Raw genomic sequence first — 230,686 nt, forward strand, 5'->3', positions numbered from 1 at the left:
AAATTCATCTAATGGTAACAATGGGGATAAGTGTCGTTATAAAGATCTAATTTAAAACAGATTACACAAAAATTGGACTTATTAACATTGAGCAAAAGATGGAGTAATCAGGGAAGGAATATGTTGGGAATGGGGAAAAGTAGCAAAGGGGGATATAGAATAGGAAGCTGACAGGGGTAAAAAATGTTCATGAGAAAAGGAAAGTACGAGGTCATGATGTTGTATTGACCACAGATGGCACGGATTGACACGGATGTTGATGTGATTATTGTATTCGGGAGGGATTTTATGTTTTAAGATTAGGCTAAAGCCTGGGGAATGGCTAATGTCGGGTAAGTGGGCTAAAGCCCGCTCCTAGTGAATATATAGGATACAAATATGATATGATAGACGATTTATTAGGAAGGTAAAAGGATTCAGCGGTAAAGGTTAAGAATGCTAATAAATATAACCGCAAGGATAGACAAAGATTTTTTACATAATGCCGGATTTAAGGTAAACAAAGGCGTAAACTTATCTGAAGAAATACAAGGGAAGAAGGAAGGAAGAAAGAATTAATTTCATTGATTCTTTTTTAGTGGGTGTGTAAGCCATACGTATTCCTGGCAAGAAGATCAATTTTATTGACCACGGATTGCACAGATTGACACGGATGTTGATGTGATTAGTGGTGCTTTTAAGAGTAATGGAGTTTTAGTTTAGAAAAACCGCTTGATTAATATCTTATATATATAGTATCCGATTAAACATCCTATGGTATCTGCTACAATATCTAAAGATTCCATGGATCTACCCAGCCCCATCTCTTCCTGAAGGATTTCTGTAAGGAAGGCATATATAAGAATGATCTGAAAGAAATATGAAAATTTGATTCTGGGAAAGGCTGCAATAAAGGAGAATCCTAACATCGCGAATATGCTCACATGCAAAACTTTGTCAATACCGCTAAACATAAACCAGTATTCCTTGTTCTCCTCACCGGGTTTGAGGAGCATATAAGTAAGAAATGCCCAATAAATGGGCAAAATCTTACTAAATATTTTTGAAATCTTATCCAATGATTGCCTGGTATTCTTCTGCAGTAAGCAGTTCTGAATGATCTGCACCATCAGCCAGCTCTAATTTAATGATCCATCCGTCTCCATAAGGATCCGTATTTAACAGCTCAGGCTGATCTTCCAACTCTGAATTAAATTCAATAACTTTTCCTGCAATAGGTAAGAATAAATCTGAAACTGTTTTCACCGCTTCTACACTTCCGAAAACAGCCCCACCTTCAAGATCATCATCTACCGTATCTACATCTACGTATACGATATCGCCAAGCTCTCCCTGTGCGAAGTCTGTAATACCGATTGTAGCAACATTCCCTTCAATCTTGATCCATTCGTGATCTTTCGTGTACTTTAACTCTGATGGTGTATTCATTTTAATTTTTATTTTGTACAAATGTATTCAAAATAATACTAGCTTCAAATATCGGATATAAAAAATGTCCTCCAAAATTGAAGGACATTGAAAAGGTTTATTATATTTTTTAGAAACCACCACCTGAGTCACCAAATGTGAAGGTAGCAGACAGTCCGGCTCTAATGGTAGACAACGGGAATGCTGTTGATATTTTATACTTAGAAGTCATTTGCTCATAGAATACTCTTAAATTCAGATTCTCGGAAACATTGTAGTCCGCAGAAAGCTTAATATTCATCAGTTTCTGGCCCCCTGTAATCTGTGAGTCATTTAACAGGATATTCATAATAGAGGTTTTACTGTCTCTTAATGAAATATCACCTCTGATGTTAAGATCAGTTCCTTTTCCTCTTGATCCTCTTGTATTAGCCATACCCAGTCTGAAGTTCTTCACAATATATCCAAGTCTTACCACATATTCTGTATTGGAATCTTCCGTAAGGGTATGATTAACCAATCCAAGAAGCATCATTCTGTTTCTGTTGTACTGAATACCGAACTGCATATTGTTTCTCATGGTAACATCAATACCGATAAGCGGAGAGAAAGATTCTACGTAGCCCACCTGTGAGAATGTGAAAGGATTAATGTAATCATTATTCACATCAAACGCATTTCCACCAGAAATTCTGTTAAAGTAATCAATACTTGACTGGATTCCAGTTGCGGTGTAAGTTGCCGTATATCCGTGTAAGATATCAAATTTCGAGAACTGACCATTAATAATAGGAATGTTTCTTAATCCTGAATAAGTGATTTTCCAGTTCGGAATAGGCATTCCTGCTTTTTTAGCATTTCCGATCTGCTTCACAGATTTCCCTTCAACAGCCGCTCTGAACGCAGGAATCAACACATAAGCATTAGCAATGCTATAATGCTCTGCATATCCCTCACTGTTTAATACTTCCCCTATTCCCAACTGCTGCGAAAGAATTCTTGCATTTTCCCTGATAGCCTGATAGACCACCTGCGTTTCTTTAAATGAAGTTTTAAGAAGCACCACAGAATTGGAATAGGTCACCTGATCGTTGGCAAAAGCATAATCATGGTTTGCTGTCCCCAGATTATTCCTGTTGTTAAACCCTGACTGTGAAAAGTTTCGGTTATAGTTGTGCAACGCACTCAAATCAATCCTGAAATCATTCATCGGAACAATCTGTAAATTGGCCCTTAGTTCCCTTGTGGACATTTTGATGTAAGGATCCGTCATATAAGGCGAATCACTTACCCAGCCATTTTCAAGTACTGTTCTTCTGATATCCGCCTGTGATCCGAAAAGGAATCCGATCGTAGGACCTCCCAATGTCTGGCCGTAACCATACATATTCGGTGCTGACAATAAACCTGGAAGTACTGTTCCATTGTTCTCTGAGTAATTAACATCTAACTGTTTAAATGATGTCAATGCAAAAGCTGCGCTCTGAAGGATCGTAAGCTTATTCTTAAATTTATAGCTCTTGTATCGGTATCTTTTCTTTTCCCACTGCTGCGTATATGCGTTGTTCAGGGAATCTATTTCCTGCTTACGTTTCTGTAGTTTTGCAGAAATATTTTTGAAGTATTTAAACTGTCCGAAGAATTTCGGAATATCTGCTGTAGCCGTAGCCTGAATGATATTGGTATTCTGACCTACAGAACCTAGGCTTCCTTCCGGACTTGCAAGTAGTGCTGTGGATCTTGAGTTCCAGTTATACGTAAGTCCATATCCTACTTCTGCATCAATGAAATCCAAATATGGAAGATACTGGAACGGCAGTTTGTAGTTCAGCTGTACTCTATGATTGTACAGTACCGGTCTCCCCGCTCTGAATACATTTCCAAAGATGGATTTATCATTCATCCCGTTTACATCCACATTATCATTAAGCGTTCTGGTTGCAGAATTGATTTCCAGTTTCAATGCTTTTGTAAAGTTGAATCCTAAACCATACTGCCATCCGAAGAAGAAATTTCTGTTTCTGATTGCCGCAAAGCTGTCACCTGTATTTCCGCTTAGGATTGCTTCTACATTTCTAAATTCAAGTTCGTTGTAATTTCTGTCGATTTCCGTTCTGAAGGATAATCTTGTAGGAATCGGATTGAAATTGAATTCTTTGATCCATCTCAGGTATTTTGTAGATTTTGCCGTATCACTGATCATTTTATTGAACGGCTTAATCACCCACGGCTTGAAAGTATAGTTGTAATCCACATACCCTCTCAGATATTGTCTGTAGTTTTTGGATGTATAAATATCTCTGAAATAATCATCGTTATAAACTGCCGTTACGGAAACGTTTTCAATATCGTAGAATTTAGGTTTTTTATTTGGATTTACTCTTTCCTTACGCATATTCACAACACCGATACTTCTTTGCTGGGTATAGGTTCTTGCAACTTTTTTCAGCTGCTCTTTGTTGGCTGCCTTGTTGAATTCCACATCGGTATCCAGAGGATTGTATTTCGGATCCTCAATGGTTTGCGAATAAGAATAGTTTAAAGGAATTTTCATTCCGCTTTTTTCAGGAAGGAACTTATCTACATTTATGGCTGTATTAATACTAAATGCCGACTGTGTAGACTGAGTTCTTTCTGCCGGTTTTGAATCTATATTCCCAAAGCCTACAGAGGTATAAGAAGCACTGGTATTCACGGTTGCAAAATCTCCAAGATTAAAGTTTAAGCTTGCGTTTCCTGCATAACCTCCGTCATTTTCAATTTCAGAAAGACGGATTTCGTTTACCCAAAGAATCCTCTCAATAGTTGCAGGTCCCGTTCTGTACTGATCATGTCTGATACCAATCATAATGGTTGTGACATTCCCTAAGCTTGGGCGACCTTTAATAAAAATCTTTTTAAGTTCATTCGCTGAACTAAATACTAAGTCCTCTACTCTATTGGTAATATTATTTGGAGAGTTTTTATCTCTTCTGATTTTAGCATCAACAAAATTCTGAATTTCAAAATCTACATCATTCTCTATCGGCCAGATTTCCATAGGTGCCGTAGCTGACTTCTTGGTAAGCTTTAGGGTAGATTCATATTCATAATAGTTATCTGTAGCATCACTTCCAAAACGGATAAAGAATTTCGTTTTAGGGTCAATCATACCATCTAAAGCATCTCTGCTGGTTGGGTCCTGTGCGTGTACAAAAAGTTTAAGTTTCTTATACCTTCTCATGTCGAGTGTGGTATTTTTGAAAACTCCTCTTGCTTCATACCCCAGATCTTTCACTTTCATGTATAGAGAAGCTTCATTTTGTCTTTGTGCACCAGCATTTCCACTTAACACCTGTCTGTCTATACCCGGAGGTAATACATAAGGAGGCTGGTTTAAAGCATTTTCTTCAATATTTACACTTCCAACCTCAAAATTATTGTTAAAATTTAGATCTGTAGGTGCTAGCCCTTCGTTAGGAGAAGTTACAACCTGACTGGCAATCTGGTTAGGATATCTTCTCCAGTCAGATCTTACCAAATCCATGGTCCCGAATCTTAAAGTAGAAGTATTCTCAAACCCGGCAAGCATTAATCTCGCAAATCTTACATTGTTCAGTACAGATGCACTTCTTTCTCCTTCCGCTTCCGTTTCTGCATATTTTGAAACCGGAATTCTGAATAAATACCATTTTACATCTGAAGTCTGCCCGTTCTGGAAAGTTGCTTTTACCGTTTTTACATCTACGATATTGTTATTTCCTAATGTAAGGCTTGGCTTATCCAGTTTTACAATATATTCATTGTAGCTTTCTGTCTGGTCAAGGTTATAATCTTTGTTGATATCTTCTGCATCCGGAGTCTGTGAAGCTACTTCCAGTGAATTAGCCTGCGAGTTTCCTTCCGGGTTTCTGAAGTATTTGTATCGCTGAACAAGAGATGAAGCCTGGCCGCCTGTAAATCTATCTGACATAAAGAATACAAAGTCATCAACGGCAGGGTCTACCAAATTGGTTACCGGGTTTACAAATGTATTCCCGAATCTCATGGATTCCTGATCAGAGCTTAAACCATCATATCCTAAATCCTGAGCTCTTCTGTCGTCTCCTTCACTGGAGAATGCATAAAGAATTGGTGGCTGTTTTGGCTGTACCCCCCAATTAGAAGTGGTCGTAGTTGAAGGTGCTCCCGGAGTCGGAAGACCGTTTTCATACTGCATTTTTCCGTCTTTCAGGATATCTTCGGACACGTTTCCTAAGTGAAGTAAAAGTCGGGCTCTGTCTCCTAAGGTATTTCCGTCCGCATAAGGATCCATCATCCAGAATTCAACATATTCGATATTTGAATTCACGAAGTTGGAAACACTGATAGGTCTCATTATCCCCGCCCATCTTGCAGCCGCTGTTTCAGCACCCGGATTGACGTTGTAAGGCCCTCTTTCCTGAGGATAGTAGGATAAGTCTAACGTATTGGTGAATGTTTGCTCACCTGCAACAAAATCTCTGTTGTTATAAATTTCAGAATACTGAACTCTCCTGGAAGCGTGGTTGGAAACAGACTGCGCTGTAATTCCTGCCGGAGCTCTTCCTCCTACTCCCCAGAATCTAGGGTCGATATTATACCAGGAAAGAAGTCCTCTCCCATAACCGCTTGTTAAAGCATCATCTGCCGGCGGTCCGTTAAACGGTGCTGCCATATTTTTTTCAGGTCTTGAAGCAAGACTCCATGCAGCAGGTTCTTTTAAGGATATTTTAGAAGTCGTCTGCTCGAAGTCATCAACATAAGACTGGTCATTCGTTCCTTTATTAAGTCCAGGAAGCAAATAAGCCGCTTCCATTTTAAAGTTCAGGTTGGATGGTGCCTCGGTATTAACAAACGGGATTTTATCTGTAAGCCTGGTCAGGAATGGAACCTGATTGTTGTACATCATATTGATCCCGGCCATTGTATTATTAACCGCTTCCTGCCCGTAGTTTACTTTCTGTGTAAGCGGAGATTCCGAATAATTGACAACCGTTCCTCCCAATATAAAGTTTTCGCTGAATCTTCTTTCCAGGTTCAATCCTAAGAATCTTTTTCTCTGGGTATTGAATGTAAGCTGATTTTCTAATGAGATATTGATAGCCTGTCCGGACTGCTTAACATTTTCGTTGATCACCGTTACGGTACCCAACATGTAATCTACGGTATAGTCCACCCCTTCCGTCAGCTGAACACCATTGGCAGAAACCTTTACGGAACCCTGAGGCACGTTTACCGCTCCAAGAGAAATCCCCTGCCCCTGTGTTCCTTTATAACGTCCTTCTATGGTATAACGCTGTGCGAGGTTACTGGAAGTGGCTACCTGTTTCTGCTGTCTGTACAGGTCGTTGAAGACAAACTGCGGATCGTTACTTCCTATCTGGCTCTGCATAAAGCTTCCGAAGGGCTGTACTTTCGTAAAGATAATCCTTCCCGTTTCCGGCCGGATGGTAATTCCGTTCACAAAGTCAAAAATACCGTCTCCCAATACACCACTGCTGGCCTGAATATCTCCGTTCATATTAAGGCGGTCCCAGTTGAATAGTTTCAGTAGATTCTTATCCTGAACAGGGGTTCCCGGAAGATAATTTACCTTACCTCCGGTTTTCGGATCTCTGTAGAAAACATTCAGAATGAAACCATCCTGTGCTACCTGCCCTGCATCCAGGGAATAGATGTTCTTCATCATCAGGTCCCACATCGGAGATTCTGTATTCACTTTATTGTTTACTCTAAGGACTTTGGTTACCAGTACCGGGCTTTCTTCAGAGAATTCCCCTACTTTATACACCTTGTTGGTTCCGTCCGTAAAGGAGTATGAAACGGCTAAAAGCTGATTTTCGTTCAGCTTCTGATTTAATGAAATGTATCCTAATTGGGGCTGTAATATATATTCATTCGAATTCAGCCTTCTTGCTTTTGTATTAAAAATAAACTGTTCGCCATTATCATAAGGCTGTGTACTCCCCGGGAACATTTGTCCCTGGAATGTTGTAGCATAGTTTTTACCGGCTTCTCTTGGCCCTATTGCTGCGTTAATGGACGGATAAAGTCCGTTCTGAGAGTTATCCGGAAGCCCGCCAGGTCCTTCTCCCAGGTCTCGGATACCAATAATACTTTTCTGATAAGCGAGGTTACTGTTTCCCTGATCGAGTACCCAGACCTCCAATCTGGTAATGTTAACCGTGGAGTTGATCTGTGGATAATTGGCCAATGCCTGGTCATAACGGTCAAGGAAATAATGTCCCAGGAAGAAGTGCTGATTATCTTCATAATCAATGGCATTAACTTTAAAGTTATTCATCACTCCTCCACCCTGTACAACAATATTACGGGCTTCACCCTGTTGTTGGGAAAGAACTATTGTTCCGTATGTTTTTCCGAGCTGGAATTCTGATTTCACCCCGAACAGGGACTGTGAACCACGGATAAGACTGGTAGAAAGCGGCATATTTACGTTACCGAATTCTATTCTTTTTATGATTTTATCTTCCCCTCCTGCGCTTGGTTTGTCTACATCGCCAAGGCCTTTGGTCTGAAGGTCTTTCCAGCTTCCTTTTGCCTGCCAGACAAGATTCATTCTGTTTTCGAATGCAAAACCGCTCTGGGTATCATAATTGGCTTTCAACTGAAGGTTTTCTCCTACTTTTCCTAAAAGTCCCAGCTGGATTCTCTGATCGATATCAAAGGTAAAGCTGGTTCTGTTTTGCGGCAGAATCAGCGGGTTGTCAATTTTCTGATAAAGTCCTGCAAAATCCAGGGAAGCATATCCTGAAGGAATGATTTCAATCTTGTTGCTTCCGAAAATGGTTTCAAACAATCTGTTGTTGATCATCAGGGAAGGAATAAGTCCCTGTTTCCGTGCATCTGTTCTGTCTCTTCTGAAGAGTAGACTGTATTTATCAGATTTTTCTTTGTAATAGGCTCTTGTCTGTGTAGCGAGCATAAATTCTTTATACTCTTCGGGGGACATGGCGGTAGGAGGTCCGGTAAACGTATTTCCGATCTTAGGATATACGTAATACATTCCGGTCTTTATGTCGTAAAAGGCTTCGTACCTCGTAGGGTCGGCCAGTTGATAGTCTTTCTTGATGATCGCAGTATCACGTACCTGCTGCGCAAAGGCACTTACTGACATACATAGGAACGACAGGAACAAAAATATTTTGAGATGCTTATTATTCGCCACCAAATGTTAAATGTTTTTTAAAATTTGTTTTACCAATTCTTCTACGGAAATCTCCGGATCCTGTTTCATGATTCTGTCTGCAAGCTTCTCGCTCATCCGTTTCGGGATCCCTAAAACTTCTAATGCAGATAACGATTCTTCCTTGACTTTATTATCCACCAAAGCAGAAATATTTTGCTCTGCAATGCCGAATTTTTGGACTTTATCCTTCAAATCCACAATGATTCTTTCTGCAGTTTTGGCACCTATTCCTTTAGCTTTCTGAATGAGGGCACTGTTCTTGGAAAGGATGGCCGAGGCAATCTCTTCAAGACTTAAAGTGGAAAGAAGTATAAGGGCAGAAACCGCTCCTACTCCGTTAACGCTAATTAACAGATTGAACATTTCTTTTTCTGAACGAGTGTTAAATCCAAAGAGAAGATGAGCATCTTCCCGTATGATCTGCTGAGTAAATAAAAATGCCGGCTGATTCAGGGCCAGTACCTGGGAGGTCATCAAACTGATACCTACATAGTAACCAACTCCTTGTACGTTGATCACTGCGTAAGTGGGCGTAAGTTCTTGAACGCTGCCTTGTAAGGAAAATATCATTATTAATTTTTAAAACTCCCAAATATAGCAATTTAAACTAATTAATATTTTCATTTCATGCACGAATACTTTTTAACTTAAATTTTGAGTATCAATTCAATGAATTCAAACAAATATCAAAAAATACAAAAAACCCATCCGTTCGGATAGGTTTTATAGTAAAATGAATGAGTTTGATAAATATTCTATGGATTTATATCCAGACACATACTTACAGCACAAGCACCGTTTACACAAGTTGGAGTACAACCTATTAAACATAGCTGCCCCTGAGACGGAAGACAATAATATCCTCCATCAGGAGATTGAAGAGGCTTATCTCTAACCCCTGCACCGCTTATTTGTCTTAAATGTTCTCTTGATAGTTTTTTGATGTTTTTCATAATAATTTATTTTTTGATCGGCGTAAATATATTTATTTTCCTTTAAAACAACCATGTTTATTGAAAATTTATTAAAAAATTATTCATCTATTTCACATAATAGCAAATAACTCTAATTTTTATTTAAATATTTCCATTCACAGATTTCATACTAATTATTGTCCTGAGTGCGGGAGAAGGCTTTTTTTTATAATGTCAGGAATTTTTTTTAGAAAATATCCTTGTCAAGGTTTTGAACCTTGACAAGGATTTTCACCGTGAAAGAATTTGATAAAAATAAATGGTATAGTGACCTACCAAAAATAAAAAAGCAGTACACAAGATTTAGTGTACTGCTTTTTGTCTGCAAGAATTATAATATTCTTTATTTATTTTTACTCTCTCTTCTTTGGGCATCAAGAACTGCTACGGTAGCAAGGTTGACGATTTCGTCTACGCTTGAACGCATCTGCAACACATGTACAGGTTGCTTTAATCCCATCAGGATTGGCCCGATCACCTGCGCCACTTTCATTCCTCTGATAATCTTATAGGAAAGATTCGCACTTTCAAGATTCGGGAAAACAAATGTATTGGCTGGTGTTGTTCCCAGTTTTGAGAATGGGTAGTCACTTAAATGATCTGAGTTCATCGCAAAATCCGGCTGAATTTCACCATCAACTATCATTTTAGGATATTTCTCATGAAGGATGCTTACTGCTTTCGCTACTTTTTTGGAAGTATCGGAGATGGCCGCAAAGTTTTCGAAACCAAGCATGGCAATTCTAGGTTCTATCGCGAAAGATTTCACTGTAATTTCAGCCATTTTAGCAATATTCACAAGGTCTTCGGCAGTAGGATTCTGATTGATGGAAGTATCGGCAAAGAAAATAGGCTTCTTTTCTGAAAGAATCATCATCATAGCCGCTATTTTATCTACTCCTTTATCTTTTTCAATCACTTCCAGAACAGGACGAAGCACTGAAGTATAGTTTTTAGAAAAACCTACGATAAGCCCATCTGTATCTCCATGTCTCAACATCAAAGGACCGAAATAATCTCTCTGACGCACATATCTTTTGGCTTTGTACTCGTTCATCCCTTTTCTCTGACGAAGCTTCCAAAGTGTTTCTCTGTATCTTTTTCTGTTTTCTTTCTGATCATCATCACTTGGGTCGATAATCGGAATATCCAGATTGATCCCGAATCTTTCCATCTGCTCTTTGATGTATTGCTTGTCTCCTAAAAGACTTGGGAAAGCAATTCCTTCTTCATAAAGGATCTGTGCTGCCTTCAATACATTATATTCTTCGGCATTTCCTAAAGTGATTCTTTTCGGGTTGGATTTCGCACGGCTCTGCATCATTCTTACCAACTTCTCGTCTCTTCCCATTCTGTCCAACAGCTGGTTTTCGTATTCTTCGAAGTCTTCGATGCTTTTTCCTGCAATACCGCTTTCAATAGCTGCTTTTGCTACAGCGCTTGACACTTTGGTGATCAGCCTGTTATCGAATGGTTTCGGAATGAAATATTCTCTACCGAATTGTAGGTTCTGAACATTATAAGCAAGGATTACCGCTTCCGGCACAGGTTCTTTCGCAAGATCTGCGATAGCATGTACAGCAGCCAGCTTCATTTCTTCATTGATTCCGGTTGCCTGAACATCCAATGCTCCACGGAAAATGTAAGGGAATCCCAATACGTTGTTCACCTGGTTAGGGTAATCACTTCTTCCTGTCGCCATGATGACATCTTTACGGGTTTCCACCGCCAGATCATAGGCAATTTCCGGATCCGGATTGGCCAAAGCGAAAACGATAGGATTCTCGTTCATGCTGTTCAGCATTTCAGGAGTCATTACATTTCCTTTAGACAAACCGATGAAAACATCTGAACCTTTTACGGCATCTTCCAGAGTTTCGATATCGGTATTGGCAATAAAATCTATTTTTTCAGGGGTAAGATTTTCTCTTTTATGATTGATCACTCCTTTACTGTCGCACATCAGGACATTTTCTCTTCTCAATCCTAAAGAAATATATAAATTGGTACAGGCAATGGCAGCAGCTCCGGCTCCATTAACTACCATTTTTACTTCTTCAATTTTTTTATTCGCAATCTGAAGAGAGTTGATCAGTGCAGCTGCTGAAATAATGGCTGTTCCGTGCTGATCATCGTGCATTAAAGGAATATCGAGCTCTTCTTTCAGTTTCTGCTCGATATAAAATGCTTCAGGTGCTTTAATATCCTCAAGGTTGATTCCTCCGAATGTAGGAGCAATTCCTTTTACAATCTGAATAAATTTATCCGGATCTTTCTCATTGATTTCAATATCAAAAACATTGATATCTGCAAAGATCTTGAACAAAAGACCTTTCCCTTCCATTACCGGTTTTGAAGCTTCCGCTCCGATATCACCAAGTCCTAATACTGCCGTACCATTGGAAATTACAGCTACAAGGTTTCCTTTTCCTGTGTAGTCGTAAACAGTTTCCGGCTTATCGTGGATCTCCATACAAGGAACTGCCACGCCCGGTGAGTATGCCAATGATAAATCTCTTTGAGAAGAGTGAGGCTTCGAAGGAATAACTTCGATCTTTCCTTTAGGTTCGGCTTTATGATAATCTAACGCGGCCTGATTAAAGTTCTTTTCGTCGCGGTGGGTTTTACTTGACATAGAATTTTGTTTTTTATTAAAGTATATACTTAATATGGTAGTCTACTAAACTTTCGATGGGTTTCTGGACAACGTGTCCTACATTTAACTGGAACTCTTCCGCAACTGAACGGAGAGTATCTTCATAATAATATGCGATGGAGCCGATGAAATTAATCTCGGCTTCTTTTGATTCTTTATAAGGAGTCACCTGGTATTCGAAGAAGTTTTTCATTTCCTCGTATACCATTTCTTTAAAGTAAGGATGATTTTTTCTTTCGATGACAAATTTGTTGAAATCCGCCAGCCAAGCGTTGGGTCTTGGGCTGTGATACATATTTTTCAAAGCATCTTCTATTTTCAGCCCATAGCTTTGCTCAAATTCCGTATGAAGGTCTTCCGGCAGTTTTTTCATAAAATATCTTCTCACCAGCTGTTTTCCAATGGCGCTTCCACTTCCTTCATCACCCATGAGAAACCCAAGTGAAGGAAGCTCTATTTTAATGTTTTTACCGTCAAAATAACATGAATTCGATCCGGTACCCAAAATACATACCACAGCAGGTTTCCCGCTGTATGCAGCATAAGCAGCAGCCATAAGATCTTCCCTCACAACAGCTTCAGCTTTTGTGAATACTTTCTTCAGTTCTTCTTCTATTGTTTCGCAGTTTTTTTTCACACCGCATCCTGAACCATAGAAGAAAATCTTTGTTATGGAATTTTTGACCAATATAAGGCTGCTGTTCTTTTCTATTTCAGGAACAATAAGTTCCCTGTTGATAAAGTTGGGGTTAAAGCCGATGGTTTCTGTTTTTAAAAACACCTTTTTGAAGTCATCAAGAATCACCCAATCAGATTTGGTAGAACCACTATCAACAATAGCAACCATATATTACATTTTAGTTTAAGGATGCTAAATTATGAATTTATCTTCAAATAGCGTTTAAAAACAGGCCGGAAGCTTTTAATGTTTTATATCAGTTTTTTGGCTGTTGAATTTTAAAAGCCAGTCTTCTATTTCGTCTTCAAGATAGGAACTCTGAAGCATGATTGCATTGATAAAATCGTCGGGTACAGGTTTGTCTGTAGAGTTTTCAAGATTCCACAGTTCGTCTGTCATATTTTCATACTCTGAATACACTCTTTTGAAGCGGGAATTTTCTCTCTCAAGAGCCTCAATATTTTTTTGCTGAAGCTGGAATTTTCTGTATTTGTTTTGACTTTTCATACAAATATTGTTATAAGTTGGGGCGTAAAAATTATGGTAGTATGTGCTCAACCACACATTACAAGATAGAAAAAACCATCAACACAAGGAGTTGAAAATGAATTTATTATCAGGTTATAATTACATCATTCTGAATATTAAATTTAGAAATTATTTTGATTCAAAAAAATAATTTAACAACTTTTTTCATTGTTTAACATATGCTTATCACAATATCAACTGCTTTATGATTTCGTATCATCTTCAATCCCTTTTGCCTACAACGATTGTAGTTTTTACTGAGTCTGTGTAGAATGATTATAAAGTAATTTCGCCCTTCATTTCAACCATACCGGAACCGGTTCAAAAGAGTTTATACCTATTTATATTGTGTTCACCTTATTAACCTTACAGAAAAACATATGTACCAAACTACAAATCAATACAATACACTCCTTTTTAATTTTAAAATAATCTTTTATTCTTACATTATTGACATATAATTATAAATTTGCACTTTCATATATATTGAATGAGAGAATTACTAATACGCCAGAAACAGGTTTTGTTCTTCATTATAGCCGGGGGGCTAAGTGCTGTTGTAGAAATCGGAAGCTTCAAAGCATTCAGTACCTATCTGCCTCATTTTTTTGCAGGAGAAACCAATTTTCATGGTATTCATTATCCTTTAAGTAATATTTTCTCTACAAGCTGCGGTATCATTACCAATTATTTTCTGAGCATCTGGTTTGTCTTTGAAAGAGGAAAACATTCCAAGAAAAAAGAATTTGTTTATTTCATGGGCGTTTCTTTTGTTTCAACATTATTGAGCTTAGCATTTTTCCAGATTTTCTACAGCTTTATATTTAAGGATAATATCAATTTAATTTTTTATACCTTGAGCCCTGAAATGATCAGTAAGATTGCAGCAATCCTTCTGGTTTCCATCCTTAATTATTCTGTAAAAAAGAAAGTAATTTTTAACGGTTAAACTGTGACGAAAATTTTAAACTACCTCTGGAGATTCTGGCTGCTTCTATTGGCATTTGTCTTAACTGTCACTTTGGGAATCCCGGTCTATATTCTGTCCTTTAATAAAAAGCATTACAAATACGCCTACAAGTTCATCCGGATCTGGTGTTTCGGGATGTTTTACGGTATGGGACTAAGATATGATCTTGTGAAACTTTCCGATCAGCAAAAAGACAAAAGCAAGCCGTATGTTTTTATTTCCAATCACACTTCTATCATGGATATCATGCTCACCTGCATCCTGATGCCGGACCATCCGATCTGTTTTGTGGGTAAAAAGGAGCTTGTAAAAATCCCGATCTTCGGGACCATATATAAAAGGATATGTGTAATGGTAGACCGTGGCAGTGCGAGAAGCCGTGCAGATGTCTACAGAAGGTGTGCCGAAAAGATGGAAGAAGGCAACAGCATTGCTATATTCCCTGAAGGCGGCGTACCTGATGACACTTCTATTGTTCTTGATGAATTTAAAGACGGCGCATTCACCCTTTCTTCCAAACATCACTCTCCTATTGCCGTTTATACCTTTGTAGGATTGAAGAAAATTTTCCCTTTCGAAAACTCTCAGGGCTATCCCGGACGTGTAAAAGTATATTTCAACGGAATCATTGAACCGTCTGACTCTCCAAAGGACCTAAAAACAGCAGCTTACAATGAGATAAAAAAAACGTTACTGAAGCATACTATATAAAAGAAATAGTTATATTTGTTTGCGAAATTTTTAACAAACATGTCAAATTATTCTAAACAAACCAATTGGGGACAGTTTATTCCTCTGGTTACTGTGTTTTTTTTCTGGGGATTTGTTGCGGCAAGTAATGACATTCTGATCCCGGTTTTCCAAAAGGCCTTTAAATTAACCCAAACCGAAAGCATGCTCGTACAGATCTGTTTTTATGTGGCTTACACGGTGGGGTCTTTAATTTATATGGGCGTTTCAAAAGGCCTGAAACAGGATCTTATCAATAAAATAGGTTACAAAAACGGCCTTATTTTAGGTCTTCTTATTTCTGCCGCAGGAACTTTACTATTCTATCCGGCCGCTAATATGGCTTCGTTTCCGCTGATGATTTCAGGTCTCTTTATTGTGGGTCTGGGATTCTCTTTACAGCAGATTGTTGCCAATCCGCTAGCTATTGAAGTAGGCCCTACCGAAACAGGATCTCAAAGACTTACTATGGCAGGCGGAATCAATAACCTGGGAACAACCATTGGACCTCTAATTGTGTCTTTTGCTATTTTCGGGGCTACATCTAATGCCAATACGGAAGCAAGTATCGAAAGTGTAAAGGTTCCTTACCTTATGCTCGGGGCTGCGTTTGTATTAGTAGCCATCATGCTGAAGTTTTCATCTCTCCCTGCAGTAACACCAACCAATACAGAAGACACGGACGATGTTATTCCGGGAGACCACAAGACCTCTGCTTTCCAGTACCCTCAGCTGGTGATGGGAATGATTGCCATATTTGTGTATGTAGGTGTGGAAGTGTCTACAGCAAGTAACCTTCCTGCTTATATGGAAAAAAGTTTAGGATTTGAAACAAAAGAAGTAGCTCCATACATTTCACTATACTGGGCCTCATTGATGATTGGCCGTTGGACAGGTGCCGTAGAGGCATTTGATCTGAGTGCAGGGTTTAAAAAGATTTTAAGATTCCTTGCGCCTTATCTTGCGTTTGGTGTATTCTTATTGGTAAATGCCATTGCTAAACATGACCTCTCTCATTTCTATGTTTACGGGCTTGTTATCATTGCCATGATTATCTGTGATATTATGAGTAAAGGAAACCCGGCGAGAATGCTTTTAATCTTTTCTGTTGCAGGTATTACTGCTTTACTGATTGGAATGTTTACAACAGGAATGGTTTCTGTTTATGCTTTTACCAGCGTAGGCTTATTCTGCTCCACGCTATGGCCATGTATTTTTGCTCTTGCCATCAACGGACTTGGAAAACATACCAACCAGGGTTCAGGATACCTGATTATGATGATTATGGGTGGTGGAATCGTGAGCTTTATTCAGGGATATATTGCCGATAAAACAAATATCCACTTCAGCTATATCGTAGGTGTTATCTGTTTTGCGTATCTTGCATTCTATGCAATCCGTGTAACCGGGATCTTAAAATCCCAGGGTATTGATCTGGATAAAATCTCAAAAGGCAGTGGTCACTAATACTACAAAAATAACATATAAAAAGAGATTCTGGGCAGGTATATTACTTGCCCAATTTCTTTTGTTTTATGCATTCTCAAAATTGAAAATGATGGTTTCTTTTTTCGAATGGTTCTTTGAATTACAGAAAAAAGTCCATCAGATTCTTTTCAGCTGGATTCCGTTTTCTTTTGGAGATCTGGCCTACCTGTTTCTGGGAGCTTTCCTTTTGTACGGTATTATTTTATGTTTTAAAAAGAAAAGCAGAAATAAGGCGGTCTTACAGCTTTTAGCCGTTATCAATATCTTCTACTTCATCTATCAGATCTTTTGGGGTATGCTGTATTTCCAGACGCCTGTCATCAGAAAACTTTCCAGCCAGAAAGAGCCGGAAATAGGCAAAGCAAAGACACTTGCATTACGGTATCTTGAAAAATGCAAAGCCACCAGACAATCTGTAAAGGAAGACAAGAACGGAATATTCATTATCACGGATCTGAATTCTGTACAGACCGAAATTCTAAGCCGGCAAGCTCAACTGCCCAAATACATTTCAGACAAGGAGGCTCCACAGATTAATGCTTTCAAGCCCAGCCTTTTTAAAACCGTTATGAACTTCACAGGAATATTAGGCTATTATAATCCTTTTACGGCAGAAGCTCAGTACAATTCACAACTTCCGCATACCATGATTCCTTTCACTTCCGCTCATGAAAGCTCGCATCAGCTTGGTTTTGCAAGAGAGCAGGAAGCTAATTTCATAGGCTATCTGATTGGCACCAATTCAACAAATCAGGACCTGAAATACAGTACTGAATATTTTACGTTAAAAAGCCTTTTAAGATTTATTGTTGAAAAAGACCCTGAATTCGTCAAAGGGGTCCTTCATCGTTATTCTCCTGCTATGAAAAGAGACAGATTATATGAGAGAAGTTTCATCTTCAGACATCAGGGTTGGCTGGATGATTTCTTCGGATTTACCAATAATCTGTTTTTAAAAAGCAACCAGCAGGAAGGAGCGGTTACCTATTCTTATTTCATAGATCTTCTTCTGAATTATGAAAAATAAGTAAAATACCGATTGAAAAAGCAATTTTATTTTTCTCTTAATATGGAATTAAACCGCTGGATCATTCCCTATTTCTTGTACCTCCGTTTTATTTTTAAATTATTTATCAGATTCTTCTTTAATTTATTTTCGGAGTGGAAGATGGCTGTTTTTTGCTTTGTATGATCAATCAATATTTCCCTCTCATTTCTCATTGAATATTGATTCATTTTTGTGTGACTATTTGGGATATAAAACAAAAGAATCGTATCAGGCGATACGATTCTAAAAACACAAATGATGAAAAAAAATTTATTACCTTGACTTGTTCCCTCATTCAAGGCGTTGTAAAAGTACAATATATTTTATTAATACAAAAACATTTTTCTCCTTTTTTTAAACTTTAAGAAAACTTTATGATTTTTTAAGTTCTTTTGAGTTCATTGCTGAAAATTAGAATTTTAATAAAATAAAAGTTTAGATAAACATTCAATATTCAAATTTTAATTCACCTAATAAAAGGATAAAAAATCAAACGTTTGTTTAAGAATAAAACATTTGATTTTTGAGCTATTTTTTTCAATTAAAAAATTGGAGTTATTTTCAAAATCAGAGAAAATGAATATAAAAAAAGAAGAAAAATAAAATTTCCGGAGCCCGGTTTTCCTATCCTACTCAATTGATTTTTCCAATTTTTAGTTTTTATCTGTTAAAACTGTATTTAATAATCACAAAAAAAGCCACTTCCCCGATTGTGATAATGAATACAGCTTGATACAAATTTTACAAAAGAAAATACTACTTGATCTTAGATTTTAATTCTTCTATTTCTTTTTTTTGCAGCTCGTTCTGTTCCTTCAATATTTTAATATAATCATGTAAACTGTCTATAATAGAAGTTGGAATACTATAATAATTTACATGATCATTGAAAGTTGAGCCATCAAAATTAAAAGAAAACTTATGATCGTCCTCTTTTATTTCTTCAACAGGAACTTGCAGTGCATCCGCCAGTTTTTTCCATTCGTCCTCATGAATTCTAGTCTCACCACGTTCTTTGCGGGAGTAGTTGGAGGTATCTGTAGCTAATATCTTTGCCATCTTTTCCTGGGATATGCCTTTTTGCTTTCTTAAATTTCTTAATTTTTCTTGTATCATCTCATTTGTGGTTTAAAGCAAGTATACGCAAAATAGGCTCAAGTTTTGACAAAAAATTACCAAAAAATCGCAAATTATTTCTTATATATGTGATGTATTTATTTTTAGTTTTGAGATGTCAATACGGACACAAAATGAAAATAAATTTATTATGAAAAATTAAAAAAAAGTTTCAAGAAAAGAATTGAAAAATCTGAAAGGTTTAGGATCAATAGTTGACGAGGAATATAATGAAGGAGGAAGCACTTATAAATGTTGTTCAGATCTCTATACCTGTGGCGCATGTGGCATTGGCGGCAATTGTTCATCAGGTTATTTTTTAAGAGCTTGTTAAAATCGACAAAATCATAGGGCTGTTGAATAATTATTTGACGGTCTTTTGTTTTAAATAAAGAATATAATGAATACAATTAAAATCATAATTCTTATTTTGACCTCAGTAAACATTTTTGGTCAAAACAAACAATTTTTCTATGAATACAAATTCATTCCTGATTCTAATAACGTGAAAAATTTAGACAAAGAAATAATGGTTTTGAATATTGGTCATGATAAATCGGAATTCTATAGTTTTGAGAAATACAAATCGGACTCAACAATGAATGCAGATTTAAAGAAAGGAATCTTTTCCATGCCCTTTAACAAAAAAATGAATAGTGATAGAGTCGTTAGAGATATTAATACTCAAAAAATTGAATTTATTACATCTCTTGAGCCTTATAGATATTCAGTTAGTCAGAATATAGATTTGAAATGGAATATACTTGCAGAGTTTAATAATATTTTAGGGTATACTGTGCAAAAAGCAACCACAGAGTTTGGAGGCAGAAAGTGGATTGCCTGGTTTGCAAAAGAGATCCCAATACAAAGTGGTCCGTATAAATTTTTTGGACTTCCGGGGTTGATACTTAAAATAGAGGATGTTCACAAAAACCACATTTTTGAATTAAAAGGAATAAAAACCACAAAAGGAGACTTCAATTATCCTTACGTGAATAATTTTAAAGATGTGAAAATTACGTATCCAAAATATGTAAAAATTTATAGAAATTTTAGGAAAAATCCTATGGCAGGTTCAGTTGGGGCTTTTCCAGACCAAACAGATGCTAATGGTGTTTTTCACTCGGGAGATGAAATTTTTCGTCAATTCGAGAAAGCAGCGCTTGAAAACTTGAAGAAAGACAATAATATTATCGAAATTGACTTACTTAAAAATTAATTGTTATCTTCATAATTACTAAATAAGCACAAAATCATCATATGAATTCCGGTCGCCTCATGGACTCCTTCAAACTCAATAAATAAGAATTTTATTTCCAGTTCAATTCTCATTCAAATTATCCTTCAGCTTTGACTTTAAGTCATACTTTTATTTTTTTAGACTAAAAAAATGATGCTTATGAAATGGATAAAAAATATTAGGACGAATGCCTGAAAATTTATTCGTATCATGGAAGATCTTTCCGAAGCCATCCAATATCCTTATTGAGGAATATTGAATGTAGAGTTTCATGATGAAAATATTTATTTTTTTAACTGAATCAATTAAAAAATATAGATTTTTTTACACATAATCAAATATTTAACAATTATATATCACAGTTAAAAGAAAAAAGTTTGTTTTTTTAAAACATCTGCGTATTTTAGTTAAAAATATTACTATGATTTTCGACAAACTAATTAACTATCTAAAACTCGATAAACAGGAATTTTCGTTCCAGTTCAATTCCCATCCGAATTATCCTTCCGCATTAGCTTTTAGTGATACACTTAATTTTATGGGTGTAAAAAATGATGCCTATGAGCTTGATAAGGAATATTGGGATGAGCTGCCGGAAGAATTTATCGCGATTGTAGATAATTCCTTTTCTTTAGTCAAGAAATCGGGAAGCAGTTATTCAGTTTATTCGGAAAAAGCCAAAACACTCAATAAAGAAGAATTACACAAAAAATCTACAGATTTTGTTCTGCTCTTTGAAAAAACCGACCAAGCAGAAAATAGGCTGGCTTTCAACTTCCAACCTCTATTATACCTTGTATTTGCCATTATCCTTATATATTCTTTTTTCAGTCAGAGTCTTTATGAAGCCTTTTTTAATCTTCTTTCCTTAGCGGGTGTTTATATTTCCATGGAAATATTCAATCAGAAGTTCGGGAACAACTCTACAGTAATTGGAAGTATATGTGGAGACACTTCAGCCAAGCAGACAGCCAACTCATGTGATAAGATCATCAAACAGGATAAAACCAGCATTTTAGGCTTAAAATTTTCGGATTTTTCCCTGATTTATTTTGCAGGACTTACCATCCTGGGACTTTTCCTTCCCTCTACAGCTTATATTGTAAAAGGATTTACTATTGTTTCTGTAATTGCTATTGCCTATTCATTATATATTCAGGCTTTTGTAGAAAAAACATTCTGCAGGGTATGTCTTCTGATTATTTCAATTCTGGGCGGCCAGCTTGCCCTTAGAATTCTGTTTTTTGAAAATACTCCGTTCAGCGTAGGAGCACTTCTGCTGACTGCTGTTATGTGGATAGTGACCTTCTCTGCTGTATTGTATTTCAGCACTATTCTTTCTCAGAAAGAAAATCTTCAGAAATCCAATGCCAAGAACCTTAGATTTAAAAGAAATTACGAGCTTTTCAAAAGCCAGATCCTTGAAAATGAAAGAATCCGGTTTCAGGATACCGAGACTTTTTCGCTGGGAAAAAAAGACGCAAAACTTCGTCTTTCTATTGTATCAAATCCTTACTGCGGATTCTGTAAAGACGGGCATAAAATAATGGAAGGACTTCTTGAAAAATATCCTGATGATATTTCCGTACAGATCCGTTTCAACTATTCTCCGGAAAGAGCCGATGAAAAATACACCAAACTGCTTTCTGCATTCAGCTCAATCTATCACAATAAACCTCAGAACGAATTTCTTAAAGCTGTTGAAGAATGGTTTGAGACAAGAGACGAGAACAAAATTGCTGCATTATCCGGATCCACTGCACAGGAAGATCTTACTCCATTCATTGAAATGACAAAAGATAACAGCAGCGCCGGACTGAATTTTACCCCTATTTTTATTCTGAACGGATATCAGTTCCCGGATAAGTACGACCGTGAAGATATTTGGTTCTTCGTTGACGAATTGATGGAAGACGAGGACTTTCAATAAGAATTTATCCACGAATTGAAAAATTCACTATCTTAGGAAAAAATATAAGCGTATTCCGAAAAGCTTTGAAAGAGTAGGAAGCCAAAAACTAAACGACATTATGAAAAATTTAAAAAAAGTATCAAGAGAAAACTTAAAGACAATTAAAGGAGGATTTAGAAGATGTCCTGATAATGGAGAATGCGGTGGAGATCTGTGCTGTGCAAACGGTGCATGCAGACCCATATCCGGCGCAGGTCCTGATACTTATTACTGTACTGCGTACCCTATCAACTAATATGACTTCTTTCCAGAAGTTGTTCATCAAAACAGTAAGCTAAAATGGCACTATTAGTAGCCTATGAACCGTTAAGTACAACAATGAATAAAGCAAAAATGTCGTCCTTTCGTGACGGCATTTTATAATGAGTATTAATTTTGAAGAAATTTCCCTTTTATAAACAGCCGGATGCTAAAGACTGCGGACCTACCTGCCTTAGAATTGTAAGTAAATATTACGGCAGAAGTATCTCTCTGCAGCAGATTCGTACCCTTTCTGAAACTACCCGTGAAGGAAGCAGCCTTTTAGGTCTGAGCGATGCATCAGAAAATTTAGGATTCCGTTCTCTTGGAGTCCAGATCAATTTCAATACCCTTGCAGAAGAAGTTCCCTTCCCCTGCATTGTACACTGGAACAAGAACCATTTCGTTGTTGTTTATAAAATTGATAAAAATAATAAAGTCTATATTTCAGATCCCAGTTATGGACTGATTACGTATAGCCGTGAAGAATTCATCAAATTATGGATCGGAGAAAATGCCAACGAAAATACAGAAGAAGGAATTGCCCTGATTCTCGAAACTACACCTGCATTTTTTCAGACAGAGTTTGATGCGGAGGAAAGCAAAGCCAGCTTCTCTTTCCTTTCAAAATACCTTTTTAAGTATAAATCTCTCGTTATACAGCTGGCTGTAGGGCTTCTGGCAGGAAGTTTACTTTCGCTTATTTTCCCTTTCCTTACCCAAAGTATTGTAGACGTCGGGATACAAAACCAGGATCTCAATTTCATTTACGTAGTTCTTCTCGCGCAGATTATGCTGTTTCTGGGAAGAATGGGAATTGAAGTGATCCGAAGCTGGATTCTTCTCCACCTTTCGGCAAGAATCAACATTTCCATTATTTCCGATTTCTTTATCAAATTAATGAGGCTTCCCATAAGCTTCTTTGATACGAGAATGACGGGAGATATCATGCAGAGAATCAATGACCACCACAGAATCGAACAGCTACTGACGAGTTCATCGCTAAATACCCTGTTCTCTTTGGTGAACCTTATTATATTCAGTATTGTTCTCCTTTTTTATGACTACAGATTATTTATTGTTTATCTGATAGGAGCCGCGTTATATATCGGATGGATCAGCTTTTTCCTTAGCAAAAGAAAGGAACTGGATTACAAAAGATTCTCTCAGGTTTCTCAGGAGCAAAGTAAGGTAATTGAACTTATCAACGGGATGCAGGAGATCAAGATGCACAATGCCGAAAAGCAGAAGCGTTGGGACTGGGAATTCCTGCAGGTAAAATTATTTAAAATCCGTATCAAGTCTCTTTCCCTGGAACAGTGGCAGTCTGTAGGAGGAAATTTCATTAACCAGATGAAAGATATTCTGGTGAGTTTCCTGTCTGCAAAACTTGTGCTTAGCGGAAACCTTACCCTGGGTATGATGCTTTCGGTACAATACATCATCGGGCAGCTGAACAGTCCGCTGTTACAGTTGATCGATTTTATCAAGCAGACTCAGGATGCCAAAATTTCCCTTGAAAGGCTTGGTGAAATTCACGACAAAGAAGATGAAGAAGACAAGAACGAGCAGTATGCGGGAGAAATTCCTCAAAAAGATATTGATGTAAAAAACATATCATTCAGATACATCGGGTCTGATGTTCCGGTATTTGAAGATCTTACCTTAACCATCCCTTATCAGAAAACCACAGCTATTGTAGGGGCCAGCGGAAGTGGAAAAACCACTCTTTTAAAACTTCTGATGAAATTTTACGAGCCCAATTCCGGAGAAATCAAGCTTGGAAGTACCCAGCTGAGTAATATTTCTCCAAGATTCTGGAGAGATCATTGCGGAGTGGTAATGCAGGAAGGCTATGTATTCAATGATACCATAGCCAACAATATTGCGGTTGGAGAAGATCATATAGACAAACAGAAATTAAGACGTGCCGTTGAAATAGCCAACATCAAAGAATTCATTGAGGGTCTTCCTTTAAGTTACAACACAAAGATCGGAAATGAGGGTGTAGGAGTCAGCGGTGGCCAAAAGCAGCGGCTTTTCATTGCCAGAGCCGTTTACAAATCTCCTGAATTCATCTTTTTCGATGAAGCAACTTCTGCTTTGGATGCTAATAATGAAAAAGTAATCATGGAAAATCTGGAGCAGTTCTTCAAAGGAAAAACAGCCATTGTAATTGCCCACAGATTATCAACGGTAAAGCATGCCGACAAAATCATAGTTCTGGACAAAGGCCAGGTAGTAGAGGAAGGAAACCATGCCGAACTGGTTTCTTTAAAAGGAGAATACTACAGACTGGTGAAGAATCAGCTGGAGCTTGGAAATTAATTTCCATACAATTCCGTACAAAAAAACAAATCACTAAAGCGATATCCGAAAAGCTTACAGAGTAGGAAAAAATAAAATTATGTTACTATGAAAAATCTAAAAAAATTAACAAGAACCGATCTTAAATCTCTTGCAGGAGGAGGAAGAGTCTGTGGGGATTATTTTCCGGAAAATCCACCTGAAATAGGAACACCTTTCCAATGTGACTGTGGTTTGGCATGGTGCGAAAAAATGACAGCTTGTGTTCATCCTAGCTTTTTCTCGCCTGCAAACTGTAGAGTATAAAGACAAGGAAGCATTTTATGCTTAACATCTATATATCAGCAGCTTTCTTCAGAGGGTTGCTGATATCTCAAAAATTGTATGATTTACAATAGTTTACAGGCCATCCGTTCTGCAAACTATATAGATTTAATTACTGGAAATGGTATTAGATCTTCATAGATTTAATTTTTTTAATACAATGTCAAAAGATATTTTAGATAACATAGAACTCCGCTCTGAAAGTGTTCAGGACATTCTTACCCAGCCTCCTCATTGGATGATACGCTGGGGAAACAGCGTTATATTAATTATACTTCTGCTTATCCTTGTGATGAGTTATATGATCAAGTATCCGGAATTTGTAGCCGCCCCGGTTATTGTTACCTCACAAAACCCACCTGAGAAAATAGAAGCCAGAACCAGCTCAAAAATCGAGAAAATTTTCATCAAGGATCATCAGGAGGTTAAGAAAAATGATGTCCTTATGGTAATGCAGTCTACTGCCAACTATAAAGATGTTCTGGAACTGAAAAAGCTGGTAGATTCCATATCTCCTCAGCAGCTTCAGAGTTTTCCTATTGCTCAGACTTCAAGATTCAAACTTGGGGAACTGCAAGGAGATTATAACAGTTTTGCAAAGGCTTTTCAGGATGAAGAACTTTTCACAAGACTTCAGCCGTACGCTCCGGAAAATATAGCAGCCAATCAAAGTATCTCGGAATACAGAGTAAGAATCGCTACTCTGAAACAACAGAAAAATCTGGAACTCGCCAAATACGAATTATCCAAAAAAAGTTACCAGAGATCCCAGGAACTTTTCAACCAGGGAGTAATTGCTTCTATGGAACTTGAAAACGAAAAAATAAAATATCTTCAGGCTCAGCAGAATCTTGAAAACCTTAATATTTCTATCTCTCAGATGGATGAAGGAATTTCCAATCTGAATAAAACAAAAAGCGGAACCGCTATTAACACTGAAAAAGACAAAATCACCTACTCTTCCCAGACTTTACAGCTTTTTGAACAGCTTCGTAAATCCTTGAAGCAGTGGGAACAGAATTATCTTGTGATTTCTTCTACAGATGGTATGGCCAGTTTTCAACAGTTCTTCGGTGAAAACCAGTTTGTAAAAATGTCTGAACCTATTCTTTCCATTCTTCCTACCAATAAAGAGAAGCTCGTAGGCAGAATGTCTGTTCCTACCGTGAACTCTGGAAAAGTAGCCAGAGGCCAAAAGGTATTGATCAAACTAGACAACTACCGTTTCCAGGAATATGGTATAGTGGAAGGTCAGGTACAGAATATTTCGCTTATCCCTGATGACAAGGGAAATTATTATGTTGACATCACCCTTCCCAAAGGATTAAAAACAAGCTACAATCAAAAGCTTCCTTTTGACAAAGAGCTTAGAGGTAATGCAGAGATCGTCACTCAGGATCTTCGCCTTATTGAAAGGTTCTTCTACCAAATCAGAAAATTATTGGGATACCAAAGCTAGCGTATTCCTTCAGGATATTGAAATCAAAAACCGCAGCTCAGAACAGCTGCGGTTTTCTTTTATAAAATTAAAATCGTCATGAAAAACCGGGTTTATTTTCCCGGTTTCACCTTTAAAAATATGAAACTGTAGTCTGTCGGGTATTTGTTGGCCCCTACGGAAGCGTTCTTATGACAATCCATACACTGCTTTTCCTGAATGTAGGTTTCCATCGTCACATTGGCTATATTGTTCGGGGTAATACCACCATCCATAAGCGGAGCTGTCTTATTATTGCTAGCATCCTGAACCGGGTTTTCAGGCCACTGTACATTCACCAGCTGATAATACTGCCACACCGATTTCGGATTACTGGCTTTGATTAAATCCCTGATCTGTTTGTTCAGATTCTGTATTTCAGGAGTAATGGCATTATCTGCAATACGGACTACCTGAACAGGTTTATTTAAGCTGTCTTTCCCGGGAACAGGAGACTGATTCGGTTTGTCTTTGCTGTTCGGGTTATAAAAGCAATATTTAATGGAAGGATCTACTTTCCCTTCTGTAGGAGCATTGTTCACATGTTCAAAAGTCATCCATGTAAACTGCGGCGACTGATTGGTTTTACGAATGATATGCAAACCTACCAATCCTAAATATTTCTGGGTGTATTTCCCATAGATAGGCTGGTTGTTTTTATCAAATCCTTTAATCTCGGGAACCATAGCCCTGGAAATCTTGTAAAAGTTTTTAAGTGATTCCAGCTGTGCTTCGGGAATGATTCTCCATGCCGCTTTTATTTCGATAGATTCCATAGGAAGCCATACGCCCTGATTTTTGGCGGCAAAGGCATTTAAGGTTTCGGAATTATACAGTTTGTTGTTCCGGATAAAATCACTTTCAATCGTATTCATTCTGATCTCATACCAGACAATATTTCCGCTCTGATCCGTAAGCCACGCCCCTTTTGCCTGCATGATCTCATCCACATTTCCTCCCAGCATAGTTCTTAGTTTGGGCTTCGGAAGATTTACATTAATATCCGTGAATTTATTAATCTCGTTAATATACTTCATGTAGCTGTTCTGGCTTTTAAGATTCCATTGCTGAAGCTGTGGCTTAGGTGAAAACACTTCATCGCTGCTCAGATAGCTTTCCCAAACAGTGGGTTTGTAATCTCCCGGCATCCCGTAATCAGCAGCTACTGCCGTAGTATCAGGAACTCCTCTCTGATCGGAAGCCAGCCAGTTCAAAGCAAGAAAATTTTTCCAGGCAAAACAGTTCAGTACATTTTGAGAGCTGTGTCCACAGGTAGAATCAGCCGGCAGCTGATAGCCCACCGAAGGCGGATCACAAAACGCACCGCAATCGAAATCTGCCAGTTCTTTAGAAAAACCGACTCCGGAGTTTAATTTTTTGTCCTTTTTTCCGGATTCACATGAAATTGAAATTAAACTCAGTAGAAAAAAGGAAATTAGCAGCGCTCTCATTTCAGTATTTTTTGAACCTGTTTAATCTGCTGATCGGAAAGTAACTTTTGATTAGGTAAAATACCCAGATCAGGAAGAGAACCTGCGGCTACAACTTCCAGAACACCTGATAAAGTATATCTAGCATCTGAAGCAGTATTATACAGAGCCAGAGGTTTTTCTCCCAATGCTACATTGGCATCAGCCGTAATATCTACAATAAACAACTGATTGTCATTTCCAAGATCCTGATAATCTGTTACCGATACACTAAGCCCTTTTCCAAAATCAAAACCGGTTTTCTCATTAGCATCACTGGCCAATACCGCAATTCCTTTTGTTGTAGTTCCCGCTTCAATCTGCGTAATGCAGGATGTGAGATTAGAAAATGTATTCAGTTTGTTGTAAAGACTGGCCTGAAGCAAATGATTATCCAGAAGATACTGCACACTTGGCAATGTAACCTCCGGATCTCCAACCGGAGGATATTCCTGAGGTTTATCTGCTCCTCCCGGAATTCCTGTTCCCGCGAGCTGTACTTTAAAAACATCTGCAATTTGCGAACCCCATTTCAAAGGAAGTCCTTTCACCAGAATCTCGCTGAGTTTGAACTTAGCTCCCGCAGGAACTTCAAACCGCGAATGAAGAATCATATTGAAAGGATAAAAAGTAGCTCCCGGATTGGTATCCGTACCTCTTATAATTTTATAGCAGTCTTTAATTGTATAGCCTTCAGCCGATGCAGGCATTGTAAACTGAGTAAAATCAGGAAGCTGTCCATACAAAGCGATAGGATTGGTTAATGATATTTTTAGTTTTTTATTATAAACCAATGAATTTACATTTTGTCCGATACGGGGATCACTGTTTCTGTAGATTTGTCCGTATTGCGCAGCGCAGATCAGGGTATTGGCATCTGTGATCACTTTTTTGTCAACCACTCTCAAAATAGTCGCTGCAGCTCCAAGATAAATCTCTGCTCCCAATGAGTTCGGCGGGCTTGTAAGATGTACCGCTCCTCCCCCGCTTTCACTTGCAGAAGGCCCGCTGTTCCATTTATTGATAGGATTATAAGCAGGTTTGCCGGTTTCTCTCACAATCACAGGGTTACCCTGCTCATCCAAAAGAAACAGATCTTCCATCCTTACATTGGGATTATTAAGAATTTCCTGATACAGTGAAACTACCGTATCCGGAGAAACTTTCCACATGTGGAACCAGTATTCCGGATTTTCATGGGTAAAATCAACCGCGGTAATATCTCCGTTGGCATCTCTGGTAACTGCCCACTCACAGTATTCATCCTGCCATCCTCTTGGTCCTGAAGGTCCAAATGGCTTGGTATCGGTATTCTTCGGATCACATGGATTCTTAGGAACCACTAATGTAATTCCATATTTTTTGCTGAATGCTCCCGGACCAATATCGGCAAACTCATGCAATTTGTCCTGAGCTTCTTTCTGGAAATGCTGAACGAACAGATTGGTAAAATAATGATTGATCCTGTTCGGAAAAGCTCCCCACTGTATTGGGACCGTATTATCTTTCGTAGGAGTTGCCGGAGTTACAAGGGGATTATAATACCAGCTTCTTGGATGATCATAGCTGCTGGACCATGGATTTCCCATCTGAGAATTTATGGTACAGTATTGTACATAATTGCTCCATGCATTTTCAATCTGGTTTTTCAGATCCGACTGGTCTTTAAAATCTTTTTCTGCCTGATAAGCAGGGGTGTCAAATTTTTTCATGGTTTTAATTTTTTATGGTATGTAGTTTTAAGAAGTTGAGATCATCGTGAATGCATCAGCACCGAAAGTGCAGTGAAGGTCTGATTTCAAAAAAGCACCACCAGAAAGTATTTTTTCTACTGATGCTCATCTGAGAAGTAAATTTGATACTCAAAGCTAGATATTATCCTTCGAAATTCTTTACGTATTTATACGCAATTTCTTTATTCAAAGTTTATACGCACGCCTGAAACACCTTCAATACGAATAAATTACAGACATAAAACTCCTTAAACTGTGATAAAAAAGTTCAATCATAAAAAAACCGCACTCTGAAGTGCGGTAATTTTCACCTTGGTAAGTGAAGTTGATTTGAGAAGAAAACAAAGTATTCAATTTATCTTAAATGCCGATTTCAGATGACTGCTGGTCTGAGCAACGATAATGCGTAAAAGTTTCAGACGAAAGCTAAAATGCCATCTTGGAAATCTGGGATGTTCCATATGCTCGCTGATCATGACGAATGTAACCACGATCATAGCCAGATTATGCCCTGACGGCAGCAGCATCGGGAAAAGCATCAGTGCCCATCCTGCTCCTACACACCAGACTCCATGCATAATTCCGAACATAAAAGCGTCACGGTCTGCCTCAGAACCAAAAGCTGCCAGAGGAACATGATCATGCCCACGGTTCAGACATCGTTGTTTGACCGGGGAAAACTGCCATATTACAGCTATAATCCCGACTCCTATTGCAGGAATATAAGAATTAGGCAACAACAGATTCATTCCCATAATCAAAGCATTCATAAAGAATCCCATGACAATCCATACGGCTGTATAGCCCAAAATGAAGAGCAGCGCAGACCAGAATCTACGGCTTTTAAAGCTTCTCTCATAAATATACTGAACCGGAGAGATCAGTTTGGGCAGCATCATGGCCAGTACCATCAATGTCCAGCCGATCATCAGATCAGAGACCGGGTTCATCTGTATCATCATCTGAAGAGATGCTTTTGATGGTCCTTCAAGGGTAACGTGACAGTGCTTCACCGTCATAATTCCCCCGGGATTAAACAGCAGAACTACCCAGAATAAAAGACTTACTGCCAGAATCGTTATGCTTATTGAATATCGGATTCTTTCCGAGGTTTTCATAACTGCTGTGCTTCACGGTAAATGCTTACGCGGCCTACCGTAACGGTCTCTTCTGCCGTAATTGTATTCTCTGGCAGAATGGTTACATCAAGAGAATTAATATCAAGCTGATTATTAATAAAGAGGTTATCAATAATATCTGTAATATTAAGAATAAAGGTAAGTCCTGTTCCTCCGTTGTGCCCGTCTTTATCAGAAGCATTACGCAATCCGAATAAAGAGACATGTCCGGCAAGCTGATGGTTCACGGAAACGCTTAAAATATTGGCATCTCCGGTTCCTTTTACATTTTCCAGCTGAAGATATACCTGATCCGGTAAATTGGATGCAGAGGCTTTCATCAGGCTGTTAGGTACATTCTTCCAGGAAGAGGCTTCCAGCTTCACTGTAGTCTTCGCTCCTGATCCGTCTAATTGAACCTGTCCTGCATTGGCACCAACAAGTTCTGAGTTGTCTCCTAAGTCCATATTCTGATCCTGTAAATTTTCGGTTTCAATGTTTTGTACCCCTAATTTAGTTAATCTTTGAGAAAGTGTTTTTTCCACTAATGGAGCTGTTGATGGAGCAAGATCATCATAAGTATAATCAAGTTTGCTTAAGCTGGTCATTTCTGCCGGAGTATACACCCATGCCTTATTATTTGGTAAAGGCATGATAAATTCTCTTTCTCCATACAGGGCAGGCCCTCCCAACCAGAATGGATCAATCGGGTTATGATTGTTCACGTTCCATGCGGCCCACATTCTGTCGATATTACAGTGGTGAAGATAAAAGATAGGATCAAGCCCTGCGGAATCCGGATCAGACATCAGTCCGTTTTTCCCTCCTACCTGCACGTGTACCATATTGTGAGGATTGTTTTCAAGGTTTCCGCTCAATGCTCCGTCATGTGAAAATTTTGTTTTCGGACCTCCGTAACCTGGTTTTGGAGTTGCAGAATTGCTTCCCGTATAGATTGTATTTCCCTGGCATGCCTCTGATAATGGTGGAATCTGAACATAAATATTTCCGTCACCTTTAGGACCGTATCTTGCAGTTACAAATAAAGGGTTAGGTGTTATTCCATCTGGAAGGGTTTTCTCTGTAAACGCCGGAGGTATCTTATACTGATCTCCCGGCCCCAAATAGTTCCAATACGGAAGTGACCAGTCTTCAGGGCCTCCTAAGCTGATTACTGCCTGACGAATCTGCTCTTCAAGGGCAATAAGATACCCACGATGCCAGGGAGCAAAATACCAGCTCTGGTGCTGGCACTGTTTCCAGTATTTACCCATCGTAACTGGATCAGGAAGAGGTTTTGTAGGAACTTTCGGTGGATAAGGAAGGGTATTCCAGTTTGGAAATGTACTTCCTCCCATCTGTTCACCGTGTATGGCGGCAAAAAACCACCAGCTGTTTTCGTCATTTAAAGCTCTTGACTGCATCACGCCTACTGCTTTAGCGTACCATAAAAGATCGGGATTATCAAAAGTCCCGCCCTGGTCCCAAGCATTTTTTCTTGTAAACTTTGCCATTGAATTAATTTTTTGTTTTCGGTTATTATAAAGTTTTTATCAAAAGGACTGCTTTTTCCAAAGCAGCTTTCATGTTAACCACAAATCTATGCACACGCATCGAAAAAGTATTACGTATTTATACTTAATTTTCCCTATTGTGTGAATTTATATGTGCGGTTTTCTCCCTTTAAATAATAAAGATGAGTATCGGGTTGATAGCTGGAAGATTAATTTTGCATTGGAGAAGGCTTCTCTTTTTTACGCAAATGATTTTTCTAGATGTATAATTTAAGGAGGCTAAGATGTAATCAATTCCATTGATTCTTTTTAAGCGAATGAATAAAGACCATAAGATTTCTTTGGGGACACTTTAGGTCAAATAAAAGTACAATTGAATTTTTTATTGAGTGAATAACTTTTGGGATAGCTTCATTGCAGTCCCATAAAAGTTACCGGGAGAAACTTTTTGCCATCATTTTAAGATCGGTTATAATGATGATTGAAAATGAAAAAGGGAAAGCAATCTGTAATGCTTTCCCTTTTATTGTAGCGAAGACGGGAATTGAACCCGTGACCTCAGGGTTATGAATCCTGCGCTCTAACCAACTGAGCTACCTCGCCGTTTTGGTGGTGCAAATATAGAAAATATTTGTTTACCACCAAAATTATTTTAACTTAAAATATTCTAAAACATCGCCCACGTGGTCTGGTTTGTTGATTATCTTATTGTTAGCATCTAAAATAAAATACGTCGGAGTTGCATGAACATTGTAGGTATCTACGTAACTGCTGTTCCATCCTCTTAATTCCGAATCATTCACCCAGGGAAATGCGGCAATCTTTTGAGTATAGGAAGTCTTATCTGTATCCAGAGATAATCCTACAATCTGAATATTTTTAGCTTTTAAATCATTGTATTTAGCCAAAAGCTGTGGAAGCTCGGTTTCGCAGTGTGAACAGGTAGATGACCAGAAAACCACCACTTTTTTGTCAGCCTTCACATCGTAAAGAGACTTTGCAGAGGTATTGGAAACCGACTGAAATTTAACGTTAGGGAATGTGGCTCCCATTTCTACATTAGCGTTGGATTTCAGTGTCGTAGCCAATCTGTCGTTAATTGTACATTTGAGATTTTTCGCAAGGGTAAGATATTTGGTTTTAAATTCTTCCATATCGTAGGCATCAAAGATGTCAATAAGTTCTGACAAGACGGTCTGCCCTCTTGGAGTTTCTACCTTCAATCGGTCTAAAAGCGTATCTACAGCCCCTCCTACGTTGGTATTCCCTCCTGAGTTCAGGTATGAAACCAAAACAGGTCTTAAAAGAGAGGAAGACTCAAGCATATCGTTGGATTTATCCAGGAAATTAATGATATCGTCCTGCGTTACTTTTTTGTTCGGATCCGAAGAATTGGATAGAAATTTACTGTAATTGGTATTATAGAAAGATATGAACGGATGCTGTGCAGCATCTACCCCTGTATTTGTGCCGGAAAGCCTGTTTATTTCAGCTTTCAGAGCTTTTCCGAAGTCTGTGTTATCTTTATAGTATTCTTTAATCTGTGCCAGAGCAGGAAGGATGAGTTCTTTTTTCTGTGAGCCCTCCTGTTGCTTGCTCATAATATCATTGACTTCATCAAGATAGGCTACGTCTTTAATCTTATTGTTCTGAACATCCATTTTGATGCTCACATTTTTGTTCTCAGAAACAAAACTTACCGAATTATTTGAAGCGGGAAAGTATACTTTCATCATTCCCATGTAATGGTTGGGATATTTGAAAGTCCATGTTCCGTTCTTGCCTTGTTCTTTAGTAACAATTATATCTTTTGAACCGTTTAATGTGTATAGGATGGCATCCTGGTCTTTAAATTCGGCGGTAGCCTGTACGGTAACCGTAAACTGAGCCTGTAGAGAGAATGCAGCTAGTACTGCAGATAATATATATATCTTTTTCATAAAGTAAAAATAAAAAAACTCTCTGATTAATCAGAGAGTTTAATGTTATTTTAATAAAATTTTAGGCTTTTTGGCTCTTTAATTTCTTTGTGTAGAATACAATAAATGCAACGGCAACAATGGATAACAGATAAACATACATATCAATTGGTGATGCAGCTCCTCCTGGTCCTACCCCTCCGGTACCTCCACCTCCCGGTACTGGTGGAATTTCGTCATTTGCCTTGACTAATAGCGTTCCGAATAAGAAAAGAGCGAATACTAGTTTATTAATAGTTTTCATAATATTTATTTTAAGATTTTAGTGTTAACAGTTTCTCCTTTATCAGAAACAATTTTTACAACATAGGAGTTTTTAACAGCGCCATTAAGCTCTATTACAAAATCTCTAGATGCATCAACTGCTTTTTTGGAGATCACTAGTTTTCCGCTCATATCATAAACTTCAATATCTGCTTTTTTCCAGTTTGGATCGAATCTAACAATGTAGTTGGTAATTTCCGGATTGTATACCACCATTGTTCTTGAAGGTGTGGCTATATTATCTTTTGTTCCTAACACCACATTATTTGGTTCACCATAGTATAAATCATAAGATGAAACAGCACTTGGTGCTACACCTCCTTGTACTGCCTGTTGTACCGTACCGTTTGATGGTTTATAATAGAAACCGATACCAGCAGATAACTGATGTGCTCCTGCAGGAATTAATTCACCGTTTTCTCTTATTTCAAATTTATATGATTTAACTATGTCTGTCTTATAGTTTACAAGTTTAACATTTTTACCGGTGAAGTTGGTTTCATTGGCTTCGTTGATATACAACCAATATTGGCCTGTATAGTTTGGATCATATCCACCATTCAAAGCTTCTTCAAATGTTCCGATCATGTTACCCGTTGTAGATGTAGCCTGCACCGAAGTGGTTGTAGAAGTCTGGTGACCTGTAACAGCATTAGGAGAAACTACATAATAAGTTCTTGCCACTTCATTTCCATTAGCATCTAAACCAATTACTCCAAGTTGCTTTACTGTTCCGTCTATATTCTTACCACCACCGTTTTTAGCAGCAGTAACACTATAATTAGTTGCAGCAGCTCTTACAGTCTGGTTAAATCTTCTAAGGGTATTAAATGTTAGAGATTGTGAGGTATTGTCTCTCAGCTTCAATACAAAAGTCTGCATTGGCTTGATGATCAGACCAATATCTCCCACAGGAACACCACCAGTCGTAAAAGTCTGGATTAATGCTCCGTTACTGTATGTCTGTCCTTGAGATCCTACAGTAACTGTTCCAGGATCGTATCTTACTCCCCAGATATTAGAAACGTTGTTGTTATCAGTTGTTCCTGCGTTTTCTACGTATCCTATTCTTGATAAGTCAAGATTGGTAAGGAAAGGGTTTCCAAACTGGTAAATGTTTTTACCATATGTATTTCCCCAAGGAGTAATTGAATTTTCGAACTGATCCTGAAGATAGGTATTGTATCTTTCGTTGTATCCGTTAATAGCATTACCACCTGCCCCAAAGGTAACATTTCCTCCGTTCTGAAGAGTTGTGTTAGTTGCAAATGTAGCATAAGGACGTCCATTAACAGTACGTAATGAACTACTTGTATCTAGGTTGTTGTTGTTAGATCCCAGCATATAATATCCGGAACCATCACTGGTAGGAACAGTCAGATCAGCAAAATCGGCAACCGCCGCTGTGTTGTTCCATTTTAGAATTTCATTTTGGCTTCTTCTTACAGTACCAAAAGTTTTACCCAATTCCGTAGATAGGGTATTGAGAGGCTTGCCAAAGAAAGGCATTGCCACCTGCTGATAGAAACTTCCGTTACCATGTTTCTTGGTACGGAATTCTTTACTTACAATTCCTGTAATATTGGCCTGGGATAATCCATCCACATATAACTGTCCGTAAGTAGACGCGTCGTCAGTAGCAGTGGGAGTGTTAAGCCTTAAAATAATATTTCCACCGTCGGTTTTATCAGCACCTCCGGTAGTAATTGTCTTAAAAGCGTCTCCAGCAGCCCCTACAACCATAACGTTTCCATGTACGTCCAAAAGGCCATTACCTCTTGTCTGTACACCTCCACCGCTATAAACCAGGGTGCCTTCGCTTACATACATATTAGCATTAGTGTCAACGTGACATAGTACCTGCGCCTGAACAGAGTAACTAATTGCTAAAAGACCTATAGCAAATAAACTTTTTCTCATTGTATAAATTATTTGTGTGTTAATACAATCTTCACCCGCAAAGGTAAGATTTTTTTTTAAAGAAAAAAATATATTTTATTTATTAACAAAAATATTATCCTCCGTTAATATGATTTCTTTCTCCTCGCCTATCGAAAACATGTAATCCTCCAGCACTTTTTCCGTGGTTCCTCTTAATCCTCTGGCCCCCAATCCTTTTTCCATAGTTTCTTCTACGATTTTTTCGATAGCGCCATCTGTAAATATAAGATTCGTACCATCCATTTTGAAGAGCTCCACAAACTGGTTGACGATTGAGTTCTTAGGTTCTTTCATGATTCTTACCATGGTCTCTTTGGTGAGTTTATCAAGGTAAGTAATAATCGGAAATCTTCCTAAAAGTTCAGGAATTAATCCAAAAGAACGAAGATCGATTGCATTAATATTGGTTAATATATATTCTTCTTCGTCTACTTTGTTGATCTTTTCAGAACTGAATCCTATCGCCTGTTTGTTCATTCTTCTTTCGATGATCTCTTTGATCCCGTCAAAAGCTCCTCCGGCAATAAACAGAATATTCTGGGTATTCACCTGAATATATTTCTGATCCGGATGTTTTCTTCCTCCCTGAGGCGGAACATTCACAATACTTCCTTCAAGAAGTTTCAGCAATCCCTGCTGCACTCCTTCTCCGGAAACATCTCTCGTAAGACTCGGATTGTCTGATTTTCTTGCAATTTTATCTATTTCATCAATAAATACAATTCCTCTTTCTGCTTTTTCTACATCAAAGTCGGCTACCATCAGAAGTCTTGAAAGAATACTTTCAACATCCTCTCCTACATAACCGGCTTCGGTAAGAATGGTAGCATCCACGATACAGAAAGGAACATTAAGCTCTCTTGCAATGGTTTTAGCCAGAAGCGTTTTTCCTGTCCCTGTTTCACCAATCATGATGATATTGGATTTCTCCAATTCTACTTCTCTGTTTTCATCTTTTGCATGAAGCAGTCTTTTATAGTGATTGTATACCGCGATAGAAAGCTGCTTCTTCGCCTGGTCCTGCCCAATCACATATTGATTTAGAAATTCTTTAATTTCTTTTGGTTTCTTCAGTTCGTCTATACTTTCTGCCGGAGAAGATGATGCAGTCTTGGAAACACTGTCTTTTACAATAACGTGCGCCTGCTCGATACAGTTCTCACAGATAAAGCCGTTCTGCCCAGAAATAAGCATCTGTACTTCATTTCTTTTTCTGCCGCAGAAAGAACATTGGTTTGAGTTCATACTATATAATAAGGTTAAAGAAAATCGTAAAAAATTTCTTTTTTACGATTTTGTATGATTTTTTAAGAATTAATAATTGAGTTTTGAATCTCTTTATATTCTTCGTCTGTTAATTTCAATCTTTCATTTCTGAAGTTCATGTCTTCCATCCTGTTTAAGGGAATAAGGTGGATGTGAGCATGAGGAACTTCAAGTCCAACTACAGCGACGCCTACTCTTACGCAGGGTACCGCATTTTTTATTTTTTTGGCGACCTGCTGGGCAAATCCCCAAAGATTTTTGTATTCTTCACTTTCCAGATCAAAGATCAGGTCTACTTCTTTTTTAGGAACTACCAGCGTATGTCCTTTCACCAGGGGCATTGCGTCAAGGAATGCGATAAAGTTATCATCCTCAGCAATTTTGTATGAGGGGATTTCGCCGTTGATGATTTTTGTGAATATACTGCTCATAGTGTAGAAGTTAGAAGTTAGATACTAGATATTAGAAGTTAGAAATTAGAAGTTTAATTTTATAAATCGTACTTAGATTACAGAGTGATGTCTAATACTTCGAAAGACAGTTTGTTTCCGTTTGGCAGGGTAATATCTGCAGTTTCCCCTATTACTTTTCCAAGTAATCCTTTTGCAATGGGTGTATTTACAGAAATTCTTCCTGTTTTAAGGTCGCTTTCATTATCCGGTACCAAAGTAAATACCTGCTCCTGCTTGGTCGCATTGTTTTTAAGTCTTACGGTGGTAAGGATAGAAACTTTTGAAGTATCTAATTGACTTTCATCTATGATCTTGGAAGTGGCGATAATATCTTTAAGCTTGGAAATTCTCATTTCAAGCATTCCCTGAGCCTCTTTAGCCGCATCATATTCAGCATTTTCAGATAAATCTCCTTTATCTCTTGCTTCTGCGATTTGCTGGGTAATTTTTGGTCTTTCCACAGTTTCTAACTGTTCCAGCTCAGCTTTCATTTTCTCTTGTCCCTCCTTTGTTACATAGCTTGCCATAATTTTCAAAATTTAGGTTTGGTATAAAAAAATAATCCGACATTTGCCGGACAATGTTTTACGTGTTATAATCGTTTAACTTTTACAAATATATAAAAATTTAAATTGAAATGAAAAAAACTTTTTCAATACTATCGATTTCAACACTACTGATTTTCAGTAATTTAACTATAAACTCATGTGGAAGCAGAGAAGACACTGTCAACTGCTTTCCAAACAATCCTATTAATGTAACTTTAAACCTGAACCTTCCTGCTTACAATGCCCTGAACTATGACGGAGGCTGGATTTATGTAAACGAACAGCAGTCCGGAACAAGAGGATTAATTGTGGTTCGCGCCGGGGAGACTTTTAAAGCTTACGACAGAAACGCTCCTCATATCTGTCCTGATGCCAATACAACTCTTGAAGTAAAAGACAACATCAGCATTCTGTGTCCCAAAGACAACACCCGGTGGATTTTAAGAACAGGGCAGCCTGAAGCCGGAGCCAAAACCTCTCTTCCTCCAAAGACCTATCTTTTCAATTACGATCCTGCGACCAAAAACCTAAATATTTTCTATTAAGATGAAGATTGTTGTACAGAGAGTTTCTGAAGCCAGTGTAAAAGTAGAGGGAAGTATTGTTGGAGAGATCGGAAAAGGCCTTATGCTGCTGGTTGGAATTGATGAAAATGACGAAAAAACAGATGCAGACTGGCTTGTTCAGAAAATTTTAAATCTCAGAATATTTGGCGATGAAGATGATAAACTTAATCTCTCCGTAAAGGACATTTCGGGAGAAATTCTTTGCATCAGCCAGTTTACCCTGATTGCGGATTACAAAAAAGGAAACCGCCCTTCTTTCATCAAAGCCGCCAAACCGGATAAAGCCATTCCTCTTTTCGATTATTTTAAAGAAGAAATAGCCAGGTCAGGATTGAAAACCGAAAGCGGAATTTTCGGCGCAGATATGAAAGTGTCTTTAGTAAATGACGGCCCGGTAACAATTGTTATGGATTCAATCACCAAAAACTAAGCATTTCCCGTCATTCAATTATTCATAAAAACCTAAGTAGAGGTTTGAAATAAAAAACCACCATGCGACTTAATTTTAAATTAATATCCGGACTTTTATTAACCCTAAGCATTCATTTCCTGAGTTTTGCACAGAGCCGGGAAAAGCTTTTAAAATCAAAACTGGACTCTGCGTTTTCAGAACTTTTTAAGGCAGACGAACCTGGTGGCGCTATTTTGATCCAGCAGGGAAATAAGATTCTGTACGAAAATTCTTTCGGGCTGGCAGACTTGAAAACACGTGAAAAATTCACATCTAAAACCGTTTCCAATCTCGGTTCTATTACTAAAACATTTGTGTCTTATGGAATTCTTATGCTTCAACATCGGCAGAAGCTTTCAACGGATGACAATCTGCTTACATTCTTTCCGGGTTTCAAGAATAAGAATTTAGCGTCCTCCATTAAACTTCGCCATATGCTTACCCACAGTTCCGGACTGCCTGATCTCAGAAATGTGGATAAAGACAGTATTTTTTACCTTACGGCTAAAGATGAGGAAAATTTCAGGCCTTTGCAATCTACGGATTCTCTGGAATTTGAACCGGGAACTCAATTCAACTATTCAAATCCTGCATACAATGGATTGGCTTTGGTTATTGAAAAAACAAGCGGTATGAAGTGGCAGCAGTTTATCGGTCAGAATATTTTTAAACCTGCCGGGATGAAAAACAGCCGTATTACCGATGGCAGTTTCCCTGAATCTCATGTTGCCCACGCCTATATTTTAAAGGATAACAGGTATCAGGAATATGATTACGGGGAGTATCCTACTTTTACGGCAGCCGGAAACGGAGGCGTATGGAGCTCTATTGAAGACCTGAAAAAATACATTGCTGCTATTAATCAATGCACATTTACTGACTGTTCTGTTATTAAATCTTCTGAAACCATAACCCATCCTTCTGGCTGGAAAGGTAAAAAAGCACCTTATCATACGGGAACATGGTTTGTACACAATGGATTTTATGCTGATATAAAAACCGAAGAAAATGTAAATGTTATAGAGCATGCCGGTGATCAGGGCGGTTTTAAATCCCACCTCATCATGATTCCGGAGAAAAACATGTCTATTATATGGCTTACCAACAATAATAAGTTCATTACCGGCCACATCCGGAGAATACTTCTTCAGATGAAATATATTGATTAAAAGGCAAAAATATCTTTCAAAATTTCTAAAAAGTTTTCATCAATAGCTTACCTCAAAAAAACAATTCTACAATACTTGCATCATCCGAAACAGCAGTTCATGGATGATTTTGGAGCATAAAAGTGGTTTTTTCTATATTTTTCTTAAAAATTACAATAGTTAAAAATTCTTAAACTATTTGAATCTGATCTACAAAACCAAAAATATAATCACCATTTAGTGAGTAATTTTAAAAATACAATGTAAGTTTTTCGTATTGTATATTTTGTATGTTTTAAATAATATATTTGAAAATACATCAACCAAAATAGAATATAGATGAAAACAAAAATTCACACTTTTATGTTATTGTTTTTTTGCTTTGTCCTTTCCTTTGGACAGGAAAAGGCTAATTCAAAAACAGTTTATGTATGCTTCACTAAAGATTTTCAATCTGAAAAAAACACTCTAAAGAAGAATTCAGACTTTGAAAATTTTGTAAAGACTCACGGGATTTCTTTTGTAAATGACTTTGGTTTCAGCAACGAAAGACTCGACGAAATGGCTGCAGAAAGCCGTAGAATAGGAAATTCTGATGAATCCATTCAAAAATTAAAAAGAATCTTTAAGGTTAAAATCTCCTCTCATGATGAAAACGATGTGCTTAAAATCACTTCCACTCTTAAACGATTTCCTGAAATCGAATATGTTTCAGTGGTAGACAATACCCCTATTAAACCACCTTTTGTGAATATTTATGCAGTAACACCCAATTTGGAGGTTGAGCAGAATTATCTAGTAGATAAACCCGGAATTAATGCAAAATATGCATGGACAAGGGGAATTACAGGACAGAACATTCGAATCAGAGATGTAGAATATGGTTTTTATAAGGAACATGAAATGCTGGCCAACATGAACACCATTCAATTAGAGTCCGGGTACTCTTTGCCAGCAGAAATGAACAATCCCAATAGCCAATACTACAGATGGCCGGATCATGGAACTGGGGTTGTAAGCATTATGGGATCTAAAAAAGATAATGTTGGAATATCCGGAGCTGCTTATGGCGCTGCAGAAATAAAAGGCTATATGGAATGGACCTCAAGTGCGGGGTACAGCAGAGCCAATGCTGTAAGCCGATCAATCAACGCCTCTCATTCAGGAGATATTATCTTGTATGAAATGCAGACAGGCGGAAAGGGTGGAGAATTTTGTCCCGCAGAATACGATGAAGTCATCTGGGATTTAACGAAAGCTGCCACTGATTCCGGAATTATTATTATCGCTGCCGCAGGTAACGGAAACCAAAACCTCAATGATCCTTTCTATTCTTCCTATAATGCAAGAGGAAACAGTGGAGCAATTATGGTAGGAGCCGGTTCATCTAATTCAACGCATTCCAGGTTGTATTTCAGTACTTATGGGAACAGAGTAGATGTACAGGGATGGGGAGAAAATGTACTGGCAGGAGGATACGGAGATTATGCCAAATATGATAATGATCTCAACAGAACCTATACCCGTTTTAGCGGAACAAGCTCTGCCACTCCGGTAGTAGCATCTGCAGCTACATTGATTCAGTCTTATTACTATCAGAGAACTGGTCAATATCTAACTCCTATCGCTATGAAAAACCTTTTGGTTAGTACGGGAATCCCGCAGGGAGGTTCCAATACCAATGAAAAAATAGGTCCGTTTCCCAATGTAAAAGCGGCTATACTTTCTCTTGAATCTCAGCTTGATACTTTCAAAACCAGCTCTGATGAAAAAGCTGTAAATTCCGTAAGCGAGCCTTTAGAGGTGAAGATTTATCCAAATCCTGCCACACAATACATTTCTTTAAAGTGCAATACCGATAAAGTAATTGATATTGAAATCGTCAACATGAACGGGCAATCTCTGATCAAAAAGTCTACAGCATCAAATAAACAGATTGATATATCTCAGCTTCCTGCAGGAAACTATATCATCAATATATATGAAGGCCAGAGAAGAGTTGTAGAGAAATTTACAAAACGATAATTCCATTAAATAAGAAAGAAGATGTTGCAAAAGAATACTCCTGTGAAAATATATTAATAACCTGGTTTTCAAATGGAACCCAAAAAAAAGTATTCTTTTGCAACATTCTTCTTCTTTTAAACAAATAGTATCTAAATTCTCATTATCACAATTTGAAACATATTTCTTACAATAATTAATTATTTTTAGCAAATAAATTATCACAAAAACGTGATTTAAATTAATTTTATAAATATCATCACTTATTGCTCGTTATATATATCACATTTTTAACTAAATGCGTTTATTTTTTTCGTAATTTCTATTATTTCTCATTAATATTATATATTTGATTAACAACCATTTAATACTATATTATGAGAACAAAAATTAGACTTTTCACATTATTTATTTTCAGCTTTTTCCTTTCTTACAGCCAAAATCAGGCTGATAAGAGTTATAAGCAAACCCCTAACATCTATGTATGTTTTTCAAAAAACATCAATTCTGAAAAAGAAGCACTCAGCAGAAATCCGGAACTGGCGGATTTCGTTAAGAGTCATGAAATTTCATTCATTAACGATCTTGGTTTCAGCGACAGAAAGCTTGAAGAAATGATCAAAGACAGCAGAGCCAATGGAAATTCCGGCGAATCTGTTGAGAAACTGAAAAGAATTTTCAGAATGAATGTATCATTACAAAGCGACAAGGAAGCAGAAAATGTTGCCCGTACTCTTGAAAAATTTCCTGAAGTGGAATATGTTTCCGTTATGAGCAGCACTCCTATTGAACCACCGTTCACCAAGGCATTTGTAGCAACTCCTGATCTAGAAAGTCTACAGACTTATCTTAATGACAATCCCGGAATCAATGCAAAGTATGCATGGTCAAGAGGAATTACAGGACAAAACATCCGTATCCGTGATGTAGAATACGGATTTTACAAAACTCATGAAATGCTGTCCAACCAAAATTCTATACAGCTGGAACCCGGATACTCACCTAATTCAGGATTAGCCAATAACAATTACCGTGACCACGGAACGGCTGTAGTAAGTATTTTGGGATCTGTAAAAGATAATATCGGGCTTTCAGGAGGAGCATACAGCGCTTCTCAGATAAGAGGCTATATGGAATGGACCACTGTGGGCTACAACAGAGCTTCCGCAGTAAGCAGATCTATCAATGCTTCTCAGGCAGGAGATATTATTTTATATGAAATGCAGACCGGCGGAAAAGACGGTCAGTACTGCCCTGCCGAATATGACAGCGTGATCTGGGACTTAACGAAAGCAGCTACAGATTCAGGAATTATCATCATTGCAGCAGCAGGAAACGGAAATCAGAATCTGGACGATCCTTTCTATGCCGCATACAGAAACAGAGGAAATAGCGGTGCCATTATTGTAGGAGCCGGTTCTCCCAATACAACCCATTCTAAACTGAGCTTCAGTACTTTTGGGAACCGGGTGGATGTACAGGGCTGGGGAAGCAGCGTTTTAGCAGCCGGTTATGGGTCTTATCAAAAATATGACAATGATAACAACAGAACTTACAATTATTTTAGCGGAACAAGCTCTGCAACTCCGATAGTAGCTTCTGCAGCGACACTGATCCAGGCTTATTATTACCAGAATACAGGCCAGTATCTGACTCCGGCAGCCATGAAGAATCTCTTGATCACGACAGGAATTCCTCAGGGAGGCACCGTTACCAATCAAAAAATAGGACCTCTTCCTAATGTGAAGAATGCCATCCTGAAACTGGAAAGCGGTTTTTCATCTGCCAAAACAAAAGTTCAGCCTCCTTTAGAAATTAAAATCTATCCTAATCCTACCACCAGCGACATTGCAATTCACAGCAATGACAGCAAAAATCTTGATTTTGAAATCATCAATATGCAGGGAAGAACTGTGATAAAAGGTTCTGCCTTGTCTGATGAAAAAATCAATACTTCCAATCTTCCGGCGGGACAATATATCATCAATATTACAGAAGGACAAAGAAGAGTAGTTGAGAAATTCACCAAATTATAATTCAAACCCAAAAGGTTCAATCAAACATAACTTTTGATCTGAAAATTCTCCTCCGGAAATGCAGATCTATCAACATAATGAGGTCGTCTGTTTCGGACGGCCTTATTTATTTTAACCTGAGTTTGGGATGAAGTATCTCTTTTTGATCATGTCAGGCCGATAGAAATTATTGAGGACAGGAAGTAACTACCCTTAAACAAAGCCACTGCGCTTACCAATGGAATACAAAATTAACTGTATCTTGTGCTGTTATTATTTAAATCATCAGAAATGAACGGAGAAAAAGATCTGGAAACACTTATAAAAAGCATGAAACCGAAACATATCAGCGGTGATTATGTTTTCTGCACCCTGAAAAGTATAGAGAATTTTGATTTAAACCATGCTGAAATGTTTTTCAGAGAAGAGGAAGGCATTACGCTTATTCTAAAAAAAGAAATTGCAGATCAATTCAATCTGGACTATTCTGTTGTAATGTCCTGGATTACGCTTACAGTACATTCTTCTCTTGAAGCGGTGGGATTAACAGCAGCTTTTTCAAAAGCGCTTTCAGAGAATGGCATCAGCTGTAATGTAGTGGCAGCCTATTACCATGATCATATTTTCGTCAATAAAAAAGATATTGAAAAAGCGATGGAAGTTTTAACAAAACTATCGGAATAAAAGAAAGGCTGCCTATATCGGGCAGCCTTTTTTATCTTTTACAAAAATTAGTTCGCGGGAACGCTGTTGAAATTAAGAGCAATTTTAAGATTCATATCAGAACTTGTCTGATTTTTCAATTCATAAACTGTTCTTACGGTAAGTCCTGAACTTTTCACAATCTCATCCAGGTATCCGGTATCGTTCAAATCCAGATTCAGACTGGAAGAGTCTGTTGTAATATTCGAACGTGATGCGACCAGCTTCTCCCCTGTTCCGCTGGATGAAACATACACTTTCACTGATTTAATAGCACTCAGATTTCCTCCTGAAGGAGATACTACCGAAATTTTGGCATCTGAAATTCTTACATCTTTAATCTTTGCATTATTATTACCTCCAAACCATGTCTGCACATTGGTAGCAGTAGATGTGGATGAAACTTCTTTATCGGCAGGTACTCCCGTAGACACCAAAACATTGGCAGTATAAGGGAATGTATTCTGAACGAGCGATTGTACAGTTCCACAGCTTACTACTACTGCTGAAACGGCCGCTGTCATTAAAAATATATTTTTCATAATGATAAACTTTTGGTAAGGGTTTGCAGAAATTATACCAAATCGGAACAACTTACTCTACACTTACATTAAAACTTCCTTTTGTATTTCCGGAAGCCATATTACTTTTCCCGATAATCAGCCATACTTCACCGCTTCCTTTTGTTTCGTAGGTGATTTCTCTACCGAAAGGTCCGTCATAATCACCGTTGGGAAGTTTAATCTGGTTGAATCTGATATTAAAGTCTTTTTCATGGGTTGAAATTTGGGCTTTAATATTCGGTTTGTCGTAATGGGTCAGTTTCAAAACCAGTTCCTGACCGTCTTTTGTAAACTCTTCACCCAATGTGAAAGGAAGCTGGGAAGCATCTGCGGTTCTTATGATCTGACCTTCTTTCTCACTTCTCATTACGCCTTTACGGAGTACTTCTTTGGTGACAGGAGCATTGTTAATAATTGAATCTTTCTTTCTCAGTGCTGCTGAATCTGCTTTTGCTGCAGCATCCGGCATTTCTGTAACCACGGCAGAATCTTTGTTTGGCGTCTCTGTGATGTTCGGTTCTTTTTTACAGGAAATAATAATCAATGGAATTAACAATAAGGATTTTCTCATAATAATTAATCTTTTAATGTTTCATAGTAAAGAATTTTGGAAAGGAAAGGTTTGGATGTTTCTCCTTTTACTTTCTCGAGTACTTTCTTTTTAAGCAGCGGATCTTTCTTTTCATCCGCATACTTCAGTAGTCCTCTTTCACTGAAATTAATCTGTTCCAGATGATAGTTTACTACAAAATCTTTACGTTTCATATTCTGGGAGGTAATAATTCCGCCCCAGCTGACATAACTGCAAGCCAAAATTGTTCCATAAAAATACCAGGTCATTGTATTAAACAGGAATGCATTTCTTTTTTTCTTCTGAATTTTAATGAAAGCAAGACTCAGCCCGATGAGCGACAGCAAAAGAAAAGCCCACACACCAAGTCTTTTGTAAGTGAAGCCATAGCTGATGATATACTCGTAGTTTTTTAATGCGGCGGAAAGAATAAGAACGGCATTCAGAATGATCCAGATTCTGGCAAGAATTTTCATCAACTTTGCTTTAGGATCAAAATTGAAACCGGATTTAAAATAAAACATAATCACCAGAACTGCCATTACAATAGACAGAATCACAGCATTTACTCTTTCATGAGTCTCTTCCGAAAGCTGAACCGGAGTTTTTGAAATTTCATAAAACTGTTCATAATTATAGGTGATAATAAAAAATATCAGTAAAATATTCAGGCAAAAAAAGGAAATAACTCCACTCATTCTCTCTGCATCAAGATCCAGGAAAGAATAGGTTGCTTTCTGGACTTTGCTGGTTTCCTGAAAATCGTCATCCAACAAATAATTTGCTTTATAAATAAATCTTTCCACGGCATAATTCCAGTAATTAAATGCAATAAAAAAACCTAGCGCCGACAGGCATATGATCTGCCAGATATTAATATCAAGCTCATAGTCTGTAAAAAGGGATGCAAAATGATTACTTCCTGCAGAATAAATTCCAAGAAATATCGAAATAAATATCAAAGGAATAATAATGAAACCCAGGGTTTTCTGCCATACTCCGGAGACATTTCTCTGGGGCAGCCACTGATCAAAGCTGAAAAATCTGAAAATTGCCGTGATGCTGTTGGTGATGAATACCGGAATGAGGAAAAGGATTTTCAGCCTTCTGTTTCTTGCGCGGTATCCCAGCAGAAGAACGGAACTTACAACCGCTAATAATGATGGAAAATCTCTGTACCACATAAAAGCAATACCTGACAGAATATTGGTAACAAAAAGTATCATAAAAGTTCTTGTTCTGTTGATCTGAGGTGTTTTGACCAAAGTAAGTATCGCGTAAATGATACTCAGGATGCCCAGATTGATTCCAATATCCTGATCATAGAATACGATCACGAATAAGGCGGCTGTAAGGAATATATAATGATGTGTTTTCATGATTTTTTTTTAAGAATTAAAAGATTAAAAAATTCAAGGATTAAAAGATTAGGAGATTAAGAGATTAGGAGTGGGAGAATTTATAGTTTAAAATTAATCAAGATGCCCATGTAAAGGATGGTGATGGGAATATTGACGAGAAGTAACAGGACAGAATTTCCGGAGGATTTCTTATCAGGAATATGGGTCAGAAATTCCATAAGCTCATATAGTAAGACAAGCAAATTGACCACGGCTGCAATGACGACAAAATAAAACCCGAATACCATGAAAAGATCTGCTTTGCTGACCAGGTAACAGATTAAAAGTAAAGTCCCTGATAAAAACGAGATCAGAAAAGTATTCCTGCCAAGCGCACTGCATTTTATTTTTTTCATGATGTATCATTTTTAATTTAATAGAGTACCGCTGTTTCTTTCTGCTGGATATAATCTTTCAGATGATCAAAATTCTGCCACAACAGGCTTTCAAAGTCCCAGTGATAAAAAGGTCTCATACTCTGCCCTTTCCTGTAGGCTTTTATGTAAATTTTTAAATATTCCGGAAGAATAAGGGTTCCCAATACAACGGCAGCCAGAAGATGGGCATTGAGCTTACCGTTTCCAAGAAGAAGATACTGCATGGCAACCTCATCTTCGAAATGGGTTCCGCATTCCGTGATCAGGTGATGTACATCGTGGTTTTCCATTTTGGGGATCATTGAAAATCCATGCTTTTTATAGAACTCGCCCAGTTTTCTACCTAAAGAATCTTCCTGAAACTGCAGCAGCTGTTCTTCATTGAACTGCCATTGCCTTCTTTTCTTTTTAAAATATTTTCTGTACAATTTTTGGGTTTTATCGTATACAAAAAGCAGAAACTGAACACGTATTTTTTTCATAATGTATTATTTAATTAGTTTAGATTAAGTCCTATTACAGCGTAAAGAATAGCTACGGGAATGTTGATCATTAAAAAACCTATGGCTTTGAGACAAGCGTTAAGTTTAGCCTGGACCACCATCCCATAAATCAAAAACCCGATTACAATGACCAGATTGATAAGGGCTCCAAAAATGAGTAGCAGGTAACCGCCAATCGCAAAATCTTCGATTCTGGTAATCAGGTATCCGAAAAGACAGATATTCCCCAGCAGAAAAAACAACCAGAAAGTGTATTTTCCCATGTTTATTATTTCATGATTTTTCATTGATCCAATATTTTAAGCTTGTGTTAAAGTAAAAACCGTTATTTCCGGGCGTACCATAAATCTGATCTGGAAGGAATGGCCGATAGCCCGGTTGATGTACAGCTTTCTTCCATCCTGAAGGTCTATTTCTCCTGATACATATTTTTTATTTTCTACAGGCAGAACAGGCGTGATAATCCCGGGAATTCCACACTGTCCTCCGTGCGTATGGCCGCTTAAAATCCATCCCTGATAACCATTCCAGATATCCCTGTCGCAGGCATCGGGATTATGACAGAGTACAATATTGGCTTTTGATGGATCTACAGTTTTCATCACTTCATCCGGATAAAAATTGGGCGACCATAAGTCTTCAAAGCCGATAAAATTCAGCCCATGGCTTTCTGCACTGTTATTTTTAAGCATCTTGATTTTAAAATCTTTAAGAATATCACAGATGTTTTCCGAACATACTGTATCGTTCCAGCTTCTTCCGTAATCATGGTTTCCAAGAATTCCGAAGGTGGACAGGCTTCCATATACTGCGTGTTCCATTACTTTTTTCAGGTTTTCGAGGTCTTCTGAACTCCCATGATTAACAAAATCTCCTGTGTAAACCACAAAATCAGGGTTGAATTGCTTAGCTTTTTCAAAGGATTCAATCAGGAAATTCCAGTCGAAACGGTCTCCTACGTGCAGGTCTGAGATTTGCATCAACGTTTTTCCTTTCAATATTTCCGGTAAATTTTTAACCGGAAGCTTTCTTTGTACAAATTCTACCCAGAAAGGCTCTATCTGCCAGGAATACAATGCAGGAAATGCTCCTATCACCGAAAGCTGGGCGAGTCTTTTAATAAACGTTTTTCTTGTCATCATTGCATTTGAAATCTTGTTTTAATTTCCTGCGAACGGGGTTCCGAAAATCCCTACGGCCAATTCGATCCAGATCAGTGCCAAGGCTATCAAGATGAAAATGCAGATCAAGATTCTCCGGCTTTGTGTTTTAATTCTGGTTCTTACTAAATTGATCAGGAAAGCCATACTAAAAAGTAAAATTCCGGCGATCAGGAAATCTGAAGCTGACCAATTGACTTCATCAGATAGTATGTTCCCCAGCAATGGAATACACAATAAGACTAGTGGAAGAGCATAAATAGCGAGTGTTTTTTGTTTTTGTGTCATCATTTTATTTAGTTTTAAAATATAAAGTACTTTGTATTTCAAAGTTTATTTTCAAAAAAATATAAGGTTTATCTGCCTAATAATTTTTCAAGAGCATCCAAATGTTCATTAAAAGCCTGCCTTCCCTTCTGGGTAACACGGTACGAGGTTTTGGGCTTTTTGCCTACAAATTCTTTTTTGACTTCAATATATTCTGATTTTTCCAAAGCTGTGCTGTGGCTGGCAAGGTTACCGTCGGTAATTTCCAGGAGTCCTTTCATTTCTGAAAAATCAACCCAGTCGTTGACCATAAGAACAGACATAATGCCCAATCTTACACGGCTTTCGAATTCTTTATTGAGTTGGCTGATTTTAATCATTTTAATGGCATCTTATCTCTACGGAAAAATCGTAAAGCGCCGGATTTACGGCAATTATTTCTTTTGCTTTCTTATTCCTGAGGATTACGAAATCGTGATCTTAAACAACTTCAAGCTAAAACCCTGCAAAAATAAGCATTAACAGGATGATAAGCTTTTTCATTTTCAGAAAAGAACAGTTTTTATTTATATTTTTTGTGCATAATCAATCCGTATACAATATGCAGGACTCCGAAACCGATAGCCCAGAACACCAATCCCCATCCCAGAAAGAACAGAGAAACGAGTCCCAATACAATCTGGCAGTAGCCCAGGTATTTTATATCCGGTAAAGTATATCTTTCCGCACTCACCAGAGCAATTCCATAAAATATAAGCGTGGCAGGAGCTATCCATACAAAAAGGTGATGAAACAGAAGCGCGAGGCAGAAAACTCCTCCCGTAATGAGCGGAACGGCAAAAGTAGCCAATAAGCGTTTCGTGGTTGCATCCCAGATTTTCAATCCTTTCTTTTTGCTTTTATTAGCCGTGAAAATATAGCCGCTGAGGATAGCCGTGAATAAGATCACAGTTCCAACCGCTACAAGTTCTTTTACCAAAGCAGGGCCGAAAAAATTCCGGTCTCCTTCAAAATAATCAATTCCTTCCCTTTTAAAGACAAAATACACATATCCTGCCCCTAACAAAGCAGCAAGGCCGGCAACAACTCCCGACAGACCGCTTAATGAAATAAATCTGGAAGACCGCTCCATCATGGAACGGATATGGGATAAGTCTTCGTGATAGTTTTTTGAATCCATAAAAAGAACTTTGAATTACAAAGTTAAAATTTATTTTTAATCTTCCAATATTTTTTTTAAAATTTTAAAAGCATTTTTTCAAAAGACAAGATAAAAATTCTGGTTAAAAAGAAATATCATTCGTAGTATAAGCCAGGAAATAAAGTCGTTGTCTTTTATTTAAAGTACAGGAAAACTCCATTTTTCTATTAGAGAATTGTGATGATTTGAATTGGTCCTTTTTAAGGCCTGACTCAGGCTTTCAAATACAAAATTCAAAGCTTTCTCCCTGAAAATCAAACCCTTTTCTCGTTAAAATTGTAGTTACATATACTATATCTGTCAGCAATAATAAACCCTAAACTTAATTATGTTGAAAAATTTACGTTAAAAATACATAATTTAACTAAAATTAATCTATAAATTATTGTAAAAAAAATAACTTATCAATTATTAAACACTAAATACTTAATAATTAACAAAAAATTAATATTAAAGGCGAAAAACCATCATATTTTTAAAAAAAAACAACATATTTGCATAAATTATTTATTAAAATTTGTTAATATGAATGTGAAACTAAAAATCCTATCTACTGCAGTAGTCTTTTTTACGGCTCAGGCTGTAACTGCACAGAAAGATTCGACGAAGACTAAAGACATTGATGAAGTAGTAATTGTTGCCTATGGTAAACAGAAAAAAGGAACGATTACCGGATCAAATATCCAGGTAGATGCAGCTAAAATAGAAAACCGTCCTATTTCCAACGTTTTACAAGCACTGGATGGAGCTGGAGCAGGTATCCAGATTGCTGCAGGTACAGGCCAGCCTGGTGAAGGTTCATCAATAAGAATCAGAGGAACAGGTTCTTATCTTGTTTCAAACGAACCCCTTTTAATTGTTGATGGAGTCCCTTTTCCTGGAAATTTAAATGCATTGAACCCTAATGATATTGAGAGTGTAAATGTGTTGAAAGATGCATCATCAACAGCTCTATACGGTTCAAGTGCTGCTAATGGAGTTATTATGGTAACTACTAAGAGAGGTAAGAAAAATTCATCAAGATTTACCCTTAATTCCAATACAGGTATCGTAAGCAGATTTGTACAGGAATATGACAGGGTAGGAACCGCAGATTACTATGTTCTTGCATGGGAAGCCATGCGTAATGGGAGAAGATTAACGAACCCAACGGAAAGTTTAGCTGCATCAAATTTATGGGCAACTAATAATTTAATTTCCGGAAACTTAAGAACAAACGTTTATGACGTTCCGGATACTCAGTTGGTTGTGGACGGAATGCTTAATCCTTCGGCAAAGCTTCGTTACAATGATTTTGACTGGGCCGCTCCGATCATAGGTGTAGGCTTAAGACAAGACCATAGTATCAGTTTTTCCGGTGGAAGTGATAAAAGTACATTGTTCAGCTCACTAGGCTACACGAACGAAAAGGGATATATCACAAAATCAAGCTTTGAGCGTCTTAATTTAAGGATTAATGCAGATTCTCAAGTTAAAGACTGGTTTAAAATCGGAACCAGCTTAAATGGTGTTATTACCAGTCAAGGTTTAGCCGTTAATGGAGCAGACAATAATTCCGCCTATATAAATCCATATGCATGGACACGTGGTATGGGACCAATCTATAGCCCATATCGACATAACCCTGTTACGGGAGAGAGAATGTACGACGTGAATGGAGATGTTCTTTATGATGATGGTTCTTTACGAGGTGTTGATGCCGCAGCAGGTAGAAATATCATTTGGGAAACATTATTAAATGATGATAAAACCAATTCATATAACCTACAGTCTAATGTATATGCAGAGTTTAAACTTTTACCGGAATTGATGTTCCGAACCAATGCGGCTTATAACTTCAGAGGAACATTAAACAAAACCTATGGAAATAGGCTCATCGGGGATGCTTTGGGAATTGGTTCTGCTTCCAGAACCATGTATCTGACCAGAGATTTTACGTGGAACCAGGTATTAACCTACAATAAAAAATTGGGAGGACATGATGTAACGGTTCTTGCAGGACATGAAAACTTTGATTACAAACAAGACTACTTATATGGGTATAAGCGAAATCAGGTATTAGATAATTTCTACGAATTCGGAAATTTTGTAGATAACAATACGCTTAATTCATATCTTAGAGAAAGAACTAAAGAAAGCTGGTTTACAAGGTTGAACTATAATTACAATGAAAAATACCTTCTAGAGGGTTCTGTAAGATGGGATGGATCTTCCCGTTTTGCTACAGATGTAAGATGGCAGTCATTCTGGTCAGCAGGTGCCGGATGGGTAATTTCAAAAGAAAATTTCCTTCAGGATAGTAAATTTATCAATTTCTTAAAACTGCGAGGTTCTTACGGAGAAGTAGGTAATGACGCTTTAGATACGAATTATGCTTATCAAACCTTATTTTCTTTAGGATACAACAATGGTACAGAACCAGGAATTTTACTTACTAATGTAGGTGATCCATTAATTACCTGGGAAACTAAAGCGCAATCTGATGTTGCCTTAGAATTTGAATTATTTAATAAAAGAGTCCGTGGTACATTAGAATATTATAATTCTGAAACAAAAGGATTGCTTTTCCCATTTCAAACTCCTGTAAATGCAGGTATTCCTGGTAACAGTATCGATAGAAATGTGGGGAATTTGGTCAATAAAGGGTATGAAATCACTTTGAGCGCAGATATTATCAAGAATCAAAACGTGAAATGGACTGTATCAGCCTATGGAACTTCATATAAAAATGAAATTACCACCCTGTCACAAAACGAATTTATCAGTGGTACTAAAAAACTAATGGTAGGTAAGGATTTATACGCGTTCTGGCTGAGATCATGGTACGGAGTAGATCCTTCTGATGGTGCCCCACTATTTGTATTAGATCAGGATGCATTCCCTAGTACTACAGCCACAGATGTAAGAACCGTCAATGGTGTTCTGGTTACTACCAATCAGAATAAAGCAAAATATGAATATCACGGATCTGCAATTCCTGATTTCTTTGGAAACTTTTCAACTACTTTCAATTTCAAAAATTGGGAACTTTCCGCATCCTTTAATTATCAGATGGGAGGAAAAATATATGACTCTAACTATGCAGGTTTAATGGATGCTTTTCCTCAGGGAGGAGCCATACATACCGACATGTATAACCGTTGGACTACTCCCGGGCAGATCACAGATGTACCTGCTCTGAACTCTTCAACAGTGGTAGCTTCAAATTCGGCCTCATCAAGATGGCTGGTGGACGCCAGTTATCTCATGTTGAGAAATGCATCAATAGGCTATAGCTTCAGTTCTGATATTGTGAAAAGCGTAGGAGTAAGCAGCTTAAAATTGTTCGTGAGTGGAGAAAACCTTTGGGTTACCAGCAAAAGAAAAGGCTTAGAGCCCTATTCTACCTTTAATGGTACTGTAACGAACAGATATTCGCCTTCCAGAATTATTACTTTCGGTTTAAGTACAACTTTTTAAAATTATCAAAATGAAATTTCTTACCAATAAAACACTTTTAATTTCCGGTCTCTCTCTATTAAGTATTTTATCATCTTGTGAAAGAGATGATCTGGAAAAAGATCCAACAGAAGCAGCGAGTGAGCTTTTAGTAACCTCAAGTTTGGATAACTTAAATATTGCCATTAACGGGATGCATAGAAATATGTATTACAGACAAAACAGCAGTCAGGGGCAGAATGGAGCTACCGGAGTAATGATTTATATGGATGTAATGGGTGATGATTTAGTTTTCCCTACTACAGGTAACAACTGGTTTATATCAACGCTAAGATGGCTGGACAATGCTAATGCCACTTCTACAAATTTATTTTATCCATACGATTTTTTCTATGGACAGATAAGGATTGCAAACATTATCATAAAAGCAGCTCCAAATGTTACAGGAGATCAGGTACTGAAGGATAAAGTAATGGGCGAAGCTTACGCTTTCAGAGCATATAGCTATTTTATGCTTGCCCAAATCTATGCAAAAAGATATGTGCCGGGAACAACGAATTCGCAACCTGGATTACCGCTTAGGCTGGATGATTCTTTCAACCCTATTCCAAGAGCATCTTTAGAAGAAGTTTATACTTCAATCAATTCAGATTTGGCACAGGCTTACACTTATTTAAACGGTAAAACGAGATCAGATAAATCTCACTTTAATGCAAATGTTGTAAGAGGTCTAATGGCAAGGGTAGCTTTAGTACAAGGAAAATATGCTAACGCTGCTTTATATGCAAAAGAAGCAAGACAGGGGTTTGGATTAATGAGCAATACTCAGTATAAATCAGGTTTCAACAGCTATTCTATCTCTGAATGGGTTTGGGGCTATAAACCAATTGATGCCACAACCGACTTCTTTGGAAATTTTATGGGCTATATGTCCAGAAATTATAATTCAGGACAGATCAGACAGGCTCCTAAAGTTGTCAACAATTTATTATATGCGCAGTTTCCGACAACTGATGTGAGAACACAGGTTATTGATCCTACGGGAGCACATACTACACTTGCATTGCCTTCTACGTACAGTAAATTTCCTTATACATCTCAGAAATTTCTTTCTGTAAATGCATCAGGAACTGTTGATAACAATACAAGCTTAGGTGATATTCCATTTATGAGAGCTGCAGAGATGTATCTTATCGAAGCTGAAGCATTAGCAAAAGACAATAAAGAAGCAGACTCTAAAATTGTATTTAATGAGTTTACAAAAAACAGAAATCCTTCATATGCTGGTGCTACAACTACAGGGCAGGCCTATATTACTGAAATTTTAAACAGCAGAAGATTAGAACTTTGGGGAGAGGGCTTCAGATTCCTTGATCTGAAGAGATTAAATCTTCCTTTAGACAGGACTGGGGCTAACCATGTATCTGCAGTTACTAATAATTTAATGACTGTTCCTGCCGGAGACAAGCGATGGACATGGCTTATTCCTCAGGCAGAGATCAATGCATCTCAAAATTTAGTAGAGCAAAACGAACTTTAATTCAACATTCATATTAACTTCAGAGGTCCGTTTCATAATTGAAGCGGATCTCTTTTTGATTAAAAATCAAATCAATACATCAAAAAAGAGGTTAGCCTTTTCGGCTAACCTCTTCTATTTTAGTCAAAGCAAAATTTATTTTGCCCGTAATTTCTCTTTAATAGCTTCAATATTTTTCTTCGCAGAATCTTCGAGAATCAAGCTGGCACTCATGTGGATTCTTGCAGGCATCAGTTCATTGAAATGATCTGTTCCTTCCCATGATACTTTCTTGATTAAAGCCAAAGCGTCACTGCTTCTGGAAGCTAATATCTGCATGAATTTCTCTAATTTAGCATCCATTTCTTCAATATTTTCAGATACGGAATGATAAACATTATGCTGTTCTGCCCATTCTGCCGATCTGAAATCTGCATCAATAGCCATTGCTGAAAACTGTGATTTTCCGATTTTTCTTTCTACATAAGGTCCGATCACAAAAGGCCCTATTCCTAAATTGATTTCCGTAAGCGCCAAAGCAGAATCTTTAGTAGCGAAACAATAATCTGCTCCACAAGCAATTCCTACGCCACCACCGGTAGTTTTTCCCTGAACTCTTACCACTACTATTTTCCCGCAGTTTCTCATCGCGTTAAGGACTTTGGCAAATCCTCCGAAAAATTTTGTGGAGTTTTCAAGTTCTTCAATGGCTAAAAGCTCATCAAAACTTGCTCCGGCACAGAATGCTTTTTCTCCTTCACTTTTTACTAAAATAGCTTTTACTTCTTCTTTAGCTCCTTCATCTAAGATGGTCTGAGCCAGTTTTTCTAAAATTGCTCCCGGAAGTGAATTGCTTTTGGGGGTTCCGAAAGTAATTTCGGCAATATTATTTTTAATTTCTGATGCTACGAACTCGTTCATTTTTACTTTTATTGGATTCTTACAAAAATACTAAATACCACTGTTCCGGAGAAATTATCCTTTAGAAATTATGGTTTAAAGGTCACCAATTTCATTTCCCTGCTTTCTGTTAGTCCGAGTTCGGGTTAAGAAAGTTACGAGGTACGGGTTTGGGAGTCGGAGGGTTGTAGGGTTTGAGAGTTTCGGGAAGTTATGAGTTACGGGTTATGAATGATGAGTTATTTGAGACGCATCTTAGAGCTGGAGGACTTTCACATTTCACTTGCGTAGCAAAATTGAGTACTGACCATTCTAAATCTCATCCTTAGCCTAGAGACCTGAAATCTTTCTATCGCGAATCTCTGGTAATATTAGGAAGTCCTTTGTTCATAAGGGAAAACAAATATCCGTTACGTATAAATACGCAGTGGTGAATTTGGTATTTTCTACTCTAGTACTGCCTCTTTATATATTGTTCCTTTGACTTAACAAAAAACCAACACCTAAGGCGGAATCTGAAAAGCCTCAAAACAGAGTAAGAAAACTAACAACTGAAAAACTATTATCATGGACGAGTACATTGGAATTGTAAAACTATTTGCAGGAAATTTTGCACCTAGAGGCTGGATGTTTTGTGACGGAAGCTTACTAAGAATTGCATCAAACTCTGCTTTATTCTCAATCTTAGGAACCACTTATGGCGGAAACGGTATCGATACTTTTGCGCTGCCTAACCTAAAAGGACGTATGGCACTGGGAGCAGGAAATGTAAATGCTAACGAATTTTATCCTCTTGGGGTAGTAGCCGGGACTACACAAAACACCATTCTTACGCAGAATCTTCCAAGTATAGGAGCAGGATTCCAGCTAAAAGTAGCCAACGTAAATGCAACGGTTTCAGCTCCTTCCGCAACGACTTCTATCGCCATGTCCGGAACTCAGGTAGGAAGAGATTTCAATGCAGTACCCAGCTTTGCTTCGGTAGATCCTGACACGGCCATTAATGCAAGATCTATTTCATACGTAGGACAAAACCTTCCCATGAATAATATGCCGCCTTATTTAGGATTGAACTATATCATCTGTATAGAGGGAATCTACCCTCCACGCAGCTAAACAATAAACCTTTAAAACCTAAATCATGAAAAGAACTATTTTTTTAACCATCTGCAGTCTGTTCATCTCTTTATTTTCTTTTGGACAGACCAGTAGTGAGCTTTTTGAAACAGAATCTAACGGAAGTTCAAGCTTTACTGACAATGGTGTGATTTTTAACATTATTTCTCATGTTGGAGTATTTGACATTCAGGCTAATTATCCGGGAACAGGCTGGAGCGGAACAGCTAATGACAACAGATACATTGATAATTCCAATGATCCTGCCAATCCGCCTTCTTTCAGTATTAAAACAACTTCCAACCTGTTTAAGGTCAACCGTTTCTGGATATTCCTGTCATCTCTTAATCTGGACCTGACAGTAGCGGGAACTCTTACCGTTACCGGAAGACTGAGTGGTGTTACTAAATTTACGCAAACCAAAACGACAGGTTTTACTACCTCTATAGGTACCAGTAATGGATATACTCTGATTGATCTTACCAATTTAAACGGGCAGAATTATTCCAATATCATTATTGATGAGCTTAGGATTACATTAGGAGGAAGCTACAGATATGCCGGTTTTGATGCCTTCACCTGGGTAAAAGACAGCGGCGTGGTGCTTCGAACTGACGAAACTACTTCTTCAGCAAAAACAATGAGCATCTATCCTAATCCTACCAGCGGAGCTCTTTCTATAGCAACAGAAGAAAATATGCAGGCTGAAATTTACAGTCAGGATGGTAAGCTGCTGAAAAATTTTGAAATGAAAAAGGGAACCAATCAGGCAGATATCACTGAGCTTCCAAGCGGAGTCTATATTCTTAAAACGCCTTCCGGTTCTTCTAAAATAATTAAAAAGTAGAATTCTCATTAGTGATTTGTAACCCAAAAAGATTCTAATGCATAAATGATAAATTCCCTGAGTGTTCAGGGAATTTTTGTTTTTATCGGGTCCATTTATGAAGATGCTCTATATCTGCATTTCTTTTTAACAGTGATTGAAACCTCAGCTGTAGCAGAATTCGGCGTCCTTCAATAGTTCTGGTAAAGATTAATTCAGATTGTTCGATTTTTTCGCTCCAGATTTTCGCGAACAGGTCAGCCCCTTTTTTATTTCTGGCAAAGATTTCTGGTACAGGATAATAAATGTACTTATTTGTAAAGAAACGTTTAGCCTTCTGTTTTAGTAAATAACGTGGATTGTCTATCTTGGAAATCACTTCCTGCAAAACCTGGATAAACTGTGACTTCTCGTAATGGCTGCCACCATCCAGATAACAGTAGCTATCACTTTTAGCTCCGGAGCTTACCACTTCCATTTTTTCCGGAGAAGTTGTAATAATTCTCTCATAGATCAAGCATTTCAGTACTACTTCACCTATTAATCCAATATATCCTGCTGTATACTTATATTTCAGATATTGTCTCAATGCACGGTAAAATTTTAAACCATATGCCATAAGGCCTAATCCTCCAAGCAGAAACAGGATCCAAGAAAAGTTTTTCACAGAATCTATCGCCTGTATATTTTTTAATATTCCTAAAAGAAGATCCTGTCCGAAAAGTAAAACAGTTGAGATCATTACTTTTGAAAGATTTGAGGTCATTTTCCCAAGATAAGTCATCTTCATATTGGTCACTGCCATAAGATCTCCAGACGGTATCTTAATTTCTTCAACAAGAATATTCCCTTTATCTAAAGCCGATTTCCATCTTTGTGCCAGATCTTTTCTATTGTTTGCTAAAGAAAAACTCTCTTGATTGATTAATGGAATCTGATCTTCTCTTTCAATGGTTTTAATATTAAGCCTTTCAAAATTATTCTCTATGGAAGTTTCCTTCTCTGCCGAAATTCCTACAAAAGTTTTGAATCTTTTTTTCAAAATATCCATATCCTGCCCGCCATTATCGCTCTGCGAATCAAAACATACGAGATGCCATATGTTTCCGGTCTTTTGCGGACAGTCTTTATCAACTCGTATAACTCTTCCCCGCATTTGGTTGGAAAGAACAAACGAGCTCACAAAGCTAGCAAGGATTAAGGTATTCATTTTAGGAGCATCCCAACCTTCGCCCAGTAAAGCTTTCGTTCCAATTAAAACCTGAATATAGCCATATTGAAAAATTTCCGTGATGATGTGTACGATATCATGCTTTATCTGCTCCGTAAGATTGATCTGAATATAATTTTTATCATAAGTAACCGGAAGAAATGATATTCCGGATATCCCTTTTTTATAACATAGCTCATCCACCTTATCTTTTGCAGATATCGGAATGATGACAATACTTCCGGTCAGAACACCTATTTTTTTATTTTGAATATTTTCCCGTCTTAGCTTTTCGAAAATCGGGATGGCTCCGATTTTATCAAGATGGAGATTATTTTCGGTATCGGTGGACAGGTATTCTTTTTTTATGAAATCGGTAAGAATCACCATTTTCAGATCTTCTTTAAGGACTGAAAATTCAAATTCCGTAATTTTTTTAATGCCTTCAAGTTTTCCGATGCTGGAATTAAGGATTTGACTTACATTTTTATTGTTGAAAAAACTTATGGCCTTTTTCTCCATAAACCCTTGCCTTTTCAACCTGTTGCCAAGAGCAACACGATGTTCTTCTTCATTTTTAAAATTCACTTCATCCACGATCAGATAAAAATCAAGAAGTTCTTCAAACCAGAAAAAATTAAATTCAGGAATGTATTGATCCTGATCGCCAATAATTTCAAAATGGATCTCAGGGATTTCTTTTTTCCTGAAATGAAGATAAATGAGCCCGGAGGTATAAGAGGAAATATTTTCATATATCCAATCCAGATGCTCCATTGGTTGTTGGTAGACAGGATGATTTTCTAATGCATTGAGAAGAATGTCATCATTCTCAATTTCTTTAAAAAAAGCCGCTGCCTGTGTATGATAGTGTTCTATTTTCCTGTGTTCTTCGTAGGATGGCAACGTAAAATATACCAAATCCTGATGTGGACAAAGATCTCCTTCAATCATTAATTCCGGAACAGAAATCTCTACATCTATGGGACCGTTCAGAGCCATATATTTCTGCCACTCAGAACCGGAAACATCGAAAGGAGGTGTTGCAGTAAGAGATACAACTGTAGGATCCATCGAAGCTTTTAACTCCATCAAACTTCTCCACCATGCATTTTTCAGGTGATGAGCTTCATCAAAAATAAAGGTTTTCACCTTCTGCTTCTGCAGCTTCTTTATAATTTCTGTCAAAGAAACTCGGGACGATTTCCTATTAACTTCTGTATCTTCATCATCAGGAAAGCCCGATGCTGCATGAATACCTTGATAGGTTGTGACTGTAATAAGTCCGGGAGCTTTAATATCAGTGGATATCCAGTCCGGCACTGTTTCTGTATCGAGAAAAAGCTCACAAAACCTCTGTACCCATTGATTTTTGACGGCTAAAGTTGGTGCTACGATGAGTGTGGGTTTATTTAATCTCAACATAACTTCCAGTCCCAGTACTGTTTTTCCGGAGCCCGGAGGTGCTGTAACATGCAGATGCCGATCGGTAAGAAATCCGTCCAGATCATCCAGAAATCTCTTCTGATAAGCACGCCAGCTATATTTAAATTTTGCATGAGCAGGAAAAATAGTCATTGTCAATGGTTATGTGATGCAATTAACAGCTATTTTTTCAATGCTAAAATATATTTGTCAATATACAGCTGTTTTTCTTTTGTTTTATACTGTTGGATATATCTCGGATGCTCAAGAATGGTAATGGTTTCAAACAACCGGGATTCTTTATTGAGCGCTGAAATAAATTCTGCATTCTTTTTACCCAGAACGAATACTTCAGAAGTATCTACGCCCAGGCTGATGTGCTTCTTCAAGGAATCAATCATAAATTTTCTGACTGATTCAAAAAGTTTTTTATCATCATAATAATTGGCGTTCAGCCAACCGTTTTTTGTCTTTCTTACAATCGCCAGAGGAAACGGTGAATTGATATACACATCTTTATAGAATTCTTCTGCGCCACCATATTCGGCCATCATATCATACATAAAAACGGAAGAGACTTCATGGGTATGAGCCGACTCCATTTTAATTCCACACACAGCGTCCAGCCTTTTGGTATCGGTAAACGGGACACCCGTCACTCCTGCTCCATGCCGGCTTGGATTGATTCCAATCATAAATTTTCTCTGCCTGTTGTCATTATAATATTTCTGGTAAAATTCCTGCATGACGGTCATGGTTTCCGGATTGTCCAGATATGGATTCATCGCTTCAAATCCATCGGGAAGATTTCCTGTGAATTGCAGATTTTCGTTAAATTCTATGACTTTATCAGCAAATGTTTTCATACTTTTTAGTTAATAAAATAAATAGTCTTTTTGCTTAAAAAATCATTCACCATCAAACTCATCCTCATCTCTTAATCCTTTTATGAAAGCTTCAAAGTTCTCTGCCAGAAATGTCTTTTTATAATCCGATTCCTGATCTACGTGAATGACTTTCGGCTCGCCATCTTTCCCACAATCGGAATAATCAAGCAAAATCATATCATGCCCTGCCGAAGGACAATCACAGATGTAAATTCCTATTGCGGGATATCCCCATTCATCAATCATAAACTGACTTCCAAGTTCTCCACAGATAGAATAGGTTTTCTCTCTTCCGATGCCCATAATTCCGGTAATGCCAATATGATCTTCGGCCCAGGAAGTACTTTCGGAAGTAGGAAAAGAAGATTTCTCCACCAAACCGCCATTGTGTAGTTTCATAAGTTCAATATATGAAGCGGGAAGTTTGTAGCCCAGCTCTTCTTCTATGGATATAATAAGTTCGTCATCAGGAAATGGCTCTTCATAATCTCTTACGGAATAGCTGCTTTCATTCCAGAAGTCCGTAAAATCGAAGTCTTTGAAAAATTGTGTTTCCATATTCTTTAAATAAATGAGATTCTGATTTTATTGTAAAAGTAATTATCATTTTTAATAAAATTATTTTCTTCCTTAAATTTTTAATTTTTACGATTCTTGATCCTTGTCAAGATTTTGAACCTTGACAAGGATTATTAAAACTCATATTCAAGATCAACAGTCTTTTTATGTGACAGTATAAAATTTTCTCTTGTATCAAATAGTTCAATAATCTCATCTCTTTTCAATAAAGTTTTTGAATGGCTCAAAACGGATTGATAAGAGGAAAAATTATATTTTGAATAGTCATGTATTATAGAATGATTTTGTGGATTTTGATGAATATAAATTATCACATTAATTAAATACTCATCCGAAGCAATCAATTTTCTTTTAAATGGAGATTCAATAAGAGCGCCATGCCTTCTGTTTTCTTTATTAAAAGCTTGGGAATAAGAATTGAAAATCCGGGCAAATTGTTTTGAAAAAATATGATGGGGAGAGTGAAGGCCTTTGTCAGGAGCCTTGTCAAGGTTTTGAACCTTGACAAGGCTATCCAATTCAAAATCAGACTTTACCTTCACTAAAAGATGAAAATGATTAGGCATAAGACAATACGCATAAATATCACAAACAGGAACAAGAAATTCAGATATTTTACCGAGAAAGAAAACGTAATTTCGATTTGACTTAAAAATATTTCCGCCGTTGATTCCACGATTATAAATATGGTAAAAACGATCTGCTTCAATTGAAGTAGTTCTGATATCTATCATCTTATTTTGTGTTTTTTGGTTAACCTTACAAATATTATAAAATCTTTTTAAATTTTGATCCATGTCAAGGTTTGAAACCTTGACATGGATTTTAAGAATTCCAGACTCAATTTATCTCAACATATCCATTTGATTTTCAAGTGATTTTTTTTCGTAATTTGGTTTTCAGGAATACAAACCGATATTTTATTTAAAAACTATTAACCGTATGATTGGAATTATAGCTGAGCTTATGATCTCTTGGCTTCTTCTCTGGCTTTTTGAACGAACAAATCTTTCTGTTTTAGGATTTGAGCTCTCCAAAGAAAGAGCATTGCAAGTGGCCGTTGGACTTTTGCTTGCCGCTTCATGCTGCACTCTTTATCATATTATGGCTGTTAATTTTGCAGACAACAGCTGGACTCTCAATACTACTTTCACTTTTCAAGCTGTCGCTACAAGCCTATGGTTTACACTAAAATCTGTAATATTTGAGGAACTTATTTTCAGAGGAGCTCTGTTGTATATCGCGATCAAAAAAATTGGTACTACAAAAGGATGTATCCTTTCTGCGATCTGCTTTGGCATCTACCATTGGTTTTCTTATAATGCTTTGGGCAATCTGTTTCAAATGGGTATTATTTTTCTCATGACTGCTGTTTTCGGATTAATGCTGGCTTTTGCTTTTGCAAGAACCCGCTCACTATATCTTCCGATAGGGCTTCATCTGGGTTGGAATATATTTAATATCATTATTTTTTCCAATGGGCCTTTAGGTGATCAGATTTTTATTAAATCTAACGACAATAAGCTGGATGGTCTCTTATCGCTATTCGTTTTTATATTTCAGATATTTGCCCTTCCATTTCTTGGTTTTCTATATTTGTGGTATTTAAAAACAAAAGGCTCTCTTAAAGCCAAATAAAAACAGCAGCCTTTTCCAGACTGCTGCTATATGGAGCATAATTTATATCAATTAAATCAAACCAAACTGTTCAAAGTGGTGTGTAAAATGTTTTTTGTGCATCAGTTCCCACATTTCTTTATTCAGTTTTCCGAATACATAATTCATGTGCTCAGCTTGTGGATTTTCTCTGTAATATACCGTAAATCTCTGTAAATTATCCAGGAAAGACTGTTTTGCAGCCTCCAGATTCTTATGCTTTGATTCCAGTAAGGTTTTATCTTCTGCCAGGAATGGAGCAGGGAAATCTTTCGGCATTTTTCTGTGATTATAAAGAGAATCCTGCCACTTTTCCAACTGTTCTTCCGGTGTGAAACATTTTTCAGCTTCCGGTTCACCTAAGCTTACCAAAACTCCGTGTTCAAGATGCTCTACCATTTGTTGTGGAGACATTTTTCCCCAGTTTGCAGGGGTACTGTCTGTTAAGCCATTCAGTATTTTCTGAACATTCTTCACATTAAGATCTATGAAAGGAGAATGTTTCGCCACTAAAGTTAAAATAGTTGCAACACAAACGATTTCATCTCTCTGATTCACTACTTCAACCAACCATTTTACAACGCCGGAAGGAATATTTCTTCCTTTTACGCCTCTGTTTATTTTTTCTTTTGCTGTTAAATAAACCGTGATGGTATCTCCTGCGTAAACCGGTTTAAAAAATGAACAGTTTTCTAAACCGTAGTTTGCAATAACAGGTCCTTTTTTCCCTGAAACAAACAGACCCGCTGCTGCTGAAAGGATGAAATATCCGTGGGCTACCGTTTTATCGAAAATAGTTCCCGTTAAGCTCGTAGCATCAGTATGAGCATAGAAATGATCCCATGAAACATTGGAGAAATTAACGATATCTGCATCGGTAACTGTTCTTCCTGCTGTTTCCAGTGAATCTCCCACTTCCACTTCCTCAAAATATTTCTGGAACGGATGCTTGTCTGAGAATTTTTTCTCCGCACCCTGCTGGTATATTTTTGTAATTGCTTTCAGTACATCAGGAGAACCTTGAATGGCTGTTTTCTGAAGGAAGAAATGAAGACCGTTCAATCCGCCCATTTCTTCACCGCCTCCAGCTCTTCCCGGACCTCCGTGCATCAAAGTAGGAAGCGGCGAACCGTGACCCGTACTTTCTTTGGCGTTATCTCTGTTCAGAACAAAAATTCTTCCGTGCTGAGAGGCCATTTTCCATGAAGTTTCTGCAATAAAGCTTTCGTCATGAGATATAATAGAACCTACCAAGCTTCCTTTCCCTCTTTTTGCCAAAGCTGCGGCTTCTTCTGCATCTCTGTACGGCATCAGGGTTGAAACCGGACCGAAAGCTTCTACATCATGAGATATATTTTTCTCAAAAGGTTTATCGTTCAGGAATAATTTAGGGCTCATAAATGCTCCATTGCTATAATCTGCATCTACAAGCTCATGTTTTCCGTCATAAACCAGCTCTGTTTCTGATTTTAAGATATTGACTTTCCTTACCACCTCATCATACTGCTGCTTTCCTACCAAAGATCCCATTCTGGTTTCCCTGCTTAGCGGGTTTCCTATTTTGGTCTGATCTAAAGCTTTGGATAAAGCATTCTGAACATCTCCAATCAAATGTTCAGGAACAATGATTCTTCTGATTGCGGTACATTTCTGACCTGCTTTGGTGGTCATTTCATTACGGACTTCCTTGATGAACAGATCGAATTCCGGTGTACCCGGCTTTGCATCCAAACCAAGAATAGAACAGTTTAAGGAGTCTGCTTCCATATTAAAACGCACTGCATTTCCGGCAACGGATGGCAATGATTTCAACTTTCTTCCTGTATTGGCAGAACCCGTAAACAAGACAGAGTCTCCATCCTGAACATAATCCAGAATATTTCCCGGTTCTCCGCAAACCAATTGAAGAGCCCCTTCAGGAAGAACTCCGCTTTCTATCATATCCTGAAAAACTGCATTGGTAAGATAAGATCCGTAAGGAGAAGGCTTTACAATAGAAGGAACACCCGCCAACAGTGATGTTGACAATTTCTCCAACATTCCCCAAACCGGAAAATTATACGCATTGATCTGAATAGAAACCCCTTCACTTGGAGTTAAAATGTGAGTTCCCAAAAAGGTTCCGTTAGCCGAAATCTTTTGAGTTTCCCCATCTACCCAAAACGGGGTATTCGGAAGCATTCTTTTTGCTAATCCGGAATAGGTAAAGAAAGTACCAAAACCTCCTTCTATATCTACCCATGAATCAGCATGCGTTGCCCCTGTTTTATATGATAATTCGTAATATTTTTTCTTTCTTTCCAAAAGGTAAAGAGCTACCTTTTTCAACATTTCACCTCTGTCATAAAACGTCATAGAAGAAAGGTTTTTGTAGCCTACTGTTCTTCCGTAGTCAAGAGCCTGCTCGAAATTAAGCCCTTCTGTATCTGAAACAGCAACCTGCTCGCCGGTAACGGCATTGTATAAAGGAACTCCGTTTCCGGTACCTTCTACCCATTCTCCGTAGATGTAATTTTTCAGTTTTTCCATATTATTTTTAACTTTTTATTTCTTTTTAATGTCTTTAAACCTTACTTTTTCTTTAAACCTTATAGGTTTTTGAAACCTATAAGGTTTGTTGGCCGTTTATTCTAAATCCATGAAATCATATTCTACATTAGATTGATGATAACCGAGAAAGTCTTCTTTTGTATCAAAATATTTCTGCATTTCTTTTCTTTCAATACGGCTGGCCTTTTCTACATTCGTATATGAATTATATGAAGAGTATTTCCATTTTTCAGCCTTACTTACAAAACCATGATGCACCGGATTATTGTGGATATAATGCAATAGTTTAAGCAGGTATTTTTCGTCCTGTACTCTTTTACGTCTCAAAAAATCAAGAAAAAGTGCCCCTTTTCTGTTATATCTTTTGTTATATGCTTTAGCATAACTATTCAGAAAATTACTAAATGGTCTCATCAAATATTGATGCTCATCTTCAACACCATTCTCGGCTACATCTTTAAATCTCAATAATAAGTGGAAATGATTTGGCATCAAGCAATAAGCATAAATTTCAGCTACCGGAGTGACATATTTTAATAACCTGTCCAAAAAGTATTGATAATTACTATCCTCCACAAACAGCAAGTCTTTTCCGTTGGCATGCGAGTATACATGATAAATATATCCGGACTCAAAATGCTCTGCGATAGTCATTTATTTTTTATTAAATCTAAACTTTATTTCTTAATAATGAGTTGTACTATTTTCCGTCCAGCGATAAAGAGAAAAAACAGAACAAGGAAAAAATCCAGGATCAGGACTGCATCAATAAACAGCATATACAGAAAATCTTTCTGTTTAAGTTTCCTGATCACCTGTTCAGATTCTACATGTTCCAATGCATCTGAAATACCAATTGATTCCCCCAACAGATGAAATCCTGCGTAATTAATGCCTATAAGAGCAATTAACAGGAAAAACCAATATTTCTTCAGAGTATTGATCATTTCTTTTTCTCAAGGAGTTCCAACGCTTCTTTCAATGTATATTTTTTGTATTCGATGCCTGCCATATCTTTAGCATAATCTTCTATCGTCTTACCAAATCCGGACTTCTTTCTCAGTTCGTTGACATGATCAGGATCTTTTATCGGCCACACAAACGAAAGGGTTGTTGTTTTTCCGCTTTTTGTCGAAAAAACTGAACGGACCTGTGTGCCGTAGATCTGTTCTTTGTTTTCGTACATCAGTTTTCGGTCCAGCATCATCGCATACAATCTGAACGGCAGTTCTTCTTCATCTGTTGCTTTTTTGATGAGAGGAAGATATTTTTCAATTTTTGGGGAATGCTGGATGACATACCATACAGCATAGCTTTCAGGTTCGCCGACCATGGATTTTCCGGGATAACCATATTTCTCAATGATCTTCTCAACTTTAACAAGGTTATTCTGATCCTGCTCATCCATAATTTTGATAAGCCCATTGCCAAGATCTTCCGGGGAAAGGTTTTTCTCTTTTGCAATCTCAGCTTTTCTTTCGGGCGCAATGTTGGGCTGCATCAGCTCACGGTAAATCTGATCGTCTTTATAAATCTGAGCAAGTTCTTTTTTAAGCTCGATATTCTGTGATCTTTCTTCCGTTTTCTGACCGTTCATTACAACAGAAAAGAGTATTGCCATCAATAAATACCTCATCATCCTGTATTATTTTTTTGGTTCCTGGTAAGGAAATAGTTTTACCAATCCGTCATAAAGACTTCTGTGCAGAATCGTAGCATGATTGTCTGTTTCCATCATTTTATATTCCACAGTCCAGTTTTTCTTGCCTGCCTTTTTAAGCACATCATAAAGAGATCCTGCATCTTTTACCATTACCGGATGTTCATCTTTTCCTACAGAGACGTAGATGAATTTTTTGGTATCCGGAGCTTTTGAAAGTAAAGCAGGAGCATCTTTTAACAGAATTTGATCACCCCACCATAAACTTGGGCTGATGATAAAATAATTGTTGAACATTTCCGGTTTCTTCAAAAGGATTTCTGTTGCAAGAAGTCCTCCCAGTGATTGTCCAAATAAATATTTGTCGGTGGTTTTATACTGGCTTCCAATGTAGGGCAGTAATTCTTTTTCCAAAAAGCTGATGAATTTATCGGAATGGCCTGCCATAGGAAATTCTTCTTTAAAGTCTTTCAAACCGGTTTCAAATGTGAAATCTCTTTTCCTGTCGATATTGGCAATTCCCACTATGATAGTTTCCGGCATCGCATACATTAAATTGAAAAACTGTACCAGCCCGGAAACGTGGATGATATCTTCATTCATGGAACCATCCAGAAGATAAATAACCGGATAGGATTTTGTTTTATCAAAACCCTGAGGAAGATAAATGTTTAAAACCCGGTCTTCATTTAAAATTTTTGATTTCAATGTCCGGATTTCTCCAATAGCAAGAGGCTTTACATTTTCAGTCTGGCCTAAAACCAAATACTGAAAAGCAAACAGAATGCTGCAGACAATAAGAATCTTTTTGATCATATTAGTTTTCGTTTTTATCATGTAGCCTTACCTATTCAAGATATAAGGCTGAATCATTTATTTCAAATCTGCCCAGATGCTGTAATCTACGGCTTTGGTAGCAGTCTGTTCTACAAATTCTGTGAATGGCTCGCACGGCAGAATGGCTTCTTTCCCTTCTCTTGCCAACTGCTGATAGAGCTTTGTTCCTTCTGTTTTCCAATGAATCATTTCATCTGAAACATCACGGATAATTTTGGCCGGGCTTCCTACAATCAGTTTTCTGGGTTCGCATGTGAAATTAGCAGGAACAAAAGCCAGAGCACCAATAATGCATTCATCGCCAATCACTGCTTTATCCATCACGACCGAGTTCATTCCTACAAGACAGTTTTTACCGATATGTCCGGAATGGATAATAGCGCCATGCCCGATATGAGCAGATTCTTCCAGAATCGTTTCAATATTCGGGAAAACATGAAGGGTACAGTTTTCCTGAACATTAGCTCCGTCTTTGATGATAATTTTCCCCCAATCGCCACGGATTACTGCATTGGGGCCAATATATACTTCTTCACCGATTTCCACATTCCCGATAATCACCGCCTGCGGATGAATATAGGCAGAGGGCTTGATAATGGGGCGGATACCGTGGTATGAGTAGATGTTCATAAAATTTTTGTTAAAAATTTAATTTAACAATGTATCAATCTAACAGTTTACCAATCTCAAAACTCTGAGGTTACATTGATACTGTTACACTGATACATTATTAGATTGTTACATTATTGAAAAAGTTATACTTTTTCAATGATCATTGCATAGCCTTGTCCGACACCGATACAAAGGGTACACAGTGCATATTTCTTATTCTGCTTTTCAAGTTCAATTGCTGCGGAACCTACGATTCTTGCGCCTGACACTCCCAGCGGATGTCCAATAGCAATAGCACCTCCATTCGGATTCACTCTTGAGTCATCATCTTTTAAGCCTAAACTTCTCGTTACGGCTAAAGCTTGTGCTGCAAATGCTTCATTCAGCTCAATAATATCCATATCTTCCAAAGAAAGGTTTAGTCTTTTTAATAGTTTCTGAGTAGCTTCTACAGGCCCGATTCCCATAATTCTAGGTTCTACACCTGCTACAGCTGATCCCAGGATTTTAGCTTTGGGCTTTAACCCATATTTTTTTACGGCTTCTTCACTTGCAAGGATAAGAGCTGCTGCTCCATCATTCATGCCGGATGCATTTCCAGCCGTCACAGTTCCTTCTTTTCTGAATGCCGGACGAAGTTTTCCCAGACCTTCCATTGAGGAGGTTGGTTTGATAAATTCATCCTGAGCAAAAATTTTAGGATCTCCTTTTTTCTGAGGAATCTCAACGTTGACAATTTCTTCTGCCAATCTTCCGCTTTCCTGGGCTTTTGTCGCTTTCTGCTGAGACCAAAGGGCAAATTTATCCTGATCTTCTCTGCTGATGTTGTGGATATCTGCAAGGTTTTCCGCAGTTTCTCCCATTCCGTCCACACCATATAATTCTTTCATTTTCGGATTGACAAAACGCCATCCGAAAGTGGTATCGAACATCTGGCTGTCTCTTCCGAAGGCAGCCCCCGGTTTAGACATTACATAAGGCGAACGCGTCATATGTTCTACACCCCCGGCAATATAAATTTCACCTTCCCCAGCTGCAATAGAACGGAAAGCATTAGCAACCGCAGACATTCCGGAAGCACAAAGCCTGTTAACTGTTTCACCTCCTATTTTATAAGGAAGTCCCGCTAATAACAGAGCCATTCTGGCTACGTTACGGTTATCTTCTCCTGCCTGGTTGGCACATCCAAAAATAACGTCTTCTATTTCTTCTACGGGCACTTCAGGATTTCTGCCAATAACTTCTTTAATAACTACTGCGGCCAAATCATCGGCTCTTACTTCTGATAATCCTCCCTGTAGTTTTGATATCGGGGTTCTTACGTAGTCTATGATGTATACGTTGTTCATTTTTATTAATTTAACAATGTATCAGTTTAACAATGTAACAATTGGATTGGTAGATTGGTACATTTTCAAATTGGTACATTTTGTTTATAGTTCTGTTACTTTTTTTCCGATTTTATAGACGGTTCCGACAAATTTTGCAATGAGTTCATTGTTTTGGTTGGTGATTTTAATGTCGTAAACGGCTGTTTTTCTGGTGTCATTTACCAGAATGCTTTCTGCTCTGAAAACATCACCTTCTTTTCCTGCTTTGGTAAAATTGATGATGCAGTTCAGGGCTACAGCTGCATCTCCGGTATTGTTGGATGAAAATGCGAGCGCAGAGTCTGCAAAAGCAAATGTAACTCCACCGTGAACGGTTCTAAGCCCATTAATCATTTCTTTTTTGATGGGCATTTCAATTAAACAATAATTTTCTTTTACGTCGATCATTTTGATATTCATCCATTGGGAAAAATAATCCTGTTCGAACATATAATCTGCAACTTGTCTCGGCGTCATTTCTTTTAATTTAACAGTGTATCAATGTAACAGTTTACCAGTAGAAATTCCTCAGTAATCCCGGAATGATCAGTGGATTGTTACATTGTTAGATTTATTATATTGTTACATTTTACGAAGTAAAGGGCTTTGTCTGTATCTTTCTTCCTGATATTCTTCGTAAAGGTTTTGCAGGGTTTGAGAGATTTTTGAATACCCTATTTCTTTTCCCCAGCTTAGTAAACCTTTAGGATAATTAACACCTTTCTGCATGGCCAGTTCAATGTCTTCATCATTGGCTACTCCCAGTCTTTTGGCTTCTACAGCTTCATTGATGAGCATTGAAATGATTCTTAAAAAAATCTGCTCATATAGTGCATCGCCTTTCTGTGCAACGGGTTTTTCTGCTCCTTCCGCATAATCATAGAACCCTTTTCCTGTTTTTCTGCCGTGAAGTTTAGCTTCAGACATTCTTTGCTGGAGTAAAGACGGTTTGTATTTCGGGTCGTAGAAGTAGTCTTTATAAACAGTAGTTGTTACAGCAAAATTGACATCAACACCAATTAAATCCATCAGCTCGAAAGGACCCATTTTAAAGTTCCCAATCGTTCTCATGGCTTCGTCTACCTGTTCCGGGGACGCTATATTTTCTTCAACAATTCGAAGGCCTTCTCCGTAGTACGGACGTGCAATTCTGTTGACAATAAATCCAGGAATATCTTTTGCAATAACAGGAACTTTACCCCAATCTTTCATAAGGCTGTACATGTTCTCTGCCAATGATTTTTCCGTTAATAAGGAAGGAATGATTTCAACCAGCGGCATCAACGGAGCCGGATTGAAAAAGTGAATTCCGATGAAACGCTCCGGTTTCTTTAATTCTGCACCAAGAGAGGTGATAGAAATAGATGATGTATTGGACGCAATGATACAGTTTTCGGAAACATAGGTTTCAAGTTCTGTAAATACTTTGGTCTTTATTTCCTTGTTTTCAATGATGGCTTCTATAACCAGATCGGAATTTTTCAGATCCTGTAAAGCCTCACCTTTAACAATATTATTTTTAATTTCTGTGGCTTTTTCCTGAGAAATTTTGGCTTTCTCAACGAGTTTCTGAAGTGTTTTCTCTAAGCCTGAAAGAGCTTTGTCGATTTGAGGAGCATTGGCATCAAATAAAACAACTTTGCATCCTGCTGTTGCAGCCACCTGGGCAATTCCTACGCCCATAGTTCCTGCCCCAATAATTCCTATATTCATAATTTAAATTTGAAGATTTGAAAATGAGTTAATTTGAAAATTTATTAGTGAGAACAATTATTTAATTTTTGAAGTTGAAATAATTTTAGAGAGAATTAGTAAAATTTCCTTTATTTCAAAAAATAATTTTTCATCGGGAGAATCCAAATGTGGAGACTGTAGGCATAGCAAAAGCCAATACTCAGTCTCGTCCGCTTCTTTGGCAGCTATTTTTATTTTATGAATAAAATCGGCTTTGCTTTCAGCATTTTGGGCCTCTCTCACATTCGCCCCAATAGAAGTTCCAGATTTAAAAATTTGATTGGCAAGTGAAAATCTATGAGTCTTATGTAATATTTCCGAAAACTCAATAATATGTAATGCAAACTCAAAAGTTTTATTTACAATAATATTCTCTTTGTCACTTCTCATTTTTAAATTTTCAAATTAACTCATTTTCAAATTAATTATTTTCCTTTATAATCAGGTTTTCTTTTCTGTAAAAAGGCATTTACACCTTCGATGAAGTCTTCTGTTTCTGCAGCTTCCTGTTGTAGATCACCCTCCAGTTCCAATTGTTCTTTTAATGTGTTGGTATAAGACTGGGCAAATGCTTTCTTGGTTAATTTAAGAGCAGCAGTCGGCATATTTGACATTTTTTCAAGAATCTCCATAGATTTCGGAGCAAATTCTTCCTCAGTGAAAACTTCGGCTACCAAACCGTAAGATTTAGATTCTTCCGCTGATAATTTTTTACCGGTAAATGCTAAATAATTCGCTAACTGTCTTCCTAATAATTTTGGTAAGAAATAAGTTCCTCCCGTATCAGGAATCAATCCGATATTTGAAAAGGCCTGGGAGAAATAGGATTTATCTACCGCCAAAACAAAATCGCAAATGAGGGCCAGCATAGCCCCGGCTCCTACTGCAGGACCGTTTACCAATGCCACAACAGGTTTTTTGCAACGCGTGATTTCCGTTACCAAAGGATTGTAGTAATCCACTACAATTTTTCTGATGATATCGTGATCATGGTGTTCGTTACCCTGCACAAAAGCATCATCCAGATTCTGACCGGAACAGAAAGCTCTTCCTCTTCCGGAAATTGCTACGCATCTTACGATAGGGTCTTCACTACATTCTTTAACAAAATCTTTCAGATCTGATAAAGAAGGCTTGGTAAGCGCATTCATGGTTTCCGGCTGATTGAGATAAGCAATTTTCAGTTTTCCGTCAAAATGCGTTTCAATATCAAGTTGTGTATACATGGTTTTTAAATTTAAAATTAATGGGTTAAAAAATTAGAGAATTACACTGCTCTAATTTAACAATATTAAATAATGTGGCAATCTCTCCGGCATAACAATCTAACAGATTAACAATGCTGCAAATAAATCTAACAATGTATCAGTTTAACAGTGTAGCAATTATTTTGCTGTTGTTAAACTGGTACATTGATTTATTGGTACATTAATTAAGTATTTTTTTTGTCCAAGTTTTATTATTTTCATCCAATATTTTTACAATATAATTTCCTCTGCTTAGAATCTCAAATCTGAATCGATCGGAAAGTACCTTATCATACTCCCTAACCAATTTACCCGAGAAGTCAAATATTTTGACATTCTTCATTTTATTCTTTGATATAATTTCGAAGGAATTGGAATCTTTATATATATTTATTTCAGCAGCATTATCTGTAATAATCCTTTTTAAGGATTTATTTGATGCTACTTCCGGATTGGGTGTCAAATATCGGGGCTGTAAATTAATATCCCCTTCACACTTATTATTCCACCAGTCTATAATTTCATTTAATATAAAATTTTGTGGACTGCTGCTCATCTGATTTTTGAAAACCTGAAGTTTCGAGTCTTTACCTGATACATTATACATTGCAAAAATATGAGATTTACTATCGTTACCTAAATTGAAATCAACAATTTTCCCACTTGTCTTCTTCGGGTTATAGTTCATTGAATTCCAAAAACCAGGAGCACCTAAATAGTTGAAGCCAGATGTATTTCCCTGAAACAGGTGTAATTTTGTCTGGTTCGTATCAGATTCGTAAAGCACTGCAATATCATCAGCATTATTGTCTCCGTCAAAGTCACCTGAAACAATCCTATTGACAAACTGAGCAGAAGGATATCCAGGATCACTCCACCTGTTTTCAAAATCAAATTTCACCCCTGTCCCTTTAAATACATGTATACTGCTCGCATCATTACTATCCTTATAAAAAACAGCAATATCATCATTTTTACCATCACTATCAAAATCTCCGGATACTATATTACTTACAGTTTTATCTGATGAATAATTTTCATTTTTCCAAAATCCTTCGGCTCCTAAATATTTAAATGGCAAATTAGCTCCCTGTCCCTGGAATATGTGTATTCTGGTTTCATTATTACCATATCTGTAAAATGTGGCAATATCATCGTGATTACCATCATTATCAAAATCTCCTGATACTATCTTATCACCTATCAGGTCCGTATAATATCCCGTATCTCCCCAATTCCCTTGAGCTCCAGTATACTCAAAGTCTGTTCCTGTACCTTTGAATAAATGTATTCTGGTTTCTCCATTACCATAATCATACATGACCGCTATATCATCAAACTTTCCATCACTGTCAAAATCTCCGGAAACCACTCTATTTGAAAATGCACTTAAAGGATATCCTGTAGATTTCCATACTTTTTTGACAGAAGATACTGTCCCGGTAGGTGAAATTTTAGCTACGTTTAAAAAAGTCATATCTCCATTCGTTGAAAAGTAGGCAATCTCATTTTTTATACCATCATGATCAAAGTCCAGAGAAACGGGTCTGGAAGTTTTTTCTGAATCAAAGAAGTTGGTATTATCTACTTCAAACACTTTAGTATTATTGGCCATCGCCTTTGTATAATCCAGATAAAAAGCCAGAGAGGGCATATATATTACTGATTTATAATTCCCCTGCCCGTTTGTAATTGGCTTTATCCATTCTCCGGTAGAAGCACTTACTATATTAAGTAATTTTTTTAATTCTTTAGTTTCTGTTTCACTAAAATTATCCGCAGCAAATCGGGAATAGTATGCAAGCAGTGCAATACATTCAACAATATCATCAGAATAATAATATCCATATTTTGGATCAGGTAAAGGATTACAATACTTGTCATTATAAACATAGCTTGTTGCTCCAAAACTACCCCCCGGCCGATAATCCACCCGATACTTTATAATATGATTGGTTGCTTTTTTTATAGAAGAAGATAACATCTCTCTAGTCTGTATATCAGATTTAGGGATACAGTCTAACGCATCTATAAGAGCCCTGAGTGTAATCGTATGATAAACAATTTTAGATTCATGAAATATATTATCCTGCGGCCCTGCTCCTTCTTTCCACGTTCCGTTACAAATATCATTTTCATTGTTACTATTGTAATATTGTCTATTTGCAAACCACTCTCCTAATTCTTTAATTCTTTCGAGATACTTACAATCACCTGTAATTTTATAAGCTTTTGATAATCCCCACAAGCCAAATGCTGTATAGTTAACAGAATTATAATCTGCATTATAACTTGGCGAATTATAATCTGGATCAGTGGGTTGGGTAAGATCATCATTTATAGCTTTTCTCCATATATGCTCTGCACTTTTAACGATTGTCTGATACAAATTTTCAGGCAGTGCAATATTATTTTTTTTCAGATACAGATATCCTTCACATAAAGCTGCTAAAGCATTTCCTGTTTCATAAACAAGAACCCTGTTATAGGCTCCAGTTCTCTGGACATTATCATTCTGTTCGAAACTTGTCTGGGCATTCCCAGGCTGGGTTTCACCTCTCGTCCACCAATAAATATAACCTCCATTGGGCTGAATCTGACTAATTAAATATTTTAATCCCTGCACAATAGTTTGGTAGTTATTTTGATTTCCAAAATAATTATCAAAATGGATCAGTGCCCTGATCTGTTTACCCGTATCCCTGGGCTGTGGATGGCTGCTCCAATATGGTGCTAAATAACCAGGTATTGTAGTATCACTCTCGTAGAACTTTTGGTAACCATTTATATTTGGATTCTGCTGATATTCGTATCCGCTAAAATATCCCCTGAACCAAGAACCTTCGTCCCAGTTTCCATTTGCATACTCTGGCTGATAGTTATTAGCAGGATTTATAGAAGTTAGTTTAGGCTGTGCCATAAATGTTTTACTTAGAGTAATTACATTTTGTATCGCTGTATTATCTACAGCAACTGCACTATTAAAATTTGAGGGAATATTATGTATTAAAGGTTGAGTTTGAGCACTCAACAATGAAGAGAAAAAAAATAAGCTTAAAAAATATTTCATACTATTGGATTTTTTATAAAATTTGATTCTAAATCTTTTATATGTAACAATCTAACAGATTAACAATGCTGCAAATAAATCTAGTAATGTAGCAGTCTAACAATTATTCTAGCATTGTTAGACTGCTGCATTATATCATTCAAATAATTAAATAATTACGTTATTATAAAAATTTTCGTGATAAATTGTCTGGCCAGGAACATCTGCATCACGTATTGGTTCAGTTGCATTATAAATCAAATTATCTTTAACAAATATTTTATTGGTACGTATAAAGAATCCCATACTAAGATTCTCAACGGTATTACCTGCAACAGTAACCTTATTCTCCAGGGTTTTACCAGTATTAATAACGATTCCAGCTCCTGTACTATTCCCGGAAATAAAATTGTCATTAATAAGTACTCTACCCATAAATTTAGATTTTGACTCTAAACCATTTATCTGAATTCCTACAAACCCATTAAAACTGGTTTCTGGTCTTGCATTAAGATGATTATCATTGATATAAATTTTCTCTATTTTTTTTGGTTCAAGCGGAACATTATTAAATCCTGTTTTAAATCCTTCTATATTAATCCCGATTCCTATCAGATTAAAAGCCTGATTATTATTAATTGATACCACACTTACATCACCATGTATTCTGATCCCATATCTCAAATTATACATTTTATTATTTGAGATCTCAATATTTTCAGCTGCACAGAAAGGAGAAAGCCCCTGAATGCTAATTCCATGACTCAATTCTGTTGCTGCATCCAGAATGTTATTATTGATACTTATATTCTTAAATATGGTTTGATTATATTTTTCCGCTTCTCTTGAAGCAGCCATAATCATCCCATCCTGATCAGCAATCAACTGATGAATAACGTTATTGCAAATAATCCCATTTTCTCTGGTTCCATCAAACCTGATAGCTCCCCAAATCATATTCTTGAATATATTATTGGAAATTATAAAATTATTCACATTATCATAAAAATCTATGGCATAAAGTCTGTGCACTCCAGTATGATTTCTTCCACAATATTCAAAGTAGTTATTGTTTATGAATACTGACCCCTTTTCTCCAAGCTCATAAGCATAAATAGCAACTACCCCATGATCCGGATTGTGATTTTCTGCATTTTTGAACGCATTATTTTCTACGATGACCTTTGCATAAGGACATTGCGCGACAACTAAATGCTCCATCACATAAATTTGTTCCTGAACTCCGCTTTCAAAAAGACTGTTATTGATATTTATATCTCCATAACAAGAATAAATACGTACAGCCCGATTATACAAATCAAAAAAATGACAATTTGTAATTTCTATATTACTTGATTCAAAAAAATAGATCCCACTATTAAACTCTTTATGAGCGGCATCGTCTGCAGTACTATAAGTAATTAAATTACTTTTATTCTGATCGAACCTAAGTCCTTCTATGATAACATTATGACAACGAATAAAGCTAAAATAAAATCCTTCAAGACGGCCTTCATTCTTTTTATCCGATTTTACTACTGTATGCTGCTTATCTCCCAACAGCCTGAAACACGTAATGTCCTGAAAAGAAAGTTGTTCATTAACAATATATTCTTTCGCATCAAATCTTAAAGTTGCTCCTAAATATGCTGCAGTATTAATTGCTTTAGTTAGCATGACTTTATCTCCTGTCCCATTTGTTAAATCAGTGGGATAAGTACATCTGTACCATTCTATATTAATGGTATTATCTGTATAAATGGCTTTATAATATTTGCCATTTTCTTGTCTCAGAACAACACCATCTAATAAGCTGTTAATAATAGGGGCTATTTCCTGATAACGGATCACTTCTCCGGTATTGTGAAATGTTTTAATAAGAGTGGATTCCTCACAGGTTGATGGAAATTTTTGGCTGTTGCAATTGGTCATAATAAATGTTTTGTGTTGATTGTTTTATATAAGATCATTAAAAAATGATACTGAAGCAAAACTAAGCGCTGCTAACGACAAAACTTGTCGTATCATTTTATCGTTTACCTAATAAAATCATCTATTTTGACAATGACTTTTTAATATTTAATGACATTTAAAATAATCAAACGGCTCCAGACAGTCCAAGCACTGATAAGAGGCTTTACACAATGTAGACCCGAATCTGCTGATCTGTTTTGAATTCATGGAACCACAACGCGGACATTTTTTCGGTTTCCCGATGTGATGTTCGTCTGCTCCTTTTTCCGGAGGTGTGATTCCGTAAATACGAAGTTTTTCTCTTGCTTCATCCGTTAACCAGTCTGTTGTCCATATCGGAAACATTTTGGTTACCACTTTGGCGTCCCAGCCGTTTTCCTTCATTATTTTCGTAATATCTTCCTCGATGGTGAACATGGCAGGACAGGCAGAATAAGTAGGTGTAATCGTTACCTCGCAAGTATTTTCACCGGTAACTTTTGCCTCTCTTACAATACCTAATTCTACCACATTGATCACCGGAATTTCGGGATCGGGAACCTGGGACAGTATGTTTAATAAAGTATTCATTTTTAATTTGAGAATTTGAGAATTGGATAATTTGAAAATTTGAAAATGCAAAACTCCTTGTCATTTTCAAATTAACTTATTTTCAAATTGTCTCATTATTTTACCACGTACAACCAGGATAAGCTCTCTGCATATACTGTAGCTCGCAAAGAATAAATCCGAAATATTCTGTATGATATCCTGTTCTTGATTTGGGCTGCATAAACGGATTTGAAGGATATTCCAATCCATATTCTGCAAAATCTTTTTGGGTAATCGCTAAGAATTCTTTATATAATTCATCTCCATCCGGAGCAATGTTTAAAGCAACTAAATCATCTTCTCCTTCCACTTTCGCAAATAAACCTTTGGTGTATTCCCAGATATTTTCAAGAGCTTTTACCAAACGTTCACGGCTTTCTTCCGTTCCCTGAGCGAAGATTTTCATCCAGGATGAAGCGTGAGTATAGTGATATTTTACTTCTTTAAAAGATTTCTGAGCCAATGCAGAAAGTTCTTCGTCTGCAGAGTTTGACAATGCCTGAAACATCAGTTTCTGGTATACAGAGAAAACATATACTTTAAGAATAGTCTGCGCATAATCTTCATTAGGAAGTTCAACCCAATGGGCGTTTACATATTCATGCTCGTATCTTAAAAATGCCAGATCATCTTCACTTTTTCCGTTGTCGGCTACTCTTGATGCGTAGACATAAAAGTTGTTGGCCTGGCCAAGTTCGTCCAATGCAATATTGGTTAAGGCAATATCTTCCTCCAAATAAGGGCCTTCACCACACCATGCAGACAGTCTTTGCCCCATGATGAAGCTGTCATCTGCAAACTTTAATAAATAATTATATAATGGGTTCATTTTTATAGAATTTAGAAATTAGAGGTTAGAAATTAGACTAAATTCTAGAATCTAACTTCTAACTTCTTTATTACATATTTTTTACATCATTCGGGATATCGTAGAACGTAGGATGACGGTATAGTTTGTCATCTGCCGGATCAAAGAAAGCTTCCTTATCTACTCCTTCCGAAGTCACAATATATTTACTTGGAACTACCCAAACAGAAGTTCCTTCTTTTCTTCTGGTGTAAACGTCTCTTGCGTTCTGCAAAGCCATTTCTGCTGTTGGTGCCTGTACTATTCCTGCGTGTTTGTGAGATAATCCCGGTTTAGTCTGAATAAACACTTCCCACATATCTAAATTGGCCATAATCAAAATTAATTTAGCAATGTACCAATGTAACAGTTTACCAATAATTAGATTCTTCGCTTTGCTCAGAAATATGGATTGTTACATTTATACATCGGTATATTGTTACATTATTATATTACTTCTTTTTGTTGTTTTTCTGCAAAAGCGGCCGCTGCTTCTTTTACCCAAGCATTTTCCTGCTGCGCTTTTACTTTGGTCTGTAATCTTTTCTTATTACAAGGTCCGTTTCCTTTTAAGATTTCCATGAATTCATCCCACGGAAGTTCTCCGAAATCGTAGTGTTGTCTTTCTTCATTCCACTTCAAGTCTTTATCCGGAACTGTTAATCCTAAGAATTCAGCCTGGGAAACGGTAACGTCAATAAATCTCTGACGAAGGCTATCGTTGCTTTCTCTTTTCACTCTGTAATTCATTGAAATCTTAGAGTTCGGTGAACTGTCGTCATTCGGACCAAACATCATCAAAGCCGGCCACCAGAAACGGTTCAATGAAGCCTGAGCCATTTCTTTCTGTTGCTTTGTACCACGACAAAGTGCCATTAGAATTTCATACCCCTGTCTTTGGTGGAAAGATTCTTCTTTACAGATTTTCACCATCGCTCTTGAATAAGGACCGTAAGAGTTCCCCATCAGCATTACCTGGTTCATGATCGCAGCTCCATCTACCAACCAACCGATGGCACCGATATCTGCCCAGCTCAGTGTAGGATAGTTGAAGATACTCGAGTATTTCGCCTTCCCTTCCAGCATATCTTCATAAGTGGCATCTCTGTCTGCTCTGATGGTTCCGTTTCCTAAAGTTTCGGTTGCAGAATAAAGATATAAACCGTGCCCTGCCTCATCCTGAACTTTAGCCAAAAGAGCCATTTTTCTTCTCAATGAAGGCGCTCTTGAAATCCAGTTGGCTTCCGGCAGCATTCCTACAATTTCAGAATGTGCGTGTTGTGAAATCTGACGAACCAATAGTTTTCTGTAATCATCGGGCATTACATCTTTGGGTTCTACTTTATTTTCTTCGTGAACGTATTGAACAAATTTTTCTAAATCCATAATTTTCAATTTAGCAATGTATCAGTTTAACAATGTACCAATGATTGTTACACTGGCAAATTATCAGTTTGTTACATTAATTTTTAGACATCATAATTAAGCATCACCACATTTGTTGTCGGGTGACATTGACACGTCAGAACGTAACCTCTGGCTACTTCATCTTCGGTAAGCGCGAAATTTTTCTCCATAAAAACTTCTCCTTCCAAAACCTGCGCTTTACACGTACAACAAACTCCTCCTTTGCATGCAAAAGGTACCGGAAGACTGTCTTTCAATGCTTTATCTAAGATACTCTCTTTTTTAGAATTAAGGTGGAACGAATATTCATCATCATCAATAATTACCGTTACCATACTTTCCAGATTGGCAATAGCTTTGAATTCATCACTCATTTCCTCCGAATTTTCTTCGTCCGGTGCAGTAAAATATTCAAACAAAACCTGAATGGCAGGTACTTTTTTATCTTTCTTCAGATAATCTGAAATCCCTTTAATCATTTCTGAAGGTCCGCAGATGAAATAAGTAGATTCTTTTACATCTATATCAGGATATCTTTCAAACAACTGTTCCAGTTTTTCGGCGGAGATTCTTCCTTCGAATACGGGATCTTCATGTTTTTCACGGCTTACCAGATAAATCACCTTTAATCTTCCGTTGAAATGTTCTACCAGCTTATCAATCTCTGCTCTTTTCATCACATGATTCATACTTCTGTTGCTGTAAAACAGATACGCACAGCTGTTCGGTTCCTGGTAAAGGCTTTCCTTGATATTGGATAAAACGGGACTGATACCGCTTCCCGCCGCTAAACCTACATAGGTTTTCACGTTGGTAGGATGATAAGAAGTATTGAAACCACCCATTGGAGGCATTACTTCCAATAACTCATCCATATGAAGGTGTTCATTGAAATAGCCTGACACTTTTCCGCCTTCCAAAAGCTTTACGAGTACTTCCAGCGTGTTGCTTTTTTCACTCGGAGCATTGCAGATAGAATAAGAACGTCTTTCTTCATTCCCGTTGATCATCATACGGAAATTAAGATACTGTCCCTGCTTGAATCTGAATTTATCCTTCAGCTCCTCCGGAATTTCTACCGCAACGTTTACTGCTTCAGAAGTATCTTTCTGAACTTTTACCGTTTTAAGTTTATAAAATGAATTCATTATTTTTTAAGTATTCTATTAATTTTTCCGCCTTCGCACTTCGGCAGGCTGTCCTGGGCATGAATTTTCACTTTCGTGGTGATTCCTACCCTCTTTTTTATTTCGTTTTCTATGTTTTTTCCAAAGCTTCCGACAAAATTAAAATAATCAGCGGTATCCGCATCTATTTTTTGAGCTTTTACCAATTCATCATCAATTTCCACATCAATATCTAAAGCTACGCACATCTGTTCTTTTTCAACAGGAGTAAGATAATAGTTTGGAATTATTCCTTTTACATGGGAAAATACCTCTTCAATCTGGCTCGGATAAACATTTACCCCTCTTACGATCAGCATATCGTCTGCTCTGCCTTTAATGGGGCGCATTTTCACCATAGTTCTTTTGGCATTTTCATCATAATACAGACTTGTAATATCATTGGTCCAGTACCGTAAAAGCGGCATTGCTTTTTTCGTCAAAGTGGTAATTACCAATACACCCTCTTCTCCAAATGGAACCGGTTCTTTCGTTATCGGATCTAAGATTTCAGGATAAAAATGATCTTCCCAAATGTAAGATCCTCCTTTTTCCTCAAAATCTTCCATAGATACTCCGGGACCGATGATCTCGCTTAATCCATAGATATTTGTAGCTTGAAGCCCTAATTTCTCTTCAATATGACCTCTTATAATTTCTGTCCATGGTTCGGAACCTAAAACCGCATATTTCAGACTTATTTCTTCTGCTGAAATGCCTCTGTTGGCAAATTCATCTGCAATGGTGAGTGCATAAGACGGTGAACAGCAGATCACTTCAGGTTTGAAGTCCAGAATAAGATCTACCTGTCTGGCCGTCATTCCTCCTGAAATCGGAAGCACGCTCATTTCTAATTTTTCCGCTCCATAATGAAGTCCTAGTCCTCCGGTAAAAATCCCGTATCCATAAGCATTATGTAGCTGCATTCCCGGTCTTGCTCCTGCTGCATACAATGATCTGGCCACTACTTCACTGAAAAGATCAACATCTTCTTTCGTGTAGCCTACCACCGTTGGTTTTCCGGTAGTACCGCTGGAACAGTGAATTCTCTGCAGTTCATTTTTCGGAACGGTAAAAAGTCCAAACGGATAATTATCCCTCAGGTCCTGTTTGTAAGTAATCGGAAGTTTCGTGATATCTTCAATGGTCCTTATATCCTGCGGAGCGATTCCTGATTCATTAAATTTCCCTCTGTAAAATTCTGATCTCTCTCCAAGATAGCCGACCAAATCTTTCAACCGGTCAGACTGAAGCAGTCTCAACTGGTCGAGCTTTAAATATTCAACTGAAAAATCCATATCCTTACTAACTAACATTTGTTAGGTGTAAATTTAAAAAGAATTTCAATGCTGACAAAATTTTTATGACATTTGTCATATTTTGAATGATTCTAAATAACAAACTGGAGTTATACTGCTAATTTCTCTGGTAAACAGTAGGAATTCCTAGCCTAACTACTTAATATCTGGGGATGTATTTTGAAACATTAAGATTTTTTAAGGAGTGAAGGAGGGTTAAGGAAATATCTGAGATATTTTTTAAGCTTGAATGCTGTAATTTTGTTGATGGACTATTGATTATCTCATAATTTAGAATCTAAATGCTGATTTTTTTCCTCGCGGATAAAGCAGATTGGGCAGATTTTGCCGGAGTGTAGATTTTAAAAATTTTTGAGCTTTTTTGTGGTAAAAAAGCTACTGTTTCTGATTTCCCAATAATCCGTATAAAAGCTTGGCTCTAATTTCATCCGTGATTTCAGAGGTGGACTCTGTATTTCTTTTGAACCAGAAGTAGGAATTATTCAGGGTATGAAGAATGAACCTTGTCGTGAAAGCCGGAGATTTCAGTTCCCAGTTTTCAGCTCTGTAGATCTCAGAAATAAGTTCTTCCACTTCTTCCTGATAATTTTTTCTTAATTCGATGAACTCAGGCAGCCTTTCCTCAAGGTGCCTCCATTCATTGGAATAAATGTGGGTAACATCACGGTTCTGAAGGACAACAGATAAATGTTTGTCGAGAAATAAGTTCAGCTTATCTTTAGGAGCAATATCTGTATTTTTTACTTCCTGGAGTTCATCGAAAAATTCCTGAGCAATTCCGAAACAGATCCATTCCAGGATTTCTTCTTTTGAACGGATATGGGCATACAGCGACGCAGCTTTGATATTAAGCTTTGTAGCCAGGTCTCTCACCGAGCTGCCCATATACCCTTTCTCTTTGAAAAGTTCTACGGCTACATCTAAAATTTTTTTCTGTTTTTCTTTAAGCTCCATCTGATAAAATGCAAAAATAACTATTCTGACGGTAATAAATTAATTTAACATCATGATTTTAAACGGAAAAGCGGGAGTTTTCTAAAACTACCTGTTAAATTTACAATTTGCCACTCCTCCGACAGAGGGGAATTTCCAGTTAAGTTCATATAAAGAAGCCTTTTAATACACAACTTTCCCAGTCTTTTAGTTTTTTAAGCTTTTTCTTAATCTGACGGTTTTTCCATTATTTCAGGTAAAACATCATGGAATCGGAAATTTTGTCAAGTTAATTTTACGTTAAAAATAGATAATTCGGAAATTTTGTCCATATTTTTTATAAATTTAATAATTGAACAGTTTTTGCGGTAAGGTAATCGATTAAATGATTAAATAACTGATGGCATTAGGAAATCAGGCCTTAAAATTTGGTTTCTTAATGTCTTTTCATCACACAACCAACAACAAAATATTACAAAAAACATAAAAAATATGAATTTAAACCAATATACTGTAAAATCACAAGAAGCAATCCAGGCAGCGCAACAGACTGCTTTGGAATTTGGCAATCAAAGCATAGAACCGCAACATATACTTGAAGGTATTTTTCAGGTAGATGAAAATATTTCGCCTTTCTTATTAAAAAAATCTGAAGCAGATGCCACTTTGGTAAGAGAGCGCAACCGTGAAAATATAGAGAAGCTTCCAAAGGTTCAGGGAGGGAATATCTATCTGTCCCAATCCGCCAATAAAGTATTGCTGGATGCTCCCAATGTTGCCAAAAAAATGGGCGACGAATATGTAACTATCGAGCATTTATGGTTAACATTACTGGAAACCGGTTCTGAAGTTTCCAAGATGCTGAAAGATATGGGAGTGACCAAAAGTCTTTTGGAAGGTGCTATTAAAGAATTAAGAAAAGGGAGTAAAGCCACTTCTGCCAGCTCGGAAGAAACTTATCAGTCCTTAAATAAATATGCTAAAAATTTCAACGAATTAGCAGCAGAAGGAAAACTGGATCCTGTGATCGGGCGTGATGAAGAAATCAGGAGAGTGCTTCAGATTCTTTCAAGAAGAACCAAAAACAATCCGATTCTCATCGGAGAGCCGGGTGTCGGTAAAACGGCGATTGCTGAAGGAATTGCACACCGCATTATTTCAGGAGATATTCCGGAAAACCTTATGGATAAAACTTTGTATTCCCTGGATATGGGTGCCTTAATTGCAGGAGCCAAATATAAAGGTGAATTTGAAGAGCGTCTAAAATCCGTTGTGAATGAAGTGATTAAATCTGAAGGACAGATCATTCTGTTTATTGACGAGATCCACACTTTGGTAGGAGCCGGAGGCGGTGAAGGAGCGATGGACGCTGCCAATATTCTCAAACCTGCTTTGGCAAGAGGGGAATTAAGAGCTATCGGTGCTACGACTCTGAATGAATATCAAAAATATTTTGAAAAAGATAAAGCACTGGAAAGACGTTTCCAAAAGGTAATGGTGGAAGAGCCGGATACCGAATCTGCGATTTCGATTTTACGTGGAATCAAGGATAAGTATGAAGCTCACCATAAAGTAAGAATCAAAGATGAAGCGATTATTGCTGCTGTGGAAATGTCTCAGAGGTATATTTCAGACCGTTTTTTACCGGACAAGGCGATTGACCTTATTGATGAGGCTTCTGCCAAACTGAGAATGGAAATCAATTCAAAACCGGAAGAACTGGATGTGCTGGACAGGAGACTTATGCAGCTGGAAATTGAATTGGCTGCCATTTCAAGAGAAGGAAACCAGACGAAGATTGATCATGTGAAAGAAGATATCTCAAGAATTTCTGAAGAAAGAAACGAGATTAATGCAAAATGGCTGAAAGAAAAGCAAAAATCTGAGGACTTAACCCAGATTAAAAAAGATATTGAATCTCTTAAACTGGAAGCTGAAAAGGCTTCAAGAGCTGGAGATTATGCGAAAGTTGCAGAAATTCAGTACGGAAAAATAAAAGAAAAGGAAGATGCTTTGCAGAAACTGGAACTGGAGATGCAAAATCATCAGAATGAATTAATTAAGGAAGAAGTTACTTCTGAAAACATCTCTGAAGTTATTGCAAAATGGACCGGAATTCCTGTAACCAAACTTCTTCAGTCCGAAAGAGAAAAACTGTTGAACCTTGAAGGTGAACTTCACCACCGTGTTGTGGGACAGGATGAAGCCATTGGTGCAGTAGCAGATGCTATCAGAAGAAACAGAGCGGGATTAAGTGATGATAAAAAACCTATCGGATCTTTCTTATTCTTAGGAACTACGGGAGTCGGAAAAACGGAGCTTGCCAAAGCTTTGGCCGAGTATCTGTTTGATGATGAAAACAATATGACGAGGATTGACATGAGTGAATACCAGGAAAGACACAGTGTTTCCAGACTGGTAGGTGCTCCTCCGGGATATGTAGGATATGATGAAGGTGGACAGCTGACTGAAGCTGTAAGAAGAAGACCTTATTCTGTTGTACTTCTGGATGAAATTGAAAAAGCGCATCCGGATGTTTTCAACACGCTATTGCAGGTTTTAGATGACGGACGTCTTACAGACAACAAGGGACGTGTGGTGAATTTTAAAAATTCGATTATCATTATGACTTCTAATTTAGGTTCGCATCTGATCCAGGAGAACTTCGAAAACATTACAGATGAAAACCAGGATGAGATTGTAGATAAAACCAAAGACGAAGTTTTTGATCTATTGAAACAGACGCTTCGCCCGGAATTCCTGAACAGAATAGATGAAGTGGTACTCTTCCAGCCTTTGAGCAAAAAAGAGATCGGAAAAATTGTTCAGTACCAGCTGAGAGGCTTTAATGATATGCTTGCCAAACGAAATATTATCATGACGGCTACTCAGGATGCTGTAGATTATCTGATGAATAAAGGTTATGATCCTTCTTTTGGAGCAAGACCGCTGAAAAGAGTAATCCAGCAGGAAGTATTAAATAAATTGTCTAAAGAGATTCTTGCAGGAAGTGTAAATGACGGCGACAGAATCACACTGGATTATTTTGAAGAGACCGGTTTGGTTTTCAGACCGACAGATCAATAAAGTAGTTTTTTTTTCATATATATTATTTTTGTAAGTAAGTGGTGCAGCCCCAATCTGCATCACTTATTTTTTATTATCAAATTTTATCAACAATTAGTGATATAATTAGTATATTTATAAACCAAATAAATTAATAACTAAAACAAAATCAACATGAAAAAGCTAAAAAGAAACGATTTAAAGAAAATCAATGGTGGAATAAGCATCCCTTCCCAAATCGACTGCTCCCTTGATATGGTTTGTCCCACCGGGCAATGTTGCTCCACAGGATATATCTGCAGAGACTGGAGGAGATATCCATGTATTTAAAACACCAACCGGAGAAAAATTCTCCGGTTTTTTTTTGAAATTTATCCTGCTTATAATTTTCCGAGTAACTTAAAAGATATAGTCTATCAATTTTATATATTAATAGAATGGTTAAAATAATAAATCAAAATAAAAAAAATAATGAATAATTTAAACTTTAACAAAATAGCAAATTAACAATAAATAATGTTAAATTATTAGATTATATTCAAACAATGCATATTTTTCATACATTTGTGATACATTCAAACCACAAAACAATAATTTTATGAAAAAAGCAGTATTAGGAGTATTAATTACTCTTTTCGTCTCGTGTAACAACGAAACAGAAAATCTCAACTCAGAAAAAACAACCCCTGAACAGCCTGCCATGGCGAATAAAGGAACAGCCATCTGCGGTTCAGATATTGTGAGACAAAAATTCCTTTCAGAAAATCCCGAAGCGGCTCAGCGTATGAATCAGATAGAAAACGGCACCGCAAAATTTATTGAAGATAAGAAAATGGGCAGGGTTCTTGCCGACGGCACTGTTGAAATCCCTGTAATCTTCAATGTTCTTTACACCAACAGCACAAACAACGTATCGGATGCGAGAATAAACTCTCAGATTGATGTACTGAACAAAGCTTTCGCTTCTACTCACGCTAATGTTTCTAATATTCCGGCAGAATTCCAGCCGGTGAATGCAGGAAATACAAAAATAAAATTCAGACTGATACAAACCAACAGAAAATCTACAACCGTTTCCAACTGGGCTCCTAACGACAATATGAAAAGATCCTCAACAGGAGGTATCAATGCTACAGATCCAAGCAAATACCTAAATATCTGGGTAGTTAATTACATGCCGTATCAGACAGGATACGTTCTTGGGTACGCTACTTTCCCTGAATCTGCAGGACTTTGGAATGACGGTGTAGTAATGATGGACGAATACGTGGGTGAAGGCGGACCTGTTGCCACTCACAACAAAGGAAGAGTAACCGTACACGAAGTAGGACACTATCTGAACCTTAGACACATCTGGGGTGATGCCAACTGTGGAAACGACTTCGTAGATGATACTCCACAGCAGATCACCAACCACAGAGGCGTACCTTCTTATCCTAAAATGGAAACATGTGGAGGCGTATCACGTTCTACCATGTTCATGAATTATATGGATTATTCTGATGAAACCACTCTATTCATGTTTACAAAGAAACAAAACGACAGAATGCAGGCTTCAATTTCCGCAAATGGGCCAAGAGCCGGTCTGAGATTACTATAATCACATCACACTACTATATCCAAAAGTCCCCAGCGTTTTATACGTTGGGGACTTTGTTATTTCAATATTTTATACAATCCGTAAAAACACGGAAAATTAACGGGAAAAAACACATGCTGTTTAACATAAATTTTTACGAAATTTGCGCTACTAACTAACATTCTATTATAAAACTAACGTTATGAAAACAGAACCTACTCCAAAAGGCGGGGCATCTGAAGCTATTCCGGGTAGCAATACCATTGCATCAGAGCTCGTAAAAAAACTGATCAGTAACTACAGAGACAACCAAATGCAGGCCGTCAACAAGGAATTGGGAATTACAGATTCTCAATCTATCTGGTTTGACCTTGCAAAACTTAAAAATTTCATTGCCTGTATAGAAAATGAAGCCAGAAACGCAAATCCTGATGTTTCCGAAGCAGATTTGGGGATCAGATTTTATTATGCAGCCTATCCGAAAGCTGATGACTGGGGCATTATGGAAAGCCATCCTGTAGAAAGAGAATACGCGGAAAGACACACTCTGGTGATGATTCCTACGTTAAAGAAAGAAGACGAAAACGGAGACATGCTTAATTACGATTTCTGCCCTTCCAATAACGGTTCTACACTGGCATTGGCATCAAGAAAACAAGCACTCAACTCCTTAACTCTTGCAGAAAACCACGGAACTTTATCTCCACCCGATAATCCAAAAACCGAGATGTTTCCTTAATCAATAATTTATTTTACCTCACAACAAACATGGCTGATTTTCATATGATACTTCAGAAATCCCTGATCTGGATGGAAGGACTTGCCGCTATCATATCCCTTTTTTACTACAACCGCAGTAAGAAAGACCGATACTGGAATGTCTTTTCCATCTATCTTATAATCATGTTTATCTCTGAAGCCATTGGAAAATGGGGATATTTGTTTATGGATTATAATAAGCCGTACTTTTTCAATTATTTCGTAATCCCACTTGAGTTTCTTTTCTTTTATTGGTTGTATGCAGCAAAGTCACTGGGAAGGCCTAAACTTTTCTACATTTTGTCCCTACTCTATTTATTATCATTCATACCCAGCGAAATATTTTTCACCACTAAAAAGATCATTTTATCTTTCAACTATACGTTTGGTTGTCTTATCCTTATGGTGCTGGTTATCATGGAATATTACAAACAGATTAACTCTGCCGAGATCCTCAACTTCAGCAGGAACAAAATGTTTTACATCAATCTGGGAGTTACCTTATTTTACATAGGAACATTGCCGTTCTGGACATTCTTTACTCTAATTAAGAATTACAGAGAGCTTCATGACATTTATTTTTCTTATTTTCTGATTTCGGGAATTATTATGTATTTATTATTTTCAATTTCATTCATATGGGGGAAACAGAGCTCATCATAACATTAATTTTATTCAATATATTCTTTGTATTGTTTGTAGCTGCTATAATGGTTTATATCAGAAAATACCAGCAACGCAAAAAAGAATATATGAATGAAATTGAAGTAAAGAACGAAATTCATAAGCGGGAGCTGCTGGCTACCCAGCTTGAAATTCAGCAGGCAACGATGCAGCAGATCGGGCGTGAACTTCACGATAATATCGGGCAGAAATTAACCCTGGTCAGCCTGTATACCCAACAGCTTCTTTACGAAAACAGGGTCCCGGAAGTAAGTGAAAGAATTGACCAGGTTTCTCAGATCATCAATCAATCTCTGCAGGATCTGAGGAGCCTTTCAAAAACTCTTACTGATGATAATATTAACCAAAAGGAAATTGTAACTTTAATTCAGGAAGAGGTGGATAACACCAATACTTTCAAAAGGTGTAAGGTAACTTTCGAACATAATTTTAAACAGCTGGATCTGGGATTTGTTCACAAAAATGTATTACTGAGAATTACACAGGAATTCATCCAGAACAGTATCAAGCACGCCAACTGTAAAAATATATTTATCAGTCTGAGCACTTCGGATGAGATCCTTTGGGAACTGAATCTCAGAGACGACGGAATCGGGTTTGATAACAGCAAGATAAAATCCGGAGGAATAGGACTGACGAATATGAAAAACAGGGCAGCAATCATAGGCGCCGAATTCAGTTTTGAAAGCCATAAAAACATCGGAACAACACTCAATATTATTCTAAAAAAACAGTCATGAAAAAAACGATAGTTATTGTAGACGACCATATCCTTATCGCCAAAGCACTTGAAGGAATTATTGGCAATTTTAAAGAATTCGAAGTCATTTACGTGTGTGAGAACGGTAAGGACCTGATTGAGAAATTCGAAAGTGGTGAAAAAATTCCCGATATCATCCTATTGGACATCAGCATGCCTATCATGGATGGCTTTGAAACCGCAGCCTGGCTTTCGCAGAATCATCCGGACATCAAAGCAATGGCACTCAGCATGCAGGGCGATGACAACAGTGTCATAAAAATGATTAAAAACGGCGCGAAAGGATATCTGCTGAAAAACACCCATCCTAAAGATCTGGAAACAGCTTTAACAAAATTAAACTCTGACGGATTCTTTTACCCGGAATGGGCATCCAAAATTATATTTTCCAATCTGAACAAGGACAAGGAAACAGAAAATACCATAAGAATCTCAGACCGTGAAAGAGAGTTCCTGAAATATACCGTAACAGAGCTAAGTTATAAAGAGATTGCAGATAAAATGTGCTGCAGTCCGAGAACCGTAGAAAGCTATCGTGACCAGTTATGTGATAAATTAGACCTGAAAACACGGGTAGGACTTGCCGTTTTTGCTATTAAAAATGGATTTGCAGGCTAACAAAAAATATTAAAATTTTTAATCTTTTTGAATAAAATCAATTAATTATTTTCAATAAAAACAAATTACGTAGTAAAATAATTAAACACACCATAGTGATATGATTAAAATTCAACAAAATACAGAATAAAGTAAATAATATTCAATAACAATAAGGGTTGGGTAGTAAATATTTAAATATTTATCAAAATATTTTGTTTTTTAATTTTTTATAATATAAATTTGGAGACCAAACCATTAACAATATATTATGAAAAAACTATTCTTCGGGGCTCTTGTCCTGAGCTTCATGTCAGCCTGTAACAGCGACAACCTATCCAATCAGGAAGAAATGTCCCAAGATCAAGGGGTTCCTACCGCCAATGCCGCATCAAAGAGAACCTGCCCTTCAGACATCATAAGAGAAAAAGCTCTTAAAAACGATCCGACACTAAGAGCCAGATTTGAGGCTAATGAGCTACAGTCTGAAAACTATCTGAGAGATCTATCCATGGGCAAAGTACTGGCAGACGGAACCGTTGAAATCCCGGTTGTTTTCAATGTGATCTACAACACATCCGCCCAAAATGTTTCTGATGCTAGAATTGCAGAACAAATTGCAGTATTGAATGCAGATTACAGCGCTACCAATTCTGACATCAATAAAATACCTTCAGCATTCCAGTCTTCTGCTGCCGGCAACGTTAAAATCAGTTTCAAACTGGTAGCAACCAACCGTAAGCAAAGTACAAAAACAGGCTGGAGATCTGATCTGGAAGAAATGAAAAAATCAACTACCGGAGGTATTAATGCTACTGATCCTACAAAAAATATGAACGTATGGGTTGTTAATTCTATCCTTGATGAGAACGGAGACCCGGGAACACTAGGATACGCATATTACCCTGAATCTGCAGGATTATGGTATGATGGTCTTGTAATAGGTTACCAATACATTGGAAAAACAGGAGCTTCTGCTCCGTTCAACTTAGGAAGAACCGTTACACACGAAGTAGGTCACTACTTAAACCTGCCTCACCTTTGGGGATCTTCCAATACAGGATGCCAGACGGATTATTCTAATGACACTCCAACTTCTCCTGGTCCTAACTACGGAACACCTTCTTATCCTTTAAACAGAGTTTGCGGAGGAGTGAGCCGTTCTCAGATGTTTATGAACTATATGGATTATGTAGATGACAAAGCCATGTTTATGTTCTCTGCAAATCAGAAAACAAGAATGCAGGCTGTAGTAGCTGCTGCTGGTCCAAGAGCCGGATTAAGATAATAAAAAGTAAATTAATTTTAAATAATGAAAAGCCTGAATGAATGTTCAGGCTTTTTTTGTATAGATTCTCATCAAATAAATTCATACAACAGGGATTTATCCTTATTATCACATGCAATTATTTAAACTACAACCTCAACAAAACATTAAAATATTTAAGACAAAAACAACAAAACACCCAAATACCCGTACAATTTCAAAAATAATTCTCATTTGATTGCATTTTATTTTCGGGGATAATAATTTTATCACACAAACCTAAATATCAAATGTTATGAAAAAACTATTGTTTGGAATCCTGGTAATAGGTGCATTATCTGCTTGTAACAGCGACAACGTGTCCAATCAGGAAGAAATGTCCCAAAACTCAGAGATTCCTACCACCAATGCCACATCAAAGAGAGTCTGCCCTTCTGATCTTCTAAGAGAGAAAGCTCTTAAAAATAATCCTGAACTGAGAGCCAGATATGAAGCCAATGAATTACAGGCTGAAAAATTCTCAAAAGATGTTATGATGGGCAAAGTACTGGCAGACGGAACTGTTGAAATCCCGGTTGTTTTAAATGTGATCTATAACACATCGCCCCAAAACATTTCCGATGCGAGAATTGCAGAACAAATTGCTATATTGAATACAGACTATGGAGCAACCAACTCTGATATTAACAAAATACCATCTGAATTCAAGCCTGCTGCTGCCGGAGATGTGAAAATCCGTTTCAAACTGGTGGCAACCAACCGTAAGCAAAGCTCAAAAACAGGTTGGAAAATTGATCTGGACGAAATGAAGAAATCGAGTACAGGAGGTATTGATACCACTAATCCTACAAAAAACATGAATGTATGGATTGTTAATTCTATCCTTGATGAGAACGGAGTTCCAGGAATATTAGGATATGCAACTTCTCCTGAATCTGTCGGGTTATGGTATGACGGTCTTGTAATAGGTTGCCAATATTTCGGAAAAACAGGCGCTTCGGCTCCATTTAACCTGGGAAGAACCGTTACACACGAAGTAGGTCATTATTTAAACTTACCTCACATCTGGGGGCCTTCAGATGCAGGATGCCTGACTGATTATTCTAATGACACCCCTGATTCTCCCGGTCCTAACTACGGAACACCAACCTATCCTTTATACAAAACTTGTGGAGGAGTAAGCCGTTCTCAAATGTTTATGAATTATATGGATTATGTGGATGACAAAATGATGTTTATGTTCTCCGCCAATCAGAAAACAAGAATGCAGGCTGTAGTAGCCGCAGCAGGTCCAAGAGCCGGATTGAGATAATAAAAGTAAAATGATTTTAAATAATGAAGAGCCTGAATGAATATTCAGGCTTTTTTATTAAACCCTATAAGACACAGAAATGCACAATAGGCAAGCTCCTGAAATCAAATTAACACAATATCATAATTTTCTCTAATTTATTATGACAAACATAATTATTCAAAGAAAAAAATACCAATTAATTACCAAAATACTAAATAAACTATTGCGTAATAATTAACAATTATTTAATTTCATCTTCCAAAACTTGAAAATTTATGAAAAAACTATTATTCGGCGTGATTGCTCTAAGCTTCATAACAGCTTGTAACAGCGACAACATTTCTAATCAAAATGAAAATCCCGCCAACGACAACACTTCTTCATCTGATCTGGCAAAAAGAGGCTGCGCATCTGAAGAGGTAAGACAAGAGGCTTTAAACAGCAATGCAGAACTCAGACAAAGATTAGCTACTCTGGAAACAAACACAGAGAAATTTACTAATGATTTAAAAGCCGGAAAAGTTCTCCCGGACGGAAGTATAGAAATTCCGGTTGTTGTCAATGTACTTTACAAAACAACGGCAGAAAATGTTTCTGATGCGAGAATTGCAGAGCAGATCAGCGTTCTGAATGCAGACTTCGGCGGAACAAACACAGACATTAATAAAATCCCTTCTGAATTCCAGGCTGTAAGCGCAGGCAATACGCAGGTAAAATTCAGATTGGTGAATACCATAAGAAAAGCAACAAGCAAATCAAGCTGGGCAACCAACGATGATATGAAGAAAGCCTCAAAAGGTGGCATTGATGCTACCAGCCCAGCCAATTACTTAAACATTTGGATTGTTGGAAAAATGACCAGCCAGGGAAAAACTATTCTTGGATATGCCACATTCCCTGAATCTGCAGGATTGTGGAATGACGGTGTAGCTATTGCCGCTCCTTATTTTGGAAAAACCGGAGCATCATCACCTTTCAACCTGGGAAGAACCGCAACACACGAGGTGGGGCATTATTTAAACCTGAGACATATCTGGGGAGATGCAAACTGTGGCAATGATCAGGTTTCAGATACACCTACACAAACTACTGCGAATTACGGAAAGCCGTCATACCCGCTATACAATACCTGTAGTGGTGTTCAAAGATCTGTAATGTTTATGAATTATATGGATTATGTAGATGACGCCGCAATGTTCATGTTCTCTGCAGGACAAAAGACAAGAGTGCAGTCGGTATTAGCTTCTAACGGGGCCAGATCCGGATTAAGACTTTATTAATATCTACATTAATTTCAATAAAAAAAGCCTGAATTTATATTCAGGCTTTTGATTTTATAAAGGTTTTGTATTATTTTCCGGCGTGTAATCCATAAAAATATCCCCGTCTAAAGTAACTGATTTTACTTTCTTCTTAATCGGAACCGTAAGATCTGTCTGTTTTTGATTTTTCTCCCAAATACCGGGCGAGAAATGCAATTTTTCTACAGATCCGTCCTCATAATTCAAAACAGCATCAAACGGAATGGCAAATCCTCCTGTATTATCTACATTCACAGTAAGAAGATCGTTTAGCTGTGAAGCACCCGTTATCTTTAAATCGATATAATTATTACTGTAAAACCAGTTTTGAAAGAACCAGTTTAAATTTTTACCGGAACCCGTATTCATAGAATTGAAATAATCCCACGGAACGGGATGCTTGCCGTTCCAGTTATTCATATAGTGCAGCAATGCTTTTTTAAAAAGATCATCACCCAGGTAGTCTTTCAATGCCAGATAAGACAGTGATGCTTTTACATAAGAATTATTTCCGTATCCGGCTCCGCTCACCTGTGTACTCATGGTAATGATTGGCTGGTCCTGTTCAGCAGAGGGATCTTTAATCCATTTTTTAACTCTGAAATTCTTATAAAATTCTTTGGCTGCCGCTTCTCCGTTTTCGTCAATTCCGATCAGATATTCAAGAGTCGTTGCCCAACCTTCATCCATAAAAGCATAACGGGTTTCGTTGATTCCCATATAAAAAGGGAAATATGTGTGTGCAATCTCATGATCTGCTGTAAGTCTTGCATCACGAAGGTCATCAGGAATACTGGTGTCATTAATCATCATAGGATATTCCATGTCTGCATATCCTTGAATAGCAGTCATCACATTATAAGGATATTCTACTCCCGGCCATTTTTTTGAGAACCAGTCCAGATTATAGCGCATCCAGTCTACATACTGTTCAAAATCTTTGGCACCGGCTTTATATCCTGCCTGAACACTGGCTCTTTTTGTTTTCAACTGAACACTTGCCGCATCCCACATATAATGGTTGCTCAATGCAAAACAAAAATCTGTAATATGGCTGGCCTTAAATTTCCAGACATTCCATTTATTCTGTTTCGTTACTTTTCCGGATTTCATTTCCTGTTCAGAAGCAATATGAATCAGTTTATCACTTTTAAGAGAGGATTTATATCTTTTTAAATACTCCGGCTGAAGTACGGCATCAGGATTCAGAAAATCTCCGGTAGCCCAAACCACAAAGTTTTTGGGAGCAGAAATGCTAAAATTATAATCATTAAAATCATTATAAAACTCCTGCCTGTCCGAATGGGGAAGCATATCCCATCCGTTATAATCGTCATAAACTGAAATTCTGGGGAAAGAATAGGCTACATAAAAAGTTTCCGGATCTATCTGCCCTTCTCTTCCACTCTGTACAGAAAGCGGGTATTCCCATTCAATTTTCACTTCAGCTTTTGCTCCGGCCTTGAGTGCTTTATTTAGTTTTACTTTTTCTACAGTTCCCCAATCATCACTATTGACCCCATATTTTTCACCATTAACGATGAAAGATTTGATATGAAGACCTGAAGACAGAAAATCTTTGGATACAAAACCCGATCTTGGGGATTGCGGCTTATGAAGATTGTTCACAAATCTGACAGCCAGTTCCTGAAGTTCATCCGGACTATTGTTGCTGTACGTGATTGTCTCCTTTCCTAAGACCGTTTTAGTGGCAGCATCCACTTTTACCTCTACATTATAAATTCCTTTATTCTGCCAGTAGTTCTTACCCGGAGCACCAGACACATCACGGGTTCCTTTTTCATAGGCTTTTTTAATATTTCTTGGCATATAGAGCTCCTGAGCAGAAAACTGTTGTATAAAAACAGTTGCTATCACTGCACAAAGAAATCGTTTCATATCTCTAATTTTTAAAAATAAGTATCAAAATTAGCAAAAATGTAACAGGACGTGCTTATTTCTTTTATAATAATGTTTTATGGGTGGAAAGAATTTTAGATTTTAGACAGCAGATGTCAGATATCAGACGCCAGATGGGAAATGAGGGATAGAGATAGGGCAAATGTCACTGGTGAAATCTGTTGCGCCTGTAAATGGTGGCTTCGGGAGCCTCAGCCACCAGGTATTTGCCCTATATTCAATATTTTTCAGATCGGTAAACTCTCAAACTCGCCAATTGATAACATTCAAACCCCGTATTCCGAAACCCAAACTAGTAAAACCCGCAACTCTCAAACCCTAAAACGCTCTCACCCCGAAACCCGCATCCCGCAGCGCGATCACAGCCTATCCTGCTCGTCCGTTTTCTTTATCGTTTTCGCATTCTTCACAGACTGATTTCCGAAATTAAATTTAAGAGAAAGAGTAAAGCCCTGATTATCCGAATAATCCAGAAAATAATTATCCTGATTGGCATATTTTGTACTTACCTTCTGCCCCATTGTTCTGAATATATCATTGAAAATAAGAGAAGCTTCCAGCTTTTTATCAAAAAATTTACGGTTCATGACGAAATAGGCGGACCAAGCACTGGAAATTCTGAACGTTCCCTGTATTCCCGGCGAATAATACTTATGCCCCGCTTCCACTTTCCAGTCACTGCTTTTATCCAGCGTAAAACCTGTTGAAATATTGGAAACCCAGTTCCATACTTTGTTTTTATAGAGAAGGCCATCCGTACCTTTAAAATAATTTTCGTTGTGTTCCAGATTTTCAGACAGAATCAATGTCCACCAGGGTTTGATCTGAAAATTTTTGTAGAGACTTCCTCCAAAAGCCTGTCCTTTTTCGATATTGGTAAAATAATAGATCAGACTGTTTGTACTGGGTTCCTGATATGAAATTTCCATGGAAGGATAAATCTCTTTACGGTAATACAGATCCAGATTCCAGCCTTTCCAGGAATAGGTAAGATTCAGATTGTGAATAATAGTTGCCTTCAGTTTTGGATCTCCCTGATAATAAGAGAATAAATTGTAATAGGATTTAGCAGGATTTAACCAGGAATAAGAAGGTCTGCTGATTCTTTTCCCGTAAGACAACCCGAATTCATGCTTACTTTCTGTCGAATATTGAGCATAAAAAGTGGGAAAAAGATTCCAGTAATTATTTTTATTAAGCTCATAAGGTTCAGAAACTATTCCTTCCAGGTCTGTCATTTCTGCACGGAGTCCGCCTTTAAAATTCCATCGGCCAAGATTGTAAGCTAATGAAGAATACACTGCAAAATTGTGTTCTTTATAATCGAAGATACTGCTCTTCTCGGGTCTGTATTGCAGTATCCCATTTTCGTTGTCTGAAAAATCGAGGCCGCTTTGTGTTTTCACGAAACTATACTTTACACCGGATTCAAATTCCAGTTTTTTATCTTTCCACTGATAATCAGCCTGTGTAGAATACAACTTAACATCTGCTTTATTTTGAGTGAGAAAATTATCATTCCGTGGTGCTTCTCCTGCAAAATTCAGGTGGGTAAGTACATTCTGATATTTATCCGCATTATTTCCGGTAAAATAACTGATCCATGAAAGACTGCTCTTTTTATTCAACTTTCTATCCACCTGAAAGCTCAGTGAGTTGTTGATTGTACGGGATCGATGATCATTAATGGTAGTATAATCAGACTCAGGGATATCCTGGTTGTTATAAATCAAAGTAGGTACAACATAGGTTCCATAGGATTTGGGACTGAAAAATCCTGAATAATTAAGACTCAGATTAGTAAGACTGTCTATTTCATATTCCGCATTGAAATTCACGGTATTCTGAGCCTTGTTTTTATCTTTCCGGTTCATGATACTCACCCATCTGGTCTGGCTTTCCTGATAGTTTACATAATCTGTACCTTCACGGTAATACGTCCCTGAACCTCGGTAATAGCTTCCCATCAAAGAAAGCTTGTCTTTTTTATAATATTGAGATATCCCCGCAACCCCTTTCGCATACTGCGTCTGAACATATTTGGAAAATATTGTCCCGCGGTAGCCTTCTATTTTATTTTTCTTCATAATAATATTCAGAACTGCACTACCCGATGCTTCATATTTTGCAGGCGGATTGGTAATGACTTCTACAGATTTAATTTCGTCTCCCTGCGTATTTTCAAGGAAGTTTTTAAGCTCTTCTCCTGTCAGCATTACTTTTTTATCATTAATGGTCACAAGAATTCCTGTACCTCCTTTAATGGCGATCACATCATTATTAATGGTCACATTCGGAGTTTTCTTCAGAATTTCCCATGCATTGAGTGAAGATATATTGCTGTTTTCCACATTAAATTCCAGTCGGTCTACCTTTCTGGTGACCACAGGTTTCTGTTTGGTTATAACAACACCTTCAATTTCCCGGGACTTTTTTTTGAGCATGATTTTTAACAATCCATTTTCCTGTTGAGTGCCTATTATTTCCTCAAAAGGTTCATAACCGTTTTTTTTGATCATGATTTTTACAGAATCCACAGCAATTCCTTCCAGACTGAAATTTCCTTCTGCATCTGTTTTTATCGCTTTGATGAGTTCATTCTTCAAATTATAAGCTTCAATATCAGCAGAAGATATTTTCCCGTTGTCCGCATCCGTTACTGAACCTTTAATGGTCTGATTCTGGGCAGACAGCATCATAGGAAACAGCAGTAAAATAAAAAATTTATACATAATTGATTTTGAAAAGCATGACTATTTTTCTGCTTTACGGTTCAAAATTCAATATTTGCAGAGAAAATTTCGGTTAATGAAAGGTTAATGATGGGTTAATGCTTTCAAGGGGAAAGTCTAAAGCTTTATCTTTGTTTTGATGATATCCAAAAGCAAATATCTTATCGCACTTTTTGCTGCACTGTTCCTGCTTCTGCTGGGAATACAGGTCTTTTTTATGTACAAAACCTATCAGGTGAAGGAACGCGAAATCTACAGAACCGTGCATGAAGGACTTACCAACTACACGGACAGGCTGGAAGATCTGGGAGGCATGAAAAGCAGGAATGATGATACCATTCATAAGATTCTGATCCGATATCACGACAAAAAAATCAGTAAAAAAGATTTCCTGGCCTATTTTGAAAGGAACAGAAAAGATAATGAAAAGCATTTAAGCCAGTATGTGGATCAGCGTTTTAAAAAAGAAGGCTATAAAATAGCTACAAAAACGGAATACATCTCTATTATTTATATTCCGGACAGCACCCGCCTGATTGATGCGCCGATTACCCTGTACGAAACGAAAAATAAAGTCACTAATTCTAAAATTTCCAATACCGGCAAATGGGAAACCTCATCAAAATCCACGACTGACGGTGATGGCCCGGCCAGAGATGATTCATTTTTTGTAAAAAGCAATACCGGTTTTGAAATCTTAAATATCAAAACCATTATATTTAAGGAGCTTGCCTTGCTTACCATTTCCTGCATCGCTATTCTTGCGAGTGTTCTGCTGCTTTATATTTTTACGGTTAAAAATTTAGCACGGCAACAGAAACAGGTAGAAGTTCTCCACACTGTTGTGGATAATATTTCCCATGAATTTAAAACCCCGATCGCCACTTTGAAAATTGCTTCTAAAGCTTTAAAAAAGGAATGGAATCCGGAAACCCTCCCTCTGATTGACCGGCAGATCGGCCGTCTTGAAAATCTGATGCTCCAGCTTCATACCGATGAAACTTCCGCCGAAATGGCTTCAATACAGCCTGAAGACTGGAATTTCTTTATACAGGATCTTGCTTTTACTTACCCTGAAACAGATTTCCAACTCACTAATCAGGTTTCAGAGCCGCTTCCTTTTGATAAAAATCTGATGGAAACGGTCATCAAAAATCTTTGTGAAAACAGTGTAAAATACGGTTCATCCCAGATAATGATCAACCTCAGCACAACTGCTCAGCATCTTAAAATTGAGGTCTCTGACAATGGCTGCGGCATGGAGAAAAAAGAATTCGACTCCATTTTTGAGAAATTTTACAGAATCCAGTCTAATAACATCCACAATACCAAAGGGTTGGGACTTGGACTTTATTTCGTTAAAAAAATTGTGACCAAATATCAAGGCCACATAGATGTTTCCAGCCGTTCCAATTCCGGGACTGCCTTTAAAATATCGTTACCTTATGAAAACTAAGATTCTTTTAGCAGAAGACGATCCGGATTTCGGAATGATCCTGAAACAGTATCTTGAACTGGAAGATTTTGAGGTATCCTGGTTTCAGAATCCGGAAGAAGTTGTCAATATTTTAGGGAATGATTTTCCGTTTCATATTGGTATCCTTGATGTGATGATGCCTTCAATGGATGGGTTTTCCCTGGCTAAACTGATTTTAAAGGAGAAAAGCAGCTTTCCTATACTTTTTCTGACGGCTAAAAATCAGAAAATCGACCGTCTTATGGGGCTGAAGATCGGGGCAGACGATTATATCGCAAAACCCTGCGATCCTGAAGAACTTGTTTTAAGAATCAAAAATATCCTTAAAAGAACGCAACCTGTCCCGTCATCACAGATTAAAATGGGCAGTTATTTTCTGGATACGGAAAAATTACTGCTTTCCCATCCCGAAGGAAATATACGCCTTACCATCCGGGAACAGGAACTTCTTCTGTATCTACTGAAACACAACGGAACGATGATTAAAAGGGACGATATTCTGGACAATCTATGGGAAACCAATGATTATTTTACAGGAAGAAGTCTGGACGTATTCATCAGCAGACTGAGAAAATATTTTCTGAATGATCCCGCAGTAAAAATCCAATCCCTGAGAGGAATTGGATTTGAAGTCGATTTTCCGGAAAACTGATTCCGTATTAAAAAGAAAACTCTGCAAGAACCGGAAAATGATCCGATGGGTAAAGCAGATTTTCTCTTCTGTCATTGATATGTCTCTGGGATTTTATTTTAAAACCTTTCACGAAAATATAATCAATTCTGTCTTTAGGAATTTCATTAACGTTGAAAGCTGTAAAGGTCCCTTTGGGCCCGTAAGGTTTGGTTTCGGAATGATAAAAACTGTCATTCAAATTCTGTGAAAGGATTTTTATCGGCTCAGAATCCTCCGTTAAGTTAAAGTCTCCGGACAGGGTTACCGGAAGATTTTTAGGATTCATTTCTTTAATTTTTTTCAGAATAAGATCGGCGGACTTCACTCTTGCTACATTTCCCACATGATCAAAATGAAGGTTCATCGCTAAGAATTCTTTTTTTGTTTTTTTGTCTTTAAAAAAAGCATAAGTACAGATTCTGTTAAGGGCAGCATCCCATCCTCTGGAGGGTATTTCCGGTGTTTCAGAAAGCCAGAAAGTTCCTGATTTCACTACCTGAAGTCTGTTTGTATCATAAAAAATAGCAGAAAATTCGCCTTTTTCTTTGCCATCATCTCTTCCTACTCCTACATAATCGTAATTTTTAAGTCCTGCTTTAATATCTTTCATCTGCTCGGGAAGGGCTTCCTGAACTCCGAAATAATCGGGGTGATAATAATTTAACAAATCCACCGCATCCTGTTTTCTTTCTGTCCAGGCATTTTCTTTATCTGAAGTTACCTGCAGCCTGATGTTAAAACTCATCACTTTAAGATCCTGAGAAAATCCTAATGCAAAAATCAATAGGGCTACCATTGAAAATCTGAAATTCATAATCATAATTTTAAATTAGTATGACAAAAATAGGATATCCTGACGAGAGGTAGTGAAAGTTTAGGGTACATTATTGTTAATTCGTTTGGAAGAGGGAAGATGGAAGTTAAAGTCGCAGGAAGAACTAATCAGGTTTAATGTTAATAATTTTCAAGGTTTAATATTGGATGTTTCATACAATATTGAACTGAAGGCCGGACAGTACCTCCATCTTCCATCTTCCTCCTCCTTTCCCTTCTCTCAACAAAAAACCGGAACTCCAATCCTGAAGTTCCGGTTTTAATAGTATTGAGAGCTGTACTCTATTCTTTTGTAAATGCGTATTCTCTTCCACCCTGTTTAAAGGTAACTGTCTTCTTGTCTTTGCTGAACAGAAGGACTATAGCAGCTTCTTCGAAAGTGAATTCGTTTCCTCCTGTATATTTCAGAGGAAATTCCTGCTGAGCTCCTGCTTTTAAATAAAGCTGTCCGCTTTTATCGGTAAAGACCAGTTTAATCGGATCACTCTTGATCCCGTAAGTCCCTGCAAAATCTTTTGTATTGATCTTGTCTACCACTTTTTTCTCTGCTGACGGCCATGTATTATTGGTCATATTCACATCAGGAATCATTCCGTTCGGATCCAGTGTCACTGCACCAATTTCTTTATTTGAATCCAGTTTAAGCAGCCATTCTGTATTACGTTTCCAAACCTCAACAGGAATTTTCAGGGTTTGTTTTGTTCCGTCTTTAAATGTCACCTGAACCGTCGTAGGCATTGGAAGCTGTCCAATATTTTCAACGGTGATCTCGGCTCCGTTCTTAAAATCACCATTGGTGTATTTCACTCCTTTAACCGCCTGATCAATTTTCCATTTATTCATAAACCAACCTCTCCAGAACCAGTTCAGCTCCTCACCTGAAACGTTTTCCATCGTGTGGAAGAAATCCCACGGTGTAGGATGTTTGAAAGCCCATCGGTTGATATAGCTTTTAAAGGCCTTGTCAAATTTCTCAGGACCAAGAATAGATTCTCTCAGAATCTGAAGACCGATTCCCGGTTTAAAGTAAGCCAGAACTCCGATGCTTCTTTCTTTCATATTATCCGGACCTACCATAATAGGCTCGATATTATCGCCCATCATAAAGCTTCCGCTTCTGGCAATACTTTTCTTGGTATAGTATTCTCCTTTATTGAAAGCCTGTGTGGATAACTCATTGATAAAGGTATTGAAGCCTTCGTCCATCCACGCAAACAGTCTTTCATTGGAACCTACGATCATCGGGAACCAGTTATGTCCGAATTCATGATCCGTAACGCCCCAAAGGTCTTCTCCCGCAGAATCCATATGACAGAAAACAATTCCCGGATATTCCATTCCGCCTTCATTTCCTGCTACATTGGTGGCTGCCGGATAGGTGTATTCATACCATTTCTGGGAATAATGCTCAATAGCCGCTTTGGTATATTCTGTAGATCTTCCCCAGGCCTTTTCTCCACCGCTCTCCGCAGGGTAAGCCGATATAGCGACAGATTTTTTACCGCTGGGAAGATTAATTTTTGCTGCATCCAGAATAAATGCAGGAGATGAAGCCCATGCAAAATCACGGGTCTGATCTATTTTAAATTTCCATGTTTTCGTTCCGGAAGCCTGGTTTTTTCCAATCTCGGATTCAGGACGGATCATCACCGTTTTATCACTGTTTCTGGCTTGTTCCCAACGGTTATTTTCTTCTTTGCTGTATACTTCTTTATAATTCTGAAGTTCTCCGGATGCCACTACATAATGATTGGCCGGAACGGTAATATTCGCAGTGATATTTCCGTATTCAAGATAAAATTCCGATGCTCCCACGTAAGGAAGTGTATTCCAGCCCATCACATCATCATACACACACATTCTCGGGTACCATTGGGCGATGGTAAATATCTTGCCATTCTTTGTTTTCTGTACTCCCATTCTGTCTGAACCATATTCCGGGGACACGAAGGAATAATCAATCTTGATTTTGGCAACACCTCCTTTAGCTTTCAGTTCTTTCGGAAGATCTATCTGCATTCTGGTATCGGTAATCGTATATTTTACCTCCTTACCATCGAGCATAACAGATTTAATTTTATAACCTCCGTCCAGCTCCTGCCCATGAGCTCCGTTTCTGCTTCCTGACGGCGGAACCACAGCATTTCCTCTGGAGTTTTTTTCAAACAGATTCTGATCCAGCTGCAACCATAAGAAGCCCATCTGATCCGGACTGTTATTGGTGTAAGTAATTTCAGCAGTTCCCGTTAATTCGTTTTTAGCATCATTCAGACTTACATTCAGGTTGTAATCTGCCGAGTTCTGCCAGTAAGCGTGTCCCGGCTGTCCGCTTGCAGAGCGTGTTTCTGTTCCTGTCTGAGGATAAAAGAAGGGTTTAAAAGCCTCTACATAACTGTATTTTGGTGTTTCCTGAGCTAAAGCAGATCCTGACAACAGGAATACTGCCGCTGCGGCAACAAGACTTGGAAGTTTATAATTCATCTGGTCAATTTTATACTATTTCTCTGATAAGTTATAAAAAACCCCGGAATCGTTACAAGTCCGGGGTGATTTTATGAAAATTTTAATTAATTCGATTTTTTCGCTTTGATCATGGCTTCAAGAGCATCCCACATTTCCTGCGGAATATCTTCAAGCATATTGAATTCTCCTGCTCCCTGAAGCCATTCTCCACCGTCTATGGTTACAACTTCTCCGTTCATATAAGCAGAATAATCTGACACAAGATAAGCTGCAAGGTTGGCAAGCTCCTGATGCTCTCCTACTCTTCTCAAAGGAACTTTTTTCCTCATATCAAATTTTTCCTGAAGATCTCCCGGAAGCAATCTGTCCCAAGCTCCTTTTGTAGGGAAAGGTCCCGGCGCAATGGCATTGAAACGGATTCCGTATTTGGCCCATTCCACAGCCAGAGATCTGGTCATGGCCAAAACTCCTGCTTTTGCACATGCTGAAGGGACTACATAAGCAGATCCTGTCCATGCATAAGTGGTAACAATATTTAAAACAGTTCCCGGGCTTTTAGTATCAATCCAGTGTTTTCCGATGGAAAGCGTACAGTTTTTTGTTCCTTTTAAAACAATATCCAAAATAGAATCAAATGCAGAATGGGTTAATCTTTCGGTAGGAGAGATAAAATTTCCGGCTGCATTGTTTAATAAAATATCAATTCTTCCGAATTCTTTCAAAGCAGCTTCCTTCATAGCTTCTACTTCATCCCAGTTTCTTACGTCGCATGCTACACACAGAACTTTTCCTCCGGTTTCCTCTTCCAATTCTTTTGCGGTTCCCTGTAGTTTTTCCAGATTACGGGAAGTGATGACCACTTTCGCACCCAGTTCCAGAAAATATTTTGTCATGGCTTTTCCAAGACCGCTTCCGCCTCCTGTTACAATCGCTACTTTATCTTTTAATGCATCTTCACGAAGCATCGGCTGTGTATATAAATTCATATGATTTTATTTTTTCCTAAAAATACTAAATATTGAATTCATGCCATTTAAAATAATGGGATAAATAATAATGTTATAAATAGTGATTCTCTTTTCCTTCTATATTTTAACGCAAAGTTTTAATGACAAGCTTTTTAGATTGAAGGGTGCTAAGAGGCGTGACTGCGTCACTGAAGAAGTAAATGTTTAATCAGCTGCTAGGATTTCAGGAAAGGACATAAAAAAAACAGCTCGGTAACGAATTACAAAGCTGCTTTTATAAATATATGACAGGAAAAACGATTATGAAACAACCACACCTTTGAACGAAAGCGTCTTAGGTGCTTTGCTATCACTTGTAGTAACGTTTACCGTTTTCATGAAGGCGCCTGCCGCTGCTGCATTGTAACTCGCTTCCACAAATCCTTTCTTCCCAGGAAGAATAGGAGTTTTAGTGTAGTCTGCTGTTGTACATCCACAAGATGGGGCTACGTTTTCAATCACAATTGGTTTTGAAGATGTATTCGTAAATTCAAATCTGATCAATTTAGGTTTTCCCTGAGGAATGTTTCCTACATCAATAGATTCTGATTTCCATTTAATAGCATCTGCTATCATCTTTACTACTGAGTTGCTTTCTACAGGAAATACATTAGCATAAAACGGGGCGAATGCCATAACGGCTAAAAGTGCTGAGATTTTTAATTTTTTCATGAGTATAAATTTTTAATTAGAAAGACCAAAAGAATACTTTGTTCTCTTTTGATATAACAAATGTAAAGGAGTTGATCCTTACAACTTGTTAACCGCTGTCAAACATTTGTTAACGAGTTGTTAATAATAAAAGATTAATAGATATTTTTGGATAATATTGTTTCAGAAATGAAAATCAAAAAGCTCAATATCATTATAACGCTCGGGTTCATTGCTATTATTGGGATTTTAATAGCTCAGCTTCTGTGGGCCCGGCAGGCTTATAATCTTGAAGATAAGAAATTTAACCAAAAAGTAAATCTTGCCTTATCGGAAGTTGCCGAAAAATTGTCAGGAGGAAAAACTTCTTTTACTGAAAATCCGGTGCAGAATATTGCCAATGACTATTACGTAGTGAATACCAATAATGAATTTCATCCCATAGTTCTGGAGCATTACCTGAGAACAGAATTTAACCGCTTTCAGGTCAATACCGATTATGTGTATGCTTTATACAACTGCCACAGCGATAAAATGGTTTATGGAAAATATATGTCGAAAAACCAGGAAAGTCCCAGCGACAAGGTGATTAATTTTCCCAAGCATAAAAACCTGATTTATTACTTTTCCATACGTTTCCCCGATAAAACTACGTATCTGATAAGCTCATTAAGGTTTTGGTACCTGCTTACATTTGCTCTGATTATCATTCTTCTGGTGTATGTATATTCCATATATACGATTATCCAGCAGAAAAAATTCTCGGAGCTGCAGCGCGATTTCATTAATAATATGACTCATGAATTCAAAACGCCATTATCTTCCATCCTTTTAGCTTCGGAGTCTCTCAGCAAGCAGGATATCGTAAAGGAAAATTCCAAACTGCAGACCTATACTTCCATTATCATCAATCAAAGCTATAAGCTCAATAATCATATTGAAAAGATATTGAATATTGCTAAAAATGATTCCTCCGGACTGTCATTAAAACCTCAAAAAATAATACTCCTTCCTTTTATTGAGGAGATTGCAGATACCTTACAACAAAAGAATGAAAATGTTGTTATCCACATAGACCTTGATGGCAATGATTCAATAATGGCGGATCAGTTTCACTTTACCAACATCATCTACAACATCCTGGACAATTCCATTAAATATTGCGAAACAAAACCTGAAATCATTATTTCATCCTATAAAGATTCAAAAGGCTTATATTTAAAGTTTAAAGACAACGGAATGGGAATTCCTGCCAAAAGTATTCCTCATATTTTTGAAAAATTTTACAGGGTAAACACCAAAAAAAGTGAGGAAATCAATGGCTTTGGGCTGGGATTGTTTTATGTAAAAAAAGTAGTCAGGCAGCACAACTGGAAAATTTCGGTTGAAAATAATACAGACCGCGGAATTACCACCACTCTTTTTTTCCCTTTTTAAATTGATAAGACGTAAGTATGGAAAAATCCAAAATTTTATATGCAGAAGATGATAAAACCATAGCTTTCCTCATTCAGGACAGCCTGGAGAGCTATTATGACATCTGCTGCTATTCAGATGGAAGATCCGCACTTGATGCATTCAACAGCCAAAACTTCGATATTTGTCTGCTGGATATTATGATGCCGGAGCTCAACGGATTCGAGCTGGCAGAGCAGATTCGCAATAAGAACTCTGAGATTCCCATTATTTTTATTTCTGCAAAGGCTTTAAAAGAAGACCGGATCAAAGGGTTAAAAATTGGCGCTGATGATTATCTGGTAAAACCATTCAGTATAGAAGAATTAATTCTGAAAATTGAAGTTTTCCTGAGACGCACCAAAAAAACAGATACCACTCTGCTGAAATACAAAGTCGGGAGATATGATTTTGATCCCCAAAACTATACCCTTCAGCATAAAGAAGACCGCGTTACCCTCACTCAAAGAGAATCTGAGCTTCTTTTATATTTTATCTGTCACAAAAACACCGTGCTGAAAAGACAGGATATCCTGAAGGCCATCTGGGGAGACGATGATTATTTTATGGGACGAAGTCTGGATGTATTTATTTCCAGGTTAAGAAAAGTACTTGCTGAGGAACAAAATATTCTGATTGAAAACCTGCATGGAATAGGATTCCGCTTTTCTGAAAAAAAATAAATTCGAGGCAAATTCCGTATTAATTGGAAATGATAAATAGTTATTCTTCGATTTTTAGTTAATTTTAAGGTTTGAAAATTTGCTATTAATGAGAAATCACGGAACCACTGTTTTTTTATTCCTTTTATTTTTTGGTCTGCATCTTAAAGCTCAAAAGTTTGAAAAGTTAATACAATATGTCAATCCGCTCATCGGAACCGAAAAAATGGGACATACGTATCCCGGAGCCACTGTTCCTTTCGGAGCTGTACAGCTGAGCCCGGAAACTGATACCATCGCCTATGAACTCAACGGAAAATACAACGGTGAGGTTTATAAATATTGTGCAGGTTACCGCTACGAAGACAAAACCATCGTAGGTTTCAGCTCTACCCATTTCAGTGGAACCGGGCATTCCGATCTTGGAGATTTTCTCATCATGCCGACTGTAGGGAAATTACAATTGAATCCGGGAACAGCATCACATCCGGAAAGCGGCTACAGAAGCAGATTCTCCCATCAAAACGAAAAAGCTGAAGCAGGATATTATAAAGTAAAACTGGATGATCACAATATTCTCGCGGAACTGACCTCTTCCACCAGAACAGGAGTTCACCGCTATACTTTTCCAAAATCTGATCAGGCCCATATTATTTTAGATCTCACCGCCGGAATCTATAATTATGACGGTAAAAATATCTGGACCTACGTCCGCGTAGAAAACGACGGCACGGTTACAGGATATCGCCAAACGAATGGATGGGCAAGAACCAGAACGGTTTATTTTGCCATGAAATTTTCAAAACCTTTTAAATCATACGGCCAGAAAAATTTTGACGGTCCGCAGGTATACAAAGGATTCTGGAGAAAATTCGATCAGAATAAAAACTTCCCTGAAATCGCTGGCAAAAACCTGAAAATGTATTTTGATTTCGACACCGAAGAAAACGAAGCTATAGAAATAAAGCTGGCCATTTCCCCGGTAAGCCAGGCCAATGCACTGGAAAATCTGGAAAAAGAAACCGGAAAGATGTCTTTTGACCAAGTCAAAGCAAAAGCTCAGGAAGACTGGAACAAGGAACTGAATAAAATCGTGATCAAGGGTTCTGAAACTGAAAAGACCAACTTCTATACAGCCATGTATCATACATTCATCAGCCCTACTACTTATATGGACATCAACGGAGAATATAAAGGTTTAGATCAGAATGTTCATCAGGCAGAAAACTTCACCAACTATACGACATTTTCCATCTGGGACACGTACCGTGCGCTGCATCCTTTCTTTAATATCATCCAGCCCAAACGGAATAATGATATGGTAAAATCCATGATGGCTCATTACAATCAGTTTTCCATGAAAATGCTTCCGATATGGTCACATTATGCCAATGATAACTGGTGTATGAGCGGCTATCACAGTGTAAGCGTTGCGGCTGATGCTGTAATCAAAGGAAATTACAGCGGTGATCCGAAAGAAGTATTAAAAGCCTGCATTGCTACAGCTAATAAAAGAGACTACGAAGGTATCGGTTATTATATCGACATGGGGTATATTCCTGCCGAGAAAAACGGAACTTCAGTTTCGAATACACTGGAATATGCTTACGATGATTGGGCCATTGCTCAGCTCGCCAAACATTTAGGCGAAACAGAAATTTACAATCAGTTCATCAAACGTTCTGAAAACTGGAAAAATAATTTTGATCTGAAAGCAGGTTTTATGCGTCCCCGACTGACAGACGGAACCTTTAAAAAAGAATTTGATGTCCTGAGTACCCACGGACAGGGCTTTATCGAAGGAAATTCCTGGAACTACAGCTTTTTTGTTCCTCAAAATCCGGACGGACTTATTCAAATGATGGGCGGAAAGAAAAAATTCGCTTCTAAACTGGACGAATTGTTCACCATGCATCTTCCCGATGAATTTTTTGCCGATACAGAAGATATTACCCGCGAAGGAATCATTGGCGGCTATGTTCACGGAAACGAACCCGCTCACCATGTCGCCTATTTTTATAATTGGGCAGGACAACCCTGGAAAACGCAATCTCAGGTCCGCAGAATCTTAGAAATGCAATACAAAGCCACACCTGATGGACTGGGCGGAAATGACGATGCAGGACAAATGAGCGCCTGGTATATTTTAAGCTCACTTGGATTCTATCCTGTAGCACCCGGTTCTGAAGATTATGCTATCGGAAGCCCGGCAGTAGATCATGCCGTTCTTAATCTTGAAAACGGAAAATCATTTGAAATTGAAGCTGTAAACCAAAGTCCGAAGAATGTGTATGTGGAAAAAATTCTTCTGAACGGAAAAGAAATTAAAAATTTTACTCTAAAACATTCTGAAATCGTAGCCGGCGGAAAACTTACATTTTATATGAGTGCGAAAGCGAAGAAGTAATCTTTTCAACCACAAAAGACACAAAAGTTTTTAGGCACTTTAGTCATTTTTAAGTTGAATGCTTTTCGTATAATAGTTCACTTAAGTTTTATTTGATTTTTATTTCTATTAAAAGATGTAACAATTCAAATGGCGGAAATTTTCATCATCCGCAGCATGGACAGCAAAAATCCAGAAAACTTTGACAGGACAGTTCTCCGGAATCCATAAAAACAAAAAGGGCAAATAGGTATAAATCTATTTGCCCTTTTGCTATTTAGCTTTTTTGCTTTTTATAATTATTCTTCTACCTCAAAAAGAAGTCTCTCCCCGAATTTTTCGTCGGCGATTTTACCATTGTCATACACAAGATGTCCGTTCACAAAAGTCTGGGTTACTTTAGAATGTAAATTCATTCCTTCCAGCGGGCTCCAGCCGCATTTGTAAAGAAGATTATCTTTCGCAACCGTCCAATCGGAATTTAAATCAACCAAAACAAGATCCGCTTTGTAGCCTTCTCTTACAAAACCTCTTTTCTCAACTCTGAAAAGGATGGCCGGATTGTGGCACATTTTTTCAACAATTTTTTCAAGAGAAATCTTTCCCGTGACATAGTTTTCCAGCATCACAGGTAATGAATGCTGTACCAATGGTGCTCCGGAAGGACATTTTGTATACACGTTCTGTTTTTCTTCAGCGGTGTGCGGCGCATGGTCTGTAGCTACTACATCTATTCTTCCGTCCAGAAGGGCTTCCCAAAGAGCATCTTTGTCTTTCTGCGTTTTTACAGCCGGGTTCCATTTGATCAGAGAGCCTTTGGTCTCATAATCTTCATTGGTAAATGTTAAATGATGAACACATACTTCTGCGGTAATCTTTTTATCTTTCAGCGGAATATCATTTCTGAAAAGTTCCATTTCTTTTGCCGTGGAAAGGTGAAAAACGTGAAGTCTCGCACCCGTCTTTTCTGCCAATTCAATAGCTTTTGAAGATGATTTATAACAAGCTTCCTCACTTCTGATAAGATGATGGAATTTTACAGGAATATCTTCTCCGTATTCATCCAAATATTTCTGGGTATTCGCTCTGATGGTAGCTTCATCTTCACAGTGAACGGCAATCAGCATTTTAGTATTGCTGAAAATGTTTTCAAGTGTTTCAGGATTATCTACAAGCATATTTCCTGTAGAAGAACCTAAGAATAATTTAATCCCCGGAACATTTCTTGGGTTGGTCTTTAAAACTTCCTCCAGATTATCATTTGTTCCTCCCATCATGAAACCATAGTTGGCATAAGCTTTCTGAGCACCGATTTCATATTTATCCGCCAATAATTCCTGAGTAACGGCATTGGGAACGGTGTTCGGCTGATCGATGAAACTGGTTATTCCGCCGGCGATGGCAGCTCTTGATTCGGTTTCAATATCTCCTTTATGTGTCAGTCCGGGATCTCTGAAATGCACCTGATCATCTATGACACCTGGCAGAAGGTATTTCCCGGAACCGTCAATAATCTGGTCTGCATCTTCAGAAATGGAGGGACCTATTTTAGAAATCAGGTCGTTTTCTATTAAAAGATCGCTTTCGAAGATCATTCCTTCGTTAACGATTTTTACATTTTTTATAAGAACTTTCATTTCGATTTATTTCCCGGTAAAATTAAGATTTTATGTTTTAATTAGCTTCAAAATCACAAAACGAATTCTTAAAGTTTTACATTTGTAAAAAATTTCGACTTTGTATAAGAAACTATTAGGACAAACAATCATCTACGGAGTAGGAGCTATAGCACCTAGAATTATTTTGTTCATCCTTAACCCGCTTTTGATCTATAAAATCCCCAATGAAGGGTTTGCGATTTTCACACAGCTTTATGCATGGATTTCGTTTGTCAATATTTTACTTTCTTTTGGTTTTGAAACGGCTTATTTTCGGTTTTCTGCTGAAGAAGGCAATGAAAAAAAGACATTCAACACTTCGTTTTGGTTTTTGTTTTCAACTTCCACTGTTTTTCTGGCATTGTGCTATCTGTTCAATCAGCCTATTGCAGATTATCTGGGGTATCACGACAACCCTGAATATATCAGATGGTTTGCTTTAATTGCCTTTTTTGACAACTTATTGGTCATCCCTTTTGCATGGTTGCGTTTTCACAATAAGCCCATAAAATATTCTGCGGTAAGAGTTGTTCAGGCGATATTTCAGGCCGTTTTTACAGCCGCATTATTCTTTTGGATTCCGGAAAGCATATCAAAAAGCTTTGGTTTGAACCAAAATGTGGATTACCCGTTCTTCAGTAATTTAGCCGGAAGTGCCTTAGGCTTTCTATTATTATTACCTATTCTATTAAAAGTAAGATTTCAGTTTGTGACCTCTTTGTTTAGGCGTATGATCAGATATTCCTTTCCGCTTATGCTGGCCGGGATGGCATTTATGATCAATGAAAACTTTGATAAATCTTTCCAGAGAAATCACATTTCAGATGAGGAAGCCGGAGCGTATGGTGGCTGCTATAAACTTGCTGTATTGATGACACTATTTGTTACTGCATATCGAATGGGTATTGAGCCTTTCTTTTTTAAACAGATGGATAAAGGGGATGCCAAGAAAACCTACGCTAAAGTAGCAGAATACTTTGCTTTTTTTGCCTGTACCGTAGCTTTGGGAATTATCGCTAATATTGCCTGGCTGAAAGACGTTTTTATACCCAACAAATCATACTGGATCGCCATAGATATCATCCCGATTATCGTTATTGCCAATCTTTGTTTCGGAATATATTACAACTTTTCTACCTGGTATAAAGTAACGGACAGAACCAGTGTAGGAACCGTAATTTCATGGTTGGGAGCCATTATAAATATTGCTCTGAATCTTTTAGCATTACGCTACTACCACAGCATGATAGGTTCTGCATGGGCCACTTTCGGAGCTTATGTAATTATGATGATTGTGTCTTATCTATTAGGTCAAAAATATTATCCTATCCCGTACAGGATGAAAAAAATGTCTTTCTTTTTAATCTTACTTGGCGTTTTTAGTTTTATTATTGTAAAATATCTCAACTACAATATCATAACAAGTAATGTCCTGTTTCTGATCTTCGTAGGAATTTTGATCTACTCGGAAAAAGACATGCTTCTGTCAAGGATCAGAAAAAACTGATTCTGGCCTCTAATTTGATACTATTGAGTTCTTTAAAAAAAATTAAAAAGCACTGGATTAAAGATGATAAATATTATAATCAGCAATGATTTAAATGATTACCTTTAGCCAGACCTAAATAAAAAAACTAACAAATAAAAACATTGTCATATACTCTATGAAAATAATTGTTCCTATGGCTGGACGCGGTTCCAGATTACGTCCACATACTCTGACAGTTCCAAAACCTCTTATTCCCATTGCCGGAAAACCTATCGTACAGAGACTGGTAGAAGATATTGCTAAAGTGGCAGGTGAAAACATTGAAGAAGTAGCATTTATCATCGGAGATTTCGGACCGGAGATTGAGAAATCTTTACTTCAGATCGCCGAAAAACTGGGAGCAAAAGGAAGTATTTACTATCAGAATGATCCGCTTGGAACGGCACACGCTATTAAATGTGCAGAAGATTCCATGCAGGGAGATGTAGTGATTGCTTTTGCAGATACGCTTTTCCGTGCAGATTTTCAGCTGGACAAAAATTCGGATGGTGTGATCTGGGTGAAAAGTGTTGAAGATCCTTCTGCTTTCGGAGTTGTGAAATTAGACAATTACGGATTCATTACCGATTTTGTTGAAAAACCTCAAACTTTTGTTTCTGATCTTGCCATCATCGGTATTTATTATTTCAACAGCGCTGAAAAGCTGATGGATGAAATCAATTACATCATCAGTAATGACATTAAAAACGGAGGAGAGTACCAATTGACCATGGCACTGGAAAACCTTAGAGCCAAAGGAGCCAAATTTACTTTAGGAAAAGTAAATGACTGGATGGACTGCGGAAACAAAAATGCTACCGTGGAAACCAACAGTAAGATTCTTGAATACGAAAAAGAAGAAATGCTTAATTATCCGGCATCCGCTGTGATAGAAAACTCATTGATCATCCAGCCGTGCTTCATCGGGGAAAATGTAAAAATCTCCAATTCAAAAGTAGGCCCTGGCGTTTCTTTGGGAAATAACACCACTATCGTCAATTCAAACATTGAAAACTCCCTGATTCAGGAAAATACAAGAATCAACCACGGAAATCTTTCCAATTCCATGATCGGAAATTCCGCACAGTATTTTGGAGTAGCCAGAGAGATCTCATTAGGGGACTACTCTGTTTTAGATTTTTTGTCTAAATAAGCCCAGATATAATTAATATAAAACAACATACAACCCAGACCACACAATACTTTTTGTGTGGTTTGGCGTTAATATTGCAGCGTATTTTTTTAATTGAAAGATAAATACATGAAAAACTGGATCCCGATACTTTTACTATTCCTTACCCTTTCTTCCTGTAAAACCAGAAATGCCGCCAAAAACAATAACGGCAAAACGCAGGACAGCACCGTTGTCGCAGAGGATAACCGTAATCCCAAAGATGCCAATGAACCTGTAAGAGATAAGCTTACATTCTATGAACATGTAGTGATTCCTTTAAAATTTGATCAGGTAAAGATCAACAGTAAAGTAAATGTGGAAACCGGAAGTTTTATTCCAACCCTTGATGCCGTGATCTATATTGAAAATGATAAAAAGGTATGGATGAATCTTCAGGCTCTATTTTTCAATGTGGCCAAAGGTATCGCAACACCGGAAGGAATTAAAGGACAGGATAAAACCAGCAAAACGTACATAGATTCTGATTTTGATTATCTGAACAAACTTCTGAATGTCAATTTTATTGACTACAAATCCCTAGAAAAAATTCTGATGGGCAGAACTTTTGTAAAGATCAGCGATTCCCAGTTTACGCTTACTCAAAATGCACAGGGTTTTAAAATGGTGTCCAACACCAATCAGAAAATCACGACGGATGAAAAAACCAGAGAGTATAAAATTGTACTTAATTATGATACAAATTATGATCTGTTGAGCGTCAATTTAAAGGATGTTTTATCTACTGACGAGCTGGAAATCTCTTACAGCAACTGGGATGAATATAATGGAATCCGTCTTCCAAAAAATGTTAAAATAATTATAAAAGGTTCAAAATCTAGTCAAATTTTACTGGAAAACACGAAATTTGACTTTTCGAGGATGGAAACACCTTATTCTGTACCATCCAGTTATAAGAAAATTGAGATTAAATGATTAAAAAATTTAGCTTTTTAATAGGTATTCTTCTGTTCGGCCTGCATCAGGGACAGCAGAACAAGGAACAGCTTCAGAAACAGAATGCCGATCTTAAAAAACAAATTGTACAGATAAATACAGATTTAGCTAAAACCAGAAGCGATTCCAAGCTTTCGGTGGCTTACCTTACCAACGTTAATAAAAAACTGACTTTAAGAGAAAAGGTGTATACCAATACTCAGAAAGAGAAAAGATTTATTGAAGATGAAATTTATCTTCGTCAGTTGGAAATCAACCGTCAAAACAAAGAACTGGCAGTTCTCAGAAAGAATTATGCTGAAGTTCTCGTGAATGCATACAAAAATAAAGGGGTACAGAACAAAGTAACCTTTATTCTTTCATCCAAAAATCTGGGAGAAGCTATAAGAAGGGTACAATACCTGAAGCAGTACGCAGATTATCAGGATAAAAAAGCAGCAGAGATCAGCAATGCAGCTGCCCAAATCAAAAAATCAATTGCACAGAAGCAGAATTCTGCAAGAGAAAAAGAGAATCTGCTGGTGACCCAACAGAAAGACCTGGCTACCATTAATGCAGAAAGAGCACAGAAAGAGCAATTGCTGGCAGACTTTAAGAAAAATGAAGCCAAACTTACTGTAGAGCTTAAACAAAAGCAGGTTCAGTCTAAAGCTTTGGAAGGACAGATCAGAGCAATTATTGCGGAAGAAATCCGTATAGCCAAAGCAGAAGAAGAGGCCAGAAAAAAAGCGGAGGCAGAAAAAATCCGTATGGCCAAGCTGATTGCTGAAAGAGAAAAAGCAAGAATTGAAGCTGAAGCTAAAGCCAGAGCCGAAGCATTGGAAAGAGAAAGAAAGCTGGCGGAAATCGAAGCTAAAAAAGCAGCCGACCTGGCAGCAAAAAGAGCCGAAGAAGAGAGAAAACGTAACGAAGAAGCAGCCAGAGCCGAAGCCAATGCCAAAGATGAAGCCAGAAGAATAGCCGCTAAAAAGGCATCTGATGAAGCCAATGCCAGAGCAAAAGAAGCTTCAGACAAACTGATTGCAGCAAGAGCAGCTGAAGCCGCTCTGAACAAGAAAAAAGAAGAAGAGAAAAAAGCAGCAGAAACGAAAGCAATGACCAGCTACGGAGTTACCACAGCTACCGGAAGCAGCTTTGCAGACAGCAGAGGAAAATTGGGCTATCCTGCAGACAGAGCAGGCCAGGTAACCCACCGATTTGGAAGACAACCGCACCCGGTTTTCAAAAATATTGTTGAGGAAAATACAGGGATTAAAATAGCCGTACCTTCCGGAACACGCGCAAAATCTGTATATCCCGGCACAGTCTCTTCTGTATTGGCAAACAGCGACGGAACAAAAACCGTTATGGTAAAACACGGAAATTATTTTACGATCTATTCTAACCTTGGAAGCGTAAGCGTATCCAAAGGACAACAGGTTTCTTCAGGAACTCCTGTAGGTTCTGTAGCGCAGGATTTCGATGGTTCTTATACTCTTGATTTCCAGGTATGGAACGGAAATACACCAGTTGACCCATTAGGTTGGATTTCGTATTAAAAAAAGCTTTAACTTTGCAAAAATCTTAAGAGATGAATACACTTACAATACTTGCCTTATCTTGGCAACATATCCTTATCGTAGCGATACTTTTGGTATTGCTTTTTGGAGGAAAGAAAATTCCGGAACTTATGAGAGGTGTAGGTTCAGGAATCAAAGAATTTAAAGATGCAGTGAAGGAAGAAGACAAACCAGGTTCTGAGAACAAAACCTCTTCTACCAACAACAATAATACTCCCGGCAACTAAAAATTCTTCAGAATTAATGAATTTCACTGAAACTGCATGGAAAGTCTTCAATCAATCTATTGAAGATTATCACGTGTTCGATGATGTTAACTCTCTAATTAATAACCCGTTTGAAAAAGACAGTTTGGAACGGATTTTGTATGCAAAGAACTGGATTGATACCGTTCAATGGCATTTGGAAGATATTATTAGAGATGAAAATATAGATCCCGTTGAAGCTCTTCAATTGAAGAGAACGATAGATTCATCCAACCAGAAAAGAACTGATCTGGTAGAATTTATCGATAGCTGGTTCCTTACTAAGTTTGAAAAAATAACTCCGAAACCTGATGCAAAAATCAATACAGAAACTCCCGCTTGGGCTGTAGACAGGTTATCAATTCTTGCATTAAAGGTTTATCATATGTCGTTAGAAGCCAATAGAGAATCTGCTTCTGAAGAGCACCGTGCAAACTGCCAGGCAAAACTGGATGTACTGCTTACTCAGAAAGAAGATCTATCTACTTCTATAGATCAGTTGCTTACTGATATTGAATACGGTAATGTTAAGATGAAGGTATACAAACAAATGAAAATGTATAACGATGACAGTCTTAACCCGATCCTCTATCAAAAGGGGCAACAGAAATGAGAAAACTATTTTTTTTTGGAGTACTACTAATTATAACTTCCTGCGCAACGGAAAAGCTTAACCTTTCCCCGTTGTCTAATAATTTTTATAGCGAAACCAAAGGTTCTGATTCCGACAGAGGGGCAAAAAAAGGCTTTGATATCAATATTAAAGAAAATATAAATGCTTCTGAAATTTCAAATCTGATTTCTACTTTTCCAAAGTTTAAGAATAATGATTTAAATGAAGAAGTCACAAGTCTGAAATACAGTCTTCAAAATTATTTATATGCTATTGATGCCAACAATTCTGCAGGGAAAAACAGAGCCATTAAAAGCTTTGAAAAATCATATAAGAAAATTCAAAAACTCAGACAGCAGCTTGACAAAGATGATGATGAAGTTCTCAACAGATATCTGGTACGCTTAAAAACCAATATTTCTGTAATAGAAGATTCTTTAAAAGGAAATTAAAACTAACCACTATTAATGATTAAAATTCAGGCAGAAGCTAATGTTCCCACAGAACACGGCTCTTTCCGAATGATCGCTTTCTCCGAAAACGAAAACGACTGGATGCCACACATGGCCATCGTTGCAGAAAATACAGATTTTTCAAAACCGGTGAACGTACGTTTCCACTCAGAATGCATTACCGGAGAAGTTTTCCATTCAAAAAAATGCGAATGCGGCCAACAGCTGGATGCCGCAATGAAATATACCCACGAACACGGAGGAATTATTGTTTACCTTCGTCAGGAAGGAAGAAATATCGGGATCATCAATAAGCTGAAAGCATATTCATTACAGGAAAAAGGTCTAGACACTGTTCAGGCCAACCTGGAATTAGGGCTTCCGGCCGACGACAGAAACTTCGGTGTTGCTATTGAAATCCTGAATCTGCTGGGAATAAAAGACATTAATCTTTTAACCAACAATCCTGAAAAGGTAAAATATGTAGTAGACAGCAACATTAATCTCAACTCCAGGGTACCTTTACAGATCCCGGCCAACGAGATCAGCAAAGGCTATCTGAAAACAAAAAAAGATTTCTTCGGTCATTTATTAGATGATAATGACAACTAGATAAAAACAAAAGCTCCCGACTTCTACGGGAGCTTTTCTGTTATATAATCTGTAGGGTTTATTATTGTCTTTTAACGGACCAACTACCGCTCCAGCTCTGCAGTTTCCATGTTCCGGATCCGGTATGCAGACTTCCGTATAAAATAAAACCTTTTGGAGAAGGAGCAGGATTTAAAGCGCCATTTCCGGCCCCCTGAAGGCTGGTGTAATAGGTTTCATCCACATTGTTATTGGCAACTCTTATCACTTCCATACTTCCGCTTTTAGAAACATTCAGGATCAGGGTTCCGCTGATATGATCTCCTGAAAAGGTCCCCACCCATTTTCCCATATAAGGAGAAACATAATTTTCCTCGGCCTTATTACGCTCAATATTATCCGAAATCTCACTAATACATGAAGATAAAAGGAACAATGGAGTCAGTATGAAAAGTTTAAAATATTGATTTTTGATCATTAGTTTTTAGTATTTTATTCAGAGTGCTAAAATTAATGTTTTTAACTTCTTCAACCAATTAAATTAAAAAAGCCCCGCGATTTCTCCCGAAGCTTTAATAATTATAAAAAACTGAAAAGATATTTCTTAATTAGTTCACCTTTGTAGTCTTTACATTGGTGTCATCCAGATTGTAATACTTTACTACTGCATTATAATCGCTGTAATCTACAGAGTTGGCACTTTTGCTTGCCTGTGCAGGAACAAGTACCAATCTGAACCTTTGATTATTCAGATAATCGTTGGTTTCAGCCGCAGTCATTTCTGTTCCTAAATTAAAGTTCTCATCATCAATTCTGATCTGTACGTTTTGAGAATCGAAAACGAAATTATAATCAAATACTCTGTTTGTCGGTAAAGTTCCTGAATTAGGCAAATAAACAGACTTTGGAATCTGCTGCCATGCATTACCTGCTGCTCTATACACTAAAACCACATCGGTCTGGTTGATATTGATTCCCTGTGTGAACGCATATCCGTTTCCATTGGTAAATGATCCGGTAATGTCTCTCATTCTTGAATAGGTGTCGCTATCCGTATTATCATCGTTATTATCACAGCTGAATATAAATAATGATACAAATGCCAGGAATAGAAAAGGAAGAATTTTTTTCATTTTTAGAAATGTTTAGTTATTATTTATAAAGCGTATTCAAATCATATACCAAAAGTTGCAAAAACATTGTTTTCATCATTTTTTTAATTGTATTTTTGTTCTTATTCAAAAGATCATGAAGAAATTGTTATATACTTCCCTCTTTATTTTTTCATTAATAAGCTTTACTGCCAAAGCTCAATACCAGCCTAAAAATAGTTCAAAAGAAGACCTGAAAAAGGCTCAGCACTGGGTAAACAAGACCTACCGTTCACTTTCTCAGGATGAAAAGCTTGGCCAGCTGTTTATTGTAGCGCTTTACACCAATAAGGGTGAAGATTATATTAATCAGATCAGAAACATTGTTATTAATGATAAAATCGGAGGACTGATTTTAATGCAGGATGATGCTGCCAGAGAAATCAATCTGGTGAACGAGTTCCAGCAGAAATCCAGAGTTCCGATGATGATCGGGATGGATGCAGAATGGGGACTTTTCCAAAGAATTGCCACTGCCTACAAATTTCCGTGGGCCATGACACTCGGAGCTATACAGGATAAAAACCTGATTTACCAGATGTCCGCCAAAATAGCCGAAGACTGTCACAGAATGGGGATCAACTGGGATTTCGCACCGGTTGTAGATGTGAATACCAACCCAAGCAATCCTATTATCGGAAACAGAAGTTTCGGTTCAGAGGTAGATAATGTGATCAGTTCTGCTTTGGCTTACTCTAACGGGCTTCAGGATAATACTATTCTTGCAGCTATTAAACATTTCCCTGGGCATGGTGATACCAGTAAAGATTCACATACGGACTTACCTGTAGTTTCACATAATTTAGAAAGACTCAACACCGTTGAACTGGCTCCTTTTAAAGCTTTAATGGATAAAGGAATCGGAGGTGTCATGGTAGCCCATCTGTATGTTCCAAGTCTTGAATCTGAAAAAGGAATACCTGCTTCCGTTTCAAAGAATATCATAACAGGATTGTTAAAAGATAAATTAGGCTACAAAGGCTTAATTATTACGGATGCCCTGAATATGGGAGCTGTAGCCAATAAATACAAACCCGGAGAACTGGATGCGCTTGCATTCAAAGCAGGAAATGATATCATGCTTTTCTCTCAGGGTGTTGCAGAAGGAAAGAAATTAATTCAGAAAAGTATTGATAAAGGTGAAATTTCACAATCGAGAGTGGAAGAAAGTGTTAAAAAGATTTTATTAACCAAATACTTCCTGGGACTTGATCAATACACTCCGAAAAAGCCGGAAAATATCAATAGTGATCTCAATAATGATTCCCATAAAACATTGGTTCAAAATCTTTACGCCAATGCAATTACTTTATTAAAAGATGATCAGAAACTGCTTCCCATTACCGGGAAACAAGTCTATTATGTTCCTCTGGAAGAAGCTCCTTATCAGACTTTTGCCAATCAGCTTGGCTCTAATATTACCATCAAAAAAGCCGGCGAAATCAATAGTATTCCTGCAGGTTCTACTGTGATTGTAGGATTCCACAAGGATAATTCAACAGCGTACAAGCCTTATAAAATCTCGGCAGAGTCTAAAAAGATTCTTGCTGATCTTACGGGCAGACAAAACGTTATTCTCAATGTATTCGGAAGTGCATATGCTTTAAAAGACATTGATATTTCAAAAGTATCCACGGTTCTAGTCTCTTACGAAAACAATGACGATTCAATGACAGCCGCCGCCGCTGCTCTGAACGGAAAAACAAAAATATGGGGCAAACTGCCTGTACTGGTTAACGATCAGTTGAAAGCAGGAATGGGAATCGAAAAAGCTCCCGCTTCCGGCTCGAATGCAAACTCAACAGTTTTTACAACATCAAAACAAAAATAATCTAATGAAAATAGGCATACTTTGCTATCCAACATACGGAGGAAGCGGAATTGTAGCAACAGAACTGGGAATGTCTCTTGCCAACAAAGGATATGAGGTTCACTTTATAAGTTCTGCGCTCCCTGCAAGACTGGACATCACCAACCCGAACATTTTTTTTCACCGGGTGAATGTACAGACCTATCCCCTTTTTCAGTATCAGCCTTATGATATTGCATTAAGCTCAATGATTTACCGTGTCGTAAATCTTTATAAGCTGGATCTTCTGCATGCTCATTATGCTATTCCTTATGCATATGCTGCTTTTACCGCTAAACAAATGCTGAAGGATGACAACAATGATATTCCGTTGGTGACTACTCTTCACGGAACAGATATTACCCTTGTGGGGCAGCATCCAAGCTATAAACATGCTGTAGAATTCTCTATCAACCAGTCAGATGCCATTACATCGGTTTCTGAAAGTCTGAAAAAAGATACCCTGCAGTTTTTCAATATTAAGAAACAGATACAGGTAATCACCAATTTTATTGATAATTCTGAATTTGATGACTGTACGGAATGCCAGAGAACTCAATTCGCCAACCCTGACGAAAAAATTCTGATCCACGTTTCCAACCTTCGTCCTGTAAAAAGAGTGGAGGAAGTTCTTCAGATCTTCAAAAATGTGGAGAAAAAAGTAAAATCCAAGCTGATCATTATTGGTGAAGGGCCGGATATGGAAAAAGTCAATCAGTTCCTGGAAGAAAACCCTGAATTGATTTCAAAAATCCGTCTGTTAGGAAAAGTAAATGATCTTTACAAAATTCTACAGCTTTCCGACGTATTCTTACTTCCTTCCGAACAGGAAAGTTTCGGTTTGGCTGCACTTGAGGCTATGGCTGCTTACACTCCTGTTATCAGTTCCAATGCGGGAGGAATCCCTGAAGTAAACATCCAGGGAGAAACAGGATTCCTGGCCGAAATCGGAAATGTAGAAGCCATGAGTAATTATACAATCAAGCTTTTAAGCAATGAGGAACTTCTAACGACAATGAAGCAAAACGCAAAAGATCAGGCTATCAAATTTGACCTGAAAAATATTCTTCCCATCTATGAAGAAATGTACAGAACCACGATAGAAAATTTCAAAAAGGAACTGACGAAAGCTTAACCGTCAAAACATATTTGAATCAGCTATACTACAAATGCCTTCTGTATAAATTGACAGAAGGCATTTGTATTTTTTCAGCCAAAGCAATAAAAAGCCGAACAGATAAATCAGAAGTTCTTGTTTTAAAAAATATATTTCTATCAATCAGACTTTGTTCAGCACAACGATTGAAAATCTGAAAAAGCAACCTCTAGAAACTTTGTTTTTCCATTATATTTATCCTAACACTTATGACGGAAAGACTGCTTCAATATCTATGGAACTATAAAGTTTTCAAACATTTCAACTTCAGAGATACTGAAGGAAATCCTGTTGAACTCATCCATTCCGGGAAATGGAACAAAGATGCCGGCCCCGATTTCCTTAATGCAAAAATTAAAACAAAAGATCTGATCGTTGCCGGACATATAGAACTGCACGTCCGTACCTCCGACTGGATTTTTCATAACCATTCCCGGGATCCCAATTATCAAAATATTATTCTGCATGTGGTCTATCAAAATGATGCGGAGATTGAAGACCTCATCCGAAAAAATGTTCCTACTCTGGAACTTAAAGATCATATTGACATAAATATTCTCTGGAAATATGAAAAATTAATCAATGGAGAACAGTTTATTCCCTGTGAAAATATTTTCAGGCCGGATGCGGTTCCGTTTCATTTTCATGAGGCTAATGTTCTTAAAAAACTGGATGAAAAGTCGCGGGAACTGGAAAAGAGTTTAGAAGTGTATCAAAATAATTTTGAAGCGGTTTTATTTCACAGCCTCGCCTATTCTTTCGGCTTGAAAGTAAATGCCCAAATTTTCAGAATGATTGCGGAATCTGTAGATTTCAGCATTATCAATAAGATCCGGCAGAATGAATTACAGCTGGAAGCCCTTCTGTTTGGGATTTCAGGCTGGCTAGACAATCCGAAAGACGGACAAATGATGATCTGGAAAAGAGAATTTGAATTCATCAGAAAGAAGTTCAGTATTCCCCCTCTTACATTTCATCCCAAATTTATGAGACTGCGCCCGCCCAGTTTTCCTACAATCCGTCTTTCTCAGCTGGCCAATCTTTATCACAGGCATCAGAATTTATTTTCAAAAATCATAAAAGCCAATACTCCGGATAATCTTTACGAAGTTTTTGAACCCGTAAAAGCTTCGGAATACTGGGATTTTCATTTTAATTTTGGAACCATTTCAAAGTTCCAGCCTAAAATAATAAGCAGGGATTTTATTGAACTGATTATTCTCAATACCGTTCTTCCTTTAAAATATACCTATCACAAATACCATCGTAAGGAAATTACAGATGAAATCCTGAATTTATACAGAAACAGCCCTGCTGAAAAAAATTCTGTAACAGACAGATGGAAAAAGCTTGGGCTGAAAATCAACAATGCATTGGAAAGCCAGAGTCTTATTTATCATTATAAAACCTCGTGTGAAGAAAAAAATTGCTTAAATTGCAGTATTGGATTTAAACTTTTAAAAGAAACTTCAAATGTTTGACAATATCCGCCACAAAATGGAAAGAGAATGGTTTGGCGTTCTTACGAGAACAGGAGCTAAACTGGGGATTCCTGTATCTAAATTAAGGATCTTTTTCATCTATTCTACTTTTGCCACTGCCGGTTTTTTCTTTTTGATTTATCTTGGACTGGCATTTACGCTTTGGATCAAAGATATTTTTATCACCAGAAGGCCCAGCGTTTTTGATTTATAATTATGGAATTTTTACCGATTACTTCTGCAGATGACTATAGAGTTCAGGACATCTATAAGTCATATTCCAGTACATTTCCCGCAGATGAACAAAGGGACTGGAATCAATTTACGGCTTTATTTTCTAATCCTCATGTGAAAGTAATATCTGTATTTCACGAAACACAGGCTATAGGATATCTGATTATCTGGGAACTGAGTTCTTATATTTTTGTAGAACATTTTGAGGTTTTCGAGGCCTTCAGAAGCCAGAAGCTGGGATCACATATTACAGGGTACCTGTTTAAAAATTATCCTAGAATTATTCTGGAAATAGAACCCGATCATTTGGGAGAAGATGCCAAAAGACGTTATTCTTTCTATCAGAAAAACGGGTTCACCCTGATTGACGATATGCATGTACAGCCAAGCTACGGTGAAGGAAAAAAACCGCTGGATCTTTGGCTGCTGGCCAATTATACTCCTGAAAATTTAAAGAGTGTAAAGGACGAAATTTATGATGTAGTGTATCATTAAAATATAGAAACCGCCGGAAAATATCTGGCGGTCTATTTTTATCATATGCTGTGAAGCTTTTCATCTGTATTTTGTTAACCACTGATGGCACAGATTTTCACAGATGATTGTTTAAAACTTATGTGATCTTCCTATTCTCCTGGCATTTAAACTTCAAAATAAATGAAGTCTTAAAACTTTTGTTCTCTTTTGTGGTTAATATTTTCCCCACCAATGATGATCACTTTTAGGAATGATACATATTAGTCAACTTCGTATTCCAGCTTTATGGTGATGTTCGCTTCTTTTTCTTTGGAAGATGTATTGAATGTTCCGCCGTAGGAATAGTCTTCATTGGAATTGGGTTCCGTTATCTGGATCACACCCATTGTGGCTTTTTTAAGGTTCCCCAGACTGCTTCCCGAGTTTTCTGCAATCTTCTCCGCTCTTTCTTTGGCGTCTTTGGTGGCACTGGCAATCATCTCCTGTTTTACTGTGGCTAATTTAGTGTAAAAATAAGATGGTGCTGAAGAGGTGAACTCAATACCGCGATTGATAATTTCTGTAATGTTTCTGGAAAGGTTCTCTATTTTCACCACCTCCTTACTTTCAATAGAGACTTTTTGGGTAAGGTTGTACCCGGAAAATTCGCCCTGTACATAATTTCCGTTTGAATCGTTATAGCTTCTGAACTGCTTCTGAATATCTACGGACGAAAATACAATTTCATTCTGCTTAATTCCTTTGGAAAGAAGATAATCATTAATCACCTTCCTGTCTGTTGCCAGCTCATCGTACGCCGATTTTAAGTCTGAATTGTTTTTAGAAAAGCTTCCTGACCAGGTGATCAGATCAGAGGTGAATTGTTTGGTTCCCAATCCGGTTACGGAAATGGTATTTTCAGATTTATTTCTGTTTTTAATCGCGTTTCCTAAAAACCCGAGCCCGAGAACGAATCCCAGTGCCCCGACAGCTACCGCAATAATATTCTTATTCATAAAAATGGTGATTTAATTGATTATTCGTAGGTTACATCAATTTTCATTCCGATTTTTAAGAATTCATTAACATTATTCATCCTTTCTCCTGCTCAGTTTCAAAACCTGGAGGCAAGGCAAAAAAGAAACATTATAAATATTAAGAAATAAATTAAAGCTTATTGAGGTTAAAAAAATAAGACTTATATTAAACAGACTATTATAGGTTTGATTGTATTTATTTTACTCCTCTGGTTTTGAAATTGATCCGTTTTTGCTTTGCTTCAATCTTTCTAAATAAACCGGCATTGTTTCTTCCATTCTCAGCAGGGTTCCGGATAAGTTTCTTGCTTTTACATAAGTGCGGACCTGAGGTTTAACCTCGAAAGCATACTGTATAAATTCTGAAATACGTTCTACGGGAATTCCTGCATTTACAAAATATTCATTATCCACCCTGTTTCGGACCCACATGATATGCTCCTGCAAATCATCATATCTGTACTGCCGTTTCTGCCTTCTTGCTTTTCCGCTGATCAGATCGTAAGCACCCTGAACATCCAGGCTTCCCAGGAGAATCGGGAGAAGAACTTTTTTCACTTCGGCAGGCTTTTCCCGCATTTTTCCGACAGGTTGAGGAAGACCTACCGCCTGTTCTACGATTTCCCCTTTATCCACTTTTCCGGCCAGCCGGGAATCGGTTTCAAGGTCGCCTGTTGGCTTTTTAACGATTTTCACCTCTCCTACATCTCTTGGTATCGGGGTCATAGTAACCAGTAGTTGAGGATTGTAGCCGCCTGTGAGCACTCTTGTAGAAACCCTGTAGAAATCTGCCATTACAAATCTGAGTTCGTCGTTGGGAGAAGCTTCTATAGAAAACATTCCCGCAGCATTGGAAGAGGTTTTCTGATCTGTAGACATATTGATGATAAGAACAGCGCTTAAATTCACTCCGTCATCATCTGTGATACGTCCTGTAACCGTTTGCTGTGCAAAGAAACTGTTAAACAGAAAAACGAGAAGAAATGAAACTTTCTTCCAATCCGTCATAAAAATATTGGCCCCTCTACAATTCATTATCCGTTTATTAAAGCTAAATATTGCTCAGCTTGTGCGTTTTCCTGTATTCAGCAAAAGCCACACCTAATTCAGACTCTATTATATTAATTTTAAAGTTTTTTCTGTATTTTTTTGCCAATGTCCGGGTATCATTGGCGTAGATAAGGAATTCATCAATCTGCTCCTCATCCATACCGTATTTTCTCAAAAACTGTAAATTGATTTCTTCTTTTATTCTTCTGAGAAAATCCTCTGTTTCTTTATAATTGGCTTTGGTAATTTTAAGTTCAGTTGCTTTTTTGAACAGCCCTTTTGCAGCATCCAGCACGCCTAAAAGACTTACCTGTCCGACTTTATAATCCGGGCTTGCAAAAGTTTTCGATATCGTATTATCCGGTAAAGCCTCATTCAGAGGGCTTTTCATATACTCATCCAATTCCGATCTTAAAGAAACCACTTTCCGGGATTCATTAAGATTTCTGTTGTCCCTTTCCAGATTGCCGGTGGGCTGAAAGGTAATTTTCACCTCCGGAATTTCTATTTCGTTTTTTTTAAGGCTGATTATTAATGGAGACCCAAAATCTTCCTTTCCTATTTTCTTATCGATCCGGTAATATCCTTCTTTCACAAACCGTAATTCGTCATTCTCTGCTGCTTCAATGATAAAATTTCCTGAAGTATCACTCAAAATACTTTGATGACTGGAAATATTGATGATCAAAACAGAACCCAATCCTTCTTTATCAGTACTTTTTACATTTCCGGTTACTTTCTGTTGGGAAAACAATTCAGCAGACATAAAAAGCGGCACCGTGTAAAAGCTTTGTTTAATATAAGTTCTCATCTGTATTTATCTTTGAGTCTGCGGAGCACGGTAGGAGGAAATTCTCATGAGAACAAATCTTTGAAATCTGTTCAGATCAGCATCGCTGCAGAAGCCGTATTTCAGGATACTTTTCCGTTCAAAACCTCCTGCAAGAACATAGGTGATAAAATGGTCGATCTGAGGTTTCTCAATTTTAAGATCGGTAAAATATTCATCTCCAAGTGCTGAATGCAGGTATTTCATTAAGTCGATATCATCCCATTTATTTTTCACTTTGCCTATAAAGAATCCCTGACCTTTGGGCTGTACAAACTCTCCCGGTTTTGCGGCAAGAATACGCGGATCTGATTTTTGAGCAATGTATTTATCAATATCCTTTATTAATTTTTCCACCTTTTTAGGACGGTTCAGATTTTTTGCATCAATTTTCAGATTTCCGGTAATACCCTGCTTCACTTCTACTTCAGGAATGAGTATTGTGGCTCTGGCCAAAGTAATATTGACTGGAGACGCTATATTTTCGCTGGAAATCTTTCTTCCTAAACGTTCATAGCCTGCTTTTACAAAGCGAAGTTCATCCCCGGCTCTTCCGGAAATCATAAAATGTCCGTCCCTGTTGGTCACAACCATTTCATATGTTCTGATATTGATTACGGTTACATCCTGAATCTCGGCATTATCTTCGGAAATCACTTTTCCGAAAATATAGCTTTGGGCATAGGAATTAATACAAAAAAAGAGGGTTAAAAGAAAGTATAGTTTAAATTTCACAGACAGTTTTTTATGAAGCAAATCTAAAGTTATTTTCAAATTAATTCACAAGTTTAACCACAGTTAACGTGTTTTAGCATTTCTTTTTGATTTTTGCGGAATAAACTGTTAAATCAGCACTTTGATTTGTTAAAATTTCACTTAAAAATTAGCTAACTTGCAGTCTCAATTCTAAATTCAGCAATGCAAAATTCTTACACAGTGATCAATGCTTCAGCAGGATCGGGCAAAACATATGCTCTGGTCCAGAGGCTTTTGATGATCTGTCTCCGCTATCCCAATCAACAGCAATCGATCAGGAATATTCTCGCGCTTACTTTCACGAATAAGGCAGCCAACGAGATGAAGGAAAGGATTTTATCATGGCTGGGAAATTTTTCTTCGGATCAGTTTGCTGAAAACGGAGATTTAAAAAACATCCAGAAAGCCTTTGAAGCGCAGGGCTTAAAAATTACGATTGATGAACTTCATGTCCGTTCCAAAAAAATGCTGGATTATGTTCTCCACAATTATTCCACATTAAATATCGGAACCATTGACCGTTTTAATTCAAGACTGGTAAGAAGTTTTTCCTATGAATTGGGTTTAGCGAAAAATTTTAATCTTGAAATCGAGGCTGAACCGTTTCTTATTGAAGCTGTAGACAAAATGCTTGATCAAATCGGGGAAAATGAAAATATCTCCAATTCTTTCATGGATTATGTGGATTACAGCCTTGAAAACAACGAAAGAATCAACCTTAACAAAAACCTTTATGATTCTGCAAAGGAGTTTGTAAAGGATATTCATTACGAGCATCTGAAGAGCAATAAAAGCTTTGACGATACCAATTATGAAAATATAAAAAACACACTCCGAAAAGAAATCGTTCAGAATAAAAAACAATCTGCAGAGCTGGCTGCACAATCTATTGAACTGTTCCGGTCCAGAAATATTGAGATTGAAGATTTCGCCCAAGGGAAAAACGGAATCGGAGGATTTTTCACCAAAGTTCAGGATTTTTACACCCAGAAAAGGGCAGGTTTTCCATTTCCGACCACACAGGAAGAGTCGGTGATTAATAATTACAGGAAAGGGGCTTCTTCGAAATCCAAAAGTAAGGAAGCTGAGATCTTTGAAATCCTGGACCAGCTTCTTGACAACAGAATGCAGCTGATTCTCCGGTATATTGAGACTCAAAAGAAAGAGAAGATTCTGTCAGCCCTTCTTCCGTTAAAAGTAAATAAAGATATTCAGGATGAATTAAAAAAGATTGAGGAAGAGAATGATCTTGTTCTCCTTTCAAAATTCAATATCCTGATTAATGAAAATCTTAAAAACGAGCCGTCTGCCTTTATTTATGAGAAAGTAGGTTCCCAGTTCCAGCATTATTTTTTTGATGAATTTCAGGATACTTCGGAGCTGCAGTGGCAGAATTTTGTTCCGTTGAGAGATCACAGTGTTTCTACGGAAAATACTTCTTTTACACTTGTGGGCGATCCTAAGCAAAGTATTTACAGATTCCGTGGTGGCGAGAGTAAGCTAATGCTGGATATTATCAATAAAAAAGAATTTTCGCCCAAAGAAGCTGAACTTTTTGTATTAAAAGATAACTGGCGGAGCGCCAAAAATATTGTGCATTTCAACAATGAGCTGTACCGCTATCATTCGGAAGGACTGGAAGAGGAGCACCGGAATATTTTCGGGGAAGATGCGGAACAGAGCCCCCGTTCCCAGATTGAAGGACGTGTAAAAGTAAGCCTGATAGAGAATCTTACGAATGAAGATTTTTATAATGATACTGCTGAAAAAATGCGGAAGGATATTCAGGAAAGTCTAGATAACGGCTTTACGTTTTCTGACATTACGATCTTATGCCGCGGGAACTTTGATATTTTCAGCTATTCTCAAAAACTGGGAAATCTGAAGGTTAATTGCCGTGGAGAAGAAATCAATATCAAAACTATTTCGGATAAGGGACTTACCCTGGAACTTTCCAACACTTTAAGAGCTGTTATTGAATTTTTACGATGGGAAATGAATCCTAAGAACAAACCTAATCTGATCATGATGATGTACTACCTGAATACGCTGGGAAGAATTCACATGGCAGATTTTACGCTTGAGATGGATGAAATTCTGACGATAGAAACGCATGAGGATATTGTTCAGTTTATCCAGAAAAAGTATTCGCTGAAGCTGAAACAGGATAATTTCCCAAGATTTAATCTCTACAATTTTGTGGAGTACTACATCAATGAATTTGCTGTAGAAAACAAGGAAACGGATTTTCTTCTGAACTTTCTGGAAATGCTTTTCAATTTCACGCAGAATGCAGGAGCCAGTACGAAAGAATTTTTGAAATACTGGGACGAAGAAGCTTCGGGCTATACCATTCAGGCATCGGAAAATATTGATGCCGTACAAATTATGACGATTCATAAATCGAAGGGGCTGGAATTCCCTATTGTTTTTATTCCCATGATGAATAAGAACCGGGATAATGAATTTACCAACTGGTTTGATACGAATGAGAATGATGCCTTAAAATCGGTTAATATCAATCAGTTCAGTAAAAATCTTGAGGTTTATGATGAAGAAATTGAGGTCTTCAACAAGAAAAATTCCTATAAAAATCTTATCGACAGGCTGTGTCTTCAGTATGTAGCCACTACCCGACCTGTGGAACAGCTGTTTTTCTATATCCAGAAAGCCAATAAAACCTCCAATAATCTTGAATTACTGGAATTTTTCAACGGAAAAAATACGGAGGAAACGGATGAATTCGATCTGTATGAAGTGCGTCCTGAGATGCTGAAAAAACATTCCGTGGATAAAACGTCTCTGTTTACAACGAAAGATATTCAGAATCTTAAAAATATTAACGAAAACAGATCTTCCATAAAAATTGCCACGCCTTCCAAAAACTACCAGGTGCGTAATGAAAAGGTAAGGATCGGGCTTTTTGTGCATGAGCTACTGTCTAAAATCAATACTGAAAAGGATACGGCGAAGGTTTTGGAAAGTTATGTTCTGGATGGGCAAATCACCCGGGAAGAGAAGGAGGAGATTCAGGAGACTCTTCTTCAGATCATTAAAAAACATGCTGAATTCTTTGATGAGAAATGGGAAGTGATCAATGAAAAAGATATTATGATTTCCGAGAGAGGACAAAGCCGAATTTTCAGGCCGGACCGGATTCTGAAAGGTGAAGAAGGCTATATTATCGTTGATTTTAAAACCGGTGAACAAACGGAAAAAAACGAACGCCAAATCGAGAGGTATAAAAATATACTGGAAAGCCTGGGAAGAAAAGTCATCAAGACTCAGCTTATCTATCTGTAGGTTTAGGGTTTTCCACAAAGTTTTCCACAATCACTTGTTGGTAAGTTGAAAAATCACGCAATAAACAATTGATTATCATTAAAATAAATACCAATCACAAGGATTATTTTATCCACAATCTCTGGGGAATTCCTGAAGTATTCTGTGGATAAAGTAGTAAAGTTATCCACATTACTCCTAATCGTTTTTTGATAAAAATAAACAAGCCCCGCCGTTCTGCGAACGGCGGGGCTTGTCTTGACAATATAGTTTAGTTAAGCTGTTGGATCAGGAGTAAATACTCTCTGAGACAATTCCTGATCAAAAAGATATAATGCAGACGGATTGTCGCAAACCATCTTAATTTTAGTCACGTACTGTGAAGCGCTTGCTTCTTCTTCTACCTGCTCATTGATGAACCACTGAAGGAAAGATGTTGTAGCAAAATCTCCTTCGTCATTGGCATTTTTCACGATATTGAAGATACTTTTGGTTACTTTTTTCTCGTGCTCCAGTGCTTTTTCAAAAATATCGGTTGCATTTTCGAACTCGTGTGGAGGTTTTGCAATTTCTCCGATGATGATTTCTCCTCCTACATCATTTAAAAAATCAAACATTTTGTCTGCGTGCATCAATTCTTCTTTGCTCTGAACTCTGAAATAGTTCGCAATTCCGTCAAGATCTTTTCCTGAAAACCAGGCAGACATTGAAAGATAATATTGTGCGGCATATTGTTCGTGAGCTATCTGTTCGTTAATTAACGTTGCAATTTTTTCGCTGATCATAAGTATAAATTTATATTCAAAAATAAGCAATAAAAGCCCGATATCAAAAGTTTTAATGAAATTTAATACAAAAAGGACAGGAAAAAACCCGTCCTTCATACATTAAAAAATCAAAATTACGAACTGTTATTTTGCTTCAGGAGCCGCCGTGTTCATCGGCTTTTTCATCATTTTTCTATCCTTCATAGCTACCTTTCTCTGCTCCATTTTAGCTTTTCTGTCAGCCTGCCATTTATCATACTGATCAGGTGTAAGAATCTTCTTCATATCCGCATCCATTTGTGCTCTTTTGGCTTTCATATCTTCCATTTTGGCCTGTCTTGCATCTTTATTCTTTTCGAAATCGGCTTTCATTTCAGATTTTCTTTTTTCATGAAGGCTTTTGATCTGCGCTACCTGAGACTGATTCAAATTAAGGTCTTTCTGCATCTGATCTAAATGCTCCTGATGTTTCTGCTGCATTTTTTGCTGCATCTCGGCTCTTCTTGCCTGTTTGTCCTGAGGAGTAGTGGTTTGTTGTGCCATTGCAAAACTTCCTATTCCCATAAATGCTATTGCTAAAACTAATTTTTTCATCTTAAAAAATATTTAATTAATTGTTATACATATCTTTGATTATTAGTTAAAACAGAAGTTAAATAGAAATATTCATAAAAAATGTTAAATTTTAATATCAAAATAATAAAATAAGAAATAAAAAAAAGGACAGATCCTAAAACCTGTCCTTCACACCACTTAAATATAATATATGAAAATTATTGATTGCTTACCAACCGGTTTCTGAAACCTCCGTTGTTGCTGTTCTGAGAATTGGAATTTGAATTTTCAGATCTGGATCCGCCATTGCTTCCCCTGAATCCTCCGCTGTTATTTTCTCTTCGTGGAGCACTGTCTCTTCTCGCCTCACCGCCACCTCTGAATCCTCTGTTATTTCCAAAGCCTTCTCTCGTACCGCTGTTGTTTTCAGAGCGTCCTCTGAACCCGCTGTTATTTCTTTCTCTGTTGTTTTCACTACGGAATCCACCAGATGAATTATCAGATCTTACTGCATTGGAAGACTGGTTTCGGAAACCACCGGAATTGCTTCCGTCTCTTACAGGTCCTCTGAATCCGTTATTCGGTCTGTCGCTGGTTCTGATCACATTGAAAGTCGGGTTATCCGCTCTATTGAATCTTGCTCTGTCTACCCTGTACACATTGATATTTACATTTCTGTATCTAGGCATTACGGCATATCTCGGTGCATAATAGGTTCTTCTGTAGTTTTGGAAGTACACAATCGGGCTTGATCCGTGATAATAATTGTTCTGAAAAGTCACAAACACTCTTGGTCCTAAGATTCTTTCCAATGCATAGAATCTGTCATAATACCATCTGTCCGGATTGTATCTGTAGAAATTATTCCATGTGGAAAAACTAACGTATAAATTATTCAGTCTCAGAATCTCATCTATCTGCCAGCGGTTTAATCTGTTCTGTCTGAAGAATACATTCCAGTTGACATTGGTAACACTGTTTCTGTAGTCATTATAATATCCCTGATAATAATCTCCGGGATAATAATCCTGAGGATAGTTGTAATAATAGTCATCCGGAAAATAATTCCTGTCGTCATCGTCACTATAATAGCCGTTTCCGTTCTGGTTGTACCCATCATCTCCCCAGCCATTATTCGGGTACTGCTGGGCGGAAGACAAAACTGCCAGTCCCAAAGCAAATCCCAAAAGTATTTTTTTCATCTCTATAGTCGTTAATTGGTTAATATATAGCAGAATATCTCTATTCTATCTTTTGGATACAAATAAAAAAAAGAAGTTAAATCCTAAGATTAAACTTCTTTTAAATTATCATTAACTAATTGATAATCAAATGTTAAATTTATATCCTACCGCTATCTTTTACCCAAGATGCAATCTTTTCACTGAAGGTTTTCTTTTCTTTAAGCTCCTCAAGACTTATATGCATTCTGTAGCGCCAGTAGTGAGGGAAGACTGCCGGATTATTAATTCTTTCATCATCCATATCCGGATTGGTAAGCTCCGGATCGGTTGCCATAAATTCCTGGATAGGGAAAATAGCCAGCATCGCATCATTGTAAAGGTGCTGTTTCATAATAATTTCCGCCAGATGAGCCTCCAGTTCTTCAGGTGCTTTTCCGTACTGGATCAGCTGCTGATTAAAATATTTCTGCGTCAAAGCCCGGTCTTCCTTCCACCACTGTCTCAGCGTAGAGCTGTCATGAGAAGAAGCGGTCACTACATTCATATAATCTGCATTTTTAGGATTATAGAACGGAATATTATCTGAAGGCATACGCTGCACTTTGAGAGCGACAATAGCCAGCTCGTTCATCACAACCGGTACACATGCAGGAACCATCCCGAGATCTTCACCACAAATCAGCATTTTGGTGGCATTTAAAATCACAGGAAGCTTTTCCATAGCCTTTTCATACCAAAGATGATCCTGTCTTCTGAAGAAATAATCATGGTAGAGATCGTAGATGGCTTTTTTCTCCCATTCGGAAAGGTAGGCGTAGGAATCCGTATTATACACATTGAATCTCGGGTGATAAACCGCCTCGCCGTTTCTTTCTTCTGTCAGGAATAAAACATTGGCACACAATGAAATCAATTTTTCTTCAATCGGGCCCTGAGGATTCTTTTTGAAAAAATCCGCCAGCTTTCTCTGGGTATCAAACTCATCTTTGAAAGCATAAGTTCCGTCCTGATGATCATTAATAAAGTCGAATGCATTACCGATGTTCTCCCCAAGATACTTTCTTAAAATATGCTCATTAATAAACGGTTTGCAGTAACGATTAAAATCAAAAGGGATATGTTTGGCTTTAAATTCTTCTAAAACAACTGGAACTGCCGGATAGAAATAACCTAAAATCCCCTGTGTTGCAGAGATCGGCATTCTCCATATTCTGAAAAAGCCGAGAATATGATCTATTCTCATCGCGTCAAAATACTGTTCCAAAGCTTTAAACCTGTTTTTCCACCAGCGGTAATCATCCGCTTTCATGGCTTCCCAGTTGTAAGTTGGAAATTCCCAGTTCTGTCCCAGTTCGGTAAACTGATCCGGCGGTGCTCCAGCCTGGAAATTCATGCCGAAAAGTTCCGGTTCTGTCCAGGCTTCTACCGAATGTCTGTAAATACCAATCGGAAGATCTCCTTTCAGAGAAACGCCTAAGCTGTGGGTATAATCTACTGCGTCTTTAAGCTGTAAATGAAGCTGATACTGCACCCAAGCATGAAGCATAGAGGCATCATAATCTTTGCTTTTTGTGCTAAAAAACTGCAGAACTTTTCCGGCGATGTATTTTTTATGAGTTTTCCACTCATTGAAGTTCGGGGTTTTGTATTTATCTCTCAGAACGCAAAACGCGGCATAAGGAGTCAGCCAATGATCATTATCCTTTATAAATTTTTTGAAGCTGCGGTCTTTGTAAATTTTTTCTTTCTCAGCATTGAAAACCGCTTTTAAAAACTTCCATTTACCCGCAATCATCTTTTCATAATCAACCAGATAAAGAGCATTAAGCGCTTCTTTTTCAGACTGATATTCAGAAACTAAATCATTCGGTAAAGCAAAATCGAGATTTTCAAGGGAAATATATTGCGGATGTAATGCATACACAGAAACTGCTGCATAAGGATAAGAATCCGTCCACGAATAATTGGCGGTGGTATCATTGATGGGAAGAATCTGAATAATTCCCAGATTGGTTTCTTTGGTCCAGTCGGCCAGCTTTTTCAAATCTGAAAACTCTCCTACCCCGAACCCACTTTCACTTCTCAAAGAAAATACAGGCACCGCAACACCTGCATCGTGGTACATCTGGTATGACCTGAATTTAAAATAATGATTGGAAACAATCTGGAGTACATCGGTAAGCGGATTGGCAGGAGTAAATCTGTTTTCTCCTGTCTCTACGTCTATCACCCGTTCTTCTTTCTGATCGTAAATGCAATATTTGAATTGTATAAATTCATTTTCCGGAATTTCTACGGAAGCTTCCCATATTCCAAAATCCGTCTGCGAAAGGTGAACGACTTTTTCATAACTCCAGTTTCCCAAAGAAGCTGTACTTCCAAACAATACAATTCTCCAGTCCGGATTATAAACCGGAGCTTCTATCCTGAATAAATGGGTATGTTTCTTCAGAACCGTTGCTTTCTCCGGAACGAACTGATTAAGCTTATTGTAAAGAATTTTATTGTTTAAATAATTTTCCGGGAAGTTTTTACTGTTCCATTCATCGAAAATAATAAACTCTTTGTAGTTATGGGGAAAGTTAAGATGATGCAGGACAAATTCTTCTCTCAGAATATTGCCTTTTTCGTCTGCAAGCTGATATTTATATGAAATTGATTTCGAGAAATAATCCACCTCACATTTCCAGATTCCATTTTCTGCATAAAAAAGAGTATGAGTCTGGGAAGCAACGCCTTTATCATCCACAATCACTAGCTGCAGATTCTGTCCGGCTCTGGCAATATATCCCACATTAAAGTAGAGCTTCATCTATATTTTTTTATAAAAGTACATTTTAATATCGAAAAATAAAACTTATTGAAGATCAAATAATCATTAAAAAACCTTTCCAAAATAAGTTGAAAAGGTTTTAAATTTTCTATAAAGTTAAATGAAATCCATACTGGCGCTATAAGCCATTTTATTCTGTAACCAGAATTTTTTTGCTCAGTATTATTTTACCGGATTCATTAGCAATACTTACGATATAAGCGCCGTTTATCAGACCTTTGAGATCGATCTGCTGATTTAGAGATCCATCTTTAACTGATAAATTCTGTTTCATCACATTCTTTCCGGAAATATCCAAAACAGTCAGGTTAAGCAGTCCTTTTACGGATTTATCATTTACACTCACGTTAATGAAATGTTCATCTACTCTTGTCGGATAAATATCAACGTTCGCCAATGTATTTATTGATGCTGCGCGGTCGTTGGCAAAATATTTACTCGCGAGATCATAAATATGAACTTTTTCTCCGGGAAGCTGCTTTGCCTTTAAAGTCTGAAGATCCACTTCATATAAATAATCTCCTTTTGCACTGGCAATTACTACTTTTCCTGCAGCATTCACAGCAGATCCGTTGACAGAATAATTTTCGGGAATACCTGAAATTTTACCTGCAAATTTCGCTTTCAGATCTTTTCTATTGATCTTAAATACATTACCGGATGCGGAAAAAACGTAAAAATTATTGTCTGCATCAGCAATCATATCTCCTCCAAAACCCGTTTCCATAGCTGTAAATGAATTTTTCCCGTTGGAAGCATCATCTTTAACGATTCCAAGATCGCTCACGGTATACTGCCCTCCTTTTTGGCTGATCTGCAACAGCTGCGTTCCGGCATTGTTGAGGGTATAAATATTTCCGTCGTATCCTGCTGCCATCCTTGTAATATGCGAATTGATATCACAGGACGTTACTCTTGCCACCGTATTTTCTACCAAAGTGATTTCTTTTGTCTTTGCATTTAAAATATAAATGTTGGACGAAAACATAGGCATATACACCAAGTTGTTGTTGGTCTGGTCATAGGCCAAAGCTGCCATGGTAATAGCTTGTGAATGGCCGTAAGAGTTTTTATCTTCAGATACGGCGCCTCTCCTTGCCTGGGAAAATACTTTTGCAGAAGTATCGGCGGAGAAGATTTTTTCTCCGGAGGAGCCATTGGAAGCATCCATCGCCCGGAAATCACTGAAAACAATGCTGGAAGTATCTTTTCCGGCAATTGCAAAAAAATCCTGTTGTGCATGGGCATTCGCACCTAACACTAACAGGAAAATAGGGAATAAAAGTTTTTTCATACTCTGTAGAATTTAGATTCGTAATCATTTTTGTATGACTAAGTTACATAATTTACAAATTGAACCCTTAAAAAAATAACAGTATTTACATAATATTTACAATCAATTAATGCAAAAACTAATATTATGACAATTTCACGATCCCTAAATTCCTTACTTTTTCTATACAAAGTTTTTGATTGAGAAAAAAATGTCAGAACTCTTCAGTCTGCAAAAAATCATTACACCCGAATGTTCACAACAAAAAATTCCCGCTGATTGCATGAATGGCAAAGGATTTCCATAAGATTTCCAGAGCATCCACTTTATCAGCGGGAACTGTATTATTTATTTTTTAAGGTTAATTCAGAACGTAAGTCGTTCCGTCTCTTCCGTCTTTTAATTCGATACCTTCTGCAAGCAGCTTGTCTCTGATCTGATCGGACAGGTCAAAGTTTTTGGATTTTCTTGCCTGATTTCTAAGTTCTATTAAAACTTTCAGCGTCTGATCCAGTTTCTCGTTATTGTTTTCTTCAATATTCTGAAGCCCCAATACATCAAATACAAAAGCATTCAATGTTGATTTCAGGTCTTCAAGATCTTCAGACGAGATAGTTTCCTTACCATCATTCAAAGCGAAAATATATTTTACCGCTTCAAATAAATGGGCAATCAGAACCGGGGAATTAAAATCATCCGTTAAGGCATCATATGCTTTATTCTTCCATTCCTGAAGATTAAATCCTGACTGTTTCCCGTTATCCGGAGTAACAGAATTCAATACTTTAAGAGCTTCCATCAGCCTGACAAATCCTTTTTCACTGGCAATCATAGCGTCATTGGAAATATCCAGGACACTTCTGTAATGTGCCTGCAGGAAGCAAAAACGTACGATAGACGGGTGAAAAGGTTTTTCAAAGAAATCGTTTTCTCCGGTCACCAGCTGCATAGGAAGTATATAATTTCCTGTGGATTTACTCATACGCTGGGAATTCATCGTCAGCATATTAGCGTGCATCCAGTAATTTACCGGAGCAGTATCATTGCAGGCTTTTCCTTGTGCAATTTCACATTCGTGGTGTGGAAACTTAAGATCCATTCCTCCACCGTGGATATCAAATTTTTCACCTAAATATTTCGTGCTCATGGCAGTACATTCAAGGTGCCAACCCGGGAAACCTTCGCCCCACGGGGAGTTCCATCTCATGATGTGCGCCGGAGAGGCTTTTTTCCACAATGCAAAATCCTGAGGATTTTTCTTTTCCCCCTGACCGTCAAGATCACGGGTATTAGCAAAAAGCTCTTCAATATTACGTTTTGAAAGTTCTCCATAGTTCAGTCCTCTTCTGTTGTATTCCAATACATCAAAGTATACGGAACCATTGCTTTCGTAGGCAAAACCTCTTTCAATAAGTTTTTGTGTAAGCTCTATCTGTTCTACAATATGACCTGTGGCCGTAGGTTCAATATTAGGAGGAAGCAGGTTGAACATATCCAGAACTTTGTGGAAATCCACCGTATATTTCTGTACGATCTCCATAGGTTCCAGTTTTTCAAGACGGGTTTGTTTTACGAATCTGTCGTTATCCACATTTCCGTCATCCGTAAGGTGTCCCGCATCGGTAATGTTTCTTACGTATCTTACTTTGTATCCTAAATGTACCAGAGTACGGTAGATAAAGTCGAAAGAAAGAAAAGTTCTTACGTTTCCTAAATGCACATTGCTGTACACGGTAGGTCCGCAGACGTACATCCCGACATTTCCTTCTAAAATAGGTTTAAATATTTCTTTTTCTGCTGTAAGCGAGTTATATAATTTTAATTGCATTTTTTTAAATTAAAAGATTCAATGATTAAGAGATTTAAAATTTAGTTAAAATAACAGCATCCACAACAAATAATTGTTGTGAGAAAGATTTTGTTCGAAACTTTTTTAAATATAACCATATTATAAACTTAATAGTAATATTCTCTCATCCAAGGTATTCCTTATTAATCATTTTCTTATACTTATAAGGAAATAGTTTTCATCAAATTTACTGAAAAAAATCTTCTCAATGCCCTACCAAAAGTACTATAGACAATCAATACTGGAGTTTTATTTTCAACAGATTGTTTTTGATTAACAACAATATTATCATTTCCATTTTAATCAGTATGAAATAATTTCATATCCTACTATGCTTTCGCTTTTTACAATATATCCATCATTATCATAAGTCAATTGATAAGGAATGGTTTCAAACAGAGTTTCTCCCCCATAAAATTTACTGCTGATAATATTATTTTTACTTATAAATCCCAAAGAATTCATATATCTTTCGTAAGCCAGCAATCTAATACCAACTGGGTAATCCGCAAGAATATTTTTCTTATTATCATATGTAAATTCATATTTTGCATCAGCTATTTTTACTTTTATCATATTGCCGTTTTGATACGTAAATTCTTTTTGCAGAGAATATGACGGTCCAAGCCCTTTTCTAAATTCCTGAATGGGTTGTCCCTCATTATTTAAAATATATTTAGTTTTACTCCAACCGTGTTCTATAACAATCTCCTCATCATTGTAATGAAAAAAAGTCGAGTCATAAGCATTTTCCGGAAACGCAATTGAATATTTCATGGCCTTTGCAACCCTGTCATACTGGTCATAGGTAAAAATTGTTTTAATTTTACTTTCTACAATCTCAATAAGCCTTTTTTTATCATCATATAACCATTTTTCATCTTTTTGGGGGAAAGACGAAACATATCTGGTAATTCTTTTTTGGGATTTACTCGTATTATTATCGTTATCGTTGTCATCACTACTACATCCGAAAAATAGCATAAAACATGTAAAAGCCAGGAAGTATTTAAAAAAATTCTTCATAATTTGTTTTTGATTAACATCAATTAAAATTATTTTAGTGATGTTAGTAAGATTTATACTTTTCTAAAATTATTAAATTGCTTTTAAATGATACTGCAGATGATCTATATAATCCTGGATAATATATTCCAGCGTGAAGGTCTGAGGAACCGTTTTTGTGGTATCACAGGTTCTGCTCAGGGCTTCGTCCGGTATATTTTCTACAGTATGAACGATCTGAAAATTCAGGGATTTCCAAAGGGTAATCACTTCCGAAACCGGAATATTCTGATAATTCTGGGCTTTCACCCAAAAATCCTGATCATAAACAATATTATCGTTTTCTTTGTACTGCGTTACCACAAACCTTCTGATATTGGTAAGGGCGCTGTCGCAAAGATGGCCAAGAATTTCTTTTCTGGACCATTTTTCCGGAGAAATCTTATGCGACCATTCTTCTTCAGAGATCTTTTCAAATCTCTGCAGTTCAGTATCCACAATATTTTTTAGAATCCGGTAATTCATTTATTTATTAATAATCAAGTTTGGCGTGGCTTCCCACATAGTGAAGGAATTCCTGTCTGGTGATAGGATTGGTTCTGAAAATACCGCTCAATTCTGCTGTGATGGTAGAACTTGCCGTATCTTTTATTCCTCTGCAGTTGACACACAAATGTTTTGCATCAATGATACACGCTACATCTTTGGTTCCAAGCGCTTCTTTCAAAGCATCTACTATCTGCATCGTCAGTCTTTCCTGAACCTGCGGTCTTTTCGCATAATAATCTACAATCCTGTTGATCTTGGAAAGCCCAATCACTTCGCCATTTGAAATATAGGCTACATGCGCTCTTCCTATGATCGGCAGGAAATGATGTTCACAGAAAGAATATACGGTAATATCTTTTTCCACCAACATCTGACGGTATTTGTATTTATTGGAAAAGGTAGAGATTCCCGGCTTATTTTCCGGAAGAAGTCCACCAAAAATTTCGTTTACATACATTTTGGCAACACGTCTTGGGGAATCTTTCAAAGAATCATCCGTCATATCCATCCCCAGAGTTTCCATAATTTCACCGAAAAGTTCGGTAATTTTTTCTATTTTTTCCTGTGGCGATTTATCAAATGCATCTTTCCTTATAGGCGTATGTTCTTTTCCAGTGAAAATATCATCGTCGTTATCAGTAAAATCAACCATTTTTATTTAATTTGCAACAAAAATACGGATAAAATCTGTTCATCTATTTCAATTTGAACGAAAAACATTATCCATTCTCAACTTAGCCTATGATTATTGTCGAAAAAGTGCAGAACGAAAACCAGCAACAGGAATTTTTAGAATTTCCCGCCAGGCTTTATCAGCACGACAAAAACTATATACGACCTTTGGATAAAACCATCCGGGAAATCTTTGATCCCGAAAAAAATAAATTCTTTCAATGCGGCGAATGTGTCCGTTTTCTGTTTAAAAACAAGCATCAGGAAACAGTAGGAAAAGTGGCTGTTTTCATTCTCTGTGATTATCCGCAGAAGCAGCCTACGGGCGGAATCGGTTTTTTTGACTGTATCGATGATCAGGAAACGGCCAATTTTATTTTTGACCATTGCAAAGCATGGCTTCAGGAAAGAGGGATGGAAGCTATGGACGGCCCCATTAATTTCGGGGAACGGGATAAATTCTGGGGACTTCTCACAGAAGGTTTCTCCGAACCTTTATACGGAATGAATTACAATTCTCCCTACTATAAAGATCTGTTTGAGAATTATGGTTTCCAGGTTTATTTTGAACAGCTTTGTTTTTCGAGGCCTATTTTTGCAGAAGTATCGCGGGTTTTTACAGTAATGCATGCCAAACACAGCCGGAATCCTTCTATCTCGGCAAAACCCATGAAGAAGAACAATCTGGCAAAATTTGCCAAAGATTTTACGGAGATCTACAACCAGGCCTGGGCGGCTCATGGCGAAGGCAAGCAGCTTGAAGAAGCTAAAGTGCTTAAAATGTTCCATACCATGAAACCTATCATCAATGAGCATATTTCGTGGTTTGTCTATGAGAATGAAAAGCCTATTGCGATGTGGATGAATCTTCCTGATGTGAATCAATGGTTCAGATTTCTTCATGGCCGGTTCGGGATTGTGGAAAAACTGAAATTCCTGTGGATAAAAAGATTCAGGAAGAATGAAAAAATGGTGGGCATTGTGTTCGGGGTTATTCCTGAATGGCAGAAAAAGGGAATCGACGGCTATATGATCTGGGAAGGAACTCAGCATTTAAGAAAGCATACGGATTTTAAGACTACGGAACTACAATGGATCGGAGATTTTAATCCCAAAATGATTAAAATAGCGGAGAGTCTTGATACTACTGTGACCAGGAAGCTGGCTACTTACCGTTATTTATTTGACCGTACTCAGGATTTTGAAAGGCATCCTATATTGGCTTAAATAATTGATTTTGAAAATATTTTTATTTATCGCAAAGGTAGACAAAGTTTTTTTTCCTTTTTAAACGTTTTTAAGATAAACAAGGCCACTTCGTTTAGGAAAGTAATACAAGTTAGATACCTTAAAATTATAGAAGGAATAGGGTTAATAATTGATTCTGAAATGATCTTTATTTATCGCAAGGGCAGACAAAGTTTTTTTTCTTTTTGAACGTTTTTAAGATAAACAAGGTCACTTCGTTTAGGAAAGTAATACAAGTTAGATACCTTAAAATTATAGAAGGAATAGGGTTAATAATTGATTCTGAAATGATCTTTATTTATCGCAAGGGCAGACAAATTTTTTTTTCTTTTTGAACGTTTTTAAAGGTAAACAAGGCCACTTCGTTTAGGAAAGTAATACAAAGTAAAAGATTACGTTGATACGTATGTGTCTTTCTTTAAATAAAAAAGGCTTTGCCGTTATGACAAAGCCTTACTTTCAAATTTACTTCTTCATTTAGAATAATTCCCCCGCAACTTTCTTTATATTATCACTTTTACCCATTGAATAAAAGTGCAAAACAGGCACCCCAAAATCCAGCAGTTCTCTGCATTGATTGATGGACCATTCTATTCCGATTTGTTTTACAGCCTCATTGTTTTTGGCATTTTCCACTTCTGTGATCAGCTCTTCAGGAAGATCAATTTTAAATACCTGAGGCAGGATTTTTAAATGTTTTTTAGTGGCAATAGGTTTAATTCCCGGGATAATAGGAACTGTAATTCCCATTTCTCTGGCTTTTGTAACGAATTCGATGTATTTCTTGTTATCAAAAAACATTTGGGTCACAATATAGTCTGCTCCGGCATCCACTTTTTGCTTCAGCCATTTCAGGTCGTAGTTCATGGAAGGTGCTTCCATATGTTTTTCGGGATATCCGGCAACACCAATGCAGAATTTATTGAGATCTTCGCCCACTGTATCTTCATTATGGAGATATTTCCCTCTTCCCAAATCATTGATCTGGTGAACGAGATCCATTGCACTGGCATGTCCTCCCTGTGTAGGTTCGAAATACTGGTGTCCTTTCATGGCATCGCCTCTCAAAGCCATTATATTTTCAATTCCCAGATACATACAGTCTACGAGAAGATATTCTGTTTCTTCTTTGGTGAAACCTCCGCAAAGCAGGTGCGGAACCGTATCTACATTGTATTTATGCTGAATCGCAGCACAGATTCCTAAGGTTCCCGGGCGCATTCTTGTGATGCGGCGCTCCATCAGCCCATTGCCTTTATCAAGGTAAATATATTCTTCTCTGGATGTGGTAACATCAATAAAAGGTGGCTTAAACTCCATAAGAGGATCTATATTGGTATACAGATCTTCAATTCCTATTCCTTTCTGGGGCGGGACGACTTCAAGGGAAAACAGGGTCTTTCCATTTGCGTTTTTAATGTGTTCAGTGATCTTCATTTTATAGTTTAGTTACTTATTTTATCTTTAGTAATATTCGATGATGTATTGAGCTTTATTATCCAAATTCCCGTTGGTCATCGCTATATATTCTATTAAATTGTCTTTGTGATCATATTTAAAATCATACACAGTTTTCATCTTTTCAAAATAAAAAGCAATTGGAAAATAACTGGAATAAGAATCTTTATCACCAGTAACCGTGATTGATTTTACTTTATTATTTTCTCCGTAGTGTATTTCTGCTATACTTTTTTTGCCATCTCTTACCTCAACCACTTTCGTTGCTCTGCGAAGATTATCATAAGTATATTGTATAGTTCCTTCTTTTTTTGTTGTACCCGGGCCAACATCCAGAATATAATTTTCCTGAATCAGATTGTTTTTATCATCATATTTAAAATAATGACTACTGGTTATCTCTCCGAAAGAATGTTTATTCTCAATGGAAATGCAGTTATTATTTTGGTCATACCGGTACACAATATTTTCAAATTCGCGGGTCTGACCGGGCTTTCTATTGGCACTCAAATGGGTACTTATATATTGAGTCAACAGATTTTTTTCGTAGAAAACATCATATTTCTGCTGAATCTTATTGTTAAGAAAGCTTTCTGTTTTAACTACTCTTCCATCTGAATAATATATCTTCATTACCGTTATTTCAGGACTCTCTGAATATTGTTCCCTGATCTCTACCAACCGTCCGCCAGGGTCAAACTGCTGCCATTTGGTAGAAATTTCTCTGTCATTCTGATACGATTTACCGGTTAACAGATCTTTATCTTTCGAAGCTTTAAATCTGGCTCCACTTTTAAATGTGATCTCCGCTTCATTTCCATCTTCCAGATATTGAGTGGTTTGCTCGAGCTCTCCTTTTCTCAGGTAGGAAATCTTTTTTATTTTATTTTTTAAAACCCAGTCTTTATCTGAATCTCCATTGTAGGGAAACAGATACCTAAACCTAACATTCACCAAAGGGATGCTGATATAATTGACAGAGCCTATAAAGTCTTTATCTCTATATTCCTGGGCATATGTTTGAATAAAGGCAAAAACCGTCAGACAAAAAAGAATATGTTTTCTCATTCTCTTAATCTGCTAAATTGGGTGAGAGCCATTTTCTTGCTTCCTGGAGCGTACAACCTCTTCTTTCTGTATAATTCTTGAGCTGATCTTCAGTAATTTTTCCGAGGCCGAAATATTTAGCATGCGGACTTCCGAAATAATATCCGGAAACCGAAGCAGTAGGAAACATGGCAAGGCTTTCGGTAAGGAAAACGCCTGTATTTTCTTCTACTTTTAAAAGGTCCCAGATGGTTTTCTTTTCCAAATGATCCGGGCAGGCAGGATATCCGGGAGCCGGACGGACTCCTTTGTATTTTTCTGCAATCAGCTCTTCATTGCTAAGGTTTTCCTGATTGGCATAGCCCCAATATTCTGTTCTTACTTTTTTATGTAAAAATTCGGCATAGGCTTCTGCAAATCTGTCTGCGAGCGCTTTTACCATGATGGCATTATAATCATCATTGGCTTTTTCATATTCATCAGAAAGTTCGTCTGTTCCGAAACCTGTTGTTACGCAGAAAGCGCCTACATAGTCTGTTTTTCCGGAATCCTGAGGGGCTATGAAATCGCTCAGTGCCAGATAATCTTTTCCTTTTGAGCGCTGAGCCTGCTGTCTTAATGTAAGGAATCTGGCCTGCTCTTTATTATGCTCATCGAAAATGACAATATCATCCGTTTCATTGGAATTGGCTTTGAAAATTCCGAAGATGGCTTTTGCCTGCAGTAATTTTTCATCAAGAATTCTTTTTAAAATCACCTGAGCATCTTTGAACAATTCTTTAGCCTGAGCTCCTACAACCTCATCTTCCAGAATATTCGGGTATTTGCCATGCAAATCCCAGCTTCTGAAAAACGGGGACCAGTCTATATACGGAAGGAGCTCATTCAGATCCTGATTTTCTATTACGGTAACTCCTACATTATTCGGAGTAAAGATCTCTTCGTTTTCCCAATTTATCTTAAAGCGGTTTTCTCTTGCTTCTTCAATGGAAACATAGTCTTTATCAACCTGTCTGTTCAGGAATTTTTCACGGAAATCCGAATATTCGTCTTTCAGATCTGTAACATATTCTTTATTCCGGTCTCCCAGCAGAGAACTTACCACATTCACCGCTCTTGAAGCATCGTTGACATGAACGACTGCATTTTTATATTTTAAATCAATTTTTACTGCTGTATGGGCTTTTGATGTGGTAGCACCCCCAATCAATAGTGGAAAATTGAGGTTCTGTCTTTCTAATTCTGAAGCGATGTACACCATTTCATCAAGACTCGGCGTAATCAAGCCGCTTAATCCGATGACATCTACTTTTTCTTCAATAGCGGTCTGGATGATTTTTTCCGCCGGAACCATCACTCCAAGATCTACAATTTCATAGTTATTACATCCCAATACAACGCTCACGATATTTTTTCCGATATCATGTACATCACCTTTTACAGTAGCCATCAGTATTTTTCCGTTGGCAGGTTTAGCTCCGTCTTTTTCTGCTTCAATGAAAGGCTGCAGATAAGCAACGGCTTTTTTCATTACTCTGGCAGATTTTACCACCTGCGGAAGGAACATTTTTCCACTTCCGAACAGATCTCCTACCACGCCCATTCCGGTCATAAGATTAATTTCAATGACATGGAGCGGTCTTTCAGCCTGCTGTCTTGCCTCTTCAACATCTTCTTCAATAAAACGGTCAATTCCTTTCACCAAAGCATGGGTAATTCTTTCCTGCAAAGGTTTCGTACGCCACTCCAGATCTTCAACTATTTCTTTCTTGACGGATTTATGCTTTTCGGAATAATCCAGAAGTCTTTCTGTGGCATCGTCTCTTTTATCGAGAATAACGTCTTCTACAAGTTCCAGAAGTTCTTTGTTGATTTCGTCATATACTTCCAGTAACGAAGGGTTTACAATTCCCATATTCATCCCGGCCTGGATAGCATGATAAAGGAATACCGAGTGCATGGCTTCTCTTACGGTATCATTTCCACGGAATGAAAAGGAAACGTTGCTCACGCCTCCGCTCACCGATGCATACGGAAGATTTTGTCTTACCCATCTTGTGGCTTCTATAAATTCAACAGCATTTTTGCGGTGTTCTTCCATTCCCGTTGCTACAGGGAAGATGTTAAGATCGAAAATAATGTCTTCAGCCGGAAAACCAATCTGATCAACCAAGATATCATAGGAGCGTTTTGAAATTTCAATTCTTCTATCAAAATTATCAGCCTGCCCTGTTTCGTCAAATGCCATGACAATTACGGCGGCACCATATCTTTTAACCGCTTTTGCCTGCTTAATGAATTCTTCCTCGCCTCCTTTTAAGCTGATTGAATTGACTACGCATTTCCCCTGTGCTACCTGAAGTCCGGCTTCCAGAATCTCCCATTTAGAAGAGTCTATCATAATCGGAATTCTTGCAATATCCGGCTCTGAGGCTATTAAGTTCAGGAATTTAATCATTGAAGCTTTTCCATCAATCAATCCATCATCAAAATTGACATCAAGAATCTGTGCACCACCTTCTACCTGATGGCGGGCAATATCAAGTGCTTCCGAGAATTTCTCTTCCTTGATGAGTCTTAAAAATTTCTTGGAACCGGCAACATTGGTCCTTTCACCAACATTGATGAAATTACTCTCCGGCGTTATGATAAGAGGCTCAAGGCCTGATAATCTTAAATATTTCATTAATTTTTATTCTTCTAAAATATAATAGGCGTTGTTTGCATTCTGTTTCAGCAGATCTACATGCTTGCCCAGTGCGGTAAAAATTGGAAATCTTTTATAGGCAAGATCATGTTCTTTTGCAAATTCTTTGATTTCTTCGGTGATTTCATTATAATACATATAGCTGTAATTCGGAAAGAGATGATGGGCGACATGGAAATTAAAGTTTCCCAAAACATTTCTTACCAGCCAGTTGTTTTCCTGTAAATCGTTGGTCACCTCAAACTGATGACGGAGCCAACTGAACGGAAGACCGTTCTTCGTATCCAATTTCGGAAAGGCATTATCAGGAAGCGGATGCAGAGGCAGCAGCACGAAAAGTGCAAAAATACTCGCTGCAATAACCTGAAGAATCCATGCTCCCAAAGCCAGTCCGATAGATACTTTAAAGAACAAAACAGGAACCGCTATCTGATAAAAGAAATAGAACAGCTTATAGCTTACCATTTTTACTTTTTCAATGACAGGAATAGAACCCTGTGTCTTTAAAATCACTCTTTCTTTATCAAAAAAATCTCTGAAATCTCTGATAAACATCCAATTAAAGAGGTAAAGCGGATACACGAGAAAGAAAAATCTATGCTGAAATTTCTGAACTCCTTTTGCTTTCACCCACGGAACAATTAAAAGCAATCCGCTCTGCTCGATATCCGTATCCCATCCATCCACATTCGGATAGGCATGATGGCTTGCGATATGTCTTTTTTTCCAGATGTAGGAATTAGCTCCTACAAAATCAAAAATGTGCAGCACAAGCTCATTGAGTTTTTTACTTTTATAAATATTGTTGTGAGCCGCTTCATGAATAAGGTTTAAATAAATCAAGACTAAAGAAATTCCCATTAAAACAAAACTTCCCATATAGATCCAGGAGTTATCCGCATTGAATATGGCCAGGAGATACAACGCAAAATAGATCAAAGGCAGAATAACCGCTTTGATCTGAATATAAATATCCCTGTTTCCGGGAATGGCTTCTATACGCTGATTCACCTTCTTTCTTAGTTCATTAAACAGTTTTGTATCCTCTGAGTCTTTTAAGTAACTTGGCTTTTCCATGGTGTTAAATTTTTGTGGCTCACTTAAAGATAACACTTATAATCAAGTACTTAATTCATGTTTTAATTAAAAAAATCTATTAAATCATACAAATTTCTTCAATTCTCTTGGCGAATATTCTGCAACCAGGTCTGCAATGGCTTTGATATGATCCGGTGTTGTTCCACAGCATCCGCCAATAATATTAATCAGTCCCTTTTCAACATATTCTTTAATCTGCCTCGCCATGTCTTCCGGAGTTTCATCATATTTCCCGAAAGCATTGGGAAGTCCCGCATTCGGATAGGCTGAAACATAGAACTCTGAATTGTGCGCCAATGTTTCCAGATAAGGAGTCAGCTGATCTGCACCTAATGCACAGTTGAATCCTACGCTCAGTAAATTCAGGTGTGAAACCGAGATCAGAAAAGCTTCCGCCGTCTGCCCGCTCAATGTTCTTCCCGAGGCATCCGTAATAGTTCCGGAAACCATGATAGGAATTACAATATTTCTTTCGTCCTGAATCTCATCAATAGCAAATAATGCCGCTTTTGCATTCAGCGTATCGAAAATGGTTTCCACAAGAAGAATATCTGAACCGCCATCCAGCAAAGCTTCACACTGTTGTTTGTAGGCTACTCTCAATTCTTCAAAAGTAATCGCTCTGTATCCCGGATCATTTACATCGGGGCTTAAACTTGCCGTTCTGTTGGTAGGCCCTATAGATCCTGCTACAAATCTTGGTTTTTCCGGGTTTTGAGCTGTAAACTGATCACAAACTTTTCTGGCAATTTTTGCAGATTCATAGTTGAGTTCGTACACAAGGTCTTCCATATGATAATCTGCCATTGCAATGGTAGTTCCTGAGAATGTATTGGTCTCAAGGATGTCTGCTCCGGCTTCCAGATACTTTCTGTGCACCTCTTCAATAGCCTGTGGCTGAGTAATAGAAAGGAGGTCGTTATTTCCTTTTACCGGATGCTCCCAATCTTTGAAACGCTCACCACGGTAGTCTTCTTCTTCAAATTTGTAGCGTTGCAGCATGGTTCCCATAGCGCCATCGAGAATTAAAATTCTCTCTGATAATGCTTTGTATAATTGTTCTGAATTGTTCATATGTTTTGTTGTTTAATGACAGGATTTGATCCTATCCTTTGCTAAATCATCCTCTTAAGACTCTTTGATTTATTTCAAACAAATAATTGATATGGATTTAAATTAATCCAATGCCTGCTTTAAATCTGCAATAATATCATCTACATACTCAAGACCTACAGAACATCTCACAAGTCCTGCAGTGATGCCTACTTCATTTCTTTCTTCATCGGTGAGCTTTGAGTGGGTAGTAGATGCCGGATGTGTTACGATGGTTCTGGTATCTCCTAAGTTGGCAGAAAGAGAACACATTTTTATTTTGTCGAGAAATCTTCTGCCTCCGTCAATTCCGCCTTTGATTTCAAACGCAACGATATTTCCGCCCAGCTTCATTTGCTTTTTTGCAATTTCATAACTTGGATGAGAGGGTAAGAATGGATATTTTACCAGTTCTACATTGGGATGGCTTTCTAAGAATTCAGCTACTTTCAATGCATTCTCACAATGTTTATCTACACGAATGGCAAGTGTTTCCAAACTTTTGGATAATACCCATGCATTGAAAGGGGACATGGCAGGTCCCGTATTTCTTGCGAAAAGATAAATTTCTCTGATCAGATCGGCTTTTCCTACTGCTACTCCTCCTAATACTCTTCCCTGTCCATCAATCAATTTTGTAGCTGAATGAACTACAACATCTGCTCCGTATTTTATAGGCTGCTGCAGGTATGGAGTGGCAAAACAGTTATCCACAATAAAGATGAGGTTATGTTTTTTAGCAATCTGGCCGAAAAACTCAAGATCAAGAATTTCAATAGCCGGATTGGTAGGCGTTTCCAGATATAAGATTTTGGTATTGGGTTTAATATACTGTTCTACATTTGCTGCATCTTCTGCCTTGAAATAGGTAGTTTCAATATTCCATTTTGGAAAATACTTGGTAAACAGGGTATGCGTGGATCCAAAAACAGACTGGCAGCTTACAATATGATCTCCCGCATCCAATAAGGTTGCAAATGTGGAATAAATAGCGGCCATCCCAGTTGCAAATGCATATCCGGCTTCTGCGCCTTCCATTTTGACAATCTTATCTGTAAATTCAGTAACATTCGGGTTTGAGAAACGGCTGTACAGGTTTTTAGATTTTTCTTCTGCAAAACTGGCTCTCATATCTTCTGCATCCTGAAAAATAAAACTGGATGTAAGGTATAATGGTGTGGAATGCTCATCAAACTGAGTTCTTTCTGTTTGGGTTCTTATTGCTGAGGTTTCGAAATTTTCCATATAGTTTAATTATCAATGTATGAATGAATCAGTATAACAATGTACCAATGATTGCCAGACCGATACATTGTTATATTGTTACATTATTAATATTATTTAGTTTCACTTACTCTTAAAATATCTCCAAAAACACCTCGTGCCGTTACCTGAGCTCCGGCTCCGGCTCCCATGATCACTATCGGGTTTTCGCCATAACTTTCTGTATAGATCTCAAAGATGGAATCTGAACCTTTCAACTGGCCTAAAGCAGAGCTTCCCGGAACCGAAACCAATTTCACGTCTAACTGTCCCTTATCTTTCTGAAGATCGCCATGAAGGTCTCCCACATATCTCAATACATGACCTGGCTCCTGCCCTTCTTTAATTTTCTGATATTCCTCATCCAATTCTTCCAATCTTGAAATGAATTCATTTTTATCTACCGCCAAAAGATTTTCAGGAATCAGGTTCTGGATGTTGATATCCTGAAACTCATTGATCAGGTCAAGTTCTCTGGCCAGGATCAGAAGTTTTCTTGCCACATCGTTTCCGGAAAGGTCTTCACGCGGATCAGGTTCTGTAAATCCTTTTTCCATTGCTTCTCCGATGATCGTTGAAAACTTATCGTTTCTTACGGAGAAATTGTTGAAAATATAACTTAATGATCCAGAGAATACACCTTTAATTCTTGTAATATTTTCTCCTGAAAGGTGTAGAAGCTTTATGGTATCAATTAACGGAAGGCCCGCTCCCACATTGGTTTCATAAAGATAACGTCTGTTGTTTTTGCTCAACGTATATCTTAGTTTCCGGTATTCTTCAATAGGAAGTGTATTGAAAATTTTGTTGGAAGAGACAAGGTCAAAACCATTCTCAGCAAGAGCATGGTAGTTTTTCACAAAATCTTTGCTTGCAGTATTATCTACTACAATCAGGTTTTCCAGCTGATTTTCTTTTGAAAAATTAATCAGTTCTTCAACATTTGAAGGATGCTCGGCAGTTAATACCTCATCATTCCAGTCTGCATTAAATCCTTTTTTATTAAAGGCTATTTTTCTTGAATTGGCTACTGCCACGACTTTAAGGTCTATCTTTTTTCGTCTTCTGATCTCCTCTGAAGATTCTAAAACCTGATTTATTAATGTTTTCCCTACGTTTCCATGACCTATAATGGCCAGATGAACGGTTTTAGGCTTTTTAAATATTTCGGATTCAATGACATTTTTCGTTTTTTCGTCCTGGGAAGAAGTAACTACAATATTCACTCTGTTTTCACCGGACACCTGGTTTAAAAGAAGTGGAAAAACATTGTTTCTGGCCAGCTCTGCAAGAACTTTATTGAAATCCTCCGCTACAAATCCAAGTACGGATACATTATTGATGCTGTAGATCTGGGATACTTTCCCTGATCTTCTTTCCTCTTCAAATTCATCTATCAGGCAGGCAACTGCTTTTTCCGCATCTGCTTCGTTCACCAGAATAGAGATTCCGTTTTCAATAGCCTGCTGGGAAATTACTCCTACACTGATACGCGCCAAAGTAAGCGCTTTAAAAATTCTTCCGTCGATTCCGATTTCGCCCAGGAAATCTTCTCCTTCAAATTTGATAATCGATCTGTTCTTTAAAAATTTTATTTCGTTAGCATTTTTCATCTGTACTATAAAATATTTTTTATGATTGTATTTAATTGTTGATATTCCATTAGGAAGGCGTCATGCCCGTGTATAGATTGGATCTCATGGTAGAAAACCTCCTGTTTTTTTTCTTTCAGCCTTTCGAAACACATTCGTATTTCAGAAGCGGGGAAAAAGAGGTCTGTATCTACGGAGATCATGTGCATTCGCGCTCCAATCTTCTCCAGTTGCTGCTCATCTGTATTCAGATTCATCAGAAGGTGGTTCATGAGTTTATATGCTTTTAAACTAAATCTATCGTTTAAAGAATTTCCATGATAAATCAGCCAGTCTTCAGATTCTAAATGTTGATTGTCTTTATCATATCTGTTCTGAAACCTGTCATTTAAAGACTGAGGTGTTCTATAACATAACATGGCATGGATTCTGGCTTTCTGCAGTGGTTCTTCGTTGCTGTTCAGTAAAAATTTCTGAACAAGACATTGGGCATGAAGCCAGTCGTGGGTTTTAAAATCACAGGCTATGGGAATGCATATTTCTGCCAGTTGAGGTTTCTTAGCAAGCATTTGCCAGGCTATTCCTCCGCCCAGAGAACCTCCGATAGTGGCATAAAGGTTTTTGATATCTAAGGCTTCAAGCCCTTTCAAAAATATCTCTGCAATATCTGAAGGGGTGAAATCTTCGTAGTTGTCAATTAAAAAATGGTCATACCCATTTCCGGGAATATTGAAACACAGAACTGTATATTTGTTGGTGTCAATCACCTGATTTTCACCAATTAACTGTTTCCACCATCCTTTGTCTCCGGCCACATTGGAATTTCCGGTTAAGGCATGATTGATCAAGATAATGGGAGCTGTAAACAGGTCTTTCCCGAAGATCTGATAGGTCAACGGGATATGGTATTCCTTTTGGGAATGGGTTTGATACGAAAGATTAATATAGTTTAGTTCTGTTTTCAATTCTATTATTTTAATACAATTGAAAATGCCACAGGAAATGGCTGAAAAGAACTTCAGTAAGTTATCTGTCCAAAATAAATTGGTAGAACGTAGCACCTTCTCTGCTTGCGCAAAGGGTTGCTAAGGTTTCACAGGGTCTAATCCCTCAACCTTTCTTGATAACATTTTCAATATTTGAATGATCGAATGGTGCAAAGGTATGTCTTTTATTTTAAATATTTAAAAAAAATTAATTTAATATTTAAAAAGCCCATAAACAGAAGTATTTCACAACTATATTAAGAATTATTCAGATGGAAGGAATTGGAATTATTTTTCAAAAAAACTACCTTCGTATTGAAAAAATGATGAAATATGACTGTTGAAAAAGAAAGATTACAAAATACACAATGGAAAAACTGGGGTCCTTACGTCAGCAACCGGCAATGGGGAAATGTAAGGGAAGACTACAGCCCCAACGGAAATGCCTGGCATTACGCCAATCATAATAATGCCGAAAGCTATGCTTATCGCTGGGGAGAGGAAGGCATTGCAGGAATTTCCGATGTAAAGCAGATTTTCTGTTTTGCTTTTTCCTTTTGGAACAAAAAAGATAAAATAGTAAAGGAACGTTTCTTCGGGCTGAGCAATCCTCAGGGCAATCACGGGGAGGATATCAAAGAGATTTTTTATTATCTGGACAATACGCCTACACACAGCTATATGAAAATGGTTTATAAATACCCTATCCAGGCATTTCCTTATGACGATCTTGTGGCCGAAAACGGAAGACGCAGCAAAAAAGAACCGGAATATGAAATTTTTGACACCGGAATTTTTGACAACGATGAATACTTCGATATTTTTATTGAATACTGTAAAGCCGATCACAATGATATTCTGGCAAGGGTAACGGTACACAACAGAAGTTCCCGGGAAGCCCCGATTGTTGTTGCTCCTACTGCCTGGTTCAGAAACAACTGGAAATGGGGCTACAATACGTATAAAGCACAAATGAATGCTTCTCAGGACGGAAGCATCGATATCAATCACGACAGTATTTCCATCAAGAAGCTGTATTCAAGAAATCAGGCCGCCGAGAGTGCTTTCTGTGAAAACGAAACGAATGCTCCTAAATTGTACGGGACTCCTTACCCTGGAAACACGTATTTCAAAGACGGCATCAATGATCATATCATTTATGGAAGCAATACGGTAAATCCTGAAAAAAGGGGAACTAAAGCTTCTTTTATTATCGAAGAAATGATCGGGGCCGGACAATCCAAGACTTTTGATTTCAGATTATCCCCTGAAGAGATTGATGAACCTTTTGCAAGGTTTGACGAAATTTTTGCTATAAGAGCTTCGGAGGCTAATGAATTTTACCATGAAATTCAGAGTGAAACAACAAACGAGGATGAAAGAAATGTTCAGAGACAGGCTTTTGCAGGACTTCTTTGGAACAAGCAATTCTATCATTATAACGTAGGAAAATGGCTGAAGGGCGATCCGAATCACGCCGCTCCGAGAAACTTCAATGATTATGTAAGAAATACGGAATGGAATCACCTTCACAATAAAGATATTATTTCAATGCCCGATAAATGGGAGTATCCGTGGTATGCCACCTGGGATCTGGCTTTCCATTGTGTCCCTTTTTCGATTATTGACGGGGAATTTGCCAAAGGGCAGCTTCTTCTGTTAACAAAAGAATGGTATATGCATCCGAACGGGCAGCTTCCGGCTTATGAGTGGAATCTGAGCGATGTAAATCCACCTGTACACGCATGGTCCTGCTTCCGGGTATTTAAAATTGATGAAAAGCAAAATGGAAAACCGGATCTCCTGTTTCTTGAAAAAGTTTTTCAGAAACTTCTCCTGAATTTCACGTGGTGGGTGAACAGAAAAGATAAAAGCGGCAATAATATTTTCGGAGGAGGATTCCTGGGGCTTGATAATATCGGAGCTTTTGACCGGAATATGGAGCTGAAAGACGGCCAGCATCTTGAACAGGCAGACGGAACAAGCTGGATGGCTATGTATGCGCTTAATATGATGAGGATTGCAATGGAACTAGCCCAGTATTATCAGGTATATGAGGATATGGCGATCAAGTTTTTTGAACATTATCTGTATATCGCAGAAGCCATGGAAAATTTAGGCGGCGGCACAGAAGGGCTATGGAATGAGGAAGACGGCTTTTTCTATGATGTTCTTCAGCTGGGTAACGGAGAGAGTGTTTCGTTGAAGCTGAGAAGTATTGTAGGGTTGATTCCTATGTTTGCTGTAGAAATTGTAGATCATCAGTTATTGGATAAGATGCCGAATTTTAAGGCAAGAATGGACTGGGTCTTAAAAAACAAACCGGAACTTACCAAGCTGGTTTCCCATTGGGATGAAGAAGGCCAGGGCCGAAAACACCTGATGAGTATTCTCCGAAAGAACAGACTGACGAAAGTTTTAAACAGAATGCTTGATGAAAAGGAATTTCTAAGTTCTTATGGAATCCGCGCAATGTCTAAAGTGTATGAAGAGAATCCTTTTGTATTCTCGGTTCACGGAACTGAAAATGTAGTGTATTATACTCCTGCAGAAAGCGACAGCCGTATGTTCGGAGGCAACAGCAACTGGCGCGGCCCAATCTGGTTCCCGATTAATTTTCTGATTGTAGAAAGTTTACAGCGTTTCCATTTTTATTACGGCAACAGCTTAAAAGTAGAATTCCCAACCGGAAGCGGTGAAAAGAAAAATCTGGATGAAGTGGCACAAAATATCAGCCGCAGACTCTGTTCGTTATTTTTAAAAGATGAAGACGGCCAAAGACCTTTTAACGGAGGAAATATCAAGTTTAATTACGATGAACATTTTAAGGACTATATCACCTTTTTTGAATATTTCCACGGTGATAACGGCCGCGGCGTAGGAGCTTCCCATCAAACGGGATGGACGGCAACTGTGGCGAAACTTATGAAACCGAGATTAACTGTATAAAAGTATCGGCCGGCCCTTTTGGGCCGGCCGATTATCTTTAATTCAAAATTTAAATTTTCTCTCCGTTTACATGAACTTCGTATCCGATTTCTACATTCGGTTCTAAAGTTTTTGATACGGAACAGTATTTTTCAAAAGACAACTGTGCTGCTTTTAATGCTTTTTTAGGATCTATGTCTCCTTCCAAAAGAAATTTCACCTTAATGGATTTAAATGGTTTTGCATCTTCTACAGGAACTCTTTCTCCTTCCACTTCTGCCTGGAAACCAGTGATCTCCTGACGCTGTTTTTTCAAAATAGCCACTACATCTATACCACTGCATCCGGCTACGGCCATCAAAACACTTTCCATAGGAGAAACGCCTTTAGCGCCGGGCTGTGAAGTATTATCCAAAAGGATTGAATTTCCCTGTGAATTGGTGCATTCAAATAAAAAATCGTCGTTGATTCTGTTAAGGGTTATTTTCATTTTCGAAATTATTGTAAGATTTTCCCGGTACCGTTCAGCATAAAAAACTGAACAGATCCGAAATAATCCGGTTTATTATGATGACAAAATTATAAAATTCCTCTCGCTTTTATCTCAAGATATTTATTGATAACGTCAATATTTAAATTTTCAGGCAAAGTATATACGGTATAAATTCCATATTTCCGAAGTTCCTGAATGATCAGTTTCTTTTCAAATTCAAATTTTTCAGCCACAATTTCATCGTAGACTTCCTGCATGTTTTCAGGGTTTTTATGAATGAGGTTCTGAAGTTCTGCATTCTTAAAAAACACGACTACCAGTAAATGGTTTTTAGCGATTCCCCGAAGGTATTTCAGCTGTCGGTTCAATCCGTCAAGGGTTTCAAAATTGGTAAAAAGCAGGACCAGACTCCGCTGATTCAGAGAATATTTCACATCCTGATACAGCCAATTGAAATCGCTTTCAAAAAAATCTGTTTTAATGTTGTACAAGGCTTCTGAGATTTTTTTCAGCTGACCCGATTTATTTTCCGCAGCGATTTTATTTTCTGTTTTCTTCGAGAAAGTCATCATTCCAGCCCGATCTCCTTTCTTCAGAATAATATGGGAAAGCGCCATGGCTGCATTAATGGAATAATCGAGAAGACTGAGCCCGTTGAAAGGCATTTTCATCGTTCTTCCTTTATCAATAAGAATGAAAATACGCTGCGATTTTTCGTCCTGAAACTGATTCACCATCAATCTGTTTGTTTTGGATGTCGCTTTCCAGTTGATTGTTCTGATATCATCTCCCGGAACGTATTCTTTGATCTGTTCAAATTCCATGGTGTGCCCGAGCTTTCTGACTTTTTTGATTCCACCCAGCATGAATTCACTCTGCAAAGCCATCAGTTCATATTTTCTGAGGTGGACAAAAGACGGATAAGCAGGCAGCATCGCGTCTTTCTGGAAATTAAATCTCTTTGAAACGAATCCCAACGGTGAAGAAACATACACATTCAGGTTTCCGAAACTGTACTCTCCCCTTTCTTTAGGCTCCAAACTGTATTGGAAATAGGTATTTCTACCTGGTTCTATGTTTTTTGTAATTAAAAAATCTCTCTTCTGAAACTGAAACGGAATCTCATCAATAATCTTCGTACTGATTTTAAAACTGTACTGATTTTTAATATCAATCTTCACAAAATTTTCATCCCCATTCGACAGCTTCTCCGGAAGTATTCTTTGGGCAAGCACTCCCTCTTTTTGATTAAACAGTAAAAGATAATCTACCATAGCCGCAAGAAAACAAACCAACAGTAGAATATGGGCTGCCCACATCAAAACCGGAAAGAAAAAAGCAAGGACATACACAATCCCCACTCCGATGAGCGAAAAGAAAAATCGTGTATTGATGTATAGGTTTTTCATTTTTTTAAGGGATTAGGGGATAGGATTTAGGGATTAGCGAATCAACTGTGATAAATAATAATTACCTGTTAAACCTAATCCCTAAATCCTAATCCCTACAGTCTATCTTGGAATCTCTATTCCCTCCAATATCTGGCGTATAATTTCATCTGCCGTAAGACCTTCCATCTCTCTTTCCGGAGAAATGATCACCCTGTGTCTTAATACAGCATAACTTGCTTCTTTGATGTCTTCAGGCGTTACAAAGTCTCTTCCTCTCATTGCTGCAAAAGCTTTGGAAGCCGTAAGCAATGCCAGGGATGCTCTTGGAGAGGCTCCCAAATACAGGAACTGATTCTCTCTGGTATTCACTATAATTTTAGCGATATACTCCATCAGCTGAGCTTCCACAATAATCTCTTTTACCAGATGCTGATAGTTTTTCAGCTGCTGAGCCGTAATAACATGGTTTACTCCTTCTGTTTTATCTTCTTTTTTGCTTTCGTGCTGATTTCTGATGATGGCAATCTCCTGCTCAAGGTTCGGGTATCCTACATTGATCTTAAACAGAAAACGGTCCAGCTGTGCTTCGGGAAGTCTGTATGTTCCTTCATGCTCTATTGGGTTTTGAGTAGCCACCACGAGGAAAGGCTCATCCATAATGTAACGGATTCCATCCATTGTGATCTGTCTTTCTTCCATTACCTCAAAAAGGGCTGCCTGGGTTTTTGCAGGTGACCTGTTGATCTCATCAATTAATATAAAATTGGAAAAGATGGGTCCTTTTTTAAATTCAAACTCGGAATTTTTCACACTGAAAACAGAGGTTCCCAGAATATCTGAAGGCATCAGGTCCGGTGTAAACTGAATTCTGCTGAATCCTACGTCTATGGTTTTGGCCAAAAGCTTTGCCGTAATGGTTTTAGCAACTCCCGGAACACCTTCAATCAAAACATGTCCGTTTGATAAAAGAGCTGCAATAAGATGCTCAATCATGCTTTCCTGCCCGACAATTACTTTGGCGATTTCGGTTTTTACTTTATCTAAACTGGCACGCAGCTCAATCATATCAATTCTCGACTGAAACTGATCTTCATTTTTATTTAAATTGATAGAACTCTGATTCTCTAAATTTTGATTTTCAAGGTTTTCCATAATTTTCTATCTGTGGTTTTTATTTTTTTAAATCGGACGTTATCCGATTCTTTGTTAAATCGTCCCTTTGGGACTCTTATTCTATTATAATTATGCAGTAATTGATCAATTTACATTGTTATACTGTTACATTGTAATATTGTTACATTACTTTAATATCTCATCAAGAAGGTTGTTCATTCTTGTGAGGTCTTCTTTCATTACGTTTGCGTAAGGGTCCTGCCCTTTTCTGATCAGTTCTATGGCTTCATGGATCATTTCCATTGTTTTCCCTGTTTTCAGATGGAGTTTTTTTGCAAATTCTTCATCCAGATTCTGGGTATCAATCAAAAGATCTATTCTTATTTTATTCAGGAAATATTGGGCTTTTTTGGCCATCATATCATGAAAATCGCCTTCCTGAAGATAAAGATTTCCAATACTTTTTACAAAATCTACCGAAGTATTTCTCAAAGGTTCTAGAACCGGAACGATACGCTGTTTTCTTTTTGCATTAAAAAAGATAAACAATATCAGCCCTCCTAAAAATACCCACCATGCATATTTAAGTGCAGGATTGGAAAGAACGAATCTCATGAAGAAACGGGATACTTTGGTATCGTTTTCTACAAACCAAAGGGTTTCTCTGTCCGGAAGATATGAAAAAACATCCTGTGCATATTTTATATTACCGGGTTTCAAGAGATAATAATTGGTAAGAAAAAGGGGTTCGCTGTGAACGTATATCGTTCCTTTTCCAAAATTAATCTTAATAAAATTGGCCTGATCTGTGTTATCTTTCTCAACCGTTTTTCCTAATACTTCTACTTTAGGCTTGATATATGAAAAACCTCTCCCAGACGGGAACTTATCTAACTGAATAAAATCATTCTGGTATTTTTTATCCGTCAATTTCAGTACATTTTGTTCTGCGAAAGAAATATCTGAACTATGAAACCCTATACTGTCCGAAACATTTTTAGGAACACGGCTCATGATAATCATTGCATCCGAACCACCGGAGACCTGATCCAGGATTTTCTTCCAGGATTCCTTATCCAGCTCTTTCGCTATAACAATGATGTTGTGTGGATCTTTTTCCCGCTGATTGTAATATTCATAAGGCGCTTTTTCTATTTTTCTGAGATTGTTTTTAAACAGATCTTTCGCTTCATTACTGAAAACAAAGAGTCCGAAAGGGGATTTCTCATTGATGTCGAAATTCTTGCGCCAGCTGGTGGTTTCTTTTTTGTTGACTTCAAGCAACGCCAGAATAAGCATCACAACGATGAATATTACAGCATATATTTTGAAGGTCTTTTTCATGGTCTATAATTTAATTACGCTTTAAAAGCCTGATATTGGTTTTTGAATTTCAGATAACTATCCTCATCAATATTGAACTCTCCATACCAGACATAATCAAAGATATAGGAAAGACCGCCGAATTCACTTTTCAGCTGATTGTTTTTCAGTTCTGCGACGTAGTCTTTATTTGTTTTTTCAGGATTCCAGTTAATTTGTTTTTTATCACTCAATTTTTTCAGAATGAATAAAAACTGGTAACGGATTGCCGAGCGATAGTCTTTTTCGCGTTCAAATTTTGCAATGCTTTCAGGAAAATTAATCTCATGGATATTTTCATGCAGTTCTTCTGCATTGATATTTATTTTTTTATTTTTCTTGCCGAAGAAAAGGTTTCCGTCTTTATCCATCAAGAATTTAATGACAAAATACAGAAGAAATCCTACTAAAATAATGGCAAACAAACGGATCAGAACCGTTGTAAATTTTGCTGAATTTCTAAATACGGTTTCTCCAAAAATACTCTGAAGGATCTTATCTATTTTACGCATCAGTTTCTGCAGAAAAGACTCTTTCGGCTTGGAAACAGAATAATCAAATTCATTGCCTTTATATCTGGAATGAAGATTTTCTTTGAACTTTTTCGGGTACACTGTATTTTCTGAAACAGGCTTTAGAATCAATACCGAATCTGCACGCAGCATATTTCTGTAATGCCCTGTACCTAATGAGTCTAGAATGTAATCTTCCTCAGGATCATCTCCACCGTCGTTCTGCGCATGAACGGAACATACGGAAAAAAAGATCAGCAGAAAAAGAAAGAACTTATTCATTAATACCTATGGTTTCAATTTCTTCGAGTTCAATTTTCTTGTGAAGGTCTGTCCTGCTGTCGTAATACATCAGTCCTGCATTGATATACATCAGATTGGAAAGCAGTAGCGATACAATCATGGAAAATCCGTAGAATATAAAAAATACAATTCCAACAGCTCCGGTAAAAGGATTTTCTTCAAAATTTCCGTCCGGATTAGAAGTAAGAACCGATCCGTACACAAATATCATAGGAACAAATGTAAATACCGAAGTAGCAATATACATAATAATAAACATGATGAAAGAAGATCCCCAATATTTCCAGTAAGGCGATTTTTCATTTCCGTTCGGGTAAGAAAACTGGGATCGTATGGAATAACTCAAACTGTCTATAAAGCCTCTTTCCGTATTAAAATAATCATACATCAGAAAAGCCGAAACATTGAATACTGTGGGATAAACGAGTATAATCAGGAAAAAGCCAATTATAATGAGCAACAGGACATACGAAAATCCTACTACAATCATGGTCACCGGAAGTACGATAAACAACATTCCTACGCACATTTTAAAAATTCTTCCGGCATTGGTCCTGAAATCACTTACAATTTCGTCTGTTTTTACGCTCTGGGCTCCTCCGGTTATTCTTTTCATGTAAAAAACAGGATAAAGATAATTGACTATCGCCAAAAGAACAAAAAGCAGAAAAACAAGAACACCTGCAACAATAAGCATTCCTGCATTTTCTGAAAAATATCTTTCAAAATAATAGGTTTCTCCATCCACGTTGGAACCTATCATCTGTCCGAAAATTTCTCTGAATCCCAATATCATCACAACAACGGTGAGTATCAACAGCAGCCCGTTGATCAGGATATAATTTTTAAAATAATTTTTTCCGTATAATTTGAAAAAGTTAAAGCTGTCACTGATGAAAGCTCCAAATTCTCTTTTTTTATAAAACTGCATCATGTGTTGGGTTATTAATTTTTTTATAAACTACCGAAGGATATACAAAATAATAAAATCCTATAATAGCCAGTGAACTGATGATTATAGCCAGGTTCACCACCAGCGGCATTTTCAAGGCATGTCTTGTGACGTAACCTTCAATGATTCCGGCACAGATGGTAAACGGAACGGTACTCAGGAAAATTTTAAAGGAGTCTTTAAAACCTGTTTTAAAGGAATTAAATCTTGAAAATGTCTTCGGAAACAAAATACTTGCCCCAAGAATGAGCCCGCACATGGCTTCCACCACCATGGCAAATATCTCAAAAACACCATGAAGCCAGATCCCTCTTGCACTGTCTTTCAAAGCTCCGTAGTCGTAGAAAAAATATTGAAAAGACCCGAGCATAACACTGTTGGAAAGCAATGCAAACAAAGTTCCCACACCTCCCGTGATACCGTAAATATATAGTTTAGCACCCACTCCGATGTTATTAAAAATAATCCCGATGGTACTTCCCCAGGTAGAACCACTTTGGTAAACTCCTACCGCATTCCCTTTTTTAATATTTTCTATGGTTTCATTCACATAATCTTCTCCAAGAATGATGTTTGCAAAATCTTTATCATAGGCTCCGGAAAGCACTCCGATGGAGGTAAATAAAATGAAGAAAAGAAAAGCATACAGCAGATATCGTCTGTATTGATGGACGAGCAAAGGAACTTCCGTCCTGAAGAAATAAACCAGCCTGTTCTCTTCTACCCTTTTGGTCTTGTAAATTTTCTGAAATATTTGTGAAGAAAGGTGATTGAGATAAACGGTGGTATTACTTTTAGGATAGTAAGTTTGTGCAAATGAAAGATCGTTGATCAGGTTAATGTATAGTGAAGACAGGTCATCCGGATTTTTTTTGACTTTCCCTTGAATAACCTGTTCAATTCCCAACCATTTTTCTTTATTTTGTTTAATGAAATAAACTTCTCTCATAATTGTAAGGCTAAAATAATAAAAAATATGTCTCAAATTGCGATAAATACCTCACAAAATGTAAATATTAACTTTAACATTGCCAGCGTTGGAGAAAGAATGCTTGCCTTCATCATTGATTTCTTAATCAAGGTGGCTTATGTAGTGATTATATTCTATCTTTTCTTCAATATTTTTGATCTGGGGTATTTATTAGACGGGCTGGATCAATGGTCTGTTATGGCTGTTTATATTGTTCTTACATTTCCGGTATACATATATCCTGTAGTATTGGAAAGCCTGATGGAAGGCCAGACTCCGGGAAAAAAACTCATGAAAATCCGGGTTGTAAAAATTGATGGTTACCAGGCCAGCTTTGGAGATTATCTGATCCGTTGGATGTTCCGTATTATTGACACCACTGCCGCGGGAGTTATCGGTCTCATTTCTATGATTGTGTCTAAAAATAATCAGCGTCTGGGCGATATTGCTTCCGGTACAGCTGTAATTTCGTTAAAAAATAACATCAACATTTCCCACACGATCTTAGAGAACATCAACGACAATTACATTCCTACTTTTCCTCAGGTAATCGCATTAAGTGACAATGACATGAGGATTATTAAAGACAACTATATCAAAGCCATCAAGGTAGACGACCGCCAGATTATCACTAAACTTTCCAATAAAATCAAAAGTATTTTAAAACTGGATATAGATCCGGCTAAGATGACGGAAAGACAGTTTATTAATGTTGTTATAAAGGACTATAACTATTATACGGGGAAGGATAGTTGATAAATTATAAATGATGAATGATGAATGATGAATGAAAAATGTGAATGATCAATTTTCGCTTCGCGGGTGAAGCGTCAATTTATTATTTTATAAAAAATAGTCTCGGAATTTATTCAAATTAAAAAATTGGCTGCGAAGTAAATTCACCATTCGCAGGTGACGCATTCCATTACTCATTACCTATTACTCATCACTCATAATCCTGGTCGGTGCAATTTTTGTATCTTTAATAACAAAGTCTAGAATTATGGAATTTGAAAACAATAAATCAGGAAATGGTGGTTTTCTTACGTTGAATAATGAAATAAAAGAAATAGGAAGATTAACCTACACTATTTTTCCTGAAGAAAATAAATTTATTATTTCTTTCGTACTCGTACATCCTGAATTTGAAGGCAGAGGAATGGGAAAATACCTGGTGGAAGAAGCCATCCGATTTGCCAGAGAAAACAACTGGAAAGTATACCCTCATTGTTCTTATGCAAGATCTGTCATGACAAGGATGAATGATGTAGACGATATCTTTTTAAAGAATTAAAACTTCATTCACCAGAATCTCTTCAATATCATCCGGATAATCTACTTTTAAATGATGGTCTGATGCTACCCATTCCATAATTTCCTGAAGGTTCAGTATTTTGCTATTGGGAATTCCCATCAGATCCAGGGCACTGGCATTGCATTCCTGTTCATACTGATTATGAATAGGGATTACAAACAGTTTTTTATCCATGAACAGAGCTTCTGCAGGGGTTTCAAAACCTGCATTACAAAGAATTCCGTCACAGTTTTCAAAGTATTTCAGGTATTGTATTTCATCAATAGGGAAAACTTCAACGTTTTTCACTTTTACATTGAGTTTACTATGCTTGGAAAATACTTTCCACTGTACGGGAATCTGTTTTAAGACCTTAATGATGTTTTCATCTGCAAAACTGGGCAGATACACCAGATAATAGCCTTTTTTATCAGGATTCAGATTTCTGATCTTGTGTCTGATTACAGGCTTTTTGATCTGCGGATGATAATTATCAAAATGAAACCCTATTTTTCTTTCACTGGGAACATAGTATTTGAGGATGAGCTCACCAAGAAAGTCCTTCTTTTCCGGTTTGGGGGTTTCAGGAAAGCTCATGGAAGCCTGATGGCTCAATTCAATCATCGGGAGTTTCTTCAGCTTGCCTGCCCATCCTGTCAGAGGTTCGTAATCGTTAATGATAAGATCGTATTGTGAAAGCTCCAATGCTCTGATGGTTTTTATGGCATCAAGGAATTTATTCTCGGTAAATGTTTTGCGGTAGGATAAACCGCCTGTTTTATTATAGAGCAGGGAAATACCCCTATATTGGAAGTTAATGTCAAAATCAGCCTTTAATTGCGACTGATGACCACTGATGAGTGTATCTACGGAAGCATATTTTTTAAGGATAGGAATAATTTCCTGTGCTCTGGCAACGTGTCCGTTCCCTGTTCCTTGAAATGCATAGAGAATTTTCATTTAGGAAAAATTAGTAACTATTTTCAGAAGTTCGGAGCTGTCCATATCCTGGATCTCTTCTGCTTCGTCATCTTTAAGTGAATCTTTGTGTTCGTCATAATAGAAAATCTTCCATTCTTTATCATGATATTCGAGGGCGGACAGATTTTCTATCCAGTCTCCTGAATTCAGATAAGTACAAGATCCTTTCTTATTAACAACTTCACGAATCTGAGGCTGATGAATATGCCCGCAGATCACATAATCATAATGATTGTCAATAGCAAGCTCAGAAGCTGTCAGTTCAAAATCTCCGATATATTTGACTGCTTTCTTCACGTTGTTTTTGATTTTTTTGGAAAACGAGTATTTCTCTCTGCCCATTTTCTCCAAAAACCAGTTGACTACATTATTGATCATGATCAGAAGGTCGTAGCCTTTTCCGCCAAGTTTTGCGATCCATTTGGAATGCTGGACAGATGCATCGAAAACGTCTCCGTGAAATATCCAGGTTTTCTTTTGATCGATAGTGAGACAGATCTTATTACAGACTTTAAGTTTCCCCAATTCAAAATCCGTAAACTTCCGGAACATTTCATCGTGGTTTCCTGTGATGTAATAAACCTCTGTATTTTTAGTGGCTAATGAAAGAATCTTTTTGATCACTTTCAAATGAGGTTTAGGGAAGTAAGACTTTTTAAACTGCCAGATATCAATAATATCCCCGTTCAAAACTAATGTTTTAGGCTGGATAGAATTGAGATACCGCAACAGCTCTTTAGCCTTACATCCATAAGTTCCCAAATGAACATCCGATATGACAACTAATTCAACGTTTCTTTTCATAGTTTTATGCAAAGAAACTAATTGAAAGTTAACTGTATATGAATGCTATATTATTTTTTTACAGTGAATCCATCAGGTCTTCTGTGATTTCCATGTTGTGATATACGTTCTGTACATCATCATCATCTTCAAAACGTTCAAGCATTTTCATATTGGCTTTGAACTGTTCTTCATTCACTTCTTTCGTGTTGTTCGGAATTCTCTGAAGTTCTGCACTTTTTGCTTCAATACCCAATGCATCCAGTTTATGAGACAGAGAACCGAAGTCTTCGAAAGCAGTAGTAATCATTACTTCTTCTTCGTCTTTATCGATTTCTTCTGCACCGGCATCAATCATTTCCATTTCAAAATCATCCCAGTCCATTTTGATTTGAGATAAATCCAGGTTGAAGATTCCTTTTCTGTCGAAAATAAATGCCAGCTCTCCATTCTTACCAAGATTCCCGTCAAATTTATTGAAGATTGCTCTTACATTGGCAACAGTTCTTGTTGTATTGTTGGTAGTACATTCCACAAAGAAAGCAACACCTCCCTGTCCGTAGCCTTCGTAAGTAATTTCCTCGTAGTTTTCCGCATCAGCACCACTTGCTTTTTTGATGGCTCTTTCTACGTTGTCTTTAGGCATGTTGGCACCTTTTGCATTCTGGATACATCTTCTTAAAGCCGGGTTGGCTTCAGGATCTGTACCACCTGCTTTTACAGCCAATGCGATATCCTTTCCGATCTTGGAGAAAGTTTTGGCCATTTTATCCCATCTGGCCATTTTAGAAGCTTTTCTATATTCAAATGCTCTTCCCATTTTAATTTTTAAATTTTCAACAAAATTAGCTAAAAGTCAACAAAAAAAAAATACCCCCAAAAAATTGGAGGTATTTATTATTTAGAAAAATTAATTATTTTTTCTTTTTAGCTGGAGCTTTTTTAGCAGGAGCTTTTTTAGTTCCTTTTTTAGTTGCTTTTTTAACAACTGGCTTAGCTACAGTCATGTCATTTTTCTTGTAAGTTTCCCACTCAGAACCTGAGATAGCTCTTACGATAACTTTTCTGTCTTTTTGTCTTTCAGCATCAGAAGCTTTTGCAGGAACAGTAGCTTCCTGAGAACCGATACCAATTGATTTAAGAGTGTTAGGGTTGATTCCTCTAGACTCTAAAGCACCAACTACAGCAGCAGCTCTTTGCTTAGATAAGTTCAAGTTGTAAGCAGCAGAACCTTTAGCATCTGTCATACCTACTACTAAGAAGTTAGTTTCTTCAGCATCTTTGATGATTTTAGCAGCTGTATCTAACTTACCGCTAGATTCTGGTCTGATAGTCGCTTTGTTGAAGTCGAATAAGATATCTTTCAATGTCTCGTTAACAACAACTACGTCTACTTTCTTAGGAGGAGGACATCCGTTGTATTCAGGAACACCTGGTACAGTAGGACAAGCATCATCTTTATCTAAGATTCCGTCACCGTCTGTATCTGGCCAAGGACAACCGTTGTTTTCTGCAGGACCTGCAACTGTAGGACAAGCATCATCTTTGTCGATAACACCGTCACCATCTGTATCTGGCCAAGGACAACCGTTGTTTTCAACTGGACCAGCTACTTCTGGACATTGATCGTCTTTATCTGGAACTCCATCACCGTCTGTATCAGGACATCCTTGGAATTCTGGTAGACCTGGAGTATCTGGACAAAGATCGTCTTTATCTAGGATACCATCCTTATCTCTATCTCTGTTACCAAATCTGAATAAGATTGATGCAGAAGCTTGCCAGAAGTTTGCAACTGTAGATTTATCACCTGGAGTTGAAACATAGTCACCTTGTACACCAAGACCGAAGTTTTTAGTTACCCAGAAGTTAACACCAGCACCTGTAGCAACTGCAAAGTGATTAGCTTTACCGTTTTCGTTACCACCGTCTCCGTTAGGAACAGATTCACCTCTGTAATCGTTTCTAGGGAAAGCAAGGGCAGTATAATCATGTCTCAGGTAGTTAGCACCAACTCTTAAATATGGATCGAACCAAGATTCTTCATTCCATAAAAGACCAGCTGCTTTAGCCTGGAAACCAATACCTGTCATTAGGAAAAATTCTTTCCCCATGTTGAATCTCTTATTATCTACGTTACCTACAGTAGTCTGCCAGTCGATAACTAAACCTTTACCGATGTTTCTAGCAACTGTCAATTTAGATAACGGAGGAGTAATAGAGAAGTTGTTCATATTGAACATCGTCTTTGTTAAATTATTAGCAGAGAACGTGTTACTGAATCCTGTCCGTGCTGCCTTGTGATTTTCGGCATGAGCACCAACCCCGATCAACCACGGATTGTTGGTAGTCTGCGCGAAGACAGTAGAGGCAACAGTAAGCGCCAATGCTGAAATTCCTAATTTTAGATTTTTCATAGAATTAAATGATTAAATAATTGATAATGCAAAATAAATATAATTTTTCTTTATATACAAAGTTTTTTGAATGATTTTTAACTTTTCTTTAATATTCTGTCCAGGTTACGTTTATTTTCTCTATCTTTTATCGCTTCCCTTTTATCAAAGAGTTTTTTACCTCTACCAAGCGCTATAAGCACCTTTGCTTTACCCTTATCTGTGATATATAATTTAAGAGGTATAATTGTATTCCCTGCATCCTTTAACTTTTTTTCAAGTTTCTGCAATTCTTTTTTGTGCAACAGCAATTTCCGTTCCCTTTTTGTTTTGTGATTATAAAAAGTTCCCAATTTATACTCATCAATCATCATATTAATAATGTATAACTCCCCATCAATAAACTGACAGAAGGATTCTGTGATAGATGCTTTAGAAGAGCGTAAAGATTTTATTTCTGTTCCCGTTAAAACCATTCCTGCTTCATATTCTTCAAGAATTTCATATTCAAAACGGGCTCTTCTGTTTAATATACTGACTGTTTTTTCGATCTTCATTGTAAAAATTCGTGATTACCGTGATATATTGTTTAATATATTACGTGATTATATTAATTGGCGTTTACCCAATTCTTTATTAAATCGTCCCTTCGGGACTCTTCTCTATTATTTCGTTAATGAAATATAGAAAAAATACCTTATATTTAAAAACTTGACTATTACATTATTACGAAATACCCAAATTCTTTTCGTATTTTTGCGCCAAATTTACAAAACTATATGTTAACAGTATCTAACTTATCTTTACAATTCGGGAAAAGAGTTCTTTTTGACGAGGTAAATATTATGTTTACCAAAGGAAACTGCTACGGGATTATCGGAGCAAACGGTGCGGGGAAATCTACATTCCTTAAAATATTAACGGGCAAGCAGGATCCGACTACAGGGCATGTATCTTTGGAACCGGGAAAAAGAATGTCCGTTTTGGAGCAGGATCACTTTGCTTACGATCAATATACTGTTCTTGAGGCTGTTTTAAGAGGAAACAAAAAATTATTCGAAATAAAAGAGGAGATGGATTCTTTATATGCTAAAGAAGATTTCTCTGACGAAGACGGAATTAAAGCTGGTGAACTAGGTGTAATCTATGATGAAATGGGCGGGTGGACTGCAGAATCTGATGCACAGACCATGCTTTCCAATGTAGGAATCAAAGATGATATGCACTGGCAGATGATGAGCGAACTTGAGAACAAGGACAAAGTAAAGGTTCTTTTGGCTCAGGCTCTTTTCGGAAACCCCGATGTATTGATTCTGGATGAACCTACGAATGACCTTGATATCGAGACGATCTCATGGTTGGAAGACTTCCTTGCAGATTATGAAAACACAGTAATTGTGGTTTCTCACGACCGTCACTTCCTGGATACGGTTTGTACGCATATCGGAGATTTAGATTATGCCAAACTTAACCTTTATACAGGTAACTACTCTTTCTGGTACCAGGCTTCTCAACTTGCTACAAGACAAAGAGCTCAGGCCAACAAGAAAGCGGAAGAAAAGAAAAAGGAACTTCAGGACTTTATCGCGAGATTCAGTTCCAACGTAGCTAAAGCAAAACAGGCTACAGCAAGAAAGAAAATGATCGACAAACTTAATATTGATGATATTAAGCCATCTTCAAGAAGATACCCAGCCATTATTTTCGAAATGGAAAGAGAAGCGGGAGATCAGATTCTGGATGTAAAAGGTCTTGAAAAAACGAAAGACGGAGAATTATTATTCTCAAACATCGACTTAAATCTTAAAAAAGGAGATAAAGTAGCGATTCTTTCTAAAAGCTCTTTAGCCATTACGGAATTTTTTGAAATTCTGGCTGGAAATGTAGAGGCAGATAAAGGAACTGTAGCTTGGGGAGTTACTACCAACCAATCTCACATGCCTTTAGATAACACTAAATTCTTCCAGGAAGACCTAAGCCTGGTAGACTGGTTGAGACAATTTACTAAAAATGATGAAGAGCGTCACGAAGAATTCGTAAGAGGATTCCTGGGAAGAATGCTTTTCTCCGGAGACGAGGCTTTAAAATCTTGTAAAGTACTTTCAGGAGGTGAAAAAATGAGATGTATGTTCAGCAGAATGATGCTTCAGAAAGCCAACATTCTATTATTGGATGAACCTACCAACCACTTAGACCTTGAAAGTATCACCACTTTGAACAACTCATTGTCTAACTTCAAAGGAAATCTTTTATTGGCATCTCATGACCACGAAATGCTTCAGACAGTCTGTAACAGGATCATTGAACTGACTCCTACAGGAATCATCGACAGAGAAATGACTTACGATGAATATCTTGCTGACAAAAAAGTAAAAGAACTTAGAGAAAAAATGTATTCTTAAACTATACATTCAAATAAAAAAAATCCCTCTCAAAGCTATTGAGAGGGATTTTTTTATCATAATAACATTAGTTTTTAACCATTTTTTTCATCAGGACTCCTTTTTCTGTATTTACTTTTAAATAGTATATCCCTGAAGGAATACTTCCTATACGAACCTTTACAGTTTTGGAATTACAAACCTGTTTTTGAATAATTTTCCCTTGTCCATCATAGAGCTCTATTGCATGAACATTGAAAGCAGCTTCTACGGTAACTTCCTCCTTTGCAGGGATTGGATATATTTTGACGGAATTATCATTCATTGGTTTGAATACATCATTATTGGCGAGGACAAGAGCACAGCTGCTGCTGACCACGCAATTAGGATAGGCATAATCATCAACAAGAGCCTGTATAGTGGCCATTTGAGCATCATCACAGCAAACATACTGCAAATCAGGATTACCGGAAAAATCAATCATTTCATTTCTGCCGTTTTTCAATAGCAATGAGGTAAGTAGATTACTCCTACAATATAGCTCCTCAAGATTGGTCTGCGCGCCTACATCCAATCCGGAAAGCTGATTTCCACTGCAATCCAGCGTACGTAAATTGATACAGCCTGCAATATTCAGATTGGTGATCTGATGATTGGAACAGAGCAATTCTTCTAAACTTGTAATTCCCTGTAAGTTTAAAGACATTAGATTACCATGCTCATTAATACTTGGAAAAAAAGGTGGAATATAGCTGATTTCAAGATGTTTTAAATTTTGCAAACCACTATCAGACAAATTCAAAGCAGTTCCCCTGAAACGAAGTGCTTTAATTGAATTCAGATTTACATCGTTAGTTACTGAAAGACTCCTCAGGTTTTTTACATTAATCGTTTCTAAATTCACACAGTCATTCAAAGATAATGACAGGTCGCCATGATTAGACATAAAATGAACCAGCCCCGGACAATTGTTTGAAATAATATGGGTAGAAATATCTGAGTCCTCGCCCACAAAATAATTGACCAAATTCGGGCAGTTACTGGAATTAATGCTTATCACGGGAATAAAATTAAAGGTAAGTGGATCTGCCGGATTCAAAGTTATCGTGTGCAGCGAGGCACAGCCTGATACATCAATATTCGCCAGACTGGTATTTATAATTTTTAAGCTCAGTAAATTAGGGTGACTGCTTAAATTTAATGATAAACCGGATATTAAGTCAACAAAATCCAATAATTCTAAATTTTTCAGATGACTCAGGCTTTCAATGGAATTCATCGTAGCTGAAGACATAGACATACTGCTGATGGATAGATCTTCAATGAGCGGGTTATTACTAAGCGTACTCAGAACAATCCCGTAAATCTTTACCTTTTTAAGCTGCGGACAGCCGCTTAAACTGATACTTCCAGGATCGTAATTTTCAAATTTAACATCTAAATTCTGCAAAGAATTAAGTCCTGAAATAGTAAAGAGATTCGCAGGGACATTCCAGTAATCAATTGTTAAATTTTTAAGATTCGTAAATGATAAAATACCTTCATAATCATGAATGGCAATATCTGTATTCGGATCGATAATCTCTATTTCCCCAACCATAGCGGCTTCATTCAGCTGTATTTCCCCATCGCTGTTGGCATCTATAGAAAAATAATTTCCGGACAGATTTTTGGCAATTGAATTACCCGGAGATGATGTTAATAATTTTGCTTTAAAAGCGGCATCAGGAAAAGATACAACCTGAGCCTGCATTCCCAGTAAGGCTACCAGGAAAACCAGAAATAATAATTTTGTTTTCATTGTGTATGTTTAATGGAACGAACTTAGACATTTCAATCAAAACAAATAATGATCAACTAGTAAGTGTCGCTATTATTTAAGTAAGTGTTGCCCTGGGTGGTTAGTTAGAATTAGGGATAAAAAAAATACCCTCAAAGTCATTGAAGGTATTTTTTATTTTAAATATAAATTATATTATTTCGTAAGCTTCGTTTTTGGAATAGCAACCGTTCCCGGATCTTTCCATAAGCCATCTTTTTCTGCTCTCTTTTTAATAGCCTGAGCTCTTTTTTCGCTGTCAGGGTGAGAGTTAAACATCTTTTCAAAACCGGTCTGAGTACTTCCTTCTGAAAGTAAAGCTAACTTTTTGAATGCAGAATATGCTCCTACAACATTATAGTTATTCGCTTTCATAAAGTCATAAGAATAGGTATCTGCTTCAGATTCCTGCTTTTTGCTGTGGGAAGCATCTAAGAAATCATTAGCCATTTTACCAATCTGGCTTTCATTCAGAGTAGCTACAGTTCCCGATACAGATGATCCGGCATCCAAAGCCGCCGCTTTCATATAAGCTGCTTTCATAGCATCTTTGGTATCCTGATTTTTCACGTGACCTATCTCGTGTCCGATTACTGCTAATATTTCATCATCTGTCATTATATCCATTAAAGAAGAAAATACACGCACACTTCCGTCTGCACAGGCAAAGGCATTGATATCCTTTACTTTATACACCTTATAATTCAGAGCCAGTCCGTCCTGAGATTTGTGTTTTCCGAAAAGCTTGTTCAGTCGTACTGTATAAGGATCTTTAGGCCCTGCAACCGGATTGTTCTTGTCCATCCAGTCAACGGATTCCTTTGACAGTTTAATAGCATCCTCATTGGTAAAAGTAAGGGCTTTTGCTCCTTTCGAAACAACACCGGCAGCTTTTCCAAGATTAATTTTCTGTGCTGATACAGCATTCACTGTGCCTAAGAATAAAAGGCAGACGATAATTCTTTTCATAGTCATTTTAATTTGGACCGCGAAGATAGATATTTTTTTTAACAATCAGTAAGTCAAGTTCATCCTTATTCATTTCAAAATGCTGTTTTTTTTCCTTATTTTTGTGAAATGAGTCAGAAATGGATTTACAAGCCCGAACCCGACGAGGAAGTTGTGGACAGATTAAGTTCGTCACTTGGTTTTGGTACTTTTGAATCTAAACTCCTCGTTCTTAGAGGAATTGACAATTATCAAAAGGCCAGAGAATTTTTCAAACCCAATCTTACCGATATTCACAATCCTTTTCTGATGGCAGACATGCAGAAAGCTGTTGAGCGTATTGCCAATGCCATAGAAAACGGGGAAAAAATACTGGTATACGGAGACTATGACGTAGACGGGACTACGGCAGTTGCCCTGATGTATTTATACCTCAGCAAAATTGTTGAAAAGAAATATCTCGATTATTATATTCCGGACAGAAATTCTGAAGGATACGGAATTTCTACCGAAGGAATTGATTTTGCCAAAGAAAACGGCTTTTCTTTAATCATTGCTTTGGACTGCGGTATCAAGGCTATAGATATGATTAACTATGCTCAGGAAAAGGGAATTGATTTCATTATCTGCGACCATCACCTTCCGGGAGAAGAAATTCCGAATGCTGCTGCTGTTCTGGATCCGAAAAGGGCCGACTGCAGATATCCGTTTAAAGAACTTTCAGGATGTGGTGTAGGCTTTAAGCTTTGCCAGGGACTGAACACCATTTATAAAATTCCGGAAGCCGAATTATTCGAGCTTACCGATCTTCTGGCTATTTCCATTGCCGCAGATATTGTTTCCATGACCGGAGAAAACCGGGTACTGGCAAAAATGGGGCTTAAAACTCTTAGAAAAACCAGAAATCTGGGCTTAAGATTATTGATTCCGGAAGATAAGCTTTCTCACTTTGAAATTTCAAATATTGTGTTTGAAATTGCTCCGAAAATTAATGCTGCAGGGAGAATTTCTCATGGAAAAGCTGCCGTGGAACTGATGGTGTCAGACAACCTTAAACACGCCAATCAGATTGTTGGAGACATTATGAATCTTAATGATGAAAGACGTGAACTGGATATGAATTCCACACTTTCTGCTCTAAACCAGATCATAGAATCTCAACAGCAAACAAAACATTCCACGATTGTTTATCATCCTGAATGGAACAAAGGAGTGATTGGTATTGTGGCTTCAAGACTTATTGAGACGTATTACAAACCTACTCTGGTATTCACAGATGGCAACAATGGAGAAATGGTGGCTTCTGCCCGATCTGTTTCTGATTTTGACGTACATGAGGCTCTGGATATGTGCTCGGAATATTTCCTGAAATTCGGAGGACATCACGCCGCAGCAGGATTGTCTATGGAAAAAGACAAGTTCGAAGCGTTTAAAATAAAATTTGAAAAAATAGTTTCCGAAAGAATTCAGGAACATCAGCAGGAACCTTCCGTAACCATTGATTCTGAAATTAAGGTAGATGAGATCAACCGGGAATTCATCAATTTCCACAGAAAGCTGGGACCTTTCGGGCCTCACAATATGAAACCGATCCTGACCCTTACGGATCAAAAGCTTTCGGGTTATGTAAAAACAATGGGGAAAGACAACAACCACCTCAAATTTTACATCAAACAGGAATCTACGGGAAGGAATATAGAATGTGTAGGTTTCAAACTCGGACAGCACGCAGAAGATTTTAAAAACAAAAATTTCGATCTTGCTTTCACCTTAGAAGAAAATCACTGGAAAGGAAATGTAACCCATTATTTGAACATAAAAGATGTGAAATTCAGGGATTAGAAATAAGGGATAAGGCAATAGGGATAGAGGTTATGGGAAATTTCAAGGAATTATGGGTCTGGCAAAAATCAGTACATCTTGTTACTGAAATCTATTCCTTTACTCAAAGTTTTCCAAAACAAGAAATCTATTCGCTGACAAGCCAAATCCGTCGCTCTTCAGTTTCCATTCCATCTAATATAGCTGAAGGGCATTCAAGAAGATCTACGCTGGATTACATTCAATTTTTAAAAATTGCCCGAGGAAGCTGTGCGGAGTTGGAAACTCAACTTATAATTGCAAGAAATTTAAATTACTTAAATCCGGAAGAATTCCAAAATTTAAGCGAAAAAACAGCTGAAATATCGAAAATGATTAATGCTATTATCACAAAATTACAATCTACACCTAATCCCTAATTCCTTCAACCTAAGCCCTAACAACTCATGAAAAAAATCGGCTTATTTTTCGGCTCTTTCAATCCGATCCATATCGGACATCTCATTCTGGCTAATTACATTCTGGAAAATTCTGACATGGATGAATTGTGGTTTGTGGTAAGCCCGCAGAATCCTTTTAAAGATAAAAAATCGCTGCTGAATGACCACAACCGGCTGGATATGGTACAGCTTGCCGTGAAAAACTATCCAAAAATGAGAGCTTCCAATGTGGAATTTTCTCTTCCGAAACCCAGCTACACCATTGATACTTTAACCTACCTTCATGAAAAGTATCCCGACTACTCCTTCTGCCTGATTATGGGTGAAGATAATCTGAGCAGTCTTCATAAATGGAAAAATGCCGAACTTCTGATTAAAAACCACCACATTATTGTATACCCGAGAGTTTTTGAAGGCGAAAAGAAAGACTCGGAATATCTTCAGCATGATCATATCTCACTGATTCAGGCACCTGTGATAGAGCTTTCTGCCACAGAGATCCGGAATATGATTAAAGAAGGAAAAAATGTACGCCCTATGCTCCCTCCTGAAGTTTTTGAATATTTGGACGGAAGCAGTTTTTATAAGTAATTTTGTAAGTAAGAAATTAGAAGCTAGAAATTAGAAATTAGATTCCAATACAGCCTGCTATTTTTCAATCTATATATCAAGACATGGAATTTATCGAAAAATTTTTCTCAAAATATCCCCAGGAAAAAGTGATCAGATGGTTTAAGCAAGTCTGTTTGGCTGAAGCTATTTCGTGGTTTTTCCTATTCACTGCAATGACCTGGATACGTGTAGATCCGGAAGGTATTTTCCCTATCGTATATATCAGTACTATTGGCAGTATTCACGGATTTTTCTTTACTCTTTATCTTATCTTTCTACCTGCTGTAAGAAAAATATACACCTGGGATGATGAAGACAGCGTTTTCGCTTTAATTGCCGCATTTTTCCCTTTTGCTACGATTTGGATAGATAAATCTTTAGCGAGAAAGGACCGTGAATAATAAAGCAGGACAATCCTGCTTCACTTTTCTTTCATTAATAAACCTCAACCTTTACGGTATTCTTACTTCTATATCCGAATTAATCTGAACAGGTAGTTTTTGCCCCAATTCTCTACAGATAAATCTCCCGAATACTTATCAACGGGTAAGTCATTTATAGTAGAAGAAGATACCGTCAGATTGGTATTGCTGACTACTAAAATATCCACAGGCACTTTATAGCAGCCCGTAAGCCCGTTCTGTACCCAACTTTCATATATAATAATTCCTCCGGAAGATGCTATTTTCAATTTTCCATCCACTACTCTTCAATTATCCGGATTTTGTGAATTTAATTTTATACTGCATAACAATGCGGTGAAAACACAGAATGACAGTGAATTTTCATGATTTACAGTTTAAATTATGATCGTCTTTTTTTATTATTTCAGAAAAACTTCTCTTGAAATGTAATACTTAAGTTTCTTCAATTGTCTAGTTAAATAGAAAAGAAAATTAATTGGTTTTTTCAGGATGAAATTTTAGTCACTGAAAATCAATGAGTTAAAATTAAAATAAAAACATTTTAAGTACTTTGTATTGCATGATACTGTTTTTATTATATATCTTTGCAATGTTAAATAACAATTTATACAAGCTAATAAAACAACTAAAACATATTAATTATGAAAACTCAGATTCTCATTGCCGCCTTATTTTTCAGCGGACTGGCAGCAGCCCAGCAGTCAAAAGACACTCTGAAAGTAAAAAACATTGAAGCTGTCAATATCAAGAAACAGGTTTTCAAAAAACAAAGCGACCGTTTCATTTATGATGTAGCTTCTTCCCCGATTGCAAAGGGAACGAATACTTTCAATCTTTTGAAACAGACTCCAATGATTTCCAGCATTGACGGAAAATCTCTGAAAATCATGGGAAAATCTGATGTGGTTATCTACATCAACAACAAAAAATCCAATATGGATGCTGAAGCGTTAATAGAAATGCTGAAGGGAACTCCATCTGAAGATATCCAGAAAATTGAAGTGATCACAACACCGGGAAGCGAATTCCAGGTTGAGTCTAATGAAGGCGTCATTAATATTGTGATGAAAAAGAATAAAAATGACGGCTACAACGGAACTTTGAAAATGAATAACGAGCAGGCGTATTATAATAATCCTTCTGCCGGAGCTTCATTTAATTTCAGAAAAAACAAATGGTCTGTAAATTCCAATTTCAATACGGGAAGCTGGACAGACAGAGAAAGATATACATTATCCAACGGAGATTCTACTTTCAGAAATGAGTCTTTTGGTTTTAATGATGATCCTAACAAAAATGTGGGAGGTAGCGTGAATATTGACTATGAGATCAATAAGAAACACAGTGTAGGATTCACCTACAACATGAGGTATAACAAAAGTTTCAACTCTATTCTTGATGTAACGAACTGGCAAAACGGTGCTTTAACGAACAGAACGATTAACCATGAAGATGCACAGACCAGAAACCATTCTTTCAATTTGAATTATGAAATAAAAACAGATTCTATCGGAAGTAAGCTTACCTCTAATGTTTCTTATCTATGGTTCAACAGAGATAAAATGAGTACCAACAAAAGCTACCCGATTACCAACAGCTCTGAAATTGATGAAAACAGCCCATACAGTGCACTTAGACAATCGGTTCCACAAATTATCAATAATTACGCAGCCAATATTGATTATCTTAAAAAAACGGCTAAAGGCAGCACATGGCTGATGGGAGTAAGCTACAACCACACCAATACGGATAACGATACCAGACAGGATAATCTTGTGAACAACGTCTTTGTTAACGACATCAATCAAACCAATCATTTTATTTATAAAGAAAGAATTTTCGGGGCTTACCTTACGTATGAGAGAAAGCTGAGCGAAAAACTTTCAGGAAAAGTAGGCGCACGTTATGAAATGACGAGAAGCAGCGGTGAAATTCTGGAAAAGACAAGTTTTGACAGAAACTACAACAATCTGCTGCCTTATCTTAATCTGAATTATACCATCAACTCAGATCATAATTTAAGCTACAGTTTTTCAAGCAGAATCAGAAGACCTAGATTCTGGGAGCTGAATCCGTCCAGAACGTATTTCACCCCTACCAACTACACTCAGAATAATCCTTTTGTACTGGCTTCCAAATATTACAATCAGGAGATCAGCTATATGTACAAGAATGCATTTTTTGCCAATCTGAGCTTTAATTATGTAGAAGATGCTTCGAATCAGATTCCTCTTCAGGGAAGTATAACGGGCCCGCAGAAAGATGACAAAGGAAACATTATGTATGATACTGCCGGAAACCCGATTATCACTACGACTAAGTTTTTAAGATATATCCGAACCAATTATGGTAACAACAAGCAGTTCGGACTGACATTAGGAATGAACAAATCCTGGTTCAAAGATATCTGGACTACGAATTATTCTGTGAATTTAGGGTACAATATCTACAGCGGAACAGTATCTGAGGACCCTACCACAGTTCCGGATCCCCTTTATACAGAGCAGGTAATTCCTTATGTGATCAATTTCAAAAACTTTAATATATCCGGTAATATCAACAACACCATCCGTCTTTCATCCAATAAAGACTGGTTCCTGGGTCTTAATTACTATTACGGCAGCAAATTAAAAATTGAAAGCGGAACATTGGGTGTAAGACAGAGTTTCGATATCAGTTTAAAGAAAATCATGGGTTCATGGACGTTTGTAGCAGAGGTTTATGATTTATTCAATCAAAATTTCAACACCATCAGAGGGATACAGCCTAACGGAAGCTATAATAACGTAACCAACTTCGAGTATTCAAGAATTCTGAACATCGGGGTCACCTATAATTTCGGAAACCAAAAACTGAAAAAAGCGAGAGAAATGAAATCGGCCAACGACGCGATCAAATCGAGAACCTAAGCCCGAAACAAAAAACAACCACAAACCTACCCGCCTCACAGCGACACTTAAATAAGAATCATTATGAAAAAGATAATTGTAGTGGCAGCAGCCATTTCAGGAAGCTTGGTATTTGCCCAGGAAAAAAAATCCGATACGGTAAAAACAAAGTCTATAGAAGGAATCACTCTTACCAAACAGGTATTTAAAAAGCAAAGCGACCGTTTTGTATATGATGTAGCGGCTTCGCCTGTTGCCAAAGGAAATACCGCTTTTGATCTTTTAAAGCAGACTCCCCTGCTTTCTTCAACGGATGATAAAACTCTGAAGATCGCCGGAAAAAACAATGCCCTGATCTACATCAACGGAAGAAAAACGAATATGGATGCTGAATCTCTGGCTCAGTTCCTTAAAAATACGCCCGCAGAAAATATTCAGAAGATTGAAGTAATTACGGTTCCGGGAAGTGAATTCCAGGTAGAATCTTCAGACGGAATCATCAATATTGTTCTGAAAAAGAAGATGAGCGACGGTACCAGCGGTAATATGAGAATGTCTAATACTCAGAATAAATACAATAACACCCAGGCCAGTTTCTCTGTGAATTACCGAAAAGACAAGCTTGGAATCAGTGCCAATCTGAATGGTGGGGAAAATATTTCACCTCAGTCTTATATTCTGAGAAATGGAACGGATATGCTGAAAAATGAATCGGTAGGTGATATTGATGATCCGAATAAAAACATAGGCGGCTATCTGAATATTGATTATCAGCTTAATGAAAAAAATAATTTAGCGCTATCCTGGAATTCCTGGGCGAATAAAAGCTATAATTCAACGATTGATCTGTATAATTCCCTCACTCAGCCTAATCAGCTGGGAATCATGGAAACTACACATACATGGACAAAAAACAGAGAAGATGCCAGAAATTACAATAACTCGGTTAATTTAAACTATGAAGCAAAACTGGATTCTCTCGGAAGTAAACTGAACGTGAATGCCGCTTATCTTATCTATAAAAGATTTCAGTTCTCAAAAAACAACACGATGATTTCCGGTATAAATAATCCGGAAGATTTTTCAACAACAGGAAAGACGATTATTCAGGATATTCCGCAGATCATCAACAATTTCTCGGGAACAGTAGATTATATCCAGAAATTTAAAAATGATTTCACGCTGTCTGCCGGTGGAAACTTCAACAAAACAAAAACGGATAATGATACCAAAAATCTAACCTACGATTATATTTACAACCCTGCAGGAGGTTTAGAAAAAGTAAATATTACCCCTGAATCCAATCATTTTATATATGACGAAAATATCTACGGACTTTATCTGACTTTTGAAAAGAAATTCTCCGATAAATTTTCCGGAAAGGTAGGTGCAAGATATGAGATCACAAAAAGTCTTGGAACGGCAGACAGCCCTTATCATCCTTTAGAATCTCAAAGACATCAGACCATTGAAAGAAATTACAATAACTTTTTGCCTTATTTAAGTTTCAATTATGCAATTAATGATAAGAATAATATCTCCTATTCATTTTCCAGCAGAATGAGAAGACCCAGTTTCTGGGAACTGAATCCGGTAAGAAATTATATTACAGAATTTAATTATACTCAGAACAATCCTTTTGTAAAAGCTTCGTCTACGTATAATCAGGAACTGACGTATATGTACAAGAACTCTTATTTCCTGATCCTGAACCATTCTTATTTTAAAGATCAGATTACACAGGTTCCTTTACAGGGCTTTATCAAATCGCCGGACGGAAAAATAGGGACTCAGAATGTACTTCGCTACATCAGAACCAATTTTGGGGACAAGCAGGAAATGTCTGCGATGGTGGGTATTCAAAAGACGTTCTTCAAACAGTATTTAACGCTGAACTTCAATGCCGGAATTCAGCATAATATCAACAACGGATCTCTCGCAGGAGATCCTACAACCGGAGAAACTTTCGTAGATAAAGACGGAAATCCGCTGGTGTATACCAATAATGTGAAATCAACAAGTCTGATTGTTACCAGTAATAATACGATCCGTCTGGACAAAAAGAAAACCTGGTTTCTGGGCGTGAATTACTTCTTTGTGGATAAACAGCAGATTGAACTGGGAATGCTGAAAAATCTGATGAGTTTAGATTTAAGCATCAAGAAAAACTGGAACGACTGGACATTTGCTTTGAATCTGAACGATATACTAAGAACAAATGTGGTTGAAATTGAAGACTATCAGGCCAATGGAAATTACAATTACATCAGAAATGATCAGTACAGAAGGAGTATTACCGTAAGCCTTACCTATAATTTCGGAAACCAGAAAGTGAAAAAAGTAAGGGATATCGAAGGTGCATCTGATGATATCAAAAGCAGAACAAGATAAAGAGACTATCTTTCTTCATATTAACTATTTTTGTGGTAAACCCGCCGGAATTTCCGGCGGGTTTTTATTGTTGATTAATCTAATTGATTTGAGTTCGGGATAAGAACTTTTTATTTTACTGATCTTAAGAAAATCTAAAACTACGTGGATCTGAGTAGTTCCGTTAACCATAAACCATGTCAAGGTTCAGAACCTTGACATGGTTTAAATGAATACTCTTTGTCCTTATCGAACTCTGATTAATTGTATTTTTAAAATTTATAAGCAATACTTCCCAGAACCTGTGTAGGGTTTTGTGGGGTTAATCTTACAGACCACGTTTTTTCGTTCGTTAAATTATTCACTTTAATTCCCGCTCTGAAATTTTTATGATCATAAAATAACGTCGCATCTAAAGTAGTATAGGCCGGAATAATCACTTTTGCCGTCGTGGTATTGGTCTGGAAAGAATGGTTTCCTTTATTTCCTCCGAAACCGATTCCCAGTCCTTTCAGCTGTCCGTCCATCATCTGATAACTCATCCAAAGGTTGTATAAATTAGAAGGTCCTGAAAGTGCAGGACGAAGCCCGTCGATCTTAGGATCAGCTTTTGTCATTTTACTGTCGTTGTAAGCATACCCCGCAATAATATTGAATCCTCTTAGAGGGTTCGCTGTGAATTCCACTTCGAAACCTTTACTTCTCTGGCCTCCGTCCTGAACGGAATACAAAGGGTTAACAGGGTCCTGGCGCACCATATTCTTCACATCAATATCATAATAACTGATGGTTCCCACAAGCTTATGTCCGAAAAGATCTCCTTTTACACCAAACTCTTTCTGATTGGCCTGTTCCGGTTTAAAAGTATTTCCTGAAATATCAGATCCTCCTTTATTGGTAAAACCATTCATATAATTTCCGAAAACAGAGACTTTATCTTTAATCACTTCATACACCAATCCGAATTTCGGGGAAAAGTTGGTCTGCCAATACTCTCCCGTGGTTATATTCTGAGCAATATTGGTTACTCCCATATTCTGATAACGGTCTGCACGTAAGCTTACCATAGCCAGAAAACGGTCTGTAATATTGAATACATCCGATACAAACACCGCATAGCTGTTGTCTCCGTTCTTTTCAATTCTCGGAGTTCCCGATGCGGCAAGGTTATCAATCGCATCCTGATTCACTGAGTAAGGTGCCGTTCCAGTAAAATCGAACGGAGCTCCGTTTACAGTTACTCTGTCGAAACTGTTGGCATTGTTATAATAATCCAAGCCGACAATTAATCTGTTGCGGTGTCCCAAAATCTGAAAATCACCGATGAAATTCTGCTGGATATTGGTCGCAATGAAGTTTGTATTTCCTTTCATCACCTGCAGTCTGGCAGTAGTATCTGAGGCTCCGTTAATGGCGGTGATGTATCCGTCGATGGTAGATTTTGCACGGGAAACCAAAGTCTGTGAGGTCCAGCTGTCAGAGATTTTATAATTCATCTGAGCAAAAATATTCATCATTTCTGTTTCGTAAGGAATACCATTGCTTCCGAAAAGTCTGTTGTACGGGAATCCCATATCTGCAATAGACTGTACTTTATTGCTTCCTAAGAAAGGATTGAACCTTACCACAGAAGTCGCCTTTTCATGTCCGTATTCAATATCGAATAAAAGGGAAAGTCTGTCATTGATCTGGTAGGAAATAGACGGCGCTACAGATACAGCATTGCTAAAGCCCAGATCCTGGAAGCTTTTTTGAAACGTAGCGGCCCCATTCAGTCGGAAAAGGACCGTTTTATCTTTATTGACCGGCGTATTTACATCTACTGTAAAACGGTTGTAATTCCAGCTGCCTGCTGTGTAAGATACCTCACCTCCAAAACCGTTAAATGGCTTTTTCGTTACCCTGTTGAATAAACCTCCGTAGGTAGAAAGATTAGATCCGAATAAAGTAGCGGAAGGACCTTTAATGGCTTCAATTTTTTCAAGATTCGCAGGATCTATAGTTGTGTAAGCAAATCCTGAAATTCCGTTTCTTACCATAGGTTCTGTAGTGAATCCGCGGGAAAGAAAAGTCACACGCCCCTGATTGGCAAGCATAGGAATACCGGCACCGGGAATGTTTTTGGAAATACTTCCCAAATTCACCGCAATCTGCTCCTGAATCAGTTCTTTAGGAACGCTGATATAAACCTGCGGCGTTTCTATATTTTTTAGAGGAAGCTTCGATACGTATGGGCTTTCTTTTTTAGAAAATTTGTTGGTTACTGAAGACAGCGTAATTTCCTGTATGGCAGAAATATTTTCCTTTTCCAGCTGATAATTCACTACAGCGGACTCGTTCTGCCCTACTTTCACTTCTATGATTTTTTCTGCAGAACCAATTACCTGGATTTTGATATGGTAATCGCCGTCAGCAAGATGTTCAAAGCTGAATTTTCCATCCTGATCGGTAAGAGTATGCTTATTGATTTCCACCAGTTCCACGGTTGCTTCCCGGAGAACATCTCCGTTGTGCTGCTTCAGAACTCCGGATATATTTCCTGAGCTTTGGGCAAAAGCCCATGCTAGACCTCCAAAAAGGAAGAGTGTTGTAGCTGTAAATTTCATTCAGTAAATTTTTTCAAGTTGCAAATCTATAGTTTTATTTATACTAATTAAAAATAATAATTCACAAAATTGATTTAAATCATATGAAAGAATCACTGAAATAACTCTACAATTTCGATTTTAATTCCTGCCAGAGCACGAAAAATATAACTTCCACACCCTATGAAAATTATGATTTATATTTCTTATCTTGAATCTATAAAAGTCTACTATTTAACTTCTGTCTTCTTATGAGAAATTCCCTGGTTATTTTTTTCAAATGCTTACTGATGATCTTCTTTATTTCCGGATGTAAAGTAAAGAAAGTAACCGTGGGCGAAGGCATCAGTTTTGAGAAAGAAGAAAATCTCCGTTACGGAACCGATCCCGAACAAATCATGGATCTTTATACACCTCATCAGGGCTTTTCAAACAAAAAGAATGTTTTCATCATGATTCACGGCGGGGGCTGGAGAGGAGGAGATAAATCTAATCTTACCTTCTTCACCCTTTCTATGATGCAGCGGTTTCCTGATCAGGTTTTCGCCAATATCAATTACAGACTGGCTTCTTCTACAAGTCCCGGAATTCCCAACCAAACGGATGATATTGCAAGTGTCATTCAATATTTAGATAAAAAACTTAACGGCAGACCTCAATTTATTCTTCTGGGTAACAGTGCCGGAGCTCATTTATCCATGCTGTACGCTTATCATTTTGATCATCAGAAACGAATAAAAGCAGTGGTGAATATTGTAGGACCTACCGATCTGTCTGATCCCGGTTTTGAAAAATATGATGATTATTCTTTTGTGAAAAATTATCTGGTGAGCCCAAAAGCAGTGGTTCCCGGAATATCGAAAACCTTATTTGCAAGTCCGATTACCTGGGTTGATTCTACCTCAGCACCTACCCTTTCGTACTATGGGAATACAGACCGTGTGATTCCTTTATCCCAAATGAGAAGTTTAGATTCTGCTTTCATCCAAAGTAAAGTCAATCATGAAACGTATGAATTCAACGGAGGGCATATGGATTGGGAAAAAGCCCCGAATAATCAATTTCTGATTGAAAAAACAGCCCGTTTTCTGAAACATCTGGACAAAAAATAAACGCTCTGAAAATTTCAAAGCGTTTTAATTTATATCGGTTTATTCAGATTTTGCAATTTCCGTTCTCTCCGAAACTCCATTGGCATTGAAAGCTTCAATCTGGAAATAGTAAGAATCGGTTCTGTCTGCTCCGGTGAAGAAATATTCGTTCTTTCCGTACACCATGATGCTTCCGTAGAGTTTATCTGGAGATTTTCCCCAATAAATTATGTATCCGTCTGCATCCTGGTTCTGCTGCCATTTCATCCAGATGCTTCTTCTTTCACCGAACTTCTTAGGTTCTGATCTTAAAGGAACAAATCCCTGTACTTTCTTGGGTTTTTCCCCGGCTCCTTTTCCAAATACCCTGAAACCGCTCAAAGCAAATTTTCCGGTAGGCATTTTCAGGTTTTCCATTTTCAGAAATCTTGCCTGTGCGGGTTTTTCTAGTTCTACATAGTCGTGGGGAACATCTTTGGTGTTCTTGCTTTTATCCACAATCTCGTTCCATTTTCTTCCGTCGTTGGAACCATAGATTTTATACTGATGCATTTTCCCAAGCGTTTTCCCCATAAATTCTACATCCTGATCAGCATAATTGATCTGAATAGCGTTAATGGTAGAAACCTCGCCAAGATCAGTTTGAAACCACTCTCCGGAATTTCCGGTTTTTGCACTCCAGTAGGTTTTGATATCTTCATCTACCGCTAAATTCGGCTGATAACCACCTAAAGTAGAAGAAACCTGAACCGGTTTGTTATAATTCAGCAGCATCCAACCCGCGAAAAGTCCTTTGCTAAAATCTTTTCCCTGCGCAAACTGCGGAAGAAAGGTAGGATAATCTCCGTAAGCCGTGTTGGTATACATCACATCATCCTTATCAAATCCGGCAGGCCAGATGCCAAGTCTTCTTTCAAAATTGTTTTTAGTGGAGATAAAAATGGTTGAAACATGCCACCAGTTTTTGTAATTGTCTTCAAAAGTGGCTCCATGTCCCGCTCCTCTGGCAAAACCACCCGGTTTATAGGAAAACGGATTGTGCTGCTGGTACTCAAAGCCTTCCAGAGGATTTTTACTGACGTATACTCCATCAGAATATCCGCTGAATTCGGTAGCCGGAGCTCCGTACTGCATATAGTATTTTCCGTTGTGCTTAGTCATCCATGCTCCTTCTACAAATGGCTGAAGAAATACGTTGTCATTGTATTCCCCGAATCTTTCCCAGCCATGCTCTTCAGGTTTCAGCCTGATAATGGGCTTTGTAAATCCTTCGGACTGGAGTGTTTTAACTTTCACTTCGGTTCCCAGGAGCGGCCATTCATTACTGGATCCCCAGTAGAGATACAATTTGTTTTTATCTTCATCATAATGGAATGCAGGATCCCACGCGCCTACTTTTAAGGTATCTACCGCAATTTTCCAGTCATCTTTGGTAGGATTGGTACTTTTCCAGATCGGGAAATCCTGTTCCCAGGTAGATCCGTACACATAGAGAGTATCTTTCATGGCCCAGACTGCAGGAGCATTCAGGTCATGGATGTATTTATTATCTCTCAGGAATTTTCTTTTGACGAATTTCCAGTCCAGCATATCGTCACTGTACCAGTATCCTTCCTGATTGGTAGAAAAAAGGAATAGTTTATTTTTAAAATTAACGATTACGGGATCGGCTGTTGCACGATGTTTCCCCTGTTTGGAAAACACTTCGAAAGGTGTATACCCATAATCGATGTTGATGGGGTTACAGAATGTTTTCTGCTGGGCACCCACGAATATCCCGAACAGAACAGCGAAGGTTAAAAGGTACTGCTGCATCTTCATAATTTTTGCTTAAAGGACAAATTTAAATAACTTTTTTGTCTTTTGTCTCAATTTGAAGAAATGAAAAAAATTAAAAAAATTCCGGCCCTGAGACAGGGCCGGATTCTATTTCAAATAAGCTGTAATTAAGCTTTTAATTTTTAGGCAGAAATACCTCAGCAAGCATACATCTTGCACTTCCTCCACCATTTACTTCAATGGTATTCAAATCGGAGTAAATGATTTCACAGTATTTTTCTATCGCAGAAACCTGATTTTCATTCAAAGACTGATAGGCTGTCTGGCTCATCACCAAGAATTTCTGCCCTTCTTTGTTCTGAACCTGAAGCATATTTCCTGCGAACTGCTGCATCTGCTCTTCTGAAATTTCAATGATTTCCTTACCTGAGTTTTTGATGGTTTCAATTACTTTTTCTCTTTCCAGTTCATCATCAATACAGTCTAAACAAATCACCACAAATTGGTCTGCCACACACATCATCACGTTGGTATGGTAAATAGGAAGCCTTTCCGATCCCACCGTTTGATAAGAATGAAAAACTACCGGTGTGAAGCCATATTTTGCACAAAATTCTCTGAACAGTTTTTCGTCAAGTCTCAAAGAAACTGAACCATAAGCAATTTTGTTATCGTGGTCGAAAATCATGCTCCCCGTTCCTTCCAGAAATTTCCCCTGGGTTTCGGTGAAAGACCAGTCATCAATTTCTTCCACATCAAATCCCTGGCTTTTGATGGTTTCAATAATATCTTCTCTTCTTTCCACTCTTCTGTTGGAAGCGAACATCGGGTACAAAACCACCTTTCCGTCTTTATGGAAACTTACCCAGTTATTCGGGAAAATAGAATCCGGTGTGTGAGGATCCAATGTATCTTTTACGGTGATCACATTCACCCCTTTGCTTCTCAGTTTTCCAACAAAAGTGTTGAATTCTTCCAAAGCTTTAGATTGAATATCAGAACCTTTCTGTTCAATCTGAAAATAATTGTTTTCTGCTGTTTCAGCGTTGTAACCGAATGCAATCGGCTCTATCATTAATACGGTATCTGTTGTTTGCATTTTTTTTGATTTAAAAATTAAAAGATTGAAAAATTGAAAGATTAGAAGATCTGGTCATTATCGAATCAGCCAATCATCACATCTTCACATCAATCTACTCTCTTACCAACGGCATTGTAGAACATCTCAGCAATCCTCCCATTTTAGAGATTTCTCTGTAAGGAATTTCTTCTACGGTCATTCCCCACTCGTTTCTCAGGTGGTTGTTCATTCTTGTGAAAGCTTTGTCCGAAACAATTACTTCGGGAGAAATAGAGAAAATATTCGGGAACATTTCAAACATTTCTTCATCATTAAGATGGAAGCAGTTTTCTTCTCCGAAAATATCCACGATCAGGCGGTAGTCGCTTTCGTCTACAAATCCGTTTTTATAGATAAGACATTTATCTTTTCCTACCGGGTTGAATGTACAGTCAAGATGTAAGATTCCTTCAAAAGGAACTTTATCATTTTTCTTCAATTCAAGGTCGATAATTCTTTTCTTCGGAAAGTACTCTTTCAGAATTTCGATAGCGTATTCGTTGGTTCTTGCCGTTTTATAGTTTCTGTAGTCTTCACTGAAACAAGTTCCGATGAAAAGGAAATCGTCCCATACGATAATGTCTCCTCCTTCAATGTGTGCGGTTTCCGGAAGGTTGATAATTTTTCTCCAGGCTACCTTTTCAAAAACTTTTTTATAGGCATCCTGTTCATCCGCTCTGTCTGCTATTACGTTTGAGATGATCATTTTATCGTCAATCACAAAAGCTACATCTCTTGAAAAAACCTGGTTGTAATCTTTGATAATGCTGGGACGCAATACCTCTACATCATATTTTTTAAGTACTGCTTCAAAAGCATTCATTTCATTGATGATATCCTCTTCTTTAGGATACATATTGTTTTCGATAGAGTAATATGACTTGGCGTCATAGCTCTCTTCCAGTGTGGGAATGCCTCCCATTGAATTAGGCTGGCCTAGAACTACTGATTTCAGCCTGCCCGTTTCGTTTTTAATGTTTAGTCTCATAAAGATTTATGCAATACTACAAATATAAGTAAAGGTCTCTACCTAGAAAACTTTTGAATTGCTTTATCCTTATAATTTTGTCCGATTTTCCGGTTACTCTAAGGAAGGTTTTATTTACAGGTATTTTATCCGCATAATGCAATAAATACAGAAAATACCACCATGTGATACTCACTTACAATTTGGGGGTACGCGCTTATAACTGAGAGGTGCGCACTTACTTGATATCACTAGCTTTATTTTCCTGCCGCCCCTACATTTGCTGTACAAATTTTAAATCTTATTATTATGAAGAAAAATCTTATCTTTTTATTAACTGTTTTATTGACATTAGTATCAGTAACCAGCTTATTTGCACAGAATTCTTTTAGTGTGAAATACATTGCACAATCAGGTTTTGGTGCTCCTCCGCCTGAATTAATAAGAGTAGAAGCGGATTATGACCGTCATAACCACATTATTTCTCCTCCTAACAGTTCTACCCAGACAACACCTATTCTTGAAAGCAAGCATATTGTCAACGGAACAACAGTCACTTATCTTACTGCTCCGACTCCAAGTCCGAACAAAGCTCAGACATTTGAACTGTTTCATTTAAAGGTGATATGGACTGCTTATGACAATGGGGTTCCTTTTTCAAGAGTGTATACCTTCAATGGTGGACAAATAATAGCTGCCAATGGTGGTACTGAAATAAATGAACTAATACCACAAGCCAGAATACGCTTAAAAGCAATTCATTCAGGTACTCATGTACTTTATCAAATCACTCTCCAAACCTTTTAAGCAAGTCAGTCAGTATTCGTAACAAAATAATAAACTCTGTTTTTAAAAACAGGGTTTGTTTTTTATACTTCCAACGAAAAAACGCTGTCTGCTATTGATCTACAACCTTCTATTTTCCATCTACATACAAACATAATTTTTGATTATAATTAAAAATAAATTCCTATATTAGTGATATAATTCCAGCTGAATTATAATTTAAAACTTAACTATTAACACCAAAAATCAAAATCATGAACAAGAAAAATCCAGTGCTGAAAAACGCACAAAAATTAGGAAGAAACGAGCAAAAATTAATCACAGGAGGAGGGATCAACAGACCTAGATACTGCTGTGAATGGAATGACGACGGAAGCTGCAGAATCTGGACTTGCGGAAACTGCGTTTGCCCATAATCAAAATTTATAAACCTGCTTATCACAAGCAGGTTTTCTTTTTATCTGTTTTATCTGGTTCTGTTTTCTTCTTCTGTTTTCTGGGTTTCTCTAACCTGATATTTTGAGCTTCCAAAACTGTAACCCACCGAAACAATCAAACGGCTGCTGTCCCACCAATGGGTAAAACGATTGTCCATAATCTGTTTATGTCTGAATTCCAGCCGCTGGTCATAAGAATCAAAAATATTATTGTAACTGATCTTTGTATTAAGTGTATTGTTAAACCATGACTTCTGTACAGACAGATCAACGGTATATCTTGGTTTTATAATATACAGGCTGTTTCCGGTTTTGGATTCGTATTGGGCAAAGAGATTCACGGTATATCCTTTTGGTAAAGAAAAAACCTGATTCGTTCTGAGCTCGTAATTATATACTTTTAAAGCAAAAACCTCATTAAGATAAGGCCGGAACTCATCATTATAATATCCGGAAATCTGGTTCGTCATATTCCACCATTTTGTAATTCTAACGGGGAAACTGGTTTCTATGGAAGCAAATTTCCGATATGGAAGATTGGTTCCCAGATATTCCAGAACATTGGTAACGGGATTGTAGAGCGGATAGCGTACCATTACATCTTTTTCTTTTCCAACCGTAAAGTTTGTCACCCAGTTTTTATACCGGTAAGTAAGTTTAATCTGACTGGTCAACGAAGGTTGCAGATAAGGATTCCCTATCCAGTAGTTCAGAGGGCTGAAATAAAACCTGAACGGATTGAGCTGTGAAAATACCGGTCTGGTCATCTTTCTGCTGTAAGAAAGTGACAATTCATTGGATTTATTGAAAGTATACGTTGCCCCTGCGGACGGCAGCCATTTCAGATAATTTCTTGAAACTATTGAATCATTGGTGATAGCATTAGAAACGCTCTCTGTATTTTCAATTCTAAGCCCTGAATTGATCAGAAGTTTTCCCAACTTTTGTCTGTACGAAATATATCCCGCCCCTATTTTTTCTCTATACGAAAACCTGTTGCTTCGTCCCGGATCAAATACAAAACTGTTATTTACTGACAATGTATCGTAACGGATGTTATTATTGGTGTTTGAGTGGCTGTATTTTATTCCCGCTTCAAAATCTGCATTATTTATTTTTTGGGAGATATCAATCTGGGCAGTCTGGATATCAATTTTATTAACAAGATCGGATTTCCAGTAAGACAGAAGTTGAGAAGTCGGCTTATCTCTATTGATAAAATCATCTGTCTGCATATTTTTCACGGAAAGATAGTTTCCTAAAAAGTTAAGCTTAAAACCTTTATTTTGGAAGGAATAATCAGCGACGATACCATAATTCTGCTGGGAATAATCTGTCGGGTTATCGCTTTCGGTATTAAAAACAAGCTGGGATTCATCTTTATTGACGGTGTAAAGTGAGCCTGAACGGGTCCGGTCGATATTTCTGAAACTTCCTCTCAAGCCAACTCCCAATCTGTTTTTATCATTAATTCTGAAATCAGCTCCCGCCTGAATGTTGTATACTTTTCCTTCATCTTCCTGATAGGTACTGGTCCGCATCACATTGGTATTGGCCAGTTTTTGTAAGGCGTTATAGCGATAAGTGGAAATTCCGTTATTGTAGCTGGTTTGAAGACTGTACGCTATTTTTTCTGTATTATAGGAAAGATTTAAAGCATTTTCCCGATACGTGAATTTATTGAAATAAGCATTTCCGTTATAGTTTCCTTTCCAGCCGAGATTTCCGTTTCTTTTGAGTCTGATATCAATAATTCCTTTAAACTCGGCATCATATTTCGAAGAAGGATTGGTATTCACTTCAATGGATTCTACCATTTCCGGTGACAGTGAACGAAGATAGGCCTGCAACTCCTGACTGCTCATTGTAATGGGTTTACCATCAATAAAAACAGCCGGTGCAATTCTTCCACCAATAAAAATTCCGCCTTCCTGATCTACAGTTACCCCGGGAGTTTTCCTTAAAACCTCAAAAAGATTAGCAGATGTTTTGAAATCTTTATTCCCGGAAACACTCATTACCATGTTTCCGTCATTGAGTCTGATATTTCTGGCTGATGAGCGGATCACAACTTCTGAGATACTTGCTGCTTCCGGTTTTAACTCAATCAGCAAAGGATCTTCGGCTTTATCCAATGTTTTGGCTTCAAAACCTTTTTTCTGAATGATAAGATAAGTATCTGCCGTATTGTTGTTGAGTTGGAAAAATCCTGTGGAATCTGTCGATGTTTTTAAAATCAAACGTTGGTCTGATTTATTTAACAGAGAAATTTCAGCATTAAAAACTGCTGTCTTCGTTTCCGCATCCAATACTTTTCCTTTTAATGCTTCCTGAGCTTTTGCAAAATAGAGAGATAGGAGCAACAGGAAAATCCATAATCTGGTCGTCATAAATTGTTTATTTTATGAAACCAAAAGTAGACGGATGCCGGAAAAATCAGGTTTTGAAATTGAAATTCCGCAGTACGAAATTATAATTCTGAACTCTGCAACCTCGCCTCAGAAGGGCTTTGCGCCTGTCTGTATAAAAGAGGGGTGGTATTTTTAATTTTTTTGAATGTAGAAAAGAAAGTGGATTTAGAATTAAATCCTACTTCATAACCGATCTCTTCAATCTTGAGGAAAGAGCCTTTTTCAATTTTTTCACAGGCTTCATCAATCCTGTATTCATTGATACAGGTTGCAAAACTTTTACCGAGATTATCATTCAACAGTTGGGAAAGCTGATGGGTAGACATATTCATTTTTGCCGCGAGATCACTTAATTTAAGATTCGGATTTTTGTATAATTCTTCGGAGTTCATAAGCTGTTCAAGTTTTAAAACAAAATTGTCTGCTATTTCTCCTGCAATTTTTTTATTGGTGTATTTCGGAGTTTCTTTTACTGAATTCTGAGAATTCTTTTTGCTAAATAGTATTAAAAAGTTGGCATACAACACAAATGAGAAGACAAGACTTCCCCCTGCGCAGTAAATCTGTATCCAGCCCGTAGAAATTAACTGATAAGACAGGAATATAATGACATTGCTGATGAGTACCGGAAGGATAACCTGATTCGGATTTCTTGCCCTCTGTTTTGAAAATACATAATACTGATATACGGAAAGCAAAACAAATATTGACCAAACGGTATAAATAAAGGTCCCGAAATATCTGTCCCAGGTCACCGGAAAGAATAAATACACCAATCCTACAGTTCCAAGAAATAAGGTGAGAACACCAAAAGAAGTACGACATTGTTTTAAATCAAATTCTTCCTGCTGAAATGATGATCTGATATAGTAATACAAAGCCGGTCCTGTAAAAAATAATGCCGACATTCCGAGGGAAGGAATAATTCGTGCCCAATCCGGATAAAAATACATACCAACCGATATCCCGACTCTGATGCTCAGAGTCAATAGAATTAAGCCCAAAAAGAAATCCGGGATGTACTTCAATTTTCTGACAAACAGAAGATAAATCCCAAGCAGAAGCCCATTAAAAACTCCTATGGCACTGAAAAAAAATAGCATCTGTTCTCCGAAAGTCATTGTTATTGTTTTTTATTTTGATATAAGCTTATCAATAGTAGTTTCACTCATTATTACTGATGATTTTCAATAGGAACGGACTTTAGTCCGTTCAATAAAAAACCTCATCATTTGGCTTTAGCCAAAATCTATTGAAACAGATCAACTTATGAGAGTAAATTTAATAAAATTATCAATTCTAATTTGATTAAAAATAAATAACCTGTAAAATAAAAAATCCCAAAGCAAGCTTTGGGATTTTAGTTATGGTAAAACAGGGATTATCTGTTTGTAATATCGATGTAATCTCTTTTCTGAGCACCTTGGTATACCTGTCTTGGTCTTCCGATCGGGTCTCCTTTGATTCTCATTTCTTTCCACTGAGAAATCCATCCCGGAAGTCTTCCCAATGCAAACATTACTGTAAACATTTCTGTAGGAATTCCTAAAGCTCTGTAGATGATACCAGAGTAGAAATCTACGTTTGGATATAGTTTTCTTTCTACGAAGTATTCGTCTTCAAGCGCTACTTTTTCCAACTGCATTGCAATGTCAAGAGCTTTATCCTGAATACCTAATGCGTTAAGGATGTCATCAGCAGCTTTTTTAATGATTTTCGCTCTTGGGTCGAAGTTTTTGTACACTCTGTGTCCAAAGCCCATTAGACGGAAGCTATCGTTTTTATCTTTAGCTTTTGCTACCCATTTGTTAACGTCTCCACCATCTTTTTCAATTAATTCAAGCATTTCGATAACCGCCTGGTTTGCTCCTCCGTGAAGAGGGCCCCAAAGTGCAGAAACCCCTGCAGAAATAGAAGCAAAAAGACCTGTATGAGCAGAACCTACCATTCTTACTGTAGAAGTAGAACAGTTTTGCTCGTGGTCAGCATGCAGGATTAATAATTTATCTAAAGCTCCAACTACAACCGGATCGATTTCAAACTCCTGATTTGGCATTCTGAACGCCATTTTATAGAAGTTTTCTACATAGTTAAGGCTGTTATCTCCGTGGTTCAATGGTAAACCTAATGTTTTTCTGTAAGTCCATGCGCAAAGGTGAGAGAATTTAGCAATCATCAATTCTGCAGCATGATCCATTTCTTCTTTAGAGTTTACGTTAACCGCTTTTGGATTGAAAGCAGTCAAAGCGGAAGTTAAAGAAGATAAAACTCCCATAGGGTGAGCAGAACGAGGGAAAGCATCGATGATTTTTTTCATCTCCTCTGCTACGAAGTTATATTTTTTAATATTGTTGTCGAAAGATACAAACTGATCCTGAGTAGGCAATTCACCGTGTAGTAAAAGATACATTACCTCTGTGAAGTTAGATTTCTCAGCAATCTGTTCAATAGGATATCCTCTGTAGAATAGTTCTCCTTTATCTCCGTCTAAGTAAGTGATGTCGCTAAGAGTAGCTCCAGTGTTTTTGTACCCTAAATCCAGAGTGATTAAACCTGTCTGGTCTCTTAATTTTGAAATATCAATTCCTCTGTCTCCGATAGTACTGTCCACGATTGGATATTCATATGAATTACCGTCGTAATTCAATATTACTTTGTTGTCTGACATTATTTATTTATTTTGTTTCTAAATATACTACTAATTATAAAATACGGCAAACAAAAATTATCGCTTGCCGTTATTTATAAATTCAATTATCTTTTAATCTTAAATGCTTCTAAACCTGGGAAAATTGCCGTATCGCCCAACGCTTCTTCAATTCTCAACAGCTGGTTGTATTTCGCCATTCTGTCTGATCTTGAAGCAGATCCTGTTTTGATCTGTCCGCAGTTCATAGCTACTGCCAAATCAGCAATCGTAGAGTCTTCTGTTTCCCCCGATCTGTGAGACATTACGGAAGTGAATTTGTTGTTCTGAGCCATCTGTACAGCAGCCATAGTTTCAGAAAGAGAACCAATCTGGTTTACTTTCACAAGGATTGAATTGGCAATACCTTCTTTCACTCCTCTTGATAATCTTTCCACATTGGTTACGAATAAATCGTCACCTACCAGCTGTACTCTGTCTCCAATTTTATCTGTAAGCATTTTCCATCCTTCCCAGTCGTTTTCCTGCATACCGTCTTCAATAGAGATAATCGGGTATTTAGCAGCTAATTCAGCCAGGTAAGAAACCTGCTCACTGCTTGAGAACTGAGCGGCATCCGGAGTCTGGAATTTTCTGTAGTCGTAAATTCCGTCTTTATAAAATTCTGAAGCAGCACAGTCAAGGGCTAACATAATATCGTCTCCCGGTTTGTACCCTGCTTTTTCAATAGCCTGAAGAAGTGTATCCAAAGCATCTTCAGTTCCTTTGAAAGTAGGAGCAAAACCTCCTTCGTCACCTACCGCAGTAGAAAGACCTCTTGAATGAAGAATAGATTTCAGGTTGTGGAAAATTTCAGTTCCTTTTCTCAATGCATCGGAAAAAGACTCTGCTTTTACCGGCATTACCATAAATTCCTGGAATGCAATAGGCGCATCGGAGTGAGATCCTCCGTTGATGACGTTCATCATCGGAACAGGAAGTGTGTTTGCATTTACTCCTCCTACATATTTATAAAGTGGCATTCTCAGTTCTGCAGCTGCAGCTCTTGCAACGGCCAGAGAAACACCTAAAATCGCATTAGCCCCAAGACTTCCCTTGTTCGCAGTTCCGTCAAGATCAATCATTACCTGATCAATAAAGTTTTGTTCAAAAACCGGTAAACCAATCAGATTTTCTGCAATTACTTCTCTTACATTTTCAACTGCCTTCTGAACACCTTTCCCCATATACAGCGAACCTCCGTCACGTAATTCTACAGCTTCATGTTCACCCGTAGATGCCCCTGAAGGTACTGCAGCACGCCCCATGGCTCCGCTTTCCGTAAATACATCCACTTCAATGGTAGGATTACCTCTGGAATCCAAAATTTGTCTCGCTTCTATGAAAGAAATTGCACTCATATTGTTTAGTTTTAACCCATCCGCGATAGCTTCAGGCTGTTTTTGTTAATAATTATACTTGATCACAAATTTAATGAAAAATCTAACCTAATAAAAAAAGTAGGCCTTAATATTTGGTAATAATTCAAAAATTCTCCAATCTTATTGACTGGAGAATAGGCATGAAATAATTATGTTAATTTCTGTATGTTTATTGATCTCTGAAATCTTCAGAAAAGATGGATTTAGCAAAAGAATAATTCGGCCATCAGAGTACTAAAAAATGTTCAATACGGCTACAATCTGGACCATTCCGCCCATCTTTGAAAAAAGTAATCTCTTACTCTTACCGCTTTATTGGGACAGCCTCCATAGCCATGAACCCCTACAACCGAGCGAGCGGGAGAGTTGGTATAAACCGGACTTCCACTTTGCCCTCCTTCTGTATCAATCATGTATTCAATTTTGTAATCTGTGACGTTAGTTGGGGCACCCGCGTTAAACCATTGGGTTCCGGCAGGCTTATCTCCCGGATATCCGGAAGTATTCAGAATAACAGAAGATTTTAATTCAGAATACCCAAAGTATCCGCCGACTCTGTTAAAGAGTGTATTATCAGGAAGAATAATGGCTCCATGATCAAAGTCTGAATTCTCATTGTTGACAAAGTCTTCCATACTTCTGAAATTGGTACTGACCTGGGATCCAAACGGTGCATTTCCTCCATCACGCCCGGGTATCACCTGAACTGAACGAACCCATCCTCCGGCGTCTTTTACAAAAACACAGTGACCGCTTGTTATAATACATCTCTCACTGATAAAGAAACCTGTTCCGATATATTTACCTCCGTTATTGGCCGTAATAATCAGACTGCAAATATATCTGTAAGGCTGGTTCTGGGTGTTGACTAATACTCTGTCGTCATTACCACATGTACTTTCCGGATGCAGCCGGACCGAATCAATGTGCGGAAGCTCCAGAACATCATCCGGTAAGATTTCCAACCAGTCTCTATTACGTAATTTAAATCCCTGAACTTCTTCTAAGGTATTTTGATCAAGCCCTGCAACCTGAGTAAAAGGTGATGGTAAAGTTTTGTTTTCAAACTCTGCCAATTCACCTGTATTTGATACTGAGAAAAAATGATTATCCATTGTGATTAGTTTTTATTTTAGTAAAGTTCTGATTAAAAACAGTTCATGTCAATCACACAAAAGGGTGATTATCCCATCAGAAAATGATGCTCTTTGCCAATTCTTTTCTTTGTTACAGTAAAACCCGGAAAAGGATTTCTGTTCCCAATCCTTCAGAGGAGATATAACATTCGCCGTTCTGCTCCTGCATTCTCCGTTTCATATTCCGCAGGCCGTTTCCTTCTGCGTTTTCCTCGTTGATCCCTATTCCGTTGTCTGATATTTTCATCGTAAATTCTTTATTTTTTTGAACAAACGAGAGTTTTAGGTGACTGGATTGACTGTGTTTGTAAGCATTATTCAGAGCTTCTTTTAAGCATAAAAACATATTTCTCCTCAATTCTGTGGAAATTGGGGTATCCGACAGAATATCTTCGCTTTCAGACCACAATTCAATTTTTGTCTTTTTCAAAAAATTATCCGCATAGTGTACAGCATAATCTATAAAACCTCCTAAGGTATCGTTTCCTGAATTCAGACTCCAGAGCATTTCCCGCATAGAGAGGTTCATTTCAGCCGAGGTTTTCAAAAGTTCATCAATATCATTCTGGAGATCATCATCTTCGGCTTTCTGTTTTAGAAATTCTGCCTGAAGTTTCAGCGCTGAAATACCGGCTCCGAGATCGTCATGCATGTCATGGGAAATACGCTCCCGCTCCTGTTCTATAGATTTTTGTTTTTCCAGTTCTTTTTGGAGGAGCTGGTTTTGATGTTCTGCTTCTTTGAGTTGCTGTTCTTTTAGATATAGAAGCTGTTTTCTATTGTATATTATAACAACAAAAGCAATGAATAAGATGATTAAAATTAATATGCAAAAAAAGATAGCATATGTAAGTTTGACTTCATAAGGCAGGTTTTTCATTTTTATCAGGTGTGTTTTTTGATTTCAGGAGAGCTATGAAAAATAAAATATAAAATACAATATTTACAATATAGAATACATTGCGAAGCATTTTTTGAAACTCTTCATCAATTTTCTCAAAAAGATACATGGGAATTGACCTTAGTATGAAGAAAGAACTCCAAAGTATAAGCCCTACAGATATCCAAAATCTAGGATGTGCCGTAATCTTTCTATTGTCAACATTTATAATCCGGTAACCCATCCAAAACAAAGCTGAACAGATATAAAATAAAGCCAGGACAATACCTATCCTATAATCATATTCAAACTTCAGGAAATTAGTAAAAATGGCAGTACATGCTAAAGCTAAACAGAAAAGACCTAAAAAAATAAATCTGCTTTTTTTCACAAAAGATCCAGAATAAAAGAAGTAAAAAAAACAAAGACAAAACAGGGAATAGCAATTATAAATAATTCCATTGGTAGAAAGATCAAGATATGATCTTCCAATGAAGGACAATAGTTCAATGGCATTCGTAATAAGTAGGTATACAAAAAAATATTTTTGGACGATATTTTTATGTATACCGCCCAAAAATATGCTGTACAGAAATAATAATGTAATTACTATCTGGTAAATAACCGCTAAAGTCCCCATGCTTATGGATACAGGTGCCCCATATTGAAAAAATAATAATGATTTTCAGGAACTTCATAAACTTTTATACCTACACGACTTTCATGAATTTTAAGTATCAAATTTGGTCTGTCAATATTAACTCCATATGGCATGGCACCTATTAAAATTTCAGTATCCTCATCAAAACTATTGAAATTTCTGTTTACTAAATCCATATTATAAATAATATATTTTGTAAACTTATTTTGAGAATAATTATGATTAAAAAAACCTTCAAAATCCCTAACAGCGTTTATAATATCTGGATATTCGGTTTCTGTCTGTAAAATCAATGCGTTATTTCGAAGAACGTATAATTTATCTCCGTTGGTAATATCGAATATATCTCCCATGTAAAAATCATCTTTAAAAAGAAATGCTATATTGACATCATTTCCTTCGTACAGAAAATACACATACATATACTTCACGGTATTTCTATATAAATCAATAACATCTCCTATCTTTTTAATGGTAAATTTGTCAGGAAAAAGGGGGAAAACTTTTTCAGCAGCTATAACCTGACCATTTTTACTTTCAGCCGATATTGGATGATCTCCAAGGGGCTCCAGAAAAAAAATTTCATTAATAAAAAGATTTCTTTCTTTCTCAAAAACGTATAAATCTTTACATTCTAAGCTTTTAATCTTTTCGATTAGCCTTTTTTTAATTTCTTCACAAGCCGAATTTTCTGCAAACAATTGTTTTTCCATGGTTTTTTAGTTTTTAAAATGGTTAAATTTATTTATGGCTTCTACTTTATTGCTGACATGCAGCTTTCTGTAGATGTTTCCTACGTGTTTTTTTACGGTATCAATGCTGATGAATTTCTGATCGGCAATTTCTTTGTAGAGCAATCCCTGTGAAAGAAGTTCAAGGATTTCTTTTTCACGCTCGGTGAGTTCGTCAAGATCTTTAATATCCGGAAGTTTTCTTTCGAAGTGGGTGAGAACTTTCCGGGCAATGGAAAAACTCATGGGTGCTCCTCCATTGTAGACATCGCGGATGGAAGACAGGATTTTGTCCATGCTTTCGCCTTTGATCAGATAGCCCATAGCACCTGCCTTCAGAGAATTAAAGATTTTTTCGTCATCTTCAAAACTGGTACACATGATGAACTGGGTTTTCGGCATTTCCTTTTTGAGCTTCTCGATGATTTCAATCCCCAGCATATCCGGCAGCTGAATATCCATCATCACCACATCCGGAGAAATATCCGAAAGATTTTTAAGGGCATCATTCCCATCGAAAAACTGGGCAACCACTTTCATGTCATCCTGATAATTGATAACTTTCTTCAACGCGTTGTTGTAGTTTTTTTCGTCTTCTACTATGGCTATGGAAATGCTCATTGTTTTTTACTTTGTGTAAGACAAATTTCAACAGAAAACAAAGCAGAAACAATTACACCTTTGTGTAATTTTAAAGTTCTTGAGTTCATGGTTAGAATTACGTTTTAATTCTCTTAAATTTAACTAATTTTTCGTTCCAAAACCAATATAACTCAAATGAATTTTTAATAAAATAGAATTAATATTAAATTAATAACAATATAGCAAGAGAGAAATTATAGAATGCTTATTTCACCAGCTGATCCAGGATAGAATGATCAATACTGTTTATAGAATTGTTGTCTTCAAATATCTGTTCGAAAATCTGAATAACATTTTTTCCTTTTTTCAACCACACTCCCGGAACATACAAAGTTTGCTGCGGTCCTGCTTTACTCCAATACCTTCCCAAATTCTTTCCGTTAATAAAAACAATACCTTTCCCGAATTTTCTCATATCCAGAAAAGTATCTCCCGTTTCAGACAGATTAAATTCAGCTTCATAGATCACCGGCAAATTTCTGGCAATTGTTTTAGGACTATACTTATGTTGGGGAAACTGATCAAAAGTAAAAGGAAACATCTCCCAATTGGATGAAACTTCAGTTCCATTGATGGTTACAGGACTTATAATTCCCTTCAGATTATGGACAATTTCAGCTCCATAGTTGATCCTTCCCATATTTTCTACCCATATTTCGAGTCTGTCTCCCGCTTTGAGATCAATATTGAGATCGTACTTTTTGTGTACTCTGTTCAATTCTCCAATCCATCGTTCATTGATGTAGACATTGGCATAATCCCGCAGACCTTTTATTTCCAATGTTCCTTTTTGATCTTTGTCGAATTTTCTTCTGTACAAAATATAGCCGTTTCCAATATTCAGATCCTCAAATGTCATAGGCTGATTATTCACAATGGCTTTCTGATTTTGTACCACATCAAAAAGAGAATTCATTTTTGTTAATTTAATCTCCGGAATAGTAATCACCTTCATAGGTTTGGGAACTTCAGGAATACTTTGATGATTCAGACTCATGAAAATATTTCTTAAGGCATTGTATTTTGGAGTTGCCCAGCCCGCTTCATTGATAGGAGCATCGTAGTCATAGCTAGTAATATCCGGCTGAATATCGTGGGTTTTATCATAATTGGCTCCACTTGTAAAACCGAAGTTTGTTCCTCCATGAATCATGTAATAATTAAATGAAATTCCGTTTTTAATGTACAGATCCGTCTGCTTTACTACTTCTTCCGTTGAAACTTTTACAAAAGGTTCAGCCCAGTGATCCAGCCAGCCGGGATAATATTCTGCAACCATATAAGGCCCCTTTCCTCCGTTATATTCATTGACCGTCTTTTTAAGAACATCAAGATCACTTTCTCCATTCGCAGTCGGTAATGCTCCATGAATGGATCCTCCTTTGAAAAGAGAGCTTCCGTCTGAAGTAAAAAATGGCACACTCATTCCGGATTTTACCAGAAGGTCCTTAATTTTATGGCTGTATTTTCTGTGCTGTTCCAACGGGATATCTTTACGCTGGGCCACATAAGATCCGAATTCGTTTTCTGCCTGAATCATAATAACCGGTCCGCCATTATTAATCTGCATCGGAACAATTTGTTTGGCCAGCTGATTAATATAATTTTCGCACTGTTCTAAAAAGGCTTTATTATCTGTTCTTATTTCTAAGTCTTTATCTTTCTGCAGCCACCACGGATAACCTCCGAATTCCCATTCTGCACAAACATAGGGGCCCGGACGAATAATCACATAAAGACCAACTTCCTGGGCTGTTTTTATAAATTTCTTTAAATCTTTCTCACCCCTGAAATTCCATTTTCCGGGTGATTCCTCATGATAATTCCAGAAAACATAGGTAGTAACGGTATTGAGCCCCATCGCTTTTATCATTTGTAACCTGTGTTTCCAATATTGTGAAGGAACGCGGGGATAATGCATTTCTCCGGAATAGATATTGAAGGGTTTCCCATTTAATAAAAAAAGGCCTTCTTTAATTTCAAAACTCCCTTTCTGAGAAAGAGCCCTATTACTTGAGAAAACACATAGAAGTATACAGAAAAAATTGATTATTTTTGTCATATTGTGAGGCATGGTTTTTGTAAAATTAAGGAATAAAATCAAGTTAAATATCAAACTTAAACAATCATGAAAAAAAGCATATTAGTACTTAATGCCGTACTAGCATTAACAGTAATCAGCTGTAAAAAATCAACTGAAAGCGGCAACAAAAGTGTAATAAAAACCGACAGTTCGGAAACGGTAATTACAGACAACAACGGAAAAATTGATTCTGTAACCCAAAGCTCTTCCACCATTGAAGTGAACGGGCAAAAAGTAGAAAAGACCGACTTTGTTTACAAGGCTACAGACGGAACCCTTGTAAAAGTGGTTTTCAAAAATGATCCTAAGGAAAGTAATGTAGCCATCACCAGCAATAAAAAAACATTCACACTGCCTAAAACGGAAACCAAAAACGGTGAAACCATCTATAAAAAAGATGATATGACTGCAAGGGTAAAAGGCGACAGCTTACACCTTGAGCAAGGGAATAATGTTATTGAGCTGAAGAGAACTAAGATCTAGATTGAGTTTTCGGGATGCGGGATGCAAGTTTCCTGATCGGGGTTCATTAATATCTGATGAGTAAAAATAAAAAAGCCATCCGGATTCCGGATGGCTTTTTATATATACCTGAGTGAATATTATTCTTCAGTTTTTTCTTCAGTAGAATCTGCTTTAGCTTCTTCTACTTTTTCTTCTACTACAGGAGCTTCAGCTACTACAGCTTCTGCTTTTTTAGTAGTAGCAGTTGATCTTCTGCTTCTTCTTGTAGCTTTTTTCTCTTCAGCATTAGGGTTGTAAAGCTCGTTGAAATCTACCAATTCGATAAGAGCAGTATCAGCAGCATCACCTGGTCTGAATCCTGTCTTGATGATTCTTGTATAACCACCGTTTCTTTCAGCGATTTTAGGAGCTACAGTTCTGAATAATTCAGCAACCGCATATTTATTTTGAAGGTAAGAGAATACTACTCTTCTGTTGTGTGTAGTATCTTCTTTTGCTTTTGTTAATAGAGGCTCAACATATACTCTTAAAGCTTTTGCTTTAGCTACAGTAGTGTTGATTCTTTTATGCTCAATTAGAGAACAAGCCATATTAGAAAGTAAAGCACTTCTGTGAGAAGCTGTTCTTCCTAAGTGATTGAATTTTTTACCGTGTCTCATTATTAATTATTTATCAGCGTCTAACTTATATTTTGCAACGTCGAAACCGAAGTTAAGACCTTTTGAATGCACTAATTCTTCTAGTTCTGTCAAAGATTTTTTACCAAAATTTCTGAATTTCATCAAATCAGACTTACTGTAAGAAACCAGTTCTCCAAGAGTTTCTACTTCAGCTGCTTTCAGACAGTTCAGGGCTCTTACGGAAAGATCCATATCTGCTAATTTAGACTTCAGTAGTTGTCTTGTGTGAAGAGTTTCTTCGTCATATTGGATAGATGCTTTTACAGCTTCAGTTTCAAGCGTGATTCTCTCATCAGAGAACAGCATGAAGTGATAAATTAATATCTTAGAAGCTTCTGTTAAAGCATTTTGAGGACTGATGGAACCATCAGTTTCTATATCTAATACTAGTTTTTCGTAGTCTGTTTTTTGCTCTACACGATAATTTTCAATGCTGTATTGTACTTTCTTAATTGGCGTGAAAATAGAGTCAATAGCAATAGTACCTACCGGTGCATTGTTCGACTTATTTTGTTCTGAAGGAACATACCCTCTACCTTTTTCAATATTGAAAGTAATTTCGAAAGTTACATCACTGTTTAGGTTGCAGATCAAAAGATCCGGGTTCAGCACCTCAAATCCGTTGATAGACTTTCCTAAATCACCAGCAGTAATAACCGTTTGACCTGAAACTTTAGCAACAACCTGCTCATTAGCCTGGCCTTCTGCTGCAGCTTTTAATCTTACCTGCTTAAGGTTAAGAATAATTTCGGTAACATCTTCGATTACTCCTGGAATAGTTGAAAATTCGTGCTCTACACCTTCTATTTTGATAGATGAAATAGCATATCCTTCCAGAGAAGAAAGCAACACTCTTCTCAAAGCATTACCGATTGTAAGCCCGAAACCTGGTTCTAAAGGTCTGAATTCGAATTGACCTTTAAATTCATCAGAGTTAAGTAAAATTACTTTATCGGGTTTTATGAATTGTAAAATTGCCATATTATTGGGTTGAGCAAAAATTTGATTAAAAAATTATTTAGAGTAAAGTTCGACGATAAGCTGTTCCTTGATGTCCTCCGGAATCTGGATTCTTTCAGGAGCAGAAACGAAAGTACCTTCTTTCTTCTCATCGTTGAATTGTAACCACTCATAATTAGCTTTAGAAGCTAATGCATCTGTAACAACTTCAAGAGACTTAGACTTTTCTCTTACAGCAATTACATCACCTGCTTTCACTATATAAGATGGAATGTTAAGGATCTCACCATTTACAGTGATGTGTCTGTGAGAAGTTAACTGTCTAGCAGCAGATCTTGTTTTAGCAAAACCTAATCTGTATACTACGTTATCCAATCTAGATTCGCAAAGTTGTAATAGAACTTCACCTGTTACACCTTTACTTCTGTGTGCTTTTTCGAATAAGTTAGCAAACTGTCTTTCTAAAATACCATAAGTATATTTAGCTTTTTGCTTCTCAGCCAACTGAACTGCGTATTCAGATTTTTTAGCACCTCTTCTTTTGTTAGGACCGTGTTGTCCTGGCGGTTGGTTTTTTCTTTTCTCGAAGTTTTTATCATCTCCGTAGATTGCAGCACCAAACTTTCTAGCAATCTTAGTTTTAGGTCCAATATATCTTGCCATAATGGGTAAATTCTAAAAATTAAACTCTTCTTCTTTTTGGTGGTCTACAACCGTTGTGTGGCATAGGAGTCACATCAATGATTTCGCTAACTTCAATTCCTGAATTGTGGATAGTTCTGATAGCAGATTCTCTACCTGCACCAGGACCTTTCACATACACCTTTACTCTTCTTAAACCAGCTTCGTGAGCTACAGCAGAGCAATTTTCAGCTGCCATTTGAGCAGCAAATGGAGTATTCTTTTTAGAACCTCTGAAACCCATTTTACCGGCAGATGCCCAAGAGATAACTTCTCCGTTTTTATTTGTTAAAGAAATGATGATGTTATTGAAAGAAGCCTGAATATGCGCTTCACCAATAGCCTCAACTTTTACTTTTCTTTTTTTAACTACTTTAGTTTGTTTTGCCATAATTCCTAACGATTATTTACTTGCCTTTTTCTTGTTAGCAACAGTTTTTCTCTTTCCTTTACGGGTTCTAGAGTTGTTTTTCGTTCTCTGGCCTCTTAAAGGTAGTCCTAGTCTGTGACGTATTCCTCGTTGGCATCCTATGTCCATCAATCTCTTGATGTTCAATTGCACTTCAGATCTCAATTCTCCTTCTACTTTAACGTTTTCAGAGATATATGTTCTGATTGCAGCCAATTCATCGTCATTCCATTCGTTGACTTTCTTGTCTTCGCTGATACCGGCAGCTTTAAGGATTTCAGAAGAAGTACTTCTTCCAACTCCGTAGATGTAAGTTAAACCGATAACACCTCTTTTGTTTTTTGGTAAATCAATACCTGCAATTCTCGCCATAATTTAATGTTAGCCTTGTCTTTGTTTAAATTTTGGGTTCTTTTTGTTGATTACAAATAGTACACCTTTTCTGCGTACAATCTTGCAATCAGCACTTCTTTTTTTAATTGATGCTCTAACTTTCATTTGAAATATTTATTTTTTTTACTGTCAAACGGAATCTTACGATTTCATTTGGGGAGTATTTATTTTTCAACAAGAGCCAAATGGAACATAGAATTCCATTTGGCATTTGTTTTTTAATATCTAAATGTGATTCTCCCTTTCGATAAATCATAGGGAGACATTTCTAGTTTTACCTTGTCTCCAGGTAAAAGTTTAATATAATGCATTCTCATTTTACCGGAAATATGAGCAATAAGCATATGCCCATTCTCCAGCTCTACACGGAACTGGGCGTTCGAAAGTGCTTCCGTAATAACGCCGTCTTGTTCAATATGTTTTTGTTTCGCCATAAATTAATATCCAGTCGTTCTTGATAATTTAGACTGCATTAAGCCATCATAGTGATGGTTCAGCAGATAAGTATTAATCTGTTGAACGGTATCTAAAATAACTCCAACCATAATCAATAGTGATGTTCCCCCGAAAAATAGGGCGAACGCATCTGTCTGAACAAAGCTTCCATGCACTATTGCTGGAAGGACTGCAAAGATAGACAAAAATATTGCACCTGGCAAGGTAATTTTTGATAAAATATCATCTAAATAATCAGCTGTTTCTTTACCGGGTCTTACTTTCGGTACTAAACCACCATTTCTCTTCAAATCATCAGCCATTTGGTTTACCGGAATCGTAATAGCAGTATAGAAAAATGAGAAGATAATAATTAATAGCGCGAACAATACGTTGTACTGCCAGCTAAAAACATTCTTGAAACCTGCAAGAAAAGTATTAGACTCATCGAATTTCGTTAATAATCCTGGTACGAACATCAATGCCTGAGCAAAGATAATCGGCATTACACCAGCAGCATTTACTTTCAATGGAATCCACTGTCTTGCTCCCTGCATAAGATTTCTGTTTACACCTCCTCTTGCTTGAGCTCTGCTTACATACTGAATTGGGATTTTTCTAACGGCAACAGATAGTACTACTGCCAAAAGAACAACCAGCATCCAGAATATTACTTCAATCAGGATCATAATAGATCCCATTCCACCTTTTCCGTTCTGCACGGCCATTTCCTGTACGAATGCTTCAGGTAATCTGGATAAGATTCCCACCATGATAAGGATGGAAATACCGTTTCCGATACCTTTGTCGGTGATTTTTTCACCCAACCACATTGCGAATACCGAACCGGCAACCAAGATAACAATACTTGGCAACCAGAACATGATGGAGTTTGGCTCTACATAGTATGCAGACTGGAATTGAGTATAAGGTAAGAATAATTGAGTAATAGAAGTTAAATAAGAAGGAGCCTGTACCAGACACACCCCGATAGTTAACCATCTTGTAATTTGATTCAATGTATTTCTACCTGACTCTCCATCCTTCTGAAGTTTCTGAAGTTGAGGAATAGCCATCCCCATCAACTGAACAATAATAGAAGCAGAAATATAAGGCATGATTCCCAACGCCATTACAGAGGCGTGGCTGAAAGCTCCCCCCGTAAACGACGAAAGCAAGCCAAGGAGACCTGCTCCTTGCTTGTTACCGCCTTGATTTTTATAATGCTCTAAGAGATCTCCCACCTCCGCAAGGTTAATTGCGGGAAGTGAGATATAAGATGCGAATCTATACACAAGGATAATACCTAACGTAAAGAGAATTTTATCTCTTAATTCCTTTAGGCTCCAAATATTTTTTAGGGTTTGTATAAATTCTTTCATTAGTAAGTATTATAAGGTAATTGCTTTTCCACCTGCCTTAGCAATAAGCTCTTCAGCAGATTTAGTGAATTTGTCAGCAGAGATTGAAACCGCAGATTTCAATTCTCCTCTACCCATAATTTTCACTAATTCGTTTTTAGAAACTATCCCGTTTTCTACTAAAACTTCTTTCGTGATCTCTCCAGTGATGGATTTGTTCTCGATTAAAGTTTGAATAGTATCAAGGTTAACTCCTCTAAACTCTTTTCTGTTTACGTTTTTGAAACCAAATTTAGGTAATCTTCTTTGTAAAGGCATCTGACCTCCTTCAAAACCGATCTTCTGAGAATAACCAGCTCTTGCTTTCTGTCCTTTATGTCCTTTCGTAGCAGTACCTCCTTTCCCAGTACCCTGACCTCTACCAATTCTTTTTGAATTGAAAGTAGATCCTGCAGCTGGCTTTATGTTATTTAAATTCATTTTTTTATTGATTTAAAGATTATATAATTTAAAGATTAAAAAATTCCGACTAAGATAGAAAGAATCCTTTAATCTTTTAATCTTTGAATTTTTAATTATTTCTGAACTTCAAGTAAGTGACTAACTGCAGCTATCATTCCTAAGATAGAAGGAGTAGCTTCGTGTTCTACAACTTGGTGAAGTTTCTTAAATCCTAATGCTTCAAGCGTTCTCTTTTGGGTTTTTGTTCTTCCAATAGCGCTTCTTACTTGCTTTACTTTGATTGTTGCCATTGTTTTATATATTAACCGTTAAACACTTTACTTAGAGAAACTCCTCTCATTCTAGCAATTTCTTCAGGTCTTCTGATATCCAATAACGCTTTGAAAGTAGCTTTCACCACGTTGTGAGGGTTAGAAGATCCTTTAGATTTTGAAAGGATGTCATGAATACCAGCAGATTCCAATACCGCTCTTACCGCACCACCGGCGATAAGCCCTGTACCGTGAGAAGCAGGTCTTAAGAAGATATCTGCACCCCCGTATCTAGCAGAAGTTTGGTGAGGAATAGTGTGGTTCATTACAGGAACTTTCACAAGGTTTTTCTTAGCATCTTCAACTGCTTTAGCAATTGCAGAAGCTACTTCCTTAGATTTTCCAAGACCATGACCAATCACTCCGTCTTCATTACCTACTACAACAATAGCAGAAAATCCGAAAGCTCTACCTCCTTTGGTTACTTTTGTTACTCTGTTAACAGCTACGAGACGATCTTTTAATTCTAATCCTCCCGGTTTTACTCTTTCTATATTATCTAGTCCTAACATATTTTCCGAAATTTTTATGATTAGAATTTAAGTCCACCTTCTCTCGCACCGTCAGCTAGAGCTTTCACTCTACCGTGGTATACGAATCCGTTTCTGTCAAATACAATACTTTCAATTCCTGCAGCGATAGCTTTAGCCGCGATAGCTTTACCAACAGCAACAGAAACTTCAGTCTTAGTACCGTTAGCATCTACGCCTTTCTCTCTTGAAGAAGCGGAAACTAAAGTAGTACCATTTTTATCATCGATTAACTGAGCGTAAATTTCCTTATTACTTTTATATACAGATAATCTTGGCAATTCAGAAGAACCAGAGATTTTCCCTCTTACTCTTCTTTTGATTCTTATTCTTTTTTCTAATTTACTTAATGCCATAATACTTATAATTTATTAAGCAGATTTACCAGCTTTACGTCTAACAATTTCCCCTACGAATTTCACACCTTTTCCTTTGTATGGTTCAGGCTTTCTGAAAGAACGGATCTTTGCAGCTACCATTCCTAGAAGTTGGTTGTCGTGAGACGTTAAAGTAATAATTGGGTTTTTACCTTTTTCAGTCAATGTATCTACTTTCACTTCGCTTGGAAGTTCTACTACGATACCGTGAGAGAATCCTAAAGCCAACTCAAGTTTTTGACCTGCGTGTGAAGCTCTGTATCCTACTCCTACTAGTTCTAGTTTCTTTTCGAAACCTTTTTCAACACCAACGATCATGTTGTTGATCAACGCTCTGTATAAACCGTGAAGCGCTTTGTGTTGCTTAGAATCAGATGGTCTGTTAACGTTAAGTTCACCATCTTTCTGTTCTATAGTAATTCCTGCTGTAAGTTCCTGAGAAAGTTCTCCTTTAGGCCCTTTAACTGTTACAACACTGTTGTTTTCAGTGATTGTAATTCCAGCTGGAATTGTTATAATTGCTTTACCAATTCTTGACATTTTCCTCTGATTAAAAATTAATAAACATAGCAGATTACTTCACCGCCTACTTTTTCTTCTCTAGCCTTCTTGTCAGTCATTACTCCTTTAGAAGTAGAGATAACAGCTATACCCAAACCGTTTAGTACTCTTGGAAGTTCTGTAGAACCTTTGTACTGTCTTAAACCTGGTCTAGAAGCTCTCTGGATAGATTTAATAGCCGGTTTGTTAGTTTGCTTGTCATACTTTAAAGCGATTTTGATCGTACCTTGAACAGCGTTATCTTCAAACTTAAAGTTTAAGATATACCCTTGATCAAATAAGATCTTAGTAATCTCCTTTTTGATTTTCGATGCAGGAATTTCCACCACTTTGTGGCCTGCGCTTTGTGCGTTCCTTACTCTTGTTAGGAAATCTGAAATTGGATCTGTTACCATTTTTCTATTTTAAATTATTGGTTAAAGACAATCAGTATTGAAGGGACTTGAAGATTAAAATATCAGACTTCAGAAAATCTTAGGTCTGATATTTTTATTCTTTAGTATCCAGACAACTTAATTGTCCCGATTATTGAGTAATTATTACCAACTGGCTTTTCTTACACCTGGGATAAGACCGTTGTTTGCCATTTCTCTGAAAGTTACTCTGGAAATACCAAACGTTCTCATGTATCCTCTAGGTCTTCCTGTTAGTTTACATCTGTTGTGTAATCTTACAGGAGAAGCATTTTTAGGTAATTTCTGAAGACCTTCATAATCACCAGCTTCTTTTAAAGCTTTTCTTTTGTCAGCGTATTTAGCAACTAGTGCTTCTCTTTTGCGCTCACGCGCTTTCATTGATTCTTTAGCCATTTCTTAGTTCTTTTTAAATGGTAAACCGAAGTGAGTTAATAATGCTTTCGCTTCTTTATCTGTTTTCGCAGTTGTTACGAAAGTGATGTCCATCCCCTGGATTTTTTTCACTTTGTCAATTACGATTTCAGGGAAGATAATCTGCTCAGTAATCCCTAAGTTGTAATTACCTCTACCATCGAACCCGTCTGCTTTGATACCAGAGAAATCTCTGATACGTGGTAAAGCAGAAGAAGTAAGTCTGTCTAAGAATTCATACATTTTATGAGCTCTCAATGTTACTTTTGCTCCTACAGGCATACCTTTTCTCAATTTGAAAGCCGCTTCGTCTTTCTTAGAGATAGTACCTACTGCTTTCTGACCAGTAATCATTGTTAATTCTTCTACAGCATAATCAATGATTTTCTTGTCTGCAGTGGCATCACCTAAACCTTGAGATAGGATGATTTTTTCTAATCTAGGTACCTGCATTACAGATTTGTACCCAAATTCTTCCATCATTGCAGGAACAATTTTCTCTTTGTATATATTTTTGGGTCTTGCTATAAATTCCATGTGTTAATTCAAATTATAAAGTTTCACCCGTTTTTTTATCGATTCTTACTTTCTTATCTCCATCGATTTTGTAACCAATTTTGATAGCTTTTCCGTCTTTACCAACTAAAGCTACGTTTGAGATATGAATAGAAGCTTCTTTTTCAGTGATTCCACCTTGAGGGTTAGAAGCTGAAGGTTTAACGTGTTTTTTAACGATGTTAAGTCCTGCAACGATTACTCTAGGGTCTTTCCCTTCTTTTTTGATCACTTCAATAACTTCACCCGTTTTACCTTTGATATCTTTCTTACCAGTAGTAATGATGACGTTATCTCCTCTTTTTATTTTTAACTTTGACATTTTCTTTTAAAAATTTTTAAAATTAAAGTACTTCAGGAGCTAATGAAATGATTTTCATATATTCTTTGTCTCTCAACTCACGAGCAACCGGTCCGAAAACACGCGTTCCTCTCATTTCTCCCGCTGCGTTTAGTAATACACAAGCATTGTCTTCGAATTTGATGTATGAACCATCTTTTCTTCTCACTGCTTTTTTAGTTCTTACTACTACAGCTTTAGATACCTGACCTTTTTTAGCATTTCCTGATGGCGTAGAATCCTTGATAGTAACAACGATTTTATCACCAACTGAAGCATATCTTCTTCTGGTTCCTCCCAGAACTCTAATAACCAGTACTTCTTTAGCACCTGTGTTATCAGCAACTTTTAATCTTGATTCTGTTTGTAACATTATTACTTAGCTTTTTCAATGATTCTTACTAATCTCCATCTCTTGCTCTTGCTCAAAGGTCTAGTTTCTTGGATAAGAACTGTATCTCCTTCTGTGCATTCGTTGTTCTCGTCGTGTGCAGTATATTTTTTCGTTTTCAATACGAATTTACCGTACATCGGGTGCTTTACTCTCGTAGTCTCACTTACAACAATGGTCTTTTCCATTTTATTGCTGGAAACTATTCCGATTCTTTCTTTTCTTAAGTTTCTTTCCATAATGTATGAAAATCTTATTGTTGTTTAGTGGTTAACTCAGTGTTTAATCTAGCGATTGTTCTTCTCAAATCTCTGATTTGGATCGGGTTTTCAATTGGACTGATTTTGTGAGCCAATTTCAGTTTTGAATATTGAGCTTTCAATTCATCAAGTTTTACTTGAATATCACCCGCGCTTAAATTTTTAATATCAGCTTGTTTCATTGTATCAAAGATTATAGAGGTTTAACAAAATCGTTAGCAACTACGAATTTAGTAACTACCGGTAGTTTCTGTGCAGCAAGTCTTAAAGCTTCCTTAGCGATTTCGTAAGGTACCCCTCCGATTTCGAACATGATCTTACCTGGCTTCACTACAGCTACCCAATATTCCACGGCACCTTTACCTTTACCCATACGTACTTCGGCTGGTTTTTTAGTAATTGGCTTATCCGGGAAGATTTTGATCCATAGCTGACCTTCTCTCTTCATATATCTTGTCGCAGCGATACGAGCAGCTTCGATTTGTCTTGCAGTAATCCAAGCACCTTCTATAGCTTTGATTCCAAAAGTTCCGTAAGCAAGTTGATTACCTCTTTGAGCAATCCCCTTCATCTTCATCTTATGAACTCTACGGAATTTGGTTCTTTTTGGTTGTAACATAATTTCTAAATTTTAGATTTTAGATTTTAGATTTTAGATTTTTTATATTTTAAAAAAGTAACGGTAATTTAAAATTCAAAATTTCTAACCTAAAATTTTTAATTATTATTGTTATTATTGTTATTTTTTCTAGGTCTTCTGTTGTCTCTGTCTCCTCTGTTTCCGCCTCCTGAAGGACCTCCTTTTTTCTGTTGTCCCACTAGTGGAGAAAGTTCTCTTTTACCGTAAACTTCCCCTTTCATGATCCAAACTTTCACTCCTAATCTACCGTAAGTAGTGTGAGCTTCTGCCCAGTGATAATCAATATCAGCTCTGAAAGTAGACAATGGAATTCTTCCTTCTTTGAAAGATTCGCTTCTTGCCATTTCAGCTCCGTTCAATCTACCAGAGATTTGAACTTTGATTCCTTCAGCACCCATTCTCATTGTACTTGCCATCGCCATTTTAACAGCTCTTCTGTAAGAAATTCTGTTTTCAATCTGCTTAGAGATGCTGTCAGCTACTAATACTGCATCAAGTTCAGGTCTTTTGATTTCGAAAATGTTGATTTGAATATCCTTACCTGTAAGTTTCTTCAATTCTTCTTTCAATTTATCAACTTCCTGTCCTCCTTTACCGATAATAAGTCCCGGTCTTGCAGTTGTGATTGTTACTGTTACTAATTTTAGTGTTCTTTCAATAAAAATCTTTGAAATACCACCTTTAGATAATCTAGCCTCAAGGTATCTTCTGATTTTGTAGTCTTCCGCGATTCTGTCTCCATAATCGTTTCCGCCAAACCAGTTAGAATCCCATCCTCTGATGATACCTAGTCTGTTACCAATTGGATTTGTCTTCTGTCCCATACCTTGATTAATTTTCTTTATTACCTAAGATTAATGTAACGTGGTTAGATCTTTTTCTGATTCTGTACCCTCTACCTTGTGGAGCCGGTCTCAGTCTCTTCAATTGTCTTGCACTATCCACGAAGATTTCTTTAACGATAAGGTTTGCTTCTTCAATATCAGCACCTTCGTTTTTAGTCTGCCAGTTTGCCATAGCAGAAAGAAGTAATTTCTCTAATTTGTTAGAGGCTTCTTTTTTAGAATATTTTAGGATATAAAGAGCTTTATCTACCTGCTCTCCTCTAATGATATCAGCAACTAATCTCATTTTTCTTGGAGATGATGGGCAGTCATTTAATGAAGCTTTTACAACGTCTTTGTTAGCTTCTTTTCTTGCGATTGCGCTATCTTGTTTTCTTGATCCCATGATTATCTACTTCCTTTGTTTTTGTTACCACCATGACCTCTGAAAGATCTTGTTGGAGAAAATTCGCCTAACTTGTGACCAACCATGTTTTCTGTTACATAAACAGGAATAAAAGATTTCCCGTTGTGTACAGCAATAGTTTGTCCTACGAAGTCCGGAGAGATCATCGATGCTCTAGACCAAGTTTTAATAACTGTCTTCTTACCAGACTCTATATTTGTCTGAACCTTCTTATCTAAAGTATGATGAATGAATGGTCCTTTTTTAAGTGATCTTGCCATAATTATTTACGTTTAGATATGATATGACGGTTAGACGCTTTGTTTTTCTTTCTGGTTTTGTAACCTTTAGCCGGTTTACCGTTTCTAGATCTTGGGTGACCTCCAGAAGAACGACCTTCACCACCTCCCATTGGGTGATCTACAGGGTTCATTACTACCGGTCTAGTTCTAGGTCTTCTACCTAACCATCTGCTTCTACCAGCCTTACCTGAAACAGTTAACTGATGATCAGAGTTAGAAACAGATCCAATCATTGCATAACACTCAGTAAGGATCATTCTAGATTCTCCTGAAGGCAATTTGATGATTGCATATTTTCCGTCTCTTGAAGTTAATTGAGCTGAAGAACCAGCACTTCTTGCTAAAATAGCACCTTGTCCAGGCTTCATTTCAACACAAGAAATTACAGTACCCAATGGAATATTTTTCAATTTCATTGCGTTACCTACGTTTGGCTCTACGCTTTCACCTGAAACTACTTTCTGATCTACTTTGATACCGTTTGGAGCGATGATATATCTCTTCTCTCCATCTGCGTACTCTAATAAAGCAATAAATGCAGTTCTGTTTGGATCATATTCTACAGTCTTTACGGTAGCTTCAACGTCATGCTTGTTTCTTTTGAAGTCGATAATTCTGTATTTCTTTTTGTGTCCACCTCCGGTGTAACGCATGGTCATTTTACCAGTTTGGTTACGTCCACCTGACTTACTAATACCAACTGTTAGAGACTTCTCTGGTTTGTTGGTAGTAATTTCCTCAAAATTGTTTACAATTCTGAATCTCTGTCCTGGGGTGATAGGTTTTAATTTTCTAACAGACATTACTATTATTTATAATTGATAATTAATTTACAGCAAAAATATCGATAACCTCACCTTCAGCAAGTTTGATTACCGCTTTTTTCAATTTGTTTGTCTTTCCTACTTGAAGACCTTTTTTAGTGTATTTCGAAGAAACCTTCGGAGCATAAATCATTGTGTTAACGTCTGCTACTTTTACACCATAAGCCGCTTCCACAGCTTTCTTAATTTGGATTTTATTCGCCTTAGTATCTACCAAGAAAGAATAAGAACCTCTTAAATCTGTAAGGTAGTTAGCCTTTTCTGAGATTACTGGTTTAATGATAATAGACATGATTTATTTCTTTAAGTTTTCCTGGAATTTTTCAACTGCACCTTCTAAGAATACGATCTCACCTGCGTTGATTAAGTCATATGAGCTGATCTCACTGAAGTTCATCACTTTAGTTTTAGGTAAGTTTCTTGAAGATAAATACACATTCTTGTTAGCTTCAGGAAGAACGAACAAAGATTTTTTATCGTTCAATGCCAAAGCATTTAGGATATTGATAAAATCTTTAGTTTTAGGAGCGTTAAGGCTCAAATCTTCCACTACTTTAATGCTGTTGTCTCTCATTTTCTGAGATAAAACAGATTTCTTAGCTAATCTCTTAAGAGCTTTGTTCAATTTGAATCTGTAGTCTCTTGGTTTTGGTCCGAATACTCTACCTCCACCTCTGAAAGTTGGAGATTTGATATCACCATATCTAGCAGAACCAGATCCTTTTTGCTTCTTAAGCTTTTTAGTAGAAGCAGTAATTTCGCTTCTTTCTTTTGCTTTATGAGTCCCTTGTCTCTGTGCTGCAAGGTACTGTTTAACTTCTAAGTAAACCGCGTGCTGATTTGGCTCAATTCCGAATACTGATTCGTCAAGAGTTACTTTTCTTCCGGTCTCTTTTCCTGATGTATTTAATACTACTAGTTCCATTTTCTGATAATTACATAAGAATTTTTAGCTCCCGGAACAGCACCTTTTACTACTAAAAGATTTTGTTCTTGATCCACTTTTAATACTTGAAGGTTTTGTACAGTTACCTGCTTACCTCCCATTCTACCCGCCATTCTCATTCCTTTGAATACTCTTGAAGGATCCGATCCAGCACCGATAGAACCTGGAGCTCTAAGTCTGTTGTGCTGACCATGAGTAGCTTGCATTACACCTCCAAAGCCATGTCTTTTAACAACACCCTGGAAACCTTTACCTTTTGAAGTTCCTGTTACGTCAACATATTCACCTTCAGCGAATAAATCAACTTTTACTTCTTCTCCTACTTTTACTTCGTCTACGAATTCTCTGTAGAATTCTACCAACTTAGCTTTTGGAGCAGAACCAGCCTTTTTGAAATGGCCAGCTAACGCTTTACCTACGTTCTTTTCACTCTTGTCATCGAAACCTAACTGAACTGACTTATAACCGTCTTTTTCAATGGTTCTGACCTGTAAAACCGAGCATGGACCAGCCTGAATAACTGTACAAGGAATATTTTTCCCCGCTTCGTCAAACAAAGACGTCATACCGATTTTTTTACCAATAATACCTGACATTGTTTATATTAAATAAAATTTATCTTTCTAATTTCCACATTTTTAGATGGTCTGAAGTAATTTCTACTTTTGATATAGGCATACTACGCCCCTAAAATGGAGTGTGCAAATTTATGAATATTTTTATAACTGACAAATATTTTGAGTAAAATATTTTGATTTTTAATCAATTAGATGATTTCAGAAAAATCCGGACGAAATTTTCAGAGAATTTATTTTGATTTTTAAAAAGAAATTAAGAAGAAGGTTATTTAACAATCACAGAAACGCCTATTTCCTCCAAAGCCGCTCTATCTTCATCACAAATACCATGATCCGTGATCAGATAATCGATCTTGTCTAAAGGTGCAATCTTTCCGAACCCTTTTTTATTTAGTTTGGAAGAATCTCCAAGAATAACCACTTTTTCGGAACACGCAATCATCAGCTGATTCAGGTGAGCCTCTGCCGCGTTGGATGTACTGATTCCAAACTCCATATCAATCCCGTCTACTCCAAGGAAAAGCTTGTTGCAGGAAAACTGCCGGAGAATGGTTTCCGAAATAGATCCTACAATAGAGGTAGAACTTTTCCTAACTTCACCACCCAGCTGGATGATATTAATATTAGGATTATTACAAAGCTCCAACGCAACTCTTAGAGAAGAAGTAAGAACAGTAAGCGGACCGAAGTTCACCAGCATCCTTGCCAGATAATGCATCGTAGTTCCGGAAGCCAGAATAATACAGTCATTCTCCTGAATAAGCTGCAAAGCCGCTTTCGCTATATTCTGCTTGGCTTCTACATTAATGCTTTCTTTCTCATCTACATTCCTTTCATAAGCATAGCGTACATGTTTACTGGCTCCCCCGTGATTTCTGAAAAGCAACCCCAGACTTTCGAGATAATTCAGATCCTTTCGAACCGTAACCGACGAAACATTCAGCTTCTCGCACAAATCCTGTACGAGTACGTGACCTTTTTCATCCAACTCTTTAAGTATATCGTTATGCCGTGGTATTAACTTTTCCATTCTATTTCTTTCATCAAAAATACCATTTTTTTTCGAGACCGATAAAATTTCATTTATTTTCTTTTTAGTTTCGTTTTTAATTTATACATTTGAAAACGAAACATAAACGAAACATTTATGAAACGAAACGAAGAACTTAGTAAATTAACCGGCGTTAAGGAATGGGACTTTATCATCATCGGAGGTGGAGCCAGTGGATTGGGTTCCGCATTAGATGCTACCAGCAGAGGATTCAAAACCCTGCTTCTTGAATCCCATGATTTTGCAAAAGCAACATCCAGCCGAAGCACCAAACTGGTACACGGCGGTGTAAGATATCTTGCACAGGGAGATGTAGGACTTGTAAAAGAAGCCCTGAAAGAAAGAGGTCTTCTGGCCCAAAATGCAGCACATGTCGTAAAAAACCAGTCATTTATTATTCCTAATTATACATGGTGGGGAGGCATATATTATAAGATAGGATTATCCATCTACGATTTTCTTGCGGGAAAACTCAGCCTTGGAAAAACAAAATACATCAACAAAGCCAAAACTGTTGAAAAGCTGCCAACTATTGAACAGCACAATCTCGCAAGCGGTGTTGTGTATCAGGACGGGCAGTTTGATGATGCAAGACTAGCCATTAATTTATCCCAGACCATTATAGAAAAAGGAGGCAGCGCTATTAACTATATGAAAGTAACAGGTCTTCTGAAAAATGATTCCGGAAAAATAAACGGAGTTCAGGCAGAAGATCAGTTTTCAAACCAGAAATATGAGCTACGTGCAAAAGCAGTGATCAATGCAACAGGCGTGTTCACCAATGATATTCTGAACATGAACAATCCTAAGCATGGTAAGTTTGTTGTTCCGAGCCAGGGTATTCACCTGGTACTGGATAAATCTTTCCTTAAAAGTGATGATGCCATCATGATTCCTAAAACATCAGACGGCAGAGTTCTTTTTGTTGTTCCGTGGCACGACAGAGCGTTAGTAGGAACCACGGACACACTTCTGGAAAATCCAAGCTTCGAACCGCATGCTTTAGAATCTGAAATTAACTTCGTTTTAAATACAGCCAGACAATATTTAGCCAAGAAACCGACAAGAGAAGATGTAAAGTCGATGTTTGCAGGATTAAGACCACTTGCCGCTCCAAAAGAAGGAGGAAAAAGCACTAAGGAAGTTTCCAGAAGCCACAAAGTCATTACTTCAGATACCGGTCTTGTTTCTATCATCGGTGGAAAATGGACCACTTACCGTAAAATGGCAGAAGACACCATTGATAAGGCTGTAGAAATCCTTCATTTAAACGGAGGACCTTCCCAAACAGAAAATATGTCTATTCATGGTAATATAAAAGCCGAGCTCGTAGACCGTACCAACCATCTTTATGTATACGGATCTGATATCCCTGCCATAAAAGCATTACAAAACAGCGATCCGCAGTATTCGCAAAAGATTCATCCGGATCATGCTTTTACTATTGCAGAAGCAGTTTGGGCCCTGAGACACGAAATGGCAGAAACCATAGAAGATATTCTCGCCAGAAGAGTCCGCCTCTTATTTTTAGATGCCAGAGCTGCTATCGACAGCGCACATACCATTGCACAACTTATTGCCAGAGAAAAAGGATATTCTCAGGAATGGGCAAATGAACAGGAAAAAGAATTTATTGAATTAGCAAAAGGATATTTATTAACGCCTTACTCTCCCAAAACTATTAATTAAAAATTTGCAGTATGAAGGAAAAACTGATTCTCGCTCTGGACCAGGGGACAACATCCTCCAGAGCCATTTTATTCAATCACAGCGGAGCTATAGAATACATCTCCCAGAAAAATTTTGAACAGATCTTCCCTACTCCGGGATGGGTAGAGCACGATCCCAACGAAATCTGGTCTTCCCAGATCTCGGTTGCCGCAGAAATTATTGCCAAAGCAGGTATTTCCGGACTGGAAGTAGCCGCCATCGGGATTACCAATCAGCGTGAAACCACCGTCGTCTGGGACAAAGAAACCGGTGAGCCTATTTATAATGCTATTGTATGGCAGGACAGAAGAACAGCCAAATACTGCGACGAATTAAAAGAGCAGGGCCATGCTGAGATTATCAGAGAGAAAACAGGACTTGTACTGGATGCCTATTTTTCGGCAACCAAATTAAAATGGATCCTGGATAATGTTGAGGGAGCAAGAGAAAAGGCAGCGGAAGGAAAAATATGTTTTGGAACGGTAGACACATGGCTTGTTTGGAAACTGACCCGCGGAAAAATGTTTATTACCGATGTTTCCAATGCCAGCAGAACAATGCTTCTGAATATTCATACTTTAGAATGGGACCAGGATCTTCTGGATTTATTTGATATTCCGAGATCTGTTCTTCCTGAAGTAAAACAAAGCAGTGAAATCTACGGCGAAACGGCCACTACTCTATTTTCAACTAAAATTCCTATTGCGGGAATCGCAGGAGACCAGCAGGCCGCATTATTCGGGCAGATGTGCATCACACCCGGAATGGTAAAAAACACCTACGGAACAGGATGTTTCTTATTAATGAATACAGGAAAAGAAGCCGTATCTTCAAAAAACAACCTGCTGACTACGGTTGCATGGAAAATAAACGGAGAAGTGAATTACGCACTGGAAGGAAGTGTTTTTGTAGGCGGTGCAGCTATACAATGGCTTAGAGACGGACTTAAACTGATCCATTCATCTGAAGAAGTGAATGATCTTGCGGCCAGTGTAGAAGATAACGGAGGCGTTTATTTCGTCCCTGCTCTTACCGGACTGGGTGCTCCGTATTGGGATCAGTATGCCAGAGGAACCATTGTAGGAGTTACCCGCGGAACTACGAACGGCCATATCGCAAGAGCTACTTTGGAAGGAATAGCATTCCAGGTGTATGATATCGTGAAATCTATGGAAGCTGATTCGGGAAGAGCCAGTCTGGAACTGAGAGTAGACGGAGGTGCATCGGCAAGTGATCTTCTGATGCAGATACAATCAGATATTTTCGGATTTAAAATCACCAGACCAAAAACACTTGAAACAACAGCATTAGGAGCAGCCTATCTTGCAGGATTGGCGGTAGGATACTGGAAAGACCTCAATGAAATACAGTCTCAATGGATTGTAGACAAAGACTTTCACCCTAAACTGGATAAAGAGAAAACCGATAAAATGATTCATTTCTGGAACAAAGCCGTAACACGTACTCAAAACTGGATAGAAGACTAAATCCACCTTAAAAAAACTACTCATGAACCCATTTACCGCAGAACTCATAGGCACCATGCTTATGATATTATTAGGCAACGGCGTTGTAGCCAATGTTGTTTTAAAGAATACCAAAGGAAATAATTCAGGTTGGATTGTTATTACCACTGCCTGGGCCCTGGCCGTTTTTGTAGGGGTCACGGTTGCAGGACCGGTAAGCGGTGCCCATCTGAATCCGGCTGTAACGATAGGTCTGGCTGTTGCAGGAAAGTTCTCATGGGATCTTGCTCCTTCTTATATTGCCGCGCAAATGCTTGGGGCAATGCTTGGAGCTTTCCTTGTCTGGCTCTTCAACAAAGATCATTTTGCCATTACGGAAGATGAAGGCGCTAAACTGGCATGTTTCAGCACCGGACCTGCCATCAGAAATACGTTTTCCAATCTTGTCAGTGAGATTATCGGAGCTTTTGTTTTGGTATTCGTTATATTTCACTTTTCAGATCCCAATATTTCTCTGACTACGGATCCGACAGCCAAAGTAGGACTCGGTTCAGTAGGAGCTCTTCCTGTTACTTTATTGGTTTGGGCTATCGGTTTATCGTTAGGCGGAACAACAGGTTATGCCATTAATCCCGCCAGAGATTTAGGTCCAAGAATCATGCATGCTTTACTTCCGGTAAAAGGCAGCAGCGACTGGGGATACGCTTGGATCCCTATTGTTGGACCTATTCTGGGCAGTATCATTGCTGCCGTTCTCTATGGAATCTTAAAATAAAAAGCACCATGAAAGTTGTAAAAATAGCATGCCTGATTATTTTAGGCACAGGGAAACTATTCTCTCAGGAGAACACAGAAGCTAAGGAAAGCAGCAGACTGGATTTCACGGCAAACATTCAGAACAACCACTTGTGGAGAGGCCTGATTATTACAGACAAACCTGTGGTCATGGGAAATCTGTCTTATGCACTGGACTCTGAAAAGAAATGGAAAGCAGGAATCTGGGGAGCCTCTTCCCTCACGGATGATAAAGATGGAACCCATTATAAGGAGATCAATTATTATATTCAATATTCAGACGGCAGGCTTTATATCGGGCTGTGGGATTTGTTCAATTCAAGAAATATCAATACTGCAGTTGCTTCAGAGGATATCTTTAATTACTCGCAGAGGAGAACCGCCCATATCATTGATCTCAGGACCAATTATACTTTCGGACCTTCTTTTCCTTTGAATATTGAAGCTGACATTATGCTTTACGGAGGAGCCAATGCAGGAGAAGTTGTTTTGAAAGAAGACGGAAGCTATAAAAAGAATAAATATTCCACCTATGTTCAGGTAAGCTATCCGGTGATTGCCGGGCAAAAGGTAAACCTGGATGCTTTTGTGGGTGCAGGATTTGCCCTTAATGACCGTTATTTTCTTTATGGGAACGGCAAAAACAGTTTTGATGTGGTGAATGTAGGAGTAAAAGCGGGTAAGACCATTAAAATTACGGAACACTACAGTCTTCCGGTTGCTATGATGGCTATGTGGAATCCTTCGAACAAATATGCAAGAATTCAACTGGCTGCTACGGTTTTCTAATCTGAGTTTTAACTTAATTATATAGAAGCCACTCCAATCCGGGGTGGTTTTTTGCTGATATCTGAATTGTTTTTTAACCATTAAGATGAAGGAAGGAGATAAGGCAAATTAAGAGAAAATCAAATGATTCTTTTCAGCCGCACATCTTAAAGCGGAGCTCACCTTAATATTCTTAAAAACTTAATAAACCTTAATGGTTAAACATTTAGAGCTATCATAAGTTTTTCATCAACAATATTTTTTTTGTCTTCCGAGTTAAAAATACAACCACAAAAGACACAAAAGTTTTCAACGCTTTAGTTTTTAAGTAAATACTTTGCACACAGGAAGTACACCTAAGTTTCATAAAAATCAAAAGATTTTTATAAGTTAATTTCTGAAATCAGCTTTATCTGCAAAATCAGCGAGAGATAAAATAATTAAAGTTGAATTGCAAAGTCTTTCAAAAAGTTTTTATGTCTTTTGTAGATTAAAAAGTGTCCAACAGCCAATAACCGTGTTTTTACGGTTTAATTTTTGCTCAGATATTTCTAATTTTGGAAAAAAAAGATGAAGAAAATTTTCAGCTT

Annotated in this window: 211 protein-coding genes, 1 tRNA gene and 1 riboswitch (1 of these 213 cut by a window edge); of the genes, 69 read left to right on the forward strand and 143 right to left on the reverse strand. The window is 37.4% G+C overall.

Features of this window, described 5'->3' with window-relative positions; genetic code table 11:
• Nucleotides 1–698 precede the first annotated feature (698 nt).
• The 8 genes from ACM46_RS00005 to ACM46_RS00035 all read right to left on the reverse strand — a co-directional run bounded on the left by ACM46_RS00005 (nucleotide 699) and on the right by ACM46_RS00035 (nucleotide 13,433).
• Nucleotides 699–1,025 (reverse strand): VanZ family protein, encoded by a 327-nt coding sequence (locus ACM46_RS00005; RefSeq protein ID WP_048505532.1) that lies wholly within the window; start codon nucleotides 1,023–1,025, stop codon nucleotides 699–701.
• A gap of 25 nt (nucleotides 1,026–1,050) precedes the next feature.
• Nucleotides 1,051–1,428, reverse strand: a complete 378-nt coding sequence (gene gcvH / locus ACM46_RS00010; RefSeq protein WP_048504593.1) for a glycine cleavage system protein GcvH — start codon at nucleotides 1,426–1,428, stop codon at nucleotides 1,051–1,053.
• Nucleotides 1,429–1,537: 109 nt separating this feature from the next.
• Entirely contained in the window at nucleotides 1,538–8,545 is a 7,008-nt protein-coding gene (sov, locus tag ACM46_RS00015) for a T9SS outer membrane translocon Sov/SprA (RefSeq protein WP_048504594.1), read from the reverse strand.
• A gap of 57 nt (nucleotides 8,546–8,602) precedes the next feature.
• Complete coding sequence (gene ruvA, locus ACM46_RS00020; RefSeq protein WP_048504595.1) at nucleotides 8,603–9,187, reverse strand: Holliday junction branch migration protein RuvA; 585 nt, start codon at nucleotides 9,185–9,187, stop codon at nucleotides 8,603–8,605.
• Nucleotides 9,188–9,372: 185 nt separating this feature from the next.
• Nucleotides 9,373–9,570, reverse strand: coding sequence for a bacteriocin-like protein (locus ACM46_RS23845; protein WP_420911822.1), 198 nt, complete (start codon nucleotides 9,568–9,570; stop codon nucleotides 9,373–9,375).
• Between the two features lie 364 nt (nucleotides 9,571–9,934).
• Complete coding sequence (locus ACM46_RS00025) at nucleotides 9,935–12,226, reverse strand: NADP-dependent malic enzyme (RefSeq protein WP_048504596.1); 2,292 nt, start codon at nucleotides 12,224–12,226, stop codon at nucleotides 9,935–9,937.
• Nucleotides 12,227–12,242: 16 nt separating this feature from the next.
• On the reverse strand, nucleotides 12,243–13,094 hold the full coding sequence (locus tag ACM46_RS00030; RefSeq protein WP_048504597.1) for a BadF/BadG/BcrA/BcrD ATPase family protein: 852 nt from the start codon (nucleotides 13,092–13,094) through the stop codon (nucleotides 12,243–12,245).
• A 75-nt stretch (nucleotides 13,095–13,169) separates the two neighbouring features.
• Nucleotides 13,170–13,433, reverse strand: coding sequence for a hypothetical protein (locus ACM46_RS00035; RefSeq protein ID WP_048504598.1), 264 nt, complete (start codon nucleotides 13,431–13,433; stop codon nucleotides 13,170–13,172).
• A gap of 511 nt (nucleotides 13,434–13,944) precedes the next feature.
• Between ACM46_RS00035 and ACM46_RS00040 the strand changes: the two genes are divergently transcribed.
• From ACM46_RS00040 to ACM46_RS00055, 4 genes are all read left to right on the forward strand, one after another.
• Entirely contained in the window at nucleotides 13,945–14,403 is a 459-nt protein-coding gene (locus ACM46_RS00040) for a GtrA family protein (protein WP_048504599.1), read from the forward strand.
• Between the two features lie 3 nt (nucleotides 14,404–14,406).
• Nucleotides 14,407–15,135 carry a lysophospholipid acyltransferase family protein gene (locus ACM46_RS00045; protein ID WP_083997298.1) on the forward strand — a complete coding sequence of 243 codons (729 nt, stop codon included), beginning with the start codon at nucleotides 14,407–14,409 and terminating at the stop codon, nucleotides 15,133–15,135.
• Between the two features lie 39 nt (nucleotides 15,136–15,174).
• On the forward strand, nucleotides 15,175–16,620 hold the full coding sequence (locus tag ACM46_RS00050; protein WP_048504600.1) for an MFS transporter: 1,446 nt from the start codon (nucleotides 15,175–15,177) through the stop codon (nucleotides 16,618–16,620).
• Nucleotides 16,621–16,708: 88 nt separating this feature from the next.
• On the forward strand, nucleotides 16,709–17,668 hold the full coding sequence (locus ACM46_RS00055; protein ID WP_083997299.1) for a DUF3810 domain-containing protein: 960 nt from the start codon (nucleotides 16,709–16,711) through the stop codon (nucleotides 17,666–17,668).
• A 777-nt stretch (nucleotides 17,669–18,445) separates the two neighbouring features.
• On the opposite strand, the gene ACM46_RS00065 is transcribed toward ACM46_RS00055, so the two are convergent.
• Nucleotides 18,446–18,805, reverse strand: coding sequence for a helix-turn-helix domain-containing protein (locus ACM46_RS00065; protein WP_048504603.1), 360 nt, complete (start codon nucleotides 18,803–18,805; stop codon nucleotides 18,446–18,448).
• Between the two features lie 400 nt (nucleotides 18,806–19,205).
• Between ACM46_RS00065 and ACM46_RS00070 the strand changes: the two genes are divergently transcribed.
• From ACM46_RS00070 to ACM46_RS00085, 6 genes are all read left to right on the forward strand, one after another.
• Nucleotides 19,206–20,024 (forward strand): GLPGLI family protein, encoded by an 819-nt coding sequence (locus ACM46_RS00070; RefSeq protein ID WP_048504604.1) that lies wholly within the window; start codon nucleotides 19,206–19,208, stop codon nucleotides 20,022–20,024.
• Nucleotides 20,025–20,466: 442 nt separating this feature from the next.
• Nucleotides 20,467–21,975 carry a vitamin K epoxide reductase family protein gene (locus ACM46_RS00075; RefSeq protein WP_048504605.1) on the forward strand — a complete coding sequence of 503 codons (1,509 nt, stop codon included), beginning with the start codon at nucleotides 20,467–20,469 and terminating at the stop codon, nucleotides 21,973–21,975.
• 100 nt (nucleotides 21,976–22,075) lie between these two features.
• Nucleotides 22,076–22,252, forward strand: a complete 177-nt coding sequence (locus tag ACM46_RS23225) for a bacteriocin-like protein (RefSeq protein WP_157859405.1) — start codon at nucleotides 22,076–22,078, stop codon at nucleotides 22,250–22,252.
• 140 nt (nucleotides 22,253–22,392) lie between these two features.
• Nucleotides 22,393–24,585, forward strand: a complete 2,193-nt coding sequence (locus ACM46_RS00080) for a peptidase domain-containing ABC transporter (protein WP_048504606.1) — start codon at nucleotides 22,393–22,395, stop codon at nucleotides 24,583–24,585.
• Nucleotides 24,586–24,672: 87 nt separating this feature from the next.
• Complete coding sequence (locus tag ACM46_RS22885) at nucleotides 24,673–24,870, forward strand: bacteriocin-like protein (RefSeq protein ID WP_083997300.1); 198 nt, start codon at nucleotides 24,673–24,675, stop codon at nucleotides 24,868–24,870.
• A 178-nt stretch (nucleotides 24,871–25,048) separates the two neighbouring features.
• The gene (locus ACM46_RS00085) at nucleotides 25,049–26,347 is read left to right on the forward strand and encodes an HlyD family secretion protein (protein ID WP_048504607.1); all 1,299 of its coding nucleotides are present in this window, start codon (nucleotides 25,049–25,051) and stop codon (nucleotides 26,345–26,347) included.
• A gap of 92 nt (nucleotides 26,348–26,439) precedes the next feature.
• Here the strand turns inward: ACM46_RS00085 and ACM46_RS00090 are convergent, their stop codons facing one another.
• The 11 genes from ACM46_RS00090 to greA form a co-directional block, all read right to left on the reverse strand.
• Nucleotides 26,440–27,816: a hypothetical protein gene (locus tag ACM46_RS00090; protein WP_048504608.1), complete on the reverse strand. Its 1,377-nt coding sequence runs from the start codon at nucleotides 27,814–27,816 to the stop codon at nucleotides 26,440–26,442.
• The gene (locus ACM46_RS00095) at nucleotides 27,813–29,546 is read right to left on the reverse strand and encodes a hypothetical protein (protein ID WP_048504609.1); all 1,734 of its coding nucleotides are present in this window, start codon (nucleotides 29,544–29,546) and stop codon (nucleotides 27,813–27,815) included. Before ACM46_RS00095 ends, ACM46_RS00090 begins: the two co-directional genes overlap by 4 nt.
• A 371-nt stretch (nucleotides 29,547–29,917) precedes the next feature.
• On the reverse strand, nucleotides 29,918–30,685 hold the full coding sequence (locus ACM46_RS00100; protein WP_048504610.1) for a DUF2182 domain-containing protein: 768 nt from the start codon (nucleotides 30,683–30,685) through the stop codon (nucleotides 29,918–29,920).
• Nucleotides 30,682–32,199 (reverse strand): tyrosinase family protein, encoded by a 1,518-nt coding sequence (locus ACM46_RS00105; protein ID WP_048504611.1) that lies wholly within the window; start codon nucleotides 32,197–32,199, stop codon nucleotides 30,682–30,684. The genes ACM46_RS00100 and ACM46_RS00105 overlap by 4 nt, the downstream gene beginning before the upstream one ends.
• Before the next feature lie 529 nt (nucleotides 32,200–32,728).
• Nucleotides 32,729–32,802: transfer RNA gene (locus ACM46_RS00110), tRNA-Met, on the reverse strand.
• A 44-nt stretch (nucleotides 32,803–32,846) separates the two neighbouring features.
• Nucleotides 32,847–34,139 (reverse strand): peroxiredoxin family protein, encoded by a 1,293-nt coding sequence (locus ACM46_RS00115; RefSeq protein ID WP_048504612.1) that lies wholly within the window; start codon nucleotides 34,137–34,139, stop codon nucleotides 32,847–32,849.
• Nucleotides 34,140–34,200: 61 nt separating this feature from the next.
• A complete protein-coding gene (locus ACM46_RS00120) occupies nucleotides 34,201–34,422 on the reverse strand; it encodes a hypothetical protein (RefSeq protein ID WP_048504613.1) in 222 nt (73 codons plus the stop codon).
• A gap of 5 nt (nucleotides 34,423–34,427) precedes the next feature.
• The gene (locus ACM46_RS00125; protein ID WP_048504614.1) at nucleotides 34,428–36,362 is read right to left on the reverse strand and encodes a T9SS type A sorting domain-containing protein; all 1,935 of its coding nucleotides are present in this window, start codon (nucleotides 36,360–36,362) and stop codon (nucleotides 34,428–34,430) included.
• A gap of 75 nt (nucleotides 36,363–36,437) precedes the next feature.
• Entirely contained in the window at nucleotides 36,438–37,628 is a 1,191-nt protein-coding gene (gene clpX, locus ACM46_RS00130; RefSeq protein WP_048504615.1) for an ATP-dependent Clp protease ATP-binding subunit ClpX, read from the reverse strand.
• Between the two features lie 62 nt (nucleotides 37,629–37,690).
• A complete protein-coding gene (locus tag ACM46_RS00135; RefSeq protein WP_048504616.1) occupies nucleotides 37,691–38,080 on the reverse strand; it encodes an HIT family protein in 390 nt (129 codons plus the stop codon).
• Between the two features lie 77 nt (nucleotides 38,081–38,157).
• Nucleotides 38,158–38,628: a transcription elongation factor GreA gene (gene greA / locus ACM46_RS00140; protein WP_048504617.1), complete on the reverse strand. Its 471-nt coding sequence runs from the start codon at nucleotides 38,626–38,628 to the stop codon at nucleotides 38,158–38,160.
• Between the two features lie 110 nt (nucleotides 38,629–38,738).
• Here greA and ACM46_RS00145 point away from each other — a divergent pair, with 110 nt between their 5' ends.
• The 6 genes from ACM46_RS00145 (at nucleotide 38,739) to ACM46_RS00170 (ending at nucleotide 45,517) form a co-directional block, all read left to right on the forward strand.
• Complete coding sequence (locus ACM46_RS00145) at nucleotides 38,739–39,194, forward strand: Rieske (2Fe-2S) protein (protein ID WP_048504618.1); 456 nt, start codon at nucleotides 38,739–38,741, stop codon at nucleotides 39,192–39,194.
• Nucleotide 39,195: 1 nt separating this feature from the next.
• Entirely contained in the window at nucleotides 39,196–39,645 is a 450-nt protein-coding gene (gene dtd / locus ACM46_RS00150; protein WP_048504619.1) for a D-aminoacyl-tRNA deacylase, read from the forward strand.
• 62 nt (nucleotides 39,646–39,707) lie between these two features.
• Nucleotides 39,708–40,835, forward strand: coding sequence for a serine hydrolase domain-containing protein (locus ACM46_RS00155; RefSeq protein WP_048504620.1), 1,128 nt, complete (start codon nucleotides 39,708–39,710; stop codon nucleotides 40,833–40,835).
• Nucleotides 40,836–41,153: 318 nt separating this feature from the next.
• Complete coding sequence (locus ACM46_RS00160; protein WP_048504621.1) at nucleotides 41,154–42,839, forward strand: S8 family peptidase; 1,686 nt, start codon at nucleotides 41,154–41,156, stop codon at nucleotides 42,837–42,839.
• 356 nt (nucleotides 42,840–43,195) lie between these two features.
• Nucleotides 43,196–44,854, forward strand: coding sequence for a S8 family peptidase (locus ACM46_RS00165; protein WP_048504622.1), 1,659 nt, complete (start codon nucleotides 43,196–43,198; stop codon nucleotides 44,852–44,854).
• Between the two features lie 270 nt (nucleotides 44,855–45,124).
• The gene (locus ACM46_RS00170) at nucleotides 45,125–45,517 is read left to right on the forward strand and encodes an ACT domain-containing protein (protein WP_048504623.1); all 393 of its coding nucleotides are present in this window, start codon (nucleotides 45,125–45,127) and stop codon (nucleotides 45,515–45,517) included.
• A gap of 47 nt (nucleotides 45,518–45,564) precedes the next feature.
• Here the strand turns inward: ACM46_RS00170 and ACM46_RS00175 are convergent, their stop codons facing one another.
• The 10 genes from ACM46_RS00175 to ACM46_RS00220 form a co-directional block, all read right to left on the reverse strand.
• Nucleotides 45,565–46,077: a hypothetical protein gene (locus ACM46_RS00175; RefSeq protein WP_048504624.1), complete on the reverse strand. Its 513-nt coding sequence runs from the start codon at nucleotides 46,075–46,077 to the stop codon at nucleotides 45,565–45,567.
• Between the two features lie 52 nt (nucleotides 46,078–46,129).
• Nucleotides 46,130–46,669 (reverse strand): hypothetical protein, encoded by a 540-nt coding sequence (locus ACM46_RS00180; protein WP_048504625.1) that lies wholly within the window; start codon nucleotides 46,667–46,669, stop codon nucleotides 46,130–46,132.
• Between the two features lie 5 nt (nucleotides 46,670–46,674).
• Complete coding sequence (locus tag ACM46_RS00185) at nucleotides 46,675–48,048, reverse strand: DUF4153 domain-containing protein (protein WP_048504626.1); 1,374 nt, start codon at nucleotides 48,046–48,048, stop codon at nucleotides 46,675–46,677.
• An 80-nt stretch (nucleotides 48,049–48,128) separates the two neighbouring features.
• Complete coding sequence (locus ACM46_RS00190) at nucleotides 48,129–48,425, reverse strand: hypothetical protein (RefSeq protein ID WP_048504627.1); 297 nt, start codon at nucleotides 48,423–48,425, stop codon at nucleotides 48,129–48,131.
• 17 nt (nucleotides 48,426–48,442) lie between these two features.
• On the reverse strand, nucleotides 48,443–48,928 hold the full coding sequence (locus ACM46_RS00195) for a Coq4 family protein (protein ID WP_048504628.1): 486 nt from the start codon (nucleotides 48,926–48,928) through the stop codon (nucleotides 48,443–48,445).
• Between the two features lie 14 nt (nucleotides 48,929–48,942).
• Nucleotides 48,943–49,236, reverse strand: a complete 294-nt coding sequence (locus tag ACM46_RS00200; RefSeq protein WP_048504629.1) for a hypothetical protein — start codon at nucleotides 49,234–49,236, stop codon at nucleotides 48,943–48,945.
• A gap of 12 nt (nucleotides 49,237–49,248) precedes the next feature.
• Nucleotides 49,249–50,088, reverse strand: coding sequence for a metallophosphoesterase (locus ACM46_RS00205; RefSeq protein ID WP_048504630.1), 840 nt, complete (start codon nucleotides 50,086–50,088; stop codon nucleotides 49,249–49,251).
• A gap of 21 nt (nucleotides 50,089–50,109) precedes the next feature.
• Entirely contained in the window at nucleotides 50,110–50,400 is a 291-nt protein-coding gene (locus ACM46_RS00210) for a hypothetical protein (RefSeq protein WP_083997301.1), read from the reverse strand.
• Between the two features lie 65 nt (nucleotides 50,401–50,465).
• Nucleotides 50,466–50,756: a winged helix-turn-helix domain-containing protein gene (locus ACM46_RS00215; RefSeq protein WP_048504632.1), complete on the reverse strand. Its 291-nt coding sequence runs from the start codon at nucleotides 50,754–50,756 to the stop codon at nucleotides 50,466–50,468.
• Between the two features lie 182 nt (nucleotides 50,757–50,938).
• Complete coding sequence (locus ACM46_RS00220) at nucleotides 50,939–51,556, reverse strand: hypothetical protein (RefSeq protein ID WP_048504633.1); 618 nt, start codon at nucleotides 51,554–51,556, stop codon at nucleotides 50,939–50,941.
• A 546-nt stretch (nucleotides 51,557–52,102) separates the two neighbouring features.
• Here ACM46_RS00220 and ACM46_RS00225 point away from each other — a divergent pair.
• Both ACM46_RS00225 and ACM46_RS00230 read left to right on the forward strand, forming a co-directional pair.
• Nucleotides 52,103–55,036 (forward strand): SusC/RagA family TonB-linked outer membrane protein, encoded by a 2,934-nt coding sequence (locus tag ACM46_RS00225; protein WP_053082649.1) that lies wholly within the window; start codon nucleotides 52,103–52,105, stop codon nucleotides 55,034–55,036.
• Between the two features lie 10 nt (nucleotides 55,037–55,046).
• Complete coding sequence (locus ACM46_RS00230) at nucleotides 55,047–56,555, forward strand: RagB/SusD family nutrient uptake outer membrane protein (protein ID WP_048504634.1); 1,509 nt, start codon at nucleotides 55,047–55,049, stop codon at nucleotides 56,553–56,555.
• Nucleotides 56,556–56,690: 135 nt separating this feature from the next.
• Here the strand turns inward: ACM46_RS00230 and ACM46_RS00235 are convergent, their stop codons facing one another.
• A complete protein-coding gene (locus ACM46_RS00235; RefSeq protein WP_048504635.1) occupies nucleotides 56,691–57,455 on the reverse strand; it encodes an enoyl-CoA hydratase/isomerase family protein in 765 nt (254 codons plus the stop codon).
• 546 nt (nucleotides 57,456–58,001) lie between these two features.
• Here ACM46_RS00235 and ACM46_RS00240 point away from each other — a divergent pair.
• Both ACM46_RS00240 and ACM46_RS00245 read left to right on the forward strand, forming a co-directional pair.
• Nucleotides 58,002–58,550: a phage tail protein gene (locus ACM46_RS00240; RefSeq protein ID WP_048504636.1), complete on the forward strand. Its 549-nt coding sequence runs from the start codon at nucleotides 58,002–58,004 to the stop codon at nucleotides 58,548–58,550.
• Nucleotides 58,551–58,575: 25 nt separating this feature from the next.
• A complete protein-coding gene (locus tag ACM46_RS00245; RefSeq protein ID WP_048504637.1) occupies nucleotides 58,576–59,397 on the forward strand; it encodes a T9SS type A sorting domain-containing protein in 822 nt (273 codons plus the stop codon).
• A gap of 82 nt (nucleotides 59,398–59,479) precedes the next feature.
• On the opposite strand, the gene ACM46_RS00250 is transcribed toward ACM46_RS00245, so the two are convergent.
• The 4 genes from ACM46_RS00250 to ACM46_RS00265 form a co-directional block, all read right to left on the reverse strand.
• Nucleotides 59,480–62,164, reverse strand: a complete 2,685-nt coding sequence (locus ACM46_RS00250; RefSeq protein WP_048504638.1) for a DEAD/DEAH box helicase family protein — start codon at nucleotides 62,162–62,164, stop codon at nucleotides 59,480–59,482.
• Between the two features lie 29 nt (nucleotides 62,165–62,193).
• Complete coding sequence (locus ACM46_RS00255; protein WP_048504639.1) at nucleotides 62,194–62,877, reverse strand: SMUG2 DNA glycosylase family protein; 684 nt, start codon at nucleotides 62,875–62,877, stop codon at nucleotides 62,194–62,196.
• Nucleotides 62,878–62,919: 42 nt separating this feature from the next.
• A complete protein-coding gene (locus ACM46_RS00260; RefSeq protein WP_048504640.1) occupies nucleotides 62,920–63,456 on the reverse strand; it encodes an SMI1/KNR4 family protein in 537 nt (178 codons plus the stop codon).
• A gap of 134 nt (nucleotides 63,457–63,590) precedes the next feature.
• A complete protein-coding gene (locus tag ACM46_RS00265) occupies nucleotides 63,591–64,274 on the reverse strand; it encodes a transposase (RefSeq protein WP_241485942.1) in 684 nt (227 codons plus the stop codon).
• A 145-nt stretch (nucleotides 64,275–64,419) separates the two neighbouring features.
• On the opposite strand from ACM46_RS00265, the gene ACM46_RS00270 reads away from it, so the two are divergent.
• Entirely contained in the window at nucleotides 64,420–65,115 is a 696-nt protein-coding gene (locus tag ACM46_RS00270; protein WP_048504642.1) for a CPBP family intramembrane glutamic endopeptidase, read from the forward strand.
• Nucleotides 65,116–65,166: 51 nt separating this feature from the next.
• Here ACM46_RS00270 and paaZ read toward each other — a convergent pair whose 3' ends face one another.
• The 20 genes from paaZ to ACM46_RS00370 all read right to left on the reverse strand — a co-directional run bounded on the left by paaZ (nucleotide 65,167) and on the right by ACM46_RS00370 (nucleotide 86,450).
• Nucleotides 65,167–67,662 carry a phenylacetic acid degradation bifunctional protein PaaZ gene (gene paaZ / locus ACM46_RS00275; protein WP_048504643.1) on the reverse strand — a complete coding sequence of 832 codons (2,496 nt, stop codon included), beginning with the start codon at nucleotides 67,660–67,662 and terminating at the stop codon, nucleotides 65,167–65,169.
• A gap of 96 nt (nucleotides 67,663–67,758) precedes the next feature.
• The gene (locus tag ACM46_RS00280; protein ID WP_048504644.1) at nucleotides 67,759–68,337 is read right to left on the reverse strand and encodes a transposase; all 579 of its coding nucleotides are present in this window, start codon (nucleotides 68,335–68,337) and stop codon (nucleotides 67,759–67,761) included.
• Between the two features lie 23 nt (nucleotides 68,338–68,360).
• The gene (locus ACM46_RS00285) at nucleotides 68,361–68,630 is read right to left on the reverse strand and encodes a hypothetical protein (RefSeq protein WP_048504645.1); all 270 of its coding nucleotides are present in this window, start codon (nucleotides 68,628–68,630) and stop codon (nucleotides 68,361–68,363) included.
• The gene (locus tag ACM46_RS00290) at nucleotides 68,627–69,322 is read right to left on the reverse strand and encodes a DUF6624 domain-containing protein (RefSeq protein WP_241485943.1); all 696 of its coding nucleotides are present in this window, start codon (nucleotides 69,320–69,322) and stop codon (nucleotides 68,627–68,629) included. Before ACM46_RS00290 ends, ACM46_RS00285 begins: the two co-directional genes overlap by 4 nt.
• Before the next feature lie 6 nt (nucleotides 69,323–69,328).
• Entirely contained in the window at nucleotides 69,329–70,159 is an 831-nt protein-coding gene (locus tag ACM46_RS00295) for an alpha/beta hydrolase (RefSeq protein ID WP_048505535.1), read from the reverse strand.
• A gap of 57 nt (nucleotides 70,160–70,216) precedes the next feature.
• Nucleotides 70,217–70,810, reverse strand: coding sequence for an acyltransferase (locus ACM46_RS00300; protein WP_048504647.1), 594 nt, complete (start codon nucleotides 70,808–70,810; stop codon nucleotides 70,217–70,219).
• A 125-nt stretch (nucleotides 70,811–70,935) separates the two neighbouring features.
• On the reverse strand, nucleotides 70,936–72,141 hold the full coding sequence (pcaF, locus tag ACM46_RS00305; RefSeq protein ID WP_048504648.1) for a 3-oxoadipyl-CoA thiolase: 1,206 nt from the start codon (nucleotides 72,139–72,141) through the stop codon (nucleotides 70,936–70,938).
• Between the two features lie 84 nt (nucleotides 72,142–72,225).
• Entirely contained in the window at nucleotides 72,226–72,639 is a 414-nt protein-coding gene (locus ACM46_RS00310; RefSeq protein WP_048504649.1) for a PaaI family thioesterase, read from the reverse strand.
• Between the two features lie 105 nt (nucleotides 72,640–72,744).
• Nucleotides 72,745–73,875, reverse strand: a complete 1,131-nt coding sequence (locus ACM46_RS00315; protein WP_048504650.1) for a 3-hydroxyacyl-CoA dehydrogenase NAD-binding domain-containing protein — start codon at nucleotides 73,873–73,875, stop codon at nucleotides 72,745–72,747.
• A gap of 57 nt (nucleotides 73,876–73,932) precedes the next feature.
• Nucleotides 73,933–74,286, reverse strand: a complete 354-nt coding sequence (locus ACM46_RS00320) for a four helix bundle protein (RefSeq protein WP_048504651.1) — start codon at nucleotides 74,284–74,286, stop codon at nucleotides 73,933–73,935.
• A 35-nt stretch (nucleotides 74,287–74,321) separates the two neighbouring features.
• Nucleotides 74,322–75,122: an enoyl-CoA hydratase/isomerase family protein gene (locus ACM46_RS00325; protein ID WP_048504652.1), complete on the reverse strand. Its 801-nt coding sequence runs from the start codon at nucleotides 75,120–75,122 to the stop codon at nucleotides 74,322–74,324.
• Between the two features lie 202 nt (nucleotides 75,123–75,324).
• Nucleotides 75,325–78,213 carry a T9SS type A sorting domain-containing protein gene (locus ACM46_RS00330; protein WP_117614415.1) on the reverse strand — a complete coding sequence of 963 codons (2,889 nt, stop codon included), beginning with the start codon at nucleotides 78,211–78,213 and terminating at the stop codon, nucleotides 75,325–75,327.
• A 147-nt stretch (nucleotides 78,214–78,360) separates the two neighbouring features.
• Nucleotides 78,361–80,124: a right-handed parallel beta-helix repeat-containing protein gene (locus ACM46_RS00335; protein ID WP_048504654.1), complete on the reverse strand. Its 1,764-nt coding sequence runs from the start codon at nucleotides 80,122–80,124 to the stop codon at nucleotides 78,361–78,363.
• A gap of 147 nt (nucleotides 80,125–80,271) precedes the next feature.
• Nucleotides 80,272–80,736: a 1,2-phenylacetyl-CoA epoxidase subunit PaaD gene (paaD, locus tag ACM46_RS00340; protein WP_048504655.1), complete on the reverse strand. Its 465-nt coding sequence runs from the start codon at nucleotides 80,734–80,736 to the stop codon at nucleotides 80,272–80,274.
• Nucleotides 80,737–80,836: 100 nt separating this feature from the next.
• Nucleotides 80,837–81,586, reverse strand: a complete 750-nt coding sequence (paaC, locus tag ACM46_RS00345; RefSeq protein ID WP_048504656.1) for a 1,2-phenylacetyl-CoA epoxidase subunit PaaC — start codon at nucleotides 81,584–81,586, stop codon at nucleotides 80,837–80,839.
• Nucleotides 81,587–81,656: 70 nt separating this feature from the next.
• Nucleotides 81,657–81,938, reverse strand: a complete 282-nt coding sequence (gene paaB / locus ACM46_RS00350; protein ID WP_034725794.1) for a 1,2-phenylacetyl-CoA epoxidase subunit PaaB — start codon at nucleotides 81,936–81,938, stop codon at nucleotides 81,657–81,659.
• 113 nt (nucleotides 81,939–82,051) lie between these two features.
• Nucleotides 82,052–82,990 carry a 1,2-phenylacetyl-CoA epoxidase subunit PaaA gene (gene paaA, locus ACM46_RS00355; RefSeq protein ID WP_048504657.1) on the reverse strand — a complete coding sequence of 313 codons (939 nt, stop codon included), beginning with the start codon at nucleotides 82,988–82,990 and terminating at the stop codon, nucleotides 82,052–82,054.
• Between the two features lie 83 nt (nucleotides 82,991–83,073).
• Entirely contained in the window at nucleotides 83,074–84,159 is a 1,086-nt protein-coding gene (locus ACM46_RS00360) for a 2Fe-2S iron-sulfur cluster-binding protein (protein WP_048504658.1), read from the reverse strand.
• Nucleotides 84,159–85,475 (reverse strand): phenylacetate--CoA ligase family protein, encoded by a 1,317-nt coding sequence (locus ACM46_RS00365; protein WP_048504659.1) that lies wholly within the window; start codon nucleotides 85,473–85,475, stop codon nucleotides 84,159–84,161. Before ACM46_RS00365 ends, ACM46_RS00360 begins: the two co-directional genes overlap by 1 nt.
• Before the next feature lie 396 nt (nucleotides 85,476–85,871).
• Entirely contained in the window at nucleotides 85,872–86,450 is a 579-nt protein-coding gene (locus ACM46_RS00370; protein WP_048504660.1) for a TetR/AcrR family transcriptional regulator, read from the reverse strand.
• A 471-nt stretch (nucleotides 86,451–86,921) separates the two neighbouring features.
• Here ACM46_RS00370 and clpB point away from each other — a divergent pair, with 471 nt between their 5' ends.
• From clpB to ACM46_RS00415, 9 genes are all read left to right on the forward strand, one after another.
• Nucleotides 86,922–89,516 (forward strand): ATP-dependent chaperone ClpB, encoded by a 2,595-nt coding sequence (gene clpB, locus ACM46_RS00375; RefSeq protein ID WP_048504661.1) that lies wholly within the window; start codon nucleotides 86,922–86,924, stop codon nucleotides 89,514–89,516.
• A 577-nt stretch (nucleotides 89,517–90,093) separates the two neighbouring features.
• The gene (locus ACM46_RS00380; protein WP_048504662.1) at nucleotides 90,094–91,095 is read left to right on the forward strand and encodes a zinc metalloprotease; all 1,002 of its coding nucleotides are present in this window, start codon (nucleotides 90,094–90,096) and stop codon (nucleotides 91,093–91,095) included.
• 181 nt (nucleotides 91,096–91,276) lie between these two features.
• On the forward strand, nucleotides 91,277–91,813 hold the full coding sequence (locus tag ACM46_RS00385; RefSeq protein WP_048504663.1) for a hypothetical protein: 537 nt from the start codon (nucleotides 91,277–91,279) through the stop codon (nucleotides 91,811–91,813).
• Between the two features lie 44 nt (nucleotides 91,814–91,857).
• Nucleotides 91,858–92,496, forward strand: coding sequence for a hypothetical protein (locus ACM46_RS00390; protein WP_241485944.1), 639 nt, complete (start codon nucleotides 91,858–91,860; stop codon nucleotides 92,494–92,496).
• Nucleotides 92,497–92,585: 89 nt separating this feature from the next.
• A complete protein-coding gene (locus ACM46_RS00395; protein ID WP_241485945.1) occupies nucleotides 92,586–93,257 on the forward strand; it encodes a sensor histidine kinase in 672 nt (223 codons plus the stop codon).
• On the forward strand, nucleotides 93,254–93,895 hold the full coding sequence (locus ACM46_RS00400; RefSeq protein WP_048504666.1) for a response regulator transcription factor: 642 nt from the start codon (nucleotides 93,254–93,256) through the stop codon (nucleotides 93,893–93,895). Before ACM46_RS00395 ends, ACM46_RS00400 begins: the two co-directional genes overlap by 4 nt.
• 250 nt (nucleotides 93,896–94,145) lie before the next feature.
• Nucleotides 94,146–95,162 (forward strand): zinc metalloprotease, encoded by a 1,017-nt coding sequence (locus ACM46_RS00405; RefSeq protein WP_048504667.1) that lies wholly within the window; start codon nucleotides 94,146–94,148, stop codon nucleotides 95,160–95,162.
• A 274-nt stretch (nucleotides 95,163–95,436) separates the two neighbouring features.
• Complete coding sequence (locus tag ACM46_RS00410) at nucleotides 95,437–96,453, forward strand: zinc metalloprotease (RefSeq protein WP_048504668.1); 1,017 nt, start codon at nucleotides 95,437–95,439, stop codon at nucleotides 96,451–96,453.
• A 257-nt stretch (nucleotides 96,454–96,710) separates the two neighbouring features.
• Complete coding sequence (locus ACM46_RS00415) at nucleotides 96,711–97,715, forward strand: zinc metalloprotease (protein ID WP_048504669.1); 1,005 nt, start codon at nucleotides 96,711–96,713, stop codon at nucleotides 97,713–97,715.
• 54 nt (nucleotides 97,716–97,769) lie between these two features.
• Here ACM46_RS00415 and ACM46_RS00420 read toward each other — a convergent pair whose 3' ends face one another.
• Nucleotides 97,770–99,635, reverse strand: a complete 1,866-nt coding sequence (locus ACM46_RS00420) for a M1 family metallopeptidase (RefSeq protein ID WP_048504670.1) — start codon at nucleotides 99,633–99,635, stop codon at nucleotides 97,770–97,772.
• A 380-nt stretch (nucleotides 99,636–100,015) separates the two neighbouring features.
• Complete coding sequence (locus tag ACM46_RS00425; protein WP_048504671.1) at nucleotides 100,016–102,388, reverse strand: outer membrane beta-barrel family protein; 2,373 nt, start codon at nucleotides 102,386–102,388, stop codon at nucleotides 100,016–100,018.
• Between the two features lie 139 nt (nucleotides 102,389–102,527).
• On the opposite strand from ACM46_RS00425, the gene ACM46_RS00430 reads away from it, so the two are divergent.
• Together ACM46_RS00430 and ACM46_RS00435 are read left to right on the forward strand one after the other, a co-directional pair.
• Nucleotides 102,528–103,844: a sensor histidine kinase gene (locus ACM46_RS00430; protein WP_048504672.1), complete on the forward strand. Its 1,317-nt coding sequence runs from the start codon at nucleotides 102,528–102,530 to the stop codon at nucleotides 103,842–103,844.
• Nucleotides 103,834–104,517 (forward strand): response regulator transcription factor, encoded by a 684-nt coding sequence (locus tag ACM46_RS00435; protein ID WP_048504673.1) that lies wholly within the window; start codon nucleotides 103,834–103,836, stop codon nucleotides 104,515–104,517. The genes ACM46_RS00430 and ACM46_RS00435 overlap by 11 nt, the downstream gene beginning before the upstream one ends.
• A gap of 7 nt (nucleotides 104,518–104,524) precedes the next feature.
• Here ACM46_RS00435 and ACM46_RS00440 read toward each other — a convergent pair whose 3' ends face one another.
• The 4 genes from ACM46_RS00440 to ACM46_RS00455 form a co-directional block, all read right to left on the reverse strand.
• Nucleotides 104,525–105,352, reverse strand: coding sequence for an endonuclease/exonuclease/phosphatase family protein (locus ACM46_RS00440; protein ID WP_048505536.1), 828 nt, complete (start codon nucleotides 105,350–105,352; stop codon nucleotides 104,525–104,527).
• A gap of 302 nt (nucleotides 105,353–105,654) precedes the next feature.
• Entirely contained in the window at nucleotides 105,655–107,853 is a 2,199-nt protein-coding gene (locus ACM46_RS00445; RefSeq protein ID WP_048504674.1) for a M1 family metallopeptidase, read from the reverse strand.
• 86 nt (nucleotides 107,854–107,939) lie between these two features.
• Nucleotides 107,940–108,821, reverse strand: coding sequence for an SDR family oxidoreductase (locus ACM46_RS00450; protein ID WP_048504675.1), 882 nt, complete (start codon nucleotides 108,819–108,821; stop codon nucleotides 107,940–107,942).
• A 282-nt stretch (nucleotides 108,822–109,103) separates the two neighbouring features.
• Complete coding sequence (locus tag ACM46_RS00455) at nucleotides 109,104–109,514, reverse strand: DUF1573 domain-containing protein (protein WP_048504676.1); 411 nt, start codon at nucleotides 109,512–109,514, stop codon at nucleotides 109,104–109,106.
• A gap of 168 nt (nucleotides 109,515–109,682) precedes the next feature.
• Between ACM46_RS00455 and ACM46_RS00460 the strand changes: the two genes are divergently transcribed.
• The 3 genes from ACM46_RS00460 to ACM46_RS00470 all read left to right on the forward strand — a co-directional run bounded on the left by ACM46_RS00460 (nucleotide 109,683) and on the right by ACM46_RS00470 (nucleotide 114,017).
• Complete coding sequence (locus tag ACM46_RS00460) at nucleotides 109,683–110,930, forward strand: sensor histidine kinase (protein WP_048504677.1); 1,248 nt, start codon at nucleotides 109,683–109,685, stop codon at nucleotides 110,928–110,930.
• A gap of 17 nt (nucleotides 110,931–110,947) precedes the next feature.
• On the forward strand, nucleotides 110,948–111,631 hold the full coding sequence (locus ACM46_RS00465; RefSeq protein ID WP_048504678.1) for a response regulator transcription factor: 684 nt from the start codon (nucleotides 110,948–110,950) through the stop codon (nucleotides 111,629–111,631).
• A gap of 88 nt (nucleotides 111,632–111,719) precedes the next feature.
• On the forward strand, nucleotides 111,720–114,017 hold the full coding sequence (locus ACM46_RS00470) for a GH92 family glycosyl hydrolase (RefSeq protein ID WP_083997302.1): 2,298 nt from the start codon (nucleotides 111,720–111,722) through the stop codon (nucleotides 114,015–114,017).
• Nucleotides 114,018–114,295: 278 nt separating this feature from the next.
• Here ACM46_RS00470 and ACM46_RS00475 read toward each other — a convergent pair whose 3' ends face one another.
• Nucleotides 114,296–115,633 carry a dihydroorotase gene (locus tag ACM46_RS00475; protein WP_048504679.1) on the reverse strand — a complete coding sequence of 446 codons (1,338 nt, stop codon included), beginning with the start codon at nucleotides 115,631–115,633 and terminating at the stop codon, nucleotides 114,296–114,298.
• Nucleotides 115,634–115,733: 100 nt separating this feature from the next.
• Between ACM46_RS00475 and ACM46_RS00480 the strand changes: the two genes are divergently transcribed.
• The 8 genes from ACM46_RS00480 to ribA all read left to right on the forward strand — a co-directional run bounded on the left by ACM46_RS00480 (nucleotide 115,734) and on the right by ribA (nucleotide 122,791).
• Nucleotides 115,734–117,161 carry an oligosaccharide flippase family protein gene (locus ACM46_RS00480; RefSeq protein ID WP_048504680.1) on the forward strand — a complete coding sequence of 476 codons (1,428 nt, stop codon included), beginning with the start codon at nucleotides 115,734–115,736 and terminating at the stop codon, nucleotides 117,159–117,161.
• 157 nt (nucleotides 117,162–117,318) lie between these two features.
• On the forward strand, nucleotides 117,319–118,335 hold the full coding sequence (locus ACM46_RS00485; RefSeq protein ID WP_048504681.1) for a sugar phosphate nucleotidyltransferase: 1,017 nt from the start codon (nucleotides 117,319–117,321) through the stop codon (nucleotides 118,333–118,335).
• Nucleotides 118,336–118,443: 108 nt separating this feature from the next.
• A complete protein-coding gene (gene lolB1, locus ACM46_RS00490) occupies nucleotides 118,444–119,289 on the forward strand; it encodes a lipoprotein insertase outer membrane protein LolB1 (protein ID WP_048504682.1) in 846 nt (281 codons plus the stop codon).
• On the forward strand, nucleotides 119,286–120,848 hold the full coding sequence (locus ACM46_RS00495; RefSeq protein ID WP_048504683.1) for a peptidoglycan DD-metalloendopeptidase family protein: 1,563 nt from the start codon (nucleotides 119,286–119,288) through the stop codon (nucleotides 120,846–120,848). The genes lolB1 and ACM46_RS00495 overlap by 4 nt, the downstream gene beginning before the upstream one ends.
• Before the next feature lie 32 nt (nucleotides 120,849–120,880).
• Nucleotides 120,881–121,096, forward strand: coding sequence for a twin-arginine translocase TatA/TatE family subunit (locus ACM46_RS00500; protein WP_048504684.1), 216 nt, complete (start codon nucleotides 120,881–120,883; stop codon nucleotides 121,094–121,096).
• A 16-nt stretch (nucleotides 121,097–121,112) separates the two neighbouring features.
• A complete protein-coding gene (locus ACM46_RS00505; RefSeq protein WP_048504685.1) occupies nucleotides 121,113–121,727 on the forward strand; it encodes a DUF4254 domain-containing protein in 615 nt (204 codons plus the stop codon).
• Nucleotides 121,724–122,179, forward strand: a complete 456-nt coding sequence (locus tag ACM46_RS00510) for a hypothetical protein (protein WP_048504686.1) — start codon at nucleotides 121,724–121,726, stop codon at nucleotides 122,177–122,179. The genes ACM46_RS00505 and ACM46_RS00510 overlap by 4 nt, the downstream gene beginning before the upstream one ends.
• Before the next feature lie 15 nt (nucleotides 122,180–122,194).
• Nucleotides 122,195–122,791 (forward strand): GTP cyclohydrolase II, encoded by a 597-nt coding sequence (gene ribA, locus ACM46_RS00515; protein ID WP_048504687.1) that lies wholly within the window; start codon nucleotides 122,195–122,197, stop codon nucleotides 122,789–122,791.
• A 61-nt stretch (nucleotides 122,792–122,852) separates the two neighbouring features.
• On the opposite strand, the gene ACM46_RS00520 is transcribed toward ribA, so the two are convergent.
• Nucleotides 122,853–123,248, reverse strand: coding sequence for a hypothetical protein (locus ACM46_RS00520; RefSeq protein ID WP_048504688.1), 396 nt, complete (start codon nucleotides 123,246–123,248; stop codon nucleotides 122,853–122,855).
• 130 nt (nucleotides 123,249–123,378) lie between these two features.
• The gene (locus ACM46_RS00525) at nucleotides 123,379–123,903 is read right to left on the reverse strand and encodes a hypothetical protein (RefSeq protein WP_048504689.1); all 525 of its coding nucleotides are present in this window, start codon (nucleotides 123,901–123,903) and stop codon (nucleotides 123,379–123,381) included.
• A gap of 115 nt (nucleotides 123,904–124,018) precedes the next feature.
• Here ACM46_RS00525 and ACM46_RS00530 point away from each other — a divergent pair, with 115 nt between their 5' ends.
• The 5 genes from ACM46_RS00530 to ACM46_RS00550 all read left to right on the forward strand — a co-directional run bounded on the left by ACM46_RS00530 (nucleotide 124,019) and on the right by ACM46_RS00550 (nucleotide 129,136).
• Complete coding sequence (locus tag ACM46_RS00530; RefSeq protein ID WP_048504690.1) at nucleotides 124,019–125,752, forward strand: glycoside hydrolase family 3 protein; 1,734 nt, start codon at nucleotides 124,019–124,021, stop codon at nucleotides 125,750–125,752.
• 4 nt (nucleotides 125,753–125,756) lie between these two features.
• Nucleotides 125,757–126,905: an N-acetyl-alpha-D-glucosaminyl L-malate synthase BshA gene (gene bshA / locus ACM46_RS00535; RefSeq protein ID WP_048504691.1), complete on the forward strand. Its 1,149-nt coding sequence runs from the start codon at nucleotides 125,757–125,759 to the stop codon at nucleotides 126,903–126,905.
• Between the two features lie 230 nt (nucleotides 126,906–127,135).
• Nucleotides 127,136–128,407 carry a DUF2851 family protein gene (locus ACM46_RS00540; RefSeq protein WP_048504692.1) on the forward strand — a complete coding sequence of 424 codons (1,272 nt, stop codon included), beginning with the start codon at nucleotides 127,136–127,138 and terminating at the stop codon, nucleotides 128,405–128,407.
• Complete coding sequence (locus ACM46_RS00545; RefSeq protein ID WP_034725857.1) at nucleotides 128,400–128,621, forward strand: PspC family transcriptional regulator; 222 nt, start codon at nucleotides 128,400–128,402, stop codon at nucleotides 128,619–128,621. The genes ACM46_RS00540 and ACM46_RS00545 overlap by 8 nt, the downstream gene beginning before the upstream one ends.
• Nucleotides 128,622–128,623: 2 nt before the next feature.
• On the forward strand, nucleotides 128,624–129,136 hold the full coding sequence (locus ACM46_RS00550; RefSeq protein WP_048504693.1) for a GNAT family N-acetyltransferase: 513 nt from the start codon (nucleotides 128,624–128,626) through the stop codon (nucleotides 129,134–129,136).
• 242 nt (nucleotides 129,137–129,378) lie between these two features.
• Here the strand turns inward: ACM46_RS00550 and ACM46_RS00555 are convergent, their stop codons facing one another.
• The 4 genes from ACM46_RS00555 to ACM46_RS00570 form a co-directional block, all read right to left on the reverse strand.
• Entirely contained in the window at nucleotides 129,379–130,113 is a 735-nt protein-coding gene (locus ACM46_RS00555) for an SIMPL domain-containing protein (RefSeq protein ID WP_048504694.1), read from the reverse strand.
• Nucleotides 130,114–130,335: 222 nt separating this feature from the next.
• Nucleotides 130,336–131,169, reverse strand: a complete 834-nt coding sequence (locus ACM46_RS00560) for a carboxypeptidase regulatory-like domain-containing protein (RefSeq protein ID WP_241485946.1) — start codon at nucleotides 131,167–131,169, stop codon at nucleotides 130,336–130,338.
• Between the two features lie 16 nt (nucleotides 131,170–131,185).
• On the reverse strand, nucleotides 131,186–131,995 hold the full coding sequence (locus ACM46_RS00565; RefSeq protein WP_048504696.1) for a hypothetical protein: 810 nt from the start codon (nucleotides 131,993–131,995) through the stop codon (nucleotides 131,186–131,188).
• A gap of 6 nt (nucleotides 131,996–132,001) precedes the next feature.
• Nucleotides 132,002–132,748 carry a carboxypeptidase-like regulatory domain-containing protein gene (locus ACM46_RS00570; protein WP_048505538.1) on the reverse strand — a complete coding sequence of 249 codons (747 nt, stop codon included), beginning with the start codon at nucleotides 132,746–132,748 and terminating at the stop codon, nucleotides 132,002–132,004.
• Between the two features lie 168 nt (nucleotides 132,749–132,916).
• Between ACM46_RS00570 and ACM46_RS00575 the strand changes: the two genes are divergently transcribed.
• Nucleotides 132,917–136,072 carry a UvrD-helicase domain-containing protein gene (locus ACM46_RS00575; protein WP_338151987.1) on the forward strand — a complete coding sequence of 1,052 codons (3,156 nt, stop codon included), beginning with the start codon at nucleotides 132,917–132,919 and terminating at the stop codon, nucleotides 136,070–136,072.
• 254 nt (nucleotides 136,073–136,326) lie between these two features.
• Here the strand turns inward: ACM46_RS00575 and ACM46_RS00580 are convergent, their stop codons facing one another.
• The 9 genes from ACM46_RS00580 to folE all read right to left on the reverse strand — a co-directional run bounded on the left by ACM46_RS00580 (nucleotide 136,327) and on the right by folE (nucleotide 146,718).
• Entirely contained in the window at nucleotides 136,327–136,836 is a 510-nt protein-coding gene (locus tag ACM46_RS00580) for a ferritin (protein ID WP_048505539.1), read from the reverse strand.
• A 126-nt stretch (nucleotides 136,837–136,962) separates the two neighbouring features.
• A complete protein-coding gene (locus ACM46_RS00585) occupies nucleotides 136,963–137,412 on the reverse strand; it encodes a hypothetical protein (protein WP_048504698.1) in 450 nt (149 codons plus the stop codon).
• 179 nt (nucleotides 137,413–137,591) lie between these two features.
• Complete coding sequence (locus ACM46_RS00590) at nucleotides 137,592–138,575, reverse strand: hypothetical protein (protein WP_048504699.1); 984 nt, start codon at nucleotides 138,573–138,575, stop codon at nucleotides 137,592–137,594.
• A 139-nt stretch (nucleotides 138,576–138,714) separates the two neighbouring features.
• The gene (locus ACM46_RS00595) at nucleotides 138,715–141,369 is read right to left on the reverse strand and encodes a 4-alpha-glucanotransferase (RefSeq protein WP_048504700.1); all 2,655 of its coding nucleotides are present in this window, start codon (nucleotides 141,367–141,369) and stop codon (nucleotides 138,715–138,717) included.
• Nucleotides 141,370–141,520: 151 nt separating this feature from the next.
• Nucleotides 141,521–142,684 carry a T9SS type A sorting domain-containing protein gene (locus ACM46_RS00600; RefSeq protein WP_048504701.1) on the reverse strand — a complete coding sequence of 388 codons (1,164 nt, stop codon included), beginning with the start codon at nucleotides 142,682–142,684 and terminating at the stop codon, nucleotides 141,521–141,523.
• Nucleotides 142,685–143,024: 340 nt separating this feature from the next.
• A complete protein-coding gene (cysS, locus tag ACM46_RS00605) occupies nucleotides 143,025–144,491 on the reverse strand; it encodes a cysteine--tRNA ligase (protein ID WP_048504702.1) in 1,467 nt (488 codons plus the stop codon).
• Between the two features lie 324 nt (nucleotides 144,492–144,815).
• Nucleotides 144,816–145,538: a hypothetical protein gene (locus ACM46_RS00610; RefSeq protein ID WP_048504703.1), complete on the reverse strand. Its 723-nt coding sequence runs from the start codon at nucleotides 145,536–145,538 to the stop codon at nucleotides 144,816–144,818.
• A gap of 72 nt (nucleotides 145,539–145,610) precedes the next feature.
• The gene (locus tag ACM46_RS00615; RefSeq protein WP_048504704.1) at nucleotides 145,611–146,042 is read right to left on the reverse strand and encodes a DinB family protein; all 432 of its coding nucleotides are present in this window, start codon (nucleotides 146,040–146,042) and stop codon (nucleotides 145,611–145,613) included.
• Between the two features lie 7 nt (nucleotides 146,043–146,049).
• Complete coding sequence (gene folE / locus ACM46_RS00620) at nucleotides 146,050–146,718, reverse strand: GTP cyclohydrolase I FolE (protein WP_047376638.1); 669 nt, start codon at nucleotides 146,716–146,718, stop codon at nucleotides 146,050–146,052.
• A gap of 89 nt (nucleotides 146,719–146,807) precedes the next feature.
• Here folE and ACM46_RS00625 point away from each other — a divergent pair, with 89 nt between their 5' ends.
• Entirely contained in the window at nucleotides 146,808–147,965 is a 1,158-nt protein-coding gene (locus tag ACM46_RS00625; RefSeq protein ID WP_048504705.1) for a hypothetical protein, read from the forward strand.
• Nucleotides 147,966–148,463: 498 nt separating this feature from the next.
• Here the strand turns inward: ACM46_RS00625 and metF are convergent, their stop codons facing one another.
• From metF to ACM46_RS00665, 8 genes are all read right to left on the reverse strand, one after another.
• Entirely contained in the window at nucleotides 148,464–149,423 is a 960-nt protein-coding gene (metF, locus tag ACM46_RS00630) for a methylenetetrahydrofolate reductase [NAD(P)H] (RefSeq protein ID WP_048504706.1), read from the reverse strand.
• A 27-nt stretch (nucleotides 149,424–149,450) separates the two neighbouring features.
• Nucleotides 149,451–150,512 carry a hypothetical protein gene (locus ACM46_RS00635; RefSeq protein ID WP_048504707.1) on the reverse strand — a complete coding sequence of 354 codons (1,062 nt, stop codon included), beginning with the start codon at nucleotides 150,510–150,512 and terminating at the stop codon, nucleotides 149,451–149,453.
• Nucleotides 150,513–150,516: 4 nt separating this feature from the next.
• Nucleotides 150,517–153,177 (reverse strand): methionine synthase, encoded by a 2,661-nt coding sequence (gene metH / locus ACM46_RS00640; protein WP_053082650.1) that lies wholly within the window; start codon nucleotides 153,175–153,177, stop codon nucleotides 150,517–150,519.
• 6 nt (nucleotides 153,178–153,183) lie between these two features.
• A complete protein-coding gene (locus tag ACM46_RS00645; protein ID WP_048504708.1) occupies nucleotides 153,184–154,275 on the reverse strand; it encodes a fatty acid desaturase family protein in 1,092 nt (363 codons plus the stop codon).
• A gap of 84 nt (nucleotides 154,276–154,359) precedes the next feature.
• Nucleotides 154,360–155,370 (reverse strand): homocysteine S-methyltransferase family protein, encoded by a 1,011-nt coding sequence (locus tag ACM46_RS00650; RefSeq protein WP_048504709.1) that lies wholly within the window; start codon nucleotides 155,368–155,370, stop codon nucleotides 154,360–154,362.
• Between the two features lie 102 nt (nucleotides 155,371–155,472).
• The gene (locus ACM46_RS00655) at nucleotides 155,473–156,633 is read right to left on the reverse strand and encodes an O-succinylhomoserine sulfhydrylase (protein WP_048504710.1); all 1,161 of its coding nucleotides are present in this window, start codon (nucleotides 156,631–156,633) and stop codon (nucleotides 155,473–155,475) included.
• Nucleotides 156,634–156,725: 92 nt separating this feature from the next.
• Entirely contained in the window at nucleotides 156,726–158,264 is a 1,539-nt protein-coding gene (locus ACM46_RS00660; RefSeq protein WP_048504711.1) for an ACT domain-containing protein, read from the reverse strand.
• A 5-nt stretch (nucleotides 158,265–158,269) separates the two neighbouring features.
• Entirely contained in the window at nucleotides 158,270–159,208 is a 939-nt protein-coding gene (locus ACM46_RS00665) for an alpha/beta fold hydrolase (protein ID WP_048504712.1), read from the reverse strand.
• 58 nt (nucleotides 159,209–159,266) lie between these two features.
• Nucleotides 159,267–159,373: riboswitch (SAM riboswitch) on the reverse strand.
• Between the two features lie 189 nt (nucleotides 159,374–159,562).
• Here ACM46_RS00665 and ACM46_RS00670 point away from each other — a divergent pair.
• Nucleotides 159,563–162,178, forward strand: coding sequence for an MGH1-like glycoside hydrolase domain-containing protein (locus ACM46_RS00670; protein ID WP_048504713.1), 2,616 nt, complete (start codon nucleotides 159,563–159,565; stop codon nucleotides 162,176–162,178).
• A 49-nt stretch (nucleotides 162,179–162,227) separates the two neighbouring features.
• Here ACM46_RS00670 and ACM46_RS00675 read toward each other — a convergent pair whose 3' ends face one another.
• The 7 genes from ACM46_RS00675 to ACM46_RS00705 form a co-directional block, all read right to left on the reverse strand.
• The gene (locus ACM46_RS00675; RefSeq protein WP_048504714.1) at nucleotides 162,228–162,647 is read right to left on the reverse strand and encodes an OsmC family protein; all 420 of its coding nucleotides are present in this window, start codon (nucleotides 162,645–162,647) and stop codon (nucleotides 162,228–162,230) included.
• 89 nt (nucleotides 162,648–162,736) lie between these two features.
• Nucleotides 162,737–164,059 (reverse strand): DUF58 domain-containing protein, encoded by a 1,323-nt coding sequence (locus ACM46_RS00680; protein ID WP_048504715.1) that lies wholly within the window; start codon nucleotides 164,057–164,059, stop codon nucleotides 162,737–162,739.
• Nucleotides 164,060–164,161: 102 nt separating this feature from the next.
• Nucleotides 164,162–165,193, reverse strand: coding sequence for an AAA family ATPase (locus tag ACM46_RS00685; protein ID WP_048504716.1), 1,032 nt, complete (start codon nucleotides 165,191–165,193; stop codon nucleotides 164,162–164,164).
• 147 nt (nucleotides 165,194–165,340) lie between these two features.
• Nucleotides 165,341–166,498: a DUF4350 domain-containing protein gene (locus ACM46_RS00690; RefSeq protein WP_048504717.1), complete on the reverse strand. Its 1,158-nt coding sequence runs from the start codon at nucleotides 166,496–166,498 to the stop codon at nucleotides 165,341–165,343.
• 14 nt (nucleotides 166,499–166,512) lie between these two features.
• Nucleotides 166,513–167,310 carry a hypothetical protein gene (locus tag ACM46_RS00695; protein WP_048504718.1) on the reverse strand — a complete coding sequence of 266 codons (798 nt, stop codon included), beginning with the start codon at nucleotides 167,308–167,310 and terminating at the stop codon, nucleotides 166,513–166,515.
• Nucleotides 167,303–168,265 carry a DUF4013 domain-containing protein gene (locus ACM46_RS00700; protein WP_048504719.1) on the reverse strand — a complete coding sequence of 321 codons (963 nt, stop codon included), beginning with the start codon at nucleotides 168,263–168,265 and terminating at the stop codon, nucleotides 167,303–167,305. Before ACM46_RS00700 ends, ACM46_RS00695 begins: the two co-directional genes overlap by 8 nt.
• Nucleotides 168,249–169,232: a stage II sporulation protein M gene (locus ACM46_RS00705; RefSeq protein ID WP_048504720.1), complete on the reverse strand. Its 984-nt coding sequence runs from the start codon at nucleotides 169,230–169,232 to the stop codon at nucleotides 168,249–168,251. The genes ACM46_RS00700 and ACM46_RS00705 overlap by 17 nt, the downstream gene beginning before the upstream one ends.
• A gap of 27 nt (nucleotides 169,233–169,259) precedes the next feature.
• Between ACM46_RS00705 and ACM46_RS00710 the strand changes: the two genes are divergently transcribed.
• Together ACM46_RS00710 and ACM46_RS00715 are read left to right on the forward strand one after the other, a co-directional pair.
• Nucleotides 169,260–170,009, forward strand: a complete 750-nt coding sequence (locus ACM46_RS00710) for an RDD family protein (RefSeq protein WP_048504721.1) — start codon at nucleotides 169,260–169,262, stop codon at nucleotides 170,007–170,009.
• Between the two features lie 247 nt (nucleotides 170,010–170,256).
• Complete coding sequence (locus ACM46_RS00715; RefSeq protein ID WP_048504722.1) at nucleotides 170,257–170,547, forward strand: GNAT family N-acetyltransferase; 291 nt, start codon at nucleotides 170,257–170,259, stop codon at nucleotides 170,545–170,547.
• Here the strand turns inward: ACM46_RS00715 and ACM46_RS00720 are convergent.
• From ACM46_RS00720 to smpB, 5 genes are all read right to left on the reverse strand, one after another.
• On the reverse strand, nucleotides 170,536–171,507 hold the full coding sequence (locus ACM46_RS00720) for a glycosyltransferase family protein (protein WP_048504723.1): 972 nt from the start codon (nucleotides 171,505–171,507) through the stop codon (nucleotides 170,536–170,538). The genes ACM46_RS00715 and ACM46_RS00720 overlap by 12 nt on opposite strands.
• Nucleotides 171,508–172,332, reverse strand: coding sequence for a UDP-2,3-diacylglucosamine diphosphatase (locus ACM46_RS00725; RefSeq protein ID WP_048504724.1), 825 nt, complete (start codon nucleotides 172,330–172,332; stop codon nucleotides 171,508–171,510).
• A gap of 58 nt (nucleotides 172,333–172,390) precedes the next feature.
• On the reverse strand, nucleotides 172,391–173,131 hold the full coding sequence (locus tag ACM46_RS00730; protein WP_048504725.1) for a YebC/PmpR family DNA-binding transcriptional regulator: 741 nt from the start codon (nucleotides 173,129–173,131) through the stop codon (nucleotides 172,391–172,393).
• Between the two features lie 94 nt (nucleotides 173,132–173,225).
• Nucleotides 173,226–174,728, reverse strand: coding sequence for an OmpA family protein (locus ACM46_RS00735; protein WP_048504726.1), 1,503 nt, complete (start codon nucleotides 174,726–174,728; stop codon nucleotides 173,226–173,228).
• A gap of 77 nt (nucleotides 174,729–174,805) precedes the next feature.
• A complete protein-coding gene (smpB, locus tag ACM46_RS00740) occupies nucleotides 174,806–175,264 on the reverse strand; it encodes an SsrA-binding protein SmpB (protein WP_048504727.1) in 459 nt (152 codons plus the stop codon).
• Between the two features lie 222 nt (nucleotides 175,265–175,486).
• Between smpB and ACM46_RS00745 the strand changes: the two genes are divergently transcribed.
• Complete coding sequence (locus ACM46_RS00745; protein ID WP_048504728.1) at nucleotides 175,487–177,109, forward strand: ABC-F family ATP-binding cassette domain-containing protein; 1,623 nt, start codon at nucleotides 175,487–175,489, stop codon at nucleotides 177,107–177,109.
• A gap of 67 nt (nucleotides 177,110–177,176) precedes the next feature.
• On the opposite strand, the gene ACM46_RS00750 is transcribed toward ACM46_RS00745, so the two are convergent.
• Complete coding sequence (locus ACM46_RS00750; protein ID WP_048504729.1) at nucleotides 177,177–178,889, reverse strand: T9SS type A sorting domain-containing protein; 1,713 nt, start codon at nucleotides 178,887–178,889, stop codon at nucleotides 177,177–177,179.
• A gap of 174 nt (nucleotides 178,890–179,063) precedes the next feature.
• Nucleotides 179,064–179,876, reverse strand: coding sequence for a M48 family metallopeptidase (locus ACM46_RS00755; RefSeq protein ID WP_048504730.1), 813 nt, complete (start codon nucleotides 179,874–179,876; stop codon nucleotides 179,064–179,066).
• A gap of 108 nt (nucleotides 179,877–179,984) precedes the next feature.
• On the opposite strand from ACM46_RS00755, the gene recJ reads away from it, so the two are divergent.
• From recJ to ACM46_RS00775, 4 genes are all read left to right on the forward strand, one after another.
• The gene (gene recJ, locus ACM46_RS00760; protein WP_048504731.1) at nucleotides 179,985–181,697 is read left to right on the forward strand and encodes a single-stranded-DNA-specific exonuclease RecJ; all 1,713 of its coding nucleotides are present in this window, start codon (nucleotides 179,985–179,987) and stop codon (nucleotides 181,695–181,697) included.
• 32 nt (nucleotides 181,698–181,729) lie between these two features.
• Nucleotides 181,730–182,095 (forward strand): four helix bundle protein, encoded by a 366-nt coding sequence (locus tag ACM46_RS00765; RefSeq protein ID WP_048504732.1) that lies wholly within the window; start codon nucleotides 181,730–181,732, stop codon nucleotides 182,093–182,095.
• Between the two features lie 27 nt (nucleotides 182,096–182,122).
• Nucleotides 182,123–182,707 carry a nicotinate (nicotinamide) nucleotide adenylyltransferase gene (gene nadD, locus ACM46_RS00770; RefSeq protein WP_048504733.1) on the forward strand — a complete coding sequence of 195 codons (585 nt, stop codon included), beginning with the start codon at nucleotides 182,123–182,125 and terminating at the stop codon, nucleotides 182,705–182,707.
• Between the two features lie 83 nt (nucleotides 182,708–182,790).
• On the forward strand, nucleotides 182,791–183,129 hold the full coding sequence (locus ACM46_RS00775; RefSeq protein WP_048504734.1) for a DUF3817 domain-containing protein: 339 nt from the start codon (nucleotides 182,791–182,793) through the stop codon (nucleotides 183,127–183,129).
• Between the two features lie 68 nt (nucleotides 183,130–183,197).
• Here the strand turns inward: ACM46_RS00775 and ACM46_RS00780 are convergent, their stop codons facing one another.
• Nucleotides 183,198–183,431, reverse strand: a complete 234-nt coding sequence (locus ACM46_RS00780; RefSeq protein ID WP_048504735.1) for a hypothetical protein — start codon at nucleotides 183,429–183,431, stop codon at nucleotides 183,198–183,200.
• Between the two features lie 363 nt (nucleotides 183,432–183,794).
• Between ACM46_RS00780 and ACM46_RS00785 the strand changes: the two genes are divergently transcribed.
• Both ACM46_RS00785 and ACM46_RS00790 read left to right on the forward strand, forming a co-directional pair.
• A complete protein-coding gene (locus ACM46_RS00785) occupies nucleotides 183,795–186,062 on the forward strand; it encodes an outer membrane beta-barrel family protein (RefSeq protein ID WP_048504736.1) in 2,268 nt (755 codons plus the stop codon).
• 63 nt (nucleotides 186,063–186,125) lie between these two features.
• A complete protein-coding gene (locus tag ACM46_RS00790) occupies nucleotides 186,126–188,432 on the forward strand; it encodes an outer membrane beta-barrel family protein (RefSeq protein ID WP_048504737.1) in 2,307 nt (768 codons plus the stop codon).
• Nucleotides 188,433–188,683: 251 nt separating this feature from the next.
• Here the strand turns inward: ACM46_RS00790 and ACM46_RS00795 are convergent, their stop codons facing one another.
• Entirely contained in the window at nucleotides 188,684–191,017 is a 2,334-nt protein-coding gene (locus tag ACM46_RS00795; RefSeq protein ID WP_048504738.1) for a TonB-dependent siderophore receptor, read from the reverse strand.
• 269 nt (nucleotides 191,018–191,286) lie between these two features.
• On the opposite strand from ACM46_RS00795, the gene ACM46_RS00800 reads away from it, so the two are divergent.
• Nucleotides 191,287–192,108 carry an alpha/beta hydrolase gene (locus ACM46_RS00800; protein ID WP_241485947.1) on the forward strand — a complete coding sequence of 274 codons (822 nt, stop codon included), beginning with the start codon at nucleotides 191,287–191,289 and terminating at the stop codon, nucleotides 192,106–192,108.
• A 39-nt stretch (nucleotides 192,109–192,147) separates the two neighbouring features.
• On the opposite strand, the gene ACM46_RS00805 is transcribed toward ACM46_RS00800, so the two are convergent.
• The 3 genes from ACM46_RS00805 to ACM46_RS00815 all read right to left on the reverse strand — a co-directional run bounded on the left by ACM46_RS00805 (nucleotide 192,148) and on the right by ACM46_RS00815 (nucleotide 195,974).
• A complete protein-coding gene (locus ACM46_RS00805) occupies nucleotides 192,148–193,902 on the reverse strand; it encodes a discoidin domain-containing protein (RefSeq protein ID WP_048505541.1) in 1,755 nt (584 codons plus the stop codon).
• A 139-nt stretch (nucleotides 193,903–194,041) separates the two neighbouring features.
• Complete coding sequence (gene ctlX, locus ACM46_RS00810; protein ID WP_048504740.1) at nucleotides 194,042–194,965, reverse strand: citrulline utilization hydrolase CtlX; 924 nt, start codon at nucleotides 194,963–194,965, stop codon at nucleotides 194,042–194,044.
• 94 nt (nucleotides 194,966–195,059) lie between these two features.
• Entirely contained in the window at nucleotides 195,060–195,974 is a 915-nt protein-coding gene (locus ACM46_RS00815) for a dimethylarginine dimethylaminohydrolase family protein (protein ID WP_048504741.1), read from the reverse strand.
• 288 nt (nucleotides 195,975–196,262) lie between these two features.
• Between ACM46_RS00815 and ACM46_RS00820 the strand changes: the two genes are divergently transcribed.
• Both ACM46_RS00820 and ACM46_RS23235 read left to right on the forward strand, forming a co-directional pair.
• Nucleotides 196,263–196,760 carry a hypothetical protein gene (locus tag ACM46_RS00820; protein WP_048504742.1) on the forward strand — a complete coding sequence of 166 codons (498 nt, stop codon included), beginning with the start codon at nucleotides 196,263–196,265 and terminating at the stop codon, nucleotides 196,758–196,760.
• Between the two features lie 233 nt (nucleotides 196,761–196,993).
• Nucleotides 196,994–197,155 carry a hypothetical protein gene (locus tag ACM46_RS23235; protein ID WP_157859407.1) on the forward strand — a complete coding sequence of 54 codons (162 nt, stop codon included), beginning with the start codon at nucleotides 196,994–196,996 and terminating at the stop codon, nucleotides 197,153–197,155.
• Between the two features lie 50 nt (nucleotides 197,156–197,205).
• On the opposite strand, the gene ACM46_RS00825 is transcribed toward ACM46_RS23235, so the two are convergent.
• The 10 genes from ACM46_RS00825 to ACM46_RS00870 form a co-directional block, all read right to left on the reverse strand.
• Complete coding sequence (locus tag ACM46_RS00825; RefSeq protein WP_083997303.1) at nucleotides 197,206–199,566, reverse strand: TonB-dependent receptor; 2,361 nt, start codon at nucleotides 199,564–199,566, stop codon at nucleotides 197,206–197,208.
• 80 nt (nucleotides 199,567–199,646) lie between these two features.
• On the reverse strand, nucleotides 199,647–200,708 hold the full coding sequence (locus ACM46_RS00830) for a helix-turn-helix domain-containing protein (protein ID WP_048504743.1): 1,062 nt from the start codon (nucleotides 200,706–200,708) through the stop codon (nucleotides 199,647–199,649).
• 260 nt (nucleotides 200,709–200,968) lie between these two features.
• Nucleotides 200,969–202,255: a citrate synthase gene (locus tag ACM46_RS00835; protein WP_048504744.1), complete on the reverse strand. Its 1,287-nt coding sequence runs from the start codon at nucleotides 202,253–202,255 to the stop codon at nucleotides 200,969–200,971.
• Nucleotides 202,256–202,341: 86 nt separating this feature from the next.
• Nucleotides 202,342–203,634, reverse strand: coding sequence for a phosphopyruvate hydratase (gene eno / locus ACM46_RS00840; protein ID WP_048504745.1), 1,293 nt, complete (start codon nucleotides 203,632–203,634; stop codon nucleotides 202,342–202,344).
• Between the two features lie 275 nt (nucleotides 203,635–203,909).
• Nucleotides 203,910–204,770 (reverse strand): trypsin-like serine peptidase, encoded by an 861-nt coding sequence (locus ACM46_RS00845; protein WP_053082651.1) that lies wholly within the window; start codon nucleotides 204,768–204,770, stop codon nucleotides 203,910–203,912.
• Nucleotides 204,771–204,882: 112 nt separating this feature from the next.
• Nucleotides 204,883–205,671, reverse strand: a complete 789-nt coding sequence (locus ACM46_RS00850; protein WP_048504746.1) for a sensor histidine kinase — start codon at nucleotides 205,669–205,671, stop codon at nucleotides 204,883–204,885.
• A complete protein-coding gene (locus tag ACM46_RS23240; protein ID WP_157859408.1) occupies nucleotides 205,652–206,062 on the reverse strand; it encodes a hypothetical protein in 411 nt (136 codons plus the stop codon). Before ACM46_RS23240 ends, ACM46_RS00850 begins: the two co-directional genes overlap by 20 nt.
• Nucleotides 206,063–206,313: 251 nt before the next feature.
• Nucleotides 206,314–207,045 (reverse strand): hypothetical protein, encoded by a 732-nt coding sequence (locus tag ACM46_RS00860; protein ID WP_048504748.1) that lies wholly within the window; start codon nucleotides 207,043–207,045, stop codon nucleotides 206,314–206,316.
• A gap of 6 nt (nucleotides 207,046–207,051) precedes the next feature.
• Nucleotides 207,052–207,684 carry a response regulator gene (locus tag ACM46_RS00865; RefSeq protein ID WP_048504749.1) on the reverse strand — a complete coding sequence of 211 codons (633 nt, stop codon included), beginning with the start codon at nucleotides 207,682–207,684 and terminating at the stop codon, nucleotides 207,052–207,054.
• Between the two features lie 226 nt (nucleotides 207,685–207,910).
• A complete protein-coding gene (locus tag ACM46_RS00870; RefSeq protein WP_083997304.1) occupies nucleotides 207,911–209,767 on the reverse strand; it encodes a glycoside hydrolase family 35 protein in 1,857 nt (618 codons plus the stop codon).
• 66 nt (nucleotides 209,768–209,833) lie between these two features.
• Here ACM46_RS00870 and ACM46_RS00875 point away from each other — a divergent pair, with 66 nt between their 5' ends.
• On the forward strand, nucleotides 209,834–210,271 hold the full coding sequence (locus ACM46_RS00875; RefSeq protein ID WP_048504751.1) for a hypothetical protein: 438 nt from the start codon (nucleotides 209,834–209,836) through the stop codon (nucleotides 210,269–210,271).
• Nucleotides 210,272–210,390: 119 nt separating this feature from the next.
• Here the strand turns inward: ACM46_RS00875 and rplQ are convergent, their stop codons facing one another.
• The 29 genes from rplQ to ACM46_RS01015 form a co-directional block, all read right to left on the reverse strand.
• The gene (gene rplQ / locus ACM46_RS00880) at nucleotides 210,391–210,912 is read right to left on the reverse strand and encodes a 50S ribosomal protein L17 (RefSeq protein ID WP_048504752.1); all 522 of its coding nucleotides are present in this window, start codon (nucleotides 210,910–210,912) and stop codon (nucleotides 210,391–210,393) included.
• 6 nt (nucleotides 210,913–210,918) lie between these two features.
• A complete protein-coding gene (locus tag ACM46_RS00885; RefSeq protein WP_048504753.1) occupies nucleotides 210,919–211,914 on the reverse strand; it encodes a DNA-directed RNA polymerase subunit alpha in 996 nt (331 codons plus the stop codon).
• A 33-nt stretch (nucleotides 211,915–211,947) separates the two neighbouring features.
• A complete protein-coding gene (gene rpsD, locus ACM46_RS00890) occupies nucleotides 211,948–212,556 on the reverse strand; it encodes a 30S ribosomal protein S4 (RefSeq protein ID WP_048504754.1) in 609 nt (202 codons plus the stop codon).
• Nucleotides 212,557–212,575: 19 nt separating this feature from the next.
• A complete protein-coding gene (rpsK, locus tag ACM46_RS00895; RefSeq protein WP_048504755.1) occupies nucleotides 212,576–212,965 on the reverse strand; it encodes a 30S ribosomal protein S11 in 390 nt (129 codons plus the stop codon).
• 12 nt (nucleotides 212,966–212,977) lie between these two features.
• Nucleotides 212,978–213,355: a 30S ribosomal protein S13 gene (gene rpsM / locus ACM46_RS00900; RefSeq protein ID WP_002983260.1), complete on the reverse strand. Its 378-nt coding sequence runs from the start codon at nucleotides 213,353–213,355 to the stop codon at nucleotides 212,978–212,980.
• 9 nt (nucleotides 213,356–213,364) lie between these two features.
• Nucleotides 213,365–213,481 (reverse strand): 50S ribosomal protein L36, encoded by a 117-nt coding sequence (gene rpmJ / locus ACM46_RS22890; RefSeq protein ID WP_007839480.1) that lies wholly within the window; start codon nucleotides 213,479–213,481, stop codon nucleotides 213,365–213,367.
• A 113-nt stretch (nucleotides 213,482–213,594) separates the two neighbouring features.
• Nucleotides 213,595–213,810, reverse strand: coding sequence for a translation initiation factor IF-1 (gene infA, locus ACM46_RS00905; protein WP_027387199.1), 216 nt, complete (start codon nucleotides 213,808–213,810; stop codon nucleotides 213,595–213,597).
• Nucleotides 213,811–213,813: 3 nt separating this feature from the next.
• The gene (gene secY, locus ACM46_RS00910; protein ID WP_048504756.1) at nucleotides 213,814–215,193 is read right to left on the reverse strand and encodes a preprotein translocase subunit SecY; all 1,380 of its coding nucleotides are present in this window, start codon (nucleotides 215,191–215,193) and stop codon (nucleotides 213,814–213,816) included.
• Between the two features lie 9 nt (nucleotides 215,194–215,202).
• Entirely contained in the window at nucleotides 215,203–215,652 is a 450-nt protein-coding gene (gene rplO, locus ACM46_RS00915; RefSeq protein ID WP_048504757.1) for a 50S ribosomal protein L15, read from the reverse strand.
• Between the two features lie 95 nt (nucleotides 215,653–215,747).
• A complete protein-coding gene (rpmD, locus tag ACM46_RS00920) occupies nucleotides 215,748–215,924 on the reverse strand; it encodes a 50S ribosomal protein L30 (RefSeq protein ID WP_007839493.1) in 177 nt (58 codons plus the stop codon).
• Nucleotides 215,925–215,935: 11 nt separating this feature from the next.
• A complete protein-coding gene (gene rpsE / locus ACM46_RS00925; RefSeq protein WP_048504758.1) occupies nucleotides 215,936–216,457 on the reverse strand; it encodes a 30S ribosomal protein S5 in 522 nt (173 codons plus the stop codon).
• A 20-nt stretch (nucleotides 216,458–216,477) separates the two neighbouring features.
• Nucleotides 216,478–216,831, reverse strand: a complete 354-nt coding sequence (gene rplR / locus ACM46_RS00930; protein ID WP_048504759.1) for a 50S ribosomal protein L18 — start codon at nucleotides 216,829–216,831, stop codon at nucleotides 216,478–216,480.
• 15 nt (nucleotides 216,832–216,846) lie between these two features.
• Nucleotides 216,847–217,392, reverse strand: a complete 546-nt coding sequence (rplF, locus tag ACM46_RS00935; RefSeq protein WP_048504760.1) for a 50S ribosomal protein L6 — start codon at nucleotides 217,390–217,392, stop codon at nucleotides 216,847–216,849.
• Nucleotides 217,393–217,409: 17 nt separating this feature from the next.
• Nucleotides 217,410–217,808 (reverse strand): 30S ribosomal protein S8, encoded by a 399-nt coding sequence (gene rpsH / locus ACM46_RS00940; protein WP_048504761.1) that lies wholly within the window; start codon nucleotides 217,806–217,808, stop codon nucleotides 217,410–217,412.
• 144 nt (nucleotides 217,809–217,952) lie between these two features.
• Complete coding sequence (rpsN, locus tag ACM46_RS00945; protein ID WP_047376574.1) at nucleotides 217,953–218,222, reverse strand: 30S ribosomal protein S14; 270 nt, start codon at nucleotides 218,220–218,222, stop codon at nucleotides 217,953–217,955.
• Between the two features lie 3 nt (nucleotides 218,223–218,225).
• A complete protein-coding gene (gene rplE, locus ACM46_RS00950; RefSeq protein WP_048504762.1) occupies nucleotides 218,226–218,777 on the reverse strand; it encodes a 50S ribosomal protein L5 in 552 nt (183 codons plus the stop codon).
• Nucleotides 218,778–218,790: 13 nt separating this feature from the next.
• A complete protein-coding gene (gene rplX / locus ACM46_RS00955; protein WP_034702866.1) occupies nucleotides 218,791–219,117 on the reverse strand; it encodes a 50S ribosomal protein L24 in 327 nt (108 codons plus the stop codon).
• A 22-nt stretch (nucleotides 219,118–219,139) separates the two neighbouring features.
• Complete coding sequence (gene rplN, locus ACM46_RS00960) at nucleotides 219,140–219,508, reverse strand: 50S ribosomal protein L14 (protein ID WP_007839504.1); 369 nt, start codon at nucleotides 219,506–219,508, stop codon at nucleotides 219,140–219,142.
• A gap of 2 nt (nucleotides 219,509–219,510) precedes the next feature.
• Nucleotides 219,511–219,768 (reverse strand): 30S ribosomal protein S17, encoded by a 258-nt coding sequence (gene rpsQ / locus ACM46_RS00965; protein WP_053073319.1) that lies wholly within the window; start codon nucleotides 219,766–219,768, stop codon nucleotides 219,511–219,513.
• 11 nt (nucleotides 219,769–219,779) lie between these two features.
• Nucleotides 219,780–219,968, reverse strand: coding sequence for a 50S ribosomal protein L29 (gene rpmC / locus ACM46_RS00970; protein ID WP_048504763.1), 189 nt, complete (start codon nucleotides 219,966–219,968; stop codon nucleotides 219,780–219,782).
• 11 nt (nucleotides 219,969–219,979) lie between these two features.
• Nucleotides 219,980–220,405 carry a 50S ribosomal protein L16 gene (rplP, locus tag ACM46_RS00975; RefSeq protein WP_048504764.1) on the reverse strand — a complete coding sequence of 142 codons (426 nt, stop codon included), beginning with the start codon at nucleotides 220,403–220,405 and terminating at the stop codon, nucleotides 219,980–219,982.
• Between the two features lie 98 nt (nucleotides 220,406–220,503).
• Nucleotides 220,504–221,250 carry a 30S ribosomal protein S3 gene (gene rpsC, locus ACM46_RS00980; protein WP_048504765.1) on the reverse strand — a complete coding sequence of 249 codons (747 nt, stop codon included), beginning with the start codon at nucleotides 221,248–221,250 and terminating at the stop codon, nucleotides 220,504–220,506.
• 7 nt (nucleotides 221,251–221,257) lie between these two features.
• Entirely contained in the window at nucleotides 221,258–221,656 is a 399-nt protein-coding gene (gene rplV / locus ACM46_RS00985) for a 50S ribosomal protein L22 (RefSeq protein WP_047491422.1), read from the reverse strand.
• Between the two features lie 2 nt (nucleotides 221,657–221,658).
• Nucleotides 221,659–221,937 carry a 30S ribosomal protein S19 gene (gene rpsS, locus ACM46_RS00990; RefSeq protein WP_034702850.1) on the reverse strand — a complete coding sequence of 93 codons (279 nt, stop codon included), beginning with the start codon at nucleotides 221,935–221,937 and terminating at the stop codon, nucleotides 221,659–221,661.
• A 2-nt stretch (nucleotides 221,938–221,939) separates the two neighbouring features.
• Nucleotides 221,940–222,761 carry a 50S ribosomal protein L2 gene (rplB, locus tag ACM46_RS00995; RefSeq protein ID WP_048504766.1) on the reverse strand — a complete coding sequence of 274 codons (822 nt, stop codon included), beginning with the start codon at nucleotides 222,759–222,761 and terminating at the stop codon, nucleotides 221,940–221,942.
• A 22-nt stretch (nucleotides 222,762–222,783) separates the two neighbouring features.
• Nucleotides 222,784–223,074 carry a 50S ribosomal protein L23 gene (rplW, locus tag ACM46_RS01000; RefSeq protein ID WP_042720941.1) on the reverse strand — a complete coding sequence of 97 codons (291 nt, stop codon included), beginning with the start codon at nucleotides 223,072–223,074 and terminating at the stop codon, nucleotides 222,784–222,786.
• Nucleotides 223,075–223,077: 3 nt separating this feature from the next.
• The gene (gene rplD, locus ACM46_RS01005) at nucleotides 223,078–223,707 is read right to left on the reverse strand and encodes a 50S ribosomal protein L4 (protein WP_048504767.1); all 630 of its coding nucleotides are present in this window, start codon (nucleotides 223,705–223,707) and stop codon (nucleotides 223,078–223,080) included.
• Nucleotides 223,698–224,324, reverse strand: coding sequence for a 50S ribosomal protein L3 (gene rplC, locus ACM46_RS01010; RefSeq protein WP_048504768.1), 627 nt, complete (start codon nucleotides 224,322–224,324; stop codon nucleotides 223,698–223,700). The genes rplD and rplC overlap by 10 nt, the downstream gene beginning before the upstream one ends.
• 247 nt (nucleotides 224,325–224,571) lie before the next feature.
• Nucleotides 224,572–225,336: a DeoR/GlpR family DNA-binding transcription regulator gene (locus tag ACM46_RS01015; protein ID WP_048504769.1), complete on the reverse strand. Its 765-nt coding sequence runs from the start codon at nucleotides 225,334–225,336 to the stop codon at nucleotides 224,572–224,574.
• Between the two features lie 117 nt (nucleotides 225,337–225,453).
• Here ACM46_RS01015 and ACM46_RS01020 point away from each other — a divergent pair, with 117 nt between their 5' ends.
• From ACM46_RS01020 to ACM46_RS01040, 5 genes are all read left to right on the forward strand, one after another.
• The gene (locus tag ACM46_RS01020; protein ID WP_048504770.1) at nucleotides 225,454–227,046 is read left to right on the forward strand and encodes a glycerol-3-phosphate dehydrogenase/oxidase; all 1,593 of its coding nucleotides are present in this window, start codon (nucleotides 225,454–225,456) and stop codon (nucleotides 227,044–227,046) included.
• Between the two features lie 11 nt (nucleotides 227,047–227,057).
• Nucleotides 227,058–228,554: a glycerol kinase GlpK gene (glpK, locus tag ACM46_RS01025; protein ID WP_048504771.1), complete on the forward strand. Its 1,497-nt coding sequence runs from the start codon at nucleotides 227,058–227,060 to the stop codon at nucleotides 228,552–228,554.
• Between the two features lie 22 nt (nucleotides 228,555–228,576).
• A complete protein-coding gene (locus ACM46_RS01030) occupies nucleotides 228,577–229,308 on the forward strand; it encodes an MIP/aquaporin family protein (RefSeq protein ID WP_048504772.1) in 732 nt (243 codons plus the stop codon).
• A gap of 8 nt (nucleotides 229,309–229,316) precedes the next feature.
• Nucleotides 229,317–230,117, forward strand: coding sequence for a hypothetical protein (locus tag ACM46_RS01035; protein WP_048504773.1), 801 nt, complete (start codon nucleotides 229,317–229,319; stop codon nucleotides 230,115–230,117).
• 549 nt (nucleotides 230,118–230,666) lie between these two features.
• Nucleotides 230,667–230,686 carry the beginning of a hypothetical protein gene (locus ACM46_RS01040; protein ID WP_048504774.1) on the forward strand. Its footprint extends 397 nt past the window's final position, so the window shows 20 of its 417 coding nt (coding positions 1–20); it begins with the start codon at nucleotides 230,667–230,669; its stop codon lies beyond the right edge, outside the window.

Origin of the sequence: Chryseobacterium angstadtii (genome assembly GCF_001045465.1) — a bacterium.
GTDB classification, from domain to species: Bacteria; Bacteroidota; Bacteroidia; order Flavobacteriales; family Weeksellaceae; genus Chryseobacterium; species Chryseobacterium angstadtii.

Excerpts from the sequence above, each read along its gene's own strand:
- gcvH (WP_048504593.1), bottom strand. The coding sequence starts at position 1,428 with ATGAATACACCATCAGAGTTAAAGTACACGAAAGATCACGAATGGATC.
- sov (WP_048504594.1), bottom strand. The coding sequence starts at position 8,545 with ATGTCAGTAAGTGCCTTTGCGCAGCAGGTACGTGATACTGCGATCATC.
- ruvA (WP_048504595.1), bottom strand. The coding sequence starts at position 9,187 with ATGATATTTTCCTTACAAGGCAGCGTTCAAGAACTTACGCCCACTTAC.
- ACM46_RS23845 (WP_420911822.1), bottom strand. The coding sequence starts at position 9,570 with ATGAAAAACATCAAAAAACTATCAAGAGAACATTTAAGACAAATAAGC.
- ACM46_RS00025 (WP_048504596.1), bottom strand. The coding sequence starts at position 12,226 with ATGTCAAGTAAAACCCACCGCGACGAAAAGAACTTTAATCAGGCCGCG.
- ACM46_RS00030 (WP_048504597.1), bottom strand. The coding sequence starts at position 13,094 with ATGGTTGCTATTGTTGATAGTGGTTCTACCAAATCTGATTGGGTGATT.
- ACM46_RS00035 (WP_048504598.1), bottom strand. The coding sequence starts at position 13,433 with ATGAAAAGTCAAAACAAATACAGAAAATTCCAGCTTCAGCAAAAAAAT.
- ACM46_RS00040 (WP_048504599.1), top strand. The coding sequence starts at position 13,945 with ATGAGAGAATTACTAATACGCCAGAAACAGGTTTTGTTCTTCATTATA.
- ACM46_RS00050 (WP_048504600.1), top strand. The coding sequence starts at position 15,175 with ATGTCAAATTATTCTAAACAAACCAATTGGGGACAGTTTATTCCTCTG.
- ACM46_RS00055 (WP_083997299.1), top strand. The coding sequence starts at position 16,709 with ATGATGGTTTCTTTTTTCGAATGGTTCTTTGAATTACAGAAAAAAGTC.
- ACM46_RS00065 (WP_048504603.1), bottom strand. The coding sequence starts at position 18,805 with ATGATACAAGAAAAATTAAGAAATTTAAGAAAGCAAAAAGGCATATCC.
- ACM46_RS00070 (WP_048504604.1), top strand. The coding sequence starts at position 19,206 with ATGAATACAATTAAAATCATAATTCTTATTTTGACCTCAGTAAACATT.
- ACM46_RS00075 (WP_048504605.1), top strand. The coding sequence starts at position 20,467 with ATGATTTTCGACAAACTAATTAACTATCTAAAACTCGATAAACAGGAA.
- ACM46_RS23225 (WP_157859405.1), top strand. The coding sequence starts at position 22,076 with ATGAAAAATTTAAAAAAAGTATCAAGAGAAAACTTAAAGACAATTAAA.
- ACM46_RS22885 (WP_083997300.1), top strand. The coding sequence starts at position 24,673 with ATGAAAAATCTAAAAAAATTAACAAGAACCGATCTTAAATCTCTTGCA.
- ACM46_RS00085 (WP_048504607.1), top strand. The coding sequence starts at position 25,049 with ATGTCAAAAGATATTTTAGATAACATAGAACTCCGCTCTGAAAGTGTT.
- ACM46_RS00090 (WP_048504608.1), bottom strand. The coding sequence starts at position 27,816 with ATGAGAGCGCTGCTAATTTCCTTTTTTCTACTGAGTTTAATTTCAATT.
- ACM46_RS00095 (WP_048504609.1), bottom strand. The coding sequence starts at position 29,546 with ATGAAAAAATTTGACACCCCTGCTTATCAGGCAGAAAAAGATTTTAAA.
- ACM46_RS00100 (WP_048504610.1), bottom strand. The coding sequence starts at position 30,685 with ATGAAAACCTCGGAAAGAATCCGATATTCAATAAGCATAACGATTCTG.
- ACM46_RS00105 (WP_048504611.1), bottom strand. The coding sequence starts at position 32,199 with ATGGCAAAGTTTACAAGAAAAAATGCTTGGGACCAGGGCGGGACTTTT.
- ACM46_RS00115 (WP_048504612.1), bottom strand. The coding sequence starts at position 34,139 with ATGAAAAAGATATATATATTATCTGCAGTACTAGCTGCATTCTCTCTA.
- ACM46_RS00120 (WP_048504613.1), bottom strand. The coding sequence starts at position 34,422 with ATGAAAACTATTAATAAACTAGTATTCGCTCTTTTCTTATTCGGAACG.
- ACM46_RS00125 (WP_048504614.1), bottom strand. The coding sequence starts at position 36,362 with ATGAGAAAAAGTTTATTTGCTATAGGTCTTTTAGCAATTAGTTACTCT.
- clpX (WP_048504615.1), bottom strand. The coding sequence starts at position 37,628 with ATGAACTCAAACCAATGTTCTTTCTGCGGCAGAAAAAGAAATGAAGTA.
- ACM46_RS00135 (WP_048504616.1), bottom strand. The coding sequence starts at position 38,080 with ATGAGCAGTATATTCACAAAAATCATCAACGGCGAAATCCCCTCATAC.
- greA (WP_048504617.1), bottom strand. The coding sequence starts at position 38,628 with ATGGCAAGCTATGTAACAAAGGAGGGACAAGAGAAAATGAAAGCTGAG.
- ACM46_RS00145 (WP_048504618.1), top strand. The coding sequence starts at position 38,739 with ATGAAAAAAACTTTTTCAATACTATCGATTTCAACACTACTGATTTTC.
- dtd (WP_048504619.1), top strand. The coding sequence starts at position 39,196 with ATGAAGATTGTTGTACAGAGAGTTTCTGAAGCCAGTGTAAAAGTAGAG.
- ACM46_RS00155 (WP_048504620.1), top strand. The coding sequence starts at position 39,708 with ATGCGACTTAATTTTAAATTAATATCCGGACTTTTATTAACCCTAAGC.
- ACM46_RS00160 (WP_048504621.1), top strand. The coding sequence starts at position 41,154 with ATGAAAACAAAAATTCACACTTTTATGTTATTGTTTTTTTGCTTTGTC.
- ACM46_RS00165 (WP_048504622.1), top strand. The coding sequence starts at position 43,196 with ATGAGAACAAAAATTAGACTTTTCACATTATTTATTTTCAGCTTTTTC.
- ACM46_RS00170 (WP_048504623.1), top strand. The coding sequence starts at position 45,125 with ATGAACGGAGAAAAAGATCTGGAAACACTTATAAAAAGCATGAAACCG.
- ACM46_RS00175 (WP_048504624.1), bottom strand. The coding sequence starts at position 46,077 with ATGAAAAATATATTTTTAATGACAGCGGCCGTTTCAGCAGTAGTAGTA.
- ACM46_RS00180 (WP_048504625.1), bottom strand. The coding sequence starts at position 46,669 with ATGAGAAAATCCTTATTGTTAATTCCATTGATTATTATTTCCTGTAAA.
- ACM46_RS00185 (WP_048504626.1), bottom strand. The coding sequence starts at position 48,048 with ATGAAAACACATCATTATATATTCCTTACAGCCGCCTTATTCGTGATC.
- ACM46_RS00190 (WP_048504627.1), bottom strand. The coding sequence starts at position 48,425 with ATGAAAAAAATAAAATGCAGTGCGCTTGGCAGGAATACTTTTCTGATC.
- ACM46_RS00195 (WP_048504628.1), bottom strand. The coding sequence starts at position 48,928 with ATGAAAAAAATACGTGTTCAGTTTCTGCTTTTTGTATACGATAAAACC.
- ACM46_RS00200 (WP_048504629.1), bottom strand. The coding sequence starts at position 49,236 with ATGAAAAATCATGAAATAATAAACATGGGAAAATACACTTTCTGGTTG.
- ACM46_RS00205 (WP_048504630.1), bottom strand. The coding sequence starts at position 50,088 with ATGACAAGAAAAACGTTTATTAAAAGACTCGCCCAGCTTTCGGTGATA.
- ACM46_RS00210 (WP_083997301.1), bottom strand. The coding sequence starts at position 50,400 with ATGATGACACAAAAACAAAAAACACTCGCTATTTATGCTCTTCCACTA.
- ACM46_RS00215 (WP_048504632.1), bottom strand. The coding sequence starts at position 50,756 with ATGATTAAAATCAGCCAACTCAATAAAGAATTCGAAAGCCGTGTAAGA.
- ACM46_RS00220 (WP_048504633.1), bottom strand. The coding sequence starts at position 51,556 with ATGGATTCAAAAAACTATCACGAAGACTTATCCCATATCCGTTCCATG.
- ACM46_RS00225 (WP_053082649.1), top strand. The coding sequence starts at position 52,103 with ATGAATGTGAAACTAAAAATCCTATCTACTGCAGTAGTCTTTTTTACG.
- ACM46_RS00230 (WP_048504634.1), top strand. The coding sequence starts at position 55,047 with ATGAAATTTCTTACCAATAAAACACTTTTAATTTCCGGTCTCTCTCTA.
- ACM46_RS00235 (WP_048504635.1), bottom strand. The coding sequence starts at position 57,455 with ATGAACGAGTTCGTAGCATCAGAAATTAAAAATAATATTGCCGAAATT.
- ACM46_RS00240 (WP_048504636.1), top strand. The coding sequence starts at position 58,002 with ATGGACGAGTACATTGGAATTGTAAAACTATTTGCAGGAAATTTTGCA.
- ACM46_RS00245 (WP_048504637.1), top strand. The coding sequence starts at position 58,576 with ATGAAAAGAACTATTTTTTTAACCATCTGCAGTCTGTTCATCTCTTTA.
- ACM46_RS00250 (WP_048504638.1), bottom strand. The coding sequence starts at position 62,164 with ATGACTATTTTTCCTGCTCATGCAAAATTTAAATATAGCTGGCGTGCT.
- ACM46_RS00255 (WP_048504639.1), bottom strand. The coding sequence starts at position 62,877 with ATGAAAACATTTGCTGATAAAGTCATAGAATTTAACGAAAATCTGCAA.
- ACM46_RS00260 (WP_048504640.1), bottom strand. The coding sequence starts at position 63,456 with ATGGAAACACAATTTTTCAAAGACTTCGATTTTACGGACTTCTGGAAT.
- ACM46_RS00265 (WP_241485942.1), bottom strand. The coding sequence starts at position 64,274 with ATGGATCAAAATTTAAAAAGATTTTATAATATTTGTAAGGTTAACCAA.
- ACM46_RS00270 (WP_048504642.1), top strand. The coding sequence starts at position 64,420 with ATGATTGGAATTATAGCTGAGCTTATGATCTCTTGGCTTCTTCTCTGG.
- paaZ (WP_048504643.1), bottom strand. The coding sequence starts at position 67,662 with ATGGAAAAACTGAAAAATTACATCTACGGAGAATGGGTAGAAGGTACC.
- ACM46_RS00280 (WP_048504644.1), bottom strand. The coding sequence starts at position 68,337 with ATGACTATCGCAGAGCATTTTGAGTCCGGATATATTTATCATGTATAC.
- ACM46_RS00285 (WP_048504645.1), bottom strand. The coding sequence starts at position 68,630 with ATGATCAATACTCTGAAGAAATATTGGTTTTTCCTGTTAATTGCTCTT.
- ACM46_RS00290 (WP_241485943.1), bottom strand. The coding sequence starts at position 69,322 with ATGATGAGGTATTTATTGATGGCAATACTCTTTTCTGTTGTAATGAAC.
- ACM46_RS00295 (WP_048505535.1), bottom strand. The coding sequence starts at position 70,159 with ATGATCAAAAAGATTCTTATTGTCTGCAGCATTCTGTTTGCTTTTCAG.
- ACM46_RS00300 (WP_048504647.1), bottom strand. The coding sequence starts at position 70,810 with ATGAACATCTACTCATACCACGGTATCCGCCCCATTATCAAGCCCTCT.
- pcaF (WP_048504648.1), bottom strand. The coding sequence starts at position 72,141 with ATGAACAACGTATACATCATAGACTACGTAAGAACCCCGATATCAAAA.
- ACM46_RS00310 (WP_048504649.1), bottom strand. The coding sequence starts at position 72,639 with ATGACGCCGAGACAAGTTGCAGATTATATGTTCGAACAGGATTATTTT.
- ACM46_RS00315 (WP_048504650.1), bottom strand. The coding sequence starts at position 73,875 with ATGAATATAGGAATTATTGGGGCAGGAACTATGGGCGTAGGAATTGCC.
- ACM46_RS00320 (WP_048504651.1), bottom strand. The coding sequence starts at position 74,286 with ATGAGAAGTGACAAAGAGAATATTATTGTAAATAAAACTTTTGAGTTT.
- ACM46_RS00325 (WP_048504652.1), bottom strand. The coding sequence starts at position 75,122 with ATGTATACACAACTTGATATTGAAACGCATTTTGACGGAAAACTGAAA.
- ACM46_RS00330 (WP_117614415.1), bottom strand. The coding sequence starts at position 78,213 with ATGAAATATTTTTTAAGCTTATTTTTTTTCTCTTCATTGTTGAGTGCT.
- ACM46_RS00335 (WP_048504654.1), bottom strand. The coding sequence starts at position 80,124 with ATGACCAATTGCAACAGCCAAAAATTTCCATCAACCTGTGAGGAATCC.
- paaD (WP_048504655.1), bottom strand. The coding sequence starts at position 80,736 with ATGAATACTTTATTAAACATACTGTCCCAGGTTCCCGATCCCGAAATT.
- paaC (WP_048504656.1), bottom strand. The coding sequence starts at position 81,586 with ATGAACCCATTATATAATTATTTATTAAAGTTTGCAGATGACAGCTTC.
- paaB (WP_034725794.1), bottom strand. The coding sequence starts at position 81,938 with ATGGCCAATTTAGATATGTGGGAAGTGTTTATTCAGACTAAACCGGGA.
- paaA (WP_048504657.1), bottom strand. The coding sequence starts at position 82,990 with ATGGATTTAGAAAAATTTGTTCAATACGTTCACGAAGAAAATAAAGTA.
- ACM46_RS00360 (WP_048504658.1), bottom strand. The coding sequence starts at position 84,159 with ATGAATTCATTTTATAAACTTAAAACGGTAAAAGTTCAGAAAGATACT.
- ACM46_RS00365 (WP_048504659.1), bottom strand. The coding sequence starts at position 85,475 with ATGGATTTTTCAGTTGAATATTTAAAGCTCGACCAGTTGAGACTGCTT.
- ACM46_RS00370 (WP_048504660.1), bottom strand. The coding sequence starts at position 86,450 with ATGGAGCTTAAAGAAAAACAGAAAAAAATTTTAGATGTAGCCGTAGAA.
- clpB (WP_048504661.1), top strand. The coding sequence starts at position 86,922 with ATGAATTTAAACCAATATACTGTAAAATCACAAGAAGCAATCCAGGCA.
- ACM46_RS00380 (WP_048504662.1), top strand. The coding sequence starts at position 90,094 with ATGAAAAAAGCAGTATTAGGAGTATTAATTACTCTTTTCGTCTCGTGT.
- ACM46_RS00385 (WP_048504663.1), top strand. The coding sequence starts at position 91,277 with ATGAAAACAGAACCTACTCCAAAAGGCGGGGCATCTGAAGCTATTCCG.
- ACM46_RS00390 (WP_241485944.1), top strand. The coding sequence starts at position 91,858 with ATGATACTTCAGAAATCCCTGATCTGGATGGAAGGACTTGCCGCTATC.
- ACM46_RS00395 (WP_241485945.1), top strand. The coding sequence starts at position 92,586 with ATGAATGAAATTGAAGTAAAGAACGAAATTCATAAGCGGGAGCTGCTG.
- ACM46_RS00400 (WP_048504666.1), top strand. The coding sequence starts at position 93,254 with ATGAAAAAAACGATAGTTATTGTAGACGACCATATCCTTATCGCCAAA.
- ACM46_RS00405 (WP_048504667.1), top strand. The coding sequence starts at position 94,146 with ATGAAAAAACTATTCTTCGGGGCTCTTGTCCTGAGCTTCATGTCAGCC.
- ACM46_RS00410 (WP_048504668.1), top strand. The coding sequence starts at position 95,437 with ATGAAAAAACTATTGTTTGGAATCCTGGTAATAGGTGCATTATCTGCT.
- ACM46_RS00415 (WP_048504669.1), top strand. The coding sequence starts at position 96,711 with ATGAAAAAACTATTATTCGGCGTGATTGCTCTAAGCTTCATAACAGCT.
- ACM46_RS00420 (WP_048504670.1), bottom strand. The coding sequence starts at position 99,635 with ATGAAACGATTTCTTTGTGCAGTGATAGCAACTGTTTTTATACAACAG.
- ACM46_RS00425 (WP_048504671.1), bottom strand. The coding sequence starts at position 102,388 with ATGTATAAATTTTTTATTTTACTGCTGTTTCCTATGATGCTGTCTGCC.
- ACM46_RS00430 (WP_048504672.1), top strand. The coding sequence starts at position 102,528 with ATGATATCCAAAAGCAAATATCTTATCGCACTTTTTGCTGCACTGTTC.
- ACM46_RS00435 (WP_048504673.1), top strand. The coding sequence starts at position 103,834 with ATGAAAACTAAGATTCTTTTAGCAGAAGACGATCCGGATTTCGGAATG.
- ACM46_RS00440 (WP_048505536.1), bottom strand. The coding sequence starts at position 105,352 with ATGAATTTCAGATTTTCAATGGTAGCCCTATTGATTTTTGCATTAGGA.
- ACM46_RS00445 (WP_048504674.1), bottom strand. The coding sequence starts at position 107,853 with ATGAATTATAAACTTCCAAGTCTTGTTGCCGCAGCGGCAGTATTCCTG.
- ACM46_RS00450 (WP_048504675.1), bottom strand. The coding sequence starts at position 108,821 with ATGAATTTATATACACAGCCGATGCTTCGTGAAGATGCATTAAAAGAT.
- ACM46_RS00455 (WP_048504676.1), bottom strand. The coding sequence starts at position 109,514 with ATGAAAAAATTAAAAATCTCAGCACTTTTAGCCGTTATGGCATTCGCC.
- ACM46_RS00460 (WP_048504677.1), top strand. The coding sequence starts at position 109,683 with ATGAAAATCAAAAAGCTCAATATCATTATAACGCTCGGGTTCATTGCT.
- ACM46_RS00465 (WP_048504678.1), top strand. The coding sequence starts at position 110,948 with ATGGAAAAATCCAAAATTTTATATGCAGAAGATGATAAAACCATAGCT.
- ACM46_RS00470 (WP_083997302.1), top strand. The coding sequence starts at position 111,720 with ATGAGAAATCACGGAACCACTGTTTTTTTATTCCTTTTATTTTTTGGT.
- ACM46_RS00475 (WP_048504679.1), bottom strand. The coding sequence starts at position 115,633 with ATGAAAGTTCTTATAAAAAATGTAAAAATCGTTAACGAAGGAATGATC.
- ACM46_RS00485 (WP_048504681.1), top strand. The coding sequence starts at position 117,319 with ATGAAAATAATTGTTCCTATGGCTGGACGCGGTTCCAGATTACGTCCA.
- lolB1 (WP_048504682.1), top strand. The coding sequence starts at position 118,444 with ATGAAAAACTGGATCCCGATACTTTTACTATTCCTTACCCTTTCTTCC.
- ACM46_RS00495 (WP_048504683.1), top strand. The coding sequence starts at position 119,286 with ATGATTAAAAAATTTAGCTTTTTAATAGGTATTCTTCTGTTCGGCCTG.
- ACM46_RS00500 (WP_048504684.1), top strand. The coding sequence starts at position 120,881 with ATGAATACACTTACAATACTTGCCTTATCTTGGCAACATATCCTTATC.
- ACM46_RS00505 (WP_048504685.1), top strand. The coding sequence starts at position 121,113 with ATGAATTTCACTGAAACTGCATGGAAAGTCTTCAATCAATCTATTGAA.
- ACM46_RS00510 (WP_048504686.1), top strand. The coding sequence starts at position 121,724 with ATGAGAAAACTATTTTTTTTTGGAGTACTACTAATTATAACTTCCTGC.
- ribA (WP_048504687.1), top strand. The coding sequence starts at position 122,195 with ATGATTAAAATTCAGGCAGAAGCTAATGTTCCCACAGAACACGGCTCT.
- ACM46_RS00520 (WP_048504688.1), bottom strand. The coding sequence starts at position 123,248 with ATGATCAAAAATCAATATTTTAAACTTTTCATACTGACTCCATTGTTC.
- ACM46_RS00525 (WP_048504689.1), bottom strand. The coding sequence starts at position 123,903 with ATGAAAAAAATTCTTCCTTTTCTATTCCTGGCATTTGTATCATTATTT.
- ACM46_RS00530 (WP_048504690.1), top strand. The coding sequence starts at position 124,019 with ATGAAGAAATTGTTATATACTTCCCTCTTTATTTTTTCATTAATAAGC.
- bshA (WP_048504691.1), top strand. The coding sequence starts at position 125,757 with ATGAAAATAGGCATACTTTGCTATCCAACATACGGAGGAAGCGGAATT.
- ACM46_RS00540 (WP_048504692.1), top strand. The coding sequence starts at position 127,136 with ATGACGGAAAGACTGCTTCAATATCTATGGAACTATAAAGTTTTCAAA.
- ACM46_RS00545 (WP_034725857.1), top strand. The coding sequence starts at position 128,400 with ATGTTTGACAATATCCGCCACAAAATGGAAAGAGAATGGTTTGGCGTT.
- ACM46_RS00550 (WP_048504693.1), top strand. The coding sequence starts at position 128,624 with ATGGAATTTTTACCGATTACTTCTGCAGATGACTATAGAGTTCAGGAC.
- ACM46_RS00555 (WP_048504694.1), bottom strand. The coding sequence starts at position 130,113 with ATGAATAAGAATATTATTGCGGTAGCTGTCGGGGCACTGGGATTCGTT.
- ACM46_RS00560 (WP_241485946.1), bottom strand. The coding sequence starts at position 131,169 with ATGAATTGTAGAGGGGCCAATATTTTTATGACGGATTGGAAGAAAGTT.
- ACM46_RS00565 (WP_048504696.1), bottom strand. The coding sequence starts at position 131,995 with ATGAGAACTTATATTAAACAAAGCTTTTACACGGTGCCGCTTTTTATG.
- ACM46_RS00580 (WP_048505539.1), bottom strand. The coding sequence starts at position 136,836 with ATGATCAGCGAAAAAATTGCAACGTTAATTAACGAACAGATAGCTCAC.
- ACM46_RS00585 (WP_048504698.1), bottom strand. The coding sequence starts at position 137,412 with ATGAAAAAATTAGTTTTAGCAATAGCATTTATGGGAATAGGAAGTTTT.
- ACM46_RS00590 (WP_048504699.1), bottom strand. The coding sequence starts at position 138,575 with ATGAAAAAAATACTTTTGGGATTTGCTTTGGGACTGGCAGTTTTGTCT.
- ACM46_RS00595 (WP_048504700.1), bottom strand. The coding sequence starts at position 141,369 with ATGAAGCTCTACTTTAATGTGGGATATATTGCCAGAGCCGGACAGAAT.
- ACM46_RS00600 (WP_048504701.1), bottom strand. The coding sequence starts at position 142,684 with ATGAAAAAACTTTTATTCCCTATTTTCCTGTTAGTGTTAGGTGCGAAT.
- cysS (WP_048504702.1), bottom strand. The coding sequence starts at position 144,491 with ATGCAATTAAAATTATATAACTCGCTTACAGCAGAAAAAGAAATATTT.
- ACM46_RS00610 (WP_048504703.1), bottom strand. The coding sequence starts at position 145,538 with ATGAAGAATTTTTTTAAATACTTCCTGGCTTTTACATGTTTTATGCTA.
- ACM46_RS00615 (WP_048504704.1), bottom strand. The coding sequence starts at position 146,042 with ATGAATTACCGGATTCTAAAAAATATTGTGGATACTGAACTGCAGAGA.
- folE (WP_047376638.1), bottom strand. The coding sequence starts at position 146,718 with ATGGTTGATTTTACTGATAACGACGATGATATTTTCACTGGAAAAGAA.
- ACM46_RS00625 (WP_048504705.1), top strand. The coding sequence starts at position 146,808 with ATGATTATTGTCGAAAAAGTGCAGAACGAAAACCAGCAACAGGAATTT.
- metF (WP_048504706.1), bottom strand. The coding sequence starts at position 149,423 with ATGAAGATCACTGAACACATTAAAAACGCAAATGGAAAGACCCTGTTT.
- ACM46_RS00635 (WP_048504707.1), bottom strand. The coding sequence starts at position 150,512 with ATGAGAAAACATATTCTTTTTTGTCTGACGGTTTTTGCCTTTATTCAA.
- metH (WP_053082650.1), bottom strand. The coding sequence starts at position 153,177 with ATGAAATATTTAAGATTATCAGGCCTTGAGCCTCTTATCATAACGCCG.
- ACM46_RS00645 (WP_048504708.1), bottom strand. The coding sequence starts at position 154,275 with ATGGAAAAGCCAAGTTACTTAAAAGACTCAGAGGATACAAAACTGTTT.
- ACM46_RS00650 (WP_048504709.1), bottom strand. The coding sequence starts at position 155,370 with ATGAACAATTCAGAACAATTATACAAAGCATTATCAGAGAGAATTTTA.
- ACM46_RS00655 (WP_048504710.1), bottom strand. The coding sequence starts at position 156,633 with ATGGAAAATTTCGAAACCTCAGCAATAAGAACCCAAACAGAAAGAACT.
- ACM46_RS00660 (WP_048504711.1), bottom strand. The coding sequence starts at position 158,264 with ATGAAAAATGCTAACGAAATAAAATTTTTAAAGAACAGATCGATTATC.
- ACM46_RS00670 (WP_048504713.1), top strand. The coding sequence starts at position 159,563 with ATGACTGTTGAAAAAGAAAGATTACAAAATACACAATGGAAAAACTGG.
- ACM46_RS00675 (WP_048504714.1), bottom strand. The coding sequence starts at position 162,647 with ATGAAAATAACCCTTAACAGAATCAACGACGATTTTTTATTTGAATGC.
- ACM46_RS00680 (WP_048504715.1), bottom strand. The coding sequence starts at position 164,059 with ATGAAAAACCTATACATCAATACACGATTTTTCTTTTCGCTCATCGGA.
- ACM46_RS00685 (WP_048504716.1), bottom strand. The coding sequence starts at position 165,193 with ATGGAAAACCTTGAAAATCAAAATTTAGAGAATCAGAGTTCTATCAAT.
- ACM46_RS00690 (WP_048504717.1), bottom strand. The coding sequence starts at position 166,498 with ATGAAAAAGACCTTCAAAATATATGCTGTAATATTCATCGTTGTGATG.
- ACM46_RS00695 (WP_048504718.1), bottom strand. The coding sequence starts at position 167,310 with ATGAATAAGTTCTTTCTTTTTCTGCTGATCTTTTTTTCCGTATGTTCC.
- ACM46_RS00700 (WP_048504719.1), bottom strand. The coding sequence starts at position 168,265 with ATGATGCAGTTTTATAAAAAAAGAGAATTTGGAGCTTTCATCAGTGAC.
- ACM46_RS00705 (WP_048504720.1), bottom strand. The coding sequence starts at position 169,232 with ATGAGAGAAGTTTATTTCATTAAACAAAATAAAGAAAAATGGTTGGGA.
- ACM46_RS00710 (WP_048504721.1), top strand. The coding sequence starts at position 169,260 with ATGTCTCAAATTGCGATAAATACCTCACAAAATGTAAATATTAACTTT.
- ACM46_RS00715 (WP_048504722.1), top strand. The coding sequence starts at position 170,257 with ATGGAATTTGAAAACAATAAATCAGGAAATGGTGGTTTTCTTACGTTG.
- ACM46_RS00720 (WP_048504723.1), bottom strand. The coding sequence starts at position 171,507 with ATGAAAATTCTCTATGCATTTCAAGGAACAGGGAACGGACACGTTGCC.
- ACM46_RS00725 (WP_048504724.1), bottom strand. The coding sequence starts at position 172,332 with ATGAAAAGAAACGTTGAATTAGTTGTCATATCGGATGTTCATTTGGGA.
- ACM46_RS00730 (WP_048504725.1), bottom strand. The coding sequence starts at position 173,131 with ATGGGAAGAGCATTTGAATATAGAAAAGCTTCTAAAATGGCCAGATGG.
- ACM46_RS00735 (WP_048504726.1), bottom strand. The coding sequence starts at position 174,728 with ATGAAAAATCTAAAATTAGGAATTTCAGCATTGGCGCTTACTGTTGCC.
- smpB (WP_048504727.1), bottom strand. The coding sequence starts at position 175,264 with ATGAAGATCGAAAAAACAGTCAGTATATTAAACAGAAGAGCCCGTTTT.
- ACM46_RS00745 (WP_048504728.1), top strand. The coding sequence starts at position 175,487 with ATGTTAACAGTATCTAACTTATCTTTACAATTCGGGAAAAGAGTTCTT.
- ACM46_RS00750 (WP_048504729.1), bottom strand. The coding sequence starts at position 178,889 with ATGAAAACAAAATTATTATTTCTGGTTTTCCTGGTAGCCTTACTGGGA.
- ACM46_RS00755 (WP_048504730.1), bottom strand. The coding sequence starts at position 179,876 with ATGAAAAGAATTATCGTCTGCCTTTTATTCTTAGGCACAGTGAATGCT.
- recJ (WP_048504731.1), top strand. The coding sequence starts at position 179,985 with ATGAGTCAGAAATGGATTTACAAGCCCGAACCCGACGAGGAAGTTGTG.
- ACM46_RS00765 (WP_048504732.1), top strand. The coding sequence starts at position 181,730 with ATGGGAAATTTCAAGGAATTATGGGTCTGGCAAAAATCAGTACATCTT.
- nadD (WP_048504733.1), top strand. The coding sequence starts at position 182,123 with ATGAAAAAAATCGGCTTATTTTTCGGCTCTTTCAATCCGATCCATATC.
- ACM46_RS00775 (WP_048504734.1), top strand. The coding sequence starts at position 182,791 with ATGGAATTTATCGAAAAATTTTTCTCAAAATATCCCCAGGAAAAAGTG.
- ACM46_RS00785 (WP_048504736.1), top strand. The coding sequence starts at position 183,795 with ATGAAAACTCAGATTCTCATTGCCGCCTTATTTTTCAGCGGACTGGCA.
- ACM46_RS00790 (WP_048504737.1), top strand. The coding sequence starts at position 186,126 with ATGAAAAAGATAATTGTAGTGGCAGCAGCCATTTCAGGAAGCTTGGTA.
- ACM46_RS00795 (WP_048504738.1), bottom strand. The coding sequence starts at position 191,017 with ATGAAATTTACAGCTACAACACTCTTCCTTTTTGGAGGTCTAGCATGG.
- ACM46_RS00800 (WP_241485947.1), top strand. The coding sequence starts at position 191,287 with ATGATCTTCTTTATTTCCGGATGTAAAGTAAAGAAAGTAACCGTGGGC.
- ACM46_RS00805 (WP_048505541.1), bottom strand. The coding sequence starts at position 193,902 with ATGCAGCAGTACCTTTTAACCTTCGCTGTTCTGTTCGGGATATTCGTG.
- ctlX (WP_048504740.1), bottom strand. The coding sequence starts at position 194,965 with ATGCAAACAACAGATACCGTATTAATGATAGAGCCGATTGCATTCGGT.
- ACM46_RS00815 (WP_048504741.1), bottom strand. The coding sequence starts at position 195,974 with ATGAGACTAAACATTAAAAACGAAACGGGCAGGCTGAAATCAGTAGTT.
- ACM46_RS00820 (WP_048504742.1), top strand. The coding sequence starts at position 196,263 with ATGAAGAAAAATCTTATCTTTTTATTAACTGTTTTATTGACATTAGTA.
- ACM46_RS23235 (WP_157859407.1), top strand. The coding sequence starts at position 196,994 with ATGAACAAGAAAAATCCAGTGCTGAAAAACGCACAAAAATTAGGAAGA.
- ACM46_RS00825 (WP_083997303.1), bottom strand. The coding sequence starts at position 199,566 with ATGACGACCAGATTATGGATTTTCCTGTTGCTCCTATCTCTCTATTTT.
- ACM46_RS00830 (WP_048504743.1), bottom strand. The coding sequence starts at position 200,708 with ATGACTTTCGGAGAACAGATGCTATTTTTTTTCAGTGCCATAGGAGTT.
- ACM46_RS00835 (WP_048504744.1), bottom strand. The coding sequence starts at position 202,255 with ATGTCAGACAACAAAGTAATATTGAATTACGACGGTAATTCATATGAA.
- eno (WP_048504745.1), bottom strand. The coding sequence starts at position 203,634 with ATGAGTGCAATTTCTTTCATAGAAGCGAGACAAATTTTGGATTCCAGA.
- ACM46_RS00845 (WP_053082651.1), bottom strand. The coding sequence starts at position 204,770 with ATGGATAATCATTTTTTCTCAGTATCAAATACAGGTGAATTGGCAGAG.
- ACM46_RS00850 (WP_048504746.1), bottom strand. The coding sequence starts at position 205,671 with ATGAAAAACCTGCCTTATGAAGTCAAACTTACATATGCTATCTTTTTT.
- ACM46_RS00860 (WP_048504748.1), bottom strand. The coding sequence starts at position 207,045 with ATGGAAAAACAATTGTTTGCAGAAAATTCGGCTTGTGAAGAAATTAAA.
- ACM46_RS00865 (WP_048504749.1), bottom strand. The coding sequence starts at position 207,684 with ATGAGCATTTCCATAGCCATAGTAGAAGACGAAAAAAACTACAACAAC.
- ACM46_RS00870 (WP_083997304.1), bottom strand. The coding sequence starts at position 209,767 with ATGACAAAAATAATCAATTTTTTCTGTATACTTCTATGTGTTTTCTCA.
- ACM46_RS00875 (WP_048504751.1), top strand. The coding sequence starts at position 209,834 with ATGAAAAAAAGCATATTAGTACTTAATGCCGTACTAGCATTAACAGTA.
- rplQ (WP_048504752.1), bottom strand. The coding sequence starts at position 210,912 with ATGAGACACGGTAAAAAATTCAATCACTTAGGAAGAACAGCTTCTCAC.
- ACM46_RS00885 (WP_048504753.1), bottom strand. The coding sequence starts at position 211,914 with ATGGCAATTTTACAATTCATAAAACCCGATAAAGTAATTTTACTTAAC.
- rpsD (WP_048504754.1), bottom strand. The coding sequence starts at position 212,556 with ATGGCAAGATATATTGGACCTAAAACTAAGATTGCTAGAAAGTTTGGT.
- rpsK (WP_048504755.1), bottom strand. The coding sequence starts at position 212,965 with ATGGCAAAACAAACTAAAGTAGTTAAAAAAAGAAAAGTAAAAGTTGAG.
- rpsM (WP_002983260.1), bottom strand. The coding sequence starts at position 213,355 with ATGGCGAGAATTGCAGGTATTGATTTACCAAAAAACAAAAGAGGTGTT.
- rpmJ (WP_007839480.1), bottom strand. The coding sequence starts at position 213,481 with ATGAAAGTTAGAGCATCAATTAAAAAAAGAAGTGCTGATTGCAAGATT.
- infA (WP_027387199.1), bottom strand. The coding sequence starts at position 213,810 with ATGGCGAAACAAAAACATATTGAACAAGACGGCGTTATTACGGAAGCA.
- secY (WP_048504756.1), bottom strand. The coding sequence starts at position 215,193 with ATGAAAGAATTTATACAAACCCTAAAAAATATTTGGAGCCTAAAGGAA.
- rplO (WP_048504757.1), bottom strand. The coding sequence starts at position 215,652 with ATGAATTTAAATAACATAAAGCCAGCTGCAGGATCTACTTTCAATTCA.
- rpmD (WP_007839493.1), bottom strand. The coding sequence starts at position 215,924 with ATGGCAACAATCAAAGTAAAGCAAGTAAGAAGCGCTATTGGAAGAACA.
- rpsE (WP_048504758.1), bottom strand. The coding sequence starts at position 216,457 with ATGTTAGGACTAGATAATATAGAAAGAGTAAAACCGGGAGGATTAGAA.
- rplR (WP_048504759.1), bottom strand. The coding sequence starts at position 216,831 with ATGGCATTAAGTAAATTAGAAAAAAGAATAAGAATCAAAAGAAGAGTA.
- rplF (WP_048504760.1), bottom strand. The coding sequence starts at position 217,392 with ATGTCAAGAATTGGTAAAGCAATTATAACAATTCCAGCTGGAATTACA.
- rpsH (WP_048504761.1), bottom strand. The coding sequence starts at position 217,808 with ATGGTAACAGATCCAATTTCAGATTTCCTAACAAGAGTAAGGAACGCA.
- rpsN (WP_047376574.1), bottom strand. The coding sequence starts at position 218,222 with ATGGCTAAAGAATCAATGAAAGCGCGTGAGCGCAAAAGAGAAGCACTA.
- rplE (WP_048504762.1), bottom strand. The coding sequence starts at position 218,777 with ATGGAATTTATAGCAAGACCCAAAAATATATACAAAGAGAAAATTGTT.
- rplX (WP_034702866.1), bottom strand. The coding sequence starts at position 219,117 with ATGTCAAAGTTAAAAATAAAAAGAGGAGATAACGTCATCATTACTACT.
- rplN (WP_007839504.1), bottom strand. The coding sequence starts at position 219,508 with ATGTTACAAACAGAATCAAGATTAAAAGTTGCTGATAACACAGGTGCT.
- rpmC (WP_048504763.1), bottom strand. The coding sequence starts at position 219,968 with ATGAAACAAGCTGATATTAAAAATTTAAGCGCGGGTGATATTCAAGTA.
- rplP (WP_048504764.1), bottom strand. The coding sequence starts at position 220,405 with ATGTTACAACCAAAAAGAACCAAATTCCGTAGAGTTCATAAGATGAAG.
- rpsC (WP_048504765.1), bottom strand. The coding sequence starts at position 221,250 with ATGGGACAGAAGACAAATCCAATTGGTAACAGACTAGGTATCATCAGA.
- rplV (WP_047491422.1), bottom strand. The coding sequence starts at position 221,656 with ATGGGATCAAGAAAACAAGATAGCGCAATCGCAAGAAAAGAAGCTAAC.
- rpsS (WP_034702850.1), bottom strand. The coding sequence starts at position 221,937 with ATGGCAAGATCACTTAAAAAAGGACCATTCATTCATCATACTTTAGAT.
- rplB (WP_048504766.1), bottom strand. The coding sequence starts at position 222,761 with ATGTCTGTTAGAAAATTAAAACCTATCACCCCAGGACAGAGATTCAGA.
- rplW (WP_042720941.1), bottom strand. The coding sequence starts at position 223,074 with ATGTCTATTATCATTAAACCAGTAATCTCAGAAAAGGCTAACTACCTT.
- rplD (WP_048504767.1), bottom strand. The coding sequence starts at position 223,707 with ATGGAACTAGTAGTATTAAATACATCAGGAAAAGAGACCGGAAGAAAA.
- rplC (WP_048504768.1), bottom strand. The coding sequence starts at position 224,324 with ATGTCAGGTATTATTGGTAAAAAAATCGGTATGACGTCTTTGTTTGAC.
- ACM46_RS01015 (WP_048504769.1), bottom strand. The coding sequence starts at position 225,336 with ATGGAAAAGTTAATACCACGGCATAACGATATACTTAAAGAGTTGGAT.
- ACM46_RS01020 (WP_048504770.1), top strand. The coding sequence starts at position 225,454 with ATGAAACGAAACGAAGAACTTAGTAAATTAACCGGCGTTAAGGAATGG.
- glpK (WP_048504771.1), top strand. The coding sequence starts at position 227,058 with ATGAAGGAAAAACTGATTCTCGCTCTGGACCAGGGGACAACATCCTCC.
- ACM46_RS01030 (WP_048504772.1), top strand. The coding sequence starts at position 228,577 with ATGAACCCATTTACCGCAGAACTCATAGGCACCATGCTTATGATATTA.
- ACM46_RS01035 (WP_048504773.1), top strand. The coding sequence starts at position 229,317 with ATGAAAGTTGTAAAAATAGCATGCCTGATTATTTTAGGCACAGGGAAA.